We start from the raw sequence: 210,940 nt of genomic DNA, 5'->3' as shown, positions 1-210,940 counted from the left end.
CAGAATATTTTAAATGAATATGAAATGAAGGAATGACAGGCATTTTCTAAGGAAGATGCTTTTTTTATTTCATTTCAAGTAAAATAAAATTTACAAATTAATAATCATGTCATATACTATAGTTAATGAAAATAATTAGTAAAGAAACTTAACGACATTACAAGGGAGTTGTATAAGGTGAGAGACTTGTTTTTAGTTGAAGTGAAACATGATGAATTTATGTTTAACGGCAAAGAATTTCAGTTAATGCAAGAAAATGTTATTTCCAATGACCAATATCTTGCATATGTAGAAAATACAGAAGACATCAAGGCACTATTAGTAGAGCATCAACCTCATTATTATTATGAACTTCCTAATAATCCACTACCAGGTGATTCTGAATATCAGTCACAAATTTGTTCGGTTACAGACATTTCAGATGATGGTGGTAGTCCATTATTACAAAGTTTTAGTCAATTAGATAGTTTTCTATTTAAAGTTGCACAAGGGAAAAATGCAGTTATTAAAATGCGTTAATTTGAGGAGGAGTAATTATGGTAGTCGTAACAGACCGATGGATTGAAAATGGTGAAAAGGTTGTTCTGTTAGAGCCTGTTTCAGTAATGAAAGATGATACGTTTGAACATGCAGTTGCATTTGCAAATAGAAAAAAAGATGTAGATACGTTTTGTTTACAATTAAACGAAGGAACTTTGATTTTCAAAAGTGACGTTACGATTGAAACTTTAAGAGAATTATATAGTGACCTGAATCGAAAAGATGAATTGATTCAGCAAGGATGGGAACTGTTGGATGTTAAATTCAACGTATATCTATTTGGTAATGAAAATGGTATTGAACATCCAGTACAATCCATAAATGAAACAACAGCTTGGTTACAATTACATAGTGAATTGAAAGAACAAGTTTTTGATACATGTGAAGCAGATTGTGTTGTAGCAGTTGCATAAATAAAGCTAATTTTTGAGGTGAGAGTATGCGTAGCAGAGAACGAAAAAAAGAGGAGTTTAGAGAAGGCATTGAGAAATTCGAGAAGTCATCTCGTAATGCAGACGATTACATGGAGCTGATACTAAGTATCCGCAAAGCTTCAAGTTTTGGGGATGGACTGGTGTATCCCCAACTTAAAAATGAAATAGAAGAAGTTTTAAAGAATATGAGGGTTCATGATTCAAAGCATGAGAAAGGATGAGTAACTTGAAAGAAGGTATTATTTATAAAGTTTTATCAGCAAAAAAAATAAATGTATATCATTATCACGGTTCTTGGTTCGAGTATACATGGAAATTAAAGTTGATGGATGAGAATGGGGAAATTATTGAATGTAAAGAAGATACATGGGACGATTTCAAAAGTTTAGATGGAAAAAATATTCTTAAGAAGAAGTCTTGTTCTGTGTTTGGTGTAGTAACAATAGAATCCAACAAATAAAAAACGTCTGTAAAAGGAATGAAGATGGGATGAAGGTCGAACAAGTCGCTGAAATTATAGATGCAAATGCAAGAATGGCATATAAACATGCTTATAGTGGTGGAACTCATAAGTCAGAAGAACAAAGGAAGAATATGGAGAAAGTAGAGATTGATGACTTAGTTACTGTGACTTTATCAAGTCATGTTTCTGCTATCAATCGGGTGGGGTATTTACGAAAAAGATTTCAGGATAAACAAAAGAATGAATGTTATTTAATTGAACGTTTAAATGGTGAAGTTGCTGAATGGTCGGATTGTAAATTGATTAAAGTATATGAATCATATGTTTTTTAATTAATGAGTAAAGGTGGTATTTATGATGATGAAAAAAATACGGTTTCAATTGGAAAGAAATCACTGTGCCTGAAATTAAAAATCATTTGGGTAAAAAAGATTTAATGTGTTTGACGGAAGACGATTGCTTTTTTATAGAAACAACAGATGTTGCACCCGATTATATTCTATTTGACATGTTACTACATGGTAAGTGGTATATAAAGATTGCTTGTAAAAAAGAAGATGTTGGATACGAGGGCTTCGAAAATGATTGATTTGGTAACAAAATACTTATCAAAGATGGGTTTAACGGGAACGGAAGTTTTTAGTCAGTCGGAAGCAAATCAACTAATGAATGAACATGTAATTGGAATATATAAAGGTCGTGTATCTTTGAGAGAAGATAAAGAATTTACAGCCAAGGAAATTGCAGAAAAATTATCTTTTATAGATGATGAATGGACAAGGAAGTTTGACGAAGCTTGGGAGAAGGAATTTGGTGAGTGATTAATAGCAAAATAATCATTTGAGAGGGGAACAAAATCGTGAAATATGATAAACAAGAATGTCCGAAATGTAGCAAGCCAGTTAAAACTTTATATAGACCATCAATGAGTCATAAAGGCCCGAATCTTTGCTATTGGTGTAATCGAAAACGTGTTGAAGAAGAAAAAGAAATGAACGCAAAAAACGAAACAAAATAATTATTGTGATACATTTTGAATTTTATTACAAAAGGAGAAGGTACTATGTCAAATAAATATGTTATATCTCACAATGGAAAATTCTATGCAGGTGTAGAAAATAATAAAGCTAAATTCGGAAGTAAAGAAGATGCTATTGAATTTAATGATTTTCAAAAAGTTAGTGAAGAAGTTGTGTCATTAGAGAAGGATGGATACCTGTATTGTTACATTAAACGTAAGTAATAATCGGAATTTATAACCAAAGCGTTATTGTATTACAATTTGAATTTTGTAGAAAAGTGAGGTTAATGAAGTGAATTCTAAATTAATTATAAATGTAGGTAAAGTTTGCTTATGTCGGGCTATGCATGGCGAGAAAGTTAATATATCGGAGGTAGCCGAAAAATATTCAGTTACCGAAGAACATTTAATAGACATAATCAATGACTTCAAGAATTCTATCTGGTTTTATAATGCACATAAATACCATGGTCATAATGGATGCCCTTTGGAATTTAAGATTTAAACAAAAGCGTTAAAAACATATAGAAAAATTAAAGGGGAATGAATCATGGAAACATTAGATGCACCAATTTATGAGGTGAGTAAAGATAGTGACTGGTATAAATCTGCAATGAAAAGAAAACATGATATAAATCAGTTTTTTAAGTCTTTTAAAGAGAAATATGGAACGAATAAAGGATTCGTATTTTATCACGCGGATTTCTTTGGGGTTCGAATGGGAACGGAAGCTTATGAACTATTTAAAGATGAGATTTTAAAGAATCCAAAAGAAAAAGACTTTTATCCTTTTAAAAAGCGTTCTAAATATTATAAAGAAATAAAGGGACTAATTGAACAAATTGAAGACATTTGTCCTTTTAAACCTCATGACGTTTTTGGTACAAATAACTTTTCTGGCAGTCAGTGGGTAGGAGATAGATGGTTCTTTGGAGTTAATCATGAGGAATATGTAAAAGGGACTGAAGTTACTTCAGTCAATTATAAAGAATATTTGAAGGCAGTAATGGAAGTATTAGATTAGTTTTATGCTTTTGAGAAAAACAAGGAGACGATTCAATGAACATAACAGAATATCATTACGCTCTATTTGTACTCAATCGGGAAAAACAATTGTTAGAAAATAAAATAGAAGAGATTAAAGATGGATTTATTTACACTTCTGAAAAGAGAAGAAAATGAGCAATACTTATGCATGAAGAGGAATTGAAAAGTTTAGAAAGAGCGATTGAGCAATTAGAACGTGCGACAGGGTAATGTTTTTAATTACATAGAAAAGTAGGGATAAAAATGGAACTTCATTATTGGGAAAAACAACTTATTTTATATACAAAAGGACATTTTAAACGTATTGATTACAAAAAGGATATAAAGTTGTTTACTGCTAAATTGTACGGTTTAGGTTTAGAGGATGTAGGGATGCAAAATGTTTTACATATGGTATTAGATGTTTATGAAACCTTATGTGAGAATGGGTGTATTAACTTTAAACTAAAAACATTTATTGCTACTCTTTTAAAGAAATCTGCATTTAAAGGTGAACCACATAAGATTGATGAGGATGATATTTTACATGAATTATTGGCAGAGATTCAAGGAATTTCTGTTTTGAATACAGGATTAGATTTGGGAGAAGCCAACAGGGAATTATTAGAGGAAATAATGACAGATAAGACGTTGTAACATGGTTATTTGATTTTTCAACACCTACGGGTCAATAATATTTCACTTGTTTATATTAATTTATTTTTACGTGAAATGGACTTTAATTTTTTAGAAAGGAGTAAGGATATGAGTAGTACTTTAGATGTTTTACAGGATTCAATCAATTTATTAATAGATATTAGAAAATGGATGTACGTCGTACCAAAGGAAAACTCAAAAGGGTTTAGTACTGACAAAGAATATTGGTTTAATTACGAGGACTTCAAGATGTTTAGAACATCAGAGGAAGTTGGTATAGCTGTAAGAAATGATACGGGAGCATTCGAGCATTTCAGCTACAGTGAATTTTTATCATTCTTTGAACGTAAATAAGAGAGAACCTAACAAAATATTTATGATAATAGATTCTTTATTTTATAGAAAAGTAGGTGATTCAAGTGTCTTTAACAATTAATTCAAGCATGTTTACATATTTAAAGAATGTAATAAATAAGTATTTTCGTGATGAATATAGGTGGCGATACAATGATGAAGAAGGTGCGATGCGTTACTACAAAGGCAAACGGAATTTAAAAGAGATTGAGTTTATCGTATCTACTGTGTTTGGTGACTTAGCTGATGTTGTTCAAAAAGGATATTACCACAACTTAGATGGTGAATGTGTAGGTGGGTACATAATTATTCACTTGTTTGTAGATGCAGATTTTAATGGAATGAATCAAGGAACAAAAGGTGATTATTTGTATTGTAAATTCAACCTTTTTGAAGAAACATACTCAGTTGACCAATCTATTGATTTAGATTATTTGGTTAAAGACGACTGGATGAAAAGTTGTTAAGTACAGTTAATTTAATTCATAGGCATTATTGCAATACAATCTAAAATAACAGGGGTGTTGGAATGGATAAATATGAAAAACCAAAATGTGATTGTGGACAATCACTAAGTTTTAGAGGTTACATATATGCGGTTACAGGAATTACGGTAAAGGGTCATCCGAGTATGAGTGGTCCGTTACTTATCAAAGGTCAAGAAAAAGGTGAAGATTTATTCTGTTTTAAATGTAGGAAAAGTTATGCAGTTGGTAAAGACCATAAAGGAAGAATAGTAAGGACCAATTAAAAGAATCATAATTAAATAATATCAATTTGAAATTTATAAAAAGGAGAGATACAAGTGAAACTAATTGATATTGCAAATAGAGTTGACAAGTCAGACAAAAACAGAGCCTCTGTAAACATTGAAGAGTTAGCAAGGGAGCTAAATGTTGATTTAGATTGGGTAGAACAAGATAGAATAACAGCGTACTGGATTGGTAACTGGTATTGCACAGATAGTTATGTAGGTTACATAATGTATTTCTTTGATGATAAGCCTATGGCATTTTCTTCACAGTTAGGTCGAAAGTGTGATGAGGGTTTTCACTGGTTTAGTTTAGAAATAGCGGAAAAGGTTAAAGAGTATCTGATATCCCTTATTGTAGAGGAAAATAAAATTGATGTAAAAATTTGCGATATAAATGCAGAAGTTCAAGATAATTATATTATTGAATTTAACTCACAACTTTTGAGTTCGAATCGTCCTATGCTTAATGGTGAAAAAGTAGAGATTGTAAAACGAATAAAAAATAAAGATTACGGTATTGATACAGCATTAAAGGTTAGATTAGCTAATGGCGAAGAAAAGCAAGTAGATATTCAAGATTTAAAATTTGGTTACTATTTAAAATAGGAGATGAACTTGTACTTTAATAAGAAAATGAGGGGATTATGGTGGCATCTAAAAAGAAAAGAGAGATGTTTAAGATAGCAACAGAGCGTGGTTGTAAATGCAAAAATGATTATTATTGGTTTCAAATGAGAGACGGAACTGTTGGGTGTAATGAATGTGTTTCTTTAATAATAACTGACGTTGAGTATAAGGAAATTAAGCAAGAAAAATTACTAAAGCGTTATTGTATTACAATTTGAGTTTGGTAGAAAAGGAGAATTAAAAAATGAAAGAATTATTTAATTGGGACAGAATAATGTTTTCACCAACAGTTTTATTAAATCATTCGAAGTATAAGAATGACCATTCAAAAATCATGGAAGATGGTTGGCGATTCGATTATCAATTAGGAAAGTATTATAAGTATATTGAAATGTAATAAGTTTTGAATTTTTTTATAAAAGTAGGTGCATTAATTGAGGGTTGATAAAACTTTTTCGGAACTATGGAATTTATATTTAAGAGAGAATTTAAACACTGAATTAATGAGTGTCGAAGAATATGAAGAATACGAAAAAGAAGTTAAAGATACATCTTTAATGGCTATAAACACAATTAAAAAATTGCAACAAAAAATACGTGAACTGGAATTAGAAAACAATCAGTTAAAAGGAATAAATAGGTTTTCTTAATGAAATCATTATTTTGCAGAGTCTAATACAATTCAAATTTTATTAAAAATGGAGGAATGAATCATGAATACAGTAAATAAAAAAGTGATTGTATCACCTGAAGCAAATTTAAAAGGATTAAGTATTAAACCGCCAAACTATTTAATAGAAGGTAGAGATGGAGATAGTTATTCAATATATAGGGAAATTGAGAAAGATGAAGAATGGGATTTTGAAGGTGAGTTTGTAATAACTTATCAAGATAAGTGCTATATAAAATTAGCGAATGTACCAAATGAAGAACATGCAATGGCAATTATCAAGTCGTATTTGGGTGCAATAAAAGAACTTGGTAATTTGACTGATGATAAATAACAAAATAGCTATTAATAGGGTACTTTTATAGAAGAGATTTAAAATATTATTTAAATTTTAAAGAGAACCAGGTGATTTTTGTGAGTGAGGAAAAAGTGTTAGAAAGAATAGAGTATCTAAAAAACGAAATTGAAAAGCAACGTAATCAACAAAATAAGTTGTGTAAAAAATACAAATCAGTAAGAAAGTATAGAAGATTACAACAGGACATTGGAATTATGAATTTAGAGTTAGAAAGATTAGAAGAAGAGTTGTTATTAAGTTAATTGAATTTGAATTTCATAGAAAAGTAGGTGAAAGAGTATGCCAATCAAAAAGGGGACACACGAGGATTTACCATTGTCTTTATGTTGTAAATCAAAATGTGAAAGAGGATATAAATTAGCACAAGATTATAAGTCTATTTACTGCTGTAATTGCGGTAAGAAACAGAACTAAATAAAATTGAAGTTTATTAAAGAAAATAGGAGACAGAATGCCTACTACAGGTCTTATGTGTTCAGAGTGTGACAAATGTGCAACCATATATGGAGATTTGAGTCAAGTTGAAGAAGATAATATTTAAAATATCATGTAAAGAATGTGAAATAAAAGAAGAAAATTAAAAAGAGAAAAAGGAGTGTACGAATTGGAACTCAAAGATGTTTTCAAAAGAGTTAATGAGCTTACAGAGAAATATCAAAATCTAACAAAAGAAGAAGTGAAAGAACTTCGAGAATTATCTAAAGGTTTGAGTCATGAATGTAGTGAAATACTTTATTCGTGGGGTAAGTGACCTGGTTAATGTTGCGTGTTCATTCTGATAAAGTAGTTAATGTAATAGATTTTGAATTTTGTAAGAAACGGAGTGAATAGTTTATGACAGATGAAATGAAAAAGAACCTTGAATTAAGAGGGGAAATAATTGACTTAGGTTATTCAATTGCAGGAGATATTGACCACGCTGAATGTTTTTATGATGAAGATATGTTAAAAGATTTTTGTGGGTCTTTGGATAGAATGAAGAAGCTTGCAGTAGATTACTATAACTCAAATAAAGAAGACGAGTAACATAAATTTAGAAATATAACAAAAGCGTTATTTGATGGGAGAGTGACAAAGTATGAATTTAAAAGATACGAAAGCAATGAATTACCTTAAATTTATAGGTTGTGTCGCAAAAACGAACCTAAAATATTTAGAAAAAGAAATAAGCGCAGAAGAATCTATGAAAATCATTGGCGAGTTAGTCGTACAGATGAATCGGAATTTGAAAAAAATTAATACGAATTAAACAAAAGCGTTATTGTATTACACTTTGAATTTTACAGAAAAAGGGGTAGTTATAGATGAAAGTAAGAGATTTGATTTTTAAACAATTGGAATTAGGAAAGAAATACGAAATCACACATTACGATGAGGACAATGGATTTACAAGGTATAGAGGTACAGTGGAAAAGTTTAATGATACGTCTGTTTTCATTCGGGTGTTTGAAACCGATGGTGAGAAAGATGAAGGAACAACATGGATTGATTGGAGAGATATAGACGCATTTGAAGAGCTTTAAAATAAAAATTTAATTCGATGGGAAGGGAATTGAGCTATGGAAGATAGCTGTATTAAAGGGAAATGTAATTGCGGGAAAGATGCTTTTAGAAAAATTAAATTCGGAAAGTCGTCCATGTATATTTGCAATAAGTGTACAGAGGAACTTGCTGATTATCTTATGGATATTGCGAATGAGGATTAATTAGAAAGGGGGTTGCTATGAGTACAGGTCTGTACATGATAATTGGCATTCAAGTTTTTTTGTTACTAACTCAAGTATTTTTTATAGAGAAGGAAAAAGATGAGGGAGAAAAATGAAAAAATAACAGAAAATGTAGTGTTTCAAATAATAACAGGTATTGGGACCTTTATTCTCCTGTATTTTATTGTTCGTAATTATATGATACCAGATATGTTTGGGATTTAAGTAGGGAAGAAAATATGCAGAGGAGGATATGATATGACAACACCACAAGAATTAAGAGCGTTAGCAGATGATAAAAAGAAAATGGAAGGAGATATTTTTGCATCTTCTATGATTAAGGAAATCGAAATAGAGATGATAGAAAAAGCAAATGCAGGGAATTACGAATTAAAGATTCAGGCTAATTCTGGTTTGAATAGAGATAATTGGTTAACGGAACCACATTTATATAATGCACTTATTTCAAAATTAAAAAATTCAGGGTTCGAAATTTCTCATAGTGATGACATGCGTGATGGGACATATATGATTATCAAATGGTAATGAAATTAGGGATATTTTAATAGTTAGTAAAAGGTGGAATGAGTCATGTTTTGTGAAATCGTAGAGTTAGATTTGACACAACCTTTTGGTGATTTAAAAGGTTCTAAGTTTATTAAAGAAGTAAGGGCACAATCAGGAGAATCATTTAAACAAATTTTACTCATTAATGGGAAAATCTATCATCCTTGTGTTGCTTATTCTTGCATTCTGGGAGTTAGAGAAATGAAATTGAACAGAAATCCAGAAAATCATGTAATTAGTGAAGAAGGTTTGGAATGCCCTTATTGTGAATATGTTCATGATGAAACATATTTATTGAAGAAGACTAAAGGACATATGGGATGCCAATACTGTCATTCTGAAATTAAGTTTGTGATAGATAGAAAGGCAACCTCATCTGGTAAATGTTTGAGAGAAATTTATCATACGGAGCCAGTAAAATTGAATGAGCCCATTGAGCTGTAAGTGAGTGGACAAATATCAAATAGATAGGAGTATGTAAGATGGTCACAAAATCAAGAAGAGGAAATCTTCTTATTTTATTAAACGGATTATCTAATAATGTAATGCAAGTCCAATATTGTGGTGCAGATATAGATGAGTATGTATAACTACATGTTTTTATATGATTTTAGATACATAATGTATAACAGATAGGGAGATATCGAAATGGATTTGTATTTATATGAAGAAAACGTAACAGAACGTTTAATTAGGGAATGGAAGAAGTATGGTTCACTTGTAGTGGCATATGACTTTGACAATACAGTATACGATTATCACAAAGAAGGACACTCATATGAATGTGTTATTCAATTACTAAGAGAAGCTAAAAAACTTAATGCGTACCTTATGGTTTATACAGCAAGACGTGATAGTGAGCTATCCTTTGTTAAGGAATACTTAGAAGAAAATAACATTCCATTTGATTCAATCAATGAGACTCCAGGTTTTATACCATTTTCAGATGGAAAAAAACTATATTACAACATTTTGTTAGATGACAGAGCAGGTCTTCCTTCTGCATATCGTTGTTTGTTGAATGCTGTTACATATATGGATAGTGTACAGAAAAAACGAAACAACGTAGTTGGAAAGGAGATGCGTAGTATGGAACATGACTTAAAAATTAGACAATCGTATCATGGTAATGGTGGGAAAGATGGATATAGATATGAACTGTATAACAACAATGGAGAAAAAATAGGTCGATTACATTCTGTACCTATAGAATGCAATAATGATAACACCCTTAGTATAAATGGTGTTGGTTATATAATTTCATCAATATATGATTCTCAAGACCAAAATGAGGAGAAAGAAGAAGTAATTTATTATGAATTAAAAAGGTACGAATGTAATCCTGATTTTGATTTGGGAGAAACAATTAAATAATGATTGAATATTGTTAAGGTGAAGTTTTTTCAATATGTAAGTTATGAAGATAACTTAAAGAAAGCGGGAGAGGTTTATGCCATTAGCTAATTTTCAACGAAATGTCTTAGTTGGCGTAAGGGATAATAATTTTGACATCTGTAGTAAAAGAGGATGGAGTATTGAAGAGCAAGACGCTCATATTAACGTGTATGACGAAAATAATAAATTGATAGATAAGTTTTTCGGTCATATTATGTTGAGTAAATTTTTGAAGAAGTAGTCTTACCAAAAAATGTGGTTATTATATTTATTATAGAGAAGAGGAAAGAAAATGAAGAGTCATGTTGATGTAGAACAATTAGTATTACTAATTGCAGAACAAATTTTGACTTTGAGTGATTCGAAATTTATAGATACTATTTGGATGGATTGGGATAATGTAAGTAAAGTACAAAGTGCATTGGATGTATTTAAAAATAAAGGTTGGAAACATGATACGCTGATTAAAACAGCAAAACAATGTAATACATCGAATATGATAGCGATATTAAACGAGTATGGAAAAGTAATGATTGAAAATTTACATACAGAATATGGAACAAAATGGTTCGTAAGTATAAATCATGATGTGGAGATGGATACATTCCACTTTGAAGGGGAAGAGCTGTGTGATGCATTATGGATGGCCGTTCAAAGGGCTATCTTTTAATTTATAAAAAGCGTATTTATAATAAATAATATGAGATAGAGAGGTAGCGTAAATGGAAGAAAAGATAGATTTGATTAAAGAAAAACTTTCAAACGGAAAATCTTATTTCAAAAATGGTAAGGCTGTAGCAGAAGTGAATCTATCAGATTTAAATGAATTAATAAGTTTAGCGTATGACATAAATAATTATCGTTTAAATACTTTATGGAACTTGGAACAATCATCAAATACATGTAAAGAATATGAAGTTTGCAAAGAAAAATACGAAGAAGTGTTAAAACAGATAAAAGGAATAACAAATGGAGTAGAGAATCCTATCATTAAAGATGTGAATCGAATAGTAAAAAAATCATTAGAGAATAACTAAAGAGATTCATTTTTTAGTGTTACTTTATTAGAATTCATAATGATTAGAAGAGTAAAGAAATGGAATAGATTTTGAATCTTTTTTATAAGGAGTATGTGTTGTGAATTTAATCAAAAAAATCCATGAAAAAGGTTATAGATTGGTGTTAGAGACTGAAATCCACCAGAAAACGAAAGAAGTTATGTATAAATGTATTGTAGAGGCATTAACAAAAGATGAAATGAATTGGAAATATATTGATACTATTAAAGCGAAGAATTTAATTGAGTTAGAAGTGGAACTAAGTAAGTGGATTGAAGAAAACGAGAACTCATGAAGGTGTGGTGTTTTTTTATATTTTGAAGTGGAATTACGAAGAAAAATAACTTTTTATAAAGGGATTTTTCCTGGATATGGAAGGTTTTGGTTCGAAGTGATAAATAAAGACATATCAGAAGAGGAAGCAAGGCAAAGAATAGATTACTTGATAAATCAACATCGTGAATTAAAAAAACTGAAATCTTGTTTAATTTGAAATAAAAGAGAGGTAAAGAAATGATTGTAGGAGATAGAGTCATTTATAATGAAGATGATGTAAAACATGAAGGTGAAATTATTGCGTTTCTGTACGAGGGATTAGCTGTGACGATAAAGTTAGATAATGGTGCTCATTTTACTTGCGGAACGAGGTGGGTTAAAAAAGTATCTTAGCAGATACATTCTTAAATATATATGTTTTGAATCTTAATAGAAATGAGGATAGTAAGTGGAATGGCTAATGTAGTTTGGCAATTGCCAGTAAAACAGAGCAATACAACAAACCATGATTGGGTGCATCCGAAAGCAAAATATCATGCTTTTGTAAACGATAACTCTCTATGTGGAAAGTATAGTCAATCCACAAGCTTCTTTGAAACCACGATTGAATTATTTGAGTTAAGGATAAATGAAGAACTGGCATGTAAAAAATGTCTTAAGAAATTGGATTTAAGCATGTAAAAAATAATTCATAACGATAACCTATTATTTTTATTAAAAGAATACTAAATGCATATAATAACTGAACAAATATAAAACAGGTAGTCTCAAGCACTTTAATAAAAAGTTATTATACAGAAAAGAGGAAATGAAAATGATAGTAGGACATTTAATTGGTGGAAATGAAATTGAAGGAATTTGTGAAGGAACTGTAATTATTAACGATGAACAACTAAAAGTTAGTTATGAAGATTTAGTTGCTGTTTGTGGAAATATTTCATTAGGCGATTTAGATACGAGCATCACTACTTTTAGAAGTGAAGAAGCTGTTGAGCGTGACTACATTAAGTTAATTCAAGCATATGATGATGAAATTGATGAAGATTTTGTTATTGATAATCATTTAGCTAAACAAGTTTGCTATAGTTCATATGAAATTAATTTTGAAAAGAAAACATTAATACTAAAGATTGAAACTTATGAATAAAACGCAGATTTTAGCATGTGAAGAATTAAATTAAAACAAAAAGGAACCTATAAAGGTTTCTTTTTTTTATTTGTATTAAATTGACTATAGTTGATATAAATATTATAATTTACCATAAAGATTAATAACTCATATTAATAATATATCTGAACTAACAATTAAAATCTCGGAGGTTATGGTTATGGAGACAAAACAGATAAATGATTTTATTAATAGTGTAATGGGTTCGAATGAGTTTCAAAGATTACAACAAGAAGTGGCAAATCAAATGATTAATAGAATGAATGATTTTTCATTTGAGTCTGAAGACGACGTTAGATTAGTATCAGCAAGGCTGAGAGATAGTTTTTATTTAAGCGTGAATTATCAAGTTTCCAAAAAGATAATTTCATTAATGGGCAAGAAAAAATACATAAAAAAGACGACTGAATTAAATGTTTAAATATGTAATTTATCTTTCAAGTGAAGCAAAGCCAAAGGATGCGGGTAATTCATATGGTTATTGGAAAGGGAAAACCCATATTTATGGCGGTATCCTCATACCTTTAACAAGAGATGTTGTTGACGAGTATACAAGGAAATATAAATCAAGAAAGAGAGCCGAAAATATGGCTGAAAAATTAGCTGATAGATGTGGTTATGTAATGTCATGGGTAGTTGAAGAAATTGAATCAAGTCAATAGAAAGTGTGGGAAAACGATGAAATTATCAAAAAGAATGCAGTATCGTAGTTTTGATGCCTTTGGATTTTATAAAGGGAGATATAAAAACTTTGAGATAACCATTGCAGAGGGTGGAGATGCATGGAAAAGAATCCATCAATACTTTTATGTTTCTTTCAATAGTGATAAATATGATAAGAGATATAACTCGTTATGGGATAACGAAAAATTTGAAACGATTGATGAAGCCAAAGAGTATGCGATGAATTGGGTAGATACATATATAAAAGAAAATAAGAAATAACTTTAGGAGAATTATAAATGACATTAGGTTTAAATGGTTGGGACATGGATGATGTACAGAAAGAAATGAAGGACAAAACGTGTTTCGAATTACTACAACTTTTTAGAGAGAAGAAGTCATCTCTTTCTGCAAAATCAGGAGAATACTTACAAGCTATAGAAGATGGTAGCGAAAAGGCAAAGGAACGCTTAGAAAAAGAATTTGTGCATTTAGAAAAAGAGAAGTGTGTAGTTGCTATTAAGATTGCTGAAGAGTTATCAAAAAGCAGTTAATAGTTAAATTTCAAGAGCAGTCAAAACGAAATTCAAAATGCTTTGAAATTAAATCTAAGTTAAAAGGATGAGGCGAATATGATTGGAACAACGCGAAAATCGTGGATGCTTATAGGATTTGTTTTCTTGATGTTATTAGCGATTGTAGGAGAAATAGTGAACTATACACATATTACAACTGTAAAAGGTGAAGTGATAGAAAAATATTCAAAGCGTCAGGAAGAAGTAGATAAGTTTTATATAGTTGTAAAACAGAATAATGATTCCGAAAAAGTTATTGTAAATGAAGATAGTTTGTTAATGTTCAAGTTTGATTCAGCAGATGTACAAGCTAAGATTCATCAAGGTGAGGAATATGAATTTAAATTGCGTGGTTATAGAGTTCCTATATTATCTTTATTTCCTAATGTAGATACAGTAGTTGAAAAACAATAAAAATATAAAAAGGATGATTATGAATGGAGAAGTTTGAATATAAAAAAGTTGATTTCCAAAAGTTAACACGACCGCATCATTCTGAACTTGATGTGAACAAGCTGAATGAGTTAGGAGCAGAAGGTTGGGAGTTAGTCATGATTGATAGTGGAGAGTATGTGTTCAAAAGAAAAATCGTTTAAGGAGGATATATTTATGAATGAATACCAACAACACGGATATAAGAATGATGCAGAAAAGATTGAACATGAAATGCGTGAAATGGGATATATGTCCTCTGATATTGTTGTAGTAGCATATTTCCTCCTAAAGAATAATATCGACAATGCAGAAGGACAGATGGATGTAGAAAATAAACTGCAAGAGATGATGCAAAGAGCAAAAGAGCTGTTGAAAGAATAGTAGAGATAATCAAAAGTGAGGGTTTGTAAAAATGGATATTAAAGATTTAATTCAGAAAATCAAAGAGAGAAGATTATTGTTACAAGCTTTGAATCCTGAAATTGGTACAAAGGTAATGGGATGGAGCATTGAAACTTCAATGGATGGATTGAATGACTATTATGAAGATGGAAGCCTAAATGGTGGTTTTTGGGTGGAAGACATTCAAAGAGGCTTTTCAATAGATGATTCTAATACTTTTAAGCCATCAGAAAATATGAAACATACATGGATGGTTGTCGAAAGAATGATGGAACATTATAACTGTTCATTCTCTTTAAAAAGTACAGAGTTAAACAATTTTAAATGCGAATTTCGTTTTGGTAACGAAATTGTAGAATATATTGACCCATGTCAGTGCGTTGCTATTTGTGTAGCTTCTTTAAAAGTTTTAATTGTCCTTGATGGGCAACAAAACAATGATAAAAGGGACGAGTAATATGGATAGAAAAAGAGAATTCAAGTTTCAGGGCAAGGAAGTATCCTTTACAGATACGCTTATCATGGGGAAATTAGAGGAGAAGATTCAAAAGGGTATTGATGAAATAAAAGAAGTAAAGGGTAAAGAAATAACCATTACGATGACATTGGATGACCTCTATTATATGAGAAGATTATTGATTACCCAGGCATTTTCTACAAGATTAGCAAGAGAAAACTTAGTGGATGCAATGGAATATACTAAGTCTTTGAAAGAAAAAACCATAGAGTGATGGAAGAAAGGAAGTGTGTGTTTGATGTTTGAAGATATGTATGTGGTGTTCTATTCAGAGGGAGAGCGTATAGAACTCTCATTTATTTTAGAAGTTGAAGGTAAACGATTTTATGAGTTCTATAAAAAACAATATAAAAATCCTAATTCTGATTTGTCGTATTACTTCCCTGAGTATCAAGAAACATATGAAGATTATTTAAAGAATTTCTTATTGCCATACCTTCAAGGATATAAGGAGCTTTACATTGGTTACGATTCTTGGAAAGAGGAAGGGATTTGGAATGCTAAAAATCATGATAATCAATTAAGAGGTATTTTGTTGCCACGTCTAAACTATGGCTTTTACAAGGGAGTTTTAGCCTATAGAAAGTGGCAAAACATAAGGTAAGCATAAGTGTGAAAAGAAGGTAAAACCCTATAAGGAGCAGTGCAATGGATAAATATAATGTGTATGGAAAAGGGAAACCTGCAAAAACAAAGTACGAATACAAAATTGGAGAAATCATCATGTTATATACTTCAAATGGTCATTATCCTGTAAAATGCATAAACAAAAAAGTTGTTGATGGTAAATTAATTCAATACTTCAATAAGGGAAGAACTGCCTCGGATTATTAGTGGATTCATATATGAAAAGAAAGGATATTTAAAAATGAAATACCATATAACACCTAAACAAGCGAAAGAAATTACTGAAGAGCAATTTTATTCTCTATTTAATGAGATTGTGCCAAGAAAAGATTGGGCGAATTATCACCATAAAAAAGTAACAATTGGAAAAATGATAGATTATTTGGATGAAGTAAATATTAGTACAAGTCTATTAACAAAGAAATTTATAATAAATGTAGATGACATAGAATATGAGGCAATAGAATTGACAGATGCTTTGTGGTTAGCTGTTAAAGATTGCATGTAGTTATATATAATATTCCACACATATTCTTCAGGAGGAACCTATCAAAGGTTCTTTTTATTTTCTTTAAATTGACTATAGTTAATAAAAATATTATAATTTTATCATAATCAAATATGAAATCGTAAGTAAGGTGTGAAGTTAATGAAGAAAGAAATGGAGAACGTTACTCTTAGGGAAGGCATATTTAAAACTTATATTTTGCCATTGTTATTCCTATCCTTGGTGGCATTACCGATTATCCCTCTTGAAATCTACCTTTTTGATTCGTCAAACATTGAATTTGCAATTGTATCAGGATTATTCATGATGCTATTTGCTTCATTCTCATCTGAGTTACATGGAAAGATAATGATGACATCCGCTTTATATATTTGTTACTTTTCTCATTCATGGACTGTGTATGGTCTTGTTGCTGTCGGTCTATTTTTCCTATTATTATCTGCGATTATTATTGAGAAAGTATCCGTATGGAAAAAGAAACAACAAAAGAGAGCAATGGAAGAAATGTATCCTCTATATTCAAACCTTTTAGGTAAAAAGGAAAAGGACTTATTATCTTCTATATATGGTAAAAGTGGATATTATTATCAGGTTATTCAAGCAGGGTATGTAACAGACATAGAGTTATTAGCTATTAATGCGAGATTAAAGCGTGAAATAAATAAGTAAATAAATAGATATGTGACACATATAAAGAGGGTGTTTTGATGATAGACCATGTAAATGGTGAATTGAAATTACATAGCGGTTGGATACCGAAAGAAAAAGTCCATTCGTTTAAAGAAAAGTGTGAATTGGTAGCAAGTGCATTGTTTAAAGATAAAAAAGGCTTGGAGTATCAAATAACATATTACGATTTAGATGGAGATGATTTTGGTACAGTAGAAAAGCCATGCGTGATGGAGAAATGGATGGGCGAGATTACTTTTTATTCAGAAGAAGATTATCCTGTCGATGTTGAACAACTAAATAGTAATAAGAATGTGGGTGAACGTGATGAAGAGTTGGATTGATACGTATCCGCATAAAATACATGCCAGTGTGCTGTTGTTAGACAATGAAATTCACAATTGGAAAGTAGGAGAAAATTATTGGACAAGCCCTTTCTCTATGAAGTGGTCGTATCCTTTTCCTGCAAATATGGGTGAGTACATTGTGAAGCATAATACATGGATAGTTCATACTCCAGAACAGCATAGTAAGGTGTTTCAAGAGCTTGCTCCTGAATGGATGAAGCAATGGGCTGTTGCAAAAGATTACGTTGGGGATAAGCCATATAAATAGATATAGATTAAATTGAGAGGATGATAGATTGTGAATATCCTTGGTACATTAAGAACCATTCAATTCAATAATGATTTATTGAATAAAGAGTTAATTCGTATGAAAGATGAAAATTATTATTTAAAAGTCGAAAATTTAGAGTTGAAAAGGCAACTTGCTAAAGAACGATTAGCAAAAAGGGAGGCATGTAAAAAATGATTTCTATTTGGGTTTGTCCTATTGCAATGGAGAAATATACATACGGTGCAGAAGTAACAGGAACTTCTATTATGACCAGGGAGAATAAAATAAATATGCTCGTGCCTGTGAGAGAAATTGTTGATACTGAATTAGAAGATGATTATTACTTGATTACTGTATCAGGTCAATAGAATAAAGAGGTGTTGTTAACATGGGAAAATGTAGTGGTTGCCAACAAGAAAAAGAAATCGTTAGTTGTGATGCATATGGTCAGTATTGCAAGAAATGTGATGAGTTGAATTGGATTCAAGATAATTTTAAATAGGGATAAAGGGAGAATTAGAAATGAAATACGGAGATTTGTACAAGCATTATAAACAGAAAGAATATTGTTTTCGTTGTATTGCATTACCAGTAAGTGAATTTACAGGTGATTTTGTTGATTTAAGAGAGAATTTGGTTGCTCAAGATGCTCATACACCTGATGGAGAAGCGATTCGAGCAGTTCGTTTGTATTGTTACAAGGGAGTAGTTTTTATTGATAGAGAAAAGCCTCATGTCATTTATCAAGCAGAAGTTGATTATGGGACAGACAAAATTTGGGCACGGGAAGTAGATGAGTTTTTCGGTATGCAAAAATTACCCTCAGGAGAAATGGTAAAACGATTTGTAATGTTGGATAATAAATAGACAGATTGATATCTAACGTTCTGAGTTATGAAAATAACTTTGGATATACAGAAAGCGGTGTGCTAAATATGGAAATCGAATTAACTATAAAATGTACAAAATGCTCAAATAAAAGGACGATTCCTTTAAAAAGAATTTTAAATCATAATGATGGTAAAGTTTACGATGATTATTTATCTCTTGAAGATTCAATTAACAACGACGGAAATTTCAAAACAGATATGACGCATCCAGATGGGTTTGATGTCATTTGTGGTCAGTGTGGACATAGACATGAAGTGCTTATCTGAAGAAAAGAATTGTATATGTATTATTAGGAGGATTTTTCAATTTGAATGCTAATAGTAAAGACTTAATGTCATGGAAGAATGATTTTATCAAAAAGTTTCGCAATCCGATACTATTCGTAAAAAGTGAAAATCTGTATTCAATTATTGCAAGGACAGAATCTGAAGAGAAACGTGGAAATCCTTTTTGTAGACTGAGCAAACAAAAGGATAGTAATGGAGAGTTTATTATTACAAGATGTAGAAAGAAAGTATATAGGGATAAATGGCAGTATATAGAAAGAGATAAATCTTTAGGGATGGATTAACTATAAGTTATTGAAAGGGTGTTAATAATGGGAAAGGAAAAGATTGAAGAGGTATCTTTTAATAAAGAGGATGAACAGTTACAGATTATTAAAACGAATATAGATTATGCTAAAGAATGGTCTATTAAGCACTTAAAGGATATATTGGGTTATACACCTGTGGTTCATGTGTATAGAAATATAAATTATCTAAACTTTGATATTGAGGAAGGTCTAATGACTAAGGATGAATTTGATGTTTATTGCAAATATTTCCGTCACGATAGAATTCAAGAGCATCAAATGGATTTCGAGAAATTACTTACATATGTTTTTGGTAAGGCTTTATATGTAGTTAAAATGATAGATTTTGAAACGTTATACATCATTAGGGATGCAGAACGAAAAGAAGATTATTTCCAGTAATGCTTTGTCGTTATTATATATTTTTTGCTACTGCATATAATGAAAGTAATTGCGGTGTAATTTCTGCGGAGTACACTTAAGGGAGTTCCATGAGTGGGACTCTCTTTTTATTTTACTCCTAATACTTTACAAGAATGGATTCTATAATACATAGAGCAAAAAGAAAAATAGGGATTTAATCAAATTTAATTAGGAGTAAAGTAATGATGAATGAGTTAAACGTGTATGACAATGACGTTGTAGAAAGGTTAAATAAATGGATGGAAGAACGAGATAGTGTGATTCGATTCAGTGTAAATCCAAGGTCGAATATTATGGGTACTATCAATATTAAATTAAGAGAAGATGAATTTCTGCAAAAAGGCGAGGATTATAATCGTTTCGTATTATCAGATTCATTTTATACTGCATTAGAATCCTTTTTAAGCGTAGAATTTAGCTTAAATGATATTCGGTATAATAATTCACGTTCATGTTTTTGGGATTATGGCATGAGAGCTTATAAAGGATAGATAGAAAAGTAAGCGTAATAAAATAAGAACACCCTAATATTAGGGTCATGAAAGCTGAGATAAATTTTCTCAGCTTTTCTTTTTTATTGAATTTCCTCTTTTTGAATGCCATATGATAATACGAATATATAAAACAGGTATTTTACATTTGAAATGATTAAAGAGGAGTGTTTTCGTGATGACAGGTTATTATTTATATGAAGGTATGCAAATGGAGTTCAACGGTGAAAAGGTAGCGATTTGTGGTGATGCCGAAGCAGTAAATCCACGAGAAAAAATAGGGAATTTAGGGAGAATAGTATGCTTTGATAAAAAACATACATTAGGTGATGAACATTCTTTTGAAACCGAAGCAGATTTCAAAAATGAAATAAACGATAAAAATGCAGTTCTATTACCTATCTATCTGCATGAAGGTCGTACACTTGAAATAAGCGTTGTACAATATACAGAATTAGCAAGACATATCGGTTATATTTATGTAAGTAGAGGAATGATTCGTACAAGATATCAAGTAAACAGAGTATCTAAAGTGCTAAAGCAGGAAATTGTGCAGGAATTAATGAAAGAAGTAAAACAATATGATTACTATCTAAAAGGTCAAGTATATGGATATCAAGTATTTAATCCTTCAGGAGAAATTATTGAAAGTCGATTTGGTTTTTATGGTCCCAATCCGATTTCTAATGGATTAACAAATTTCTTACCAGGATTTTTCGCAAAATAAAGTTTTAAATCATTCGTGTTTTATTATAAATAACAAGGGAGAAGATATTATGTTGCATTTAGCAGGTTATATAGAAGTTAAGGAGTTTCACAATAAAGTCAATTTGATAGTAAATAAGTACGCCCCACTTATTAATTGGCAAATGTTTGATGAGGGTGTGAGACAACAATGCTTGCTATTAATTCAAGAGTTGAAAAGTATTGGTTTTATACACAAGAAAAATCATGGAGCACAAGCTATCTATGAATTCGGATATACTGCTTATAATACGAAGGAATTAAGTAATATCATTATTTGGATAGGCGAATCTTTTGCAGGAGTTGGAGAGATTTCTAAAAATCATTATTCGAAAGTTAAAAAATATGATGGAAAAGACAATTATACAGGAGATTGATGTTTGAAGAACCCTCTATGAAAGAGGGTTCTTCTTCGTAAAGAACGTATGTTTGATTTTGACGTGGATTTGTTTATAATATACATATAAGACTGTGGAGGGGATAAATGTATGTTGCAAATTTCTACTACTGATGAAGTACAAGGTTTGTATGTATTAGTGGATGAAATAATAAAGGTGTATACTCCCTTTATTAAAGGTCAAAAATTTAATGAAAAAAGAAAAGGGTTATCCATAAAACTAATAAATGAATTAAAGTTTATAGGATTTGAACATAGAAGAAACATTGGGAGATTAGCGGTATATGGATTAAAGTATATGGTCTCTGACACAAAGGAGATTCAAGAGATTATGATTTGGATAGGAGAAATGAATGGTGGCATGGGGGAATTAATTGTAAATCATTATAATCAAGGACAAATAGACACTACCTCGAACGTTATTTGAATTGAATTAAAATGCTCGCATGATAAAATATAGAGTGTAGAGATTAATCACTTCGATGAATTCTTTTATCATTATAAAAACCTACCAAAAGAAAAGAGCCCACCGACCATATTGGGGCTCTTTTTATTTTATGCATATATCTGCGGGATGACCAGACCATCTCTGCTTGTTATGAAGCTTCCATTCTGGGTCAATTTTTGCTGTTTCTTCATCTAAAACTTTATATATTTCATCAGAAGCCCTTGGGGTCGAATAAAGTTCATTTATAGTATCTATTACCCCTTGACCATATTTTTGAAGAAGAAGTCCTGCGAGATGTGGAGTTTCTGCACCTCTTGCAACACTTTTTGCTCTATCTTTAGCGTGTTGTCGGATTTGCTGAATCATTTTTTCTACGATAATTGCATTTTTCATTGTATATTTCCACCTCTCTAAAAAATAAATTTAACAATAGTCAATGAAATTGTTAGTTGTGACGAATATGGTTAATATTGTAACAAACATGATTCATTGTATAAATGTATAAAAATAGAGTTCAAATTGAAGATATAATCAATTGAACTCTATTTAGATTATTATGCTGTTTTCTTTTCTTCTTTTGAATCTGATTTACCTTTTCGTAAGTAGTGAATAATGAATGTTCCTACAAACGCTAAGATAATTATAGAGAAGAATACAGTATGATTAATTTCAATTCCAATTTGGTCAATGCTTAATAGCATTTTCAAACCAATGAATGCAATTAATACATATGCAGTTGTTTCTAATTCAGGAATTTTATCAATGATAGTAATAAACACTCCTGCGATACCACGCATCATTAGAATCCCTAAAACACCACCCATAAACAGTACCCATACTTCGTTACTTACGGCAAATGACGCTAAGATACTATCTACAGAGAATGAGATATCCATTAACTCTACTGTTGCTACTGTTGCCCAGAATACACCAATATAACGAGCTAAGAAACCATCTTTTACATTCACTGCTTCATCCTCAGGATTATCGGCATCTTTTTTGTCGATATATCGTTCTTTAAAGAATTTAAACGATAACCAAAGTAAGTAAAGTGCTCCAAATACTTTTACAATCGTAAATTTGACTAAGTAAGTACCTAATCCAATTGCAATAAATCGGAAGATATAAGCTCCCCATAATCCGTACATTAAGGCCTTTTTACGTTGTTCTTCAGGTAAATGTCTTACCATAACGGCTAATACTAAAGCATTATCCGCAGAAAGTAATCCTTCCAAAAGAACTAAACTACCAATTAAGCCCCAGGCTACAGGGTCACTTAATACTTCTTTCCACATATGTAAATCAAAGAAAGACGCATAAGTTGATAAGATATTTTGTAACATCAACAGTCACTCCTATTAAGTTTTCGTGTTTCGTATGAACATATCTTACAACTTTCGTTAACTATAGTCAATATATAAATTTTAATGTATACTATATTTGATTAAACGAAAGTGATGAAGGAAGTGAAAAGAAGGATGCAACAAACATCGGAATTGTTAAATCGAATATTAATACATCCTATGTTAGAGGGTAGAAAGATTCATTCTCAAACATTACATATGGAGATGAGTGAAGGGATTACTTTCAGTAAGGTTTCCATTCATAGAGATGAATTAATCGTTTTACCGTGGAAACCGTATACAAGTGAACAGAATCACAGATATGGAGCATATATTGATGAATCAGAAGAATTAGATGAGATAGAAACGTATGCAAATATCATAATTCAGTCTTTTACAGAAGAGGAAAGCCGTTTCGAATTTTTCATACAAGGATGGGATGATTATTTATTCTTATTAGTTATAGAGCATAAGGGAGATGAAATGTAGTATGGAATATTACAAAGATATAGAAGTATTTGTATGTGCAATCGGATTATTTGTAATCCCTATTATACTCACAACAATTCTTTATTTTATTAAAAAGGAATATTTTCAATGTAATTGGCGTCCAGGTCCAGATTATATTTCTCTATATGCCACATGGAGCCTTATGATAGTTAGTCTGGGTGCGATTATTGTATTAGGAACGATGGGTTACTCATTGATAACGGGAAAAGAATTATTTCAAGAGAGAATGAACCTTGTAGAGAAGACGAAGCGAGAAGTCATTGCAAACGCATTAAACGTTCAGGAATACAAAATGCAGATGGACAACAATGAGGAAGGTACGTTAAAAGGAATAAAAATGTATCGAATAAATGTAGATAATGAAGCCTTCTCTGTATTTTTAAAGAACGAAGATTATTTACAGTATAAAGTCGTTAGGATTGATAGAGTGTTGAATGAAAGCAAGGATTTCGTAAAAACAAAATAAAAAGATAAGGGGATTTAAAACAAATGAAAACAATAAATGAGAAAAAAATGATGTTGAAACGTAAAATGCAGGAGTATTTCAGGACAAAGAACAAAGATGATTTCCAAAAATTTCTTCAAGACAATGAATATAGCAAGGTAGATAGACTGGCTATTTTTGAGGAGGTATCGAGAGAATACAGACAAGTTACTGCTTATAGAATTATCCCGTTACCTATGAAGGATGTAACCGATAAGAAAACTCGTGAACAGTTAAATGAGTATATGAATGATTGGCTAAAATCAGAAGGGTTAACAAAAGAAGAGATGAATGAAATGATGAGGCAATATCCCAATATATTAGAAGAGGAGTGATAAGTATGAGTCCAACAAACGAACGATTCCAAAAAGTAAAAGAAGCGGTAAAAGATTTTTTCAATACAAATAATCAAGAAAAATTGAAAGAGTTTTTCTTGAAAAATACATATTCGCTTGAAGAAATGCAACAAGTGGTACAGGAGGTTCAAAAGGAGCAAGGTAGAGCTTTTTCTTATCAAATGCTTGATGAGTTAATGCAAGAGGCTACAGATGAGTCCGAGATTGCATTTTTTAAAGAGGCTAAAAGTAAGTTTCTGGTAAACCATGAGACGACAGAAGAAGAGATATTAATGTTGTCGAAGAAATATCCCAGAGAACCTACTGATTTATCAAATGTAACAATTATCAACAAAGCAACTCCCAAAAAAGAAAATAAGTTAAAAAAAATAATGACTTCAATTGGTATTTCTGTCTTGGTTATTATAGGATTTCTATGTACTATGTTTTGGCTCTATAATTTGTCAAAAAATGAAATTAAGACTGCCAAAAAAAATGCGGATATTCGGCAGGACTTGGTTTCAAAGGAGCTTGGAATCTCTGTAGATGATTTTATGATGAATAAATCCACTCAACAAACAGGATTCATCGTAAAAACAAAGGATAATATCTATTTCGCTGATTTTAAACAAGAGAATACAGAAGACGCACCAGAGCTAATGGATTTGCGTCCTATAACCATGAGAGAAGCAGGGTATTTACAGGCTAACTAAACAGTTTTCATGAAGTTCTCAGATATCATGAGAGCTTTTTTTATACAAAAAAAGTGATAGAGCAAGGTCAAGCACCTAAAACATTCTTATATAAGATGTATATATCTAAAATTAAATATAGTCTGTTAGATAAGGGTGTGATAGTATGAAGAAAATCTTTGTTTTATTAATTCCAATCGTTCTATTGGCAGGATGTATGACTCCACAACCGCCAAAAAAAGCAGAACATAAAGACATTTTTGCTGAGTTAAATAAGAAACCAGATTTTAAGAAAGATTCAAGAATGCAGATTTTAGAACAGAATGATGTTCCATTTGAAGAGAAAAGCAATTTGTCTGAAATAACAATTTTGCAGGATAAAAAAACATACTGTAAATATGTTTATACCTATACAAAATCATCAGGTTCAGCAGGGGTGACAATGAATCCTCTTTATAAATCAGATGGAACCGTTGATTGCGATAAATAGTTTTATTCATAATCTGATAGGTAGTGTCAAACTGATTTAAAAGACTTTAGTAAATTATTTTTTACAAAGGTCTTTTTTTGTTATATAATATAGTTAAATAAATTGTACTTGTTTAGGGAATTAATGGAGGTTATTTTATGACAAATACAGATTTACGGGTAATAATAAGAAATAAGAATGGTGATAAAGAAATAGATGTTAATGAAATTCTTGTCGTATATACTGTTGCAAGTATCGCAGTGCATAAGGAATTAGAGGAAGAGTTAGCATCTTTATATAAAGAAAATCAACAGGATTGCATGATTGCATACAAAAACAGTCGCTTTTATGAAAATCCTTTATTTTCAACATATACAGCAATAGAAGAGAAAAAGATGAGAGAAGTTTTAGCTCTATATGCTTGGTATGAAGAGAAGGGTGAGGGGGATGCCTTTTTACGAAAGTTCATTAAGAAAGGATATAAGAGACTTAGTGATTATGTAGAAAGAAACCCAACCTTTAATATCAATCATTTTGTAGACTTTTACAGAGGAAGAAGTGATTCCTATTTATCTGAGTCTAAATTATTATTAGTCATTTCTTGTGTAATGTACTTATATGAGAAGAAACAAATAAATTGGCGTAGTATTGAGATTCAAGAACACTTCAGGAATGTTGTTGTAAATATCAATTCTATAGCCGTAACTGATAAAGAAATGTTAGAAGGTAGAGCAAAAAATCAGATTCCTGCATTATCCAAGTTTCAAGAAGTGACAGGCTGTAAATTTGGAAAAGTTGAAAATATAGATGATATGATAGTGAAAATGGAGGATAAACTACTTAAAGAATTAAATAAAGAGAAACCAATAAAAAGAATGGCACCAAATGAACTGTTTAATGAATTGTATAAGAGAGGTATGTATAAGTACATTAAACCTTTAAGTGGTGTATTGCGTTTGCAAAATCTAAATGATATGAATTTTTATGCTACAACTGAAATTACAAGAGAAGAATACATTGATATCTATCAAATGTTTTCCGCTTCAAAAGACAGAGGACGTTTGACCGATGAGGATTTTACGTTTTATTTGAGTGCATCACTATTAATTTGTATGATGGCGAAACAATATAAGGAGCTAAGAGACGAGTATCTAAATAAAGATGATTCTGCTTTATATCAAGCCATTGAAAAAGAAAAGCTTGCGAATGAAAAAGTAATCGAATTAACGAAAAAAGAAAAAGAATTCGAATCAAGAGAAAAAGAACTGAATGACAAAATCTCTGAACAAGAGGCGTATATTAAAGAATTAGAACGTAAATTAAAAGAAAAAGAAGAAACAGTAAAAGAAGATGAAATGCTTCGTAAAGAAGTAATCTCATTAAGAGAGTATGTATTTAAAGAGCAAGAACAAATAGAGCAAGAAGATATGGTAGAAGAAGATTATTCTGCTCAATTAGAAAATGCAAAAATTGCAATTGTCGGTGGCCATCAAAACTGGCATCAACGAATCAAGCAAGTTTATCCTGGTATTCGAACGATTCTACCTGATGAAAAAGGAATTGATTTATCATTCTTAAGCAACATGGATATTGTGTGTTTTGAGACATCCCATTCAAATCATGCCATTTATAGAAAAGCACTAAGTAATGTTAAGGATAAGGACGTTCATATCCACTATTTCAATGGTCAACGTAATATCAATGCTTTAGGGTTAGAATTAAGTAAACTGGTGTAATAAGAAAAAAAGCAGTGATTAAGTTCACTGCTTTTTTTTTATGCTTGTGTCTTCACTTCATAATTCCAACCTATTAAGACTTGAATCTTATATCCATCTTCAATTTTATGAATGAATTGAGGATGTTTCTTTAGATATTGAAGTAAGTCATCTTCTTGCTTTTCGATTTCAGATGTACGACTTTCTGATAGTTCTAAAGCTTCTAAGAAAGCATCATTTAAAGACACCTTTCTCGCTACTGTATCCATTTCGTGTTTAATTAATACCATCATCATGTATAATTCCTCCTAAAGTTCATTTCTTATAAAATACCTATTTGTAAAATCTATATATTATAGATGCTTTATCTCGTATTATTCGAAATGTTATGATGATAACTAAAGGATAAAGCAAAGGGGAAATGAGAATGCCGAACTTACATTGGGAAGCATTAGAGAAATTACAAATAGGGAGATATGGCGAATATTTTGCAAAAATGGAGTTTGCATCATATGGACTACAGGTATACTCTCCAGAAATTGATGACCACGGAATAGACTTTATTGTAAAAGATAGAAAAGGTAATTTTAAAGAAATTCAGGTAAAATCCCTAAGGGGTATGGGTTATGTCTACATGGAGAAAACCAAATTTGATATAACCAATAAACATTTATATCTTGCATTATTGGTTTTTGAACATGGGAGATTTCCAGATGTTTTTCTGATACCCGCAGAAGCGTGGTCTGAACCTAATGGTGTTTTTGTTGATAGAGGATATACTAAGCCTGGGCAAACATCAAAACCAGAGTATGGTGTAAATATTTCACAGAAAAATTATTCAATCCTTGAAATCTTTTCAATGGAAAATTCAGTTCAAGAATTTTTATAATAAGATATTTATTACTAAGAGGTAGATACGTTTATTGTATCTATCTTTTGTTTATGAAAAATAGATGTGATGAAGTGAGAATTTTGCTATAATACAATGGTTTATTAGGTTTATAATTAATGATTTAAATAAATGTAGGGGTTTAAAATGACAGAGGAAATGAGTATTCAATTAGAGAAAGGAACTGCGGTTCCAAATATAGAATTTATTCGAAAGAAATTCAATGAGAAGGGTTTAATATTGCTTACAAATCACTATATTGACCGTAAAAGCCCATTAAAATTCATTTGTTCCAATCATGGAACATTGGAAACAACTTGGGGTAAGTTTATTAGGAATATGGGTTGTCATGAATGTAAGGGAAAGACTGTTAGATGGGAAGATGTATACAAAGAGTTTAACAATAGAGGGTATCAATTAAAAACTAAAATATACATAAATAACAAACAAGAATTAGTTTTTGATTGTCCAGTACATAAAGAACAAGTTACAACATGGGCGAATTTTAGAAGGTCTAAGATAGGTTGTAAGAATTGTTCGAAGGAAAGAACAAACAAGAACATGGACACTAAACGTACAAAGCTCAATGAGAAGGATAAGCACATCGTAGGGGAAAGATTTTCTCGTTTATTGGTTATAAAAATTCATTCGATGGAAAAGAAAAAACCAACAAAATTCTTATGCAGATGCACTTGTGGTAAAGAAGTAATTACGACTCGATTTAAACTTGAATCTGAAAATACTCGGAGCTGTGGATGTATAAGGAAAGAAAGCAAAAAAGAGTGTATTACATTAAATGGCGAATCTTTAACGATGAAAGAATGGGCACAATACTTCAAATTAAGTCAAAAAAAATTAAAGCAATTATTATCACAAGGTTATGATTATGAAGAGTTAAGAACTACCTGTAATAGATTATATAAAAACCAAACAGATAAGAAAAAAGTGATATTACATATTAAAGAAAAATTAAAAGAGTTCAATAAAGCCTTTGAGTGTACTAATATAGCAAAACAAAATTGTCTGATTCTAAACGAACAAAAGGTTCTTATTAAATATGCAATTGGAAATAGCAATAACAAAGGATGTTTTAACTTAACGCAAACCCCCAGAAGAAATGGGGAGTTATATGATAATGAAATTGTATTAGCCAATGGACGAATACGCAAGCAGTATCATATGTCTTATTCCCATATCATATTTGTTGTAGACAATAAAGGAAGGTATGACTGTTGGATAATTCCAACGCATCGAATAAGTGATGAGTTACAATCTATTTCTTTCTCTCCTTACAGAAATGGAAAATATGATAGTTACAGAGAAAACTGGAATGTAATATGAAAGTAAATTACATTTATATATATTGTATATACTGTATATAATGCATAAATAATATATAAAAAAGGTATTTTAAAAAATTAATTCAAAGGAGAATTTATATGACTTTATATGATTTAATCGAACTTTCAAATGCGGGTCATCTGAGAAGAAATCTGGGGGATAATTGGGAATATGAACTTACTAAAAATGGGTTCAATATTACTTATAAAGATGATTTTGGTGGTATTATCGTAAAAATATTTGAAGGAACAGAAGAAGAAGACTATAACAAACCTATACATGTCTATCGTATTTTTAATGGTTCTGAAGAAACAATATTTAATGGTTTTGAACAAAGAGCGAGAACAACACTGTTAGAGAATAGTCATTGGGGTGTAAGTCAGCGTATGAAGTATATTTTTGGATTTTAATAGGGTAAGAAGGTAGACCATTTAGTTATTATACTAAATGGTCATTTTTATTGTGATGAAAATGAGGATGACAAACATTCCGCATTTTATTGACTATAGTTAATAAAAATAGTAAAATCAACTTTATAATTTAAAATAAAGGATGATTCAATTTGTATAGGAAAATTACAATCGAGGAAATTAAGGCGAAATTTGAAGAATCTGGATACGAATTGTTAACAAAGGTATATAAAAATAACAGACAGCCTATAAAATTCAGATGTAAGTTGCACGGAGTTAAAGAGGTGGAATGGGGGAACTTTAGACGTGTAGACGTTGGTTGTTCTGAATGCCGAAATCAATTTAGGAGAAAAAAAGAAAAAGGGGTACCAATAGGTACAAAGCAAATTTTTATTATTGATGAAATAAAAGAAAAGATTGAAAAGTCTGGGTACGAATTATTAACAAAAACATATACGGGTAAAGAGCAATTTATAAAATTTAAATGTAAAACACATGGAATCAAAGAAGTGAGATGGTCAAATCTTAGACGATTAAAAATCGGATGTCCTGAATGTAGGAAGCAACATAGAAAAGAAAGAGGTAAGAAATACACGAAAGTAGATTTAAATGAGAAAGAAAAAAAACTTGTTGGGAAGAAATATTCTCGTTTGGAAGTGTTAGGATTTCATTCAGTCTATAAAGATGGCAGAACTTTATTTGAATGCCAGTGTGATTGCGGAAAGAAAACTTTCGCAAGTGAAAGTCAGTTGTTTAGGAAATTGAAACAAAGCTGTGGTTGTATCAGGAAGCGCCCTCGAAAACTCTTAGAGCTAAATGGTGAGCTTAAATCAATTAATGAATGGTCTGCTTATTTTGGCATTTCCAAATCCACATTTCAAAAGTATATTGCGAAGGGCTATACATATCAAGATTTATATTATAAAAAGTTAAACAAGAAAAGCTACTCGAAAAAGCTACAAAATAAAGATATGAATTATATTTTAAATAAGTTGAAGCAGATTTACCCTGAGGTTGAAAAGATAAAGCATAGAAGACATGACTTAGAAGTTTGTGGCAAGAGAATCTTAATTAAATATGCGAATGCAAATGAAAAAGGCAGAGCAAGTTTTACATATGTACAAAGGCAACGAATAAACAAAGAAATTTATGAAAATGAAACGGTATTAAAAAACGGGAAGATAAAAGATATCAATGAACAAAGCTGTGATTATGTGTTGTATCTTGTGTCGAATGGAGCTGAGTATAATACTTGGATTATTCCCATTGAAGATATTAGAGAAGATGCACAAGGCGTTTCATTGGCAACAGGAAGAAGAAGTAAGTTTAGTATATATGAAGAATCTTGGGATTCCATTTTTATAGATGAATTCGAGCAAATAGAATTGACTAAAACCGCCTAATATTATAGGTGGTTTTTTTATGTCATTTTTACCAACAACGAATAAGTAGGATTCTTAGAATCTAAAATAAATGGAATATATAAAACAGGTAATTTAAAAAATTTATTAAAAAGGTGGATTCTTATTATGAGTGAAGCAGTATATGATGTTGTAACAGAAAATATTATCAAAAAGTTAGAAGAAGGTACAATTCCTTGGAGAAAACCTTGGGTAGGTGAAGCAGTTGCAGTGAATTGGAAAACGCAAACTCCTTATCGTGGTATTAATCAATTTTTATTATCAAGTGGGGAATATGCAACGTATAAACAAATTAAAGAAGCAGGTGGAAGAATTAAAGAAGGAGAAGGTAAGAAATATAGTATCGCAGTATTATGGAAATGGATTAAGAAAAAGGGAAAGAAAGATGAAGAAAATGAAGAGGACACATATCCATTATTACGTTATTACAGAGTTTATGAAATTAATACGCAATGTGAGGGGTTAGAAAGTAAGCGAGTAAATGAATCTTTTGAGCATGACCCTGTAGCAGAAGCTGAAAAATTAATTGAAGACTTTATGAATAAACCAGATATGACTTATAATCCTGGTTCGGCATTCTATCGCCCATCAATGGATGTCGTAAATGTACCACCAATGAAACATTTTCCGAATGTAGATGGGTTTTATTCTACATGTTTTCATGAATTGGTTCATTCAACAGGTCATAAAAGTCGCTTGAATCGACCAGGTATCGTAGAACAGGCTAACTTTGGTGATGAAGTATATTCCAAAGAGGAGCTTGTTGCTGAACTTGGTGCATCTATGCTATCTGCAATTGCAGGTATTGATAATAGTACATTTGAAAACAGTGCGTCATATTTAAAAGGTTGGTTAGGAGCATTAAAAGGTGATTCTCGTTTAATTGTACAAGCAAGTGCCCAAGCACAAAAAGCTGTAGATTATATTCGAGGAATTAAATATGAAAATTAAGCCGAATCTTTTGATTTGGCTTTTCTTACACACATTACAAAGTTATGAAGATAACTTTCAAAGAGGAGAAATAGAGAATGGAACAGTTCGTTGGAGCAAAGAGATTAAAACCACTAAATGATTTTATTTTTAAAAAGATTTTTGGTGAAAACACGGATAAAGACTTATTAATTGGATTTTTAAATTCAATTGTATCGTTCCGTATTGAAGATATTGAAGTAAGAGAAGAAAAGCTTACAAAGGAATCCTTAGTAGAGAAACAAGGGATTTTGGATATTAAAGCTATTACAAGTAAAAAGGAGAGGATTAATGTAGAAGTTCAACTGCTTAATCAGTATAATATGGTTCATCGAACTTTATTTTATTGGTCTAAACTATACACAGAAAACTTCAAGTCTGGACAAAACTTCAAAGAATTATCCAAAACAATTACCATCAATTTGTTAGGATTTGAAATGTTGGAGTTAGAATCATATCGTTCAACGTTCCATTTGTATGAGGATACTGAAAAATGTATTTTGACTGATTTATTGGAAATTCATTTCATAGAATTGCCTAAGTTTGATAAAATAGAGAATAAAGATTATTCAAACCCACTTCACAGATGGTTATTGTTCTTGAAAGAGGATGTACCTACCGAGGAATTGGAGGTGTTACGAGGAATGGATGGATTAATTAATAAAGCAGATAACAAATTAAATTATCTAAGTGCAGATGATGAAGTAAAGAGAGAATATGAGTTGCGTGAAAAACATTTATCAGATGAAAAGACTCGTATTGAAGGTGCGAAGGCAGAATCGAAAAAAGAAGGAATTAAAGAAGGTAAGGAAGCTAAAGCAATTGAAATGGCAAAAAAAATGTTGAAAAAGAATAAGTCAGTAGAAGAAATAGCAGAATTCACAGAATTAGATATGGATGTCTTAGAAAAATTAAAACAGAATCTAAATTAATTACACTACCTACTCATTAATTGAGTAGGTTTTTGTCTATATCAATATATGGTAAAATAATGTAAAAAAAGAACGGTGTTGATAATTGATGGATATAAATAATACAAATAAAGTACAAAAGCCATAGAATTACTTAAAGAAACAACTGATGTAATGGATATCAGTGAACAAACTGGTCTCAAAAAAGAAACTATTACCCTATTAATGGATTTGGATGCAGAAATGATAGAAAGAGTTATAAATAGTTTCTTGAATGATGAGGGTTATGTATTAGAAGAACCTTTTATTAATGAATTGAAAATGTCTATCGAATTAAGGGATGTTTTGAAAGAGTTGAAGAATGAATTGAATTGTTGTTGTGCTGAAAAATAACGGATTCTTTTAAAGAAGAGATAGTATCTCTTCTTTTTTTATTTCGTCTTTCAATAAAAATAATTTACTAAATAGAATATATGTTATATACTATAGTCAATTAAAAACGAATCGAAATAAAAGGGGTTGTACATCAAATGGTAGTAAATCTTAGCAAATTAAAAAAAGGTGACAAAATTAATGGTGTGTTTTTATTAAAAAACATAAATGAATCTATTGCACAAAATAAGAATCCTTATTTTAAGTTTAACTTAGCAAATAAAACAGGTTCATTAGAAACGATTTGTTGGTCTATTACGGAAGAACTTCGTACTCTTTTTGAAAAAGATTTTCCAGTCGCTCATTTAACAGGTGTGGTTACAGAATATGGAGATAAATTACAAGTGAAACTATCAACGATTAAAGAAGCTACGGAATTTAATAAAGGTGATTTAGTTGAAACGGTTGCTATGGATGGAGATATCATTCGTGCTGAAATTGAATCAACAATTGAGAACATGAAAGATAAAGAGATTAAATTAATTACAAAGACAATCTTTGAACCATGTAAGGAAAAATTCTACGAACATGTTGCGGCCAAGAAATTTCACCATGAGGTAGTTGGTGGCTTGGGATATCATGTGTACACGATGTTATTATCAGCCAAACAATTAGCTAAAATATATGGAGCCAATGAAGACTTACTTTGTGCAAGTATTATTCTACATGATTTAGGGAAATTAATTGAAATTGAGAATCCACTAAATCCCGCTTACTCAGTAGAAGGTAATTTACGAGGTCATATTGCTATTATGGATACAGCTATTCATAAAACAGTTGTAAAGCTTATTCAAGAAGAAAAGTTGGACAAGAACAGTGAAGTACCAATGCTACTATCACATATGGTTCTTAGTCATCATGGGCAATTGGAGTGGGGTTCACCTGTTGTACCAAAAGTAAAAGAGGCACTTTTACTACATTTTATTGATTCTATTGATGCGAAGATGTATCAGGTAAATAAACACTTACCAAGTGCTGAATCAGGGGCAATGTTTAACATTCCAGAAATGAGAATCGACTTCTATAAGCCTAAATACTGCTAAACAAATCATTAAGAAGGGTTCCTTTTAGGGACTCTTTCTTTTAGGGGGTATACATATGAGTAAACGGGTGTCGTCAATGCAAGAGAAAATTTTAGAATTCGCAAAGAACCTTATAGATAATCCTGATAGCTATGAACACCTATCTACAGTGGAGCGACAACAGTTATTTGCAATGAGTAAGCTATATGCATTAAGGAACCAAGCAGATGATGAGGAAGTGGATTCTATAGGTGATGCAATTTACGACATAACTGTAGATAAACAGATTTATTATCAGTATAAATTGTTATTTAAATTACTAAGAGAATTTTTAGGAGAAAAGAGTCTAAAAGACTCTTTATTAAAGAGTTCTGAATTATTATGTCTTGTTAAGGAAAAAGAATCAGAGATAAATAACAGAATTCAATTACAAGTAGAACATGTGGATGCTATGAGGAAGTTAGTAGAAACTTTTAAGCAAAATGAAAAGCAAGAAATCCAAGAATAGGAGATTTCGAGATATGAATAATCAATTGGTACTTATGCAAAATAATACTTTTTATGGATTAGTCGGAGAAGAAACAGAAGTTTATCTCAATGGTCATCCTATTTGTGTAGGAGATACTGTCAAAGTCATTTTAGAGCATAGTGATGTAGAAATAGTAAATGTAGTCTTTCAAGAAAAACAAGCCTTCAAGGTGATGGGAATTCATTCTGCACCTATTGAAAAATTAAACATTGTTGAAATTTGTAAGAGCCATACCTCTCTACAAGCAGGTGACCAATTAAAGTTTCGATTAAGTGACATAACAACGCTTGGATATCAATTAGATGTTACTGCTGTTAAAACTTCAAATGAATGAAGAAGGAAGTGAGTCTTAATGGGATTTGTTAAAACGCAAATTTATTTTAGAGAAATGATAAATGCAATAGTTTTCCTGCAAGATAAAGAAAAACGAGCAATTCAGAAAGATTTTCGAGAACAAGGTTTATTTATATCTTTCAAGGAAGCAGAAGCGATTTGGTATACATATGGGTTAAATCATAGTGATTCAATTTGGAAGTCGTATAAAGAAGAAAAACAAAACATGGATATTAAAGAACTTATGGATATTTATGTTGAAATGTCTGAAGTAGAAAAAGATAGGAAGAAAAAATTCAGAAAAACTATCTAAAAAATAGATAATATGGAGGATTAACCGAATGATACCCTTTAATTTAAAAAAAGATGATTATAAAAATCACCCATTGGACGGAAAATACGGAACTATCATAACAAATTCCATTTATGCGAATTGTCCTGTCACAATCGTTGATAACCATGAGGAAGTCATAAATGGGAAATATACAAAAACCCCTGCATTATGCTTATTACATTTATCAGAAGATGTAAGACAATACATGTCATTACGATTATTTGATGATTTCTTATACAAGAGCTTTGTTTTTGATAAATCATTTTATCGAATATATGAATATAAAAAAGAAACATTATCAGATGAAAAGATAATTGAGATATTAAAAAACGTTTTTTACCTTATTCAACCAACTTTACAAAGCCATTCATTAGTAGGTTCAAAAAGTAAACAATTAGAGGATGACCCTAACTATTATGAAGGTTATTATGTGTTAAATGATGAGGAAGAATATACAATTTTAAAATGCAGAGATTCATATAAATTCTATAAAGGTAGAAAGACATATTATCCAAATTGGGAAAATACACAAGATGAAGACCTTCTATATGAAGGGCTAATTAATTTTGATATTTACAAGATTTCTATCGAAGTAGAGCAATTAAGAGGACGTATTGTGAGATATACGAATCAAATATTAGATGATGAGCATGATGATTCTATTCAAAAATACAAGGATTTGAAAAAACAACTTGAAGCGTCTTTGAAAGAAGTTGTTAATCTATAAAAACGTTTAAATACATAGAAGGGGAATTATGAAATGCAAAGTGAATTTTTAAAACAAGCAACTGTTTTTGATACAGCAAAACTCTACCCAGGAATCCCTATTTATCTCATTGAACCACCTGGTAATATTGGGGAGCCTCAACGAGTATATAATTGTTTAATAAAAGCTGTTACTCCAACTGAACTTACAATTGTTCGCATTAATTACGATGATGAAGTAGAAGAGAATACATATCCTGTCGGCTATTTTGAGGGTGTTGGGGCAAGAAAGATAGAATTTACTCCAAAAAGGGAAAAAGAGAAGTCATAATCTGTTACTAAGACTCGAAATACAGGTAGCAAGTTATAACATTCGATTTTTAGTTATAACATCTCAAATGTTATAACTTGATTTTGAAATGTTATAACTTACTTTCAACGTACTGTAATCAATTCATACCGATAATTTAAAAAATGCTAATAGGAGGATATTAAAAATGAGCAAGAAGAACCTTTATCGAGATAAAAAAGAAGGGAAAATCCTTATATTAACATCTATAGGTCTTTCAGGGATTAGTGGGGAGTTTATAGATACTTTAGGTACTCCGTATCGTGCAGGTTTTGAGTATTTAGATTATATGGGGTGTATTTCAAAAAAAGAAGAAATCGAATTGTCTTATTTATATTTAGACGGTTATCGTTATCTTACAAAAGAACAAGATGGGAAAGTAAAGCTATGGAGAAATCTTCCTAAACGCTTTAAATTAGCAAAAGGAAGCTTCTGGACAGTGCAAGAAGGAGTATCGTATGAAGGGGATTGGTGTCGTCCTACACACGGAGATTATGACTTTACGAAGTGGGAAGATGCTCCTATCGCTATTAATGAGATTGTAGATGTGAGAATGTATTAAATAATTGTAAATAAGCAATACATAATGTAAAAGCAGAGAACAAATGTTGTCTGCTTTTTTATATTAGATGCAAACTATTAATATAATGTATAGATAATATAAAACCAGGTATAAGAAATTATAATTTATAAAGGAGAATGTACAAATGAATAAATTAGGTAAATCTTTAACAAAAGCAGAGACTATAGAATTGCAATATTTCTATTTAAGTGGATGTCGATATATTACCAAGGGAGGCTTTAATTACACTTCCGTATGGAGAGTGAAACCAACATTGCAAAAAAAACATTCTTTCGATGTTTGGAGAGATGAATGTGATATTCATCCAGAAGGTGAATTTGCGAAATTTGGAATGTATGAATCTATCACTTTGGAAGATGGACCAATCTTGATTTCAGATTTAGTAGATATTTCAGAGCTAAATGCATAGAAAATCACGCAAGATGTAAACTCTACTATTAAGGCTAATTATTACTTATTTGCACCAAAAGATAAAAAGTTCTCTCTTTAGAGAGCTTTTTCTTATAAAACAGTAAATTTATTAAGAAAAAATGCGTAAAATAGTCTATCAAATTTATGATTGGGGGAATGTATGTGTCTGACTATTTTCAGAGAAATATGATTGAAATTGTGAAAAATGAAGAAGTATATGAGTATCGTATAAAAGGGAATGTGCCACTTCCTACATATCCTATGATAATGCATATAATTGAATCCTGGTTATTGGATTATCGTTTTAAGGACAGAAAAGAAGCAGAGAAGGAGTTACGACCTTTTATAATGTGTTTAAAACAATATTCATTAAACACTAATGAAATAAAGAAATATTGTATGTACAACGGAATACCTTGGGCAGAGGATGAAGTTGAAAACAAAAATACATTATTAGAAATAGGGATAGAGTATATAAAGGAAATAAGCCTTTGGATTTTACCAAATCGTATTCACCAAAAAGAAACGTACTTGTTATGCTCTTAATGGATAAAGTGCTTATAAAATTATTATGTTAACAAATAACGGATGGAGAAATATAGCTTGGATGTTTAAGTTCTTCATCGAATGTATTCAAATTTAAGAATATCTTTGTTATTCCTTATAGTTGATTATATAAATAATAAAAGACACTGGAAACGAGCCAGTGTCTTTTTAGAGTTTATAAAACTCCGTAATAATGTGAAACATTATATATTCTGTTATTTCCAGTTAAACCTTTATAGAAGTTGATGCTGTCTTTATACCAAGTTTTCTTTGAACTCTTATAGTGATATAAATTCCAACGAAGAGTGAAGTTATTCGAAGAAACTGCCCCCAATATTCCAGCCGCTACTGTTACTCCAGCCGTTTTACCAGGACTTTTCTTGAAAACTGTAGCAATAAGAATTGCTCCTAATGTGACTGCTGTAGCTGAAATGACATTAAATGAACCTTCGTCATAATACTTAAAGTCATAGACACCGCCACCTTTATCTGAACCAATAGTTAAATCATTAAGCTGTGGTGCCATAACTCTTTCTTTAGTAACTACATTGTTTGCAACCAATTGGCCATCAAGAGTAACTTCACCTTTATTCATGTCATAAATGGCTACGTTTCGTTCCTCTCCTTCACCAAAAGCGAATTCTCGGATTCCTTTGTCTAAGTCCTCCTTGAATTCATAGTTGTAATCGACTCCTTCAAGTGTGAACGTTCCTTTACCACCAATATCATCATTGTTTTTTGGTGGAAGTGGGATAAAGTTTTTCTGAGATGAGGTGTTAGTTTGGTTATGAATATTTCCAACATTTTCTTCTGCACTCGCAACAGTTGTAAAGCTTCCCAAAAGCAAAGTAGCGACAGTAGTGTTAGCCAATATTTTCTTTATTTTCAAATTAATACCTCCCTTTCAAATAATACTATACAATATCTCCCAGTATTAATCTACCATTTTTTTGGAATTTTTTAAATAATTTGTTATAATTGGTTTAGTAATAGTAAAGGAGGGACTTAAATGAACGAGAAGATTATTAAGCGAATTCACTATATAAGTTTAGTAGCAATAATATTGTTGATTATTCCTTCTGGTCTAAATCCATTTTATTTTAGTATTTTCTTTTTAGTTTTAGGAGTGAATATGATTAATGGAGGATTAGGAGTCTATGAGCAGTCGAAGAAGAAGCATATCGTTCCGATAATATGTGGAGTAGTTGCAATAGGGTTTGGAATATATAGATTAGTCTTCTGATAGTTGATGCGGAGTATTTTTGAAATTAAAATACTCTGCATTTTTTGTAGTTATCACAGGTGATTTATATGGTCTTTTATTTCAAGAATATATAAAATTTCACATACCGTAATTGTAATTAAAAAATAAACAATAGCAATAAGCTTACAATTTCTTGCTTTGTGTTACAATGAATAAATAAATTTACAGTTTATTATACATAGGGGGCTTGATTTTTAATGAGTACCGAAAACTTTGATTTTGAAACAGAATTTAAAAAAGCAACTGCTTCTTTAAATGGTGAGGCATCCGCATCTGTGTTAACATTTGCTCAAATGGGTGTGTTTATTAAAAGTGGCATAAAAGATATGGAAGACGCACGAGAATCTATTATGGAAGAACTTCAGGACATGCTTGATTCTTTTACATATACACAATTAATGACTTTATACATGATGGGAATGCAATTTAAAAGAGATTATGATTCAGCTTTAATAAGAAAAAACAATAGAGAAAATAAAGGATTAACTATTGCAAATAAAGAAACTGAGATTAAGGAAAAAACTATTTACGATGAAGGATATAATAATGGATTAATAAAAGGAATTGAACGTGGAAAGAAAGAAGCAGAAGTAAGACAAACTGAAATTGGTTTTAAAACAGCATATGAAAAAGGATACAAAGAAGGATTTCAAAAAGGAAAAGAACTACGCATTAAAGAACTAAAAAAAATGAGAGAATGGGAGTGATTTGCATGAATAAAAAGAGGGAGGAAACAATGAAGAAAATTGAAAATATAGTTGAACCTTTCGATGGAGAAATTCAAGCCTCTTTACTTATGCAAACTTATATGAATGTGTTTATTAATAAGGGATTGGATGATTCTTTTCAAGGAAGAGAAGCACTAAAAGAAAAGATTCAACGACTTATTGATGATTTGTCTTTTTACAAACTATTGTCTATTCTTCCTCTTATTGTGAATATGTCTAATAATCTTGGAGAATCATTGACCAAAAGACAAGAGGTTGACGATAACCAATCTGCTTTAGAAGAAAAACTATTACATAACCTTGTATCTTCAGGGATAAATGGAAGTTATGAGGATGGCTATAGAAAAGGAATGGAAGATTTCAAAAACATGTTTGCAGAAACAGAGCTGAAGAAAGAATTTAAATTTGCTTATCAAAAAGGTTACCAAGAGGGATTAGAAAATAATCGTGCGTATCAAAAAGGAATAAGAGAGGGGGAACGTTTACAAAGCAAACAAAAAAAGAATCTGTATGAAGAGGCGTATAATGATGGTTTTGAAAAAGGGAAAGAGCTTCGTATAAGAGAGCTTAAAAAAATGCGGGGATGGGAGTAGGGAATTATAAGATATGAGAGAATAATGGAATTATAAAAAAGACAAGTAACTAATTACTTGTCTTCAATAGCCAAATTATCTTTACTAAGCCCTTTTAGTTCTTTTCCACATAATAAAGTTTTAACATTCATTATAATAACGCCCCCTTTTTTTGAATTTATCTTTCCGAATATTATGACCTAAAGGTATAAAACACCAAATGGAACCTCTGCAATTACTTAATCTTCTTCTAATAAAGCATTAATAACATCCGAGTAATTCCATTCTTCCGCTTCGTTTTAATAACCTTTGCTTTTTCTTTTAATTCCTCTAAATCTGTATCAACTTTCACCAGTAATACTGCCTGTACATCTAAAGTTTCCTCATCAGCAAGTAAAAATGTTTTGTTCATTATAAATCTCTCCTCATTTAGTTAATTATTTTAAATACCTGTTTATATGAATTTATTTATTAGATGGTGTTTCTGTGTATATATAATAAATTCCCCTTATCGAACGTTTCTTTTTTATGACATGTAGCTGTAGCAAATATAATACTACATACGAAAATATGACCATGAAAGGAAGGGATACGTTATGTACTGGATACTCAACACCGAAGAAGAAGTAAATGAAGTAAAAGCACTATTGAATATATTGAACGACTATACACAAAAAATGCAAAATGCAGGTGAGAAATCGCTTAAACAAAAGATAAAGCAGGACTTAAAAAAAGAATTGAAAGATAGGGGACCAGTTTTGATATTTGATTTAATAAACAGGATTGGCAATCAACTGCATATACCTATTGCTATATATCGTAAAGTAGCGAGTAAAAATAAAGACAAAACAACATTGAATAGAAAATTAGCCTATGAATATGCAAAAAAACTAATTCGTGACACTGCGGTAGAAAATGCAGAAACACAAGAGTTAGAAATGAAAGATATGAACAAAGAAGAATTAATCGTTATGACTACTTTTATCTACATGTTTTATGACATAGGCAATGTAAAAGAGTCCATTAAAGATGCAAAAGAAGTTGCTATGATTCACATAAAGAAAAGATTTGAAATCACGTGGAAAACGAAGATGTATTGGAAACTTAAATTAGTTGATATACTTGAAGGTCTTAAATCTAAATAATATTTATATCGTTAACAAAAATCGTTACCGTATAACTGATTGTTATGAACATAACTTTTGATTAATTTTATATCCTGAAATGAATCATTTTATTATATGTAAAGTGATATAATAGTCCTAAAAACAACATCATATTAGGGAATGAGGAATCGTAATATGTGGATTGTATTAAGGTTATTTATCGTATGTATTGTTTTATTCTTAATTAAGAAGAGTAATCTAAGTTTTTATCAAAAATATCAAGGAGCATTTGATTCGCAACCTGGAGATTTTACAATGGTAAAGATGGCGTTTGAAACAGTAGATAACGTATGGTATTCGATTAACAAAAAAGATTTTAAATCAATCCCTTACGAGGGTGTTTTTGCCCAAATACCCGAAACAGGGGATTTGGCTTAATTCATTAGAAATTTATACATCATGTCAAAAAGTACACATTTTCGAATCCCAACCCTATAAATTTGCTATAATTATACTGGAAGTTTTATACATAAAAATGAAGGGAGGAAATTAATTGGGACAAGTACGTGTTGACCCAGATAAATTAGAAGCATCTGCGAATTCCATGTCACGAAATAGAGAAGATATGGAAAGAGTAATTCGAGAACTTTTACAAGTCACGTTCGAATTACAGATGTCTTGGGAAGGGATGGCGAATCAACGGTTTTTCGATGAATTTTTCTCAAAAAAGAGGAGTATGGATGATTTAGTTAAGCATTTACATCATACTGAACTCGAACTAAAGAAATCGGCCAGAACATTCCGTGAAGTTGATGAAAAAGCGTATGGGAATTTCAATCTACTCAGTAATCTATCAGATGCCTTTCTGCGAGGAAGCGGGAGAGCTACAGGGGACACTGTTTTTAATCCGTTAATAAACGCGTGGAAACAAACATCCGGCTTTTTCGGACACTTAGTTGACAATCCAATGGAAGCAATGGAAGATGCAAAATATGGACTTAGGGACATTGTGGAGAGTTCTATTGATGATACGAAAGAGGAATTTAGAGATAAATACGAATTTATTAAAGATATGAGGAATAATCCTATTGGAGCCTTGAAACATGAGTGGGACGAGGAATTCCAAAAGATGCATGCTATGCGAAATGTTTTGTCAGATTGGTATGTAGAGAACATAGAATATGGAAATGCAGAAAGTATCACAGAATCGATAGCATACGGAGCGACTACTTTAGCGTTTTTGGGGCTTGTTACAAGAGGTACTGGTGCTGTAGGCAATGGTGCGAGATGGGGAAGAAGTTTACCTTCTATGTCTGAATTTCAATTAGGAAGTCGTTTGGAAACTGCTTATGCCTATGGTAAGATGAATTATAAAATAGATACTATTAAGCCTTTAGATACATATTGGTTTGCAAAAACTTCAAGTGCAGTAAAAAGAAATACACCAGGTGCAGTGACTTCAAGTTTTAACCTTGAACGGAGTTTAGGTACTCAAAAAAAGCTAATGTACAATGATGGTGCTATTGGTGTTATTCCACAAGAAGTTCGAGAAAAATTAATAGGAAGAGAATTTAGTTCGTTTGATGAATTTAGAAAAGAGTTTTGGAAAACCGTTGCTGAATCAAGTTATGCGGAAGAATTTAATCGCATGAACAAGATGAGGATGATGGAAGGTAAAGCACCTTATACTCCAGAATCACAGCAATATGGAGAACACAAAGTATATGTCTTACACCACAAACAACCCATTCATCAAGGTGGCGATGTCTATAACCTTGATAACTTAATCATTGTATCTCCTAAGATTCATCAAACCATATTAGATCCTTCTTATCATTTTGGGAAAAAAGGGCTATAAATTATAGGGGGAAGATAACATGAATAGTAAAATGACTAAAGAAGAGCTTATTAAACTTGTAGAACAAATATGTGACCCTAAATTGCCAGATGAGTTGGGTAGTAAGTATATCGATATCTTAAAAGAGAATGTACCTCACCCAGCTCCAAGCGACTTAATCTTTTGGGATTTTAGAGACTTAACACCCGAAGAGATAGTAGAGATTGCGTTGAATTACAAAGAAGAAAAAAAGTAGGATAATATGTAAATGATAAGATGGGTCCTTTATGGAATCTGTTTTATTTTATAACCAAGAAATCTATTTAGGATAACTTTGCCTATCCCCCAGGGGAATAAGCTTAATTCATAATCAAATTAATAGTTAATTCCCCCATTTCGTGGATTTGGGCAAAAACAATTGAAAACATTGAAGTAGCAGAAAAACACTACCAAAAGAATTAGAAGTAAAGTCAAAAAAAGAAAAGATAAATTGATAGAGAAAAGAACAGTATTTACACTGTTCTTTTTATTGTTCTTTATTTTTCTTAATAAGAAGAGATAAATACTCTACTACCTGTAGTCCGTCTGTCTTGCTTTCTTTACCCCTACGAATAAACTTATGTGGTCGCAAATTTGTTATATCTGTAAGACATGTTATAAGCATCCACTCTGTAAATGAAAGTTTAAATTGTAATAGATTTTCAAATATATTCACTTCCGTATACGCAATCAATACAATAGCTGTTAGTAATGTAAACATTACACCACCTAAAGATATAATGATTTTTTTTAATGGATGCGTATTCTTAGGTACATCATATCTGCATCTTCCTTTGAAACCCCAAGAAAGTGTGAATTTTTTAATTCGAAATATATTTTTACCTGAACCCATTTCAAATTCTGCAATTGTTCCTTTATTTAGCAATACCATACACGCATGACCTAATTCGTGAATAAATGTAGTGAGGTACAAAGCTGTTAAACCTTTTATGAAACATAATACACCTAAAAATACATACATCATATAAAATCTCCTCCTAAATTCAATTCGTTTCGAATACCTATTTTTATACATTCTTATATTATATAACAGGAATGTTATTCTAATAAATCTAACGTTAGAAAACATATCGCTCTGAAAAGAAAAAAGGAGTAAGATTGAGAATGGTGAACAGCTTTTACCAGAAGAAATATTTAAGTTAAGAATTCTCCCTCTTATGGATACGTCTGAATCTCGACAGGAAATGATTAAAAAAATGTTTTAATTTAGCAAAGAAAATGCCTGTAGAAGATGAAAAATTACAAGCTATTGCAGGTATATTAACTGCTACTGACAAATTTATTGATGAAGGTTATGCTCAACAAATAAGGGTGTGGATAAAAATGACGAAAGTAGGTCGAATTATCGAAGAAGAAAAAGAGCGATTAAGAGTGGAAACGAGAGCCGAATCTATAGGAAATACGTTATGAGTTAGAACTTAGTAATGATGTCGTGAAAGAAATCGTAACAACAATAAGAAGCATCCCTAACTAAACAATGAACCCCGTATCTATATGTGTACGGGATTTTTATTTTGATATTAAACGTACTCTTGTATAAACTTAGAAATACATAACTGAATTATATATTAAATTTAACACTGAATTTACACCTAAATTAAGAGTTGTTTTTAATTCTATTTATGTGATACTATGTAATTATCATATTGAACGGAGATGGAATCATGAAAATACCTAACCTACATCAATTAATTATCAGTCTAACGGATTTTAAAAAGAAAATAACAGATATCATTAACAAGAAGGAAACGAAAGTCATTATGAAGAATAACGAGCCGATTGCTGTATTTATGCCGTATTCGGAATACCATTCAATGGATAATCAGATAAAATCAACAGGAGAAGATATTACATTGCCAAACGGGGTACAGATTAAGGTAGTGGTTGATACTAAAGGAGACGATATTTTTAGAGATACTATTACTATTAAGACGTATATAAAAATGAGAACTTCAGGAGAGTACAAATTACATTTTACTCAACATTTAAGTGCTCCCGATGCAGAATCTAATTTAACGAGCGAAGAATACATAGCTTATACAGATGAGAAATATAACAACAAAGAGAATTAGTCATTATTCTAACGAAAACAGGGAGAATCTATTGTAGGTTCTCTTTTTTTATTTCATCTCTATAATATAATGGACTTTTCTTTCACTCAGATGAGTAATACAATTGTAAGTAGTATATTGAAATGTACACCTTTTATAACTTAAACTTTTGATTAATAAAGTAGCTCTGTTAGAGAAAAGTCACTATAATGAATATAGGGAAGTGCAATATGACAGTAAGATTAAAACCACTAAATGATGTTATTTTTAAGAAGCTTTTTGGGGAAGAAGATAGTTTAGATTTTTTAGAGGGTTTTTTAACAGCCTTGTTAGGATTTGAAGTAACTGACTTACTTATAGAATCAGAAAAATTAAGTATCGAAAATATTAACGACAAACAAGGAATTCTTGATATCAAGGCTACTATGTCTCAAACAAATGAAAAAATTAATATTGAAGTCCAATTATCGAATCAACATAATATGATTGAAAGAACTCTGTTTTATTGGTCGAAACTCTATACAGAAAACTTTAAAAAGGGCGAAGATTATACTACTTTAACAAAAACCATAGCAATTAATATTCTTAATTTCGATATGCTACCAATCAATAATTTTCATTCCAAGTATCAATTATTTGAGAGTCAAGAAAAAACACTTCTTACAGAGCTATTAGAAATTCATTTCATTGAGTATCCTAAATTTAAGAAGTATACTGCTGACTTGAATAATAACCTTCATAGATGGCTACTCTTTTTACAAGAAGATGTTCCTGCGAAAACTTTAGAGGAGGTAATTGAAATGGATAAAACGATTGCCAAAGCTGAAAGCAAATTAAAACGTTTGAGTGCAGATGAGGAAACAAAACGGATGTATGATTTGCGTGAAAAATTCCTCTCTGATACTAAAACTCAAATTAATGGAGAAAAGAGAGAAATAGCAAAAAAACTCTTAAAAAAATATAAAGCCATGTCAATAAGTGATGTTGCTGAAATGACAGATTTACCAATTGACCAAATTGAACGATTAGAAAGAGAAGTTCGACCATAAGACAAAAAAGGGAATCTATTGTAGATTCTCTTTTTTTTATTTCAAAATCACAATTATATTTTTATTAACTATAGTCAATAAATGTGTTATTATGTAGTTACTCAATGTAAAGAAGAGGTACCAATGAGCAGTGTACAACGAGACATGATTAAATACAATGCTCAAACTGCCGTAGCAATTCAGGATTTTATGTGGGAAGGAGAACCTTTCAAAAGCAAAAAGAAAGAACATACTGCGAAAAAATACTCACTATAATATAGATAAGTATTGTATTGATTTCAATAGTAATTATAGAAGAAAGGAAGTTGAGGACAATCATTGAATTTATAGGAGAGGCAATAGGACAACTTTTTCTTTTAATCCCTTCCAAGAAACAAAAAATATTCAAGAAAAAGTTTATAATATTAAAACAAAAAGAGTGGTTCAAGAATAAATACAGCTCAGGAATTTTATTTGATAATCAGGTTAAAGAGTTTATTACTAATTATGATATTGATAACATGATAAAAAGTGATTCGGAAATTGAAATATTTAAGAAAAAACTGGATGAATTATTATTAAAAATAATGTTAGATAGTGTTTATATTGGTGTTATTAGAATAAAATATTTGAATTTTAACCTAAATCACTAAAAAAGCGAAACTAATGTTATTAAAAGCATTTACATGTTTTGATATGTATAGAAAGAGTATTTAATATAAACTATATGTTATTGTAATTAATATTTTTTAAATGTAGCCTGTTTAATAAAAAAAACTAATTGTTATTTCAAAGTTTCAGTATAATGTCAAATTTTATTTTGAAAAGAACTTTCTGTTATTAAAATTTCGGGTCATTTACTACAAAACTTTTTTAAAAAGAACTACATGTTATCAAATTGCGCTTAAGGTATCGTATACCTATTTATGAAGAGAACTATATGTTATTAAATAGAACCAAAGCCAGATGTAAAACCATCACATCAAAAACAAACTATTTGTTATTAAAACAGATGATGCTATTAGTCTAAGTACATGATTACATCCAGAAAAACTTGTTTGTTATTACAAAGAATTTAAGGTATTATCTACTACCATATAAAAAGAACTTCCTGTTATTAAAACACCAGGCTTGTTAGATATCATTATAAAAAACTAAATGTTATTAAAACATATGTACAGCCTATTTTCTTAAATATTAATATTACACTTATTTGTTATTGAAATTAATTAGACCCAACAGTGCTCTCTCCATTCCATTTGTGAAATCGAGTATGGACTGTTTTTTAATTTTTCTTCATCCCAATCTTTATGCTCTGACAGCCATTGTTCACCTAATGCAAATAGAGCATCAATATCACCTTTAGAACGTGCTTCTAATGTACATAGACCTGTTGTACCACGTTCATATAATTGAACCGTGTAATAGCCAAAATATTGACTCACATAGCAATATACATCCTGGTTTACTTTTTGGTACACATTAAACATTGATGTATAGTACCATCCTTCTTTTTCTGAGATTCCAAAATAAAACATCCGTAAAAACCCCTTTATTTACTAAATTCTATACGTTATTTTACCAACAAGAAAGATAGAGAACAAGACATTTGTTGACTTTGGGTAAAATATATTTTACCATAAATGTGTAATACATAGACAGGGGTTGTATTTGATTGATGAAAATTTCAATAGAAAAACTAACCGACTTTGCAAAAGATTTCTTGAGAAAAGAATATGATATTTCTTTTGTGATAAATATTGAAATATCGAAAAGAATGACTCGTAGATTCGGGATTTTTTATGGTGAAATAAACGAGTATACAGGAGAACGTACTCCGAAAGTGATTCGGTTATCTGAGAATCTACTCTTATATCATGAGAAAGAAACGATTTTGGATATTTTGAGGCACGAATTAATTCATTATGCCTGTTTTGTAAATGGAAAGCCTTATACAGATAGTAGTCCTTACTTCAAACAAGAGCTACAACGATTAGGTGTTTTGGAATCAAAGAAATATCCTTACAAAGGAATTGTTTATTATTATGAATGCCAAAAATGTGGGTACTCTTTTTTTCACCGAATGAAGCATTTTGAAAAGAAATATCTGCATAATCATTGCAATGGGCAATTTCGTTTTGTAGGGGAAGGCATCTTAAAATAGAATTGATTATTAATAGAGAATAGAGGGGAAAGACATGAAATTTTCGGTAGAAGAATTAACAGAAATTGCAAAAGACTTTTTACAAAAAGAATATGGACTTCCATTAACCGTAAATATTGAAATCAGTTCTAAAATGACAACTACATTCGGAACGTTTTATATTAAAAGTGTAAAAGAGAGAATTCCTAAAGTAATTCGACTGTCTAAAAATTTTGTAACTTATCAAGAAAAAGATGTCATTATTGACGTTTTAAAACATGAATTGGTTCATTTTGCTTGTTTTATGCAAGGAAAACCATATAAAGATAAAGATGCGTATTTTAAACAAGAATTAGAAAGAGTTGGCTCTGCAAGAACTGGAACATATACATTCAAAGGAGAAAGAAAAAGAAAAATGTATTCCTATGAGTGTAAAAAATGCGGGGAAACCATACAAGCTCGAATAAAAGGGTACGAAAAAAAGTATATTCATAGAAATTGTCATGGAGAATTCAAGTTTACTGGAGAGGTCATAGGGGCTTAAATGTATTGAACCATATTATTCTTATAAGCGCTCATGATTTATAAACCGAAATAGGAGGATGCACAATGGATTTTAAGGGGTTTAAAAGTAAATTGGTGGGGCAGTTAAAAGACTGTTTTAAACGTGTGGAAACAAATACCTATCAAAAGAATGAAAACAAGAAAGAGAAGGAAGGCATCTGATATGTCATTCGGAATTCATACAGGATTATCAATAAAAAAAGCAGGTTCATTAGAAGAATGTATCTCTATCTTAAAAGGGCTACAAGTCATGCAAGCTTTTGAAGTCATAGAAACAGGTCTGGACGTAGCATTAAGGATTCTTTATTCTGGGGAGCACTTAACTATTGAAGACAATAAAGGAAAAGAAATCAAAGTTAGTAAACTTACACAGAAGAGAGGGCGTTATTCATGACAACAACTACATTTTTCCAACGAGAACAAAAACCGATTCGTGGTCTGAATGAAGAACAATTAAAAGAAGCGTTTATGCTCTATGAAGAAAAAGTGGCTAACGATATTTTTAACGAAGTCGCTTCAGAATATGGGATTGAATTTACTGATGAAAAAACAAAAGACTTTTTACAAGTCTTTATTAGTAAAGCGTTGACACAAGGAATGGAATTAGCGAATAATCCTGCTTTAGTTACAGATTACTACAAAGAGCAGAAGCAGATTGAAACAGATAATAGACGTGGTGTAATAGATGGAACGGATAATACATTCTATCCATGTGGCATAGGGGAACACTGGCGTACACTTTCAAAAATCTTAGATGACAAGTATAACCATTTATACGAACCATTCATGGAGCTTATGCACTTAAATAAAGGATTGGATGAATTCAATGGAATTACAAGAGAATATTTAGATAAATTCATTATGAAAACCTTTCAGTTTGTCGGTGAATTACAACCTATTCAAGAACATATAGCAGATGCTCGTTAACCATCTGTATTTGCTTAAAAAGAGAAGAGAAGGGAAGTGTAATCTAATGAATACAAAATTAAAAGAAGGACAAGTTGTAACATCTGATGATTTCATTAAAGGTAATACTAAAGATGGCATTATATATGTTGGCCATTATAGTAATGAATGGGTTTATGAAAAGTTTTTAGGGAAATATAATTTTGTGCATGGAGAGCCCAATAACGATGAATCTCGTGGTCAAAGACAATACCTAATATTGAATGTAAAAGAATCTCTACCTTATTTTACGGTTGGAAATCGAACAACTTCCTATGAAAATCAGATTCTTGCAATTGAATTAAATGAAGATGGTACATACGATGAAAATAATCAAAAAATCTCTTTCACAACTGCGGGATGTTTCACAGGGGCAATTTCTGAATCTAATATCTGCATTGTGGCAGAAATGAAAAAGGTTTATGTTAGACAAGAATTATAGATTTTATAAATAAGCTCTCTATTAGGGCTTATTTTTTATTTTATTATGCATATAATACGGTGATATGATAAAACAGGTATTGATTAAAATCAATTAATTAAAAGGGAGAGAGTTAATATGGAAAACACTTATTGGAATAGTAATGGTAAATATCAAAAGGAATTAGATAAACTTGATGGATTAATGCCGAATATCGGAATGACATCCAATCAATATATGAACTTATTCATTACTGCAAGTAGCGTGTATTATGATGTTTACAACAATGGTGGATGTAATCTTGCCGATTGCTATGAGGAAAAAATAAGAGAATATATTATGCCTTTTGCTGATGATATTAAATCTTTGCGATTAAACGTTCAAATGAAAACACTGATTAGAAACTTCAAGAATGAAAAGAAATTAGAAGCGTTTATGGATGAAGTTATTTTATATTTACAAGACAAGGATTTGAATTTTGAAGTATTCCGAGTATTCTTTAGTAATGAAAAAGAAGAGTTATCAAAGAATATGAAAGAAGACCTTTCAGAAGTAACTTTTGGTCTACAAGAAGATTACGATGATTGGATAAATCATCGAGTAGACAATTGGAAATTCACATGGGTAGAATAAGTTATGAAATAAGCTCTTTATAGGGCTTATTTTTTTATTTATTATATAATAAGAGCAGATAATTAACAGACAGGTATTCATTAAAACTAATGAGTGAGCAAAAAGGGAGAGAGTTCATATGAAAAACATTTACTGGAACGGAAATGGTAAATGTCAAAAACAATTAAATATATATGATGAATTAAAACCAAACATTGGCATAACAACTAATAAATATATGAATTTATTTATAACTGCATCAAATGTATATTATGATGTCCATAAAAATGATGGATGTAATCTTTTAACTTACTATGACGAAAAAATAAAAAGATATATTATACCATTTGCTAATGACATTCATTCTTTACAATTTAATATTCAAATGGACCTACTAATTAAAAACTTGAAAAATAAAAAGCAATTAGAAGTATTCATGGATGAAGTTATCTTATATTTACAGGATAAAGATTTAACTTACAAAAAATATAGCGTATTTTCCCATTATCAAAATAAAGAACTATGTAAAGAAGCTAAAGAAGGATTTCAGGAAATCTCTTTTGGAAATGAAAACAATTATAATAATTGGGTGAATCACAGAGTCACAAATATGCAGTATATATTCGTAAAGTAAATTGAGGAGATTGCATACATAATTATCTATTATCAAAAACCTTTAGACCTCTTGTTGGGGTCTTTTTTATATACAAAGCATAAATTCAACCATCGTTTAACAATCAGATTTACTAACAGACAATCTAAGGTTAAATATTTTCATGTTTGATAATTTTATCGAAATCCTAAAAATATAAGATAAAAGAATTTATAGTCAGAAGAGGAGAGTTTTTGATGATTTTTACCGATTTTTTATTTATGGTGAAAACGTAACTTTTCGGAATAAATAACCGTAAGTCTCATTAAGTAAAGAATACTTATCATTTTGAGATGACAAAAAAAGACACTGAAATGAATCAATGTCTTAATTTTGCAATGCTTGGTATTTATATTTCTCGCACAACGGAATTATTTGATTGTATAAAATTTCTTTATACTTCTGGAATTCTCCTTCAAAAAGATTTACCCCCCATAATGTTTTGGTTATATCATTATTTACAATTGCACAATCGCCTCTTAAAAAATCAGTATGAATGAATCGTTCTTCTCCAGTAAATGATTTAAAGCCTAATACAATTAGACTCAAAACTGCCTGATTTGGAATGCGAATAATATACCTTACATTCAGATAACTTAGCGTTGTGTAAGCATATTTTAACTCAACAATTGTTCCTTCTGGTAGTTCTCCAAATAAATTCTTGTCTAAAAATGTATGAAACTTTTCAAATGCCTCAACTGAAACGTCTGCATCTTCCGATAATTTCTCTTTAAAATTTATCATTATAAAATCCTCCGGTGTTTATACTTAAAATGAATCAATGTCTTTTAAAGTAAAATAATGTTTGATTTAAGAGACACAAACGGTTTACCATTATCAGGAGTATAACCATCTATATTATAAAGATACTGCTCTAATATCTTTCCGTCTATCGACATAGTTTGCTCTCCAATAATCTCAACTCTATTATCGCTAAAAATTGAAAAACCTTCCTTTACTTCTTCATACATTTTAACCTGTAAAATTTTCGATTCGTCTTCTTTTACTTGGTTATAAGCTATATTTGTCATTTTATTCTCTCCCTATTTATACGAATTTGAAATTCACCTATCATTTATAAATCTACTTATTATAGATGAGCATAAAAACAAATATTCAAGAACGTATTAACAGGTTAAAACTTCATACCCAAATGCATCAATTTCTTCGCCAGTAGAAAATTTAATTTTGTACAGTCTATCCTCACACTCGAAAGCATTTTTCAACATTTTTAACGCAGTAAATGACTTTCCATTGTGTTGCTGATATTCATTTCTGTCTGTATCAAAATCCTCAGCAAAGCATGTAGACTCTATACGAACCTGTTGCACAAATTCATTTTCCTCTATGTGGTATTCTTCTAATTCACTAATATCATTTAACTGGACAATAAAGTATGCGTATTGCTCAAAGTTTTCTTTGATTCTTTCTAACCCTTTTTTGATTTCATTAACAGTCATTGGACGTACATCAATGTCTTTTACATCCAGAAATGGCGAATCACTATTGCTATTTTCATGGATTAGAGTTACATGTGTATCCTTATAATAATCAAATATTATCCCCACATCTGTTCCATTTGTAGTTACGAACTGTAAATCTTTTAATAGAATCATTTTATTCTCTCCCTGTTCACATCATTTTCTAAAGCTTTAAGTAAATTATATTTTACAATATTTAATAATTGTTGTAAACTATAGTTAATAAAAACTTGAGGTGGTAGAACGTGAGCAAAGAAATTGTCCTATATAGAAAACATGGTGTATTTTCTCTTTCTTCAAAAGCTGTGCAATGGTTAATGACAGAACGAAACTGGTCTTGTACCACTTTTACCGAGGAACATAAACCTTTAGATGCTGATGCAGATATTATTTATAAGGCTCCTGGAACAAAATTTGGCTACGCAAAAGAAGGCTATCATATTAACTGGTTTAAGCACGGAACAGATGATATTCCTTTCCGCACAAATACAGATGTCATTGATGCCATCAAAACCCTTGGAACTGATGCCAGTAATGACTATGACTATTTATTAGAAGAAAAAACGAATCCTTTCGAAATTGTAGATATTCCTACTGGATGTCGTTGGAGAATTAAATGTCATGATGGTTTTGAAACGATTGCTATTCAACAAGAAATGGAGTATTAAACATGATTCAAATACTGTATGCTTATAAGCAATTCATAAGTATCCAATACCCTTTCTTTATGTGGCTTATTTATGGAGTACAAAACATATTGCTCTTTTTATTTATAACTGACATTAATTTAAAACGTATTACATCATCCAATAAAGTACGGATTTTATTAATGATAGGATGTGTCTTTTTTACTATTATGCTTCTACCCTTAGGAATGAAATGAGATGAGATTATGGAAACAGATACACAATATAGAGTCATGGAAGAAACAAAAATAATTATTGAAGATAACTTATCTTATATGAATGCACTCGATTCCCTTTCAAAGATAAGTGTTCAATTTCCTGAAAGACGATTTTATATGGAGCCATCTTCAAATATTGTGAATCTACACATACAGGTCGGGAATATACCGAATTTAAAGGATGGTAGAACCTTTGACCAAAGTATAAAAACAACGTATCATTTACTTGATATGCGAATGATGGATGAATTACTAAAACAAATGAACACAAATACACTTCAAGTTGGTGACCAATTGGAGATTCAAATAAAAATTAATCGTAAGTAATTCTAATTAAACTATAACAATAACTCTCTTTCAGAAAGGATTATGACATGATTCAATTAAATACTTCTACACAAGAATTTTTAGAACAATACGCACCTTATTTAAAGGTTCGTAAAGATAAAATAATGATTAAATCTCGTGAAGGTAATGTAACAGTTCCATCTAAGCTGTATCCCCTCACAAACAAGCGTACAATCGCCTTCTTCTGCTTCGCTAATACAAAACCATTAGCACCTGAAGTCGAGTATTTTGAGACAATTAAGAAGGTTTTTGATGAACAAGAGCTAATGACTGGATATTGCTATCGAAATACAGAACGAGTATATGCAGGGCTTTTAGAAGCAGGTATTCCCCAAGAAGATTTAAAAACATATGTAGGTTGGCTTTTATCAGGAAGTCGCCCTGTTCATCACTGTTGGTTAGTCTATAAGGATGAATATCTATTTGATGGAGGTACCTTTATTGCAGACTTGCAAGCACGAGAAATGATTCATGAACAAAGAATCACTGACATGCAAAAACAACGAGAATTACTAACAGAACTTATGATAGAGAACATGAAACGACCTAATTCCGAGACAAGGGCATTCGGAAAAGCTCTACCTACCTATGAATATGTAGGGACGGTTTGTGTTCCAAACGATGGCCGTAAAATTTACAACGACTTAATTGATGCACATCCGAACCATCCTTCTTATAATCAAGCGGGGCAAAATCCACATGGAGCATCAAAAACACAGGAAATGTTGTATGATAAGCTCAATAAAAAATAACAAACTCTATATTACTTCAATAATTAAGTGAAAAATATTTTATAAACTAATGGTTAGGAGGAAATATGTTGAATCAACCAAAATTCAGAGGATTCTCTTTAGAAACAAACAGTTGGCATTATGGGCATGGTTGGAAGATTAGTGATGATAAAGCTCTTCTGTATACCGATTTATCTCCTATTGAGTGTGAATTAGATTCCATGGGGCAATATACGGGAATCTACGATAAAAATAGTAAAGAAGCATATCATGGTGATTTATTTTATTGGCATGGAGAATTAAGAAAAGTTGTTTATAGAGAGGATAAAGGTGCTTTTATGGGTGTTAAAGTAAAAGGATATAAGAGTTACTTTTATTTAAATGATTTATCAGACCAATTTGAAATCATAGGAAACAATACTGAAAATCATGACTTGCCAATCGAAATTAGTTACTAAAGTATAATAAAGAAAAATAATAGATTAGATATAGAGACATTGATATTATGATAAATCACAATAAAATGTCTCTTTCTTTATCTACTGAGGTGCAGATATGAAGATTTGTGCAATATGCAAAGGCAATTATACGGATAAGGAATCAAAAACTCGTCTGTGTAAGTTCTGTAAAGCCTGTAAAGCAAAACGAAATAATTCAATCTTGAAAAAATAAGGAGTTTAGAAACATGGAACAAAAACGTTTTATGCTATTTGCTTTTAATAAAAGTTTTCCTTCTGGTGGATTCGATGATTTTTTATTTGCATTTAGTACAGTAGCAGAATTCGAAGTGAAAATGAACGAATGGATTCAGAAATTTGATTTTTATCATATTGTAGACACGGAAGATTTAAATCAGCATGAGCTTTATGACGAAGGCGATGTAAATGGTTGGTATGGTGATAGTTCTGCGTCCATTGAATTATTAAAAGATAAATTAACGAAATTACTAAAGAAACTATAAGATACATAGAAATGAGGTAGTTCTACTATGGAATGCACTGAAAAAGAATTAAACACTCTACTGGTAACCTGGGAATCATTTATTGGTAAAACAGCAAAAAGAATCGGTGAAAACCACGGTTATTCTGTAGAATGCAGTACACAAGAAGCCCTTCCACAAGTAGTTATTCAAGAGATTTATCGGAGAATTTGGAAAGACTATGCTATTAAGGACGTTCATATTGTAAGCTTCCATTGTGAAACCTGTGAAGAAAATGATAAAAATAGCCCTTTCCATATGGATACAAATAGCGTTTTAGACCCAAAGGAAAATGACTTGAGTCATTGGGAACCTAATCGCTTACAAGAAATGAAGACGCATATGAAGGAAATTGAAGAATCAATTAAAGATATTATCCTTTCTCCTGATGCTGAAGATAGAAATCGTGCTTTTAAAGTTTACAACGTACTATATAGAATTAAAGATAATAGAGGATATTACTCTTTTGTTCAGATAGATAAAGCTTTTTATTCAAAAATGAGAGCATTACAAATCCCTAAAATTGAAGAACTACTAAACGATGCAGAAGACTTATATGAAGTAATTCCTGACCTTAAACAAGGTTACATGCATCCGACAAATAAACCAAGTAATACGAAGTAAACAGCCTGTTAAATATCATTACCACACGATTCATAAGATGTGATATGATTTTATGAGAAATCGTAATACATATATTGTCCAAGTCTATAATATAAGGATTACAATAAATTAGGTATTTAAAAAAATGAATTCAAAAGGAGATATGCAAAATGAAAAAAGTTCAAGGGTTTAAATATACAATTGAGGGATTTGCAATTCCTAAAGACTTCGCATTCGGTGTTTTAGCTTTAAACAATGCAAAGTCATCTCGTCCAGGTACGATTGCAAACATTGAAACTCATGAAGGTACGAATCTTTTAACAGTTGTATCCTACGTTGAAGTTGATGATACAATCAATGAATTAGTTGGTACAATTACTGACAAAGAATCTATTGAGATTGTAGATGTTGAATTACATGATTTTGCAGAAAAAGTACAAAAAACAATTGAGGATATGGAAGATGCAGATACTTCTTATCACGTTAGTTTAGCTTCATTCTAACAGTAGCAAGAGCAGGATATATTCTTGCTCTTGTTTTTTTATTTGTTATATAGAAAGGAGTTTGATTATGGCAAATAAAGATATATTTGAGTCTATGGAACAAGTAAAAGAATATGCCAAAGAACTAAAGAAGCAAGCTCCACCTAATACAGATGAGGATTTTATTGATTTACTATTAGGTTTATATCAAGGTGGAGATGCAGTGCATGTAGATGGCATTGGACTAATAGATAAAAGCATTGCCCCTATTGTTCAATCTTTAAATCAAAAAGGATTTCAAACATTATCTTCTTGTTCAGGAATAAAATCAGAACATACTCATGCTAAGTTTAGTTTTGCTCCTGTTCTGGTGTTCAAGGAAACTGAAGATGTAGAAAGAAAAAAACGTGTTCAATCTGTTGCTACAAAATTAAAACTTAATTTTCATGATGATGTCGATTGTTATTTACAAAAAGGTTATCGAGTAGAGTTACCCTCAGATATGGATGATGACAAATTACTGTCACTTTGGAAAGAGCTATATGAAAAACTTATTTTTAAAGGTAATGAAGTTTAAAATCTCCATATTTAGACTAAAATGAAATTATTATTATTAAAAGTGGTTCAAGTCAAAAAAGACACTCAGTTGAGTGTCTTTTTTTTAAACTTTATTTTCTACCTTCATAATGTCCTAATGCACTACCATCTGAAAATACTTGAACTTTCCCTTTAAAGTACCATTTAATGCCGTCACTCTCAAAATAACTTGCAAACACACCATCATGTCTGTAGAAATCATAAGTTTTATAGATTTGACGACCTGGGTCCCAAGTGTAAGTAAACCCATATTCATTGTTAGTTGATGAGTAGTTTTTGTCCACTTTGATTTCCTGCACAATTGGTGCCACTTGTTTTGCATTCTCTACACCTTCTGTACTTGCCGATGCAGAAGCAATTCCTCCCGTTAATGCGATACCAGTTGCTAATGTTCCAACTACTAATTTCTTAAACATACTAATTCCCCCTTGATAGTTTTATAACTTACACATCAACTGTAACACAATTTACTTTAATGTTAATATATTACAACTGTAGAAATATTTATCTGTATTTTGGGAATATTAGGAATTTTATTTTAGGACAGATAGAATTTATGTTTTTTAACTTGGGAATACTTACATATAAAACCTCTTTTTAAAGGAGATACAAATGAATTTTCTAAACCAATTTATTTCCATTCATGATGTTCAAATCAGGCAAAACCCTATATATACACAAATACTCTCTGTAATAGATATAGATGAATTTCTTACACAGTGTCAGAGAAGTACATCCGTCCCCTATGCAGAAGCAACTCATTTAGCTTGCAGACAAGCAACAATGTATATCTTATATAAATTAGCATCGGCAATTGAAAATAAAGAATCTGCACTTAATACTATTCGCATTTGTGAAGGGTATGTATCTCAACAACATCACACTTGGATTCTTATAGAAGATGAGCTTTATGTCGATTTAACATTAGCTCAATTCTTCCCTAATCACTCTATTCCGAAGATATCTATCCTACCAGTACATACAGCACCCTACAAACATGTAAAACATTACTCATGGAACCATTGGGTTCAATTGCAACCAATAGAATAGCAAAACCATACAATCAGACAAATTGACAACCTAAAACAGCATCAAGCTCACATGCTATCGAATCTACTTCCTATCTGGTATAAGCTTAATTCACAACAGATATTAGGAGGTTTTTTGATATGTTAAAACAATATATAAACGAGTATTTAGAAGAAACTATATACAATAAAAATAGCGTGGCTCTTTTATTTAGTGGAGGAATGGATAGTTTATCTCTTTTGTTATCCTGCTTAGAAATTGGCATCCGTCCTACTCTTTATACGTTCTATCTAAAAAGCTATACTTCTTCAGATATAGAATGTAGCAGAAGAATAGCAGATATTTTTAATTTAAAATTAACTGAGATTCCAATTGAAGATGTATCAATTACTCAGTTAGAAGCAGACGTTAGATATATCATTGAAACATTTAATGTTAAAAAGAAAACAGCCATACAATGTATTTATCCTTTTCTATACACTGCTCCTCAGATTAAAGAAAAATATGTATTAACTGGAATTTGTGCTGACCTACTATATGGAACACCTCGTAGCATGGCAAAACACGCTAAAGATTTATCACAATTCAATGAGATTAGAGATAAGCGAATGAAAGACGATTCCACTTCTTCTTATAAACAAATCAAACAACTGCTAAAAATGCATGATAAAGAACTTATCGCACCCTATAAAGAGTGTATTCCTCTTAAGAACTATTTACGAGGAATGACATTTAAAGAGATGAATTCGCCTAAGCAAAAACTTCCTGCCTATCTCTCCTATCAAGAGGACATTGAAAAATACAGCCTCTATCGAAGAAATGAAAGTTATCAGATAGCATCGAGGATTCGGGAATGGCACGATTCTTTATTAACTACCCGTCTTAATAGTAACAATCAATTCAAAACCATCGTATCTCTCTACAATTATCTATACAAAGAAATTCATGGAGATTCTAAATGAATCTCTATTTTTATTATCAACTATTGTAAAAATATGTCGAAAATAGTATTTTTCGGAATAAATACGAACGTTAGTTCTTGTTTTTTCTACACTTCTATTGTATATTAGAGTTGGGAAAGAATTTCCTCAGATGTTTAACTTTTAAAAGTTATGAACATAACGATAAGTATTACACTGAGAAATGTATGTATTACGTCCTTCCTACTTTTACAATATTTTTATGAGAAATAGAAAAATAGAATCGTTATCTTTTTAATATGGCGTGAATTTTGGAGGTCTCCTTCCTTCTATTAGTTTCGGTGTTTATTTATTTTTATTCACTTTTTAAAATATAAACCCCGAACATTTTGTAAGAAAATGCATTGATTAGGTATTTTTATTCACTCGATATTAAAAACAACTTCTCTTCCCTACTATTTTAAAATACGAAAGGAGATTTTTTATGGAATTGCAATTTCTGAAAAATGGCTTTGTTTTAGATGGTAATAAATATAAATTTGGTAGTCAGTTCTATCCTATATCGAATCTATCTAAGCTCAAATGCTTTTTTCATGACAATACTCTACCCTTACCAGTAGAAACTGTCGATAAATTAGATGAGCTATTTCATAATATGACTTTTGAAACAGGCAATTGTTATGAGAATGCGAAAACCATTCATGATTTGATTAAAAAAAATTACAAGGAATTAAAACCTATGATTTATACAGGTTGGATTTTTCCTACCCCATCCTATCCTGTTCACCATTCATTTGTTGTGTTAAACCAAAAACATATTGTAGACCCAGGCGTTCCTATTTTAGAACTCGAATATATGTTGGAACAATCACAGAAAAACAGTAGTGCAGAAGAAATCGCAAAAGGTATTGCAAATATAAGGAATTCATCGAAAAACAATCGTTTTTCAGAGCAATATGTATTAGGAAAAGGATATCAATTAGTAATCTACTATGCCTCTCCTGATACATACGAAAATTCTCTTACGATTCGAGACTATATAAATCGAATTGCCCATAAGCATCCATCTTATAAGCAAGCTATACAGCGATTGAATTCTGGTACACATTTCAAACAGTTAATTCAAAAAGAACAATAGATGAACTCTACAAATATGAGGAGGTTTAGACATGAAGAAGGATATTGAGATTAAACGTCAAGAGAAATTACGAAAAAAGCTCCTCTCTCTTCCTGACTGTGCAGTTGACTTCATTTATTCATTAGAAACATCAAAAGAATTAAATACTCGTATCGAATATGCTAAAGACCTGAATCTGTTTTTTGATTTTCTTCTGCTCGATAACAAAGTTTCAGCAAGCCATACCAGGGATATTACAACAGTAGATTTAGATTCTTTACGAGATAGAGATATTATTGATTTTATGGATTACTTAACACATTATTCAAAAACCTTTTTCACTTCAAAAGGTAAAGAAACCACACAAGAATTCACGAATACATCCAGTGGGAAATCAAGAAAACTTGCTACTTTACATAAATTTTTCGGTTATTTATTTAAGCAAAAGCGATTATCAAAAGATGTAACAGCAGGTATTGAAATGAAAGTACCTACGAAAGCGAAAATTAAAAATAGATTGAGTCCTCAAGATATAGAGAGATTCTTCCAGACGATTTTGGAAGATGTACAGATTGAAAACACAAGAAAAGAAAGCTTTCATAAAAAGGTTAAATTTAGAGATTACATCATGGTATTAACTATGGCTTACACGGGTATTCGAGTATCCGAATTGGTTCAGTTGGATATAGATGATATATATATAGAAAAACAGATGCTCGTAGTTATAAGAAAGGGTGGAGACGAACAAGCTATTCCAATGCCAGGAAGGATTCTTGATGATTTAACAGCTTATCTTGTAGAGAGAAAGAAATTAACCGATGTAAAAAAAGAAGATGCAAAGGCCCTATTTGTTTCCCTGCATAAAAAACGGATGAATGAAAGAACAGTGCGTTTAATGTTGGAGAAATATAGAGTTCGTAGCGGTTTAGATATAAAAATAACGCCCCATGTTTTTAGACGTACCTTTGGCACAAACCATTACAACACTTATCAGGATATGTATTTGACCGCACAGGTTCTTGGACACGGGTCTGCCGAAACTACTCGAAGATTTTATGCCGACCCTTCCCAAGAACGTGTCTCCGAATCCATGAAGCAGTTTGATTACGAATATGAAAAGAAAGAAAAAACAAGCGGGTCCATCCAACTCTCAAAATTAGAACAACTTGCAAATAAGTTAGGGATGGATGTTAATGATTTAATGGCTGAATTGAAATAAGCAGAGAATTATCTCTGCTTTTCTTTTTAATAACATATAGTTTTTATACAAGTTTCAAAAAAAATACTATCAGTTCCAATAACATATAGTTTTTTTATAAACATCCACCATATCCATTCTTTTGGTATATCGGCTATTTCAATAACAATTAGTTCCGTATAAATAAAATATGAGGATATAAACGTGAAGTATTCTAATAACATAAAGTTTTAACGATTGACATTTATCATCTTAGTATCTATATTTTACATCTTCAAGAAATTCTTTCATATACCAAAACGGTTCGACCCCTAACATATTTTATTCCTTCATTTCCTTCGATACTTCTTCCATCGCATAACTCAAGCGAATCAAGAAGTCCTTACACTCTAATTGCTCTACTTCTGCTTCTATCATGTTTCTTATCCTTTTTGCTTCAGATTTATTCTCTTTATTTGCTTTCAATTGTTTTTTTAGAAAGGCAATCCTTCTCATGTTTTCAATTACATACGGTTGCAAGTTTTCTCTCATTTCTTCTGCATTCATACAGGCACCTCATCCAATCAACATTTGTCTCATTATGAACATAATCATTATGATTCATTCATTTTTAAATTTATACACAGTCTATTACATAGAAAAGAACCAATACCTATACAGATACTGGTTCTTCTACTAAAACACTATGCTCTTAGAAACTTCTCAACACTTCCCAAACACATAAAGCAATTAAAATCAATCCTATTAATGTATACAACATACGTTACACCTCCTGTTTCATCAAATGATAGACGATGTTAGATATAATTATCAGTCTGTGTACCTAATAAGCTCGTCTTCCCTTATAAGAATTACGTCTATAGGAAAGTTAAAAAACACCTACTCTTTTCATGAAAACACACTTTATTTCCCATGACTCTACTTATTTCCCATGTTTAACTGGCTAAAATAGCTCTGTTTCACATGAAATTCACTGTTTATGGGACAAAAAAAGAAGAACACGATGGGATTTTTCGTATTCTTCGTCATTTTACTAAGTTCATAATATTCTTTTGTAGTCTTCTAATCTTTCTCAGTCTAAAGTACGACTTTGTATCTTGTATGACTTTATACCCGTCTGTTTGATACTCAACTTGATTATCTATAAACGTTTTCGGTATAAGGTTTCTTAAATCCAAGAAACAAAACAATGCTACGCAGTCGATAAACGTAATATCCCCTTTTATCATACCTACTGCCAAATGATAAAAATCAAAAGAACCTGTTTCGACTAAAACAATTGCCGATATAGATGTAAATAAAACACCACCTATAGAGATAAGATTTTTCCTTAAATACTTTCTTTTATTTGCATCTGTAATTTCAAAATAACAACGTCCTCCTGCTCCTGTAAGAAATTGCAGTTTACCGATAGTAACGAGTTTTTTCTCTCCTCCTATCTGAATAGCAGTAATTTGATTCCCTGTAATGAAAACAAAAAATGCATGACCTAATTCATGAATAAGCACGATACATTTACTTGCAAAGAATACTTTACACACCAAAAATAAAATAAGACCTATATAAGACATCATTTCCACGTTACGTCCTCCTAAATAAATTCAAATTGAATACCTAATTTATAAATTTATTTATTATAGGCTTTTGCGTGTATTCTTATAAAAAAAGAAAACTCCTTGCTTTTAGCAAGAAGTTATGTTCATAACATTTAGTTTTTACTTTAAAATATAGAACCGAACGGAATCCGCAAACATTCTAATAACACATAGTTTTTGATAAGAATAAGAGAGAGTTTTACACGTTTTTCAATAACACCAAGTTCTTGATAAATAATGAGGACACCGAGCTAATCTACGTTTTAATAACATTTAGTTTTATTTAAATTCATTCTTCTTTTAGATTACGTTAAGTTAATGAACTTGTATATAACAAAACGGTTCGAGCTCAAAATCTTTAGAGACTTTTTCAACATTAAAAGTGGTTTTCTTATGTAAATTCACCTTTTCTATTTGTTTTTTATTTTCAATATTTCAACCCTTATCTCATCAATTAATTCTTGTGTTTTTGAAGGGAAGTTCTTAAGGTGTGGGGCATACGTCACAGTTTTCTCCTTTAACAAATTACTTTTAAACTTTTTCTTCACTTCATCACCTTCTACATCATATATAAATTCATTTTCATCTATTTTCTCAGAGCCCATCTTTTAATTTATCAATAGCATGTTCTTGTTTTTCTATTAATTCTCTTGTGTATTTAGCCATAGGTACTTCAATTGCTTCCAATTTCTCTTTTCGAATATAATCAGGGTAATTGAACTCTGATAATTTATTAACTATCTCTTCCTGAACGGATTTCTCAAGTATTTGAATCAATACTTGCGGTTTTTCCTTTAATAAAATTGACAACACTGGATGCTGTTTCACTTTAGATAAAAAAAAGAATTCATTCTCTGTGAATTGATAATCTTTCCTTGAATCCATATTTAATCAGCTCCCTTTATTCATTTAGATAATTGAAAGTATTTAAAGAAAAAAGCATGGATTAACCATGCTTTTATCGTCTTCTAAGTTTGCTAAACAAACGTTTATTTTCAGTTAGTAATTGTTGAGTATGTAAAGCTGTTGGGATTTGAACAACCTCACAGTTTGGGTCCTTGCTTAAAAAGAAGGGAATATTTTCTGTTTTTGAATCTCTTATTTGTTTTTCGTTTTCAATAACCATCATTTTGCTCATAATATCTCCTCCACTTCCTTTACCATTATTCTATCATATAGTTATTTTTTTAACCAACTATGAATAATAGCAAGGTCATATACATTCGATATGTCATTATCAAGCATTATACTTTTTTGACTTGTTACTACGATTACAATGTTTTCGACAATGGAGGTCGCTACCATAACCATATTCGTTTCTGGTTGCAATACTCCTTTTTCAACATTTAACTCATCATACTGCTCTTGTGAAATCTTTATTCCATATTGAGTCGTTAATTGTTGAATCAATATCTGTGGGTTATTATTTTGATAAACATCAATCTTATAATCGCATAAGTTAGCATACAAATTCATAATACTACCTAAAGAGTTTAAGTATTTTGCTGAAGTATTCATATCCACCTGTTTAAAGTAATTAGGATTCATACTTTTAATTACTGCTGAGAAGTTCGCGTCTCTTGCTTTGCCCATCTCAATCGTTTTCGTTAAATCTTTATTGTTTTTCTCAATGGCCGTTAATTCTGTTCCCCATATTTTTGATATTCGTGGCGTTTGAAAAATGGCTAAATCCACAAATACAAAGATAGAAACATATAATAGATAGTCCTGCCAATCTTTTGCATTAAAACCTACCGCATTAAAATGAATTCCCATCGCAAAAATCAATAAAAAATACCAGGTTTTTCGTAAATTATAAGTTAATTCTTCATAAACCGATGTCTTAAACCAACTCAAATACAACGAATATACCAAAAAACATATTGGGACAATCCATTTAAACTTTGCAATAAAACTACCAACTTTAAATAAACCTGTAAAAACACCAATTCCTGTAACCATAAAATATCACCTCTTTAAAATAAAAAGCAAATCAACTACATATATGTAATTGATACAGAATAATAAAAACCCTTTTTTAAAACTCATCTTTTTTACATTGTGAAATCATCACTCCTTTTTTATTAAATCTATATATTATAAGCAGGTCATGTTAGATGCATAAGATAAATCAAACAAAAATAAAAACAATGACTACAATAGTCATTGTTTTTAATAAATCATCCGATAACATATAGTTTTTATAAATTTCAAACACACTATTTTTCTGGAACAAATTCAACGTTAATTATATCGCCATAATCAATTTTCTGTTGCACTCTTTTCCTAATGTCCTCCGCGATTTCAGTGTTTAATTCTTCTGCTAATCTTTCAGCAATACCCATTTGGTCTACAAGAGTCTCTACAACTAAATTTGGGGCATTTTCCTTTTTCAAATGCTCTACTGCTTTCTTAGTCCGATTAGCAAATCCATTCAAAGCATTCATCGTAACTTCTTTTTCTTTTAACTGCCTAATATTCATCCGAATATTTCTCCTCAATTTATTATTCTTTTAACAACATATAGTTCAATATAAATAATTAAGAAAGAACCGTTCTTTTAATAACATATAGTTCTATATAATAGATAAAGACAAGACTCCCTACTTTCAATAACAATTAGTTTTTTATAAGTAATTAACTTCTGTTTGACGAATTTGCAAACATGTTCTAATAACATGAAGTTCATATATAATTAGAGTATGATGATACCTAATTTAATAACACTTCCCCCTATTAATATTCTCTTTGTAAAGGGTTGTTAGCTATACAATTTCATTTTATCCATATTTCATCCATATAGATAGACCAAAATGGTTCGAGCTTATAAAAAAACACCCATCAGATAATGATGGATGCTCCACAAAAAATATAGAACAGATATATATTTTTATTATATCTTAGAACCTTGTGAAAGGATACCTAATTTAGATTGTCTATCATTCAAATTCAACCTGTAATTCTTCATCTTCAATATAAATTCTTTTAATAGACTTATTTTGCTCTGGAATAGGCTCAACAGATAGTATATGAAGCAATTTACTATATTTCATGATTTCATGTACGCTTAATGAATCAGCAGTAAGAGAACCAATTCCAAATCCATGGAACCATTTCTCTGCCTCTACACCATACGCCCCATCTAATAGCTCATCCCGATAATCTTCACTGCCAATAATAATAACTTCATTCATATATTCAGGAAGGATGGTATCAAGAGAAGCAATGGTTCCTTGTTGCAAGCATTCTTCTACTGAGATATCATCTGGTCCTTCTATTTCTCCATTCTTAATTTTCGTTTTAATCCCCCACTGGTATACGACATCTTCATCCAGTACCAATAATTCTTTAGGCACTTCACAGACGATATATATTGGAAAATCTTCAGTCTCATTCCAAAGCGAAGTGATAGACTCAGATTCGTAGCGTTCTTTCCCTACTTGATTAATGAGAGACTTTTCATTTGCATGGAAAGCATACCAATAATGCCATTTAGTTGATAGATAGACCAACTCAGGATTTGAAGGTACATTAACAAAATTATTCACGTCATTTTGATTTCGAGATGTAATCCCCTTTTGTAAAATCTCATTTAACCTTTTACTTGTTGTTCCATGATATAGAGTAACCGTGTCCCAAGGTTCCTCCACTTCTGTATATGCCTGCTTCCTTTTTACAGCATTTTGTTTAATTAACTCTTTCATCTCTTCTAAATTCATTATAAATAACTCCTTTTATATCGCATTTTTAAAAATACCTGTTTTGTTATATTCATAACATTATACTACGTCATCTGTATTCTTCATTCTATTACACAAAATAAAACTACCTATTAATAAATTAAATAGGTAGTTTTGTTTTTAATTATGCATTTTTTAGTGCTAATTCACTTAATCCAATTCCAGTCAAAATCAATTTGTAATTTCTCGTCTTTAATATAAATCCTTTTTATTTTGGGGTTATCTTCAGTAATTGGAGAAAATACTACAACTTTCACTAAATTACCATGAGCTACTTGCTCATATAAATTTAATGAATCAGCAGTTATTGAGCCAATCTCAAATTCTTCAAACCAAAGATTCGCTTCTTCTCCATATGCTCCATCTAACAATTCATCCCTATATTCTTCACTACCAATAATGTTAACCTCATCTATATACCAAGGTTTAATCGCATCAATCGAAGCTACCACGCCATGTTCTAAACAATTCTCTAACGAAATATCATCTGGGCTTTCAATATCGCCATTTTGAATTTTCTTTTTAATATCTAATTGATGAACCACATTTTCATCTAATACCAATATTTCTTTTGGCACTTCTAAAGAAATATAAATTGGAAAGTCACCTGTTTCATTCCAAAGAGAAGTAATAGACTCTGATTCATATCGTTCTTTCCCTACAGTTTCAATTAATGATTTTTTATTTTCCTGAAAAGCGTACCAGTAATGCCATTTTGATGTTAAATAAACCAACTCAGGATGTGAAGGTACACCATTTTGAGGAGTAATTCCATGTTGTAAAATATCATTCAATTTTTTACTTGTTGTTCCGAAATTCAACCTAACAACTTCCCAAGGTTCCTTCAATTCTGTAAACATTTGTTTTCTTTTCATTGCATTTTGTTTAATCAATTCTTTCATTCCATCTAAATTCATTTTAAATAGCCCCTTTTACATTCAATTTATTTAAATACCTGTTTTGTTATATTCCTATCATTATACTATTCCAATACTTCATTCATTCAATAAAATCTCTTTCAGCATACATATTTCCCTTCATAGTTAGTCTTCTATTAAAAAAACTATATTATATCCTTTTATTTTAATTTTCAAAGGTAAAATAATTGCAAAATATAGTCAATTCTCCTTATGATAAGAAGATGACAGTTTTTATTTCCTATTCAAATACGGTTAAGATATGCATACCCCAAAAAAATATCCTTAGGGCATTGTTCTTAACGGTGACGAGAAAGGTAAATACATTCAAGCTTAATGGAGGATGCTTATGTACGACTTAAATAACAAGCTTATGACATTTTACAAAAAAGATGTTGTATTACAAGGAAAAGAAAAAAATCAATTATTCAAGTTTAGAACATTGAACCTTGATAGATTAAAAGATGGATTAAAAGAATACAATGAGGAAAAGAAAACGAATTATTCAATTGTAGATACCGTTGTTCAAGGAAGTGTAGCTATGTCTACAGTTGTGCAAAATGAAAGTAATGATTACGATATTGATGTTGCTATCATTTTTGATAAGGACAACTTACCAGAAGGAACAACCGCAACAAAGAATATGGTAGTAACCGCACTGAAAAAGAAATGTAAACAATTTAAAGAACCACCTACAGCAAAAACAAACTGTGTACGAATTGTTTATGAAGAGGGCTATCACATTGATTTTGCTATTTATCGAAGATATAAAGACGAATATGGTGAATATAAATACGAACATTGCGGAAGCGAATGGCGGCCAAGAGACCCAAGAAGTATTACCAAGTGGTTTAATAATGAAAATAAAAAGAAGAATTATAACCTTCGTATTGTAGCAAGACTGTTGAAAATGTTTTGTAAATCCAGACCTAAATGGGAAATGCCTGGTGGTTTAGTTCAATCCGTACTTCTCAACGAATGTTTTCAATCTGAAACACGCATAGATGAAATGTTTTATCATACATTAGTTGCAGTAAGAGATAGATTGACCATAGATAAAGAGGTAAATAACCCCACTGATGAAGAGCAAAGCCTTAAATTAATTCAAAAAGATGATGTTCGATTGGACAGATTAGAAAGAAGATTAACAACTTATTTAGGTAAGTTGGATGTTTTATTTGATGCAGGTTGTACATCCGAACAAGCAATTAAAGCATGGCAAGAGTTCTTTAATCATGAATATTGGGAAAAACAATTAGAACAAGAAAAAGAAACAAATTCGGCTGTGAGCAAATCTTATGCTTCTACAGAGAGTAGACTATACAACGAGTCTGAGGAATTTATTGAATATATGTTCCCTGTAAATATTCAGTACCACTTATCTTTAGACTGTCGCATTACACAGGATGGTTTTCGACCTTACTTTTTAAATGATTGGTTAAAAAGAGGTCTGCATTTACCAATCAGCAAACAATTGGATTTTTATATAAAAGACAATTACGTTACAAAACCATATCATGTGTATTGGAAAGTTAAAAACCGTGGGGATGTAGCGAAAGAAAGAAACTGTGTAAGAGGACAAATTATTAAAACCAATTCAGAAACACTTAAAGAATGTACATCTTTTAACGGTGAACACTTTGTTGAATGTTATATAGTTAAACAAGGGGTTTGCGTAGCAAGAGCTAAAATTGATGTACCAATTCAGGTATAAGTCATATCAATTAAATATTCAAAGAGCAGTGAGTATTTAATCCACTGCTCTTTGAACTGTTCAAAAGTACAATTCACCTTCTTATAATTTATATATATACATTACTTATCTTTTAACAGAATATTTATTTGTAATAAAAAAATAAAAGGGAGCAAGTTTACACTCGCTCTCTTTATTAATAAGGTAATATTAACCGCTCATCATAGACTTTGTTTGATTCTTCCCCTACTTCTTTTATATAAATAACAGGAAGTTCTTTCTCTTTGCTCTCAAACATTGATTTATCATTAAAAATTGTAGTAATTCCATGGGCTTGAACTGTTACATTAAAATGCTCTTCTTCTTTATCATCATCACAAATTGGCATGAAAACACCAGTATCTCCAATCGGAATCTGAGTGCAGTCGCCTTCAATTTTTACTTTTTCTATTTGTCTATCTACTACTTGTCCTATCACATTTTCTTCTGTTCTAACTGTATGCTCACAACCGAACAAAAAAGATGCACAAGTTAATAATAGAATACATACTTTAACTGTTTTAAGTGATTTTTGCAGTTTCATTTCTAACACTCCTATAATAAATTATCCTTTAAGAATTGAAGGTGCTTAGTAAATAACTCTTCACATGACATATCTTCTTTTATGCAGATAGATATCGTATCCATGTCTTGATAAGAGATATACATTCTTTTATCTGATTGGAATTTAGATAGTAAATAGTCTCCTTCTTCCTCTGTATCAAAATAAAAACTTAAAGTCATCCCTGCACTTACAAATTCCTTTACATAACCTGCATCGACTATAAAAGTAGAGCAAGGCACATAATCATTGAAATGGTCAGTGTATGCTTGAACATAATCTCCTACATACTGTTCTTCTGCCATCCGATAAATAAAGTCTGGTATAATATCCTTTGCAGACTCTTCCCAAGCAATCAGCTTTATTATATAAGAATCCTCTTCAGCTACCTGAAATCCTTTTAAAATCCAATGCTCATTTGTCACTTCAGCATCTCTTACTAAATCTTCTTGATATAAAACATCCGATGAAACAATATCTGAATCCTCGATACCTAATTTATCTGTATCAATTTTAAACACTTTATAATATCCTCTTTGTTCAATGTTTAACTCCTCTAAATGTGCCCCTCCGCTTGGTATGGCTGAAAGACAATCATCAATTGTTTTACTGACACATATGCGTTTTGTCACATCGTCCTCTTTGTCTTGATGACGACAAGAAGGAATTCTTGGCACAAACTCTCCTGAATGCTGTAAATCCGTTGAAATGTGATAAAAAATAGACATAATAAAAACGCTCCCCTTTTTAAATAAATTCATAAAATACCTGATTTGTAATAACATAGTATTTTATGCCAGGAGCGTTTTTTTATTATATTTCGTATACAACATATAGTTTTTCTGTAAAAAATAAATAGGATAAACCATGTAGAAAATATTTTAAAATAACATACAAGTTTTTCACATAACAAATTGCTGTTCATAACAATGCGAACGTTTTTGTAATAACAAGAAGTCTAATGTTATCTTCCTAACTTACGTTTAAAAGTTCTTCATAATTAACATTTGATATAAAATCCATTTCGTCAATAAAAGCAATCTCATCGTAAATCATAACACTTACCTTCACTTCTCCCATAGATGTGTAAACACTGTAGTTTTCACAGAAACTGAAAAAACATCTCTTTAGTATAGTGATTACATTAAGTTCAGTTTCTCTATTTATCACTGATATAGAGAATCCTTCTTTATCAAGCATAAGGAAACCAAGTTCATAACGTATACGATTTTTAGCCCTTTCTAAATCTTTATACTTAATTTTATGTATTTTTAAGATTATATGAACAGCGAAATTAATTGACAGAATACCTACGAGGAATCCTAAAAATAGAATCATAGTAACATCATCCCTCCGATAACAGGAATACACCAAGCCAGTACATCATACTTATTCATAGTATTACTTCCTTTCAATTTGCTCTTTATAAATTTCATCAGACCAATATTAGGGTGGATAATGTGTTACAAATAAAGGCTCTTCTTTTATCAATTCATAAAAAGTAGACTGTTGAATCATATTCGGAACATCTACTGTATGTTCTTTTAAATCTTTTTCTAAAATTTCTGTCACACACTTAATGAAATATTCGATATGCACATTCATCTATATCTCACTTCTTTGTCAACCCATTTATATTTGACTATTGATATGGTTATTATTATAAATATTTCATTTACTATTGTCAATAAAATAAAAATAAAATACATTATAGTCAAAATGAAAAAGAATGTATGATGCTACATTCTTTTCTGTACATAACTCAAGCTATTATATTGGAGAAATCAATGTCTGATAACTTTTCTTTCTTAATACCAAAAATCAAATCGAATGGTCCTCTCTCTGCAACAAAAGAATACGTTCCTTTTATTGTATATACTTGGTACTTATCTGTTCTTAAACGTTCAATAATTACCTGTTTCCCTTCAGGTGCAAACTTAGGAGCAGGAAAATCTCTATAAATCATCTTTCTTAATCGCTCATCTTCATTCATTTCTTCTCTTTTTAACTTTCTATTGGTTATATCATATGCAATAAAAACGGTAAGTAGAAATGAGCCAATTACGATATTAAAATCATGAACAGATGGAAATCTATAATTTAAAAAGATAAAAATTCCTCCTAATAGTAGATACTTCACCTTTATCAGTCCTTTCATAACATAGTTATCTTAATAAAATCAAAATACTTCTTTGAAGAAATCTACGTCTGATAATTTTTCCTTTTTCATTTTTGTCTCTTCTTCTCCTCGCTCAATAACAATGGAGTAATCTCCTTTTTTTGTATAAACCCGATACTCATCTTTTTTAATAAATTCAATGAAGACCTTTTTTCCTTCAGGAGCATATTTAGGAGCAGAAAAGACTATATGAAGTGATTCCCTCAATCCGATATCTTTGTTCTTATCATCTATCTTTTCAAGATATGTCCTTATATCAAACAAAATAAAACATGCACAAATTGCAACACTGATTACAACACCAAGCTCATCAACGTATGGGTATATATATATTCCAAAAATAAAAACTAAGCCTACTAATAGATACTTCGCCATTCCCATGTTTTTTTTCACCACTTTATTACCTCCCTTCCATCATGCAATTTCTTTGAAATAATTTACATCTGACACTTTCTTATACTCATAGCCAATTCCTTGTGTAGAAGAATGTATAATGAGTACATATTCCCCTTTTTTTGTAAAAATTCGATATGTATTTTCTAACGATTTTTCGAATAAGACTGTTTTTCCTTCAGGGGCATATATAGGAGCGTAGAACTTTTCATAAATACGAGCCTTAACTACACTATCAGCTATAATAGCCTCCTTCGTTCTCTTAGACTTATAGATATATATCATTGCTACTAATGAAGTAACAAAAACAAAGCCTGAAAGAATATTCGGGTTTAAAACAAAACCAATTAAACCAAAGCAGAAACCCATTACACTACAAATAAACTCTTTACCATACATATTAGACACCTCATATCTCCGATTAATTAAACTCTCTTTTTAATGCCTCTTTGAAATTTGTATCCGATACCATTTCGGCATATGTTAATTTAGCAAATTTCGCATCATCCTCATACATATCCATTTTAAAAATAAATTCTCCATATTCACAAAACACACGATAGGCTTTCTCTGTCCTTTTTATATATTGATAAAACCCTTTAATTTTAGAATTCGTATCTTTTTCTAAACATTCTACAATAATTGATTCTTTTTCCACTTCAAATCGCTTTGAAACAAATTCTTTTACTGTCATAATGCCTTTTTGTTCATCTGAATCTCTATTCTTTATATACTTCTTATACAAGGGTATTAAATAGAATAGAGGACCAATAACAATCATACAAAACAACAGGAATCCCGCTATCACTAACAATGTATCCATCGCTTGATTAATTAAACCTGATATAATCTTTAACGTGTTCATTTGTCTCAGCCTCCTATTCTCTCTAAAAATTAATGATTTTGGATGCACTCTTTATGTTTAATAATTATTTCTTTTGGTGTTACCTCAAGTAGAAGTTTGAACTCTCCTTTTGCTGTTAAGACATTACATGTTGAAAGGTATGGTTTTTCTTTACCAATTAATACTTGTAGAAAAGGAATCTTTTGTTCACACTTCACAATGCAATCATCATTTTTTAACTTCATGACACTCTTTAACTTTTTATGAATCCTCTTAAAATTAACTTCTTTTAAATCAATTAATTTGAATAATGAGATGAAATTGTAAATAAGCACCGCATATACCGTTAAAATAACAGAACCTTTTACATTGTGATTCATAACAAATTTTGTTAACAAAACAAAATAGGGAATACCCACTACTGCGATTTGAATTTTATTCGTTTTCATTTAAATTCCCTTCCTTACTTCTCTTTAAAAAGGCGTTTTTTTACTGGTTCGTTATACTTAAAAATTAACAATCCGATAATGATAAACAGTGTGATTTTAGGAAATAACCAATTGAATAGAATTGCTCCTCCCCCAATACAAGAAGCTGAAATTACATTCTGCATAGAACCTACTTTTTTAAACCAATTTTTTAACATTTTAAATCTCTCCTTTTTATCTATTATCAATTCTTATATAAACCCAAAAATATTTATTATGTATTTATTTTGCAAATTCTTTTCTATAATCCGTATGAGAAAGACGCTCAACGTTTTTCACTCGTATTCCTTCTTTATATACCTTCACAGTACATAAAAGTTCTCCATCTGGAACGAACACCTTTAAATCTATATGATAGGAGGCAAAGCATCTCTTTAAAAAATCTTTCCTTGTTACTCCTTTTTCTTCTTCTACTAAAACAAAACTATCATTCTGACCAGTAAAATAATTTTCGTTAAGATACTGACTTAATAAGCGTTTAACCCTGTCAAAATCATATTTGGTAATACGGTCATATTCTTTCTTGATAAAATACATCGAAATACCTACTCCGATAAAAACAATCCCTGTAATTCCACACATAACGACAGTTAGATTATTCATAACAAGATTCTTAACCCATAAAACACCCCATACTATGATGTTCAAAACGATTAATCCTATTCCCAAAAAAATTGTATATTTCATCAGAACTACTTCTGGGTCATCTTTATGAAACATTTCTACATCTCCTTCCTTCTTATATCTTTTTATTAATATAATAAAATTTCAATTTTTAACATACTCATTTATTTATATACATATAGCTCTCTACCATAGCTTACATGTGATACCCGTTTAGAGTTTATTATTTCTACATCCTGTTCATTAACCTTCACTTCATATAGAAACTCTCCACTCGGAGCAAATACAGGAATTTTCTCCTTATATGTAGAAAAACATCTTTTTAAGATTTCTTTTCTTGTTAAATTTTTCTCCTTATCAATTAAAATAAAGATGTCTTGCATTCCTAAGTAATAGTGCTCTTTTATATGCTGTGTGATTTGTTCTTTTATTCGAACAGAATCTTTCATTTGAATGCGGTTATATTCTCTTCTTAAAAATGTTATAAAAATACATACAACCACAAATACAAAAAAGCCTATTAATGCAACAATAAATTTTATAACATTCTCGGAATTCAGCTCTGGTGTAAGAATGGGAATAAAGAACGCTATTAAAGGCAGAATTGCAAACAGGAATAAATTTGAATTAGAGTGTTCTTCCGACTCCTTATCAAACATTTTAAGCCCTCCTTTAAACTGATAAACTTTAAATATTCTTGGATTTATATAGGAATTGATAAAGTATCTATTCCTATATTTTTTATTTCTTATAAAATTCTTTTGCAAAATTCACATTTGAAACTTGTTTGAAATCTTTGAGCCATACCTCATTTTTATTCACCTTCACTTGATATACCAATTCTCCATGATGAGCAAAAACATGAATCGACAATTCGTATGTACGAAAACATCTTTTCAAGATTTCTCTTTTTGAAACTTCTTTTTCATCAATTATAAAGAAAGTCTCTTCTGGATAAAAACTACGAATATGTTTTTTGATTTCTTCTTTTATTCTATTGAAATCATTTGTTTTAATTCGGTTATATTCACAATACACATTTCCTGCAACTAAGCTAACAAAAGCAGAAACCCCTGTTATAAAGTAAAATATATTTGAATTATAGAGATTAACAAACATATGTACAAAAGAGATAATTAGAAACGCTATAATCGTAATAACTACTGTTGCAAACATTATACAAACTAATAAATCGTCAGATTCATCATCAAACATCCAAATCACTCCATCTTCCTATTTTTCAATTCACATAAAGTTCTTTATTTAAATTCATTTTTGATACTCGTTTTACTTTCATAACCTTCTTTCCACTTTAAGGACTAAATTCTAAAATTCTAAAAACAAATATTACTATTTTTAAATCCCTTTCAACGCTTTATCAAAATCCAAATCAGAAATTTGGTCGAGATTTTTCAGTTCACCTAATCCATCTTTTAATACATTCACAGTACAGGTATACTCTCCAAACATTGTAAAGAATCGGATGTCTTCTTCGTAAAAACCTTTTAAGCATCTATCTTTGAAAGAGCTTTTATTCAACGCTCCGTTTCGATGAATGATAATGTTCATTTCTCTAACTGTCTCTAAGAATTTCTCTTCCACTTCTTTAGGGTGCTGATTTTCGTAAAGTTTATAATAGGAGTCATTTATTAATTTTGTAAAACCCTCTCTCACGCATTCTTCAATGACTAACATATTTTTTGTTTTTGATTTTTTATAATTGAGGAAGAAATGAATCATAGTAATGAAGCATATATACATCAATAAAATAATAAAATATCGTTGAAAATTCTCTTCCACTATAGCCATAATCGACATAATTGCCAGACCCATCATGAATAAACTTTCATAATTCTTTTTATCCATATAGACACTCCCAAAGACTTTATTTATAGAAAAATGAAGAGAATATGTAAAAACATATCTTATTGCAACACCCATCAATAAAACGCATAACCATTGAGTTTACACCTCTCTTCATTTTGTTTAGTAGTTTAATTCTTTCATATAATCGACATGTGAAATAGAAATCAAATCTATGCCTACCCATTCACCATCGTCTCTATGTATATTGACTTCAAATTCTCCCTTTGATGTAAAAACATATAGTTTTTCCCATCCTAAGAACGATTTTTTCATGCGTTCAACATCAAATAACATCTCTTCCTGTGAAATGGACAGGTTATGAGCTATTACTCCCTTTAACTCCTTAAACTCGTCTTTTCTACATTTATGTATAAAGACAATTCCTGCAATTGGCATCATAATTAAGAAAATAATTCCAGCTACAGGAGATATGATAAATAGGGCTGTAATCAACGCATATGTTATTGCCAATAGAAGTAAAACCTGTGTGACAATCATTGTTTTGACCCCTTCATAAAATCAATATCAGATACTTGCTCTAACTCAATATCTTTCTTATCGACATCTTTAATCTTTACAATGAATTCTCCTCTGGAAGTAAAAATTCGAAAGTCTTCGTATTTCCATGAAGATTCACCTTTTTCTCCGAAATCATAAATCACTTCATCTTTTGTAATTCTAAGCTTCTGAGGTATTTCAGATTGCAAATCAGTAAGAAACTTTTTTCTATTATCTTTAGAATCAGAGTGAACCACCCAAATACCAATCATTATAATCGTGCATGTAATAACAGCCATAATAATTGGAAAACAGTAGAACAATGCTCCCAAAATTGCTAAGACACCAAAACAACCTATAATTCCTTCTTCATCCATTACCTACCCCTCCTATCTCATATGTTTAATTCATCTATGAAATTAACATCCGATACTTGGCTTAATTCAATCCAATAGAAGTTGTTATACTCAATTCCTAACTCCAGAATAAATTCTCCTTTTGAAGTAAACACGCTATAATTCCCAGGTCTCAAATAAGTAGCGTTCTTTTTGTTTAAATCAAAGAGAATTTCGCCCGTTGATATGTCTAATCTATTAGATATGGATTCTTTCACATCACTAACTTCCATATAAGAATCTGTAATTGTACACCATATAGAAAATAGCAGACAAATTCCCAAAGCTACTACTATCGTTATAATCGGGAATAAGCAAAACAATAGAGAAAGCATCGGTATTCCAATGAAAAAAAGTACAAGTATCATATTTTCATTTGGCACTAAAATCTCTCCTTAAAAAACCTCCCTCCTACTATATAAGAGAGAGGTTTTTCTTTAAATTACGCTTCTTTTGTTAGTGCAACTTCTTTAGACTCTTCACTTGCCATTTGAGCTTTTAAAGTTTCTAATTCAGTTTGAATTTCTTCACTTACTTCATTTGCTTTAATTTCTTCAAATTCACGTTCTACATCTGATTTTGTAATAATAGAGTGAACCTCTTCTTTTGCAGAAATTAAAGTTTCTTTCTCGTCAATTTTTCTCTCGATTTTACCAATTTCAGTTAGAGTGTTTCCTCCATCTAAATCATGGCGAATCTCTTGAGCTGTTTTTTGAGCTTGTGCTCTGTTATTCTTAGCAATAAGTAATTGTTTTTTCGTTTCGGCTTTTTTCATTACTTTTGTCAAACGTTTTAATTCATCTTTTAATGACTCTTCTTGTCTCTCGGCCATTTCTAAACTCAATTTGATTTCTTGAAGAATTTCCTCTTCATCTTTCTTTTGCTCTAAGAAATCAGTAGCAAGTTTATCATTACCTGCTTTAATAGATGCTTTCGCTTTTGCAACTAAGTCATCACATTTTTTCAATTGAGCTTCATAGTCTTTTGAAACCATTGCTCGTGAGGAAATAGCTTTCGCAGTTTCAATCTGTACTTTTTCATACTTTGTTTTACTTTCTGCAATTAATTGCTCTAACATCACTTCAGGGTCTTCTGCTTTTGTAAGCCATTTATTGAAATACCCCTTGCAAACATTTTTAAAGCGAGTTACTAAACCCATTTCAATCACACTCCTAAATATGTATTTTTCCTTGCTATGGTTACATTATAGATTATTTTATTTACTATTGTCAATAAAATATAGAGATTTTATACTTTAGTCAAAATAAAAAAAGAATGTATCACGCTACATTCTTTTCTTTATATAGTTGATATTTTATATTTTCAATCATGACAAAATCTCCTTGCCAAACCTCATCTAACGTTACAAGACCTGTTTCTAAAACCAAACTATCTTCATACGAAACATCTGGAACTACTATTTCATTATATATATCTAAAGCAATACAAAAAACATTTTTAGGCTGTATAGATTCATTTACAATCCAGTGTTCATTCGTATACATTGCATCAGGAACAAAACCTTTTTGATATAGTGTCGATGGAACAATTAAATTCTCTTGATTCACTAAATCATTTGTATCAAACTCATAAACCGTAATCACTTTATTATCATGTAAACTTAATGACTCTCCACCCCAAGGAACCGCAGATAAACACCCTTCAATAGTCGTAGAGACACAAAAACGGGCACTGGTACTATCCTCTTCTGCCAATCGCATTTCTTCCTTTGGAACTCTTGGAGCAAATACATTCGTTTTCTTATTATCTAAAGAAACATGATACACCTTCATTTATACACACTCCCTATCTAAATTTATTTCACGCAATGAAATACCTAATTTATAAATAACTACCTATTATAGATGGTTGTGTGCCTGTTTATATCTCTAAATAAGTCTAAATTTCTTTTGATGTTAGTCATTTTTTATGCTTATAAAATTATGAATCTCTTATCTCCTGCATATAATATGAGGATAATTTATAAAACAGGTATTTAACTAATTTATTTAACAGGGAGAGAATTATAATGACAACAACAACAATTATTGAAACTGGTTCAGAAATCAAAAAGGAAATTAGAGTAATAAAATGTACTGCTGATTTAGACACTGAATTTGTTTGTTACGATGCAACCAAAGATGAAATGTCAGTAGCACAATTTATGGACAGACTATCAATCTTTAAATTTAATGACCCTATTCAAAGAAATACGGTATGGTCAGTTGATATGAAATCTTTATGTATTAAATCTATTTTAGAGGAAGTATCAATTGGTGAAATCAAAACTCAAATCATTCGTAAAAGCAGAAAAAAATACAGAAATGTATTAGATGGAAAACAACGTTTAACAACGATTCGTGACTTTGTTAGAAATCGTTTTGCTTTAAAAAATACATTGGTAGAAAGTTTTGATGCAACTGGAGAGGAAGTACGCATTGATGTTAGTGATATGTATTTCAAAGATTTACCACCTCACTACCAAAGTCGTATCATGGCTCTAATTTTAAATATTAAGAGCTACGAGGATTTAGACGATTCTAAAAAGGCTGATTTATTTAGAAGATGGAATAATGGAATGGCTTTAAAACCTTCTCAAATCCGCAAGGCTATGATGTCTTACGAACTATTACATGCCATTGCTGAAATGAAAGAATTAGAGGTTGTCCAAGCAGGATTTAGCGCAAGCGCTCTTAGAAATGATAACCATTCAGATATGGTATTAAAAGCGTTATGTGTTTTAAAAACCCAAAACAACACTGCTTTAGACAGCAAAACTATCAACAACTTCCTTGAGAAAGATGCCTTCAAAAAAGAGGATATTGCAGAGGTTAAAGAACTTGCACTATATCTAAATGAAGCATTTAAGCTTATGGATGAAAAAGGTATTAAAAAATCATTTGGTGCTTCAAAATCTGTAACATTAATCTACGTTGCAAAACAAGCAATGAAAGATAATTGTTCACCTAAAGATTTTGCTAAATGGATTCATACATTATTTGTGAAAGAGTACAATCACACTGGATATGCAACAACTTCTGGTACTACTAAGTTAGAATCAGTAAAACGCAAAAACTCAATTGGTTTAGAACATTACACAAATTTCTTTGCTAATTAATATGCGTTAAAAAGAGACATTCATTAGAATGTCTCTTTTTATTTCATTCTGTAAGCTTAAAAAAAGCAGATACCAGTAGATTGGCATCTGCATTCAAGAAGATAAGATATAGGGTATCTTGTCTTTATTAGTATACCTTATTATGCATATAAAAGCATTATTTTACATACAAAAAGGAGCCATAATAGCTCCTTTTACTAACTTGCTTTTTTCGTCAATTGAACCGTTTCAGCGACTGTAGCAATTGCTCCTACGCTATTCATCATATCTGTTGGAATGACTAATTTATTTGCAGGACCATATGCCATTTCTTTATTCGCCTCAATCTGCTTCCATCTTAATACAGCATCAATATTATCAGATTGTGTAATCGCTTCATTGATTCTAACGATTTTTTTCGCCTCTGCCTCTGAAACAATCTCAATAGACTCAGCCTGTGCTTGTGCGTTCAGTAATGTTGCTTCTTTTTTACCTTCTGCTAAACGGACACTTTCTTCCTTCTGTGCTTCCGCATTTAAAATACGAGCCTGTTTATTACCTTCTGCTTCCGCAATCCTACTCTCTTTTTGTCCTTCAGCTCGTAAGACAGAAGATTTCTTTTCCCCTTCAGCTCGTAAGATTTCTTCTCTTCGTAAACGTTCAGCTTGCATCTGACGTTCCATAGCTTCCTGGATTTCTCTTGGAGGAATAATGTTATTGATTTCTACAGAAAGGATTTTAATCCCATATGCATCTGTAATTTTATCAACAGCATCTAATAGTTTGCTATTTAGGTCATCACGTTTTTTAGATACATCATCTAAGTCCATATCACCAACGATGTTACGAACGTTCGCAATAGTTGAGTACACAATACCTGCTCTAAAATTCTCGATATTGTATACGGCCGCTTTCGGGTCTAAAATTTTAAAGAATACTACATTATCCATTTGAATAGAAACATTATCAGAAGTGATAACCTTTTGCGGTTCAATATCAATAATTTGTTGTTTTGTTGAAACCTTTGCACGAACAAAATCAATAAATGGAACTGTGAAGTGCCATCCTGGTTCTAATTGACGATGAAACTTACCAAACCTCTCCACAATATAAACTTGACCAGTTGTAACAACTTTAATTGAAGAAATTACAACACCAAGTACAATCAATCCAATAATGCCAGCAATAATCATTCCCATGACTATTCAAACTCCTTCCATCACGCCATTTTCTTTAGCGTTTTCCTTTTTTTATACTCATTAAAATTAACGAGGTTTGAAGGACGAGTAGCTTGAATCATATTCAATTGTCTTTTTTGTTTCCTATCGTATTGAAAGTTCAAAACTGTTCGCACAATAAAACTTCCTAAAAAGAAAATTAATGCAACCATCGCTGATGTAGATATTGTTCCACCAAGAATAATACACATGTCTTTAGAAAACTCAACAATAGACTGAAACAAGTCTCATTCTCCTTCCTTCTTGATAAGCAATTTATTGCCTTTATATCCAAGAACAATAAAATTCTCACCTTTTTTTATAGGGCTTCCTTGATTAATAACAAACCAATGTGTATCACCAAGAGAAACTTGTTGTTCAACTTGTTCTTCAATTGCAACTGGAGATGTAAATGTTTTTCCCTCTAATGAATTTGAAGGTAATTCACCCCCACTATCCTTTGCAAAAATGCGTCCACGCAATGGATACATCATGCCTAAGATAAGTGTTCCAACAGTAAGAAATACTGCAATTTGAACAGTAACCGAAAAATCTCCTGCCAAGAAATAAGAAACAAGTGCTCCTATTCCAAATCCAAAAATAAGCAGTGTTCCTGAACATAATTCAATCACAATAAAAGCAAGAGAAACAAGAGCCCATACAATTTGCATGGCAATCAATCCATCACCCTCTCTCATTGACTATAGTTAATATATTACACCTTTATATAAACTATAGTCAATAAAAACATTTCAAAAAAGTAGTTATAAATGAATTGACAGAATATTAAAACCCTCCGAAACATAAACCTATATACAAACAATAAAAAACCACTTACTTAAAGAATGTTAATAATAATTAAATACATTTAAACGGTTATTGACATTTGTACAGTAAATAAAAAAGCCATGCAGTTAAGATGGCTTAGTTATATGACCTATAAGGTTTTCAAAATTTCTTTTATCTTATCTCTCTTCTTTTGTTCATTTTCTGTTATATTCTTTATTTCCTCGATTTCCTTTTTATCATTATGCTTTACGATGTATGTATCTGTTTTACTTTTTGCAATCATAGAGGTGTCATCTGTTTGTTTTTCAATTGTCACATCTTTCGCCAAATTTTTTTCTATCTGTGCATGTAGCATACTGTCTTCCATTACAGGTCTAATAATTTGTATACATATAGGACCTAATATCGTGTAAGCCCCTGCTAACATCCATATAAATATAGCAATTCCCTTGTTAAATCTTTTAATTACTCCCCCAATACCAATAATTGCTGTCAGAAAACATATAAAATATGTAAAATCATTCAATGCATTTCCTCCTCTAAAGTTACGTTATATATTTTTTAAAATTTCTTTTGTCTTTTCTCTTTGTCTTTCTTCATCTTGCTTGTTTTTAGTTATGTTTTTTATTAAGTCTATCTTTTTATTTTCATCATAATAAATCTCATAAATTCCTTCTTTGTTTTTTACAATTAATTTATTTTCATTTTTAACATATTCTTTTTGTATGTCTTCCCCGAAAATCTCCACTACTTTTTTTTCCATGTCGCCATATTCAAGCCACATATGACTAATAGGTATCGAAATAGGTGCACTTATTATCATAATAAATGTTACAACGCTAAAAGCTTCACTCTTTGTAAACCAAGCGATTAGAAAACATATAAAAACTATTACTACATAAACAAGAATACTCCCAATTAATTCACTCAATTCTTTTCCCTCCATGTTAGTATTTTTATATTTAACTTTGACTATAGTAAATTTATAATATATATTAACTATAGTCAACGAAAACAAGAAGATAAGGAGCTGATTGACTTGTCAAATCATAAAGTTGTAGAAAAGAAGGTTTTAAACTACGCTTCTTTAGGAGCAAATAGTAATAAATTTTATATTCTCGAATTACGAGAATTAGCAGATGGAACTTATATTGTCCACTCTGAATATGGTCGTGTAGGAAAAGCACCTCAAACCACATCAAAAAACTGTGAGACACTTCCAGTGGCAAAATCCAAGTTTAAAACAACATTAAATCAAAAAATTCGAAAAGGTTATAAAGAAGTAGAATTAGATGTAAGTGGAAATTCTCAGAATACAGTAGAAGTATCAAAAGATACGAAAAAAGAAGATTTGGACAAGGTAAAAGATAAAGTATTGCGTTTTATTGGAACACTTTATAAGTCTTCTACAAGTTACTTAGTAAAATCTATTCAAACACCTTTAGGTGCATTAAGTGGAAACCAAGTTGCAAAAGGACATGCAATTTTAGATAAGATTGAAGCATTGTTAAACTCTCCTAATAAAACAACTAAAGAGTTTGAAATTCTATCCGATGAATTCTACTCGATTATCCCCTTTGTATTTGGAGCAAGAGTTGATTACTCAAACATGATAATTAATTCATTCCAACGATTAAATGACCGTAAAGACTTATTAGGTGTTATTGAATCCGTTGTAAAAGTACAAAATAGTTTAGAAAAAACATTAGATGATAAATACAAGGCTCTCGGTGTGAGTTTAAAAGCTTTATCAAAACGAACAAAAGAATATAAACGAATTGTAGAAAAAGTCATGTCTACAAAAGGACATAACCATCACTTTGATTTCGAGGTGCAGGAAGTGTATGAAGTGGAAGATATGACAGGCTATAATTCTTTTAATCCTTACAACGTTTCAACAATGGAATTATTCCATGGCTCCCGAAACGAAAACATTTTAAGTATTCTACAGAGCGGTTTAAAAGTAAAACCATCGTCTGCGGTTCATACAGGAAGCATGTTTGGTGGGGGTATCTATACTGCGGATTGTTCAACGAAGAGTGCTAACTATTGTTGGGGATTTGGAAGTCGTTCAGACAATGAATCACACTACTTATTCCTTTGTGATGTAGCGACTGGTAAAATCAAAGAATATGATTCTGCTCAATCTCACTTACGTTCTGCTCCTTGGGGATACAACTCTGTAAAAGGTGTGAAAGGTAGACACTTATTACATAATGAATACATTGTTTACAAAGAAAGTCAGGTAAAGATTAGATATATTATTGAATTTAAGGCTAAACGATAAGAGAGAGTTTTTACTCTCTTTTTTTATTTATTAAATCATATATATAAATAAAAAGACCACCTTAAAAAGTGGTCTTTTACCGTTCAATGAAGATGTCCTCATTGATTACATTTATACTATTCTCATGGTTGTATTGAAAAGGTAGAAATCAAGAAACGAGATAGTATAGAGAATCCAAATTCGTTGCATATGACATAGTATTAGATTCTCAATCGTATACATAATTTTTGTACAAGCATTTGGGAAGACAAATACGTTGTACCTATTAAAATTTGAGTTTTTGTGCTTACCGATGTAGAACATTCATCTTATTTGTTTTTTTATTATCATGTTCTTAAGCACAAATTTATAATAACACTTTTTATAGACTATAGTCAATAAAAAAGAAGAGAGTTTTCACTCTCTTCTATCGAACACTTACGCTCTTTACTGTTTGGCATACAACTTGCTGATTTCTATACACTTTGCAAGTAACAGTGTGCTTACCTCTGTACTTTGTTTCATGCGTACTTTCTTTTCCACTTGCGTCATAACTTCTGTTATGCACACTCTCATCACCTGTATTGTTTACAACCCACTTAATGTCTGTATAATCCGTGAAATTCGGTTCAGCAATAAAGGTAACTGGTTTTCCTTTTGGAAGCTTACCTTTAAATGCATTGAGTGGAATACGTTGACCAGATACTAACTCGGTAAATACTTGTACGGTAACTGTTTCCTTTTGAGTGCCTATTGCAGAAGTCATTTCGGCAAACATATCAATTGTTTTTTGGATACGTTCTTCGTTTTTAGGTAGTTGTTCAGCCCAATATGAATGGTTAAAGAAATCATTCCAAGCTTCAATTGCCTTTTCTTTCGTACAATCATCTTCAAACAGTACACTCAGCTTATTGATATAGCTTGTTAACCTACTGTGCAGATTCTTAACTTTTTGTTTGTCTTTCACTGTGTACAATAAAGTTAAATCCGCATTAGTAGGATTATACACTTCTTGGTCTTGTCCTAATCTATCTCGTATATTGCAGATAGTATTATAGAATGTTACATCCAATCTTTCATCTGAAGATACTGATTCAGAAGCTAATACAGACTGAATTAACCCTCCAGGCATAGACCATCCATCTCTTGATTTACAGAACATTTTTAGCAATCTCACAACACTTCTTAGGTTGCTATTAGAAGCTGTATTTTCTGTATTAAACCAATTTGTAATTGCCCATGGGTTTCGACTTCTCCATTCACTGCCACAATGTTCATATTCATACTTGCCATCATCATTTAGGAATCTACGATAAATAGCAAAGTCAATATGATAACCAGATGCATACTCAATTCTGATACAATTCGTTTTTGCTTCTGGTTCAGTACGGAACCCTGAACATTTTCGTTTCAATGCGTCTACCATGATGTTTTTAACTCGTGTCGTAGAATCAGGAATGTTTGATTTGTCAAATATAATAGCGACATCAATATCATATTCGTTTTCATCGTTTTGGGTAACTGTATGCATTGCTACACTACCTTGAATCGCATCATCCACTACCTTGTAAGTTGTATCATGTTCATCGTTGTATTCTTTTAATCCATCTTTTAATCGGTCAATATTTGTGTTCTTTTTCTTAACCAATTCCGACTGTTTTTCCCCTTGCAATACAACATGACTATTGTAAAACGTATTGAATTTTGAACTCAAATTATACATATCCATCCTCCTCTCTATTTTATGGAGCCGTAATAAATGTTCCCTTGTTGCTTTTATTTACAATAAGTCCCCATCTATACGTTGGGTTTTCATACTGATAAGAAACAATTTCAGGCATACTTGTGTCATCTAACAATCTTCCTAATTCAAAAGGTACACAACTTTGAGAAGATATCAATAGATGAACCCTTTGAATAGCATGATTTGATGTCTTTATATCTCTTATCGTATCGTAAATCTTCTTGACGTAACTATCTAATTGGTCTTTTCCGCTAACTAAGTTTTCATTAGGTGCGTCTACCTTTAGTTCTACTACTGGGACATTTCCAAACTGAGACGTATCTTGCGTTGAAATATCAAAAGTAATACTCACTTTTAATACAGCTTCTGTTACTTGCATATTCGCTAACGCTTGTAAATTTGTTTGCAAATTCAGTTTTTCGTAGTTTTTCTTGCTCTTATCTAACTTGTAATACTGCTGTGTAAATTTATTTCGTTCATAGAAATGATTGATTTCATGACCATCTAATATTTTACCTGCATATAAAATAAGCGGAATAGGAGCAATTCCCGTATAACCCCTCTTAACCCTTCTACTTTCATTTTTGAAAGCTTCCAGTTTAGAAACCAACTCTTCAGTAATTTCAGGAATTACATCATGCTCGGTTGCATTTCTTTGTGCTTTCTTGAATCGTTGAATAAATTCAATTTCTCTTTCTTTAAAATCAAATTCATTTAACCCCAGGGATTTTCGATTATTTTCAATTCGATGGTCAGCATACCCATTAATGTTTAATATATAAATACGATTTTTCAATTTATATATATACCAAACACCAAGAGCAACAAAGGCAACCCCTGTAACCAACTGAATGTAGTTTACATCAGTAGCATCGGTTAATGTCTTTGCTTGCGTTTTATCATTTGTTACTTTGATAATTGCCATGACGATTGAATATAACTTATCTACAAGCGTACCAAATGAGCCTGTAATTAAACCCAAGCCAAACGAGATAAACGTATGTCCTCCAAAAGTTTCTACGCCTTTTGTGCGGTTAAAAAGATAAAGAATTATCATAAAGAATGCAGAAACACCTAAAATAATCCCAAATGTTACAAGATTCATAATCTTATTAACCTCCTTCCTTTTAAAATATAAATATCCTTATGTAATAATGTAATTATTACGTTTTTCTATAATAGCAGAGATTCTAACATTTTCCAAAGCAAACGCTTATTGTTTTACACATTATTTTTTAAAAGTAAAATCTATAAAACTATGCAACTTACACACACAACAAATGGTAAAATATAGATATTAAGAAAGGATGTGTTTTGGATGGAGAGTTTTTTAAACAAAGTAGCAAACTACGATATAAAGTTGGAAGCTAAGTCATTAAATTATGAGGGATTACGGAATCATGCTATAACATGGCTTGAAAAGACCTTGCCTGACGCAGAGATGGGCAGTACACCTAATCATAGTGATTGTCCACTGATTACTTTTGAGTTACGTAGCGAACCTACCAGTGATATCTATTCGCACCAGGTAGAATTAGATGTGTACTACAAGATAGACTATACAAAAGAGATACAAATTGATGAAAGAAATGATATCTACTACCGCATCCGTAGTGATATTTCAGGGTATGGGATAGAAGTCGCTTATGTATCAATAAACAATATTAGAAATGCCGAAGAACGAGCAGTAAATATTCTTGAAAACTTTTTGGACTACATGGTAAAACATCATATCCCTTCGTTACAATTAGACTAATTACTTTTTTTCAAGCATCTTTATATAAGTTAAAAGTCCCTATTTTAGGGGCTTTTTTGTTATTATCCCCCATCTTATAATCTAAAATGTAAAGATAAGTTATAAAACAGGTTCTTTCAAAAGATGAATATAAAAGGAGATGTTTATGTTATGAGTATCGTTGTAACAACAAAATCACATTTAAAAAAGGTTCATGAAATTTCAAAGAAATATCCTGCGTTCAGTAGTTTTGTTCCAGAGCAAAGACGTGTATTAGATAATATCCAGAAATACTCTCCTAATGCACATGGAAATGATGTGGCCATTGATTCTGCTGATATGAAATATTTTGAGGTAGAAGCACCCATTGATGCATTGAACAGATTAATGAAGCTATATGGTAGAGATGAAATGATGCCATTAATGAGAAAAATGATGTACTTGTAATTTAAAAGGTGGTTTTTATTATGAAAGAGATGGTATTAATTGATGTGAATGCTTCAGAAGTAGCAAAGCATAACAGATATATTCAATTAACAAAGACAGGCATTAAAACAACAAATAAAAAAGAAGAAGCAACTCCATTTACAGAAGATAAGGCAGTTATATTTACTTCTTATAACAAAAATTTAAAATCAGAAACACGTTAAGAAAAAAGCATGTTAGTATTTATAACTAACATGCTTTTTCTGTTACATATGTAACCCTATCTGTATCGCATCTTGTATTAGGATTTTATTATCTCTCACATACTGAAAAACTTGTTCTTCTTCTACTTGAGATAAGCTATCAAAGGTTTGCTCTCCTTCGCTATCAATCCCTAACCCTTTACTTTTCTCTTCAATTACATTACCTTCTAAATCAACTGTAACTGTAGTAAATGGACTTGAATAAGCTCTCTTACTCATATATTTGTCACTCCATTCCACACTTATCATAATATGTGCAAATCCGTCTTCTTCAAATACACTTACAAATGCAATTCCCATGATTTCCATTTGGTTATCCTCCGTTTAAATATAGCCTTTATGACTACCTCATTTTTATATTTCTCTTATTATACAAAGTTATCATTGGAATTATTTCTCCCTTCTGAACTGCATATAATAGATGAATTTATATAAAACAGGGTCTTCAATTGAAGAGATAAAAAAGGAGAGATTTTTTATGATGAACGAATTTTTAGGACAAGTAGCAAAACATAATGTAGGTTTGAAAGTAGAATGCTTTACAGTATCGGAAATGAGACTTAATGCAATCTCTTTTGCAGGACGTAATTGTAACAAACCTTGCCCAAACTTCGGTGATTATATTTTATTCCATATTGAATTAGGTTCCAAACATGGTTTTGAAGAAGGTGCATCTCTTCAAATGGACGTTTTCCATGACTATGTAGAAGCTAATAAACTTTCAATTTCTTATCGTGTATTTATTGAAGAAAATGGAGAAATCACATTTGATGAATGTGTTTCACTTGAACGAAAAAACGCTGAACAAATTGCTTTAAATGTGTTTTTAAAAGCTCTTGGTATTGCGTTACAACAAGAAAAAATTGAAGAGAAGTTAGCAATGAAAGAAGTTTTAGGAAAATTAACTGATTTAGGAGTAAAACTGGATATTAAAAATACTGATTTTAATCGTCTAAATGATATTGCAACTACATTTATATCTGAAGATGCTTTATCTCCAGAAGACACACCAACATATGGGGGATGTGTACTAATGTCGGTTCAATTAGATAAAGAACACGGTTTTAGGAATCCTGCTCATGTCTATTTAGATGTTTATTATGAAGTGTTAACAGATGGAAAACAGCTAATTGTAGCCCCTGCATACAGAGTATTTTCGAAAGTAGACAGTGTGGTTATCCATGAAGACATCCAATACATTCCTTTCAACACAGAAAGCAATGAACACCATGTTTTAACTGCTTTCATGCAAGTATTAGACAAAATGATTCAAAAAGGAAAAAAAAATAAAGAAAAAATGGCTAAATTCTTATTACATACAGTTGTATTAAGAACAAATACTGGCCTTACTTTTTATGAAGCAAATGATTTAAGTGAAATTGCTGATGAGTGTGATATTGAGGACATTCTTCGTATTTATGCAAAAGGAACCAATATTTCTCATGATGCATTAGCACAAATGCCAGATGACTTAAGAGGAAGATGGTTTATTTCTCATATTCATGATAATAGTGAACATCACGGATATGAATTTACAACTGCAAAAGAAGTGAAAGATATGCTACCTGAATTATTAAAGAACGCACATACATGTGATGGTGATGTTGCTGAAGGTTATGTATTAGTATATCCTCCTCATGCAGTTCTTGTAAGCTTATAATCATAATTAAACCCCTCTCTTTTAAAGACAGGGGTTTTTCTTAGTATTTAAATAACATCGTAATGATTTGCCAACCAGTACCTACAGACCAAAACACTACATGGTCTCCTCTTTTAATTTTTCCACTTTGAATTCCTTTATATAGAGCAATAAACGGGCTACTCGTTCCTGTATATCCAAATTCATCTCCTACATATACAAACTTATGTTTATCTTCTCCTAACTTCTCTTGAATTACCTCAATGTTTTTAAGTGAAAATTGAGAGAAACAATATGAGCCAATATCTTCTTTTTCTAATCCATGTTTTGTTAGTAGAGATTTAATAGATGATACGGCAGGTGGCACACATACAGTTCCGTCAAATGGAATCCAATTAATCTGCATATCTTTTGGTTTGTTTTCTGGATTATATATATTTGATAGTCCACATGCAGGGAATAAAATATTATGAGCATCTTTGCTATCTGTGTAATACATGGAATCAATAAATCCTGTGTTCTTTTCCACTTTTTCTAAAATAATTGCAGAAGAAGCATCTCCATAGTTTGGATAAGTGATTTCATCATCTGGATTACAATGAATCGAGTTATGGTCAGAACCTACAACTAATGCATGTTTTACATTCGGATTAGACATCATGTATCTACACGTTTGTTCCACTGCTACGAGCATTCCTGCACAATTTGAATTGGAATCCATACAAATCGTTTGAGCCTTACCTTGAATCTCTTTATGTACTAAAATCGCATTAGTAGGGAATGTATACTCTGGTGTTTGCGTTGAAAATACAATCATGTCCATTTCTTCTCCTGACATGTTTACCTGTCTTAATACTCGTTTTGTAGCTTCTATTGCCATAGTTAAACCATTTTCATTTTTATCCTCAATAATATATCTACTTTCTCTCCCCATCATTTTTAGAAAGCGAGAAATATCTTTTCCCTTTTCTGCAAAATGTTTTAAATAAAAATCGTTCGTTCTTGCTGTTTTTGGATGATAAATATCAACAGCTTTAATTCTAATGTTTGTCAAAACTATCTCCCCCTTTTATTTTATATATTGAGATTATGTATTTTATTTCATTACAAAACTTTTTATTACAATCATTTGTATGAGTATGCATAAAAAAAGAAGGGCGTCATGCCCTTCTCTCCTTCATCAAACTTCTTTGATTTCGTAATTTGCAAGACCAGTATTTTTTGCTACTCGATTTAATTGCATCTTTAGGATGGTACTTTTCGGAGCAATCTTGAAGATTACCTTTGTAAATCCATCAGCGATATATAATTTATAACAATTCTCCAACATAGGTACTACATCTGCTGATGTTACATTTAGCTTTGTACAGTCTAATTCAATTACATATTCTTTAGGATTAATTCCTGCGATTTTTTGTTTGTAGTCTTTGATGAAGTTCGCTCCATCTTCAGATGACATACTTCCTTCAACAGAAACATGAAATGCTTTTTGAATTCGATTTGCTTGTAATGTATATTTTCCCATAGTAGATATCTCTCCTAAATCTATTGTTTTGAATATTTCTTTATCTGGATTTAATATTATCACCAATATTTTATTAAGTCAATAATATTTTACGAAAAAGATATATTTCATTTACATTAAACCGTTTTCATGTATTTTCTAAAATCAAAATATTCATATACACCCTCATCCTCATCCGTCAAATCTAAGGATAAGTGAGTTATTGCGAACGGAATTTGTATGTATAAATTGTCTTTGAAGAATGATATAGTTCCATCCTTTTTATTATTAGAAATATGAATAATCTTTCCATATTGAAATTGTTTTTCATCATTTATGATAGGTAAGATATCTTCTTCATAATCTAAATCAATACTTCCTCCAACGAATCCCCCATTAATCATCTTATAAGAAAAACCAAAATCGTTATCATATTTATGGATACTAAAATAAATCACTCCAAGTTTTAATTCCCCCGATTCAGTTGCATTACATAAGTTAATCATCTATATAGCTCCTATCATTCATTATGAAGGTAAATAATACTTTGTTTCTTGCATACTAACTACATACGGTAAATCTTTTACATAATCTATATATCTATTGTCTATCAATACTTCAAAGAGAACTGTTTTCTTATCTGCTGATTCTACTACATCAGACATAGAAATTCCTCTTCTGTCTGAATACTCTTTGAACTCTTCCACATTCTTTTTATTTATTCGGATTGTCATTTCAGATTGATATTTAAACATACCTTCTTTTTTGTCCTCTGTCATGATAATATCAAGCCCACGTTTTTCTCTGACATACTCCCAATTCACTCTGCTTTTAATGAATTGTGCTATAGAACGTGTTAATTCGAAATAATCCATTCTTCTTTCACAAGCCCGTTTGCTAATCATACAACCATCTTCACCCGCAAAGACAGGTAATGAGAATACCTCTGTTTTCTTGTCTTTATCATCAATGACACATAAAACAACTTCATACACTATGCCCACAAAACACTCATCTGCATCAGATGTTCTCATTCTGGCATTAACCTCAATACAAGTTATATTTGAATCATATAGATATCTATTGATTGCATTTAAACCATCTTGTACTTTATCAATGCTATTATTGAAAACTGTATCGTTTTTAAATTCCGTTAGTTTTTTCTGATATCCCTTCAAAAACTCTACTTCTTCTTCCAATAATTCTTTTTCCTTTTTGACTTCTAAATACGATTTCTTATATGAACGAAACATCTTACTTTACTCCTTTTTCTAATTTTCTTTCATTCCATAACTTTGCATTCATTTTGATTTCATCTATTGTTGTTACTTTGTCATGAGTTATATATCTTTTGTCTTCATCTTTCTGAATAAGGACAATGTTTTCATTAATAACCTCAATAACTTCATATTCGAAATCTCTTTGAATGTCAGGAAGTACCTTAGGTAACTCTGGATGATTTTCTGCAAAACCTATCATGAGATTTAATGTTAAATCACTATTGTTTGTGATAAAAACTTTATCTCCTAAACTTAAAGAGAGCTCTTTAATCTCTTCGTCTATTAATCTCGCATAGATATTTACAGAATCTACTCGAATATAATAATGTTCGAATGTTTTTTCTTTTACTCCGTACTTCTGCACTAATTCAACTTTATCCGCATTTCCTGCTATGAACAGAATTTCTTGCAGTGCCCCATTAACCTCTTTTAAGAATCTTGCCCCCACACCCGAATAAACTTCAATGACATCACAATCAACACGTCCTTGATAGCCAAATAAAACATATTTAAAATCTGTTATGACCTTCTTTTCACCTTGTTTTAACATCGCCATACTAATTTCTCTCCCCTTTATTCTTTAATTGGTTAGATTCATATAAAAACAATTGTTTGTTTAAGTAAAATACACATTTTATAGCTTCCTTTATCTCTTCTTCACTGAATTTCATTTTTTGCATACAATCCTTACAAAGTAGAGATTGTTTAAATTCTTCATCTGAGTCTAAATTCATAGGTTGTTTTTTATTGCAATTGGGACAAAATACGTAAAACCTTAAATCAATTAGTCCCTTATTATCTGATAACCCTAAAAATAATCGAATACATTCTTTTTCTGGTAATCCCGTTGATTTAGAGAGTCGAATTGGACAAATTTTGTTATAACCTATATATATTTCTTTTCGAATATACACTTCTAACATTGGAATAAATAAGTTTGGTGGATACTCATCCCTAAGAACTTCATTTTCCTCAAAGGATATATTTAATTGTTTTAAAAGCATAAAAACACCTCTTTTGTATTGACTATAGTAAATTATAACATTATTATTATGATTGCGAAATGTCTAAATGAAACAATTATACACCCCCTTATAAAGCACTATAATATAAGGTATTTAATAGACATGGAATTTTAAAAAATCAATTTAAAAGGAGAAAATGATATGTTTTCATTAGAGCAATTAAATGAATTAAAAAAATCGAATAAAGGGAACGAAATAGTAGAGGAATTGATTGTAAATATTGAGGTTTTACACGAAAGACTGAAATATGCTCATCGTTTTGCAAGACGAGACGATTGTTACGATGCTCCTTATGTAGAGGAAACATTGAGCGAAATGGATGGAGAAGGAATCGAGTTTAGTGAAGAACGAATGAAGAGATTAGCTAAAGAGGATGCTTTTATTAAGTCTCAGGTAGAAAGATTAAGTCTTGAGATTGTTTTTAATGCTTATGTCTTAGGTGATTTAAATATGGAACGTATCTATAAAAGTTTATAACAAAAAAAGAAGCTGTTTTTTTACAGCTTCTTTTTTACATTAACCATTAATCTACAAAACTGCATAGGTAATGCTATGTGTTTATGCTTTCTTCAATTCTTTCTTTAAATACAGGAGGTATAAATCTGCAATAGGGAACATAAGTAACAAGGACCACTTCAATGCCGTAACTGTATCACCTTGATTTTGGTTCAACTGTCCCAAAATAGCCCATTCATATATCCACCATCCTACAGATAAACAAGTCAATGCACCGATGTAAGATAACAGAAACCCGATAATGTACAAAGAAATTACATACTCGTCATGTATATAACTTTTTAATCCAATCATTATCTTAAATCGAAGAATAATTCCTTTTATTAGTAGGTAAAACATTTTCATTTTGATTCATCCACCTTTGTTTAAGTTATGAAGCTAACTTTAACCCTTTATGCATTTTCAACTTATGTACGATATCTATGAAAGCAAATCGGTGTTCTTCTTTCAGAAAATCCAAATTGTTGTTTTTATAGTGAAAGAGCATGTACTGTGCCAACAACACATAAAAATCATCCTCGTATTTTACAATGAAGGGTTCCAACCTCTCTTCTTTTAAAAACCATGGCATAAGCCTTATATAACACTCTTGAATAAAATGCAGGGCATATTCGGGATGCCTCTTCTCCCTACTTTCAAGAACGGACCATTCCAAAGAAACAAAACCAAAGAATTCTAATAAAACTTTATTTATTTGAGGTTCAAGGAATCTAAACTTCATTGTGTTTGATAAAACAGGTTCTATCAGCTCAACTTCCTCTAATTTTCTCTTTTCAAAAAACTTATCAATCATTACCGCACCTCTTTTTCATTAACTATAGTCAATAATAACATATTCAAATAAAAAAAGCATGTCTTTATAAACATGCTTTTTATCAAGATATTTAATTTAAAATAGTGAAATCTAAATCAATAAATATTTTCTGCAATTCTGATTTGTATTTTTCATTACCTGATTTTACAAAGACATATTTAAAGACACTCGTAAAAAATTTAATTCCATGACTTTTGAATTGTGGACATTCTAAAATCATGGGTGAATCGTTTAAATATTCTTCTATTATATTTGTATTTTTTGAACCAATTCCGATGTTATACCCATTATGCGTTCTTGTTATTTCTTCTATACCACTCATTGGACGAGTGAAGTGAAATTTAACAAGAACGTCAAATTCCCTTAATAAAAGTTCATCATCCCACTTTAGGTCTTTTTGAATCTCGTCAAATGTATAAACTAAATCATTATTTTTGTCCCCCATACTCGAATTTAGTAAAATTGCATACATTAGCTCTCTTGCCCTTGGATTTATTCGACTTAATATATTTCCAAATTCATTTATGTTTGCATCAACAACTTTGCTATTAATCCTTTTACGATTAAGACCAGTTAACATAAATGTTAACCCAAAGTAGTGTTCCCTTTCATGAAATACTGGTTTATATGAATTGTATTCAAATTTTAATTCTTTTTTCATATATTCATTGATTAACTTTAATTTATCTAAAGATAATTTCTCAATTTCTTTGCCAATGTCTACAATGTCAATAACATTTAACTCAAACGTTTCAAATTTAGGTAATTTATAATATTTCTTTTTTTCTCCAATCATAAATACATTCAATATCTTAAATTTTTTATCCCAATCATATTTTTGAAATTTACTTGTACAATCTAACACTTTATCTTTGGTATTTGTTGATGTAATTTGATAACTCACACCTGCTTTTTCATCCCCTAAATCTATACTTGGAGCATTTGTATCCTCGTAGTTTAAATTTTTTAAATTTAAATCATATATGATGTTAAACAAATCACAGAAAAAGGTTTCTGCTCTTACGTTTTCAACAATAGTGTTTGCTTTTGTATCCAATTTCAATTTTATTGCAATCCTTGCTAATTCATCAGTTATTTCATTTATCACGTCTGTTCTAACAAATAGTGCCATATGAGTTCACTCCACTAAATAAATTTTCATTTAATTTATTGTATCCTCCACTAAAACAAAAGGAAACTCATATGAGTTTCCTTAATTTAATACTGTGAAATTTAAATTTAAAATTAATTTTTCAAAGTATTCATCTAATTGTTTTTTATTTTTACTTTTTGTTTTTAAAAAGTCATATAACATATTAAACCATTCGTTTCCATCCTTACTATAGGAAAGGCACAACAAATATTTATTGTAACACTCCCAATCATCAATGTCCCTAATTATATCTATTATATCCATTTCGTTTTTTACATCAACCCAACCTTTCCTTCTCAATATGTTTAATTCTTTAATGAATATATCTTCACTCCATTTAAGTCTTTTTAAAATGTCATAAGAATCAAAAGAAATCCCTCCATCTTCAACATCAACAGACTTCATCATGATGGCATAAATAAGCGTTCTTGTTGTTCTATCTAAATCACTTAACTCTTCAGAAAACTGATTAATTATTTTCTTACCTGTTTTTCGGTATTCACTTATAAAATACTTTTTTAAGAATTTTGAATACGTCCCTTTTTTTAATTGAACGTCTATATATTCATCATTATTTTTCAATAACGGTCCCTCAGATATTAAATATTTCAATATTTTTTCTTGTTTTGGATACGGTAATTTACATATTTCTTTTATAATTTGGGGTATGTCAATTATGTTATCTAAATCGAAATCATACTCTGGAAAATCTTTATATGTTTTCTTTGTGCCAATAATAAATATATATAAGCTATCATATACTTCATTCCACTTGAATTTTTTAAATTTATGTAATGATTCCTTGATTTTTTCTCTATCATTTCTTGAGGTTATTTGATAGCAAACTTTAGCCTTTTCATCTCCTAAATCAATGCCTGGTGTATTTTGAATTTGGTCATTTAAATTCTTTAACTTGTATCCATACATTAAATTAAAAAGTCCAGAAAAAAACATTTCTGCATCTTTATTATCATCCGTATAGTCTAATTTATTTTCAATTTCTATAATTGTTTTAATTACACCTAATTGATAAGCAAAATCCTTTTTTAAATTCTTTTGAAAGGTTTTCAATTTGCACCATTCCTTTTCGAATATAAAGAGCATACAGAATAACCCTGTATACTCTTCATTTTGTTATTAATAATGTGAATTCTCCATTCTATACTTAGCAAATTCGAATGTCTCATAGCTAATTGGATATCCGAGTTCTTTCACCTCTACTATTACTTCTTTTTCTATTATCTCATCCTTATCTAAAACCTGTAAAACAAATACTTTTTCTTCTTCATTACTATTTATATATTTACAAACTTTATTTTCTCCATCTACTTCCCGAATCATAAAAGGTTTTTCTTCTAAAGAAAATTTAGCTTTATTCATTTTAAAGAAATCCCAATCGAATTCTCCATCCTTGATTCGACCAAATTTAGAAAAATCATTATCTCTCATGTAGTACCCTTCCACAGTACCACCTAAAGCACCCATTTCATACCCAAAACATTGACAAAGGGTAGCAAAATCACATGTAGGTGATAAGTCGCAAGAACCACAGCAACGATTATCTTGAAAAACTGGACATTGATTTTCTTCTAAAGGGATTCGAAACGCCTCTCTTCTTCTTTCGTTACGTCTTCCCAAGCTTGTACACTCGAATACTTCTCTTTTCCGTAAACCATGCTTTTCATCATGCTTATCCACAATTCTTCTCAACATATTAATTAATACACTCATTTTCATTTCCTCCTAAAATCAATTCAAATAAATACCTGTTTTTTTATCTTCCAGACATTATATGCAATAAGCATTAAATCTAAAAGTTTATAGGTATGAATAATAGAATACAAATAGAGAAAAACAACTATATTGATAAAAACAAAGAAAAAAGGAGTGTTTTATATGGAAAAGATTATTTCCACAACAATCTCTTTGCTCTGTAGTTTATATACTTAATATGCACTAACAAGGAATATTGAAGATATAAATCACCCTTCAGAAAAAGTTTATATCATTAAAGGTAGTGTATCTATTGTTAGCACATTATTTGCGTGGTTAACATTAAACAAGCAATTCATTCTATTTATAATCGTGTAAAAGAGGTGACACTATGATATTTAATATCTTTATTTTTGTTTTAGTAGTAACCATTATGTTTTATGGAGTTTTTCTTTTCATTATCGCAACTCCATGTTTAGGGTCTTTTAATAGACCTCTTATGATGAAGTCTCTAATCATAATGGTTTTTTCGTTATCATTTGGAATTATCTATATGTTTTTCATGAGTGGATTAATAACATAGACTTAATACAAGAGCAGGTTTTCACCTGTTCTTTTTTACTATCTACAATTGTCAGACATTTTTTGAGAAAATTAAGTTTTTCGAATATTTATTTTACTAAAAACTGGTTTATTGATATGATTTAATTACAACATTTGGGAAGAGGGGATTTTATGAACACTAAGTTTTTGACCCAAGAAGCTTTGGCTAAACTCTTAGATGAATGGTATAGAGAGATAAAGAAACAAAATGTCGATATGGCCACGAAATTACGAGAAGAAGTAGTTGGATATGTCAAAAATAATAAGTTGAGTGAAACATCTCAATTCCATTATCACTTAATCTCATTTCGCCATCAGGTTCTAACGGATGGAATTCATATCGGGCAAGACTCATTTGATAAAATCAATGAGTTTCCAGTTCCTTCAGATAACGTATTATCCTACTATTATCACCTATTCAAGGCGATTTACTGCACTTTCTTATTGAACATAAAAGAAGCTCATTATCATTTTGATGAAGCATCTTACCTCTTAGAGAGTATTTCGGATGAATTAGAAAAGGCAGAGTTCTATTATCGAACTGCTGTATTGTATCACCATAATAACCAATCTATGTTGGCAATTAAAAATACATTAAAGGCGAAAGAAATTTATGAACAATATCCAGGGAACGAATTGAATATAGCATCCTGCGAAAATGCATTTGCCTCTACATGTGTTTTGTTGCAACAATTTGAACAAGCTGAAGAGAGCTACAATACCGCTATTACTCTATTGCAAAAAGCAAATAAAGATGATTTAGTTCTACGTATTCGAAATAACTTAGGTTGGCTTTATGCGAGTCAAAACCTATCTGAATTGGCAATACGTCACTTATCTGAAGTATCAGAGAACATACCGAATCATTTTAAAGCTATTTTTCTACAAGCCAGAGAGTATTACAAATTAAATGAACTGACAACAGCAGGGTCATTTATTGAAAAAGGTTCTTCTATCTGTCACCAGTTAGGAAATGAAGAATATAAATGGCATTTTGCTATTTTAAAAGCATTAACAAGTGGAGCTTCTATTGAAGAGACCGATGAAGTGGTGTCGTTAGGACTTACTTATTTTGAAAAAGAAAGTCTATGGGAATATGTAAATGAATATAGTGAAATGTTAGCAGTGAAATACTACAGTGTAGAAAATCATCAAAAAGCTTCTCATTATTTCTTTAAAGCACATGAAGCGAAAAAAGAATTGGATAAAAAAGGAGCGTTACAATGATGAAAAAAATCAAAATTGCCCTATTAGGTTTTGTATCTGTAGCAGTATTATCAATTGGATTAAATTCTGGAACCGAAACACAAAAAGCTTCCTCTGTTTCCGAAAATCCAACTCATGTTATTTACTACTCACATGCTGATGTTTGGTAAGTTATGTTCCTAACATAAAAAGGAGATAGATTTTGTCTACCTCCTTTTTATTATTTAACTTTAAAAATTCTATAGCAATAGATTTCATCAATATAATCTTCATCATATAAATACTCGGCAGTCGGTGTTTGTGTACCGATGTATTTCCCCCACTTCGACCATCTCCAACCGCCCCATAAAGATTGGTCCGCCTTTCTTACTCTTGTCAAAGCAACTACATACTTCTCTTTTGACGTTTCTAATTCAGGAATATATTCTAAAATTTGTTGAGGGTTATCGCAAACACCATTACAACTAACATAACGTTCTTCTGTATCTACAATCGGCTCATACTTATCAATAACCTGAACACCACAGATTTCTAACAAGAAGTGAAAATTAAATTCAAATCCTGATTTGGCTAAATACATACCCTTACCGATTCTCATTTTGTTTCTACGCTTTTTCAACACCTTCAAATCTACTAACATTAAGATTCACAGCCTTCTCTATTCGTTTCGATGTTTTTATTTTTTTGCTCTTCTAATTCCTGTAGCAAATTTTTAATTCCTTCAATTGATTCGAGCTTTTCACTCTTTAAATCTTTTACAGTTTCATATTCCTTAAATACCATCGAATGTAATTCTTCCATAGATAACATAGATTTCGAAAGTCCTTTTCGTTTAAGAAATTTCCAAAGAAGTTCTTGTAATAGATAACTCTCCACTGTTTGCATATTTAATGTGCGTAAATTGTAATATTCATCCTCTAATAGTTCATTTTTATTTGGAGCATTTTCGATTTTCAAGAGAGGTCTGTAGATGTTCACCGCATGATTTAAATAATTCCTTTCAATATCTGATAAGGAATCATAACGATTCACCATTTCCAATAGAACATCTTTTCTTTTCATTCCAACTTCATCCCTTCTGCTTGATTCAGGAAGTCTAATCCCTTTTGGTATCGCTTCTGTAGGCTTACATGCTCTTCAGTGATAACAGGAATACGAGATGAATCCATGTTATGTAAAATATCTTCTTTCTTTACCTTATGACCAAGTTTATCTTTGGAAGAGCGTTTAATGAATCCCATATAGGTTTCATCATGTCTACGAGTAACAGAATCAATACCCTGAATGATTCTTTCTGGGAACCCTTCTGAACGGAAAAATTCATCTGTTAGTCCTGCATCCTCTTTTGTATCATGTAAAACCCCTACTATCTTCTCATCAATCATTTCTAACTGATTCATCACATGCAGAGGGTGTAGAATGTATGGATTTCCACCTTTATCTGTCTGTCCTTCATGAGCCTCAAATGCGATTTGAATGGCTTTTTGTAATAGAGGATATCCTTCAGCTTTTTTTATTTCTTCTTTCACTATTTGCACAATCTCTTTAGTCATACTAAACCGCTCCTTTAGCAAACAATCCATATATATTTATACTTCTTTCGAAATTCCATATTTCTCAACAAACTTATAGAAGTTACTATCAGGTTGAATATTTAACGCTAATTTAGCAAATCCATCTGCTAATTCATTAAAATCATCACCAGTATGTGCATCTACTTTACAGAACGTCACCTCAATATCAGGGTTTTCAGCAAAGAATTTCTGCATCCATTGATAATAAGTCTCCGAAAATTTATTATCTCTTTTCCAATATCCAGTAGCGTGGAGAGCAACACCTTCATAATCAAAGAAAATGACCAACTTTTTAGGCTTTTTCTTTTTCGCTACTAAAAGAGCTTTCATCGTACCAAGTAATTCTCCACCTATTTGTTGCATAGTAACTGCATCTTTATTACTTCCCACGCCATTATCAACATGAACGACTGTTTTTCCATCTTCTACACAAATCAATCCATATGAGTAATTCTCAATTTCTTTACTGAAACTTCCGTCAACATAACAATGAAGAGCATCTTTCGGATAAGACTCATCACTTTTTCGAATGTATGGCTCTTCCTGTTGGAGAAATGCTTCAGCTTCTTCTCTTGTAGGGAATCCTTTGTATTCAGAAGCAATACCATGCGATTTCTTATTCACACCTTGAACCAACGATGCAGTTTCATTCCACGAAGTTAAAATTAAATTTGAAACAACCTCATTGTTTTGTTTATCAAATCCCTTTTTGACTGCATAAAATTTATTTTTAGCCATGTCACATCTCTCCCTATAATATATTTAATCGTTCTCCTTATATAAAAGTGTTTGAAACGCTGTAATTTGACTATCCTTTTAGTAAATCATACATTTTAAATTAACTATAGTCAACACAAAAAGGCGTATAAAAATCATACACCTTTTTTCAATTCAACTTATCTTATTCTGTCATAATGTAGAGTTCAAATACAATTAACTGAATCTCAGTCCTAATTTAGATATAATATCAATCTCATCAAATCCTGCTAATTCATTATTTCTCCATGAACACGAATGTATGAACCAGGATAACGTTTGTTTTACCATGTTAAGGTAGAATAATAAATCAATATGTAAATCATGATTGGTTTTACCTTCTATAGAATCTTGATAAGACACCCTATCCGAATTTGGCTTAAGGTTAACATTACCTAACCAAAATGCAATTTGTTTGAATCGGTCTTGTAAATCCTTAGGCTTCTTATAAACCACAGCCATATATAATCTTTTCTTTTCTTCTCTTTCATCTAAACAGTAAATGCTTTCTTCTCCTTCGATTATTTTAGATTTTAATAAAGAAGGACGATTTGCATCGCTTGAGAAAGTATTTGATTTTGTTATCGAAAAACATTCCTGTATAATGCCATTTATTTCTTCCCTATGCTCGCTTGTAAATGGTGCATAAGCGAAGCGTTCATGAGTTAGATAGTCTAATGCTAACAGAAGCGTCTCTATAACGATTAATAGTTGTTCTTCCATCGCTCCTTCTTCTTTTAATTTCGGTAGCATCTCTATTAATTCTTGCGTATACATATATATAAGATGTCGTTCATGAAAGCTTTCGGGAGATAATAAGTCTACTTCGTCATGTAAGTAAGGCAACCATTCTTTTTCAATTGCTAATTTTACCTCATCACCATCTTTAGAGTAATGATGCAGCGATAGTAGTTTCGTTCCATTCTTGAATTCTTCAGCTATGATATTCTTAATTTCTGTTGTCATAATTGCACCTATCCTTTTTTATATGTAAATTAACTACACCTTTTATATAAACCTTCTCTATTTTAGCAAAGTTGTATCTGCTTCATAACTAATTACATTATTAAATTTATATAAATCAATAAAGAGAGTGGCTATCTGTATAAAATAGTCACTCTCTTTATTTTAATTAAGTTCTTTATAATCTACTGGTAGTTCCGATGGAAGGTTTTTATCCTTGAAAAGATTACGATTTAATTTGGAACTATTAGAATTGTAATCTTTCACAATACTTTGATACTGCATAAGATACCCATCTATGTTTTGTTGTAAGAAAGAATGTTTTTCACGAATATCTTTTGTCCATGTGCTTGGCTCACCATATAGAGATTCTATATCTTTTAAACTCTTCTCAGCGTTTTTAATGTTTTGAACCATCGCTTTTGCTCCATTATACCCATCTTTAAACTGTTCATAGTTTGTAAGTGCATTATCAGCATTAAGCGTTTTGTCAATAACTCCCGTTGTCGTGTCTACCGCTTTACTTGCTACATGTGCAGGAAAAAAGATAACTTTCACTGCTACACCTAAAAAGGATAAAGCAAAAAGGGTCAGAATAATTTTAAATGTAGTTTTCATTATTGATTCTCCCCTTGGTCTTTTGGATTTAAAACTTGAACCTTCTCGTTATCTTTCGAAAGTTCCTCCATTTGTTTATTCGCTACTTCCATCTGTTTTTTATATTGAGTTGTGTTTTGTTGTTCAGACTCATCAACTTGTGTAGAAATAGTGCCATACCCTTCTTCAATCTTATAAGGAACAGGACTAACAAAATAATCCCCCCTATGCTGATGAATAAGACCAGCAGGGTCAAACCAAAAAACATACGTTTCACTTGAGCCATATGTGCCCATTTCATCTGGTGCCTCTACAAGTGTACCTGTCCCTGAACTATACGCTTGCGATGTAGTAAGTCTTTTATTTCCACTGGTTACTTTCCCCTTTACAGGAAAACGACCAATTACACGACCTGCACTCATAGGATAAATCCATTGAAGAGTATTTGGGTCATTTGACACCAATATACGTTGACGAATATTTTCACGTTCCAAACTCTTAGTAATATTAGGTGTTTTTGTTTCCCCCATTAAATGTTTCGCATTTGCAACTTTCGCTTGTTGCTGTCTGCTCATTTCATCATCTTCTACACAACCTGCTAACAAAACTGTTGCAATTGCCATTGGTATTACAAATTTAAGCGTCTTCTTCATTTTTCTTTTTTCTCCTCTCATGTCCTTCATTACCAATCCGGAATTTCAAGTTTTACAATTAAATCATATATTTATTCATTGACTATTGTCAATGAAATTATTTTATAAAATAAAAAAAGAACGCAAGGATTAACCATACGTTCTTTTACAGACTTTATTTTTTCACAACTAAGAATTTGTAATCATCAAAATATTTAGAGTCATCTACCACAATTAGATTAAAGAATTTTAAAATTTTATCTAATGAAGTATGACATTCGTCCCACATATTCGTGTTGCTAATAATCGCTTGTTCTGTTTGCCCAACTACGATTGCATAAATCTCAGATAGACCTTGTTTCAGAATGGAAATGTCACCTTCGATATCTCGACCATCGTCTTCTAATTCACGAATTCGTTGAATTTCCTCTTGCACGATTTTATAATCAAAGATACTTGCAGTGTTATATTCATAACTTGCAATATGTCCGTTTTTATCCCCTTGATGAGTATAAATTCTAAAAATATCGTTATCGGAATCCAATTCAACTACGGTGGCAAGCTTTCCATTAATCATGACTCTGATACATGGATACGCATCATCATTTACTGCCATTGCTGAGATTTCACCTCTTGCTGTTTTAATTGCTATTGTCTTTTGAATTGTTGTCATTTTCTATTCCTCCAATATTAATTCATTCTAAATACCTGTTTTATCGTTTCATTTATTATATGTATCTATTATTTGGTAATCTTTCCTCTTAACTTAATACATTCTCTAACCAGACTTGCAAAGGCATCTAAGGAATAGTTAAATCCATTCATTTCAGAAAGTAGTTTGCGAAATTCAGCATCCTTCATACACTCTTCATCTAAATCTAACAAGACCTTATTTAATTGATTTAATAATAAAATTTGTTTCACTTTCACTGTGAACCCTCCATTAATATAATTGATTTCAATACCTGTTTTATAAATTCAATTATTATATGTATATACAAAGTAATTTATCTATGCAAAAGAAAAAGACTATAGATATCTCTATAGTCCAGTCCTACTTATAATGATTTAATAAAATCTAAATTATTTTTTATGAAGGAGATTGTTTTCATTTTTACTTTCCAATCTTTTTCATCTTTTAATCTTTCAAGAAGTTCTCTATCTATAGATGATAGACTTGATGCTTCAAAATTAAACTCATAGAAATCTAATTCATTCGGTTCGTTATTGTCCTTTATATACCAACCACCAAAATGTTTTACAATAGATTCTATTACTTCAAATGAGCACCCACCTTTACTCATATCAATTAAGACTAACTCTCCATTATGACCTGTTTCCTCCACATAGTCCCGATTATTAGTGAAAAATGATAGAACTCTTTTCTCAATCGTTACTTTCTCTGTAAAGTATATTTCAAAATATCTGTCCGTAACATGTTCTACCCTTGCATCATTACAAATGTTTTCTTTTATGTAGTGAAAAACATCCCACACTGAAATATTTTCGTTTAATAAACCTGTTGTACATGCACCCATTGTTATGAGCCTCCTATAATAAATTTTTTAAAAAAATCCCTTGTTTCTATAATTCATGTATTATACTGACTCTACTTATCTCTTATTCCACATGTCTCTATGCAAATACAAAAAAAGAAGCAAAGGATTATGCCTTCACTTCTTGCCCTTTCTCTTTTCCATCCTTAATCTTCTAACTCCACTAACTCACATGTAAAGTCTTCATTAACCTCAAATCCATAAGTTCCTAACAAATCTCCAAAGTCACTCAGGAATTTGTCCCTTTCATCTTCTGAAATAGACTTATCACCTTTATTCAGCAAGCAATTTAATTGAATGCCCATTGGTTTTCCTTCTATAATCTCATCTAATTCGTAATCACTTAGTTCTTGTTCTGTTAATGGTCTATTATATGCTATGGACCCGAATCTTCCATAGTCATCATTTCTATCAATAAACCCTTTCGGCTGACAACTTGGGCTAAAACCTCTTAATCTATACGCATACCAATATAATGTACTCATTACTTACACCATCCTAATGAATTTTGTATTTTTATATGTTAAAGTCTACATTTACAATGCCTTCTATTTAATACTTAACCATTTCCTTTAATTTATGTTGATTTACTGCAAAACATCCTCCAAACTCTTTTACAATACCATGAATAATGTCAGGAGCTCCATACCCTCTCATACTAAGGAACACATGTGGACTATTCATTTCTGTGTACTCATAATCTTCCTTATACACTTCATTAAAATATATTTCTCCCGTATATGTTCTGTCCTCTACTTGATATTTAACATCCATTAAGCCACTTGTATTCAAAAAAGAAAAACGTCTAATTCTTATAACCTCAGCATATTTCTCTTTAATCACCTTTAAAATATCATCAAATACTACAGCTTTTTTTACATATCCATTTGAGTTTACATTCATTTACACTCTCTCCCTTTTGATTAGATTCATTGAAACACCTGTTTTTTATATTCATTGCTATTATAGAAATATATTTAATCTCCTATTCAAAAAAGAAGCATTTAAATTATGCTTCTTCATACATTTACTTATTCTCTTTAAAAATCTTGTGTATCATTTCTTGATGATACGCTCGAAACTCTTGTAGTCTTTGATTATATTCCTCTACTAATTTTTTCTTTTCTTCTGTTACCTCAGTATGGGTTGTAATTCGTTTTTTTAACCGTAATGGCGAACGACCTCCATTTGCTTCGATTAGAATTTCTTCCTTTTCAATGAATTCTTTTTCTGAAATTCCAGAATTCGAAGACAGTAAGTGGGAGCCTAATAAGAAGAATCTTTTTGGCGTATCTACTTTCTTTTTAGAAATCCCTAAGTATTCTTTTAAGGCCCTTAAATGTCTTCCTCTTGCTCTAATAATTTTGTTGTAATCCAAGTCCTCTTTTCTCTTATCTATTAAAATCTTATTCACACATTCCTTGTCTAAATATATATTTTTTAACTCCAATTCAGAGTTCCATACTGTTTCCCATTTTTGATAATTATGATAACAAGCTCTATTTAAATAACCGCCATCTGTTACATCTGATACTATATACATCCCATTCTCTTCATTAATTTTCAAATTTGACATTTTAAAGCACTCCTCCATGTATTTTTATAAAAAAAGAGACGAATTTTCGTCTCTTTTAACCTAATGAAAGGATTTCCTTTGTAACTCCCGCAAATTCTTCTAAATAAATAAAGAAGTCATGCATACAAGAATGTTTATCATTGTAAACATATCCGTATAGTTTCTCAGCTTGAGCTTCATTTAGACCGTAATCTTCTTTCAAGATTTGAACACAGTCATTTTGTAACTTAGCATTTAATCTGCTCTTTTCAGAATTCCATTTCATTTTTCGTTGTTTTACTTGTTCGTTTTGTCTTTCTACTTCTTCTCGATTCCATTTTACAGATTTTTCTTCATCAAACACATGTTTTTCTGAAAACTTTATGTGAGATGGATATTCTTGTTGAGGTTCATAGAAATCATTAGCAAACGCATTTGAAATTTCATCAATACAACTATAAGAAATTTCTTTTGCGCTTAGTTTGGTCCAAATAATTTCAAGTCCCTTATGACAGAATTCACAATTTATTAACGTTTCCAATGCACTATCAACTCCACCTTCCTTTGAATTGATTGTACAATCTACTATGCAAATTCCTATTTTTTCTTTTTCCTCATAAGTGAAATTTGCTAAACGACCTTGAATAAAACCATCTGCATTATAAAACTCGCAATACATCATAGAGTTTACTAAATCATAAGCATCATTCTCTTTTTTTAATCCTTTTACTTTCAATTCTACTACAACTTCATGGTTAGCCATTTTTAATTCTCTCCCTGTCAAATAAATTAGTTAAATACCTGGTTTTTTATATTCTAATTATTATATATTTAAAAAATTAAATTTATTCCCTATTGATTTAATTCTAACTCTTTTCTTTTGAAGTATAAGTCGATGCAACTTTTAATTGCTCCAGTATTTACATAAAATCCGTGATTTAATGAAACATCAACTGGTGCATCTGTGACTGTTAAAAATCCTTTCCGATTCATTTCATTTGAAGTGATTTTATGAACGTTACACTCAATCCCTCTATATACTAATCTCTCAACAAACTCTTTGCTTCTCATTTTAATTCCACCTTTTTAATCAATTTATAAAAATACCTGTTTTTTCATGTTCTCTTTATTTTAGATTTTGATAATGGGGTTATTCATTCTTCTAAAATTTCATAAAAATAAATAATGAATCAAAATAAATAAGAGCATTATGCTCTTATTTTTGAAGGGATTGATAAAATCTATTAGCTAACTCATATATATCCGATTTTTTACTAATCGTTCGAATCCACTTTTTTGGAATCTTGTTTTCTCCGTAGAATATCCCTGCTAAACCACCAGTTAAAGCTCCGATTGTATCCGTATCCTCTCCTAAATTCACAGCTTTTAATACCGCCTCAGGAAAGGTTTCTGTTGTTAATAAGGACCATAAGCAAGCTTCTAAAGAGTCTACAACATATCCTGTACTTTTTATCTCATGCTCCTGGTACGTATAGATATCCCGTTTTACAATTCGTTCAAAGTGCTTTAATTCTTCTTCATACCCTTTGTTATTGTAATAAGAAATAATAACTTCTTTCATTCCTGCATATGCCTTTTCTCGTGAATGATATTTTATCAATTGAATAGCAAACTCTACATAAATACTACAAGCTATCTTTGAACGGATATGGGCATGGGTGATTCCTGATACTTCTTCTATAATTGGGAATTTTACTTCATCTCTTTTATCTTTAAAATAGAAAGCTAACGGTAATACTCTCATCAACGAACCATTCCCATTATCTTTTTCATCCTTCTCTCCTGCTTCTTCCAAAGCTATCCCTGACTTTATTTTTGAAAGAGCTTTGAATGTTGTTCTTCCAATGTCAAATGGCAATTTATCATTAACATTCCAATAGCCAAAGTAATACCAATCACACATCTTTTGTTTTATATCTTTCAAATCATAGCCATGAGTTAGACTTTCTGTTAGGCAAAAAGTGAGAGAACTGTCATCTGACCATGTACCTGGTGGTTGATTATGTGTCCCATAACCCGTCATTGTTATTATCTTATTCATTTTATCTCTGGGCTGAAACTCAACAGGAACACCCAAAGCATCACCTATACAAAATCCTAACAACCCCGATAGAGCTACATTTGATTTTTGTTTATTACGATTCACATTAAACATTTTTTGTAGAATGGATTGTTTCACTGTATATAATCTATTATTCATATCATCACCCCCTTATTATTCTTCATTACCATTCTTTATGTTTATATTAATATTTTCTTTTATTTTTTATGCTCTACATCCGATTGAATACCATACAAACTCCGTATAATATTTTGATATTAAAAAACTGGTTCTTATATTAAGAGATATGAAGAGGAGAGATTTATTATGGTGGCAAAAATGTATGAAGTTGACGAAGTAGCAAAAATGTGTGAGATAGCTGTAATAGCTACTACATTTGAGAAATCTGGAAAAATTGATTTTGAAGTTGATGACCTTCATAACTTCTACGAAACAATTGTTGAACCTATTTACACTGAATGGGCAAATCAGACAGTTTCATTCAAAAATGAAGAAGAAGAGGTTTATATTACAGCCTATGCAAACAGAGTTTTGCTTGAACGTTACGGCACAAAGAATTAGGTAGGTTTGAGAATAGTATAAGAGGAATGGATTGCGTCTATATCTTATCTTTTTACACTTCTAAAATAAAAGGATGTGATATAATTTAGAAAACAATTCCTTGAGAAGGTGAAATTATGAAAAAGACTGCTGAAGAAATTATGAATTCTATTGATGAAATGGATAATAGTGAACGGATAAAACTATTAGGTAGTCTATTTGATAAGTATTTTGACAATAGACCACCCAAAGAAGAATTAGAAAAAGAAAAAGAAAAAATGCTTTGGGGAGAAAATGATGAAGAATAAACGTGGTGAGATTTGGTTTTTAGAATTGAACGGTAAGAAACGACCAGTTGTGATTATCAGTAATGATAACATCGTTGTTGAATTAGACCGTTTAGTTGCTACTGTAACCAGTCAAGAAGCAAGAAATGAATTTGATGTAGTTCTTGAAAGTTGGGAACAAGCAGGTTTAGATAAACCGTCTGTAGTCAGATGTTCAAAAATAAACACTGTCCATTACAAAGAACTATTGTTCAAAATCGGTAAACTACAAGAGCAGGATTTAGAAAGAGTATTAAAGACAATAAGGAGTTATTTTTAGGCTTGGGTATTATTTATCCAGGTCTTTTTTATATAGTATCATTTCACAAAGAATGATGATATTATTTTTGCAAAGATATCGAAAAAAGGAGCACTTGCCCCATGCCAGAAAATAAAATAGGGAACAGAATTAAAGAGGTTAGAGTTGATATATTAGATTTACGTCAAGAAGATTTTGCTAAATTGATTAACATAGCTAAATCCATGATTTCCTTATATGAAAACGGGAGAAGAAAACCTTCCAGGGAAACTGTAGAAAATATATCAACCATATCAGGCGTTTCAGCAGACTATATAATGGGTATATCAGATAATAAATATCAAAACGAACATAATATGCCTCAATCAGAAAAAGAATTATTAAACACTTTTAACAAAGTAAAATTATTACCTTTAGAGCAACAAGATAAAATTCGAGAAGTTATTGAAAATATTTTAATATTAATAGATTTAGAAAAGAAGTCCTAAATTAAATATTTAGGGCTTTTTATTATATTATAAACATCCCCTTGTTCCCATATGATAAGTAGATATTTATAAAACAGGTATTGAAAATCAATTATTTATGAGGAGATGTAGGGCATGATTACTTACACACAGGATTTCGAGGTTATGAAAGAAAAAGCAACTGAAGAGGTTTTAAAATCGCTATCATACATGGAACATAGCATATTGTATTTAAAAAATGATATACCAATTGCATATGGAGAAGCTACATTCGAAGCAGATGGTTCTGTGTATATTGAATATATTGAATGCATAGAAAAGAGAAAAGGTCATGGTAGAGAAATTATTAATCATTTAAAAAATCAGGAAAACATTACTGAAATTCGGGGAGAAGCTATCCCTGACGCAGTACGATTTTGGTATCAAGTAGGAGTGAAATTTAATAAATCAGCTTTTGAGTATTTTATAGAGGAAGATGAATTAGAAGAAGGTTTTTTGATTCCATTTTCATTAAAGTGCAGTTAATTAACTATAATAAAGGGTCTATAAAAAACAGGTATTGATAAATTAATTTAATTACAAAGGAGAATAACTATTATGGGATGGACAAGTGTATCAGAAAGAGAATTAAACGGAAGAAAAGCAGGAGATATTAAAGATTTTATTATCTATCAATATGAACGTTATGGAAACATAAAAGTTGTAGATTATGCTAAAAAAGAGTCTACCATTTATATGGCTTTAACTATTACAAATGAGAATCATGTAAATTTTGGAGAGATTGTTGGAGAAGTTGTACTCACTTCATTTCATGATGGAGAATTTTACTGGAACTCTACGGGTGAAACTATGGGACCTTGTAAAACTGAATGTCCAAAACGAATTATCAATCAGTTATCTCCAACGGATAATGAATATGCGTTAAAATGGAGAAAAGCTTGTTTGCAACATGCAAATAAGCGGAAACCAAAACACGGTGATATCATTGAAATTCCCGAAAGTATGACTGGTTGTTTCATTAATGAAAAAGAATTATTAAGAGCAAATAGAAAAGTTGTTATTCTTCAAATCCCTTTAAGATGGGGAGCAAAAAGAAAATCAACTGTTTATGCTATTCATGATGAACAAACCAGTTTAGAAGTTTTAACAGTTTCTTATTCTAAGCTATTTCGTCATAGTGGAATTAGACAGATGGATTTAAAAATTGTGGGTCATATGAGTTAATATAAAAGAATCGCAGTAGCGGTTCTTTTTTTTGTGGAGTAGATAATCAAATAAATGTTTGAAATTACATGGCTTATGTTATAATGTATTTGAGGATTCAATTTGTGAACCTCATAATTTCGAACAAACAACGTATACTAATAAAGCGAGAGTGCTCCAACACTCCCGCTCTTGTAACCAAATTACTTGCAAAGTGGCTTGGTTCATAATTTAATTATTTGTTTCTTTTTTTCGAACCATCCTGACTCTTCGACTTGTGCAGGGTGGTTTCTTCTTTATCTGAAGGCTTTTTCAGAATATGTTCAGTAATTGCTCTTGAAACACCACTGGACATACCCTTAATAATCGCTAAGAAGATTTCATCCATATTCATTCACCTCCTTCCTACTTGAAGTAGAAAAGAGTGAACCAATACCACCCTACAATTCGATTCAGTTACCCTTTAATTATACCATATTTTTCATAAAAAACCCTTATTTTACGGGCTTTTTTACATATAAATTTAGTCTATTAACTGTTCTTTTTTTGATTGTTTTACTGTGAAAATCAGTTTTTATGGTTTGTTTTCATACACAAAAAACTAAAGCTACTCTCTTATTAGAACCTCTCCTACCCGCAGAAGCCCTAAACTTCCTACAACATCATTTAACTCTTCAATTGATTCAAAGATAATATTGTTTTCTTTATACACTTCGTACCCCATTACTTCATTTACCGCTTTAATAGATGCATGTAATTTTGAATTAGCTTCTACATTTATAATTTCCCAATCATCATATCTCAGGTAAACAACCACAACATATTTATTCATACCTACTCATCCTTTATTTAAATCATTTGATTTTTCTTTCACTTGAAATAGCGCCTTTGCTTCTTCAATTGATTTCCCACACATAGGCTGTTTTGTCTCACTATCTAATAAGTAATTAGATGTCATGATAGGTATACTATATCCTCCTTCTACCATATGTTGTTCGGATACACATTTATTTGCATGATTATAATAAACTCTGTAGTAGTAATCTTTATATCCATCATCTCTACTGTCCACTTGTTTATATATCAATTCTTCAATAGGTTTTACCCCTTTATTACTAACAGTTTCCTTTTCTTTGTGATTCGATTCTTTTGTATCTTCAGAACTACACCCAAATAAAAGGAACGAACAACCTAATAGCAATGCTAATGATTTTGTACTGAGTTTCATACGGATTCTCCTTTCTAACGCCAATGAGTAAAAACAATTAATGTAGGCTCTATGTCCATATCAAAATGTTCTTTCACATGCTCTTTAATTTCTTTTTTATCCTCCACGTATAACGATTCATCGTATTCAAACAAAGATAACCCTTCAACCCCCTCTGGGTCACATGCTAATACCTTACCAATGACAAAGTATTTACCCGTATTTCCATCACTTATATATCGTATTTTAGATGGATGATTCTCTTCTCTATATACCTCATGTTTTTCCCAATCATCTTCATTTTCTTTCTCGTACCCAATGTTAGCTCCAATCATGATGTAATGTGATTGCACACTCATTTTTAAACTACTCCTTTTTCTCTTCAATTAACTTTCTAATTCCTCTATTTTTCCCGCTAATAAACATTCCCGAATTGCAAACAAAAATGGTCATCAACCCCTAAAAAATATACATACATACCTTATTCATCCTTCATTCATTAAAAGTTATGAAGACAACCTTAGTTCTTAAAGCCATTTACAGTCATGATGTTGTAAAATCCTAAAGAATTCTTTCTCAGTTAATTTTGCATATATTATAAATCCAGTATCACTTGGTTCCTCTCTCCACAACTGCGAGTCTTCCATTCTTATTTCAAAATCATTAAGACTGGACATGCGAATTAATAAAAGAGTTAATAATTCATGCTCACAAGCGGTTTTTATATGAATTCTTGCCTGTTTTAAAGACTTCTCATTGAAACCTTCTTCTTTCGAGTAAATACTATCAATAATAAGGGAATTCCATTCTGTAGTATGTAATATACGCTCCATTCCTAATGAATCGTATGCAGGGAGACAGCATCTTTGGTTCCAATCTAACCAATGAATCCAAAAACTTGAGTTTTTGTAGATTACAAGTCCTCTTGCAAATGGAAACTGTAAAATATCACCTTCTGTTATAAACGTTCCTTTTTCGTCCTTCTGTTCAGAGACATGGAGTAATTTTGCATACGGAGCCTCTACTGATTCAAAGACATTCATAGCTTTATATACCTTTCCATCTAAACCTATTTGATAAGGTATTTCTTTTCTCAAAAAATCCTGATAGTCGTATAATCTATTACTATTTTCATCAAAAATCTTAAACAACATTATTACCCCCTATTAAGAATTTATCTGTTTTTAGTATAACAATTAATATATTCATTTACTATAGTTAATGAAAAATAATATTTCATCAGAATAGAAACTGTTCTATTTAAACGTATAATAACCTTTCCCTATAAAAAAAGACTTCTCAATTATGAGAAGTCCTTTTTATCTTTATTAAATATATACAATTGTTCACTAATTATTTTGGGTCAAAAATAACACAAGAAGAATAGTTACCTAAAATTCTCGTCACATATTTATTACCTTCAATTACAACTGTTTCTCCATTTTTAATTGGATTGTATTCTCTCATTCTTTTACTATGCAACTTATCAGCTTCACTATAATTTGCTTTCATAACAGTAGCATGTTGCATTCCCCATAATACACCATCATCTTCTGTTTTGTATCCTCTACGAAGACTTACGTCCGAAGTAACACCTTCAACCTTGAATTTATTTTCATTTTTTATAAATGAAGTTTCTGAAACAACTAATGTTCTCATATAAAAATCTCCTTTTTCATTAATTTATTTTATATCCATTTATGCAGTCTTACTTCTTTTTTCAATTATGCTCAATAACCCTTTTATATCTTTATCATAACCTTCCCCTAAACAATTTTCTAATTCTTTCTTGAAATACTTTGAAAAGAAGGGATGAGTTAAAATATTCTCTTCTGTTACTTTACCTGAGTAACCAAAAATTTCTAAATTCCTCACGCCATTTTTAATCATTTTTCGTTGTACATCTGTAAACATTTTAAATTCTCCTTTTTAATCAATAATCTTTTATACCTTATTTATATCGAAATCTATTTATTATATAAAAAAAGACGCTACTTTATAGCATCCTATTATTTTGTATTTTGTTTTGTTATGTACATATTTTTTTGAATCCTGCATATAAAATATAACATAAAATTATATTATTTTAAAAAGATAATACTTAATTTTATCTGAAACCTCTATCTCTACCATCTTTCTTTAAATTCTCAATCATTTCTTCTTTTGTAGTAGGCTTTTTCTTTTGTATGCCTACTTTAGTACATTCTTCAATAAAATCCATATAAAGCTCTAATCCTTTAGCACTTAAATGGTTTATTAATGTATTGTGTAAAAACTCTATTTCACTTTGGTCATACTCTGTAAAACCTCCTATTTCTGCTAAACTCGCTTCCACTTCTACTTCATAAAGCATTCTTTTCAAAATATCTATTTTATCGGATTTTTTCATTATTGTTCCCACCCTCTTTTTTCAATTAACTATCCCATCCTCCAAATGACTTAAAAATTCTCGTTTTAACGCATCTGTTCGTTCACGCTCTTTATTAAAATCCACTTTATTACCAAAGTCTAACATTACTTGGATTTTATCAGAACTCCCTCTATCAACTACTTCTTCAAACATTTTGTACAGTTTTCGTTGAACAGATTTACTTATTTTCTTCATTGCTATCGCTCCTGTTTATATTCAATACCAACTCACCATCTGTTTCAGCTATCCATCCTATTTTTTTACTAATTGCAAGAATACACATCTTAATACCTTCTGTAATTTCCACTGATTTATTTTCTCGTTCCCATTCTTTATAGAATAAGCAAAACAAATCTCTTGTAGCTTCTTTTTTTAAATCCTCTTTTTTATATTTATAATGTATATGTAATTGAAATAGGAGATTGTCTCTTAATTCAGATTCCCAATCTATCGTAGCATCATTCATTATTTCATCCCCTTTAAACATTATTTATATTGACTATATATAATGAATTATATAGAATTTCAATTAGGAAGTCTACAGAATAATTTAAAAGAAGGTGACGTAAATGGAGAGCATAGAAGAAATGGAAAAACGGATTACAAACATGTTTGAAAACATGACAGATGAAGAGTTTGAGAAAGAATTTACTGAAGCAGGATTCGAGTTTTTTAAAGGAGGAAACGGAGAAGTTATTTTTACAGATGCCGAAAAGGAAGTTAAAAAATCATAAGAATACATACAAAAAGCCATCATTAAGACGGCTTTCTCTTTGCTTTATGTATTAAACCTCAGTTTCTTCTGCCAATTTTACAATGGTAGACTTTCCCGTACTAAATGTAGTAATGAAGGGAATATCTCTTTCTTTACACAGTGCCTTTACTTGTTTCATCGCAACATGCTTAGTTACTTTTAGCAAGAATATAACCATATCAGCTTTCTTCACAAGTGGTTCCAGTAATGTAACATGACTTCTGGCATTTGCCCACAAAAAAGAACCGCCTCTTTCCTCAATACTGGCTTTGTACAAGGCCTTTTTAGGCTCATTTCCTATAATTAGAATCCTCTTACCTTTTAAAGCATCTTCATCTATCACAATTTCATCTTCTTCAATATTCTTTTCTTCTTTTTTATTTACTGTTCGTTTGCTTTGAAATACCAATTTTGCTTCTCGTTCGCTATCTCTCATATCATATACCCAAATAACCTTTACCTTATCTGGTTTGTCAGCAGGATACGCAATGTCCACAATCATTTCTTCCTTTAGTTTCAAATCATTAACTTCATCCACATTTAATAGGAATGAATAAGGTACCTCTCCAAACTTTATATCTCGACCATCTTCTAAACTTTTTCGTACAACTAACATATTTCCATCTTTTTCTATTGGACATAAATTAACTTGAATTCGGTTATCATCAACCTGCTTTTCTGCTCGTTTCGCTAAAGAATATTGATATTTTTTCATATCTCCATTTGCATAACCATCTTCTATTGCATAGATATAATCATGATGTTTCAATCCTAACTCTCTAATCACTTTCTCAGGTACAAAACCATCAATTTCAGGTACGAACCCACCTCTAATTTTCCGTTCAAATAAATACATCTTGTTTTTGGCAATATCTAAGGAGTTATGTATTTTATCATTTTCAATTTCTTTTTCTTCACTCTTTATACTATCAGATTCTTTCTCCTTAAAACCTGTATTTTCTGCCTCTACACTACTATCTTCTGTATTATCTATATGAACATCTTCTTTTAATTGTCTTGTATTATCAGCGAGAACATTCTGTAAACTCTTCTTCTTCTTCTCTAAACCTTTAATACTCTCCAGTACATCAAAATACTTTTTTACCACCTTTTTTTGCTCATCTAAATGCTCCAAAGTTAAACATTCAATTGTTTGAACTAACTCTTTTTTTATTTGTTCAACTAATATATTATCCACAGAAAATAACCCCTTTCCATTCATATATTCATATTATATAAAGAGGTGAATAATTGCAAAAGGAAATCAAGAAGATATTGGATTTTATACAAAGAAAAAAGACTACGAGTTTCGTAGCCTTTCTATCTTGATGGGCGATATTACATATCAAATTTATCGTTAAAATCTTCCTCTGATACGCCATATCTACGTTTATATTCATCTGCTGATAAAACATGTAAATCTTTTTCATCGTCCACAGTTTTAATTTCGACAACATATGTTTTGTTATCCATCACAACTGCAACATCTGTACATTCCTCTTCTAAACGTTCAAGAACCTTGTTCAACTCTTCTATAGATAGGTTTTCAATCAATGAGTCATAACAGCCTAATTCAAAATATTCATCCATCTTTTCTATTTTCTTTTCGATTAATTCTCTGTTTTGATTATCTTTCAACTCACTAACAACCCAATCCATCATACGTTTTGGTTGACTCGCTTTATACAATAACTTTTCTGGCTCAACCACTACACCATATTGATTTTCTTTAGCATCTTTAAATACTTCATAAATTGCTATGCGACGAGTCTGTTCTTTTAATTCTGATAACTCATCATGCCCCCAAACATCAACAAGTATGCTTCGACCTGTTAATGGATTGGAAACAGCAACGACTTCACCAATACCTTGATAATCTAATCCATGCTCATCTTTATTTTTGTGCAATAAATCAAGTAATCTATCCATATTTTCATCCATTGTAAATTGCTTTTTCATCATTAATCAATCTCCTTTTTAATTCATTCTGTATTGAATACCTATTTATATATAATCACTTATTATAAACGATTCTAAATGTCATTATTCTATGTATAAAGAAAAAGGCAGAGATACATTCCCTACCTTACTTTACAACATTCCTTTCTTTATGTACATAATATCAACACTACTTATCAACGCACTTCAATTTGAATGTCTTTAAATTTATCATCTGATTTTCCAATACGAAGAGCTTGGTTAAGTGGTTTGCACTTCTCCAATAAAGCTTTCCCTCTTTCGTCTTTCACATACCATTCATCATTTTCATTTTTCATATATTCTCGAATTGTATCCGCTTGACATACCATTGATTTTTTACTTTTAAACATATCATGGTACTCATCAAATTTAGCTAATACCTCTTCTAAATACTCATTACTTTTTAAATACTTGTACCAAAGTAATTCATAAAACATTGATAGATATTCAATTGATAGAATCGTATTTCCTATTTTACATGCAACAGGTTTTTTCCCTTTTGCATTCTCCCACTTTTTACAAGTGTAATAAGAACCACTTTCATCTTGAAACACTTTAGACTTCTGATAATGGTTTTCTATGGTGTCAAATACGTCATGTACTGAAACTTTTGCAGATAGTGCTGAAAAACGCTTATCACCTTTTGTAGAGCATTCTAATACGTTTAACTTGCGTATCTGAAGGATATTTGGCGAAACATCTGCTCCTCTTAATATACCTACATTCTCAATTTCACGTAAAATCTTCTTTTCCACTTTTTCTCTCCCAATAACAAACATCAATAGTTCTTTTGCCTTTTCAATATCCATCTTGGCTGTACCTTCCATCACGTCTTCTTCTGTAAAAATGGCAGGAAATATATCTTTAAACTTTCCTAATTCATTAATTACGCCTGATTCCTCTACTAATTCAATTCCATAAAATACAGTCATCTGAAACCGCTCCTCTTCATCCAATATGAAATATACCTAATTTATAAAATATCTACTGTATTCTATTGAGTTTTCTCAGAAATTATAATTGCTGAGAAATTGAAGTATAATAAAATAACTTATAAAAACCAGGTAATGCAAACGTGCATTGAAATAAAATTTAAGGTGGAATTACTTATGTTAGAAGACACATTAATTGTGGACCATACAAAAAGGAAACGAATTTTACCAAATAAATCACTATTACGTTGTCCAAAATGCAATAAGATTGGAGAACGTCAGGTATCTGATAGCAAAAAATACGTGCAATACATACATAAAAAATATAATTCGAATAGAATTCAGTCTTGTATGATGAAAGCACATCAGGAACATTCATTAAAAAGAAGTAAAAAATAATTATAAAAAGAGATTATAATATTCTAAATTGAGGAGAGTTAATAATGGAAACAATAATAATTGGTGACTACTATACTTATGATGATGGACTAACGAAAAACAAAAAAATTATGTTTGTGATTCGCAAAGGGAAATACGAAGATGAGGACGCAGAGTTTTATGAAACCATCTCATTATTCGGTTCTTTCGGAGTACATCAGCTTGAATTTGATGTAGAGTTTTTCCAAGATGAAAATATCAGACTTGCTACAAAAGAGGAAGTTAATGAATTAAGAAGTCATTGTTCATTCACCCCTTTAACAGTAAAAAATAAAATGGATTATCTTATTCCAAAACACTGGGGCATAAACAATCGACCAAACATTGTGTTTAACCCCGATGAACCTTTAGGAATAATGTATTTGGGCGCATATGACACAGGAACACAATCTCTTATTTTTAGGTCTGAATTTTTGATTTTAGTTGAAGAAAATGAATTTGAGAAGATTCTTCTCCATGAATTATGTCACTGGTACTTACATATAACTGGTGAGGAATATCGAGATAGAGATATTCGTTTTGCGGAAGAATTAATAAAAGTTGGAGTAGGTGAAACTGCAAATCTTCAAAATGATGAAGCCAGAAAAGCATTCGAGATAGCATCTAATAATCTGAGGTAGCACAAAAAATCCCTTGTACTAATGATTATGGATTTATCCGAGTTCTACAAAAATACACCTTAAAAGTTAGGCATCCATATTAGGATGTCTTTTTTTCATGTATAATATTATTAATAGCATTTATTTTAATTTGAAGGGAGTTTTCCATCTCATGAGTGAGACAATCCGATTAATACAGATTGATGGTAAAACAGCATACATAAAAGAAGTTCCGAATACATTAGAATCCTTAAAAGATTTAATTGGTGGCGGGTATTTAGAATCATTTCCTTTCGGATTTGGATTTATAGGATTATGTGATGAAGATGGCCTCATGAAAGAATTACCTAAGAATCCTTTAGGGATTGCAGGGTTAATGATTGTTTCAAAATATGATTCTACTCGACATGGCGAGTTAGGTAGTTTAACAGATGAAGATATTGAACAAATACAATCATTAATCGTCCAAAAAGGTATTCACTTCCTTAAATAGAACGAAAAAGGTAGATGAATATATTTCATTCATCTACCTTCTCTTGAGTACCCTTACACAGAAGGGTCTTACGGGTCACCACCCGCATTATCGACTTTATCTGCTCGCTACACATCTTATTCGGTTCGCCATTCATTACAGTATTAATGTCATAGGTAGTCGAGCTGTACTTCTCATAACATTAATCACAGAAACCTGTGTATATGCTTTTCAAAAGAAAAACTATTTTGTAGGCTTTTCACACCATATCTCATTATAGAGAAGTTACTACTTATTTATTCCAAAACAAAAGAACCACATCAAAATGAATTTGAACGTAGTCCTTTATGCTGAGATTTGTAAATTTTGTTTTTGCTTAAAAGAATGATTATATATGTATTTCACAATCGCATTTACATCTGCTTCAGACACATGTGTTTGTGCATTCCACATCTTAACACGATATAAATCTTTCAACAGCCTTAATTGCATCTCTTGATTCCATTCTGAAGAAATATAAACAATGGTATTTTTAAATACAAATCCTGATTCATTTGTTTCAAACATATATTGAATATGCTTCTCTCGTGACTTCGAGATAGAAACAACCTCTTTCACCTGCGATTTTGTATATCTATACGGAAGAAAAAACAAATGAAAAGAAGATACATTCAATAATTCTTTTGCTTTTTCTAAAAACGCATATACTGAATCCCTTGGGATATTGTCATATATTTTAATCATATTGCCTCACTCACTTTCAGTTAATACAAATTAACACTTTATATCTGTCCCAGCCTCTACTATAAGCACTTTGATACCGAAATATTCAGCCCAATAAAAAGCAGAGCACATGTTGTACTCCGCTTTTCAGGCACATAAGTTATATATTTGTTGTATCACGCTTTTGTTTACAATTTTCCCATGTTCTTCTGCATATACAAACAGAACAGGAACATTCTTTTTATCTGAATAGACTTTGCTTTTTTCTTTTGCTCTTTTTACATTTGGAGAAGGACATTTTTTCCCTTTTCGACCATGCTTCAATTCTTTTTCGGATTTAATTTGAATGGCTCCCAATAATTTATCCGCTCTAAAAATTTTATAATCAATAGCGAATTCCATATCTTCACTATCTTTTGCCCTTTGAAATCTCAACCATTTGAATCTTTCATGTAAGGTTGAAATGGCATTGATTTCACGAGCAAATCCCATCCAGGGAACATCAATGACGGAAATATAAATGAAATTCACATAATCATTTATAGAGACAAATTTCTTCCCACGTTTTGTTGCTTCATCATACAGAAATTCACCCATCTCAAAAATATCTTCTAATTTTCGACCATACTCGAAATTCACATTTCGTTCTTTGTAAGAGAGTACACTCTTGATGTTCTCTGCTTCTTTTTCATGAATAGAATATTTTCTTACCACATCTTGTTTTTCAGGTGTCATTCGTTTAATTAAACCGTTTCTTTTCTTACCACTTGCAAAGTAATAGGATTCCCACTCGTAAAAGTTTCTCGCTTTGCTTTTTTTACAAAGTTTTATAAGATGTCCTACTGCCCAAGTAGAATTCAATCCTAAAGATACGCTAAGTTTATTTATTTGAGAGAAAAGCTCTGTTTTTTTGAAATTCAACCGCTCTGCTCTTGTTTTGATAATGTATTTCATCTATACTCACCATCCTTTTCATTAACTATAGTTAATAACTTATTTTTATAATACTATTAGTATAGACTATAGTCAATAGAAAAATAAAAGAGACCTATTTGGTCTCTTCGGATAAATCTTCATACACAACCAAGACTGAACAACCCCATGAATAACTGGCAGTAACAAATTTTATAGATGGATTCGCTAAGAATTGGTTCAATTTTTTCTCTAATCCACTGTCTGTTAATGCTGTGAATATTTTAGTCTTCATATAAGCACCTTCTTCCTATTCTCTAAATAACTTTTGTGTAGGTATATAGAATTATAGTGTTTATAACAAATAATAATAATTAGACCTTAGTATAAGCCGTTTCTACTTCATTCCTTACTACAATCAATAAAAAGAGAGCACAACTACGCACTCTCTCGCTCACTCCATATTCTTTTTACATCCAATGACTGAATCGTTACCGTAGTAACTTCATCCACACAGCAATAATAGGTTTGTGTCGATTGTAATTGCTGTTTGATTTCTGAAGCAGTTGCCAAATTAAACCCTTCAGAATCCTTGTTTTCTATTAATTCACCCGATTTCAATTCAATATATACGATAGATGATTTGAACACTGTTTGTTCTGTTAATCGTACTTGAATTGACTCAAACTTAAATTTATTTTCCCCTACATGTTTATTTAAATAGGGAATTAAATCTTCCATATCTCTATCTTCTATTTGTTTCGCTTCCTGTAAATCTAATGTAAATAACACTGCTCGTCCAAATGATGAACCCTTTCTCATTTTCTTAACATATAATCCACCACTTACTCGAATTACCTTTTTACACATACAAAACACTCCTTAATAATTGATTTCTGTAAATACCTGTTTTGTTATAATCCATTTATTATAGATTTTCATAGGGAAAATATAAAAAAACCAAGCGAAATTATTTGCTTGGTTAATTTTATAATTATGATTCTTTGTAATACGCAATAAGAGCCCTATAGTCTATATCTTTAAAGCTATCAATCATTATCTCTGAAGCATATCCTTCACCTACAGATAGTAATGTTTCTTCCATTTCTTTCTGAACGATTTCACTGACTAAACTCACCAATTCCAATTCATTCATATTTTGATTTTCCAGAACAACTTCCTCTACTTTGTTGCCATGAAATTTTGAAACTAAAGTTGTTGCTAAGTTGTCAAACTTTTTCATAATAGGTTGCTCCTTCTTTTCTATATCATTCATTTTCATTTGTTTATCACAATCTTCACAAACTAAAATCCCTAATTTTTCACAATAAATTGTTTTACATTCTTCAATTTCTTTATATGTGAAAAAATGCTCACATTTTTCGCATCTTAAGTCTTCATCAACCATCATTATACGCCCCTTTTATACTGCATCAACTCTGCTTATTTGATATTTCTTATCAATCTTCGTCTAAGAAATAAATTTTCCATTCTTTTGAGCAATCAGTTGCAAACGACTTTACACTCTTCGTTGTATGTGGCTTATACAAGTAACTTCCATCTTCATCAAACATTCCAAACATAGTATCACCCATTGCTTGTTCTAATCGAATTGGATACCATATATCGTTTTTTACTTGGAATACAAATACAGGGTCAGAGATAAGGTCTCCATTTTGCTTTCTATAAAAACCAATGAATAACATGTCACCTGCTTTTTCAACAACAAATGGCAAGAAACTATCTTGTTCAATGCGTATAGAAACTTCGTCTTTTTTAAAGAACTCTTCAACCGATGTTCTTCCATGTTTTACAATAATCTTTTCCATTACTTTTCTAAATGCTTTAAATTCAAAATTCATTTGAATCGCTCCTTTTAAAATAAATTCAATTAAATACCTAATTTTTATATCCTAAGTATTATACTTTTGCGATGAATTAAATATAAGAAAATACTTTATTATTCACGAAAAAAGACCTCTTTCTATAAAGAGGTCTAAATCAGATTGTATACTTAATTATAATTTGTATTCTCCCTTTTCTACTTGTACATCTGGCTTTCTCCTTACAACCGTCTGCTTTACAAAGACCTTCCTACCATCTTTCAATAAACTCGTTCCTTTCCAAAGAATTTTTCAAATACCTGTTTTGTAAATTCTTTATATTTTAGAACGAGAGGTTTTCTTTCATAACCAAAATAAAAAACATCTTACTCTTTTGGTAAGATGCCTGGGATACACTCTTTACTTTCTTTCAATATTTCTATTGCAGTATCTATTTTCGTTAGCAATTCCTGATTTATGTGATTAACCTGCGAAGAAGATAATGAAGGTTCATCCGTTCTTCCCAAAAGAAAATCCGATGACACATTCAATACATCGCATAATAAATCTAACATTTCTATAGAGGGCGTACTATAGCCTGTTTCATAATTAGATATGGTAGTTTTTTTCGTATTCACTTTTATCGCAAGTTCTTCTTGCGTTAATCCACTCCATTTTCTCGCTAATCGTAAACGCTTTTTAAATACATCTACAACACCCAATACATACTCATCCTTTACAAACTCATAATTATCTATATCATAAACCAAAAAAGAAAGGATTTCCACCTTTCTTCTTTTCATGATTCATCCTTATTTTCTTTCAAATATAACTTTACTTCTGACATGTTCTTAATTACTGGTTTATCTTTTTCATATTTGATTTTTACTTTGTATGTTCCCTTAGGAGTAGTTGCTGTATAAACATCATAAGAATTTTCCTGCTCTAATACAATCTCTTTCTCATTCACACCAATTTCTTTAGCGATTACTTTAGTTCTTTCTATGTCACCATCAGTATCCTCTACTATTCCTCCTTGAACCTTTAATGCCCAAAATCCACAAGATACAAATAATACAACAAGGATTAATAGAACAACTGGAGGCATCCATTCACTATCCATAAAATCATAAGTGAACCTTATATTCTTTTGTTTTTCATTTTCTTCTTTATCCAATTTAACCATAATTACTCCTTTTGTAAGATGTTCACACGATTTATTTTTGTGATAACATATTTATCATTTTATCAGGATTTATAGATTTAATTATCTGTAGAACCTATTTTTACTTGAGCCATATTTTCTATAACTGGTTTGGATTCTGTGCTCATCTGTTTATCAGAATCTATTGTTTCTTTAACTTTTAATTGATAAACACCTTTTGAAGTTGTAGCTGTATACCATTCAATATTTTTGATTTCCTCATTCTCATTATCTTCTTTTTTTAAGACAATTTCCTTCTTAGGAACATCTAATTCACTTGAAACAAGAGCAATAATAGCATTGTTCTTACTCTTTAAATATTCATCATTCATTTCATTTAAAGAGCCTATCGTTAGATTTACTACATAAATACCAGTAACAACTAAGATTAAACCAAATAAAGCTCCCCATCCCTCTTTACTCATTCGTTTCATTCCTCTCCGTTAAAGGTTATTAACAATCGCCTTCAAATGGTTTAATCCAAAATTCAAATCCAAAGAACTCATCTTTTGTTAAACATTTTCCATCTAATGAAAACTCTTTGTTAGAATCTACTAAATTAATTATTTCATCTTGAATGCTTTCAATTTCTCGTTTCTCTCTTGAAACAACCCCTGCTCCTTTTACAAATAACGTTACTGTTTGCCCTTCTTGAAACATATACTTATTCATTCTAAATTCCTCCTATTTTTAAGAAGCTTTCTTGTCTTCATTCGCTTCTTTCGTGGTAATTTTTATTTCTACGATTCTTTTAATCTTTGGTTTTTCACTATCTCTATCATTTACTTCAACAGAGTATACTCCTTTTTCCGTATCCGCTTGATAAATATTTGGTTCTTTCTTCTTTAGTATAATTTTCGATTCAGAAACCTGAACTTCTTTTGCAATCTCTTCTCTAATCTGCGACTCATATATTTGCTTTTCGTGTTCGATTGACCCGATGAAACCACTTAAAAATACATAAAGCAACCCTATGCCTAACATACCAAAAACAAATATAATAACTAATTCGAAAAAATCATCCATATAAACATCCTCCTCCATATAAAAAATCATACTAAATTCATTAACTATAGTCAATACAATAATTGAACAGAATCAATCTTTTCTGCTAATTACAAATCCATAAGAAAACAACATGTAACTAAGTTGTCTTCATAACTTCCTATTTACTAACAACAAAAAAGACTACCAAAATGTAGTCTTACTGTTCTTCTTCAGAGAAGTATTCAATATAAGCATCAAAATCTGAGTCTAAACATTTTAAAGATATTTTTTTAGACCTATCTAATTCACGATAATGTCTTTTGTAGTAAGGATTATCCCCCTTAAAATTTGGGTCATCCACTAATGTATTCTGGATATGTCTTTCTAATTTATCAAGTATAAACCTATCTACCCTTTTTATATCTAAACTTCTAATCTCATCAAACGCCTGTTTAATGTATGCATTGTATATATAAAACACAACCATTTCTGCTTCAAAATATCCTGAAGGAAAATAGCTTCTAAACTCAGGCTTCAAAGATTCTCTTGCTTTATCAAATAATGATTCATCTATATACACACACCCTTCTGGGCATCGCTTTACTAAACTATCACAGACTTCTTTAAGTTCTAACAGTTCAGGCTTAGACTTACAAAGTAATGATATGTATTTCAATATGAAGACTTCAACATCGGAAATCTTCCTGCTTAATACAATTGTATATAATTTTTTTACTTCTTTTAATACTTCAACAATTAACTTATCGTCTTTTACATTATTCGGTTTCTCTTGCACCCTCATTTTCTGTATCTCCTTTTACAATTTCAGTACCGACAGAAAGCAATAAATTTCTAAATGGAATAAAATAACCATTTTAACTATTATTCTCTTAGCAACTCCACATTCCTTAATTTTATGGAACTTAAAGAGATTTGTTGATTTCTATTCATTACTTTCAAACTTGCCATCTTTGTATTTGATTTTTTATAAAAAAGATTTTTACTTAGAATTTCCTCAATTTTAGTCAGTTTTATATTTCTTAATGTATTCATATTTTTTACCTACATTTTCTTATCTTGGGTTAATTGATTGATATCACCTCTTAATCTTCCTAATTCACAGTCAGCATGAAAGACTATACCAAGTAGAATACAAAATACCAAAACCGTTGCAACTGTTAGCATTTCTTCACCACCGTTTAATTGTTTCTTACGTTGTCTGTAAAACTCCATCACTTTTCAGATGCTCTCTAATCTTATTGGATAATACAGTATCCTCTTTACTACTGTTCCCTTCCATATTCCAAGCAAAATACCACTTTGCTAAAATTCGTTGTAACTCATCATTATTTAGTTCTAATTTTTCTTCCTCATTACCAATTGGTTCTATCGTCTCAATACATTCATCACCATATGCTTTTAGGGGATACCTTTCGTAGAACTTCCCTTTTGCATCTTCCTCATTATCTGCTTTCACCTTATATGTCTGAATTTCATTTACAAATCGGTTGTAAAACACTATTACATACTTATTCATCATTAACCTCTTTTCCAATCAAATATATAAACAACTTATTCTTTCATTAGAATCATAAAAATCTCTTTTGCTTTATATTCTTCTGGTATTTGTTTTACGGCTTCTTTTGGTGTATCTCCCTCTAAAACCGTCCAGAACGAACGTCTAACCACTTTACCTTTTACAACAGACTCTCTTATGTAATTTGTGTGATACTTCATCCTATTTCCTTCTTTCTTTAAAATGTTTTATGCCACCATGCTTTAAATGTCTTCTTCCATTTTCCATTTACTAATTCAAAGCCATCTATGTAACACCTGCCGTTTATCGTTGTTATGTTTTGTCCCTTCATTTCTTTATGAAAAGGAATAACAGAGCTCCCAGACACAACAACTCTATCAGTTTGATTTACAATAACTGTCCCTCCACAAAACGCTCCCATTCTCATCGACCTTTCTATTAAAAACAAGATTTAATTCTATAAAAAAAAGAGGAAGCAAAATCTCCCTCTTTTTAATTTCATTTATTAAGCATCTAAACCATATGCTTTTACAAGTGCGGCCAATCCACCTTGGAAACCTGCTCCAACAGCATTGAATTTCCACTCACCGTTATGGCGGTATAATTCACAGAACACAACAGCGGTTTCAATTGAGAAGTCTTCACCTAAATCAAAGCGGAAGATTTCTTCTCCTGTATCTTGATTCACTAAACGAACAAATGCATTTTTTACTTGTCCAAAGTTTTGATTACGTTTTAATGCATCATAGATTGTTACAGTGAATGCAATTTTATCAACATTAGAAGGTACTTTGTCTAAATGAACAACTAATTGCTCGTCATCACCGTCTCCTCCACCTGTTAGGTTATCACCTGAATGAACAACAGAACCACAAGTTGATTTTAGGTTGTTATAGAAAATAAAATCTAAGTCTTTTGCACATTTACCTGCTGAATTTAATAAAAACGCAGATGCATCTAAGTCAAAATCATGACCGCCATCAAACTCATTAACATCCCAACCTAAACCAATCATTACATTTTTCAGGTTCTCTCTACCTTTTGTAAGGTCTACTTTTTGTCCTTTTTGTAATTGAATTACCATAATCAATTCCTCCAATATGTATTAAGTTTTAAGCTCTACCTATATAAAACCATATTTATAAACTATAGTCAATATAAAAATTATAATATATAATATAGTTAATGAATAAAAACTTAAGGAAAGGAGATGTTGTAAAATGTTTTTTCTATGGAACGCTCTTAATGTCGGATTACTTATCGCATCAGCGATTGCAATTCATAATAACAATATGAAGTCTGGAGTTATTTATGGAGTGATTGGTGGAATATCTCTTTTACTCAGCATACTTTACTACTATAGAAGACAACTTATGAAAAATGATGCAGGTTCAACTATCTCAGCTTGTGTTGATGGATTGGATTGTTTAACTTGTGACATGAATAAAAAAAATGGATTTGATTGTGTAGATATTGAATGTGGTAAAATGCAGATTTTAGAAATTGATTGTGATGGTGTAGAATGCATGAACGCAGATTGCTGTAGTTTATAACGAAAAGAAAGGTGCTTTTAACATGATGAAATCTACAATGTTTTTATATAAGGCTTGCTTATTAATACCATGCCATCGAAGAAAAGAAAGATGTTTACATATAAGAGGAAAACAAATGCCTATATGTACCCGATGTTTCGCTATTCTCTTAGGGCATTTACTAATTCCTCTATTCTTTATGTATTCTGTACCTTTCTATATAGGTTTTCTACTACAAATCCCCATGGTAGTTGACGGATATACACAATTAAAGAAATGGAGGACCAGTAACCACGTCTTACGGCTCTTAACAGGTGTTATAAGCGGAGCAGGATTATCCATCTTAATCGTTGCTTTTGTACGCCTACTTACTAATTAGAAATGAAGGAGAGTAATCTATGAGATTAAAATTCATATTAGATTTATTAATAAGGATAGTTATATCAACACTACTCGCTTATGGTCCTTTTCACTTCATTTTGTTTTTAGAAAGCATTGAACTATAAAAATATTTAACCTTATTGACTTTCCTATATACATATGCGAAACTATTAAAGGCTGTTATACTTATCGAATCACCAAAAAAGAGGATGCAAATGCATCCTCTTTTTATTTATACTATTAATGGCTCAACTCTTTAATTTCTAACTTTTCTACTTTGATAATAGCTCCTTCTTTGAAAGTTACATGATAGGAGCCTTCTTTTGTCTTCACTTCATAAAATGCTTTATTACGACCAATAGGTTCTATAGACTCTATTTCATCTGCATTTTTCAAATGCAAGCTATCTGCAACAACTTTCCTTTTCTGCTTTGTTATTTCACTCATTAAAGCTCCTCCTGATAGTGCAAAACATAGAGCACTAACAACTACTAATATCAATGACCATGAGTTTTCAACAAAAAGAACTCTGTACATAAACACAAATACCAGTATAAAAAATACCAAAGTTGAAATTTTTAATAAAAAATATAAATCTAACACCCTTCTATCTCCCCTTGTTAGTCTCAATAATTCGTATATGTAATTTAAACGATTCTATTTCTTCTCATTAATCTTTTCAATTTTACTTACTGTTGGTACAAGTTTTTCACTTCCTAAAGTTACATGATAAAAAACATTTTTTATCTTCACTTCTTTTAATGACCTATTATGACGGTCTATAGTATGTATAGATTCTATCTCTGTTACATCTTTTAATTGAAGTTTTTCTACTATGGCCTTCTTCTCATAATTAGAATTAATAGGAATATAAATAAAAGCACATACAAGGAAAGCAATAAGTGTAAATAATGGCATTTTTAATAGAATCTCTGGCGTTCTATCAAATAGCATGAATGGCAGAACCGATATTAACAGCAATACAGTTATCAACCCAAAACCGATAGACATACATTTCAATACAATGTATAAAGTCAATTTAACCACCTCTTGGTTTATTATAATTTTTATTATGTAAATTAATGATTTTCTCTTATGCGTATAATTTTTGTTGTTTTTATATCACTATCAAAAATAACAACATATTGTTTATCCAATTTCTTTATGATGTAGCCTTTTTGATTTTCTTGAAATTCCCCCTTACTATCTTCAAAATCATAAAAAACAATATCATTTTCATTAACATCTAAAGCTTTTGCTACTAATTGGTATTGTATTTTCACAGATTTCTCTTTCTCAACTTGCATGTTATTGAAATCTATCAAGAATACTGCCAGTAAGGAAACAAGTGCCCCACAAAAAAACGAAACATAGAAAAACTCTAAAGGCATTCTTTTGTTTATAATTTTCTCATGTTCCCACTCTTTCGATAAAATTGTAATAAATAAAATGAAAAAGCCAATTGAACTTAACGCGAAAACAAGAATGACTTTATAACAATCTTGAAAATGAAAAAACGTCAACATATTATCAGCTCCCATCCTTATCCATCATAACATTTACTTTGACTATAGTAAATAAAAAGTAGAAGAGTGAACTCCCTTCTACTTAAGTATCCATAATATAATTATCGTAAACTGATATTATTCTTCTAATACATTCAAGTTCTTTTCAAACCTCTTTAATTCACAAATATCTAAAGTATCAATGTCTACATGCCTCTTTTCCTCATTCCCGACTTGCGTAAACATTTCTCCACTACGATAGTTTACTGAAACATAACCGTAATACCAAGGGAATAAGCCACTACCAAATCGAACCTTAAATACAATCTCTCTTTCTCTTTCATCAAATGCAATATCAGTCGCTCTTACAACAATATAATCTTTTCCTTTTCTATCCCCATTGTCTATCATGTATAATGCTGTTTTATAAAAAAGTAAAAGTCCCTTTCTTGCAAACTCAACATCAATTCCGTAGGTATCACTATATTTTTGGATTTGTTCCATCGTTTCTTGCTGATTAATTAATAGTTTTACAACCATATATCTATCGCCTCTTTCTTTTTTAATTTAATTAAGATTTACTATTCTATTTCATACCTATTCTTTTTATAAGAGTCTATCCTAATTTTTTGTTTGAGATATAATCATACTCCACAAAGTATTCATTCTCTGGAAAATCATCAGGGTTCAAACTGTCTTGATTGATTTGTTCAAGATTCAGCTTCTCTTTAACATGATTAGCAAACAGATAATATAACCGTTGATTACGTAGCAAGTTTTTTAACAACGTTAAAGTCGAAATTTTTCGCTCCACTAATTGAAGTCTTTCATCATTTGAAATCTCAGCAAATAACCATTTATCTGTTTCCTTATTTACGTCCTCTACAAAATAGTGTAAATAATACTTATCCTCTTTTGACTTAGTAATAAAAAATAAAGGGAAATCATAAAAGTCAAAGATATGGATTGTTACTGTATGTAAATATTCCTCTATTGGTATTGAAATCATTCTAATATCATCCTTAAAGCCAACAATAATTATCAAGATTTACCTCTGATTTTAACCTTAAAATAACAGAAGATTCTCCTATGAAATGCACTACATAATTACCTTTTCCAAATGATACACGACCTATATTATTCGTTTCATAGACAATATTAATTTCATTTTTAGAAAGATTAAGTTCTTCTGCTACATTCTTTAACCTTTCTTCTTGAATCGCATCCTGTCTTGTCTGCATTATATAAGAATATGAACCTATTACAATCAGGATTACTCCAATTGACATAAATATATGCCCTTTATATTCATGACCACATTTATTTAATACCAAGATAAGCCAACTAACGAAACCTAATATAAACATTATGATACCTGCTATAAGTATATACATACGTACTCACTCTTCTTCTGACTTATTCTTTAGTTCTTCTATTTTTACAATGGTTGCAGTTTTTTGTTTGAATTGAACATAATAATCCCCTTTTAATGAAATAGCATTTATAGAATCCCTGTACTCAGATTCAAATCTTATCTGTTCTTTAGGAATATTTAATTCCTTTGATATACTATTTTCTCTATCACTATTAAGCTTTTCATGTGATGTTTCAACATTACTAATTACGTCCCATATTCCCAATACAATAATTGTTAATCCAGAAAGAAATAATATAACTACTGATGTTATACCTATGACATCATTACCTTTTTTATCTGCAATATGCATTAGTAACAGTCCAAATACAAAAATAATAATTAAAATAATATATATCATTCTTTTGCCCCTCTCTAATGTCAAACATTATACATTTCACAAAAACAAATGAATCCCCATACACAAAATGGAAGACTTATAAACACAGTAGCAAGATTATAGGCTTCGTCTTTAATCTTTGCATCATCGCTTTTCATTCCTTCATATATACAAAATGCACCTGCTAATAATAGTGGCATTACAAAAAACACCCCTAATAAATAATTCACCGTAACCACCCTTTCTTTATAAGTCCCTGTTTGTTTTCTCTTTTTTATGAATGGCTACAATTGAATCAGCATCTTTTTTAAATAGGATTGAATATTCTCCATCCTGTGTAATTGCCTCATAATAATCTTTTCCTTCTCTATCTTTTTCTTCTTTAATTTCTATTTTGGACTCTGGCTTCTTCAATTCTTTTGAAATAGCTTTATATCTATTTCCTTTAAGCTCTTGCATTCCCTCAAGATAGTCAAATCCAAATAAGCCAATAGCACTCAAAAACAGCATACATGCAAATATGCCCAAAACATCTTTCCATGTCATATTTATTCACCCTTTCATTTTTACAATCGCCTCTATTTTATTGTCATTTCTTGATAGTTCAATAAGGTAGTTTCCTTTTTCTGTTTTTGCTATATATTCTATTTCTGTTCCCTTTTCTAACACCACTTGTTCTTTCTTTACATTTAATTTCTTTGCTACAAGTTGTCTAATATTAGATAATGACTGTTGTTTATCTAATCGTTTTACCGCTACTTTGTTTTCATCAGCTACTTCATAGGCACTATGTAAAGCCTTTAAAGTCTGAAATATCAAGCCTGATGCTGAGATAAAACACAATAGAGTCCAATATAGTTTCTTTGTTTCTATTTCAGCCATTTGAAAGAAACATGTTAAAAACAGAAATGCGATAAACAAGTAAATATCTCTTTCATCCATGTGTTGTATTGACGTTATCATTTTTTAAATCCTTTACACAGAATATTCAAACTTTATCATCCGAAAATCTTATACGATTCATTATCCTATCAAAATCCACGAAAGTTCTTTTTTAAAACGAACACCATCGTTATCCTTCCTTCACATATATAAGATATATGTTTCTATATTCTTTAGTTAAAGAGCTTAGAAAAGTTTGGGTCTGCAATAATCGTCAAAACTGCCATAATCCCTACAACAGTAACTAAAATTAAAGTGGACCTATTTGGTTTAATTACATACAAAATGCTTGAAAGTACAAATGAAATACATACTACCAACTGTATAACTAATAATTTTTCCCTACTTATATTTAGTAATATATCCACCATTATCCTCATCTCTCAATTCATTATTTTACAGCCTCTACATTGTTAATCTTATCGAGTTTAAACAGCATACCTTCTTTTACATAGGCTTTATACGTTTCTGTTTTAGTGACTACTTCATAAGAACTATAATTTAATTCATTTACTTCCAGTTCAGCGGGGTTTATATCCAATTTTTGAGCAATTAAGTATTTTATTTGTTCCTTTTCAGTCGAACCCTTCTTGTTTACATATCTATCTAATCCTGAAATAGAAACAGACTCAACGTAATTTAACTTATCGAGTTTAAATAGTTTTTCATTTTCATTGAAATACGCCTTATATGTTGCTGTTTTTGTTGCCACTTCAAAAATATTGTTTTTTATGTTACTTATATTAAATTCCGTTGGTTTTATCTGTAATTCACTTGCAATTACATTTTGAATTGATGCATAATGCTTAAATTCTGAATTAAGCTTTTCATGAATAATATAAAGAGCAGTAGCCATAACAAGGGCCATTCCTACTATCATTCCTATAAACCCTTTTTTAGTTTTTGATTTTTCACTTATTGCCATTAACAAAATACCTGCTATAGAAATAGCCAAGCAAACAACTACTTTAAATGTCATAAAAATCTCCCCCCTTTCTATACATATAGTGACATGCTCAATGAATACAAGAGAACTTATCACCTATATTCATTGAGTGAATCCAGGAACATAATATCAATTTATATAAATTATTAGTTATTTTTTCTTTACTATTCCATCTACATTCACCGTTCCTTCAGATGTTTGTACATAATAAACACCTAAAGAAGTAGTTGCTATATAACGATTATCCTTGTCACTCTCTTTTTCAATAATAATGTCATCATTGTTAATGTTTAACTTTTTAGCAACTGCTTTTTTAACTTCAGATAGAATATCTTTCTCCCTTATATTCGTTTTTTCTTCACTTTCTTTGATATCATGTAATGATTCACTATCCTTTATTTTTTCAACCTTGAATAAAGTTCCATTCGGGTTAAAATAAAATTTATATCTATTAGTTTTTGTTGCCACTTCATATATATCATCATTTCTATTTACGATTTTATATTCAGAATCATCCACATGTAATTCTTTTGTAATGGCATTATTGATTTTTTCGCCCCTCTCTATATCAGCCTTTGAAATCGGATAGGTTATTAGAATAAACCCGATGAAAATCGCAATTACTCCGAAAAACACCCCATCACCATATCGAATGGCTGAAATAAGTATGCTTGTTCCTACCAATAACAATAACCCTCCAACTAAAATACACAAAAACGTTATAACTCCACTCACATTAAACACCTCCATTCATTTTTAGAAGTCCCATCCAATTGTTATAATTCCTTTTATAATTCCGAAATTTCACCATTAGATAGAATATAAACCTTATATTGGCATGGTTCCTCAACTTTTGGCTCTTCTATTTTTTTAGAGAAATATTCAATAGCTTTTTTAATTGTTTCATTTATTTCTTCAGGAGTTAACGGTCTTTTAATTCTAAAACTGTCCAAATCTATAATAAATTCATTCGTATTTAAAGTTTTTGCTACGACTTTAAAATCTATAGCTCCATCCTCTTTTAAACAGTTATTATTCTCTGCCCATTCTTTTGTTACTACAAATAGATTATCTAATCCCATGTTTCATAGCCCCTCTCCCTATATACTTTTTCATTTCATTGACTACTTTTTCAGGAGTTACGATATCTTCCATTCCTGTACCTTTTAATTGCGGAGCAACATTTAAATCAACCGCTAATAACTCTTTCCCATCTTTAACATAATCAATTGCTACCAATGGGAACTCATATGGGTCTAAAATCCCTTCAAAGGAAGGCATTCGTGACCAACAATCAATAATAGTAATTTCAACGTCTCCTACATTACTTCTCCAGTCATTTTTACTGCGGTAATCCAGTATCGTCTTTCTACGGCCAACATTTAAAACCCTCCAACTCTCACCCAAATTCCCACAAAATAAGGTGCAGAAAGTATCTATTGGATAGGTTTCTAATGCTTCTATTAATGACATTCGAATTTTTCCTTCCCCTTGGTGCTTGCTAATATCCGTGTAAACAACCACTTCTGCATGTAGGGGGTATTTTTTTGCCATTTCATGAAGGTGACCATAAGGAACGGTTTTAATGCCTTTAGAAGACAGATAATCAAGCATCTGTGGACGATTCATTCCCATATCATGTTTTCGTAAAAAAGGCATTCCACTTCCATCAAAATGATGGTCATAATAATCATGAAAATTCGTAATTAGCTTCACTTCTCTACTCATGTTTATCTTCCTCTCTTTTAATCAGAACAACTACCTGAATCACTAACACCGCAATCATTCGAACAAGAATTTTCTACCTCATGCGAACCCCATCCCCCTGTTTTTACCAGGTCATCATCACTTAAAGCTGTATGCGTTGGATTTAATGGATGTAACGGATTTGTTATAGTTCCTGAATACATTTCATTAACTCTTTTATTTTTGGCAGAAGTTACAGCTCTTTCTGGAACTTTATAACCCGTTTTGCCTGAATTCGTAGTACCAATCACAAGGTTATGAAACTGGCGTTCTTTTTGACTTTCTAAAATATCCAGTGGAATCTCACGAGCCATACTTTCTTGCTTCTTTTTATCTAAACGATTTTTTCTAAATCTCTTAAAAAACAAATTCATTCACTTCCTTTATGTCAATGTTAATCCATGACAATCATACATCTTTTCATTGACTATTGTCAATGAAATAAAACTAAAAAAAGACACATCTTTATTGACATGCCTTAAAAATATGAACTACCCTTTACACTTCTTAGATGATTTCTTATGACTGTTTTACCATCGCTTTAATAGTCGTAGCACTCTCTTCTGTCTCTACCACGTATTTACCTGATGATGTAATAGCTGTGTATAAATTGTCTTTATCTTTTGTTACTACCACTTCATCTAATTTTAATTGTAACTTCTCTGAAACTAATTTTCTCACTGTCTCAGTATCACTTGTTTTAGATTCATTCACTTTATCATTATTATCTTTCATAGAATCTTTATTGTTATTTTCTTTTGTAACTTCATATTTTATAATATCTGCTGATATTGATTTGAATGTGAATTTATATGTAGTATCTTTTGTAATTGCGATAACATCCTCTTTTTCATCCTTGAATTCAATTTGTGACCTTGGAATGTCCAACTTGTTGGCAATCGCAGTTTCACGACTATCTTCTTGAAAATCATTATAGCCTAATATCCCAAAGAAGATAGCTAACAATACTCCAAGGAATACAGTCATTGCTTCTTCTTCTCTGATACCCCACACTACTCCAACTACAAGACATAGAATTGATGCAATAAATAACAACATAAACATTTCACTTACACTCCTTTAAACTTCTCTTTAACCTTGTTTTACCATCGCTTTTATAGAGATTGAATTTTCTTCCGTCTCCACTACATACTTACCTAATGATGTAATAGCTGTGTATACGTTCTCTTTATCTTTTGTTATAACCACTTCATCTTTTCTTAGATTCAGCTTATTAGCTATCATCTCTCTTACTTTTTCTTCATTTTTCAGTGAAGGTTCATTTACCTTGTTACGCCCTTCTTTTTTACTATCTGTTTTTTCCCATTTAATGATGGAAATGGAACCAGATTTAAACTCATACTTGTAATCGTCATCTTTTGTACTTACATATACATTTGTTTGATAATGCTTAAAATTAATGTTTTCTTTATTCAAATCTAATTTTCCCGCAATAACCAATTCTCTCTCGCTTTTTAAAGAAGCAGATTGATAAGGGACAACTCCTATTACAATAGCAAATACAGATAAGACCATTATAAAATATTCCATCCCATCCAAAAGATAGTCATTGTCAGTACACGCATAAGCTATAGCCAGACACAGAACAATCGCCCAAACTACCATCCAAATCATCCAGAACAACATTAGCAACATCCTTTCTTTATCTATTCAATTAAAGTTTCTTACAAAGAATAACACTTTTTATTAACTATAGTCAATAAATAAAAAATGACACCCATATTGAATGCCATTTAAAAACAATCCCCGTTTTTTATACTGTTCCTTTTAATTTAATGCTGTAAATATAGAATGTGACAGAAGAAATTAACGTGATAACTCCCAACAAGATTCCACCTACAAAAGAGACATATTGATTCGTTATAGCTCCAATAAATAACAAAAGTGATAAGATACACAATAAAAGGGAACCTACTCTGTTTATTAAGACTTGTTTAGACTTCACCATAGCCCCCCGCCTTCCCAAAGTTATCTTCATAACTTTTATTAATCATGATAATCAATAAGTTCTGCTATTTTTCGTAAAACTTCAGGATTCTTGCACAATTTTACTTTATGCCCGATATTTTCCCTATTTGCATATAACCAACACTCTTCTTCTACTTCTTTCTCAGTAGTATAGAAATTAGGTCTATCCTTTCTACACCACTTTAGTATCTCTGCATCTTCAGACAGTGTTTTTCCTATAATCCAATACGATTCATTTTCGCTAATAATATAACCCTCAACAAAACGTTTTTTCATAGGAAGGTTCCAATTTACCCACGTTAAAGGTTCCAATATCCATACCTTATCTCCAATCTTCAAATTTCAGTTACATCTCCTTTTTCTTATAATTCATGAAATAAAACCCTGTTTTTCCTCCATTGTTAAATACAAAATGATGGTAAGAAAAATAATCTTTTTTAAAAACCCAATCATCAACACCAGGAAAGTTTCTTGTGATTTTATCCACGCCAAAATTTTTATTACCATCATTAACATGTGGAATATAAATATTTAGCTCTAATGGGTTTAATTTATTTATTTGATTCGCTGTTTGAAACTGAACCAATCGAATATTCTCTCTGTTTTCCAACACAGTTTTTTCTTCCTTATCTACATGTAATAAACATAATAAATAAATCACATTTCCTTCTGCTGATAAGCTCGCTATTCTTTCAAACACATTCCTTAAAAACAGCTTTTTTTGACTATATTTCGCTCCTGCTAATGAAGATGTATTTAAGCTCAAGATGTTAATATCACTCTTAGTAAATACCTTTATTTTTTCTTCTACATCAGTTGTTCTTTTAGCATCAATATCCATTACTGTATACTTATGATAATGGGATAGATAATCTGCTATTTGTTCTGTTGTTGTAATTAATTTAACAGGTACTCCCTGTTCTTGATACGCATGAAATAAGTGATGTAGGAACAATCCTTGTCCACAGATTGCATGGTTATAAAACTTATTCCACACATTAATGTCTTTCATGTCTCGTAGAAAATCCTTAAAAAGTGATTCATTATTGAATTTTTCCTTATATCTATCACACAATACTTTTCTAAATGGAGCCTTCATGTGAATAGATAAATTATGAATCTCTGAGTCAATACTGCCTAACAATAATCCCAAACCATTCATACTTACACTCCCTAAAGTTAATTACCACATTTAAATCATACTTATTTTATTAACTATAGTCAATATACGTGATATGAAGTATTCCAATAAACACAAAAAAAAACACCCTTTATGGGATGTCTTCCTTATTAATCCTGATAATTTAAAATATCCGCAATTTGTTTTAACTTACCATAATCATTGCATCTATCTAATTTATCTTTAATTTTATATCTATGATTATGAATCCAACAAGCCTGTTCTACTTCTTCCTCTGAAATAAAAAAAGTGCGGTCTTTCTTTTTTAGTTTCACACCTATATCTGGTGAAGTATCCATGCGATATCCAACAATCCAACTAACCCTTGTCTCACCGATAATATACCGTTCTACAAATTTCGCTCTAAAAATTAATTTTAATAAATACCTGTTTTATGTATTCGAAACATTATAGAAAACTATTTTATATTTTATGCGGATAAAATTTGAGATGTTTTATTAATAATCTCTTCAATGTCCTCTTTCGATAAGTGAATGTGCCCTCGATTATATCTATCTTTTTTCACATTATCATATTCGATTTCTACCCTTACTAATGACTTGTCTCTTTCTAAATTCACAAGAAAAATACTATGTTGCCCTGCAAACTCCCAGGATTGGCCATGTGTATCAACATCTTCCTTATTCATTTTCTGTAAGTAGTTAACTAAAATTTCTTGAATAGCAGAAAACTTGGGGTATGTTATGCATAAAGACACTGGATTCTCATCAAATGTTTGACCTGTTATTTTAAACTCAATGCGATTTCTATCCTCTTCTTTATTGACTGCTATCTTTGTCTTTTTATAAAAATCCTCAAATATCACATCAGTATGTAGTGCTTCAATTTTCGATATAGCATTTACTTCTCGTAATGGTTCTAATTCGACTGTCTTTACTGCCTTTACCATTTTTTCAACTTCTTCTTTTGTCTCTTCTTTTACTTCTTCTTCTATTTCATTCTTTACTACTTCCGTTACTTCTTCTCGCTGTTCTTCAACAACATCTTCTTGAATCCCGTTTAGTAAGAATTGAGATTGTTGTTCATTTAAATAAAATAATGATTCTTGTTGGATATCTTCACTCTTTTTAACTAACTTAATCTCAATCCATCTATTCTCTTCATTCAATGACAATTGTAGTTCTGCTTTCTTTGATGGAAAATTCCAATATTCACTAAAAACCGAAATGTTAGCTCCGTTCATTTTACGCAAATAATTGTAAATAACCTTTTGCATTTTTTTTACTTTGAATCTTGTGATTGATAGAGATATAGGTCGTTCATTCATATTCAAGTTTTTCATACTTAAATTTATACTACCCTTTTGTTTCTGCTCTTCAATCATTAATGACGTGTGATTCAAATCATCTTGAAACTTCACCTGACTCCCTCCCAAATTACCTCTAACTAATACGATACACATTTTATATGCTTTGTTCAATATCGAATACGTGATATTTAATGGACATTTGTTAAAATTCAAATCCTATAGGATTCATATTGCCATCATCTAAATCTATTTCTCTATTGATTAGGCTACTACTTTTAAAAACTATAGTCAATAAAAACATTATTGCATAAGATATCCACTCCCTTTTATTCTTTGTATAGCAAAATAAAAAGCAGAGGAATTATCCCCTGCTCTTATTTAGCGTACTCGATTTCTGTATAAAATGGTTTTATCACTTCTTCTAACCTATAATGTTTTAAAATGGTCTTTTCAAAATAGTGACGTACAAAAGAATTAAAAATTATTTCTTTCCCTTCTTTTCCATAAGTCTTACTTACTTGACGATACTCTTGCATTAAATCTTCTATTTTATCATTTACTAAATCAGCAAAATCAATTAAATCTATATTTTTCTTTGACACTCTTTCTACACTAAGTAAAACATCCGTTGCTACCACTGTTATTTCTATAATATCTAATTGTTCCATACTAAAAGCTCCTTTATCCAAATTCATTTATTAATACCTCTAAAACAATTCATTATCTCGATACACATCTGTTGGATAACGATAATTACCTGTGTCTTCTTCAATATTAAAATAAAATCTATATAACCCATCATTGTATTCTTGTTCTTCCTGGCTTAACTTTGCCTCTGTTTTGTACTCTGCTACAACAAACTCATAGCTACCATGTTCATCAGTCCAGGTAAATACTTGCTCTGCATCTGATTGAGTCCAATCATCACCATATGTATCTCTTATGCTTTCTATTCTACCTTGATATTTTAAGCCCAAGTTGTAGTGCTCGTATATCTCTTTTTTCCCAAAGACCATAATAGTTCTACCATTATCTTTAACCAGATAATGAATATCCTTAGCCTTCATATATTTTTCTTTCACTGCCTTTACGTTCTCAATAGTAACGTCCCTTAAAGTTTTTTCAGAAAAACGATATGTATATGGTCTTTTATGAAACTTCACTTGACCTATAGCCTCTTCACTCATCATTCCTATCCAACCACGCTTACTATTCTTTAATGCCTGTACATTTCCTGAAATTTCATCTACCTCACATTTGATAGATTTTTTTTCATTTACAGAAACATATACTTCATTCAGAAATTGTAAATACTTATTATCTTTTGTTTTTTTAATTCTTTCACACAGTTTTTCATCTGTTAATAAAGCCTCGATAAATACCCTGTGCGCTTCATATTCACACTGTAATCCATTTAATAATTCCTCTGGTGTAACTTCAACAATAGATTCCATCAATAATTCTTTCACACTTTTACTTTGATTTGTCATAACTTCTCGTCTCCTTTAATGATATCATTTCAACACCTGTTTTACCAAATTTATAAAAATACCTTATTTCTATAATCTATGTATTATACTGCTAAAAATTAAGGAAGATTCATAAATAAATATAGAAAAAAGCACATATAACATGTGCTTTTAAAAGACAAAAGTGCTTGAGTAATACATTAATTGTCTTTTTTCTTTTTCATATCCAAGACATATAGTTCTGAGTTTAAATAGTGTTCCTCATCTGCCTTTCTTTGCTTGTCCTTCTCACGAAGCATAGTTCTGTACTCTTCAACACTCATTCCTAAATCCCTTGCCCTAACCATTTCCACATCTTCCACCATCTTTATAATAGAGTTTCCGAACATACTTTTTCCTCCATACAATTATTATTTTTATAAAATACCAATTTATCATCCACTATTTATTTACACGTAATTATTTGATTTAATCATACAATATTAAAATTTCTACGTATATAAAAATACACCTAACAATATAGTTAGATGTATTTACCCCCATCATATACTTTTTATTTACCATTCAATTCTTTTTTACATGCAAAATACTTCTTTGTAGTCGAAATATTTAAATACACAGTGTAACAGAAAATAATAAATAATATTGCATACACAGCATAAGATAACCATTTAGAACTATCAAAATAAACCTCTAAAGTAGTACAGACAATTACTGAAAGGAATGATACAATTGCATGCATCAATAAAGATTCGTTATTTTCGTCCATTTCCTCTTTCAGCGTTTCTAATTCTTTTTGATTTTCACTATACATCTTTATACATCCCTTCTTCAAAAAGACACAAATAAATGCATCTGTGTCTCACCATTATTATAATTCAATTTCTATGAAATACCTATTCTATATATTTGTTTTTTATTATAGTTATTAAAATTTGAAAATATATCAAACTATAGTTTAAAAAACAAAACAAAAAGCACACTATCATATGTGTACTTTTTAAGTGCATCTATAATACATATATTTTTTATTACTAAAAAATATATGTATTAAAGTAAATTTCTTATTGATTTTTAAACTTAACTATATACAATTTTTATATTTAATTTATATATAGTTAATAAAAATGAAAAATACGTAAAAACAAATTTTATATTACTTATTCCTTTAGTTCAATTAAAATCTTCATTTTCTCGCCATTCTGGGCTATTCTTGTGTAATAGTGAAGAATATTACCTTTTAATATCTTGTAATCATGTACATAATCCTCAATAAACACACCTTCACGATGTTTCAAATGTAAATCTTCCAATCTTTCCACTGGTTTTCCTGTCAGAGGATTGAATTTACATGAATCCCACATTAACTGCTCATCATACACACTCCATATTCTCTTTATATCTCTTCCTTCTATATTATATGCATTTAAATCTAATATTTCCCCAACTTGAATATCTAATATAATCCTCTTCATTTTATTCCCTCCAAAAGATTTTCTGCTTTCCGAACTTGTGCATTCACTAAAATCCCTACTATGATAGATAACATTCCAATTAAACTTTTAAAATATAATTTGATTTTTTGTTATCCCGTTCCTCTTTAATAAGTAGATGGACATATTATACAACATATTCTCACATATATGGATATATATAGTCTACTAAAATGTTCGATAATGATATATTATCAAACATTTTTATAAATTCATGAATATATGTACATGTTCATATCTATAATTTATTAATAATCATTATAAAAAAGGGTTTTGACAAAAATGAATTATAAAGGAGATACCAACATGAGAAAACTCTGGATTTGCACAGGAAAAGAATATAATTTACGGACAAATTCAACCTGACCATTCACCTTAGCCTTACAACGATAGGTGCATTCTTAAGATACGAACATGACGCTCTTGAATGAGTAGATTATTCAAACCAGAAATATTAGGAAGGAACTACTCCTTCTACTAATAGATTTGATAAACACATATATGCTCTTTATGAGTGGGCAGTATTCCTCCATTACATATGGAAGAACTGCACGAAATGGTTCTTATGTCATTTCAATGATATAAGTCTACAATAATTACATTATGTAAACATTGTAGTGAAAGGGATTCAAATTTTTGATTCATTGTATACAATCTATATTATATATAGGAAGAAAAATTTAAATTTAAATGTTTAGTAATATATTAGATGAGAACTTTAAGCTAAATCGGTCAATGTATTCTTATAAAATACATTGAAAAAAGAACACCTGTTTGCTATAATAAGAACAGATGTTCCGAATGATTAATTATTCACAAACTCGAATTAGAATTACCTCATAGCAATCTTTATATGAGCATTGTCTATAGTATATAAAAGTGAATTTTCCTAATAAAAAGAAAATGCTTTATTATTCATATCTTTTTATTACGAAACGTTGATATTACAATGTAGTTCAACTGTTTTTACCATCAGATGGGACTTTCAGTGTTGATATTTTTAAAAAATTCATTGACTATATTCGAGATTTTGTTATAATTAATACGGAAACTTGCAGTTCATCCCGTTCGTGGATAATCTAAATATATATATATAACATATAATCAAGGAGTGGAAGTTCGTTATGACAGTTAACAAAGTAAAACAATATGTGAAGGCACTTATCCTAACAGAAGAGGATTTTATTCAAACTATAGAGGATACACTACTTGTAGATGGCATTTCAATTCGTTTGGTTAAGTCGAAGAGTGGAAACATGGAAGAAAAACTTTTCATTCCTGTGCTACCTGAACGTTTTAAATCAGATGCGCAATTACATAACCATTTTGACAAAGAAGTTGTCTATATTGAAGATGAAGTGGATGGCGAAATTGGTATTAGTATGAACCTTATTGATTCTAAGAATATCTTAGAAAAGGTGTATAGCACTTCTTTAACTGGAGAATACACATCACGAGATTTTGATGGTTTTACAGGTTCTTATGACGCATTCTTCTTCACAATGGCTTAATAGTTCTTTGTTTTTTTATTTTTAATATCTTTATATCTTTATATACTTTATCCAACACATGTGATTTATTTGGCGATGAATCTCATGTGTTTTTTTTATATTATATATCTATCAATATGCTATACACACTATCCCGATTAAACGTAACATAAACATTATATATAATAGACCCCCATTTAGTCAACGATTACTATCTTACATTTCGACATTAATCGACATATTTCTGTAATATTCTATGGAATCTTTACAAAACGTTTACATTTAAACCATATTTTTCTTTATCTTAATTAAATAAACATATTATTTGACTATTACTTTATGAAATATTTAATATGGTTCACATATAGAATTATACAATTTTTGTGTGTTTTTTTCTTGTACTTTTTGTGTTTTTTGATAAAAAAACATGTTGAGCACACATAAAACACACATAAAACACACAAATTGCATCTTAAATGTTTTTTTGGAGATAAACTAAAAAAAAGAATGTATCTACTACATTCTTTTTAATTCTTTGATTCACTTATAGGTTTTGTTATTTTTGCTTTCTCTAACCAATTTGACAGTGTATAGACAAGCAAACAAGTCATAGAGTCGAACGGATTGATTGTTCCTACAAAAATCGCCTTTACAATCAAGATACCTGTAGCAATTAATCCAAATACACGAAATAGAACATATAAGTCCCTTGTTTCTTTCTGGGAAAACAAAAATACGCCCCCCATCATCATACCTAAAAATAATAGTGCTGATAGAAATGGCATCACTAAATGAGCAATTAATAGTAATCCTCCAAAATAAATTACCATTTTCCTCCCTCTAAAATAAAGACCATAACATTTGTTTTTAAATAAAGCAGACATGGTTGTAGTTACATTCCAAGTTAATAGATTGAGATTACTCGTGTATGTGAGTGGATACATATTATAAAAAAACAAAGTAATAAGTATCAAATATCCACCTGAAAACATTTCTCCAAACTTTCCATTTGCCATAGATAAGAATAATACATATACGCCTGTTAAGAAAAGCAAAATAAATGGTATTTCACTCTTAGAAAAAGATAGTTTTCTCATCTTCCATCCAATTGGAGGTTTTTTTACTTTGTTTTTTTCTGCTTCTTCTTTCTCCATTTTCTCAACTTCTTTAAATTTTGTGTTATAAGGGATAGTTCCTTTATCATCTGTCCCTATCCCCTTTTCATCTTTTAAAATTTTTTTAAAACTATCTGCTCGAATCAATTCCTACACCCCCTACATATTTTCTCTCCATTATATGTACATTAGAAATATTCTACTATTAAAACCATAACTGAGTACGTCTCAGTAAAACCCCTCCGAAACATAAACCTATATAACCTCAAAAATCATTTAGACAACACAGAAATTCATACAAAAAAATAGTAGTTTACTCAAATTTAGAGATTGTGATACCATGATTTTAAAGAAGGTGAAATCATGTTACATTCATTTAATATAGAACGTTCAATTGAAGATTTTTTACTTTACTTAGAAGGATTAAGATATGCACCAAACACAATCAAAAGTTATCGTTTTGATTTAGAAGGATTTTTCACATTTGCCATTCCACACAACAAATCTATGGATTTTGAGTTTAAAAGATTAGAACAACTACTATTGCTGTACATTAATAGTTTGCGTATATACAACAACACGAGTGAATATGAAATCTCGACATTAAATCGAAAAAGGGCCTGTTTTCGTAAATACATTAAATTTCTGAATAAGTGGGAATATATTTCCTCTGATTTCTCTCATAAAATCGAATCTATGAAAAACAAAAAAAATCCCAACAAAGATATATTAAATCACGAAGAAGTTTCAAAGGTTCAATATTACTTAGATTCCATTCAGAAATCCCCTTGGCTTACACCTAAAAAGCAAGAAAAGTATATACGCAATCGTTTTATCTTTTATACACTTTTATATTCAGGCTTACGTGTGTCTGAACTTACAAATTTAAGATGGAAACATTTTAATATCACGGAAGGTATGATTATAGTAGATGAAGGTAAAGGGAATAAGAACAGGACTATTCCTATACATGAAGAATTAGTTCAAGAGTATGATACTTATAAATCATTTCTTCTATCTATGTATGGCGAGGACCATCCTATATTAACAGGATACTTATTCCCAAGAAACGAAAAACACCCTGATATTTCATTAACTACAAAAACAATTCGATTAATCATTCGAACAATTGTAAAGGAATCGTCTATCGTAGATAAGCATATTTCCCCACACAATTTACGGCACACTTTCGCATCTTATAGTGTATTAAACAACATTTCAATCCCTGTCCTCTCTTCTATACTTGGACATTCTAAAAAATCAATTACGATGGATATATATGCTCATGTTATTGATGATAAACAAAAAGAAAACGAACTAAAAAAACTCTCCTTTCACTCTGGTTGATTCCAGAGTGTTTTTTTATAACAAAACTATTTTTATTGACTATAGTAAACAAAAGTGTTAATATAGTCATATTGAAAAACACAATTGAATATATAGCAGGAGGGTTTTATGAAAAAATTCAAATTTAAAAAACCTAATAAGAAATGGCGTAATTTCTTATTATTTCTTACATGTTTCTTAATTATTGTAGGTCCGTTTATTTACCCACATTTTATGGAACAACCTAAAGAAATATCGTATACTACCTTTACGAAAATGCTAAAAGAAAAGCAAGTAAAAGAAGTTACGATAATAAAAGGAACTGGCTCTATTGTATTAACAGATAAAGCAAATAAGGAATTCAAAACAGATAATCCTCGCCATGAAACATTTAAGAAAGACTTACTTGAGACTGGTCTTCATGTAGAAGAACATACTCCAGTTGATTTGGGTAAGTTAAGTGCTACAATTCTTTCAGTGGGGCTAACTGCCTTTATCGCTTTTGCTTTATTAAAGCAATTAGCAAGTAGCTCATCTAAGAAAACATCAGAACCTGCTATTATAGATAAGAAGATTTCTTTGAAAAATGTCGCAGGAAACAAAGGTATTAAAAAAGATTTAACATTACTTGTTGATTTCTTGAAAAACTCTAAAAAGTTTTCGAACCAAGGTGCAGTAATGCCAAAAGGTGTTCTTTTATACGGTCCACCAGGAACAGGTAAAACTTTGATTGCAAAAGCATTAGCGGGTGAAGCAAATGTACCATTTTTCAGCATTTCGGGTTCCGATTTTCTTGAGAAATATGTAGGTGTTGGTGCTTCCCGTGTACGTGATTTATTTGCAAATGCAAAGAAACATGCTCCATGTATCGTATTCATTGATGAGTTAGATGCAGTTGGGGGTAGTCGTGAAGGTGATGAAAACTCTGAAAGAATTCAAACAATTAACGCACTTCTTTCTGAAATGGATGGATACTCTTCTTCAAGTGGTGTATTAGTCATCGCAACAACAAATCGTATTGAATCATTAGACGAAGCTCTTATTCGAGCAGGACGATTTGACAAGCATGTGATGATTCCATTACCTCAAAATCCTCAAGAGCGTGAAGAAATCATTCATATTCATGCAGAGGGAAAAATCTTTGCAGAAGATGTTTCCTTTAGTAACTTAGCAAAACAAACAATTGGATTTAGTGGTGCAGATATCAAATCTCTATTAAATGAAGCTGTTCTTATTTCTATCCAAGATGAAAAAGATGCGATTGATATGAATTGTATTGATAAAGCTTTATTTAAGGTCATCATGAAAGGTCATCCAAATGAGGATATGCCACGAAGCAGAGAGGAAATTCGATTAGTAGCTTATCATGAAGCGGGTCACGCCCTTGTTGCGAAGTTAATAACAGATATCTCAGTTCCTAAAGTGACAATTATTTCTTCCACTTCTGGTGCAGGAGGCGTAACATTCTACAGCCCTTCTAAATCAGGACTACATACGATTGAAGAGTTGAAGAATGAAATCAAACGAGCATATGGTGGTCGAGTAGCTGAATATTTATTATTTAATGACAACCAAAAAGTAACAACAGGTGCTCATCAGGATATCCTGCAAGCTACTAAGAAAATTAAAGAAATGATTTCTTCCTATGGTATGGATGAATCAATTGGTATGTTAAATCTTACTGTGTTAAAGGCTGATGAAAGCTCTATCTTAGAACGTGCAACGAAGTTATCAAGCCAACTTTACGATGAAACTGTTCAGCTCCTTACAGACAATCGACATCTATTAGATGCCATTGCAGAAGCCTTAATTGAAAAAGAGACACTATCAGAAGAAGAATTAGATGCTATTATCAGTGAACATTCTGATGTACGAATTGCAAGTTAAAAGAGAGAGTTTATCTCTCTTTTTTATAACTATATTAAGGAAATACATAGCAAAAAAGGAGTATGAATTATCATGCTCCTTTTACCTATTTATAGATTATTATTCAATTTCTCATAGTAAAATACCCAAATTGGATATCCACTTGAGACATTACAGCATTCCATAATTACAGTTAGCTTCACTTTTTCACCAAAATATTTACTTAGGAATTTCTCAATATCTTCTGGTTCTCTTCCATTAAATCCTTGTCTATGATTTCCCCAAACATCCATACAACACTCTTCAAACTTCTTGTAATCCCACTGTAAAAGCCTATCTGAGTAAACTGTATGGCTTTTTGCTTCAACATAATCTTTTTTCCACACTACATACGGGTCATAGCTATACGGATACTCTCTTTTCGTTTTCTTTACAGGATTACCGTTGATGTCTACATATCCATTATTCACAAAAATTACTCCATCTTCTGTTTCATAATACATAATCTAATCTCTCCCTTTTCTACTATTAATTGATTCTTTTTGAATGAATTTCCTAAAATACCTCTTTTATATCAATATGTTTATTATATTCTTTTTGGATGAAATAAATAAAACAAGGACAAAATAAAAAAGCGTTACGCATCATTGTTTGATGCTTGTAACACTTTATTTAAAATCCATATCCACAACCATGTTTGGACATCTCTTTTTTAGTTCTTTTACAAACTTCTCTTGCTCTTTAGGAGAAATCTTTATACTGCCAAACGGTGCTAACTTGTAAAAAATCTCAATAGCATCTGATGAGCCTACGATTCTATAGCCCATAATAATATTTGTTGCTTTTGTTACTTTTTGAATATCTTCATATGCAATATAAGAACGAAAAATACCTCCTTGCACGAACAGATAATCTTTTTCCATCACATATTTAATATCAATAAATAGCTTTCCTAAAAAATAGGTAAACATGAATCCCATCACGAGAAACGCCAAGCTACCACCGATAAATTCTTGTTGTTGAGACATGATATCCCCTAATGGGATACCTATTGTCGATAGTCCTATAGAAACCGTTAGAAATACCATAAAGCTTGTTAATAGGATTCCTCTCTTTGTTTTAAATAACATGACCACACCTCTTCCTTCTTCAATTCATATCAAAGCACATTGTCATTATAATTACATACATATAAAAACATAACGATTTCCCTTCTCAATCTCTTCTTATAATAACTTCGCTTGAATTACCAGATATTCTTCTGGATAACCCTTTATCAAAATCGTTAGCATAGATTCATCCATGTTTTCTTCACCCGTCATAATAACTTGTTTTTTGGGAACAACCTTCTTATTTAGAACCACGTAACAAAACTCACCATTTAGCGTCTTAATGATGAAACTATCCTCTTTCTCTAATGAGCTTAGTTCTAAAATGGATTTCTTGAATTTTAAATGAGTAGACCCTTCTAATAAAACATCCCCCTTTTGCCCAGGTAATGCAGTATCCTTTATATGCCCAATCTCTTGGTCCACCTTATCAAAGTTCGTACCTTCTCCAATAGAAGCTTTATAATTCAACTTAGGAACTTCTAAAATACCTATTGAATTATCACTTAACAGGTACTCTTCTTTTTTAAACGTATCTAATATATCCTTTACATCTTCTTTTACTTCATCTGAGACCTGATGCTTATCAATTGCTTCTTCCAATATTTCTACCTTCTGATTATTTTCTGTTTGATTTACTTGCCTAACACACGTACCTGCCACTACAACAATTACCACAACTAAAAGTATTATATTGACTATTACTCTCAATATTTTTTTCATACACAACACCTCACCTACTAAAAATGTAACTGTCTATTATAATCACCTACCCATGTGTTTTATGCCTAAATAAAAAAGCCCCTTGTAATAAGAGGCTTTTTACTATTGTATGTATGATGTTATGCTACTTGTGGTTCTGTATCATTTACATTCCCAATAATATCCCAATCTTTAATTTTAGGATGATTATTTAAAAATGCAAACAGTTTATCCGAATTTGTAAATGTATTAGGGATACGGAATGGAAGGTTCGGTTTTGTTGACATCAATTGAATATAACCAGTTTGTTCATTTTTCAAAACAAAAAATCGAACATCTTCTTGATAACCATTGATTTCAAGTACCATCACATCTCCATGTTCCAATTCGATATCTTCATCTGGAGCCATTTGACTTCCCGTAAAGGTTTGAGCAAGACGCTCGATAGTAGAGAAAATATCTTCTGGATTCGCATGTGTAGTAAACGAACCAGACATCTTATGTAAAAATGGAATCATTCCTTCAAATACACCTTGTGGAACTGCATCTACAAAACCAATTTCACCAAAAGGATGACCAAACAGCTTGAAGATTTCATGAACTTCTTTCATTTCCTCACAATAAGCTTTGTACTCTTCTGTTTCTTCCATCTCTTCAGGTAATTCGTGTAAACCTAACAGGTTTGCAAAGAATTGCTCACCACCGAACGGACAAGAACCACCACTCATGCAACAAACTTTCTCAGTATCCTCTTCCGCACCAAATCCCTCTACAGTTTGATGTGCAATAAATTCAAGGATTTTCTCATTTTTAACTACCGTTTGAATTGCCTTTTGATAATCATTCGGGTTTCCGTTGAATTGAATCTGAACACCTTCACCAGTAAAATCAATCTCAATCGTTACTTTACCCTTTTCCATTTTGGTCTCTTCTTCAATAGGTTCATCAGTGAATTCCTCTTCGACTTCATACCCATTCACTAACGCTTTAATTAAAATTTTGTAATTATAACTTGATTCGTTTAACCACGCTGTTGTATGTGGTTTTTTCTGATTTACTAAAGTAGCCATAATGACTAATACATCCACTTGAGGAATGCCAGTCGATTTTCCTTTCATAGAAGCTTTCGCTTCTTCAATCTCCATATCCATCTCCGCTGATAAAACAATTGTATTTTTATTTTCCATTTCTAATCACCTCATAATGTTATTTGTATTCAACGAATCATTTGAATTTGATTCAGTATTTTTTATTATATAAATGTAACGATTATTTGATTCCTTTTATGGAACCGAGTATTTCCTTTCAATAACAAACAAATTATTTTGTTTTCGTAATCAATTAGATACTGTTTTCGAAATATGCGAAATAATTTCTTCTATGACTTCAGCATTTACAATTTCTCCATTTGTCTTCGAATATACATAAAAAACATCTACTTTATAGTCTTGCTTGTATTTTTTATTCTTATATTCATTCACTTCTTTTGTTTCTCGTAAATAAGGAGTGTCTTGTAAATAGCTTGGTGGTTTCACTTGGATACCACATAATAATGTATCATTTTTAAATAACTCATAATCTACTTCGTATTTGTAATCAATACGACCCGATGTTTTTTTACAAGATACAATAACACCTTGTTTCTTTAACTCCGTTTGCAGTGCATCCATTGTATTGCGTTCTCTAACGACAACGCCATTCCAACTCTCAGCAATCACTCGATAAAACACTGCATATTGGCATTCTCTCTTCGTTAACCCGTAAGGATTCCCTCTTTTAACGATTTCGTTATAAAGAACATCTCCCTTGAAGGCTAAACTCCCTCTGGTTCTTCCATACTCATAATTCAATTGCTTTACGGCATATGGAATTTTACCGTCAGGTCGAATTAAGATAACCTTTCTTTTTAAATCCTCGCTTAAATCCATTTGTTTTAATTTTTCTAAACGTTGATTTCCAGAATGAAAATAAAATTCTTTCCATTCTTCTTTTGTTCGAAAAGTACCTTTTTCTATAAGAGATGCTACAGAGCCAATACTCCAAGAAGTATTTAATCTTAACTCATTCCAAATTGCATTTGTATAACGGAATTTATCGGGTTCCATTTCATTTTCGAATAAGTCAAGTTGCAAAGTAACACCTCGCTTTTTGGTTTTGTATAGGTGTAGGATATAGTTCAACCAAATTGAACGCATTTCCATTACCTGTTGTTTTCTCGTCTTGTTTTACCTCTTAAGGTATAAACTAATCATACACTTTTCATTTACTATAGTCAATAAAAAAATCCTTGTAAAACAAGGATTTTCACTTTTATTAACTTGCTACATCTTCTACTGTTCTACATTCAGGGACAAGTGTTTTAATCGTCTCCAAAATACTCTCTATTTGATATTTCATGGTATAGATGTAGTCTGAGTATTCAGGGCACATATCACTTACGTAACTACAAAGTGGTAATGCATATTCTTCTGTCTCTTTAATGTATCGTTGTATCTTTTTCTTATCATCAAAGAAGTACATGGTACTTACGTTGTGACATCTATCAGCAATTTTGATTAAACTGGTTTTAAAGCATAATCGCATTTGCTCATAGTACTCATCGGTTGTCATTTCTGGAATCTCTTTTTGCTTGACGATTGTTGTTTTTGTTAGTCGAATGATAATATCTACAATTTTTTTAGGTAAGTAATATACATTTAATAACATATCTACGGTAACTTCTGTATCCTCTAAAATATCGTGTAGCAAAGCTCCTGAGATGACTTCTTCATCATGAATGCCTAAAGATATAATTGCATTCGCTATGCGAACAGGGTGGCTAATGTAAGGCTCTCCACTTTTTCTTGTTTGTCGTTCATGCATCTTTTCTGCTAAGTTCAATGAAATAATAGCATAGTTGAAATTTTTCCCTTTTAAATATCCTCTTAAATAGGCTAATTCTTTGTGCATTTGATTTGTATACATCTAAACACCACCCTTTCATTTGTTGCTATTTATCATAAAACTTTTATTTACTATTGTCAACGAAAATACGGTTGATTTCAGCATATATTTATATTATAAATCATCTATAATAACTATATCTTTTCCCGAAAGGAGGATGCCGTATGGAATTATTTCTTTTTATTGGCTCTTTTGTACTGACGTTTTTATTTGTAACCGTAACACTATACTTACTACTCAATAGATGGAATTATCATGATTCTACCTACAAAGACATAACAGGATTTCATTACAAAAATATAAATCAAGATAAAAACATATTAGCAGAGTGGAGAATTTTTAGAAGGTTAGAAAAATCTTTTCCTGATAGTATGTTATTAGCAAATGTACATATCCCTTATCAAGATGGGCAAACAAATGACATTGACATCGTTCTTATACATTCAAGTGGTGTATACTCAATCGAATGTCAAACCTTAAAAGGGAAAGTATACGGCTCTGACAAGAGTAAAGAATGGGTTCAATGGATTACAGCAAAAAACAAATATCAATTTCCGAACCCGCTTCCAAAAAATAAGCAATGTACTCGATTCTTGTCACAATACTTATCTCTTCCTTATGAAAGATTAACCCCTCTTATTGTTTTTGGGAAAGAAACGTTAACAGTAAAAGTTAAATTGTCATCCAGTACAAAAGCAAAGGTAATACAAGTAGATGATATAGAAAAAACAATCCAAAATCTCATAAAGGATTCATCTCCCGTATTAACCACAAAAGACATGAAGAATATCTATCAAAAACTATCCTTATTTACATCTATTTCAAATACACATACACAATAAAAATAAGCTATCAATGTTGATAGCTTATTTTCTAATCTTTTCTAAGAATTTCAGTATTTCAAGGTATAACCATACAATTGAAACCAATAAAGCAAATCCGAAGTATGACTCCATATATTTTGGAGCTTTTGCATTTACACCTTCTTCAATGAAGAAGAAATCTGCAAGAAGATTTAAAGATGCAATTCCGATAATTAGTAAGCTGATACCGATACTTAATGGACTGCTATCATGCAGGAATGGAATTGGTACACCACATAACATAAGAGCAATATCTACTAAATAGATAATCAAAACAGATAACGTTGCAATCTTTACTACGTTTAAAAACTTTTCATTTACTTTAATGATTCGAGTTGTGTATAGGAATAGCATAGCCATCACAACTGCAATAGTTGCTAATACAGCTTGTAAAACAATACCTGGGTATTTATGTTCTATCATCGTAGAGATAAAACCGATTAAAACCCCTTCTAAGGTTGCATAAATAGGAGCTGTTAACCATGCTATTTTAGGAACTGATGCTGTTATCAATGAAATAACAAAACTGGCAATTAAAATACCAATGATTAGCCCTACAGATGTTTTCATCCCCATGGTACCATTCTGTATCTGCATAAACGAGTATAAACTCGCTCCTAATAACAGAATTAAATAGATGAATGTTTTTGCTACTGTTCCTCCTACTGTCATATGTTCTTCATTGATTGATGATTGCTGAAATTTCTCTTTATCTTTCAACATTGGATTTTTCAATGGAATAACCCCCCTTTATTTGATATACCTTATATTAGATTTTAGTAGCAGGTTTTATAAATCAATTTGGTCGAATATAAGCAAAAAGGACGAAATGATATCATTCGCCCATTATCTACCTGCTTATTCATTTGATGAGAGTTTGTATTTCTCAAAAGTTTCTTCAAAGACCGCTAATTTGATTGTTGTAGTAATTGGAAGTTTCGAGTAAACCCATTCTGAGTATTCTCGTATGAATCCATATGCGATTTCACATAGTTTGTAATGTCCATCAAAATAAGTAGTTGATATTTTTATACGCTCCATTATGATAGCTAAACAAATCGGATGAGAAAAATGTTCTTTGTTTCCCATAACATACGCATCAAACTTTGAATCTTCTATTTCGCCAATAGCAACTAAGTTATGTAAGTCTGCTAATTTTCTAATAAATTCTTTATCTTGTTCTTCAACTTTCTTTGGTTTGTTCATTGGAAGCATCCCTTTCTTTTATCAAACAGAAACTCCCAAGAAACGTTTCTTGAGAGCTTATGTATCTGTATTAATTTAACACTCGTGTTGCACTTGTTACTCCACTTGGATTCATTTTAGAGATTTTAATTACATCTCCTGTTTGTGGAGCGTGAATGTATTGACCATTACCAATGTACATTGCTACGTGATGTGCAGGTTTGCCCCAGAAAATTAAATCCCCTGGTTGAACTTCACTTACAGGAATTTGTACACCTGCATTTTGTTGTTCTCTCGCAACCCTTGGTAATTTCACTCCTGCAACATTTTTAAAGATATATTGCATGTATCCAGAGCAGTCAAATCCAGAAGGTGTTGTTCCTCCCCATACATATGGAAGACCAAGGAATTTTTTCGCTTCAGCAATCACATTTTGAGCTTTATCTGTAGATACAGGAGCTGTTGGAACGGATACAGATACTGGAGCTTTTACACCATCTGTATTCGATGTTGGAGCTTGGGCAGTTGCATTACGACTCCCTTGAATTCCTGCAATCACTGGCGGTTGTACTGTAATACGGAATTGATTTTGCTCTTGTGATTGATTTTGAGCACTTGATTCGACTTGTTTTTGAGCTTCTAACTGAGCTTGGCGATTTCGTTCTGCTTCTTCAGCTTTTTGTCTTTCAATCTCAGCTTGACGAGCACGTTCCTCTTCTTCCGCTTTCAGCTTTTGAATTTCCACTACTACCTGTGCTTTGTTTTCTTCGAGCTTTTGTTTTTCCGTCTCTACTTGCTCTTTACTCTCTTTTAATTTAACAGTCTCTTTATCTAAAACTTCTTTTTTCTCCTTTAAATCAGCCTCTTTTTCTTTTAGAGAACCCATCATATCTGTATCAGCTTCTACAACCGTGTTGATGGCAGATACTTTGCTAATAAAGTCTGTAATTCCTTCAGAAGAAACAAGAGCATTAATATAACTAAATTTAGGAGCATTCTTTTCTTGAATTACACTTAATCTATTCTTAGAAATTCCTTTTGTACGTTCAAAGCTCTCCTGTGTTTTCACTATATCTTCTTGTGCTTTTTCTACTTTTTTCCCCGACTTTTCAATGTCTTTTGTTAACTTATCAAGCTTTGTCATGGATTCGATAATCTCATTATCCATTTTTTGAACTTTCGTTTCTGCTTCTTCAATCTCAGGACTCGCAAATACCTGTAATGTATTAAATGATAATGCAGTAGCTAACGTTGCTAAAGCAATAACCTTTTTACTTTTCTTTCTCATAAACTATCATCTCCTTTTAATTTATATATATGTAATTTAAATTATTGTCATTTACTATAGTTTATGATATAAATTTTATTGACTAAAAACAACGAGGTTATCGTTATGTAAACGACTCTTAACAGTCTGTAATGTTAGTGTAATGTTTCTGACAATTGATATTTTTATAGAAAAATAGCACCCTTTGCAAAAAGAGTGCTACATAAACTATTGTTCTCGGAAATATTTCTCCCATTCTTTCATCTTTTCGAAAGACAATTTTCTTTCACCATCAATTGTGAATTTATCAATTCCTTTATCTTTAAAAACTTCAACAATGGGTTTCTTTCTATTGATAGTTTTGATTTGAATATCTGGGGTATCTAATTCTGTTCCTGTAATTAATTTTTTCGCTTTCTCTTTCGTGGTAAACAAGAATGCGAGGTTTTCATAGTTTTTATAGACTGAGTTTTTTCTGTTAATTGTCACATATGTTCTGGTTCTTTTATCCCATAAGGAATAGATACATGGTTCAAAAAAGAATAGGTTATAAAATTTGAAGTTTTCAGCTTTAATTTCATGCTTCGAAAATACATATTGTACCCTACCTTCTATTTCATTTAATAACCTAACTCTAATTCCTTTTTTATTATTGGATTGAGAGAGGATTTCTTTTATGTACCCACGTTCTATTTCACCTTTGGACGTTTGAACTTCTACATACAACCCGACAATTAAATTCTTTTTAACTGTAACATCAATATTCATGATTCTCACCTCACTTTTTAAAGAATTATATGTAAATCTTTATATTAAAAATATATATTTCTGTTCTACTGCTTATAATAAGTAGATTTGAAAGAACAGGTATTTCACAAGGAATCTATTATACAAGGAGTGTTTTTATAATGAATACAAACGAAACAAAGCAAATTTTATTGCAAGTTGCTCAAGAGATTAAAAATCATGGAGGTCGAACATTTTATGTTGGTGGTTATGTTCGAGATATGTTCATGAATAAGGAAAGTAAAGATATTGATGTAGAAATTTACGGTATTACACCTGAAACGTTACGAACTATCTTATCTCAGTTTGGATATGTAGATGAGTTCGGTGCTTTCTTCGGTATTTTAAAAATTTACGGAGTAGATATCGACTTCTCTATGCCCCGTAAAGAGGTAAAGACAGATGATGGCCATACAGGATTCGATGTTGTTGTAGACCCATTCCTGGACACCCTAACAGCCTCAAAACGCAGAGATTTTAGAATGAATGCTATTATGGTAGATGTGTTAACTGAGGAAGTAATTGACCACTTTAATGGTGTCTCTGACATTCAGTTAGGCATCATTCGTCACATTGATGAACATACATTTATTGAAGATGAATTAAGAGCATTTCGAGCTTGTCAATTCGCTTCAAGGTTCAACTTTACAATTGCAGAAGAAACAATTGATTTATGCAAGGGATTTCGATTCTCTCTTCCAAGAGAAAGAATTTTTGAAGAGTTTTTAAAAGCATTAATGAAAAGCGAAAAACCTTCTATTTTCTTTTCATATATGAGAGAAATGCTTATTGTTAAAAAGTTGTTTCCTGAATTAGATGCATTAATTGATTGCCCTCAAAATCCTATCTTCCACCCTGAAGGTGATGTGTGGACACATACAATGATGGTAATTGATGAATTAGCAAGCTTAAAGCATCTATCTTCAAATCCTCTTGCGTTTATGTTGTTGGGACCTACCCATGACATGGGAAAACCTATTACAACTGTCATTCAGGAAAATGGACAGATAACAGCTCGTGGACATGCTGAAGAAGGTGTACCTGTTGCGAAGCAATTTTTGAAGAGAATTACTAATGACAAACGATTAATTAAAAAGGTTTTAAATATGGTAGAACATCATATGAGACCAAACTCAATTGCATTTTGTTCAGACAAGGCTGTTCGAAAATTAATGGTTGCCACTAATATCGAAGACATTGTGTTGTTCGGAGAAGCAGACCATAAAGGTAGAGGTATTTCTGAAGAAAAGAAAGATTACACAGAAGTAAAAGAATGGTTCCATCAAAAAATAGAAAAACTGCAAACAGTTGGAGAACAATCTACTATCTCCCCTCTTGTTTCAGGAAAAGATTTAATTGATGCAGGATTAAAACCTGGTAAAGAATTTAGCATTTTACTGAAAAAAGCATTTGATTTACAAATCGAAAATGGTTTATCGAAAGAAGAAATTCTTGAAAAAATATTGCTGTAAGAGACCTTTTTAAGGTCTTTTTTTCTTGTTATTTACACAAATGTTGTTTATCCTTGTTATCTTTTGTTTTGATTTATTATTTATAAATACGGTACGTGAAATTTTAAAGTAATAGAAAAAATATTTCCATCTATAATATATTTCATTTGTTGACAATACTTCAAAAAAGAAAAGTTTTCATGTAAGTTTCATTTCGTTATGGCATTTAGGATTTTTCACTGTACCAAATAAAGATTTATTTAATACTCGTTGGGAATGCGACGTAAATGACCGACAAGTTTCTCACAAAGGATATTCATATCTATAATAAAAACATAAAAAAGAGGTTACCTGATTTTTTCAGGAACCTCTTTTTAAATAACCTCGTTGTTATATGCTTTTGATGTACACTTTGGACAAATGTGTTCACTCCAACCTACTTTACTTGCTAATGTGATAGATAAAGCATTTTGACCGTAAAATTGTTTTGTTTTTTCATCCCATAAATGCATAGTTGATTCTTCTTTACATGTCGGACATTTAATATTCTTACTCATATAAACCCTCTCCATTTCTTTTATTTTAATTTGTTATATTCATTATCTAATAAGTCTTTGTTATCATATATATTCCCAATCACTTCAATTAATTCAATAGAATGAAGGTCTCCCCCACCCATTCCATTAACCTCAAATCCATAGCGAGTACCTGAAAAACAGACTACACCTTTTACATTGTCATATCCACCATGCCAATGTGATGGACGCTTCCCAACAATAATGTCCCCTGCAAACACCATTTGTTTTTTATCACTTGAATCTTTCAGCCCAATATATTGACTAACTGATTCCCATTCTACTGGAACAAAACCTTGTCCTGGTGATTCAATATAAGCTAAGTTATCTTCATAATTCATTACAGCATTGCCATAAAACCATTTTGTATCACCATAATCTTCAATCGGTTTTCCCCTAAACAAAATCATATTTATTCACTCCCCATTCTACTTATAAAATACGTATTTAATATTGCCCAAGTCCAAGACTACTTACGTAGAATTTCATTTTCCTCTATTCAATTGCTTCCATCAAGGACAAATCATATTTTGCTTCCATATACATTCCCTCCTTATTCGGATAGAACTCCTATTGCTTACTTTTATTGAATTACTGCCAATACTCATTATTGAAGTGTTTTCTTCCATACTCTTTTAATGCTTGGAGTTTTTTAATCATTTCATCAATATCGCAAATATGAATAGACATTGTATCTTCTCCTGTTTTATCCTCACGGGGTTTAACACCATTAAAACCAATGCTGTAATCAATACACCCATCCCACTTCAAAGTCACTTCATCAGTACCAAACTCCTCATCCTCTAAAACGATATTTCCACCTTCATATTCATGAATTTTTTTAAACATAATATTCCCCTCCTTCTCTATGACTTAATTTTTACGAGAGTTTATCTCTTCTAAATTCAACTGCAAACGAATAAACATCTTTCCAGTCAATTCCATAGCGTCTTCAGCACTAATTTCTTTTTGGATGTATTTTCGTTGTATTTCTGCTTGATATTCAATAAACTCAATCATGTTCAATGATTTTTCTTGTATAATTGCATCCATAATTTTTCCACTCCTATTTGTAATCTACAAATCTTTGAAAATTAATAATCTTTACTTCAGCATACTTATACTTATTTTTAATTCTTGTTTGAACTTCTTTTATCCAAAGAATCCCTTTTTCAGATGGATGTTCAAATATATTAATTAGGTCATTATCAAACCCATGACTATTACCTTTTACATACGAATACGATACAAAATAATCATAGTCCGTCACCTTATATGTTCCACTTCTAACCTCTTTTACATCTTCTTCTGTATATCCCATACGCAATAAATAACTACATTGCTTACACAGTTCTGATAAGTACTCAGATTCATCTACATTACAAATCCTGCATTTCACTTATCTTCACCTTCATCATAATCAGTAATTTGATAACCATCTTTTTTTGTATATGTTACTGTTGCAATAACTTTCTCTTTTTTGATTAAATCTTTATCTGAATACATTCTAATGATAATTTTTTTATCCTTATTTTCGTCTTTAACGATATTCTCTGCAACTGATTTCAAATTCTCTGGTGTTAAAAACTCATCAACAAGCACCGCATAATTTTCATCATCTTTTGTAATGTCTTTATGCACAACCGTAAATTCACTACCCGTAGGATGGTTTGCTTTTTCAATTGATTTGTTCATCGCATGAATCTTATAGAATGAAAAAATTGCAATGACCGCAAATAACGTATAGATTATATTTTTTAATCTCTTGATTTTTTTTAGCTCCATGACGGCCACAGCTCCTTATCTTCGAAAAGAATGTCAACATCTTCTCTTTGTCTTTCATCCAAATTGTCATAATTCTCTTTGAACCACTTGATTTGAGCTTGTGTAATTTGATAAGTATGATTCTCATCTATAAGAAATCCTACGAAACCTCTCGAAATAGGAATATAGTTCTTGAATCGTTTCAGGTATTCATCGTCAGGCATATGAAACTCTCTTAATTCACCCATCTTTTTATACTTATCTTCTTTCCAGTGTTTCTCATCTAAAACCTCTCTTGCAAAATACTGATGACCTCCATATTCACATGGAACTAATGTAGCATTAGGTGTTAACCAACCAATTAAAGAAGTCATAATCACTCATCCTTTTCTATGAATTTCATTGACTATAGTTAATAAAGACTTTATGATAATATCATGGAGGAGATTAAAATGTCAAGAATTCAAATAACTGGAGATATACATGGTGTTTTAGATATACAAAGGATATTAGATATAGACTACTTAACAACAAATGATTATGTTGTCGTTGTGGGGGATTTTGGATTCCCATGGAATAACTCAGAAAATGAAAAAGATTTATTTCAACAGTTGGTTGCAAAACCATTTACAACTTTATTTATAGATGGCAATCATGAAAATTTTACGTTATTAAATAAGTATGAGGAAAAAACATGGAACGGTGGGAAAGTTCACTTCTTAAGCGACAATATTATTCACCTCATGCGTGGGCAAGTTTTTACTATAAACAACAAGAATTTTTTTACTTTTGGTGGTGCATCATCAACAGATAAATACAGAAGAATGAATGGAATTGATTGGTGGGAGGAAGAACTTCCTTCTTATAAAGAAATGGATGAAGGGATCTCTAATTTAGAAAAATACAACTATAGTATTGACTATGTGCTTACACACACTTGCCGTACAGAAACATTAGAAATGCTATGTAGACTATATGGATTCCGTCCAAAACCAGATTGCTTAAATAAATACTTAGAATCTATATATAAAAATTTAAATTTTTCTCATTGGTATTTCGGGCACTATCACAAGGATTTACCACACGTAATGAGAAACGAAACAGTTTTATTTCGTGAGATAAAAAACATTGAGTAACCTATTGTCAGAATGGGTTGATTTTTTATATAAAATAAAATGATATGTTCATATGATTTTATTTTATGCACATATTTTGTTATCGCGATTACATTTAATAAATATAATATAAAAACAACATACAATAGGAATACTTAATGGGTATAAAATTTAAAAGTTTTTTTACAATGGACTATTTTTACATCATGGAGATATACAGTCGTTATGGCATATATAGGGGAGGAACAAACAATGACAACGGTACTAAAATTAAAAACAGCAGAAACAATGGAGAATGAATTAGGAGCGTTTTTGAAATCAGAAAGAAACAAGAAAAAATTATCTTTAGAAAAAGTAGCGAAAGCAATCGGAGTAAGTGCATCATATTTACATCGTTTGGAGAATGGAGATAGAAAAAACCCTTCTATCGCAGTCTTAGAACAACTTTGTGAATTCTTTTCACTTAATCCTCAAAAGGTTTTAGAAATGGCAGGGCTTTCAAAAGAATCTATGATTCGTGTTGATAATATGAAGATTCCTTTATCACAAATAGAAAATCTTGCTTCATTCATCTTGAAGCTTGACCTCACAGACTTCACACAAGTCATTACTTTAAAAGAGGAAGTTGAAAAGTTTCAAAACAAATTTAATAAATAAAAAAGACAGATACATTCTGTCTTTTTTATTTATTCATTTATTTCATAATACACTATTCCCTCAATTTTATCTTCTATCCTCTTAATATCTGGGTACTCTACGAGAACGGTTTTACCACCGTCTATATCCCCCACTTGGCATAATAAACCTTCAGATTTACACTCATAGGCGTTTGCACGATATAACTTCTTACCCTTTGTTGTGATGAATAAGTCCGTTTTTACATCTTTTATAAAAAACATAATAACTGATTTTAAATCATTTAACGATTCGCTTTTTCTTTTCAAACTCATTCATATCTCTCCCCTGTCGATTCATTCTCTACCTATAGTCTAACCAAATTTTTTTCAGAAAACAAGCTTGATTATAGTCAATGAAATTAGGGTTAATACTCCTCATCTGATTCAAAATCAGTTTGTAAAAATTGTTTCTTTTTGCTCTTCCTTTGATGTATCGCCTCAATAGATTTTTGAATAGGTTTTTGTTTTTCCTGTAACTGTACTATTTTTTCTGCTCCCTGTTCCCTTTCTATTTTAGGCATCTTTTTCATCATTTTCTTTTTATGATTCAATCCTATTCGCATACAATCTTCTGCGTCTTCTACAAGATTCAAAATACCTAAGACAACAGAACGTTCCCCTTTTTCGTTTTTGGTTTCACAAATAATCTCATTGCGTCCTCTTCCTACAAATTCTTTATAACTGTAATAGACTTGTTGCTTTTGGTAATAAATAGAATCCTCATAAATGAGAGAGTTCATAAACACAAAGTTATTAATATTAGGCTCTAACATAGCCTCATAATCGCCCCGCTCATCAATCATTTGCTTTTTACTTTGCATAAAGAGTGTACTTCCAATACAATAATCATCTCCACAAGAGAGTAATAATTCTACAAATGGAAGATAGTATTGAGAGTCATCAATATAGACAAAGTGAGGCGATACTTTGGCATCTTCATTTACTTGCATACTTAGTTGCAATTGAGATAATAGCATTGCAGTAGCCCTAATACCATCATCCCCATTCACTACGTATTCCATATCAATAATAACTATCATCTTTTTACTAATGACCTCTTCATAATCAATAACCTCTTCCTTTACTCGGTTATATTCATAACTTTTAAATTCAAGAATTTTTCTTGCCTTTTCATCTATACTCGGTTTTAAGAATACAACTTTTCTCTTTGCTTTCTTGGCCATGCCGTACAACATACAAGAAATGTCTTTCCTTCCCACAATAAAAGTAGCACCACACTCTTTATTGTTAATATCTTGTTGTGCCATTAATGGTAGCATTTCCGTGGTTTTCCCTGTGTTTTTAGAGCCTATAACCAACGTATTCCCTAAACGATGAATTCCATTAATATTAGATTTATCAGTGATTTTCAATGCGAATTCTTCTTTTGTCAATAATTGTTCATTCATAGTATAAAACACCTCTTTCTATTAAATTATTTAATATATTATATGAACCTTATAAACAAATATATTATTCTATAAACACTTACACTTATCTGCAAAATAAAAAAGCTTGATATATAATCAAGCTCTCTATTCAGTCTTAGCAACTTTTCTACGTTTATTTAATTTTCGACCCTTCACTTGTTCTGCTTCAGATTTATGAGGTTTCGTCCTTCTAATTTTCTCTTTCGTAATTACTTCCTCGTATTGTGATTCGTCATAGTCTCGTAATTTCATTTTAAAATCGCTCCTCTTTTTCATTAAATATATTCAATGTTTTATTTATCTTTTTTAGATGCTATATTCTATACATATAAAACAAAAAATATAATCAATAGTTGATATTTTTTGAGCTTAATAGGTTCGAGCTATGAATAAAGGTTTAATTTCCTTTGATAATAGATAAGTGCTATGACAATAATGAAATTAGAAGGGATTATAGAAAAGATGATTATAAGATATGTACATATAATAGTGGAATAAATAATAAGGATGTTTTTTTACATTAACTGAATTCATTTGATATCCCATGGAGAGACTCACGACACAAGTATAGCTACTATTAAGTATAAAAAACACAAAGTTATTAGATAAAGTAACTTTGTGTTTTAAGCATTTACTCTTCATATTCACCTGTAAAATGCAAAGATTTTAGTTTTTTATCATACGTCAATCCAGTAATTCTCGCCCATATTCCTGTATCATTATTCATACAGTCAAGGTATACTTCAACCTCTGCATCCATAGGTCTATTATCATTCTGTAGCATCTCAATCAATTCTATTTTCTTCATTTTCACTACCTCCTGTTCAATTATTTTTTATATAATACTAAGTTCCTTATCAGGAAATAATGTTTATATAATTTAGTTTGTTTAAGAATTCAACTCCATAATTTCATAATTAATAAAACAAAAACTCGCTTATAATAAGCGAGTTTCCGTTTTAAATATTTGAAGCTTTTCTTGTTTCTTTATTCAAAGCTTTAATTACTAATTTCTGCTCTTTTAGTAATTGCTTAAGATTTCTTCCTTCAACGTTTCTATTCTGTAAACCGACTGTTTTAATTCTTGTGTAATCATCTGACAATCTACTTACATTGTAAAATAGAGTAAATGATTGTTGTATACCTTTTACATTAATCATGCCATCTACACGAATGCTATTTCTCTCTATTTTTTGCTTCTTATATGTAACAGCACCTAACACTTGTTGATGCACTTGAATAGCAAAAAATCTACCTTCATATACATTCACTTCATTTAAAAAATCAATATTAAAATTCTCGATGAAATTCTTTATTGCAGATGCAATTACTTCTTCATTCTCTAAGTAAGCTTGCTTTTCCGCTGAACAAAATTCCATTACACCGTTATTACAAATCATCGTACCTTTTTTTCTTAATAATGAATTAATCGCATTAATCATCATATATAAAATCTCTCCCTATTAAATAAATTTATCAAATACCTGTTTTGTTATAATCCATATATTATAGATATTTCCCTCCATAAATATAAAAAAAGTCGAGATTTATTTTCTCGACCTTTACTATGTTACAGAATAAAATCTTCCTTTTCTTTCAGAAATCTTACCATTCTTTCCTACCCCTAATACATCAAGTCCCCACCACAATAAAAAAAGAAGACACTTTAAAAGTATCTTCTTTTACTGATTATACAGCTAACCTTTCCCTCGGATAACTCGCCATCACGCACGATAACATCATTATATACATGTAAATTAATTTTATTCATATTCTTAATGTTTTTCACATATATAAAATAACTCATTATAGTAAATAATATTTTACTAATTTCTTATTTTATGTTATAATAAATTATGGAACAAATACATTATTACGAGGTGGTAAATATGAAGAAAATGACAATTAAAATTGAAGGTGGACATTGGAAATCTAAAATTGACAATATCCATGAGCATTTAAATGAAGTAAACAGAGGGAACGGGAAACACCGTACAAAAAAAGGAAAAGGTTCTTATTCTCGCAAAAACAAACACAAGGAGCGTTACGACTCATCATCTGATAAACGTAACGCTCCTTTTAATTTATAATTTGTGTTGTTCCGTCATCATTTATTTTTATCATGCCCACATAACTACCTTTGTATAGTAGTTGAGCAGAATAAGAATTCGAGAATAGAAGTAATCCATTTCTATCATCTTGAATTTTAAAAGCGGTCCCCTCACATAACCCCTCTAATATCTTTTTGTATAAGGTATTCTTCTTATATATATACACATCATCATATTCATACCATTTTGTTGTATACGCTTTTAAACATTGTTTTAAATACATTTGCCTGGGAATTCCCTCATCTTCTTGCTCTTGATATGAAAGCTCAATCCCCTCTACTATAGACTCTTTATTTTCTTCTAAATATATTTTTTTCACATCTTCTTGAATTTTATCTCTATCAATCTTATCTATTACTTCCGAATTAACTGGATTGACACGTAAATGACCATACTCTCCATTATACGTAAGTAAAAAATCAGTAGGAATTTCAAATATTCTATCTATAAATTTCTTTTGTTTTCTCATTACTACATCCCCTTTCTTTTTTATTTTTACAGTGCATTATAGATGATAGTCATTTAAAATATGCATGAATTTAAATAACAAGAAAGTCTGATGATAAAACATGTATGTTTCATATTCTCCTCATTGACTATATATAATACAATATATTGAATTTTGAGGAGGATTTGCTATGAAATTAAAAATGAAAATCAAGACTTTTTTAGAAAATAAAAAAGGTGTTGCTACGATTGAAATTGCGATATGTGCCATGTTATTCATCATTGCAATTGGAGCTTTTATTGACTTGTCTGCTATATTAAGCAAAATAAATTCCATTTCATCTACAAACGCCTATGTTTCAAGGGTCGTTGGAGCTCAAGGTGGTGTAAAGACGAGAACGCCTGAAAATTTCAAAGGTGAATACATTCATTCAAAAGAACTATACCAAAACGTTAAAAATTCCTTAGAGCGTTCTGGATTAAAAGAATCTGATTGGAGTATGTATATTGATGGTAGACGATTAACAAATAGTATAAACGTTCCACTAAAAGACTATGGTAATGAAATCACGATTAAATTAGAAACTAATTTAAAATGGGATTTATTAAGCAATTTCATTCCTGGAGACTTAACGAATAATCAAACATCAGAGAGAACCGTTGTTTCTTCATTCAAAGTTAGAACTGGAGATATAAAATCCGAATATAAACAATAAAAAGGCTTAGTATTTTACTAAACCTTTTTTATCTGACCAAATATGTGAAAAGGACAGATAATATCTGCCCTCTTCCTTATTTTTCAGTTTTATAATTGTATTGCGTTGCTGTTGCTAATACTGTACTAAATTTTGTATTGTACTTATATGTATTAGAAATTCCTGCATTAACCGTAAACTCTACATCTTTTACATTTTTATCAGCATTTAATTTTTGAACCATATCTTGAAGACCTTTTAGTTGAGCTACGATATCTTCTTGTTTTTTATTGCCTTTGATAGAAGTGTTTACGTAGAGAAGCCCATCTTTCATATCAGCCTTACTAATCTTCCAATCTTTTGTTGCGTTCATGTTTTTATCCACTGTAGGAATACTGTTAAACACTAAGAATTCAAGATGCTTTTCAGTAGCAATTGTTTTATTCTTTAAACCATCTACATAAAATTCTTTTGGTACATCTCTTTTTTCTTTATTATCAAAGAAGAAAAGCTCTACGTTTTTATGTGTTAAATCTTGTACTTTATCAGTAAGGTCTTTCATATCTTCATCTTTCAATTTAGTTGAGCCAATTACGAGTTTAACATCATTTTTTGAGAACTCTTTATTTATTACTTGATATTCTACTTTTATTAAATTATCAAAAGATACCTCTTTCAAATCTACTGGTTTTTCCTTAAATAAAAACATCACACCACCAATAATTGCACCAATTAGCAATACAACTACACCAATCATTCCAAATAAAACCTTTTTGTTTTTCAAATCAAATAAATTACTCAAAATCCTCCATCTCCTTACTGTTTATTTTCTATCTAATTTATATTGTCGAGCGTTCTAAAGTATCTAACGAACACTACATTTCTATAAAAAGAGGAGCAGGTAATATTCTTTATCACCTGCCCCTCTTGGTTTATTCACTTTGCGTATTTGACTGCAAAGGTTGTTCTTCTACTTTCGGAAGAGTAGGTTGCACTTCAGTTTGAGGTTGAGCTTGGTCTTGTGATGCATTTACCTCTTGGCCATCTTGCGGAACTATTGGATTTTCATTCACCGTATTTGGTGTTGGTTGACTCACATTTTGTTTCGCTTTATTTACTTCTTTTTCTTTTTTCTTTGCATCTTCAATTCTTTTTTGCTCTGCCACCTTCTTCGCTTCTTCAACCTCTTTCAGTCTTCGTTCCTCTTCCAATCGTTTTCTTTCTTCTTCTTGTTTCCTTCTTTCTTCAGCTAACTTTTCTTGTCTGATTTTCTCTTCTAAATTAGCCTTATCTCGTGCCACTTTACGTAACGATTTATTGAATTCTACTTTTAAATCATCATATGCTGATTTGTGTTTCACTCTGTCCAATCGTTTCCAACCATCTTCTTCTAATGTTTTAACCGCATCATATTGTGAAGGTTCTGTAGCTGAGAAATCATTAATTTGAGTGATTAACTCTTTCATGTATCGCTCTCGTTCTAACTCCTCAGATTTCGTTAGTCCATGAATAATACGATAGTCTTCAGCATCTAAACGTTCTTGTTGAGCATTTGTTTCTTTTCGAATTCGTTTTGACTCATTACGTTCACGCACATTTTGTTTTTGCTTCACAGTATATAAGCTATTAACCAATTTACCATCTTGTACGAAAACAGTATCTGGTTTTTCAAAGTCTTTGACTTCTAAACCTTCATGAATTTGTTCCATGAACTTTCTCCAGATATCCATTGTTGTAATACTAATAGAGTTTGATTGTTCTTGCGGTGTATCATCACCCGTATACACAGCGGTTGTATAATAAGGTGTATATCCTACAAACCAAGAATCTTTATTGCTATCAGTTGTACCCGTTTTACCAACCGCAAACGGATAATTACTCATATTAGCTTGTTTACCTGTACCTTGGTCTCCATGAAGTACAGAACGCATAGTATCTGTCATTAAATAAGAAGCACCTTTGTCATATACTTTTACTGTTTTTTTGTCATTTTCATAAATCACGTCATTTGTAGATAAGAATGTAATCTTTCTAACATTTGTTGGACGAATGAATTGACCACTTCTTGCAATTGTAGAATATCCAGAAGCCATTTCTACTGTTGTAGCCCCTCTTGTCAAACCACCCACTGCAATAATTGGATTGTTATCTTGTGGTGTTAAATATTTAAATTCCATATTAGTAAGATACTGCGTTATTGTATTACCACCAAATTCAGATGCTAATTTAAATGGTATCGTATTAATAGAGCTTTCTAAGGCATGTCTAACAGTCACTGCCCCTCTATATCCTCTGTACCAGTTTCTTGGTCCCTTAGGAACTTCACTATCCTCAAGCACACTATCTGGTGAATAACCTCTTTCAAAGGCAGGAGTATATGCAACTAAAGGTTTCATTGTAGAACCTGGCTGTCTGGCTCCTAAATATGCTCTATTGAAGTTATTTCCTTCTTGTGTTCTACCACCAACAATTGCAACAACTTCTCCAGTTGTATTATCTATTGTTGTTACTGCTGATTGTTTTTTATAAATCCCAGAATTCGGGTCTTTTTCTCTGAACTTCTTCATTTCAGCATCTACAACATTTTGAAGTTCTTCTTGTTTTTTAGGGTCAATAGATGTTTCAATTCTAAATCCACCCATTACAATTTTCTGACGCATTTCATCATATTTTTCTTGGTACTTCTCAAAATATGCTTTTCTGTCTGCATCATCTTTGAATTGATAACGGAAATTAAAACCATCCTCTTCCATCAACACTTTTACAGCGTTATCAATGGCATACGTAAGGGCACTTCCTTCAATCTGATTATTAATTGTATTTGGATTTACATTTAACCCTAATTCTTCAGTCACAGCTTCCTTATACTCTTTTTCACCTATATAGCCAAGTTCTTTCATTTTAAATAAAATGATATTTCGTCTTTTCTTCGCTTTTTCAGGATTTTTTACAGGGTCATAAATACTTGGGTTATTTGGAACACCTGAGAGCATCGCTACTTCTGAAAGCTTCAAATCTTTAGCTGACTTACTAAAATAGTATTGTGAAGCTGTTTCAATTCCATATTTACCATGACCGAAATAAATGTTATTTACATAGAATTCCATAATTTCTTTTTTAGAGTATTTTTCTTCTAATTCTTGTGCAATTACCATCTCTTCGATTTTTCGCCACATCGTCCTATCCATTGTTAAAAAGACATTCTTTGTTAACTGTTGTGTAATCGTAGAGCCACCTTGTACGGTTCCTCCACCACTTTTAACAAACGTATATACAGAACGTAGTAAACCTTTAAAATCAATCCCTCTATGGTCATAGAAACGCTCATCCTCAATGGAAACAAATGCTTTCTCAATAAATGGACTCATATCTTTAGAAGAAACATATGAAAATTCTTGTGCTTTTAGTTCTTTCAATATATTCCCATCTTTATCGAGAATCTGTGTTGATTTCTTACTATTAAATGTCGAAGCATTAATTTTACTTACTTTGTCATACCCTTTTGTGATAGACTTAGCAATTTCATCCCCATACTTATAATAGCCATACCCGAAAACACCACTTGCACCAATAAGTGTTACTAAACTTGTGCCTAAGAAGAATTTCAAGACCTTTCTTTTTTTAGAGGTCTTTTTCTTCTTCTGTTCCTTCACTTTCTTTATACCTCGTTCTTCTCTGGTTTCCATAAACAACCTCCTTGCTAACGTTTCACAACTGGCATAATCAGCGATTGATAATGACCATTTTGTTCATTCTGATATTCAATAATTAGAGGTTCTTTTACACAACCAATTGAGTCCGTATTATAAATTGATAAATCTTCTTCTTTAATCCCTTTGACAATACTTTTAAAAAGACCATACTTTAGGATTGTGCAATTACTGACAAAGACCACTTCTTCAGGATGATAGATTCCGATATTTCCAGGAAGTAATGCATTTACTTTTCCTTCTGTTAATTGCATTTTCGAAGGAGTTTCTGAATCCACGTCTATATGTTGTTCGTCTTCTACACTCTTTTCAGATTCATTTATCATCGACTCACCAAGAAATATAGTTCTTACTTTAGGTATTAAACCCTCGCAAAATTCGTCCTCTTCCTTAGGTGCATCAGGAACGATTTCAAATGGCTCATTTAATGTAATTAGAAGATGTGTATCTTTTGTATCTTTAATCCCTTTCTCCTTGTAATAAGCATCAATATCGCCCATTCGGGACATGACATCTTTCTTACACATAGGATATATATCTTTCGAAGTAATTAATGTCAAAATCTCTTTAACTCTTGGAAAAGCGATGGCTATTTCAATAGGTACTTTGAACTGCATCATAGTTGTTGAAATGTGGATTTCATTATCGGATAAAAAGCATTCAAGCTCTTTTGACTTATCTTCTTTTAATAGACGAATCATACGAGCCACTACCTCTTTTTCAATATAAAAAAGAGATTTATTATCAATATTTGCACTTACAGTTTTTTGAATGACTTGATGTAAACTTGTAGCACAAAACTCAATTGACTTGTCAACATTTACTTGTAAGTAACTCGTTCCTTTTAAGTAAGTCTTCTTAACAGCAACTGCACATTCGTAAATACTGTTATGTAAAACCTCTTTATTTATAGAAAATAATTTATTACTCGAAATCGGAAAACCACTCTTTTCATACTCATTGACACGTTGAATTCTTTGAGGCTCATAAAATCCATCATCAATTTTCAGAAATTCCTCTTCAGATTCAAGCGTTAGTAGTACATTTTTCTTAAATGAGGCCTTAAAAACGCTTGTGATTTCTTCCAATGAAACTGTGATTTCCCCTGCTGTTATGACATTGGCATTGCTTACAAAGGTCATAACAGGAAAATCTTCGCTATCTCCCACAAAGACCACTTTTTCTTTTTCAGCAATCATTGTAAAAGTACCGTACTCATCATCTTTCGATTCCTTAGAGGTCAACATTTTTTCTATCATTCCAAAAGCTTTACGTATATCATTTTTCTTTGCTTCAAAAATCATGTGTTCACCTTCTTTTTATTGACTATAGTAAATTATAACACATTCCATTCACTATACAAAATAATAATTAACCCTCTTTTAAAATAGTGCAATCACTTAATGGTAACCAACCCGAATGCTCTAATTCGACGTTTGTATAAATACGTACATTTCCATACGGGTCAATATCCACTACATCAAACTCTTCTCCAATGTACTTGTGATACCATATATGTTCTACTGGAGCTTTCTCAATTCGGATTCTTTTTGGAACTAATCTCAATTTATTTTCTTTTAAACCACCATTCAAAACTGTTAATTCCATTCTCTCCCCCCCTTAACGATTAAATTGTTTCTATATTAAAAATTATCTATTGTTTGACCTTCATAGAAATCGAAATATTCTGTAGTGTAAGTTTCAAGCTCACCTAAATCATTTTTAACTTGAATTAAGTCGCCACCTACACATTCTTTAACTACATATACTCTGTCACGAGTTAAATGAAAATCATTTTCGTTAGAAACAACTAAGTCAAAAGCATCTACTTGCTCTCCATAACAACTGCCTCGTTTCATAAAATACTTCCTCCTTGTCTTTATAAATCGTTCATTCACTACGAAAAGAACCATTAGCTATTAGTTTTTAAAAGAACACAATTCAATTGTTGAATTTAAATTTAAGAATTGTAATACTTTTTCATTCACGATTGAAAAATCCACTTCTCCAGGATAATTGTTGTTGTACCAAGTCTGCGTAGGAATATCAAAATAAACTGTTCCATAATTCTTCTTGTCATTGATATTTACATACTGTCTTTTCATTAGTTTTGTACTGGAAACTTTCTTCTCCCAATATTTCACTCGCTTTACGAAAATTTCAGGTTGCGAAACCTTTTGAACAGGCTGAACTGGAACTGGTTCTTCTTTTACTACTGGTATTTCATTTGCAAATCTTCGCTTGAGTTCTAACAAGCATTCCCCTGTTGCTTCTGCATCCTCGAATGCTCTATGACGATTTTTATTCAAATAACCAAATGTTGTACAAAATTCATCAAGATTATATTTTCTTCGACCAGGACAAAAATGTTTGAAAACAGCAATGCTATCTAAGACTTCATTTTCAGGATGGATTCCTACCTTCTCAAAATAAAATAGTAAAAATCTATTCCAATCGAATTTAGCGTTGTGTGCTATAACTAAAAATCCATTTATAAACTGATAAAATTTAGGTAACACTTGACCATAAACTGGCTTTCCTTGAACCATATCATTTGTAATACCTGTTAATTTTGTGATTTTATTAGAAATCTTCATTTCAGGATTAAGCAATTGACTATATGTATCTACAATTTTTCCGTCAACGTATTTTACAGCACCAATTTCAGCAATACGCCCACCTTTTGTTGGAGATAATTCGGTTGTCTCAATATCCAATACTACAAAGTTATTTCGTCCTAATAGATTAAGCATCTTTTGTGTTTCTTTTTTTGTTGCCATAATAAATAGTCTCCCTTTGTAAAGTTCTTTCGCATTGACTATTGTCAACAAATTAATTTTACAACTTACTATAGTTAAAATCAACATTTATTTATTGACTATAGTAAAAAAACCCATTGCATTTTAATTGCGATGGATTTTTATTCGTTTTAATTACTTATAATTTTTCCACATTCAGAACATTTCTCTTTCTGGATTTCTTCCGTATCAAATGGGTCATGTATTGGATGTGTTTCTTTATGAGGACAAAGGCTTTGCATCTTTTCTAATAAATGATTTTCTTTTTCGTACATTCTTGCTAACTCTTCTTGGAATAGCCCATACTCTTCTTTCGCTTTTTCATAAGCAGTCATCTCTAAAGAATCTTTCAATTCATCTCCTTCCCACTTCCTTTTACAATTTAATAAATCCTTCGCTGTAGATTTCTTGTTACTTCGTAAAACACTATCTATCTTAGCTTCTCTTGCCATTTCTCTTAATTTATTCATGTCTAATACACTCCTCTTTAATATCAACAATCCTTTGACCTTCTGAATCCTTTGACATATGAATCTCAAGAAAGCTCATTCCATAAAGCGTCTCAATTTGCTTTTCTGTATTAGGCATAGCCCTTAGACGATTCAACATACGCAACTCAAAATTCCTCGCAGATGTTGTCAGAATTGAACTACCGCCTTGTAAACCCGATGTTACTGCAAGAAAATCCTCATCAGCCATTAATTCACCAACAATTAATCTGGATGGCTGATTAGAATCTTGCAAGAATCGTAAACTCCTCATACTGAAATCTCCGTCATCACGGATAAGAATCTTATTGTTCTCAAAATCAATATTGGACGAAATTTCAGGATAATTTTCTATTACCACTGACTTTCGTTCTGGGAATCTCTCTAATTGATAGTTAAATAAAGCATTTAATAATACAGTCTTTCCCACTCCAGTAGTTCCTGTAATTACTATATTTTTATTTTCTTGAATCGCCTTTTTAATTTCTTCTATTTGTACAGATAAGAGATAATCACAACTATCAAGATTTTCCAATAAGAAGGTTTCATTTTTTAATATAGAACGAATCCACTTTCCATTACGTAACGTTTTCACATATTCCTCATTCTTCATCCGTTCGTCATTATACGTGTCTGGATTATTCAGTGCCATTTCAAGTAGCCTCGTTAATGGTCCTACACCTTCCTTCCTTAACAGCTCAATTAATCCTTGCTCTTTCGTATCCAATCTCATTACTTTTGTTTGTTCTTTCATATCAACACGCCCTTTCCTTTTTTTATCATTAATTTGTAACTTAGTTACATTGTAACTCTTTTTATTTACTATAGTAAATAAAAAGAGTGTTCTACAACCATATAATTTTTAAAATGCACTTTACTGCAAGGCTTCTAAAGGTAATAAAAAAATGATAGCATTATCGCTATCATTCTTTATGAATAATTTCTAATAAAATTATCTAAGTATTGTCGTTGACCTTTATAATTGAAATAATATCCACTATCATTTGAATACAGTCGTAACAAGAAAAATACATGCTCTCCATTCACAAACTCATAACCAAACACAGAATCATTTATGCCATATACAATTTTACAAACAACAAGCCCAAATCCTGTATAACTTAGTGCATTATATCCAAAAGATTCTTTGTTCATTTTCCCTTCTTTAAACTCTTGTATTAGTTCTTTTTTAGTCTGCATTTCTATTTACACTTCACTTTCTTAAAGATTTTCAAGGGTTTTAGTGTGTCAAAGAACTCATTTTCGTCTGATTCTGTTGCGAGAATCCCATTTCTTGATAATTGATACGCACAACGATATACTTCAGGCAGATAAACCCCCATCTCAACCATCTTCCCTGTCATTTCAGTTACTTCTAATGTAATCGTGTCCATCAGCTTACCTGATTCCGTGTACATCCGATATGTAGCAGTGAAAGAAACTTTTGGGGTTCCATCCACTATGATGTTTTCTTGCTTCTCTTGTGTTGTTTGAACAATCACACGTTCTTTATGTAGTGATTTGTTTTGTTCTCTCAATCTTCCATATAAATCTATTAATTCGCTAATACCAATACTTTGATTAAACTTACTGAATGACAAATGTGTAACTTTATTACCGAGTAAAAGTTGATGAAATTCTTTTTTTGAAATTTCTCTTATAAAACCAAATAGTCCCTGCTTCTTATAGAACTTTCCATCTTCTGACCAAGCATTGAATTTATTAAAGATTTTATTCCATTTAGTAGTTATGAACATAACTTTCATCACCCTATCACTAAACAAGTTGATAAATATCCCCTGCAATCTCAATTTCATCCGATTGATAAGGACTAAGTGCCATACTTAGTGTGTTATCCTTTGCTTCTAACATAAATGAACCCTCTTGTAACGTTACAATAAAGGGAACAGAATGCCCTTTAACATGCATAAGGTGTCCATCATAAATTTCTCGATTATGCATATCTTTTTTACCTGAAAATAAATAGAATGTCCCTTTCATTTCATATTCGTATCCACACTCATCTCTTCGACTCATGTCAAATAAAAACAATCCATCTTCGAATGCTCTAATTTCAAAATTCTCATTGGAACATAACTCACTCCAAGAAACCATTCTATTACTCTCTTCATCGAAATAATTGAATTTAATCATTTATAATACCCCTTTAACCAAATATCTCTTTAACTTTGTTATTTACATCCTTCACAAAATCTTCATCTGTTCCCAATAATTCATTCATCAAACTTTGAACAAATAAATGTCTGGATAGCATACCATTCATATTGTCACTTTTGTTTGTAATACGAATATATCTCTTATCGTAAACAAATGTTCCTAATACTCTTTTTCGCTTATGTAGCCTAAACGTGATTTTATTACGTGTATCACTAACGATATAAAACCCTCGTCTCTCAAGTATTTTCTTCATCTTATCTGCTAATTCTACGTTTGGCTTTGTGGCATTACTCGTTCTTGGTTTCTTTTTGTATACTATTTTTATGGCTACATCTTCTTCCTTTTTGCAATCACTCACAAAATCATTCCACTCATCGTAATGAACAAGAAAATAGCCACCTAACACAGGATTGTTAATTCGGTAATATTTCTCATCTTTATCAAAATATCTACCACATAATCTACATGCGTGAACTGGTCCTTCTTTTTCCCACATTTCTTTGTTACCTATTGTATATACTGGCTCCTCAATCAGATATTTTTCACTCTCCATCTTTTTTATCTCCTTTCGATTTATATATATATATTTTCATTTCGAAACAATTTTCGGAGTGTATCCTTTAAGAAATTAATTAAACACCTTTCAAATTCACTATTAGCAGTGGTAAGAACTTTTATTTGATTACTTTTCATAGAAAGTAAGAATTTATACTCTTTACAAGAAAATCTAATTTCCTCATCATTTGTAGAATCAATACGAAAATCTTCTTTTCTTAATTTTTTTAGAACATTGTCTTTGTTATTCATCTTCTTCATAGGCAATTCATATGCGAATGAAGAACATAATGTGCTTCCTGAAAAAATTGGATTTATAAGCATATCTACCATCTCCTTTATTCTACATATGCCTTTACAAAAACAATAACAATTTTATCAACTATAGTCAATAACAAAAATAGATACACCTTTAAAACAATCTAATACCTAACAACTATTGTAAATAATATTTATTGATAACATACTATACATATAGGAACCTACTAATAAAAAGGAGTGAAGAAAAATGATTAATATAGAAACTATCAAAATCTCATTACTGATAACGTTATCGATTGCTTTTGTTCATCTATCAATACATTTCTTCTTAATGGAATTGAAAAAATGTTGGGAAGCAGATTTGATGGATTTTTTACACAAATTAGAGGAAGAAGGTTCTAAGATTGAAGATTCTAATAAACGGTATTAAATAACGAGATACAAACAAAAAAAACAAGAGCAAGATTCTAATCTCTCGCCCTTGTTTACTTATATACTTTGTTTTCAATGAAGTCTTTCAAAATTTTATTTTCTTTTAAATATCTGTAAGCATAATCTGTACATTGATACTCTTTTCCTAAATAATGATAGATAAACTCCATTCTCTTTATTTCAAATTCTTCAATCTCTTGAATAGATGGTTCTTTATATAGTGGATTTGATATTGTTCTACTTGCACCAGAATCCAATACAAAAACCATGTATTTATTAAATCTTCTGATTTTAGGGTTTATATAAGGACATGCAACCTTCGCCTCCTGAACAGCTCTTTTATAGTGAGTCATTTCAATCATCCCCTTTTTGTTTTATCTTACTTATCTACCATTCAAATTAATCCCCTTTTAGATACATATTTTTGAACTTTTTTTGAAATTAAAAACCTTGAACTTGAATATAATAATTGAATTATAAAAAACAGGTAATCAAAATGATTGATTATTAAGGAGAGGCTAACACATGAATATTAACTGGAACACAATTACTGATTTTATCAATTTATTTGATTTAAAAATCCTTGTATATGGATTAATTATAGGAGTTGCCTTTTATTTAATTAAATCAGCTATTAAACGAGTTAAAAGAATGATTCGTAAAGCGAAAAGAGAAGCGAAGAAACTCACGATACGATTAATCATTAAAAGTTTTTTAGGTATATGAAATAAAAAAGCAATGGATATCTGTTTCATTGCTTTTTTGTATGGTTGCAAACCATTTTGTTAAAAACGGTTATAAATATCCTTGTTCTTTTGTAGAAGTTGTAATGTTATAATCATATTTACTTTTTACTAAACTTTAAGTTATATAGGTTTATGTTTCGGAGGGGTTTTAAACTGCCTGTTTTTAAATATTCAACTCAATAGGTTTAACTGCGTTCTATAACGGTTTTGCCCCCTCATCTATTTACATTTGATTTTTTGTAAACTTCCGTATTTATATACTTTACTCGTTCATTCTCAATGGCTTTCTTTTCTTTTAAATCTTCATCTATAACATGAAAGAGTATTATATATAACGCAAAAACACTTATCGTAAAGACAGTTGCCACAATTTTATTTTCAAAAGCATTACCACATATACGTATTAATAATAGTACAAAAAATATCTTTACAGCCCATAATATAATTCCGCTTAATAGGTGCCCCATACCAATTACCTCCATCATTCCCAACCAATCTTATAATCCTTGTTTTATCTGCATTGCAATTCCCGCAAATATGCCAAATAACATGAGCAATGACATGAAAACCATCATATATTTCATCCATTTCTTTTTCATTGTATGTACACCTCCTACTTATACAAAATAAGTGTGATGGAAATCCACCACACTATTGAAGAGCAATATCTTTAACGACTACATCAACAGATGTAAAAAGAAGTTCTTCCTTTTGTATCTCAGTCTTATAGATAATTTTAATGTAATCTTGACCATTTATAGCCAGTCCAATGACAAGTGCATATTCATTTTTATAATCATTTACATAGGCATGTAAAAACTGTTCTGAATCAATATCTTCTTGCGAGTATGTTACAAGCTTATGCTCTACAACATCTTGAACATTTGTAACAAATGAAGGATTAAGGTCTTTATATACATCGTTAAGCCTAATGCTTGTTCCTACATTCATTTCTAATTGTTTCAATAGTTCCTGTCTCTCAACGGCATTTTTATCCGAAATAATTTTCATTATTCATCACCCATTTCTATTTTCTATAATTAAATTTTACATTTTATATTAACTATAGTCAATAAAACGAGTTGCTTATCATTGGTTTAATTCTTTATCTTTATTCTTTTCTGCTTCTATTTCCTCTACTGCCTTTTTAAACACGTATTCTTTTACTGCTACATTCACATCTTCTATTTCAAAGTCTAAAGGATTTTCATTTTCATATCGGGTTATGTACATAACATCAACAACTGTGTTGTCAAATTCATCTGTAGCTGTAATCAAGAAAATATGACCTTGGCGAATTGGCTTTAAATTAAAACTTTGTGTGGACAGGTTAGACAAAACTGAATTCACAATTATCTCTGTTGTTAGTTGCATTAATTCATTTGGAAACTCTCCATCTGCAAACTTCTTCCCCACCATTTTTTCTACTAATGCTTCTTTTGTTTCTGATTCAATTTCTTTTACAATTTGAACAATATCCATTTGTATTTCACTCCTATTACCTATAAAAAAAGTGCCGATACATATCGGCACCTTTCCCAGGATTATATTTACTTGACGTTAGAACACACACGCAAAGCATGACTGTACTTTGTGTGCGAATCATTAAGAACTTTACATCATTATGATAACATTTTTATTAACTATAGTCAATAAAAAATTAATCTTCTTTGATATAGATTGTAAAGGGATAATCACGAAATGTTTCTTCAATCAATTTAAACACTTCATTCCAATCTCCCCCTGCTAATCCACATCCAAATTTATAAGGTATTGCAACTGATAAATTATGTTTTTGAGCCCGAATCTTTAATGAATAAAAAGCTTTTTTCAATGCATCCATTTCAGTAAATACGCCATTTCTACCAAATTTATGTTGCCCGAATATATTCGCAATGTACTTGTCTTTGCTTTTTACAATTTGACAAGTCCCTAATAAATGCTTTCCTTTATTCTCCCGTAAACATAATTCTCTATATCTTTCAAATGCCTCTGGGTATTGTTTTTTTATTTCTGTTGCTAATCCTGCTCCCATTACACCTTGAGCGTTTACTTGATGGCAAATAATATCTTCCGTCGCCTGTAACAAATCCCCTTTTACTATCGTTATATAATCACTCATTTTAATAAAACTCCTTTCAGTTACCTTGTTTATATTCTATCTATGTATTCTATTCATTTTAATTTTGTTTCATAAAGTCTTAGGTTCAATCATTATGCAGTAAAAAAAGGTGATTTAATCTATAATATATGGATTTGAAAAGAGGTGATAATAATGTCCATGAGACCAATATTAAAAAAGTACATTGTATAAAGTGCAAAAATGAATTCAGCGGAGATTTTTCAACGATAGGAATGGCACAAAAAAGACACAAGTTTTGCGAAGAATGTATAGATGCGATATATCAAAGTAATAAAAAACAAAGTAAAACAACAGAAAGACAACGCTAAAAGCATTGTCTTTCTAAAAGAAGAATAAATCTTCTCTTTTATTTAAAGATTGTACATGTCTATTTACTTCATCATACAATTCAAACAAATCATCATGCATATTATTTCCTTCAAAAAAATTCTCTATTTTCATTGTCCAAATATCCAATGCTATAGAGTACTTAATTTCCATTGATGGCGTTTTGTCATCTATATCACAGCATTTGATAGAATATGTTACCTTATCTCTTGTTGTTTCCTTTATAAGGTCTTTATATGGTCTTAATATATCATCCATTAAATTCATTTCAAATTCCATTTTCGGAAGAATTAAATCATCTAAATCATAATAATGAAAGTTTATGTCTTCTATATATCGTTGTATTTCACAATACAATTCATCCGCTTCTGGATATTCTAACACAACTTCATTTTTCATTTCTAAATAAACATTCCATCCCAATTGTTCATCACATTTCAATTGGAACGAATATGGATATTGACTAACATGAATACAAATTCCATTCGTATTATTTACCCATTCATAGGAAAGGTTGTTCTCTTTTAGTAAATCAGGTATTTTCTCATTAATCCATTCTATTCCCTTCACTTTACAACCTCCCTTTTTATATGTTTTCTATCTTATTTTATCTTTTTTAAGAATCTCTTTCAACAGAAAAATCTAAAATTTTAAACTAACTATAGTCAAATAAGCGGTTGAATCAAGTCTTTCTTTTATTTTTAAAAAGTTGTATACTGAACTCACAGAAAATCAAAGTTTTTATCATAAAATTCATGTTCTCAGAATAAATAATTAAGGACGAAAGGATGAGGTGATTATATGAATCAAGACAAAGCAGTAAGCTTCAATAAAAAGAGTAATTTCGATTCAGAGAGATTATTAAAACGTTACAAAACTCGTAAATTGAATTTTGATTTAGCCATTCAAAGAAAAGAAAATATCTGGGATAACAAGAGGGCATCTTTATTAATTCATTCTATTCTATCAAACTATTATATCCCACCTATCGTAGCTATTAAAGATAATGACATGTTAAGCGTATTAGATGGAAAACAAAGGTTAACTACTTTATTTTCATTTATGCAAGGGGACTTAGTTTTAGATAAGAATACCCCATTAGTTGATGGAGAAAAAATAGCAGGTTTAACTTTCGAAGATTTATCTGAGGAATTCCAATCAACTATTAAGAAATACAAATTTGATTTCTCCATTTCTGAAAACTTAAATGAACAACAAATCGAAGAATTATTCTTCAGATTAAATAATGGTGTGGCTTTACGCACGATTGAGGTGACAAGAGCGGTATTAGGAAATCGTATCATTTCTTTCTTAAAGAGAATTACAGATTTCCCATTTTTCCAATATAAAATCAACATTACAGCAGGTGCAAGAAAAAGATATACGGACCAAGAAATCGTACTTCAAATCTTAAAACTAATTTATGAACCTAACAGTGGTTTAAACAAACGTGAAATGCAACCATTTATTGATAAATTAAAGAGTGAAGATTTAAAAGCAAGACTAAAAAGCACATTAGATAATGCAATTTTTTACCTAAATGAAGCATTCCCTAAAAAGCAAAAGTTTTTAAAGAAAGTTAATGTTCCAATGCTTGTGATTTTGTCATTAGATGTTATTAATAACAACTTAAATAACAAAGTAACTCCTATCAAATTCGGAGATTGGGCCGAGGCATTCTTTGAAAATACGCCTGAAGATTATAGAATTGCTTGCCAGTCTGGTTCAGCAAGTGCCCAAAATGTAAAGAAACGTTTAACTTCTATGAGAAATCATTTCTGTAAACATTTTGATTTATCTTTAGAAGATTTAAACATAAAAGAAGATGCACCTCAAAAGGAAAAGGAATTAAATAAAGCTATATAAAAAATGAGCCCTAAGTGGCTCATTTTTTTATTGATTCATCATGCTTTTCTTCCGTACCTTCCATCAAGATAACTCTTCCGTCATAGAATTCTTGAATACGATATATTCCTTTTGATGTAGTAAAGTCAAATATTTGTTTATCTGCCTCTATGCTATAAACACTCAATTCTTTTACATCTCCAATTTTATCTTTATTTTTTAATACATATTTTCCTGTTCGTTTTGAAAAATCTGGTTTTGCATTCGTTGTAAATACCGTCTTCTTTTCTCCCCCTTTTATTTCGACCACTTTCAAGACTTGTTGAAAACGAGTAAAGAATTGATAGGTTCCTTTTGTTGTAGTAATAACCTGCTCATTATCTGAATTAGAACTTTCTATAGATTTATATTCACCATACTTCTCTTTCTCCTTATTGATTTGAAGTATATTTTCAGGATATATCTCTATTCCTTTATCTTTTTTATAAATTCCTTTTCTATTTGGAAATGCCTGTTCAATTTCTTGTATTTGATATTCTAATCCGTTTGAAGATGTTAGATACACAAAATAAACGCCTTTTGTTGTGTATAGTTTATATAGGTCTAAGTTCTTTTTATTTACATGAACTGTCCCTTCTCTTTTATTATCTCTAAAGTCCCCCATGTTCAATTCTGCATTCTTACCGATAAATTCCGTCATGACTTCTTTTGCTTTCTCATCATGTACTCTATTTGGGTTTAACACCATGTCTACAGATAGACCTATCATACATAGAAGTAGAACTGCAAATATAGTTGTTAATGCGGGATGAATTCTTCTTTCTTTATAAAGAATATAAATCCCATACGGAGGAAAAAGCCATAGCCATAAAAACAACTTCCTTGTCACTTTCTTACTCGATTCCATTTCTTTATCAGTCTTATTTTCTGATTGCACAACGTCTTTCTTTTTCACTTCATTCTCCCCTTTCATATATTTTTAGTCTACTAATATATTCATTGGGGCTATATACTAAAACGGTTCGAGCTTGTTCAATAAAAAAAGAGCAAACGAATTTGCTCTTAAACAAAGGATAAAACAGGAATCTTCATTTCCTTATACGTATTTGCTTGTTCCTCTGAAATCATTTTCACTACTTTATCCATTAAACATATTCTTTCATACGATAAGCCATATAATGCTTCAGTGAGACTAAATGAACAGTAGGTATTATATATTAATACCATTTTGTTATCTTGTTTATTTAGAATTCCGAAATATCTTCCTTCCATATGTCTAATACACCTTTCTCTATACATTTACTTCAAGTTTTTATCTTTGCTTTCATCATCTTCTTTTGGAGCAAATAACAATACTCCTGGTAAAACGGTGATAACGTCAATACTAAAGAATAAAAAAATGGATGCTTTCAGTATCTCTTTGTTAACACCTACGTTTACATTCATTACAATTAAAAGACCAAGTAAGCAAGCTAACACTTTTTGTTGAAAAGAAAAAACGTTATATCTAAAGTCTTTGTTTTTAATCGAGCCAAGAGCGAATGAACCAAATACAACTAAAGCATTCATTCCTATAACTGCCCAAATGAATTTAGAAATCCCCTGAAAGAAAGGTAGGAAATATAGAATAGCAAGAGGTATTAAGGGAAGAATCACTGAAATTACTAATTCTTTCGTTGTAACATATGCTTTGTTTCTGGACATATTCATTTTTTATTGCCATCCTTCTATGTAAATTTATTTAAAATGAACTTATTTACGAAAAATATACTTATTTCATATGTAACAAAAGTAACAAAGATAAGAAATGATATGAACGTTGCAGAATGTGTGTCTCTTTTCAAATATTCGCTTATTAGTACAATTGCAAGAACAGAAGCACACGATTCAGTCTGAACATCTACTACCCATTTCATAATCATTTTCTTTTGTAAAACTTCATATTTACTGACTGCAATACTAATGGATACAGAAAATAATAGAATAAAACATGAGAATAAAGCTATCTCTTTTTTGTGAGTAGATATGAATAGCATACATAAAGAGATAGAAGATGTGAGAAACAGCCAATACTGACTGTTCTCCATCATAAATCGTTTTCTATCACCTTTATTTCTTTCTGACTTACGCAGACTGTTCATTGCTTCTATTCGGCTCTAAAAATGTAGCTAATCGACCCTCGTGATAAAAAACTAAATCCTTATCATTCAATGGCATATTATAAAAATCTTTATAGATTTGAGGGAATTCGATATTTGGAACACAGACAAATTCATATTCATTTGAATAGCCCATTGCATACTCTACAAAATGTTTTGCAAAATATTTACCTGCGGGAACCAATTCGAATACTGTAACCTTAGCAAGAATCTTATTTTCAAACCAATCTCCAATAAATGATTCCATTGCACTTCCGTTAAAGTTCATAGCTTTTTCTTTTGGGATTTCAAAGACAATCTCATCCTTCGAAAACTGCCTTACTTCTTCTTCTTTGCACACACCTTCTTGTAGAAATACTTGAAGAACAGCGTAAGTAAGATACTCTTCAATTTTTACTTGCTTCTTAGGATTTAAATTACCAAAGATAACCTGTCGAAGGTATTTTGATTGGATGAAATACTTTTCATCTGTAAATACTCTCATTAAATCTTCATAAGAATCCATTCCTAAAACAAGAGCGTTATCGTAATGTTTTAAAGCCTGAAAATTAGCTGTTTTTAAATCCACAGAAACAAATACTTTGCCTACATTTTCTTTTTGATAGATATTCTGTTTTGAAAATGAATGTTTTTGTACATCATATTCTTCTAATCTGTCTTTATTGAAAATATCAAATGCATTTGTCTGTTTAATTGTTTGGGTTACTTTATCTTTTAATTGATTGTAGTACTCCAAAAATCCACGTTCTCCACCATGTCTTTCAACAGTGTCCTTGAACATATTATATTTTTTCTTTGTTTGATGTGTTTCATCATACAATTCTAAATAATACGAGAAATACGGCTCTTGAAACACTTTAATCGGTAAAGAAAAGTCTTTTACAAATCTATTTTTTAAATCTACAGATAACATCTGTATCATCTCCATTCTATTGACTATAGTTGATATTATAATTCATTTACCACCTTTTAGTCAATTAATTTTTACAAAAAGAGACACAATGTATTTTCGTGTCTCTTTCTTCTTACTATTTATTTGTATTTTGATAGTTCCCTTCCCACGGCTTAATCTGAGCAATTGGAACAACTAAACAAGGAATTTCGTTTAAAAACATATCTATTGCTTTTCTACGTGCCGAAAACCCATCTTTACTTCCCTGTTTTTCTAATTCATAAAGAGTTTTTGACGCACCATCAGGAATAAAATAATTATCAAATCCGAAAGCTTCTTTTACAGGTTTGTTATTCTCAATTCTTCCATGTACCGCTCCTTCATATAGATAAATTCGATTTCCATCATTTGCGGCCAAACAAACTTTCCAAGTTGCTGTTTTACCTTCATATTTACTTATGTTGTCTAAAAGCCATTTGACATTTACTCCTACATCTTCGCCCTCAATGTATAGAGCAGTGTCCTCTATAATTCTCATTGTACCTGCTTCTATAGATTTATACATAGCAACTACAGATACTGAAGGATGATTGACTTCTTGAATATCTCGCCCTTTTTCAATATCTAAGTTATAGATACCGAATCTTTGAAACTCTTGTAACTTATCTTCATTCGAAGAAACTAAAATATATTTCGGTTTATTTTTCGGTTCATAATCTACAAATTCTGCATTATATAACCAATTAAATGAAGTCAGAGTTTCTATTTCTTCCTTTGTTTCAATCTTTAATGCGTATAACAAGCCATTGATAATTTTATAAGCATGACTTCTATCATCAGAGACAGGCACCATCCAATGAGTTTCCATTCGAGCAATTGCCTGTACGCCTTGATAAATCGATTCTGTTTCTACATCAAAATCAACATGCAAAGACTCACTTGATACGGTGTAACCTGATTCAATTGCATTTGCAAAAGCAGTTAGATTCCCTTTCTTTCTTAACCATATAAAGACATCTGTTGCAAGAGAACTACCGTCATCATTTACAACTTTGTCTAAAATGTAGTTAGCAAGAGTTACTTTACTCTCCATACCTTCCTGAGAAAAAATAAGATTACTTTTAAAATACTGATGCACAAATAAAGGAATTGCAGGGTTATTCATTTTTATCCTCCATGTTTCTTATTTCAGCTAATTCTTGCTTGAAATACTCTTTTATTTTATCCACATCAATTTTGTCACTTGTACTTTTCTGAAGTCTTAAATCCTTTTTTACGGAAATCCATGGTGATTCTAACACAGGTAATTCTTCTAAAAAATTACCTGAATAATGTCCATACACTAACCATACAGAATCTATAACTTCTTTTCTTTTTGAACTTATCATTTTTCACACGACCTTATTCATATCTTTCCCTCTGTTCTTTTTATATAATCTATCTCTTCTATAAACTGCTTCTTCATTTCTTCTGTATCCATTATGATACTCTTCTTCTCTTTATTTCTTACCATCTCACTTAAATTAAGAAGCGGTAAATCGATTTCTATAAGATGATACATAAAACTATCTGAACATTTTCCATACCTTGACCATATCCAATCAACGACAGATTTCTTCTTTTCATCAATCATATTCATGCACCTTTTCTTTATGTAAAATAATTAATTCAATTCATCATGATAGAGATATTCGATTGCAATTAAATCATTAATATCTTTTCGACCAAGTATTTTCAAAGTTTTTGCAATACCTGAAAGAATCCCGTCAAAATACTTTGCTTTCGCTCGATTAATTCGTTTTTGGATGGCACAAGTAATAAATAATTCAATAAGTTCTTTTTCCTCACTGGTCATATTTGAATTTAGAATTTTAGGCGATTTCAATTCTACAGGTTTAATCATCCTTCATTTTCCTGTTCTGCTATTTTATTTTTCTCCAGTGCCTCCATTAAATCTTGAATAGCTTCTAAATACTTAATTGGCTTTCCATAATACAAACCTTGTAATGAATTACATAAATTCATCCATTGTTCTCCTGTACCAAACTTAGGCTTCCACCAGTCTTTCTTTTCAACTTTAAACGTAGGAATCTCTTCAGAAATGATAAACGCTCTATAATTCTCTATAATCCATTTTGCTTTATCGGTACTACATGGAGAGCCTTCAGCTTGTTCAATAAAGTTTTCTAAATGAAGTTCAATAAATTGATAGTGTTGATATAAGAAAGACATGCGATAAAAAGAATTGCCCTCTAATTCAGGATGTAGATTAAGTACACACACATCTAAGATTTCACTAAGCTCATGATTGATAAGGGAGTCAAACGTAGATGGGTCTTTTAAAAACTTTTCATATTTTAAAATTGTTGTTAGAATTTCTTGATTGTATTTACGAACCATTTCGTTATTTGTACTATTTGCGAGTGCTTGCAACATATTAGACATCATTGATTCAAAATCTTTTTTGATTTGAGTTTTCTCGGTCATTATTCCATATCTCCCCTATGTATTATTTCTTTTGTCCTTCTCGATGAGTCATTGTGAACTTAGTATCACTGTAATAGATTATGTACTCTTCGCCTCTTTCTTTATCTGTAAGAATTTGAATGTGGTCATTTATTTTCTTGATTGTAAACTCTTCATTCTCTTGTTCTTTTTCTTCATGGGTGCTATTATCTTTTTCTACCTTTAATTGTGGTTCTGTATCTGGTGGGTCACATGCTGATAACAGGAACATGCAAAAAAATGTACTTAATATGGCATAAATAAATCTTTTACTTTTCACCTACATCACCTTCTGTTTTCATATCAACAACTACACGCCCTTTACCACTACAATCTGGACATGGTAAACCACTATCACTTATATCCTCTCGATAAGTTCCTGTGCCACTACACCAATGGCAAGACTGTAATATATAATTCGTTGGTATGATTTTATCTAAGGTTGTTTTTATATCTCCCTCTTCAAAGAATTCCACATATATGTATTCAGCATCTCTACCAATAACAAATCCTTGCTTCTTATCATCTTTTGAAACCTCAACATCTACTATTTGACCTGCTTTTATTTGCATTTCCTAATCACTCCTTAGGCTTTACTATTCGTTTCATTCCTCTAAATTCATGAGCAAGGATTAATGCAGAGGAAAACTCTCTATAATTAGGGTCTGAATCATATTCTGGTAAATCTTCTGTAACGACATGCATATTTCCAATCCAACTATCTGAAACAATGTTTTGATTGTCTACAATAGCTTGCTTAAAACTATCATCACCTTGCCATAAACGTGCTTTTCCAATATTCACTTTTCCGTGAGTATAATACTTTCCTCTTTCCTTAAAAAAAGTTACCTTAATAATTAAATCTTCTCTTTCTTCCATCTCCAGAACTCCTTTTCATTAAAATGTTATAGTTATAGAATTTCGTAACGGTGAGATAGGTCTTTCTCTTGATTCACTGTATACTCAATATGTTTTAAAGTGTCTCTTTTCTCTTTATCCACTTGTAAGTATCCGAAATAAACCAAATACCCCAATGCCTCTCTCGATTCATCAAATTTTTCTGCAAGCAACATTTGTATTCGTTCTTTTGAAATAGATGGATTACTCATCACAACATTTAAGATAAAATCCTCCTGTTCAATTTGATTGTTAATCATTCGCTTCCAAATATTATATAAGACCGATTTTTTAGCTTTCCCACCACATTCACTACATACAGGGATTGCAAATCCCACCCATCCAAAATTAACTTTCTTTGTTTTATTGAATTCATTTCCACAATCACATTTGAATTGTTTTGGCTTTTGTTTCTTGACGACCCCTCTTTTTGTATATAACTCTGGAAATTCCTTTTTAACTACAGATAACATATCTACCATGATTGTCTCTCTCCTTATCTTTATCTTTTTATTACGTTTATTTATTTTCTAAAGCAGAACAAAAAATTTTAATCTTTTTTCGTTTCTTTCTTTGCACTTGTTTACACCCTTGAAAATGAGGGCAAATATTTCTTTTTACTCCTCTGCCACTCAACGCTTGATAACATACACACATTTCGTGTGTGTCCTCACCATTCATAGCTATCGAATTCATTTTTCCTTCTTGCCTTTGAATCGGACAGTCATTCATTTTTGCATAAACTTCATCGGACTCATCTGATGTAGCGTAGACAGAAGCGAAAATCTCTATTTCTTTTTGTTTCATACAAACACCCCTTCTGAATTTCATTGACTATAGTATACCAATTATCTATCTTCAAGTAAAATAAAATTTACACATTTCTCTATAACGAATAACATTATATATATTGTATAAAATAATATAAAGATATAATATGTAAATAAAAGGAGGTCATTATATGGAACAAAAATATATGTTAAACTATTTACTAACAATTGTGGGTTTTATATTTCTTTTACTATCCAATATACTAAATTTAAATGTATTTGTTTTTTCAATATTTATATTCATTAGTATAACTTCCAATTTTTGGGCGTTTGTCCTATGGATGAGAATGTTTAACGAACATAAACAATCATTGCAAGAAAAAGAGGAATGAATATAATCATTCCTCTTTCATTTCTTTCTGAAACTCCGTAATGCCTACCCCTGCAAAAACTAAGGCAGACAATGAAATCGCTAATTCTGGTGTTTTCGCCTCTACTTTCCAATAACCTTTCGATGACGTGATAGAAAATTCAGATTCCCATATACCACATTCAAAATTCAAATCAAATGAATCTAACTCTCTTACAAGCTTTCCATCTTGAATGAGTCCATTATCCTTTGTTAATTGATTTGCTATCATCCAAGCGTGTTCCAGATTTGTTGATGGTTTAAACGAACGAACAAAGGTGTATTCATTCTTCTTTTCCCCTTGAATCCAACCTTCTTCTTTAAAGGTTTCATCCCTTCCCCATTTAAAGCCCATGACTTTTACTGCAAGTAAAGTATTCATTCGTTCCAACGTTTCTTTTTTCAAAGTAATCATTCCTTTTTATAATTTAGATTAGCAATGTTCTAATATTTCTTTGTTAACATTCTCCATTTTCCAGTTCATGCTCTTTTCCACACGTTTCTTTTCGTATTCGATTTGTTCTTTAATTGCTTCACATTGCTCCTTATAGCACTTTCTACACTCTTCTTCTGTAAAGAAAACATTTAAGGATGTTCCTGTAACGGAACGATAACCAGTATTATCATATGGAGCAATGATTTTGCTTAATGGTTTTCCTTTTTTACCAATTGGTCGAAAGTGATAAGATGAATAATAGACTGTTTTGTTTTTTGGTAACTTATCATTATCAACTATTACCACTTCTTGAGGTGGTACATGACGGATTGGCGATTCTAAAATATTATTATGACGATAATCGCAAATCCATACCTTATCCCCTTCCTTCACTGTATCCCCTATTAGCTGTTCAAAATCAACGTATTCCATCATTAATTCCTCCTTAATTTTTAATTAAAATCATTAAATAAAATAAATAATAAAGAAGCAGATTGGAAGCATACCTGCCAGAATCCAAACTGCTTCATATATATGATGTTTTGCTCTTTCTTTTTTAAATGGTGATTTCTCCGTTTTCAACTTATTCATTCCTAATATTCCCTTTATACAACCCCAAAATAAAATAGTTCCAATGAATGTAACTGAAAATATCGTTTTATCTTTATAGATGAAATAAATAATTATAAGTAGAATACTAAAAAACACACTAATTATTTCAGTCCAAAATATAATATCCCTTTTGTTAATTCTTGATGTAAGCATACTTTGACTCATTTCTTCTTAGAAGATGTAGTTAAACGATGTCCACATTGCTGTTAAAACAACCGCTTCAAAGGTGATTAGCCCAAGTAAAAATGGTACATTTTTAATAAATGGTTTTCCTTCTCGAATCATAATAAATCTCTCCCTTTATAAATCATTTGTTTAAATGAAAATACAACTTCTCTCCATAATATGATTAGAAATTCTGTAGCATTTTCACATACCACACATCGTTAATATCTGCATCTGTAATTTCTTTTAATTCTTCTTCAGAATTAATTTTGCCCCACCAACTACCCGCTCCATAAATGATTTCTTTCAATTCAGGAACAAAAATAGCAGGATTATAATGTCTTATAATAGATAATTCCTTACTCTTCGAATTATGAGATACAAATAGACCGATATCAGCATCCCCTAAAAAAATACCTAAATATGTTTTTCCTTCATATTTTTCATTACAAGGTCTTACTTTTACCAATTGGCCACATTTCCCATTATATGTTTTGGTTCGAATACCTTTTTCCTTAGGAGTGTCAATACCACTAATCTCTAATGGGTATTCTATAAACTTCGATTTAAACTCCTTGCAGTCAATTTGTTTTTCAATTTCTTCCTCGTATTTATCATCTGGAATGTTACTAAAATCTCTTTGTTCTTTTTTACATACAGATTTTATATCGGAAAAACCCTCACCAAATCCTATTTTGTGATTCCTACAACGCTTACAGTTAACTACTCTCGTCATTGCACATTCTCCTTTTTTTCTTTATAAAAAGGAGCTAAATATTCATTTATAAATGCAATTAACTTATCTACGTCCTCTTTTGATGCCTTTTCATTCATTACAAAGAAATTAATCTTAAGGAATTTACTATACTCACCATCACCATGGTATTCATCAAAGGCGACAACTACCAACTCAATGTTTTCCCCGATAGGCACTAAGTATTCTTGAGAACCTACTGTGAAAGGAAAATCCAATTTGTACGGGTATTTTTTGATTTTATTATCTTCAATATATTCATTTACAGATTCCAATACATCTTCACAAATCTCTTCTTGAAATACGCCAGGAAAATCACTGCATTTCTCGCTGAAGTAAGTCGATAATTCCTTGTTTAATTCCGTTCTAATTTGAGTAATTTCCGAAGTCATAGCGACTACAAGACCTCGCTCTTCTGCATCCCTAACAATCACCCATTCATGTTTTTGGAGTTCCATACTAAGACATCCCCTTTCTTTTTTACTTCATTGTTTTATTCCATAAAGAGTCTAATTCTTCTTCTGTATATGTACTAAGCTGAGTATTCGACAACCCTGTTTTTGATTCCAGTAGAATTTTCATCCATTCAATTGTTTCGGTTTTAAATCCTCCATCTAACGTAACCATTTTTACCTTCGCTTCATTTGCAGGTAAAACAACTACTGTTGCTCTTGAAAGCCCACTTTGCTTCTCTAATCTATCGTAAAATTGATTTAACACAATGCCTTTCATTCTCGTCCATCTCCTATCACTACAATTTCAAAATGCTCTTGAAACCAATCATCTCTTTCCCCTCTTGAGTCTGATAATCCATGCTTCTTTTGAAATTCACTCATAGATTCAATATATACACCATTTTTTAATAACGGATAAATTTTTCCTTGTTTAAAATCCTCTCCTGCTGTTTCATCCACAACTACAGATTTAATGCACTTCAATTGTCTTTCACTCTTTTTATATCCCAAAACTTCATATTTTGCAGATATATCACTATGACTTAAGCACACTCGTTGTGAATCCGAAAAACCATCTTCATCACAATAATTAAAAAGACAGTAACTTTCATACTCAAGATGATTCTCATCTTGTATTAATGGCATTTTTTTTATATACCAATTCTCTTCTGCATAATGGGCCTTAAATACCTGATTTGGCTTTGCATATGCAATAATGTCTGCCAAATTTACAACTTCACCTGTCATTAACGTTCTGTTCATAATCGTTCACCTCATGATTTAATTATGTAAAGCGACAATCCCTTTTGCTTCTATACAGATACCTACATGTTTTACAAACGTAGGATGATTCATTTCTTCTACAATCTTTCCTGCTTCCACTTTGTTAAATGGAGTTGCATTTGATTTATGCTCTTCTCCAAATACATCCTCTACAAAATCAGGTCGGGAAGAAAATCTTGCATATTTTTCATTTGTTAATTGAATGATATAGAGCTCATCACCTTCCATTCTAATTACCTCCGTTCATTTATTAACTCTACAAGGATTATATTATTTATTTCAACTATAGTCAATAATAATTTACGAAAATAAAAAAGAGAGATGCCTCTCTCTTTTATCATTGCTTATTCTCTTGTGGAGCTTCCATTTGTTGTGATGTCTCTTCTGTGCCAAATTCAATATCAATATACGTAGAAAATGGTTTCATAGATAAATCCTTGGCTTCGTTTTTCACCTGTTCGTTTATTTGACCATTTTGTTTCTCAATGATAGATAAATAGTCTTTTAACATTTTAGCTACTTGTGTGCCTTTATTTTCTTTAATAATAGACTCTAATTCTTTTTTAATATTCGGTTTCATCTTTCCATCTTCAACAAAGAATGTATGGTCAACACCTAATAAAATACTATATAAGTATCTTCCACTATTCGCCCAAGATTCTTTATAGTTTCCATCTTTCCATTTTGATTCATTTTTCACAATTTCTTTAATTTGACTTGCAATCTCTTTTAAATCAAACTCTTCATTTTTCGAATCAAAAATTTCGTGCTCACTTTGCTTTTTGTTAAATTGAAGGAACGTTTTTAAATCATCATCCATGTATTTTCCATAATTATCAAGAATATATTGATAATCTACAGCTAAGTAAAACGTTTCAGAGCCTTTATCTTGCTTCACTTTTAAATGTAGCTTTTCTGCTTCTGCCAATAATCCCTTCACTAATCCATCGTCTAATTTATCAATAGATTCATGTTTTGTGACGTCTACTTTTTTATCTTTCATCACTTTTAGTAAATCAGATTGCAATGGCCCCATTTTTACTTTTAATTCACCACTGTCTTGCTGTACAGAGAACATATATGCATTTAGTACGTCTGAAGCGTGTTTCTTATCTAACTTCATAATTTTATTCTTAAAAGTAGACTCTACTTCCTGACCACTACCTCGATTTGAAACCATCTTATTTACATCATTAACAAATGAAGCTTGTTCTTTGTCATTTAATTTCTCAGTTGTTTTCGTCCCACAACCGACTAACATACTTGCCACTAAGCAAGTAACTAAAATTGGTTTTGACATTTTTGAAACCAACATATCCAACTCCCTCCAAATACTGTTTATCGAAGTAATACATATACTCTAATTGCATCTTCAATTTCATCTTTCAAATTATCCATATCTACTTGGCATTCATCCGAAATTAAAATATCAGCAATTTTATCGGCGTTTTTAATTAGTTCTTCTTGAAATTCCGCATTAAAACCATCTGTATATACCCCTTCTTTACAAAAACGTATAAGCTCTTCTTTGATTCTTTCTTTTTGCATATTTTGTGTTGTATTCATTGCATCCATCTCCTTTCTTTTTATTTTCTTTATGTATTGTAGATAATTAAGATGGAGTATATTTATTGAAATGGTTTTATGATGGATTACTCTCTTTGAGACTAATAATCTTATTTATGCCCCTTTTAAACTCTATCTTAAAATGATGAATTCCTTTTTCTGTTGGAACAGACAAGGTATATACTGTAACGGCTCGAACATCTTTATCATCATGAACATAACTTGTTATCTTCTTCTTTTTCATTTCTTGTTTAGTAAGCTTTGATAGTTCATATAGTGTAGTAGCACTTTTTTCAGCCAATCCCATTTTTTTAGCAAGTTCAATAAATTCAGGACTGTTCCCTTTTATTTCTTCATTTATAACCTGTTGATGTAGTCCTTTTCCATTCAGGCTATGCAAAAATGTATTTAACTCCAATAAAAACTCCTGATGAACATTCGCTTCTAAAGTGCTTTTCGCTGTTAATGGTGATTCTGTATGTTCAGATTCATGAATGTTACCGATTCTGGATGCATACTCAATTTTCAATTTATCATCTAAAGTTAACTCGATAGTTTGAATATCAAATGTTTTGTCATCATCTACAGAATTAATATCCACTACGGCTTTATATTTTTCATTGTTATTAACAATTTGTTTACCAAAAGAAGTTAGTGTCATAGAATCTACTTTTCTATGTTCTTTTTTATACACATCTGCTAATGTTTCAAAGAATGCATCATCTTTATTTTTATAGCTACTGGCAAAAACAGAATCTAATAATTTATACATGCTTTTCCCATTCGACATTGTTTTTAAATAGGAGTCCTTGTCTTTTATGACAGACTCGATTGTATTGATTTGATTCTGCATGGTTTCTAAAAGATTTGCTTCATCCTGCACGTCTTCTATTTTAATCCCCATAATAGTAGGTATTTTCTTTTCCTGTTCTTCTGGTTTTACTTCTTTCACGAATGATTTGAATGGAATTTTGTAATACGTACAACCTGACATAACCAATGAACTACTTAATACCATGGCACACATCGTTACTAATTTGAGCTTCCGATTCATACAATCACCACTTTCTTCATGTTTAGAAACACATCTCTTTGGGTCTCAAAAGTTGGAACACCACCAAGTATTTCAAACGTAACAAACGCATCGTTAGGAAGATAACTTAGTATCTCTTCATAATTAAGCAGTCCATCATTTAACTTTCGAGCGACCAATGTGTTCTTTTCTGTCTTGTTTAAATTAGCAAGGTGTAGCTCCTTGATATTTTTCCAATTCATATTCTTTAATGTTTCTATAAAACACGACTTGTCGTATCCACAAGCAATAAATAATTGTGGAATATCAATTGTCATTTTTACTTCATGACTAATCTCTATCGCTTCTTCTGGAAGAGATACATGTAATCGTGAATTGCTTCGATTTTCCACGAACACAGGACAATTTGTTTCCTCTTCTACTCTTGTGCATAAACTTTTAAAAATATGCCATCCCATTTTCTTTTTGGACGGAGGATGAATGGTAATTCCATAAACAACTGTCACTTGTTGAAGAGCAATAATGATTTGTATATATTCTTTGTATCGAGACAGAACGTTGTTTTCACTCTGTCCCTTTTTTGTCCAATCCCCATGTAAGATAACAGGTAATGGTGCATATATTTTGTATTTATCAAGTGCTTCTTCCACGGTTAACCCACAGATATCTAATTGTACATAATCTGCTTTACCAGAGACCTTCCGTATACTCATTTGACCAAACTTCATGTTTTAGCCTCCCTACACACCATTTTATTAACTATAGTGAAAATGAAGACCTTAAAAAAACCTTACGCTGTAAGGACTTCGTTGACCCTATTTTCATCTATTACAATAGAACCTCTCGACTTCAAATTTAGTAATTCTCTTAATTCAGGATTAAGCCTAAATACCACACCATTTGTTCCTGATACAAGCTCTTTCCATATCTTATCTATGGTTTTCTCTTTCATCGTTGTAAGTGTAATTAAGTTTTCCTTTGCAACATAACCATACTCTTTATAACAGTGATGAAAATAATCCTCTAACATTCCTCGTTCATGTTTAAGCTTTTTTGACCCACCTGAAGTTTCTTGCACATAAATATTTTTTGAAAATTCATCCCCAAAAATATGGGATACCTTGTCTTTTGTTAATGTGTGATATTTAATATTATGTTTTATTAATATTCTTGCTCTTTCTTCTGCAATTTCCATTGTATCTTCTACATTTTCTACTAAATAAAAAGAAACAATGTTTCGCTTTTCTTTATTCTTTTTCATTTCTTCTTTTGCTTGATTTAAAAATTCTAATGGGATTTCATCGTCTTTCATTTTTCGAACAAATCCTAATACTGCAAACAGATTCATGCATTGATTAATGACCGAAACTGAGTAGTTAGGGAAATAATTATATTTGAGATATTTTGTTGATACGAAAAATATAGCCTGATTTTGATAGCTTAAATGTTTACTAACCAGTGTATTTAGCCCAATTCTATTCATCGCTTTCAAAAGCTCCCATCTATCGCCAACAAGTTTATGTAAACAAGGATATCGTTTAGGCAATATACATTCTAAAGAATCAATATTCTCTTCGTATCTTTTCGATTGAACATGTAGCCATCTATCTTCCCAAATTAAACCGAATTTATGATTTGCAATTCGAATCGTCTTTCCTATTTTTTCGTTATAATACACACTTAATAAATCAATTAAGTCCAGGGAATTGGTAACATCAGCTTTACTTCTCGTAAAATATCTACAATGACCTGTTTCACTCATGCTAATCCATGCATGATTCCCTTTTATAAGTGGACATTCGAAATAAGTATTCATTTCAGCCGAATTCAATATCACTTGTGTTAAGTCTACTTTTCCATAAATATCACTTATTCTTGTGTATCCATGTCGAACGTTTTCAATAACTAATTCTGTTATTTTTTGTATGTCAAATACTTCATTTCTTCTTTCGTGAATTAAATTATGGATTCGATTTCGTTGGAACATGTTTAATGGAAAAAAGTTAGGAATGTATTGCACTCAACATCCTCCTTTCATCACTCATTTACTATAGTCAATGAAAATTATAGCATATATATTTTATATTTCAATCACATCATGTATGTTTCATTAGATATTTTTATACTTTTCCTGCAATGTTAGAATTTCATTTGGTAATTTTTCATACCATGCAGGTAAAGAAAATTTAAATAAGTAATGTCGGCAAGCCTTATATTGCTTCTGAATTGATTTGTACGGATGTTTGTTTACATTATGAGCATTGCATTTAAAAACCATTTCTAAGAATACCAGATACCTTTTAAAGCATCGTTGAACGACTTCAATAGCAGGTTTTTGTACACTTTTATTCCGAACAACCCCCAAGCGACAACCTATTAAATATTTAAGAACATCTCGTTCTTCCATAATGGCCTCTTTTTCCGACAATTGAATCCCCCACGATTCTAATAAAGAATGACCAAATTTAGGTTTCTCAAATTGACGTAATATATCATCATAATGATGTTGAATATCTGCTATCGCTTGAAAATATTTTACATGCACTTCTATCACTCTTTTCTCTATTTATCTTCTAATATCGTTAATGATTCACGAACCACTTTCATTTCTTTTCCTAATACACACAAAACACTATACATGTCTATTCCGTAATCATATCTTGATAGATTCAATTCATCTGTAACATCTGCCCCATTAAAGAGATTAAATGCAACAGCAATTATCATTCTTTTCTTTTCGCTTAACTCATTATTTAAAACTTTAAACAGTTTTTGATTGTACTCCATATAGGAACCGTCAAACGAATACAGTTGACTAACAATTTCATCTGAACATCCTACTGATGTTAACAAGTAAATAATTGCCTGTTCTTTTTTTGACTTTAAATAAGAAATAAAATGATTGTATTGTAATTGATGCGACTCACTAACAAAATCCATATATGCATCCACCCTTCTCTATTACGATTTACTTTCATTGTAAACAAATAGTACAATAATAATTAACTATAGTCAACGTTATGCGTTCCTTTAAGTAAAAAATTATTTACGAAAAAGATTTATTTATTGTTTTCTATTTGATATAATAGAAAGGTAGCATACCTAATAAAGGAGCTGTCCCTATTGAAATTAATTATTTCTAATAAAAGTCCGTCAAAAACAATGTCTAATATACAGTCTGAACAAAAAACCACATTATTTCTTTCAGATGCAGAGATACAGGTGTCAAAAGCATTAATAGAGAAAGAGTTGTTTTTTATCAAAAGACAACAATCAAAGTCAATCGAAGAACAAGATGTAGAAAGCATCTCTTTTTGGAACATAATGGAATCAATGTTTAAAACCACATATAAGAAGCTAAAACCCAAAACACAGTTAAATTTCGGTGAGTTAGATAGTTACTACGGGGTTATAGAAATGAATGTAGTCAATGTGACAAAATCAATACTCACACAGGAATCTATCCTGATAATAAATGCTTTGAAATCAAAAATACAAGCTATACACCATAAATGTATAGTTGAATAAAGGAGAGTTTTTTTGTGAAAATCGGAGAAAAACATATTTGTCCCCATTGTGGCAGTTCAAATACAAATTGTTTAGGTCATGGTGGTTACAAACAAGGTTCAAATGGATTCGGGGATAAGACAACATTAGTGGCTTATCAGTGTAATGATTGCAATAATAATTTCAAAGAATAATGAGATATGCAAGAGAAGCTTTGTACTAATTGGATTAGGAGGTGCTTTTTTACATGGATGGTTGTATAGATGTTTTAGAAATTGCAAAATATTTTATTTTTAAGGGTAAAAATAGTGAAAAATATAGGGTATCATACATGAAACTACATAAATTACTCTATTTTTCTCAAGGGTTTCATTTAGCTATTGAAAATAAACCGATTTTTCTTGAAGAGATTTATATGTTTGAACATGGTCCACTTATAAAATCTGTTCATGACAAATACAGAAAGTACACTTATCATACAATTCCTGAAGAATGTAATGATGACTTTTCGTTTAATCAAGAGACAAGGTTATTTCTTGATGATATATGGAATCTATTTAAATTATATACGCCTAAAGTATTAGAAGAAATTATAACTAACGGTGAGCCATGGAAACGTGCAAGAAAAAATTTATTTTTATATGAAATACCTACTGAACCTCTTGATTTAAACTTCACCAAGGAATACTTTAAAAAAGAATACATAGTCGCATGAAACTTTTATATAAAAACACAAAATTTATGTAAGCACTATAAAAGGGGTAAAAAACGTGATAAACCGATTTTTCAAAGATATGCCTAATGAATTAAACACAACAGGTAAATGGAGACTTGAGATATTAGCAATTTTCCCAATGAAAGAGAATGTTGTTTATAGCACTACTTATCAAAGACGTTTAGGGGTTGCTTATATTAAAGTAAGGCTTAAAGCATTATTAAAGGATTGGTCAACAAGTGGAGAATATTATGGAGTTGGGTGGCGTATTAAAAAGGAAAGTTAATAAAATGTATCTCGTTACATAAAAAAGACGCATAGAGAAAAACTCATGCGTCTTCTTCGTGTTTATTGTTTGTTGTTCCTATTCCTATCATTCCTTGTAGTTAACAATTCCCCAGGGCTTAAAGAATCATAGAATGGTGCAGTTGGAGCAACCCATAACACTCCAGAACCTTCAAAAGTTTGTAATAATCCTTCCCCACTTAACATAGTTCCTGTTAAGCTCTTCGCTGATTTTCCAACACTAAAGCGGATGTTTCCAGAGCGTAACACTGCAAAGTTTCCATCTATTTGGGCTTTTTCATTCTCTAAAGAATACTCTATAATTTCATTCCTTGGTACAGGCAATTCTAAAACAACTAAACCAGTTCCCTTTAATGAAGTTTGAAAAAATCCTTCTCCACCAAAAACAGCAGAACTTATATTTTTTTGAGAAACAGGCTCTACCGCTATGTCTGCGGTACTACAACAGAACATCCCTTTATCAACAATAACTTCTTCATTATTAAGTTTCATTATTGCATAGTGCTTCAACGTTGGTTCTAAATAGATTTCTCCTACACCGCTATATACAGGTTTAACCGCTGATTCACTTGTTACAGTACCTTTAATAACATTTTTTAATAATCCTGTTACCCCTCCATTTTTAACTTCACAATCAATCTTCCCTTTAAGCATATATAATGCCCCTGCTTCTGTTTTTACAGAGCCATTTTTTAATGTGATTCGGATTTGTTTAAAAGTCACATGAGCTTCTTTTGCAAAATATAATTTCATTGCATTATCAACATCTCTTGCTCCCTTTAGTTGAGGAACTTCTAATATTTCAATTTTCATTTGTTCCGTTTCTTCTACTTCTAATATTCTATACATACAACCATCTCCTTTTTATATGATTGTTGTATTGTAGAAAAAAGAGAGAGGAACTATTCGATAATAAAAAAGATGAGGGTTTTATCCCCTCATCTTACAATTCAATACTTTCGATTTCTTTCATTTGGTCTCCATCAGATTCAATAATCGTTCTTACTAAATCCAATAATCTATCAGAGTATCCTCTCACATAGATGACTGAACTATCTTTAGATACTTTATGACCTGATTCAGCTAATTGCCAAATGATTAGCTTTGCTCCCGTTTTTTGGTTAATCTTCAACCATGCACGTTCTAAATTATCAGCAGGTTCATTATCCGTAAAAAGAATGACATAATCTTCATTTTTATACACATCAAGCAACTGACTGAAATTAGTTCCGTATCCCACCTTCGTAGATTCAATTTTATCCGCCATTTCAAAAACGTTATCTTGACTACGAAGTTCTACTTTTTGTGACGTTGTAGCCACTGCAACGACCTCTGTATTATTATGGGATTTTTTAACCATGGCTCCAAATAGTGTAGCGATTTCCATAGGAGATAACCCTCCAAGCACACCAGAAGTCATAGAGCCAGAAGTATCTACGCCCACTTTCAGGATTTTGTTCTCATTAATAGAAAACGCTTCTTGTGCTACATCACGAAGTAACTTCCCTAAGGCTTGTTGGAACTCAGGAGTCACAACTTTCTTATTCGCCTGAATTAACGCAAATGGCAACATATGAGAACGTTTATATTCTTCTTTATTTGCAATTTTTGCAGAGACCATATCAACAATTCCTGATGGAATGTTCGTTTCAATCACAACATCCTGCATAAAGAACTGACCAATACTTGGATTATAGACTTCTTCTTTACTAACCTCTGTTGCAAATACACGTTCTAAAGCAACTAAGTTTAAAATAAGTGCATTGTAATTTAAACGCTCATAAACGGTTGCATATAAACGTTGCTTATCTTCTGGTAATAACGTAGAAACAGAATGCTTCACTTCTTCTAACTGAATAGAATGCTCTCGGACTAAACTATCCATATATAATGAATACTGTCCTGTTTCTAATCCACTAATAACAATCTTTAATGCTGTAGCTCGTGGGAATGTCAATTCTCCTTTTGAAACATATCTCATCAGCTTTTGAAAATCTTCATCTTTTGCTAAAGGTCTCGTAACTTTAGCAATATCACTAATTTTATTTTTATAACGAGTAACTTGATACTCATTAATAAGTTGAATAAAACGATTGTTTACTTCTCTTTTTGCAGAGCGTCCTAATCCTTTTCGGATACCGCCTTTTCGTGAAATTTCAACAAAGTTATAGAGCATGTTAAAATTGCGAATTATTAGTGGGAATGATTTTTTAAACAAGGACTTATCTTCTAATGTAGAAATATAGACCATCCAAATTGTTGGGACCAGTTTTAATTTCCCTTCAACAGCTCCATAAATCGCACATTTCGTTGCAAACTCTGGTTCTTCTTCTAAAGCTCGTTGGAATAACTCCCCTGCATTTTTTAATACATCTTCTTGCTTTGTATAAAAAGTTCCATTTAATAATCCTAAGGTAAATAATTCGACCAATCGTTCTTTAAAACTATTCTTATATGCCAATGCTCCTTCTTTTGTTAACATCATATCAGGATTCATAGCTTTTACTTTATCAATTGTATTCATCGTAACACGCTCCTTTTGAATATATGGTTTTTTAAATTTAAAATTAAAAGAATGAGCCACAAGAAGATGTATTATCCTCTCATGGCTCATTCTTCTAAAACATGTAACATGTTTATATAAAACATAACGAAGAAGAAGGTGCAAGACAGTGGAGGCTGTAAAGTATCTACTCTTTTAAAAGAGTAGATACTTGCACGTTACTTTTATTCACATACAAAACACAAAATTCATTTTAGATTTTAATATCTTTAATCAAATTAATGTAGTCTTGCAAGCACCTCGTTATGATTTTTTCTACGAAATGTAGAAAGTATAAGAAATGAGCTTTGAGGGAGAAGTAATAAGACAGGTGTGAATGTTTTTTCGTATGAGTGTACGCATAAACAATCCAAGTTTATTTTTTAAAATTTGTCGTATTTGTATGTAGTCTTATCAGCACCTCAAAATATAAGCAGAAAAAGAGTAGCTTTCACAATTCCTCTTCTGGTATTAAGAAAAGAAGAGCTTCCACAGTTCTTTTCTTAAAAAAAAGTAAGTTATAACTTGAGTAGTCTCCAACCTAATCAACTACCCTTATTAACTCTTCACCTGTTCCGTAAACATGTGGCGAAATTAATAGGAACCATCCATTTATCTTCATGTTCCAACCGTATTTTCGATAAAAATCGAGATAACTCTACTTACAAAAAATAGAATCATTTAGTTATAACCTTGACGACCTCCGACCCAATCATCAACATCAACTCCATAGCAACAAGAACATTGTCTTTTACAATAAGCTGACGGGAATCTACCTACCGATAAAGTTCCAACCACTATTTTTTATGCAAACTCATCATAAGTGTGCTTTACATTCTAACAAGGAAGAAGGTGCAAGACGTTAGTCCTTTTGGTAAGCTATCAAATGTAGTCTTGCAAGCACCTCATTAACTATATTTAAATTATAAATTAATTATATACTATAGTCAATAAAAATATTATATTTTTTTCATTTTATATGGTTTTATAAAATGAATTTTTTATTTCAACTTCAATATAATAGATAGTGATTTCTGCTGACCAAGCAACATAACAACTCGATAAGGGAGAATAGAAACCTCATCCCGCCTTTCTGGACTTCGGGTGCCAGTGTCGTTGGCAGACAACATACCAATCTGTTATATACATCTTGAGGTTAGATGGTTGGCGAGCAACATAAAAACTTGGTAATTGCATGTTAGGAAGATAACATGCAAATAAAAAAAGCAGACCCTAAAAGGTCTGCTTTTTTCTTATGCTCCTGCTGTAATACCGCCATCAGCCATTACTGTACTACCGACCATGCAAGAAGCTTCATCAGATGCTAAGAAAGCAACAATGTTCGCAATCTCTTTTGGTTGAATTGCACGTCCAAGCTTCTGAATTGCAGGTAATTCTTTAAGTACTTCTTCTCGTCCACCAAACAGTTCTGCATGTGCATCATTAAACGTTGTATCTACCCACCCTGGGCAAACACCATTCACACGAATGTTATCTTTAGCAAAATCAATTGCCATTTGTTTCGTTAACATCTTAATAGCACCCTTTGAAGTGACATATGCAGATAGTCGTTGCTCTGCAAACTCACTATTTGCAGAAGCCATATTTACTACGGCTCCACCGCCTACTTTTTGCATATAAGGAAGCACGTATTTCGCCATTAAGAAGTATGATTTAACATTAACATTCATTGTTTTATCCCAATCTTCTTCAGAAAGCTCAATGACCGAACCAGGAATATTTACACCTGCGTTATTTGACAAGATGTCAATTCGTCCAAATTTATCAAATGTATAGTCTACGACACGTTTTACCGCATCTGCATTTGAAACATCCGTATAAACAAAGAACACCTCATGTCCTTGTCTTCTTAGCTCTACTGCTAATGCATTCCCCTCTTTTCCTAACACATCTGCAATGACTACTTTCGCACCTTCATCTACGAATTTACGAACAATAGCTCCTCCAATTCCTCGGGCTCCACCTGTTACAATTGCTATTTTATTTTCTAATTTCATATCCATCTACCTTCTCTCTTTTTATTTATGTATTTTGTTTATCTGTTTTCTAAAAAATAGAACACAAAGATAAATCATCTATGTGTTCTATGTATTTATTAATTTATTTATTACATATTTTCAATTTTAGGGACGATTTTATAACCTTTTGATTTAATCGCACCAATTACAATCCCCACGAATACCCATGAGAATCCTGCACCATAAGCAAGCATGTCAAATCCTGTCCATACGTAACCACATACTAAGATACCTACCATAGGAGCCATTACATGTAATAAGAAACCTTTAATACCTCTCTGTTTCTTTTTAAAGAAGAAGTAATAAATAACTGCCATGTTTAAAACAGTAAATGATGTTACTGCTCCAAAGTTAATGAACATTAAAACTGTTGGGATAGAACCTACTAAGATAATAATTGTAGAAATTACACCCGCAGTAATAATTGAGTTAACTGGAGTATCATGTTTCGAATGTAATTTAGCGAAGAAACCAGAGAATGGTAAAATATTATCTCGTCCCATTGCATACATAATACGTGATACAGCAGATTGAATGTTTAATGTAGTTGCTACTCCCGCTGATAAAACATTCACAATAATCATAAATTGGAAGAATCCATTACCACCAATTTCTTTAGCAATATCGAATAATGCCATTTCTTCATTTAAATCTGCATGATTTGGATGAGCTAATGTTGCAACATATGTTAATACTAAGAATAGTAAACCTGTGCAAATTAGTGAGCCAACTGTAGCTAAAGGAATATGCTTTTTAGGATTCTTTGATTCCTCAGATAATGTACTTACACAGTCAAATCCCATGAAGCCCATTACTGTAATAGAAATAACTGTAGCGAAGAATTTCCAATCAATATGTTCTGGTTGGAATAGTGGCGCTAACGAAAATCCACCTGTACCATGACCATCAACAAAGACATATTTAATTGCCAATCCTACGAAAACAACTAATCCAATTAATTGAACGTAAAATAGAATATTATTTACTTTTGCGTTTACTTCAATTCCTTTTACGTTAATGATTGTATTTACAAGAACAAAGAATAAACTCCAAACAACTGGATTTACACCAGGAACTAAACCTGACATCCAAAGACCTGCAAAACTATAAACAAGACCTGGAGCTAAAATATAGTCGGCCAGCAATGTCCAACCTGCCACAAAACCTACATGAGGATTTACCCCTTTCGATACAAAGGTATAAACTGAACCTGCATGTAAAAACTCTTTACTAAACTGTGCATAACTTAATGCGGTAAAGAACATTAAAATCATTCCGATGAAGTACACCAGTGGTGCCATTCCAAAACTTTGAT

358 protein-coding genes (1 of these 358 cut by a window edge) are annotated in these 210,940 nt (G+C 30.9%); 153 read left to right on the top strand and 205 right to left on the bottom strand.

The annotated features are described in order from the left end of the window. From MHB52_RS32250 to MHB52_RS31945, 62 genes are all read left to right on the top strand, one after another. Positions 1-36: the end of a hypothetical protein gene (locus tag MHB52_RS32250; protein ID WP_061662388.1), read on the top strand. The gene continues 216 nt to the left of window position 1, outside the view; only the last 36 of its 252 coding nucleotides appear in the window; its start codon lies off the left edge, out of view; the stop codon is at positions 34-36. A gap of 141 nt (positions 37-177) precedes the next feature. Next, complete coding sequence (locus MHB52_RS32245) at positions 178-519, top strand: hypothetical protein (protein WP_061662389.1); 342 nt, start codon at positions 178-180, stop codon at positions 517-519. 17 nt (positions 520-536) lie between these two features. Beyond that, a complete protein-coding gene (locus MHB52_RS32240; protein ID WP_061662390.1) occupies positions 537-953 on the top strand; it encodes a hypothetical protein in 417 nt (138 codons plus the stop codon). Between the two features lie 26 nt (positions 954-979). After that, a complete protein-coding gene (locus MHB52_RS32235; RefSeq protein ID WP_061662391.1) occupies positions 980-1,195 on the top strand; it encodes a hypothetical protein in 216 nt (71 codons plus the stop codon). Beyond that, positions 1,192-1,434 (top strand): hypothetical protein, encoded by a 243-nt coding sequence (locus MHB52_RS32230; protein WP_061662392.1) that lies wholly within the window; start codon positions 1,192-1,194, stop codon positions 1,432-1,434. Before MHB52_RS32235 ends, MHB52_RS32230 begins: the two co-directional genes overlap by 4 nt. 29 nt (positions 1,435-1,463) lie before the next feature. Next, positions 1,464-1,769: a hypothetical protein gene (locus MHB52_RS32225; RefSeq protein ID WP_061662393.1), complete on the top strand. Its 306-nt coding sequence runs from the start codon at positions 1,464-1,466 to the stop codon at positions 1,767-1,769. Positions 1,770-1,834: 65 nt separating this feature from the next. Continuing rightward, a complete protein-coding gene (locus MHB52_RS32220; protein WP_061662394.1) occupies positions 1,835-2,026 on the top strand; it encodes a hypothetical protein in 192 nt (63 codons plus the stop codon). Continuing rightward, entirely contained in the window at positions 2,019-2,258 is a 240-nt protein-coding gene (locus MHB52_RS32215) for a hypothetical protein (protein ID WP_061662395.1), read from the top strand. Before MHB52_RS32220 ends, MHB52_RS32215 begins: the two co-directional genes overlap by 8 nt. Before the next feature lie 38 nt (positions 2,259-2,296). Then, entirely contained in the window at positions 2,297-2,455 is a 159-nt protein-coding gene (locus MHB52_RS32210; protein WP_172796977.1) for a hypothetical protein, read from the top strand. 45 nt (positions 2,456-2,500) lie between these two features. Beyond that, positions 2,501-2,680: a hypothetical protein gene (locus MHB52_RS32205; RefSeq protein WP_061662396.1), complete on the top strand. Its 180-nt coding sequence runs from the start codon at positions 2,501-2,503 to the stop codon at positions 2,678-2,680. A gap of 328 nt (positions 2,681-3,008) precedes the next feature. Then, the gene (locus MHB52_RS32200; RefSeq protein WP_061662398.1) at positions 3,009-3,482 is read left to right on the top strand and encodes a hypothetical protein; all 474 of its coding nucleotides are present in this window, start codon (positions 3,009-3,011) and stop codon (positions 3,480-3,482) included. 35 nt (positions 3,483-3,517) lie between these two features. Then, on the top strand, positions 3,518-3,640 hold the full coding sequence (locus MHB52_RS32195; protein ID WP_277996092.1) for a hypothetical protein: 123 nt from the start codon (positions 3,518-3,520) through the stop codon (positions 3,638-3,640). 108 nt (positions 3,641-3,748) lie between these two features. After that, positions 3,749-4,141 (top strand): hypothetical protein, encoded by a 393-nt coding sequence (locus tag MHB52_RS32190; protein ID WP_061662399.1) that lies wholly within the window; start codon positions 3,749-3,751, stop codon positions 4,139-4,141. A gap of 108 nt (positions 4,142-4,249) precedes the next feature. Continuing rightward, positions 4,250-4,495 (top strand): hypothetical protein, encoded by a 246-nt coding sequence (locus tag MHB52_RS32185; RefSeq protein WP_000099431.1) that lies wholly within the window; start codon positions 4,250-4,252, stop codon positions 4,493-4,495. Positions 4,496-4,560: 65 nt separating this feature from the next. Beyond that, entirely contained in the window at positions 4,561-4,962 is a 402-nt protein-coding gene (locus MHB52_RS32180; RefSeq protein WP_242306374.1) for a hypothetical protein, read from the top strand. Between the two features lie 62 nt (positions 4,963-5,024). Continuing rightward, on the top strand, positions 5,025-5,246 hold the full coding sequence (locus MHB52_RS32175; protein ID WP_061662401.1) for a hypothetical protein: 222 nt from the start codon (positions 5,025-5,027) through the stop codon (positions 5,244-5,246). A 54-nt stretch (positions 5,247-5,300) separates the two neighbouring features. After that, positions 5,301-5,855, top strand: coding sequence for a hypothetical protein (locus MHB52_RS32170; protein WP_061662402.1), 555 nt, complete (start codon positions 5,301-5,303; stop codon positions 5,853-5,855). A 38-nt stretch (positions 5,856-5,893) separates the two neighbouring features. After that, positions 5,894-6,094, top strand: coding sequence for a hypothetical protein (locus MHB52_RS32165; protein ID WP_061662403.1), 201 nt, complete (start codon positions 5,894-5,896; stop codon positions 6,092-6,094). Positions 6,095-6,120: 26 nt separating this feature from the next. Beyond that, positions 6,121-6,273 (top strand): hypothetical protein, encoded by a 153-nt coding sequence (locus MHB52_RS32160; RefSeq protein WP_172796978.1) that lies wholly within the window; start codon positions 6,121-6,123, stop codon positions 6,271-6,273. A gap of 37 nt (positions 6,274-6,310) precedes the next feature. Beyond that, entirely contained in the window at positions 6,311-6,526 is a 216-nt protein-coding gene (locus tag MHB52_RS32155) for a hypothetical protein (protein ID WP_001261789.1), read from the top strand. A gap of 63 nt (positions 6,527-6,589) precedes the next feature. Beyond that, on the top strand, positions 6,590-6,880 hold the full coding sequence (locus MHB52_RS32150) for a hypothetical protein (RefSeq protein ID WP_061662404.1): 291 nt from the start codon (positions 6,590-6,592) through the stop codon (positions 6,878-6,880). 71 nt (positions 6,881-6,951) lie between these two features. After that, the gene (locus MHB52_RS32145) at positions 6,952-7,146 is read left to right on the top strand and encodes a hypothetical protein (RefSeq protein ID WP_340768753.1); all 195 of its coding nucleotides are present in this window, start codon (positions 6,952-6,954) and stop codon (positions 7,144-7,146) included. 362 nt (positions 7,147-7,508) lie between these two features. Beyond that, positions 7,509-7,655, top strand: coding sequence for a hypothetical protein (locus MHB52_RS32140; RefSeq protein ID WP_154698613.1), 147 nt, complete (start codon positions 7,509-7,511; stop codon positions 7,653-7,655). A gap of 83 nt (positions 7,656-7,738) precedes the next feature. After that, positions 7,739-7,930, top strand: coding sequence for a hypothetical protein (locus MHB52_RS32135; protein WP_061662406.1), 192 nt, complete (start codon positions 7,739-7,741; stop codon positions 7,928-7,930). A 52-nt stretch (positions 7,931-7,982) separates the two neighbouring features. After that, positions 7,983-8,153, top strand: coding sequence for a hypothetical protein (locus tag MHB52_RS32130; RefSeq protein WP_154698614.1), 171 nt, complete (start codon positions 7,983-7,985; stop codon positions 8,151-8,153). Positions 8,154-8,208: 55 nt separating this feature from the next. After that, positions 8,209-8,427 carry a hypothetical protein gene (locus MHB52_RS32125; RefSeq protein WP_061662407.1) on the top strand — a complete coding sequence of 73 codons (219 nt, stop codon included), beginning with the start codon at positions 8,209-8,211 and terminating at the stop codon, positions 8,425-8,427. Between the two features lie 36 nt (positions 8,428-8,463). Next, positions 8,464-8,610, top strand: a complete 147-nt coding sequence (locus MHB52_RS32120) for a hypothetical protein (RefSeq protein ID WP_154698615.1) — start codon at positions 8,464-8,466, stop codon at positions 8,608-8,610. A gap of 258 nt (positions 8,611-8,868) precedes the next feature. Then, entirely contained in the window at positions 8,869-9,156 is a 288-nt protein-coding gene (locus tag MHB52_RS32115) for a hypothetical protein (RefSeq protein WP_061662408.1), read from the top strand. Positions 9,157-9,201: 45 nt separating this feature from the next. Further along, on the top strand, positions 9,202-9,621 hold the full coding sequence (locus MHB52_RS32110; RefSeq protein WP_061662409.1) for a hypothetical protein: 420 nt from the start codon (positions 9,202-9,204) through the stop codon (positions 9,619-9,621). Positions 9,622-9,825: 204 nt separating this feature from the next. Beyond that, positions 9,826-10,551, top strand: a complete 726-nt coding sequence (locus MHB52_RS32105) for a hypothetical protein (RefSeq protein WP_061662410.1) — start codon at positions 9,826-9,828, stop codon at positions 10,549-10,551. Positions 10,552-10,627: 76 nt separating this feature from the next. Further along, positions 10,628-10,813, top strand: coding sequence for a hypothetical protein (locus tag MHB52_RS32100; protein ID WP_061662411.1), 186 nt, complete (start codon positions 10,628-10,630; stop codon positions 10,811-10,813). Between the two features lie 51 nt (positions 10,814-10,864). Then, the gene (locus MHB52_RS32095) at positions 10,865-11,242 is read left to right on the top strand and encodes a hypothetical protein (protein WP_061662412.1); all 378 of its coding nucleotides are present in this window, start codon (positions 10,865-10,867) and stop codon (positions 11,240-11,242) included. Positions 11,243-11,294: 52 nt separating this feature from the next. Further along, complete coding sequence (locus MHB52_RS32090; protein ID WP_061662413.1) at positions 11,295-11,609, top strand: hypothetical protein; 315 nt, start codon at positions 11,295-11,297, stop codon at positions 11,607-11,609. 100 nt (positions 11,610-11,709) lie between these two features. Beyond that, positions 11,710-11,925: a hypothetical protein gene (locus MHB52_RS32085; protein WP_061662414.1), complete on the top strand. Its 216-nt coding sequence runs from the start codon at positions 11,710-11,712 to the stop codon at positions 11,923-11,925. Between the two features lie 218 nt (positions 11,926-12,143). Beyond that, positions 12,144-12,299 carry a hypothetical protein gene (locus MHB52_RS32080; RefSeq protein WP_154698616.1) on the top strand — a complete coding sequence of 52 codons (156 nt, stop codon included), beginning with the start codon at positions 12,144-12,146 and terminating at the stop codon, positions 12,297-12,299. A 60-nt stretch (positions 12,300-12,359) separates the two neighbouring features. Next, positions 12,360-12,587 carry a hypothetical protein gene (locus tag MHB52_RS32075; RefSeq protein ID WP_061662415.1) on the top strand — a complete coding sequence of 76 codons (228 nt, stop codon included), beginning with the start codon at positions 12,360-12,362 and terminating at the stop codon, positions 12,585-12,587. Between the two features lie 133 nt (positions 12,588-12,720). Further along, positions 12,721-13,053: a hypothetical protein gene (locus tag MHB52_RS32070; RefSeq protein WP_061662416.1), complete on the top strand. Its 333-nt coding sequence runs from the start codon at positions 12,721-12,723 to the stop codon at positions 13,051-13,053. 181 nt (positions 13,054-13,234) lie between these two features. After that, positions 13,235-13,495, top strand: coding sequence for a hypothetical protein (locus tag MHB52_RS32065; RefSeq protein WP_061662417.1), 261 nt, complete (start codon positions 13,235-13,237; stop codon positions 13,493-13,495). Further along, on the top strand, positions 13,488-13,736 hold the full coding sequence (locus tag MHB52_RS32060; protein ID WP_061662418.1) for a hypothetical protein: 249 nt from the start codon (positions 13,488-13,490) through the stop codon (positions 13,734-13,736). The genes MHB52_RS32065 and MHB52_RS32060 overlap by 8 nt, the downstream gene beginning before the upstream one ends. A 16-nt stretch (positions 13,737-13,752) precedes the next feature. After that, the gene (locus tag MHB52_RS32055; protein ID WP_061662419.1) at positions 13,753-14,019 is read left to right on the top strand and encodes a hypothetical protein; all 267 of its coding nucleotides are present in this window, start codon (positions 13,753-13,755) and stop codon (positions 14,017-14,019) included. Positions 14,020-14,036: 17 nt separating this feature from the next. Continuing rightward, a complete protein-coding gene (locus MHB52_RS32050; protein ID WP_061662420.1) occupies positions 14,037-14,291 on the top strand; it encodes a hypothetical protein in 255 nt (84 codons plus the stop codon). A 78-nt stretch (positions 14,292-14,369) separates the two neighbouring features. After that, complete coding sequence (locus MHB52_RS32045; protein WP_061662421.1) at positions 14,370-14,726, top strand: DUF1523 family protein; 357 nt, start codon at positions 14,370-14,372, stop codon at positions 14,724-14,726. Positions 14,727-14,749: 23 nt separating this feature from the next. After that, positions 14,750-14,908, top strand: coding sequence for a DUF4177 domain-containing protein (locus MHB52_RS32040; protein WP_142326236.1), 159 nt, complete (start codon positions 14,750-14,752; stop codon positions 14,906-14,908). A 13-nt stretch (positions 14,909-14,921) separates the two neighbouring features. Further along, positions 14,922-15,128, top strand: a complete 207-nt coding sequence (locus MHB52_RS32035) for a hypothetical protein (protein WP_061662422.1) — start codon at positions 14,922-14,924, stop codon at positions 15,126-15,128. 31 nt (positions 15,129-15,159) lie between these two features. Further along, on the top strand, positions 15,160-15,606 hold the full coding sequence (locus MHB52_RS32030) for a BC1872 family protein (protein WP_061662423.1): 447 nt from the start codon (positions 15,160-15,162) through the stop codon (positions 15,604-15,606). A gap of 1 nt (position 15,607) precedes the next feature. Next, positions 15,608-15,880: a hypothetical protein gene (locus tag MHB52_RS32025; protein WP_061662424.1), complete on the top strand. Its 273-nt coding sequence runs from the start codon at positions 15,608-15,610 to the stop codon at positions 15,878-15,880. Between the two features lie 24 nt (positions 15,881-15,904). Then, on the top strand, positions 15,905-16,270 hold the full coding sequence (locus MHB52_RS32020; protein ID WP_061662425.1) for a hypothetical protein: 366 nt from the start codon (positions 15,905-15,907) through the stop codon (positions 16,268-16,270). 44 nt (positions 16,271-16,314) lie between these two features. After that, entirely contained in the window at positions 16,315-16,500 is a 186-nt protein-coding gene (locus MHB52_RS32015) for a hypothetical protein (protein ID WP_061662426.1), read from the top strand. A 34-nt stretch (positions 16,501-16,534) separates the two neighbouring features. Continuing rightward, on the top strand, positions 16,535-16,801 hold the full coding sequence (locus MHB52_RS32010) for a hypothetical protein (RefSeq protein ID WP_061662427.1): 267 nt from the start codon (positions 16,535-16,537) through the stop codon (positions 16,799-16,801). Positions 16,802-16,942: 141 nt separating this feature from the next. Beyond that, the gene (locus tag MHB52_RS32005; protein ID WP_061662428.1) at positions 16,943-17,470 is read left to right on the top strand and encodes a hypothetical protein; all 528 of its coding nucleotides are present in this window, start codon (positions 16,943-16,945) and stop codon (positions 17,468-17,470) included. Between the two features lie 38 nt (positions 17,471-17,508). Beyond that, on the top strand, positions 17,509-17,814 hold the full coding sequence (locus MHB52_RS32000; protein WP_061662429.1) for a hypothetical protein: 306 nt from the start codon (positions 17,509-17,511) through the stop codon (positions 17,812-17,814). Continuing rightward, positions 17,798-18,085, top strand: coding sequence for a hypothetical protein (locus MHB52_RS31995; RefSeq protein WP_061662430.1), 288 nt, complete (start codon positions 17,798-17,800; stop codon positions 18,083-18,085). Before MHB52_RS32000 ends, MHB52_RS31995 begins: the two co-directional genes overlap by 17 nt. Before the next feature lie 30 nt (positions 18,086-18,115). Further along, the gene (locus MHB52_RS31990; RefSeq protein WP_172796979.1) at positions 18,116-18,283 is read left to right on the top strand and encodes a hypothetical protein; all 168 of its coding nucleotides are present in this window, start codon (positions 18,116-18,118) and stop codon (positions 18,281-18,283) included. Further along, positions 18,280-18,456: a hypothetical protein gene (locus MHB52_RS31985; protein WP_172796980.1), complete on the top strand. Its 177-nt coding sequence runs from the start codon at positions 18,280-18,282 to the stop codon at positions 18,454-18,456. Before MHB52_RS31990 ends, MHB52_RS31985 begins: the two co-directional genes overlap by 4 nt. Positions 18,457-18,610: 154 nt before the next feature. Continuing rightward, complete coding sequence (locus tag MHB52_RS31980; protein WP_061662431.1) at positions 18,611-18,955, top strand: hypothetical protein; 345 nt, start codon at positions 18,611-18,613, stop codon at positions 18,953-18,955. Between the two features lie 68 nt (positions 18,956-19,023). Next, positions 19,024-19,245 (top strand): hypothetical protein, encoded by a 222-nt coding sequence (locus MHB52_RS31975; protein ID WP_061662432.1) that lies wholly within the window; start codon positions 19,024-19,026, stop codon positions 19,243-19,245. 41 nt (positions 19,246-19,286) lie between these two features. Further along, complete coding sequence (locus MHB52_RS31970; protein WP_061662433.1) at positions 19,287-19,550, top strand: hypothetical protein; 264 nt, start codon at positions 19,287-19,289, stop codon at positions 19,548-19,550. Between the two features lie 27 nt (positions 19,551-19,577). After that, positions 19,578-19,955 carry a hypothetical protein gene (locus MHB52_RS31965; protein WP_061662434.1) on the top strand — a complete coding sequence of 126 codons (378 nt, stop codon included), beginning with the start codon at positions 19,578-19,580 and terminating at the stop codon, positions 19,953-19,955. Between the two features lie 203 nt (positions 19,956-20,158). Next, on the top strand, positions 20,159-20,467 hold the full coding sequence (locus MHB52_RS31960; protein WP_253703094.1) for a hypothetical protein: 309 nt from the start codon (positions 20,159-20,161) through the stop codon (positions 20,465-20,467). Between the two features lie 178 nt (positions 20,468-20,645). After that, entirely contained in the window at positions 20,646-21,194 is a 549-nt protein-coding gene (locus tag MHB52_RS31955) for a hypothetical protein (protein ID WP_061662435.1), read from the top strand. Between the two features lie 49 nt (positions 21,195-21,243). After that, a complete protein-coding gene (locus MHB52_RS31950; RefSeq protein ID WP_061662436.1) occupies positions 21,244-21,588 on the top strand; it encodes a hypothetical protein in 345 nt (114 codons plus the stop codon). Positions 21,589-21,699: 111 nt separating this feature from the next. After that, positions 21,700-22,035, top strand: a complete 336-nt coding sequence (locus MHB52_RS31945; protein WP_061662437.1) for a hypothetical protein — start codon at positions 21,700-21,702, stop codon at positions 22,033-22,035. A 123-nt stretch (positions 22,036-22,158) separates the two neighbouring features. On the opposite strand, the gene MHB52_RS31940 is transcribed toward MHB52_RS31945, so the two are convergent. Next, positions 22,159-22,449, bottom strand: a complete 291-nt coding sequence (locus MHB52_RS31940; RefSeq protein WP_061662438.1) for a hypothetical protein — start codon at positions 22,447-22,449, stop codon at positions 22,159-22,161. 161 nt (positions 22,450-22,610) lie between these two features. Further along, on the bottom strand, positions 22,611-23,405 hold the full coding sequence (locus MHB52_RS31935) for a TerC family protein (RefSeq protein WP_061662439.1): 795 nt from the start codon (positions 23,403-23,405) through the stop codon (positions 22,611-22,613). Between the two features lie 129 nt (positions 23,406-23,534). Between MHB52_RS31935 and MHB52_RS31930 the strand changes: the two genes are divergently transcribed. From MHB52_RS31930 to MHB52_RS31905, 6 genes are all read left to right on the top strand, one after another. Further along, a complete protein-coding gene (locus MHB52_RS31930) occupies positions 23,535-23,888 on the top strand; it encodes a hypothetical protein (RefSeq protein WP_061662440.1) in 354 nt (117 codons plus the stop codon). 1 nt (position 23,889) lies between these two features. Beyond that, positions 23,890-24,375 (top strand): hypothetical protein, encoded by a 486-nt coding sequence (locus MHB52_RS31925; RefSeq protein WP_061662441.1) that lies wholly within the window; start codon positions 23,890-23,892, stop codon positions 24,373-24,375. A gap of 23 nt (positions 24,376-24,398) precedes the next feature. Then, on the top strand, positions 24,399-24,728 hold the full coding sequence (locus tag MHB52_RS31920; protein WP_061662442.1) for a hypothetical protein: 330 nt from the start codon (positions 24,399-24,401) through the stop codon (positions 24,726-24,728). Positions 24,729-24,733: 5 nt separating this feature from the next. Continuing rightward, entirely contained in the window at positions 24,734-25,441 is a 708-nt protein-coding gene (locus MHB52_RS31915) for a DUF3290 family protein (protein WP_061662443.1), read from the top strand. A gap of 145 nt (positions 25,442-25,586) precedes the next feature. Next, positions 25,587-25,910 carry a hypothetical protein gene (locus MHB52_RS31910; RefSeq protein WP_061662444.1) on the top strand — a complete coding sequence of 108 codons (324 nt, stop codon included), beginning with the start codon at positions 25,587-25,589 and terminating at the stop codon, positions 25,908-25,910. Positions 25,911-26,047: 137 nt separating this feature from the next. After that, the gene (locus MHB52_RS31905) at positions 26,048-27,625 is read left to right on the top strand and encodes a hypothetical protein (RefSeq protein WP_061662445.1); all 1,578 of its coding nucleotides are present in this window, start codon (positions 26,048-26,050) and stop codon (positions 27,623-27,625) included. Positions 27,626-27,663: 38 nt separating this feature from the next. Here the strand turns inward: MHB52_RS31905 and MHB52_RS31900 are convergent, their stop codons facing one another. Beyond that, positions 27,664-27,900, bottom strand: a complete 237-nt coding sequence (locus tag MHB52_RS31900; protein WP_061662446.1) for a hypothetical protein — start codon at positions 27,898-27,900, stop codon at positions 27,664-27,666. Between the two features lie 131 nt (positions 27,901-28,031). Here MHB52_RS31900 and MHB52_RS31895 point away from each other — a divergent pair, with 131 nt between their 5' ends. The 16 genes from MHB52_RS31895 to MHB52_RS31820 all read left to right on the top strand — a co-directional run bounded on the left by MHB52_RS31895 (position 28,032) and on the right by MHB52_RS31820 (position 38,789). After that, positions 28,032-28,493 carry a DUF4365 domain-containing protein gene (locus MHB52_RS31895; protein ID WP_253703096.1) on the top strand — a complete coding sequence of 154 codons (462 nt, stop codon included), beginning with the start codon at positions 28,032-28,034 and terminating at the stop codon, positions 28,491-28,493. Between the two features lie 147 nt (positions 28,494-28,640). Continuing rightward, complete coding sequence (locus MHB52_RS31890; protein WP_061662447.1) at positions 28,641-29,834, top strand: hypothetical protein; 1,194 nt, start codon at positions 28,641-28,643, stop codon at positions 29,832-29,834. 98 nt (positions 29,835-29,932) lie between these two features. Further along, a complete protein-coding gene (locus MHB52_RS31885) occupies positions 29,933-30,244 on the top strand; it encodes a hypothetical protein (RefSeq protein ID WP_061662448.1) in 312 nt (103 codons plus the stop codon). Positions 30,245-30,396: 152 nt separating this feature from the next. After that, a complete protein-coding gene (locus tag MHB52_RS31880) occupies positions 30,397-31,647 on the top strand; it encodes a hypothetical protein (protein WP_061662449.1) in 1,251 nt (416 codons plus the stop codon). 126 nt (positions 31,648-31,773) lie between these two features. Then, complete coding sequence (locus MHB52_RS31875; RefSeq protein WP_061662450.1) at positions 31,774-32,616, top strand: ArdC family protein; 843 nt, start codon at positions 31,774-31,776, stop codon at positions 32,614-32,616. Between the two features lie 77 nt (positions 32,617-32,693). Then, entirely contained in the window at positions 32,694-33,566 is an 873-nt protein-coding gene (locus MHB52_RS31870) for an Rpn family recombination-promoting nuclease/putative transposase (RefSeq protein ID WP_061662451.1), read from the top strand. Between the two features lie 153 nt (positions 33,567-33,719). Continuing rightward, entirely contained in the window at positions 33,720-33,938 is a 219-nt protein-coding gene (locus MHB52_RS31865) for a hypothetical protein (RefSeq protein ID WP_061662452.1), read from the top strand. A gap of 137 nt (positions 33,939-34,075) precedes the next feature. Continuing rightward, positions 34,076-35,020: a 3'-5' exoribonuclease YhaM family protein gene (locus tag MHB52_RS31860; RefSeq protein WP_061662453.1), complete on the top strand. Its 945-nt coding sequence runs from the start codon at positions 34,076-34,078 to the stop codon at positions 35,018-35,020. 55 nt (positions 35,021-35,075) lie between these two features. Continuing rightward, a complete protein-coding gene (locus tag MHB52_RS31855; RefSeq protein ID WP_061662454.1) occupies positions 35,076-35,507 on the top strand; it encodes a hypothetical protein in 432 nt (143 codons plus the stop codon). Positions 35,508-35,520: 13 nt separating this feature from the next. After that, positions 35,521-35,862 (top strand): hypothetical protein, encoded by a 342-nt coding sequence (locus MHB52_RS31850; RefSeq protein ID WP_061662455.1) that lies wholly within the window; start codon positions 35,521-35,523, stop codon positions 35,860-35,862. Positions 35,863-35,880: 18 nt separating this feature from the next. After that, positions 35,881-36,174, top strand: a complete 294-nt coding sequence (locus MHB52_RS31845; protein WP_061662456.1) for a hypothetical protein — start codon at positions 35,881-35,883, stop codon at positions 36,172-36,174. A 28-nt stretch (positions 36,175-36,202) separates the two neighbouring features. After that, a complete protein-coding gene (locus MHB52_RS31840) occupies positions 36,203-36,922 on the top strand; it encodes a hypothetical protein (RefSeq protein ID WP_061662457.1) in 720 nt (239 codons plus the stop codon). A 33-nt stretch (positions 36,923-36,955) separates the two neighbouring features. Then, complete coding sequence (locus tag MHB52_RS31835; protein WP_061662458.1) at positions 36,956-37,231, top strand: hypothetical protein; 276 nt, start codon at positions 36,956-36,958, stop codon at positions 37,229-37,231. A gap of 166 nt (positions 37,232-37,397) precedes the next feature. Then, positions 37,398-37,811, top strand: a complete 414-nt coding sequence (locus MHB52_RS31830) for a hypothetical protein (RefSeq protein ID WP_253703098.1) — start codon at positions 37,398-37,400, stop codon at positions 37,809-37,811. A gap of 145 nt (positions 37,812-37,956) precedes the next feature. Then, complete coding sequence (locus tag MHB52_RS31825; protein ID WP_061662459.1) at positions 37,957-38,241, top strand: hypothetical protein; 285 nt, start codon at positions 37,957-37,959, stop codon at positions 38,239-38,241. A gap of 158 nt (positions 38,242-38,399) precedes the next feature. Beyond that, positions 38,400-38,789: a hypothetical protein gene (locus MHB52_RS31820; protein WP_253703101.1), complete on the top strand. Its 390-nt coding sequence runs from the start codon at positions 38,400-38,402 to the stop codon at positions 38,787-38,789. 175 nt (positions 38,790-38,964) lie between these two features. Here MHB52_RS31820 and MHB52_RS31815 read toward each other — a convergent pair whose 3' ends face one another. Continuing rightward, complete coding sequence (locus MHB52_RS31815; RefSeq protein WP_061662461.1) at positions 38,965-39,678, bottom strand: hypothetical protein; 714 nt, start codon at positions 39,676-39,678, stop codon at positions 38,965-38,967. Between the two features lie 120 nt (positions 39,679-39,798). Between MHB52_RS31815 and MHB52_RS31810 the strand changes: the two genes are divergently transcribed. The 3 genes from MHB52_RS31810 to MHB52_RS31800 all read left to right on the top strand — a co-directional run bounded on the left by MHB52_RS31810 (position 39,799) and on the right by MHB52_RS31800 (position 41,374). After that, positions 39,799-40,032, top strand: coding sequence for a hypothetical protein (locus MHB52_RS31810; RefSeq protein WP_061662462.1), 234 nt, complete (start codon positions 39,799-39,801; stop codon positions 40,030-40,032). 218 nt (positions 40,033-40,250) lie between these two features. After that, complete coding sequence (locus tag MHB52_RS31805; RefSeq protein ID WP_061662463.1) at positions 40,251-40,760, top strand: hypothetical protein; 510 nt, start codon at positions 40,251-40,253, stop codon at positions 40,758-40,760. A 29-nt stretch (positions 40,761-40,789) separates the two neighbouring features. Then, complete coding sequence (locus MHB52_RS31800) at positions 40,790-41,374, top strand: hypothetical protein (RefSeq protein ID WP_154698617.1); 585 nt, start codon at positions 40,790-40,792, stop codon at positions 41,372-41,374. A 229-nt stretch (positions 41,375-41,603) separates the two neighbouring features. On the opposite strand, the gene MHB52_RS31795 is transcribed toward MHB52_RS31800, so the two are convergent. Beyond that, a complete protein-coding gene (locus MHB52_RS31795) occupies positions 41,604-41,765 on the bottom strand; it encodes a hypothetical protein (RefSeq protein ID WP_154698618.1) in 162 nt (53 codons plus the stop codon). Between the two features lie 184 nt (positions 41,766-41,949). Between MHB52_RS31795 and MHB52_RS31790 the strand changes: the two genes are divergently transcribed. From MHB52_RS31790 to MHB52_RS31775, 4 genes are all read left to right on the top strand, one after another. Further along, positions 41,950-42,498 (top strand): hypothetical protein, encoded by a 549-nt coding sequence (locus MHB52_RS31790; RefSeq protein WP_061662465.1) that lies wholly within the window; start codon positions 41,950-41,952, stop codon positions 42,496-42,498. Between the two features lie 156 nt (positions 42,499-42,654). Continuing rightward, complete coding sequence (locus MHB52_RS31785) at positions 42,655-42,897, top strand: hypothetical protein (RefSeq protein WP_061662466.1); 243 nt, start codon at positions 42,655-42,657, stop codon at positions 42,895-42,897. A gap of 115 nt (positions 42,898-43,012) precedes the next feature. Then, on the top strand, positions 43,013-44,317 hold the full coding sequence (locus MHB52_RS31780) for a WXG100 family type VII secretion target (RefSeq protein ID WP_061662467.1): 1,305 nt from the start codon (positions 43,013-43,015) through the stop codon (positions 44,315-44,317). Between the two features lie 19 nt (positions 44,318-44,336). Continuing rightward, a complete protein-coding gene (locus tag MHB52_RS31775; protein WP_001086227.1) occupies positions 44,337-44,552 on the top strand; it encodes a bacteriocin immunity protein in 216 nt (71 codons plus the stop codon). 270 nt (positions 44,553-44,822) lie between these two features. Here the strand turns inward: MHB52_RS31775 and MHB52_RS31770 are convergent, their stop codons facing one another. Further along, entirely contained in the window at positions 44,823-45,320 is a 498-nt protein-coding gene (locus MHB52_RS31770; protein ID WP_253703103.1) for a site-2 protease family protein, read from the bottom strand. Between the two features lie 254 nt (positions 45,321-45,574). On the opposite strand from MHB52_RS31770, the gene MHB52_RS31765 reads away from it, so the two are divergent. The 5 genes from MHB52_RS31765 to MHB52_RS31745 all read left to right on the top strand — a co-directional run bounded on the left by MHB52_RS31765 (position 45,575) and on the right by MHB52_RS31745 (position 48,088). Continuing rightward, a complete protein-coding gene (locus tag MHB52_RS31765; protein ID WP_061662469.1) occupies positions 45,575-45,766 on the top strand; it encodes a hypothetical protein in 192 nt (63 codons plus the stop codon). A 254-nt stretch (positions 45,767-46,020) separates the two neighbouring features. Continuing rightward, a complete protein-coding gene (locus tag MHB52_RS31760) occupies positions 46,021-46,428 on the top strand; it encodes a type II toxin-antitoxin system Phd/YefM family antitoxin (RefSeq protein WP_000701306.1) in 408 nt (135 codons plus the stop codon). Positions 46,429-46,637: 209 nt separating this feature from the next. Next, positions 46,638-47,456, top strand: a complete 819-nt coding sequence (locus tag MHB52_RS31755; RefSeq protein WP_061662470.1) for an Rpn family recombination-promoting nuclease/putative transposase — start codon at positions 46,638-46,640, stop codon at positions 47,454-47,456. A 123-nt stretch (positions 47,457-47,579) separates the two neighbouring features. After that, positions 47,580-47,711 (top strand): hypothetical protein, encoded by a 132-nt coding sequence (locus tag MHB52_RS31750; RefSeq protein WP_277996093.1) that lies wholly within the window; start codon positions 47,580-47,582, stop codon positions 47,709-47,711. 50 nt (positions 47,712-47,761) lie between these two features. Further along, complete coding sequence (locus MHB52_RS31745; RefSeq protein ID WP_253703105.1) at positions 47,762-48,088, top strand: hypothetical protein; 327 nt, start codon at positions 47,762-47,764, stop codon at positions 48,086-48,088. Between the two features lie 576 nt (positions 48,089-48,664). On the opposite strand, the gene MHB52_RS31740 is transcribed toward MHB52_RS31745, so the two are convergent. Continuing rightward, positions 48,665-48,973, bottom strand: a complete 309-nt coding sequence (locus MHB52_RS31740; RefSeq protein ID WP_061662471.1) for a hypothetical protein — start codon at positions 48,971-48,973, stop codon at positions 48,665-48,667. A gap of 140 nt (positions 48,974-49,113) precedes the next feature. Here MHB52_RS31740 and MHB52_RS31735 point away from each other — a divergent pair, with 140 nt between their 5' ends. The 7 genes from MHB52_RS31735 to MHB52_RS31705 all read left to right on the top strand — a co-directional run bounded on the left by MHB52_RS31735 (position 49,114) and on the right by MHB52_RS31705 (position 52,754). Next, entirely contained in the window at positions 49,114-49,599 is a 486-nt protein-coding gene (locus tag MHB52_RS31735; RefSeq protein WP_061662472.1) for a SprT-like domain-containing protein, read from the top strand. 34 nt (positions 49,600-49,633) lie between these two features. Then, positions 49,634-50,122: a SprT-like domain-containing protein gene (locus tag MHB52_RS31730; protein ID WP_061662473.1), complete on the top strand. Its 489-nt coding sequence runs from the start codon at positions 49,634-49,636 to the stop codon at positions 50,120-50,122. Positions 50,123-50,305: 183 nt separating this feature from the next. Then, a complete protein-coding gene (locus tag MHB52_RS31725) occupies positions 50,306-50,536 on the top strand; it encodes a hypothetical protein (protein ID WP_061662474.1) in 231 nt (76 codons plus the stop codon). After that, entirely contained in the window at positions 50,533-51,069 is a 537-nt protein-coding gene (locus MHB52_RS31720; RefSeq protein WP_061662475.1) for a hypothetical protein, read from the top strand. The genes MHB52_RS31725 and MHB52_RS31720 overlap by 4 nt, the downstream gene beginning before the upstream one ends. Before the next feature lie 46 nt (positions 51,070-51,115). Continuing rightward, the gene (locus MHB52_RS31715; RefSeq protein WP_061662476.1) at positions 51,116-51,529 is read left to right on the top strand and encodes a hypothetical protein; all 414 of its coding nucleotides are present in this window, start codon (positions 51,116-51,118) and stop codon (positions 51,527-51,529) included. A 117-nt stretch (positions 51,530-51,646) separates the two neighbouring features. After that, positions 51,647-52,141, top strand: a complete 495-nt coding sequence (locus tag MHB52_RS31710) for a hypothetical protein (RefSeq protein ID WP_061662477.1) — start codon at positions 51,647-51,649, stop codon at positions 52,139-52,141. Between the two features lie 118 nt (positions 52,142-52,259). After that, the gene (locus tag MHB52_RS31705) at positions 52,260-52,754 is read left to right on the top strand and encodes a hypothetical protein (protein WP_061662478.1); all 495 of its coding nucleotides are present in this window, start codon (positions 52,260-52,262) and stop codon (positions 52,752-52,754) included. Positions 52,755-53,099: 345 nt separating this feature from the next. Here MHB52_RS31705 and MHB52_RS31700 read toward each other — a convergent pair whose 3' ends face one another. The 3 genes from MHB52_RS31700 to MHB52_RS31690 all read right to left on the bottom strand — a co-directional run bounded on the left by MHB52_RS31700 (position 53,100) and on the right by MHB52_RS31690 (position 54,388). Next, a complete protein-coding gene (locus MHB52_RS31700; protein ID WP_061662479.1) occupies positions 53,100-53,516 on the bottom strand; it encodes a hypothetical protein in 417 nt (138 codons plus the stop codon). 44 nt (positions 53,517-53,560) lie between these two features. Next, positions 53,561-53,803: a hypothetical protein gene (locus tag MHB52_RS31695; protein WP_061662480.1), complete on the bottom strand. Its 243-nt coding sequence runs from the start codon at positions 53,801-53,803 to the stop codon at positions 53,561-53,563. 96 nt (positions 53,804-53,899) lie between these two features. Continuing rightward, positions 53,900-54,388: a hypothetical protein gene (locus MHB52_RS31690; protein WP_061662481.1), complete on the bottom strand. Its 489-nt coding sequence runs from the start codon at positions 54,386-54,388 to the stop codon at positions 53,900-53,902. Positions 54,389-54,498: 110 nt separating this feature from the next. On the opposite strand from MHB52_RS31690, the gene MHB52_RS31685 reads away from it, so the two are divergent. The 8 genes from MHB52_RS31685 (at position 54,499) to MHB52_RS31650 (ending at position 58,877) form a co-directional block, all read left to right on the top strand. Continuing rightward, the gene (locus tag MHB52_RS31685; protein WP_061662482.1) at positions 54,499-54,921 is read left to right on the top strand and encodes a hypothetical protein; all 423 of its coding nucleotides are present in this window, start codon (positions 54,499-54,501) and stop codon (positions 54,919-54,921) included. Between the two features lie 224 nt (positions 54,922-55,145). Then, entirely contained in the window at positions 55,146-55,484 is a 339-nt protein-coding gene (locus MHB52_RS31680; protein WP_061662484.1) for a hypothetical protein, read from the top strand. Between the two features lie 47 nt (positions 55,485-55,531). Beyond that, positions 55,532-56,257 carry a hypothetical protein gene (locus tag MHB52_RS31675; protein WP_061662485.1) on the top strand — a complete coding sequence of 242 codons (726 nt, stop codon included), beginning with the start codon at positions 55,532-55,534 and terminating at the stop codon, positions 56,255-56,257. Positions 56,258-56,325: 68 nt separating this feature from the next. Further along, the gene (locus tag MHB52_RS31670) at positions 56,326-56,694 is read left to right on the top strand and encodes a YopX family protein (RefSeq protein WP_061662486.1); all 369 of its coding nucleotides are present in this window, start codon (positions 56,326-56,328) and stop codon (positions 56,692-56,694) included. A gap of 227 nt (positions 56,695-56,921) precedes the next feature. Continuing rightward, the gene (locus MHB52_RS31665) at positions 56,922-57,197 is read left to right on the top strand and encodes a hypothetical protein (protein ID WP_061662487.1); all 276 of its coding nucleotides are present in this window, start codon (positions 56,922-56,924) and stop codon (positions 57,195-57,197) included. Between the two features lie 27 nt (positions 57,198-57,224). Beyond that, positions 57,225-57,839 carry a hypothetical protein gene (locus MHB52_RS31660; protein WP_061662488.1) on the top strand — a complete coding sequence of 205 codons (615 nt, stop codon included), beginning with the start codon at positions 57,225-57,227 and terminating at the stop codon, positions 57,837-57,839. Between the two features lie 149 nt (positions 57,840-57,988). Beyond that, positions 57,989-58,321 (top strand): hypothetical protein, encoded by a 333-nt coding sequence (locus tag MHB52_RS31655; RefSeq protein ID WP_061662489.1) that lies wholly within the window; start codon positions 57,989-57,991, stop codon positions 58,319-58,321. A gap of 67 nt (positions 58,322-58,388) precedes the next feature. After that, positions 58,389-58,877 (top strand): hypothetical protein, encoded by a 489-nt coding sequence (locus tag MHB52_RS31650; RefSeq protein WP_061662490.1) that lies wholly within the window; start codon positions 58,389-58,391, stop codon positions 58,875-58,877. 91 nt (positions 58,878-58,968) lie between these two features. On the opposite strand, the gene MHB52_RS31645 is transcribed toward MHB52_RS31650, so the two are convergent. Beyond that, on the bottom strand, positions 58,969-59,313 hold the full coding sequence (locus MHB52_RS31645; protein WP_061662491.1) for an LCI fold-containing protein: 345 nt from the start codon (positions 59,311-59,313) through the stop codon (positions 58,969-58,971). A gap of 196 nt (positions 59,314-59,509) precedes the next feature. On the opposite strand from MHB52_RS31645, the gene MHB52_RS31640 reads away from it, so the two are divergent. The 4 genes from MHB52_RS31640 (at position 59,510) to MHB52_RS31625 (ending at position 63,182) form a co-directional block, all read left to right on the top strand. After that, complete coding sequence (locus MHB52_RS31640) at positions 59,510-59,947, top strand: hypothetical protein (protein WP_061662492.1); 438 nt, start codon at positions 59,510-59,512, stop codon at positions 59,945-59,947. Positions 59,948-60,066: 119 nt separating this feature from the next. Continuing rightward, positions 60,067-60,888, top strand: coding sequence for an asparagine synthase-related protein (locus MHB52_RS31635; RefSeq protein ID WP_061662493.1), 822 nt, complete (start codon positions 60,067-60,069; stop codon positions 60,886-60,888). Between the two features lie 442 nt (positions 60,889-61,330). Continuing rightward, positions 61,331-61,984, top strand: a complete 654-nt coding sequence (locus MHB52_RS31630; RefSeq protein WP_061662494.1) for a hypothetical protein — start codon at positions 61,331-61,333, stop codon at positions 61,982-61,984. A gap of 31 nt (positions 61,985-62,015) precedes the next feature. Continuing rightward, on the top strand, positions 62,016-63,182 hold the full coding sequence (locus MHB52_RS31625; RefSeq protein ID WP_061662495.1) for a tyrosine-type recombinase/integrase: 1,167 nt from the start codon (positions 62,016-62,018) through the stop codon (positions 63,180-63,182). Positions 63,183-63,482: 300 nt separating this feature from the next. On the opposite strand, the gene MHB52_RS31620 is transcribed toward MHB52_RS31625, so the two are convergent. The 8 genes from MHB52_RS31620 to MHB52_RS31585 form a co-directional block, all read right to left on the bottom strand. Then, the gene (locus MHB52_RS31620; RefSeq protein WP_061662496.1) at positions 63,483-63,707 is read right to left on the bottom strand and encodes a hypothetical protein; all 225 of its coding nucleotides are present in this window, start codon (positions 63,705-63,707) and stop codon (positions 63,483-63,485) included. 479 nt (positions 63,708-64,186) lie between these two features. Beyond that, positions 64,187-64,735, bottom strand: coding sequence for a hypothetical protein (locus MHB52_RS31615; RefSeq protein ID WP_253703236.1), 549 nt, complete (start codon positions 64,733-64,735; stop codon positions 64,187-64,189). A gap of 615 nt (positions 64,736-65,350) precedes the next feature. Further along, the gene (locus MHB52_RS31610) at positions 65,351-65,641 is read right to left on the bottom strand and encodes a hypothetical protein (RefSeq protein WP_061662499.1); all 291 of its coding nucleotides are present in this window, start codon (positions 65,639-65,641) and stop codon (positions 65,351-65,353) included. A gap of 73 nt (positions 65,642-65,714) precedes the next feature. Next, positions 65,715-65,894 (bottom strand): hypothetical protein, encoded by a 180-nt coding sequence (locus MHB52_RS31605; RefSeq protein ID WP_061662500.1) that lies wholly within the window; start codon positions 65,892-65,894, stop codon positions 65,715-65,717. A gap of 41 nt (positions 65,895-65,935) precedes the next feature. Beyond that, the gene (locus MHB52_RS31600; RefSeq protein WP_061662501.1) at positions 65,936-66,718 is read right to left on the bottom strand and encodes a type II toxin-antitoxin system SpoIISA family toxin; all 783 of its coding nucleotides are present in this window, start codon (positions 66,716-66,718) and stop codon (positions 65,936-65,938) included. A 257-nt stretch (positions 66,719-66,975) separates the two neighbouring features. Then, complete coding sequence (locus tag MHB52_RS31595) at positions 66,976-67,239, bottom strand: hypothetical protein (protein ID WP_061662502.1); 264 nt, start codon at positions 67,237-67,239, stop codon at positions 66,976-66,978. Between the two features lie 456 nt (positions 67,240-67,695). Further along, positions 67,696-68,475: a hypothetical protein gene (locus MHB52_RS31590; protein ID WP_061662503.1), complete on the bottom strand. Its 780-nt coding sequence runs from the start codon at positions 68,473-68,475 to the stop codon at positions 67,696-67,698. A 167-nt stretch (positions 68,476-68,642) separates the two neighbouring features. Then, a complete protein-coding gene (locus MHB52_RS31585; protein ID WP_061662504.1) occupies positions 68,643-69,413 on the bottom strand; it encodes a hypothetical protein in 771 nt (256 codons plus the stop codon). 349 nt (positions 69,414-69,762) lie between these two features. On the opposite strand from MHB52_RS31585, the gene MHB52_RS31580 reads away from it, so the two are divergent. Further along, positions 69,763-71,127: a nucleotide-binding domain-containing protein gene (locus MHB52_RS31580; RefSeq protein WP_061662505.1), complete on the top strand. Its 1,365-nt coding sequence runs from the start codon at positions 69,763-69,765 to the stop codon at positions 71,125-71,127. A gap of 175 nt (positions 71,128-71,302) precedes the next feature. On the opposite strand, the gene MHB52_RS31575 is transcribed toward MHB52_RS31580, so the two are convergent. The 19 genes from MHB52_RS31575 to MHB52_RS31485 form a co-directional block, all read right to left on the bottom strand. Beyond that, positions 71,303-71,689, bottom strand: a complete 387-nt coding sequence (locus MHB52_RS31575) for a hypothetical protein (RefSeq protein ID WP_061662506.1) — start codon at positions 71,687-71,689, stop codon at positions 71,303-71,305. Between the two features lie 11 nt (positions 71,690-71,700). Then, positions 71,701-72,435, bottom strand: a complete 735-nt coding sequence (locus MHB52_RS31570; RefSeq protein WP_253703107.1) for a hypothetical protein — start codon at positions 72,433-72,435, stop codon at positions 71,701-71,703. Between the two features lie 244 nt (positions 72,436-72,679). After that, positions 72,680-73,045 (bottom strand): hypothetical protein, encoded by a 366-nt coding sequence (locus MHB52_RS31565; RefSeq protein ID WP_253703110.1) that lies wholly within the window; start codon positions 73,043-73,045, stop codon positions 72,680-72,682. A gap of 108 nt (positions 73,046-73,153) precedes the next feature. Further along, positions 73,154-73,312, bottom strand: a complete 159-nt coding sequence (locus MHB52_RS31560; RefSeq protein WP_172796981.1) for a hypothetical protein — start codon at positions 73,310-73,312, stop codon at positions 73,154-73,156. Positions 73,313-73,469: 157 nt separating this feature from the next. Next, positions 73,470-73,865, bottom strand: coding sequence for a hypothetical protein (locus MHB52_RS31555; RefSeq protein WP_061662508.1), 396 nt, complete (start codon positions 73,863-73,865; stop codon positions 73,470-73,472). A 21-nt stretch (positions 73,866-73,886) separates the two neighbouring features. After that, positions 73,887-74,282: a hypothetical protein gene (locus MHB52_RS31550; protein WP_253703113.1), complete on the bottom strand. Its 396-nt coding sequence runs from the start codon at positions 74,280-74,282 to the stop codon at positions 73,887-73,889. Between the two features lie 18 nt (positions 74,283-74,300). Next, positions 74,301-74,678 (bottom strand): hypothetical protein, encoded by a 378-nt coding sequence (locus MHB52_RS31545; protein ID WP_061662509.1) that lies wholly within the window; start codon positions 74,676-74,678, stop codon positions 74,301-74,303. Between the two features lie 22 nt (positions 74,679-74,700). Then, positions 74,701-75,144: a hypothetical protein gene (locus tag MHB52_RS31540; RefSeq protein ID WP_253703115.1), complete on the bottom strand. Its 444-nt coding sequence runs from the start codon at positions 75,142-75,144 to the stop codon at positions 74,701-74,703. 29 nt (positions 75,145-75,173) lie between these two features. Continuing rightward, entirely contained in the window at positions 75,174-75,572 is a 399-nt protein-coding gene (locus MHB52_RS31535; protein WP_061662510.1) for a hypothetical protein, read from the bottom strand. Positions 75,573-75,586: 14 nt separating this feature from the next. Further along, entirely contained in the window at positions 75,587-75,769 is a 183-nt protein-coding gene (locus MHB52_RS31530; protein ID WP_061662511.1) for a hypothetical protein, read from the bottom strand. A gap of 64 nt (positions 75,770-75,833) precedes the next feature. Then, complete coding sequence (locus tag MHB52_RS31525) at positions 75,834-76,331, bottom strand: hypothetical protein (protein WP_061662512.1); 498 nt, start codon at positions 76,329-76,331, stop codon at positions 75,834-75,836. 68 nt (positions 76,332-76,399) lie between these two features. Further along, positions 76,400-76,894 (bottom strand): hypothetical protein, encoded by a 495-nt coding sequence (locus MHB52_RS31520; RefSeq protein WP_061662513.1) that lies wholly within the window; start codon positions 76,892-76,894, stop codon positions 76,400-76,402. A gap of 82 nt (positions 76,895-76,976) precedes the next feature. Further along, positions 76,977-77,450: a hypothetical protein gene (locus tag MHB52_RS31515; RefSeq protein WP_061662514.1), complete on the bottom strand. Its 474-nt coding sequence runs from the start codon at positions 77,448-77,450 to the stop codon at positions 76,977-76,979. Positions 77,451-77,591: 141 nt separating this feature from the next. Beyond that, a complete protein-coding gene (locus MHB52_RS31510; protein ID WP_061662515.1) occupies positions 77,592-78,101 on the bottom strand; it encodes a hypothetical protein in 510 nt (169 codons plus the stop codon). A gap of 120 nt (positions 78,102-78,221) precedes the next feature. Beyond that, positions 78,222-78,599, bottom strand: a complete 378-nt coding sequence (locus tag MHB52_RS31505) for a hypothetical protein (RefSeq protein ID WP_253703118.1) — start codon at positions 78,597-78,599, stop codon at positions 78,222-78,224. Beyond that, positions 78,596-78,976 (bottom strand): hypothetical protein, encoded by a 381-nt coding sequence (locus MHB52_RS31500; protein WP_061662516.1) that lies wholly within the window; start codon positions 78,974-78,976, stop codon positions 78,596-78,598. Before MHB52_RS31500 ends, MHB52_RS31505 begins: the two co-directional genes overlap by 4 nt. A 17-nt stretch (positions 78,977-78,993) precedes the next feature. Further along, positions 78,994-79,377, bottom strand: a complete 384-nt coding sequence (locus MHB52_RS31495; RefSeq protein ID WP_061662517.1) for a hypothetical protein — start codon at positions 79,375-79,377, stop codon at positions 78,994-78,996. Between the two features lie 59 nt (positions 79,378-79,436). Beyond that, complete coding sequence (locus MHB52_RS31490) at positions 79,437-80,153, bottom strand: PspA/IM30 family protein (RefSeq protein ID WP_061662518.1); 717 nt, start codon at positions 80,151-80,153, stop codon at positions 79,437-79,439. 121 nt (positions 80,154-80,274) lie between these two features. After that, positions 80,275-80,787, bottom strand: a complete 513-nt coding sequence (locus tag MHB52_RS31485) for a hypothetical protein (protein WP_061662519.1) — start codon at positions 80,785-80,787, stop codon at positions 80,275-80,277. A gap of 236 nt (positions 80,788-81,023) precedes the next feature. Here MHB52_RS31485 and MHB52_RS31480 point away from each other — a divergent pair, with 236 nt between their 5' ends. Continuing rightward, the gene (locus MHB52_RS31480; RefSeq protein ID WP_061662520.1) at positions 81,024-82,112 is read left to right on the top strand and encodes a DUF262 domain-containing protein; all 1,089 of its coding nucleotides are present in this window, start codon (positions 81,024-81,026) and stop codon (positions 82,110-82,112) included. Positions 82,113-82,309: 197 nt separating this feature from the next. On the opposite strand, the gene MHB52_RS31475 is transcribed toward MHB52_RS31480, so the two are convergent. The 5 genes from MHB52_RS31475 to MHB52_RS31455 form a co-directional block, all read right to left on the bottom strand. Continuing rightward, on the bottom strand, positions 82,310-83,290 hold the full coding sequence (locus MHB52_RS31475) for an SPFH domain-containing protein (RefSeq protein ID WP_061662521.1): 981 nt from the start codon (positions 83,288-83,290) through the stop codon (positions 82,310-82,312). Between the two features lie 20 nt (positions 83,291-83,310). Further along, the gene (locus MHB52_RS31470) at positions 83,311-83,553 is read right to left on the bottom strand and encodes a hypothetical protein (protein ID WP_253703121.1); all 243 of its coding nucleotides are present in this window, start codon (positions 83,551-83,553) and stop codon (positions 83,311-83,313) included. 3 nt (positions 83,554-83,556) lie between these two features. Beyond that, entirely contained in the window at positions 83,557-83,979 is a 423-nt protein-coding gene (locus tag MHB52_RS31465; RefSeq protein ID WP_061662824.1) for an NfeD family protein, read from the bottom strand. Positions 83,980-84,245: 266 nt separating this feature from the next. Beyond that, the gene (locus MHB52_RS31460) at positions 84,246-84,623 is read right to left on the bottom strand and encodes a hypothetical protein (RefSeq protein WP_061662522.1); all 378 of its coding nucleotides are present in this window, start codon (positions 84,621-84,623) and stop codon (positions 84,246-84,248) included. Positions 84,624-84,647: 24 nt separating this feature from the next. Continuing rightward, the gene (locus MHB52_RS31455; RefSeq protein WP_061662523.1) at positions 84,648-85,028 is read right to left on the bottom strand and encodes a hypothetical protein; all 381 of its coding nucleotides are present in this window, start codon (positions 85,026-85,028) and stop codon (positions 84,648-84,650) included. 108 nt (positions 85,029-85,136) lie between these two features. Between MHB52_RS31455 and MHB52_RS31450 the strand changes: the two genes are divergently transcribed. Next, positions 85,137-86,384 carry a WGR domain-containing protein gene (locus MHB52_RS31450; protein WP_253703123.1) on the top strand — a complete coding sequence of 416 codons (1,248 nt, stop codon included), beginning with the start codon at positions 85,137-85,139 and terminating at the stop codon, positions 86,382-86,384. A 406-nt stretch (positions 86,385-86,790) separates the two neighbouring features. On the opposite strand, the gene MHB52_RS31445 is transcribed toward MHB52_RS31450, so the two are convergent. Next, positions 86,791-88,086 (bottom strand): nucleotidyltransferase, encoded by a 1,296-nt coding sequence (locus tag MHB52_RS31445; protein WP_253703126.1) that lies wholly within the window; start codon positions 88,084-88,086, stop codon positions 86,791-86,793. 19 nt (positions 88,087-88,105) lie between these two features. Continuing rightward, on the bottom strand, positions 88,106-89,212 hold the full coding sequence (locus MHB52_RS31440; protein ID WP_061662526.1) for an SAVED domain-containing protein: 1,107 nt from the start codon (positions 89,210-89,212) through the stop codon (positions 88,106-88,108). A 213-nt stretch (positions 89,213-89,425) separates the two neighbouring features. Between MHB52_RS31440 and MHB52_RS31435 the strand changes: the two genes are divergently transcribed. The 3 genes from MHB52_RS31435 to MHB52_RS31425 all read left to right on the top strand — a co-directional run bounded on the left by MHB52_RS31435 (position 89,426) and on the right by MHB52_RS31425 (position 90,492). Continuing rightward, positions 89,426-89,863: a hypothetical protein gene (locus MHB52_RS31435; RefSeq protein ID WP_061662527.1), complete on the top strand. Its 438-nt coding sequence runs from the start codon at positions 89,426-89,428 to the stop codon at positions 89,861-89,863. A gap of 150 nt (positions 89,864-90,013) precedes the next feature. Next, a complete protein-coding gene (locus tag MHB52_RS31430) occupies positions 90,014-90,289 on the top strand; it encodes a hypothetical protein (protein WP_240522590.1) in 276 nt (91 codons plus the stop codon). Positions 90,290-90,309: 20 nt separating this feature from the next. Next, positions 90,310-90,492, top strand: coding sequence for a hypothetical protein (locus MHB52_RS31425; protein WP_061662529.1), 183 nt, complete (start codon positions 90,310-90,312; stop codon positions 90,490-90,492). Positions 90,493-90,534: 42 nt separating this feature from the next. On the opposite strand, the gene MHB52_RS31420 is transcribed toward MHB52_RS31425, so the two are convergent. Beyond that, entirely contained in the window at positions 90,535-90,840 is a 306-nt protein-coding gene (locus tag MHB52_RS31420) for a hypothetical protein (RefSeq protein ID WP_253703128.1), read from the bottom strand. A 169-nt stretch (positions 90,841-91,009) separates the two neighbouring features. On the opposite strand from MHB52_RS31420, the gene MHB52_RS31415 reads away from it, so the two are divergent. Further along, positions 91,010-92,191, top strand: coding sequence for a hypothetical protein (locus tag MHB52_RS31415; protein ID WP_061662530.1), 1,182 nt, complete (start codon positions 91,010-91,012; stop codon positions 92,189-92,191). A gap of 40 nt (positions 92,192-92,231) precedes the next feature. Here the strand turns inward: MHB52_RS31415 and MHB52_RS31410 are convergent, their stop codons facing one another. The 6 genes from MHB52_RS31410 to MHB52_RS31385 all read right to left on the bottom strand — a co-directional run bounded on the left by MHB52_RS31410 (position 92,232) and on the right by MHB52_RS31385 (position 95,958). After that, positions 92,232-93,224 (bottom strand): 3-oxoacyl-[acyl-carrier-protein] synthase III C-terminal domain-containing protein, encoded by a 993-nt coding sequence (locus tag MHB52_RS31410; RefSeq protein WP_061662531.1) that lies wholly within the window; start codon positions 93,222-93,224, stop codon positions 92,232-92,234. Positions 93,225-93,350: 126 nt separating this feature from the next. Next, positions 93,351-93,695 (bottom strand): hypothetical protein, encoded by a 345-nt coding sequence (locus MHB52_RS31405; protein WP_061662532.1) that lies wholly within the window; start codon positions 93,693-93,695, stop codon positions 93,351-93,353. A gap of 116 nt (positions 93,696-93,811) precedes the next feature. Continuing rightward, the gene (locus tag MHB52_RS31400) at positions 93,812-94,180 is read right to left on the bottom strand and encodes a hypothetical protein (RefSeq protein WP_061662533.1); all 369 of its coding nucleotides are present in this window, start codon (positions 94,178-94,180) and stop codon (positions 93,812-93,814) included. Positions 94,181-94,201: 21 nt separating this feature from the next. Beyond that, positions 94,202-94,927 carry a hypothetical protein gene (locus tag MHB52_RS31395; RefSeq protein WP_061662534.1) on the bottom strand — a complete coding sequence of 242 codons (726 nt, stop codon included), beginning with the start codon at positions 94,925-94,927 and terminating at the stop codon, positions 94,202-94,204. Between the two features lies 1 nt (position 94,928). Then, the gene (locus MHB52_RS31390; protein ID WP_061662535.1) at positions 94,929-95,510 is read right to left on the bottom strand and encodes a hypothetical protein; all 582 of its coding nucleotides are present in this window, start codon (positions 95,508-95,510) and stop codon (positions 94,929-94,931) included. Between the two features lies 1 nt (position 95,511). Then, entirely contained in the window at positions 95,512-95,958 is a 447-nt protein-coding gene (locus MHB52_RS31385) for a hypothetical protein (protein WP_061662536.1), read from the bottom strand. A 162-nt stretch (positions 95,959-96,120) separates the two neighbouring features. On the opposite strand from MHB52_RS31385, the gene MHB52_RS31380 reads away from it, so the two are divergent. After that, complete coding sequence (locus tag MHB52_RS31380) at positions 96,121-96,456, top strand: hypothetical protein (protein WP_061662537.1); 336 nt, start codon at positions 96,121-96,123, stop codon at positions 96,454-96,456. Positions 96,457-96,537: 81 nt separating this feature from the next. Here the strand turns inward: MHB52_RS31380 and MHB52_RS31375 are convergent, their stop codons facing one another. The 5 genes from MHB52_RS31375 to MHB52_RS31355 form a co-directional block, all read right to left on the bottom strand. Next, on the bottom strand, positions 96,538-96,840 hold the full coding sequence (locus tag MHB52_RS31375; protein WP_061662538.1) for a hypothetical protein: 303 nt from the start codon (positions 96,838-96,840) through the stop codon (positions 96,538-96,540). Between the two features lie 25 nt (positions 96,841-96,865). After that, on the bottom strand, positions 96,866-97,288 hold the full coding sequence (locus MHB52_RS31370; protein ID WP_061662539.1) for a hypothetical protein: 423 nt from the start codon (positions 97,286-97,288) through the stop codon (positions 96,866-96,868). 91 nt (positions 97,289-97,379) lie between these two features. Then, positions 97,380-98,441: an SMEK domain-containing protein gene (locus tag MHB52_RS31365; protein WP_061662540.1), complete on the bottom strand. Its 1,062-nt coding sequence runs from the start codon at positions 98,439-98,441 to the stop codon at positions 97,380-97,382. An 81-nt stretch (positions 98,442-98,522) separates the two neighbouring features. Beyond that, on the bottom strand, positions 98,523-99,533 hold the full coding sequence (locus tag MHB52_RS31360; protein WP_253703130.1) for an SMEK domain-containing protein: 1,011 nt from the start codon (positions 99,531-99,533) through the stop codon (positions 98,523-98,525). A gap of 66 nt (positions 99,534-99,599) precedes the next feature. Continuing rightward, positions 99,600-100,193: a hypothetical protein gene (locus MHB52_RS31355; RefSeq protein ID WP_242297535.1), complete on the bottom strand. Its 594-nt coding sequence runs from the start codon at positions 100,191-100,193 to the stop codon at positions 99,600-99,602. A gap of 717 nt (positions 100,194-100,910) precedes the next feature. Here MHB52_RS31355 and MHB52_RS31350 point away from each other — a divergent pair. Continuing rightward, entirely contained in the window at positions 100,911-102,005 is a 1,095-nt protein-coding gene (locus MHB52_RS31350; RefSeq protein ID WP_061662544.1) for a tetratricopeptide repeat protein, read from the top strand. After that, positions 102,002-102,154, top strand: a complete 153-nt coding sequence (locus tag MHB52_RS31345) for a Phr family secreted Rap phosphatase inhibitor (RefSeq protein WP_253703132.1) — start codon at positions 102,002-102,004, stop codon at positions 102,152-102,154. The genes MHB52_RS31350 and MHB52_RS31345 overlap by 4 nt, the downstream gene beginning before the upstream one ends. A gap of 50 nt (positions 102,155-102,204) precedes the next feature. On the opposite strand, the gene MHB52_RS31340 is transcribed toward MHB52_RS31345, so the two are convergent. The 16 genes from MHB52_RS31340 to MHB52_RS31265 form a co-directional block, all read right to left on the bottom strand. Next, positions 102,205-102,624, bottom strand: coding sequence for a hypothetical protein (locus MHB52_RS31340; protein WP_061662545.1), 420 nt, complete (start codon positions 102,622-102,624; stop codon positions 102,205-102,207). Beyond that, entirely contained in the window at positions 102,624-103,046 is a 423-nt protein-coding gene (locus MHB52_RS31335) for a hypothetical protein (protein WP_061662546.1), read from the bottom strand. The genes MHB52_RS31340 and MHB52_RS31335 overlap by 1 nt, the downstream gene beginning before the upstream one ends. Beyond that, entirely contained in the window at positions 103,043-103,537 is a 495-nt protein-coding gene (locus tag MHB52_RS31330; RefSeq protein WP_061662547.1) for a hypothetical protein, read from the bottom strand. The genes MHB52_RS31335 and MHB52_RS31330 overlap by 4 nt, the downstream gene beginning before the upstream one ends. A gap of 36 nt (positions 103,538-103,573) precedes the next feature. Further along, the gene (locus MHB52_RS31325) at positions 103,574-104,296 is read right to left on the bottom strand and encodes a ribonuclease H family protein (protein WP_061662548.1); all 723 of its coding nucleotides are present in this window, start codon (positions 104,294-104,296) and stop codon (positions 103,574-103,576) included. Between the two features lie 195 nt (positions 104,297-104,491). Continuing rightward, entirely contained in the window at positions 104,492-105,280 is a 789-nt protein-coding gene (locus tag MHB52_RS31320) for a hypothetical protein (RefSeq protein ID WP_061662549.1), read from the bottom strand. A 162-nt stretch (positions 105,281-105,442) separates the two neighbouring features. After that, positions 105,443-105,895, bottom strand: coding sequence for a hypothetical protein (locus MHB52_RS31315; protein WP_061662550.1), 453 nt, complete (start codon positions 105,893-105,895; stop codon positions 105,443-105,445). Then, positions 105,895-106,527 carry a hypothetical protein gene (locus MHB52_RS31310; protein WP_253703134.1) on the bottom strand — a complete coding sequence of 211 codons (633 nt, stop codon included), beginning with the start codon at positions 106,525-106,527 and terminating at the stop codon, positions 105,895-105,897. Before MHB52_RS31310 ends, MHB52_RS31315 begins: the two co-directional genes overlap by 1 nt. A gap of 154 nt (positions 106,528-106,681) precedes the next feature. Continuing rightward, the gene (locus tag MHB52_RS31305; RefSeq protein WP_061662552.1) at positions 106,682-107,179 is read right to left on the bottom strand and encodes a hypothetical protein; all 498 of its coding nucleotides are present in this window, start codon (positions 107,177-107,179) and stop codon (positions 106,682-106,684) included. A 68-nt stretch (positions 107,180-107,247) separates the two neighbouring features. After that, a complete protein-coding gene (locus MHB52_RS31300; RefSeq protein ID WP_061662553.1) occupies positions 107,248-107,436 on the bottom strand; it encodes a hypothetical protein in 189 nt (62 codons plus the stop codon). 128 nt (positions 107,437-107,564) lie between these two features. Next, entirely contained in the window at positions 107,565-108,044 is a 480-nt protein-coding gene (locus MHB52_RS31295; protein WP_061662554.1) for a hypothetical protein, read from the bottom strand. A gap of 164 nt (positions 108,045-108,208) precedes the next feature. After that, positions 108,209-108,547 carry a defense against restriction DarA-related protein gene (locus tag MHB52_RS31290; RefSeq protein WP_061662555.1) on the bottom strand — a complete coding sequence of 113 codons (339 nt, stop codon included), beginning with the start codon at positions 108,545-108,547 and terminating at the stop codon, positions 108,209-108,211. A 67-nt stretch (positions 108,548-108,614) separates the two neighbouring features. Continuing rightward, positions 108,615-108,965: a hypothetical protein gene (locus MHB52_RS31285; RefSeq protein WP_061662556.1), complete on the bottom strand. Its 351-nt coding sequence runs from the start codon at positions 108,963-108,965 to the stop codon at positions 108,615-108,617. A gap of 124 nt (positions 108,966-109,089) precedes the next feature. Further along, positions 109,090-109,638, bottom strand: a complete 549-nt coding sequence (locus MHB52_RS31280; RefSeq protein ID WP_061662557.1) for a hypothetical protein — start codon at positions 109,636-109,638, stop codon at positions 109,090-109,092. A 55-nt stretch (positions 109,639-109,693) separates the two neighbouring features. After that, positions 109,694-110,380, bottom strand: coding sequence for a hypothetical protein (locus MHB52_RS31275; protein ID WP_061662558.1), 687 nt, complete (start codon positions 110,378-110,380; stop codon positions 109,694-109,696). Between the two features lie 89 nt (positions 110,381-110,469). Continuing rightward, positions 110,470-110,688, bottom strand: a complete 219-nt coding sequence (locus MHB52_RS31270) for a hypothetical protein (protein WP_061662559.1) — start codon at positions 110,686-110,688, stop codon at positions 110,470-110,472. 145 nt (positions 110,689-110,833) lie between these two features. After that, positions 110,834-111,838 (bottom strand): ADP-ribosylglycohydrolase family protein, encoded by a 1,005-nt coding sequence (locus tag MHB52_RS31265; protein WP_253703136.1) that lies wholly within the window; start codon positions 111,836-111,838, stop codon positions 110,834-110,836. A 168-nt stretch (positions 111,839-112,006) separates the two neighbouring features. Here MHB52_RS31265 and MHB52_RS31260 point away from each other — a divergent pair, with 168 nt between their 5' ends. The 6 genes from MHB52_RS31260 (at position 112,007) to MHB52_RS31235 (ending at position 114,516) form a co-directional block, all read left to right on the top strand. Further along, on the top strand, positions 112,007-112,261 hold the full coding sequence (locus MHB52_RS31260; protein ID WP_253703138.1) for a hypothetical protein: 255 nt from the start codon (positions 112,007-112,009) through the stop codon (positions 112,259-112,261). Positions 112,262-112,377: 116 nt separating this feature from the next. Further along, the gene (locus MHB52_RS31255; RefSeq protein ID WP_000750403.1) at positions 112,378-112,548 is read left to right on the top strand and encodes a hypothetical protein; all 171 of its coding nucleotides are present in this window, start codon (positions 112,378-112,380) and stop codon (positions 112,546-112,548) included. Beyond that, on the top strand, positions 112,538-112,846 hold the full coding sequence (locus tag MHB52_RS31250; protein WP_000792089.1) for a type II toxin-antitoxin system PemK/MazF family toxin: 309 nt from the start codon (positions 112,538-112,540) through the stop codon (positions 112,844-112,846). The genes MHB52_RS31255 and MHB52_RS31250 overlap by 11 nt, the downstream gene beginning before the upstream one ends. Before the next feature lie 101 nt (positions 112,847-112,947). Beyond that, the gene (locus MHB52_RS31245; protein ID WP_061662560.1) at positions 112,948-113,313 is read left to right on the top strand and encodes a helix-turn-helix domain-containing protein; all 366 of its coding nucleotides are present in this window, start codon (positions 112,948-112,950) and stop codon (positions 113,311-113,313) included. A gap of 114 nt (positions 113,314-113,427) precedes the next feature. Next, on the top strand, positions 113,428-113,817 hold the full coding sequence (locus tag MHB52_RS31240) for a hypothetical protein (protein ID WP_061662561.1): 390 nt from the start codon (positions 113,428-113,430) through the stop codon (positions 113,815-113,817). Positions 113,818-113,889: 72 nt separating this feature from the next. After that, positions 113,890-114,516 carry a DUF6927 domain-containing protein gene (locus tag MHB52_RS31235; RefSeq protein WP_061662562.1) on the top strand — a complete coding sequence of 209 codons (627 nt, stop codon included), beginning with the start codon at positions 113,890-113,892 and terminating at the stop codon, positions 114,514-114,516. A gap of 214 nt (positions 114,517-114,730) precedes the next feature. Here the strand turns inward: MHB52_RS31235 and MHB52_RS31230 are convergent, their stop codons facing one another. From MHB52_RS31230 to MHB52_RS31185, 10 genes are all read right to left on the bottom strand, one after another. After that, positions 114,731-114,883 (bottom strand): hypothetical protein, encoded by a 153-nt coding sequence (locus tag MHB52_RS31230; RefSeq protein WP_172796973.1) that lies wholly within the window; start codon positions 114,881-114,883, stop codon positions 114,731-114,733. Positions 114,884-115,102: 219 nt separating this feature from the next. After that, positions 115,103-115,327: a hypothetical protein gene (locus MHB52_RS31225; RefSeq protein ID WP_061662563.1), complete on the bottom strand. Its 225-nt coding sequence runs from the start codon at positions 115,325-115,327 to the stop codon at positions 115,103-115,105. Positions 115,328-115,333: 6 nt separating this feature from the next. Continuing rightward, positions 115,334-115,723, bottom strand: a complete 390-nt coding sequence (locus MHB52_RS31220; protein WP_061662564.1) for a hypothetical protein — start codon at positions 115,721-115,723, stop codon at positions 115,334-115,336. Positions 115,724-115,737: 14 nt separating this feature from the next. Continuing rightward, complete coding sequence (locus MHB52_RS31215) at positions 115,738-116,061, bottom strand: hypothetical protein (RefSeq protein ID WP_253703140.1); 324 nt, start codon at positions 116,059-116,061, stop codon at positions 115,738-115,740. A gap of 168 nt (positions 116,062-116,229) precedes the next feature. Next, positions 116,230-116,856 carry a hypothetical protein gene (locus MHB52_RS31210; RefSeq protein ID WP_253703142.1) on the bottom strand — a complete coding sequence of 209 codons (627 nt, stop codon included), beginning with the start codon at positions 116,854-116,856 and terminating at the stop codon, positions 116,230-116,232. Positions 116,857-117,055: 199 nt separating this feature from the next. Further along, on the bottom strand, positions 117,056-117,361 hold the full coding sequence (locus MHB52_RS31205; protein ID WP_061662565.1) for a hypothetical protein: 306 nt from the start codon (positions 117,359-117,361) through the stop codon (positions 117,056-117,058). A gap of 39 nt (positions 117,362-117,400) precedes the next feature. Continuing rightward, positions 117,401-117,616 (bottom strand): hypothetical protein, encoded by a 216-nt coding sequence (locus MHB52_RS31200; protein ID WP_061662566.1) that lies wholly within the window; start codon positions 117,614-117,616, stop codon positions 117,401-117,403. Positions 117,617-117,809: 193 nt separating this feature from the next. Then, a complete protein-coding gene (locus MHB52_RS31195) occupies positions 117,810-118,091 on the bottom strand; it encodes a hypothetical protein (RefSeq protein WP_061662567.1) in 282 nt (93 codons plus the stop codon). Between the two features lie 21 nt (positions 118,092-118,112). Continuing rightward, on the bottom strand, positions 118,113-118,307 hold the full coding sequence (locus MHB52_RS31190) for a hypothetical protein (RefSeq protein ID WP_061662568.1): 195 nt from the start codon (positions 118,305-118,307) through the stop codon (positions 118,113-118,115). Beyond that, positions 118,291-118,578: a hypothetical protein gene (locus tag MHB52_RS31185; protein ID WP_061662569.1), complete on the bottom strand. Its 288-nt coding sequence runs from the start codon at positions 118,576-118,578 to the stop codon at positions 118,291-118,293. The genes MHB52_RS31190 and MHB52_RS31185 overlap by 17 nt, the downstream gene beginning before the upstream one ends. 103 nt (positions 118,579-118,681) lie before the next feature. Here MHB52_RS31185 and MHB52_RS31180 point away from each other — a divergent pair, with 103 nt between their 5' ends. After that, positions 118,682-118,846 (top strand): hypothetical protein, encoded by a 165-nt coding sequence (locus tag MHB52_RS31180; protein ID WP_172796982.1) that lies wholly within the window; start codon positions 118,682-118,684, stop codon positions 118,844-118,846. 51 nt (positions 118,847-118,897) lie between these two features. Here the strand turns inward: MHB52_RS31180 and MHB52_RS31175 are convergent, their stop codons facing one another. From MHB52_RS31175 to MHB52_RS31165, 3 genes are all read right to left on the bottom strand, one after another. After that, complete coding sequence (locus MHB52_RS31175) at positions 118,898-120,064, bottom strand: DUF2325 domain-containing protein (RefSeq protein WP_253703144.1); 1,167 nt, start codon at positions 120,062-120,064, stop codon at positions 118,898-118,900. A gap of 140 nt (positions 120,065-120,204) precedes the next feature. Further along, positions 120,205-120,828 carry a hypothetical protein gene (locus MHB52_RS31170; RefSeq protein WP_061662571.1) on the bottom strand — a complete coding sequence of 208 codons (624 nt, stop codon included), beginning with the start codon at positions 120,826-120,828 and terminating at the stop codon, positions 120,205-120,207. 173 nt (positions 120,829-121,001) lie between these two features. After that, complete coding sequence (locus MHB52_RS31165; RefSeq protein ID WP_061662572.1) at positions 121,002-121,778, bottom strand: DarT1-associated NADAR antitoxin family protein; 777 nt, start codon at positions 121,776-121,778, stop codon at positions 121,002-121,004. A gap of 177 nt (positions 121,779-121,955) precedes the next feature. Here MHB52_RS31165 and MHB52_RS31160 point away from each other — a divergent pair, with 177 nt between their 5' ends. The 3 genes from MHB52_RS31160 to MHB52_RS31150 all read left to right on the top strand — a co-directional run bounded on the left by MHB52_RS31160 (position 121,956) and on the right by MHB52_RS31150 (position 123,308). Beyond that, the gene (locus MHB52_RS31160) at positions 121,956-122,177 is read left to right on the top strand and encodes a hypothetical protein (protein ID WP_061662573.1); all 222 of its coding nucleotides are present in this window, start codon (positions 121,956-121,958) and stop codon (positions 122,175-122,177) included. Between the two features lie 44 nt (positions 122,178-122,221). Then, the gene (locus tag MHB52_RS31155) at positions 122,222-122,836 is read left to right on the top strand and encodes a hypothetical protein (protein ID WP_061662574.1); all 615 of its coding nucleotides are present in this window, start codon (positions 122,222-122,224) and stop codon (positions 122,834-122,836) included. A gap of 151 nt (positions 122,837-122,987) precedes the next feature. After that, positions 122,988-123,308, top strand: coding sequence for a DUF3846 domain-containing protein (locus MHB52_RS31150; protein ID WP_061662575.1), 321 nt, complete (start codon positions 122,988-122,990; stop codon positions 123,306-123,308). A gap of 324 nt (positions 123,309-123,632) precedes the next feature. Here MHB52_RS31150 and MHB52_RS31145 read toward each other — a convergent pair whose 3' ends face one another. The 16 genes from MHB52_RS31145 to MHB52_RS31070 form a co-directional block, all read right to left on the bottom strand. Further along, a complete protein-coding gene (locus MHB52_RS31145; protein WP_061662576.1) occupies positions 123,633-124,031 on the bottom strand; it encodes a hypothetical protein in 399 nt (132 codons plus the stop codon). Between the two features lie 126 nt (positions 124,032-124,157). Then, positions 124,158-124,964: a hypothetical protein gene (locus MHB52_RS31140; protein WP_061662577.1), complete on the bottom strand. Its 807-nt coding sequence runs from the start codon at positions 124,962-124,964 to the stop codon at positions 124,158-124,160. A 94-nt stretch (positions 124,965-125,058) separates the two neighbouring features. Beyond that, positions 125,059-125,217 carry a hypothetical protein gene (locus MHB52_RS31135; RefSeq protein ID WP_015055224.1) on the bottom strand — a complete coding sequence of 53 codons (159 nt, stop codon included), beginning with the start codon at positions 125,215-125,217 and terminating at the stop codon, positions 125,059-125,061. Positions 125,218-125,360: 143 nt separating this feature from the next. Next, positions 125,361-125,792, bottom strand: coding sequence for a hypothetical protein (locus MHB52_RS31130; protein WP_061662578.1), 432 nt, complete (start codon positions 125,790-125,792; stop codon positions 125,361-125,363). Between the two features lie 124 nt (positions 125,793-125,916). Further along, positions 125,917-126,333, bottom strand: coding sequence for a hypothetical protein (locus MHB52_RS31125; protein WP_061662579.1), 417 nt, complete (start codon positions 126,331-126,333; stop codon positions 125,917-125,919). 49 nt (positions 126,334-126,382) lie between these two features. After that, complete coding sequence (locus MHB52_RS31120; protein WP_061662580.1) at positions 126,383-126,784, bottom strand: DUF6908 domain-containing protein; 402 nt, start codon at positions 126,782-126,784, stop codon at positions 126,383-126,385. A gap of 347 nt (positions 126,785-127,131) precedes the next feature. Next, positions 127,132-127,548 carry a helix-turn-helix domain-containing protein gene (locus tag MHB52_RS31115; RefSeq protein ID WP_061662581.1) on the bottom strand — a complete coding sequence of 139 codons (417 nt, stop codon included), beginning with the start codon at positions 127,546-127,548 and terminating at the stop codon, positions 127,132-127,134. After that, the gene (locus MHB52_RS31110; RefSeq protein WP_253703148.1) at positions 127,545-127,931 is read right to left on the bottom strand and encodes a hypothetical protein; all 387 of its coding nucleotides are present in this window, start codon (positions 127,929-127,931) and stop codon (positions 127,545-127,547) included. Before MHB52_RS31110 ends, MHB52_RS31115 begins: the two co-directional genes overlap by 4 nt. A 77-nt stretch (positions 127,932-128,008) precedes the next feature. Next, the gene (locus MHB52_RS31105) at positions 128,009-128,374 is read right to left on the bottom strand and encodes a hypothetical protein (protein ID WP_061662583.1); all 366 of its coding nucleotides are present in this window, start codon (positions 128,372-128,374) and stop codon (positions 128,009-128,011) included. A gap of 28 nt (positions 128,375-128,402) precedes the next feature. Then, positions 128,403-128,621: a hypothetical protein gene (locus MHB52_RS31100; RefSeq protein ID WP_061662584.1), complete on the bottom strand. Its 219-nt coding sequence runs from the start codon at positions 128,619-128,621 to the stop codon at positions 128,403-128,405. Positions 128,622-128,639: 18 nt separating this feature from the next. Next, complete coding sequence (locus MHB52_RS31095; RefSeq protein ID WP_080451499.1) at positions 128,640-128,975, bottom strand: NADH dehydrogenase; 336 nt, start codon at positions 128,973-128,975, stop codon at positions 128,640-128,642. A 178-nt stretch (positions 128,976-129,153) separates the two neighbouring features. Further along, entirely contained in the window at positions 129,154-129,738 is a 585-nt protein-coding gene (locus MHB52_RS31090; protein WP_061662586.1) for a hypothetical protein, read from the bottom strand. Positions 129,739-130,146: 408 nt separating this feature from the next. Continuing rightward, positions 130,147-130,473, bottom strand: a complete 327-nt coding sequence (locus tag MHB52_RS31085) for a hypothetical protein (protein ID WP_061662587.1) — start codon at positions 130,471-130,473, stop codon at positions 130,147-130,149. Positions 130,474-130,508: 35 nt separating this feature from the next. Continuing rightward, positions 130,509-130,673 carry a hypothetical protein gene (locus tag MHB52_RS31080; RefSeq protein ID WP_172796983.1) on the bottom strand — a complete coding sequence of 55 codons (165 nt, stop codon included), beginning with the start codon at positions 130,671-130,673 and terminating at the stop codon, positions 130,509-130,511. A 17-nt stretch (positions 130,674-130,690) separates the two neighbouring features. Continuing rightward, positions 130,691-130,894: a hypothetical protein gene (locus MHB52_RS31075; protein WP_242306239.1), complete on the bottom strand. Its 204-nt coding sequence runs from the start codon at positions 130,892-130,894 to the stop codon at positions 130,691-130,693. An 84-nt stretch (positions 130,895-130,978) separates the two neighbouring features. After that, positions 130,979-131,557: a TerD family protein gene (locus MHB52_RS31070; RefSeq protein ID WP_061662588.1), complete on the bottom strand. Its 579-nt coding sequence runs from the start codon at positions 131,555-131,557 to the stop codon at positions 130,979-130,981. Positions 131,558-131,693: 136 nt separating this feature from the next. Here MHB52_RS31070 and MHB52_RS31065 point away from each other — a divergent pair, with 136 nt between their 5' ends. Both MHB52_RS31065 and MHB52_RS31060 read left to right on the top strand, forming a co-directional pair. Beyond that, positions 131,694-132,026 carry a hypothetical protein gene (locus MHB52_RS31065; RefSeq protein ID WP_061662589.1) on the top strand — a complete coding sequence of 111 codons (333 nt, stop codon included), beginning with the start codon at positions 131,694-131,696 and terminating at the stop codon, positions 132,024-132,026. 22 nt (positions 132,027-132,048) lie between these two features. After that, positions 132,049-132,384: a DUF2085 domain-containing protein gene (locus MHB52_RS31060; RefSeq protein WP_080451500.1), complete on the top strand. Its 336-nt coding sequence runs from the start codon at positions 132,049-132,051 to the stop codon at positions 132,382-132,384. Positions 132,385-132,626: 242 nt separating this feature from the next. Here MHB52_RS31060 and MHB52_RS31055 read toward each other — a convergent pair whose 3' ends face one another. The 26 genes from MHB52_RS31055 to MHB52_RS30930 form a co-directional block, all read right to left on the bottom strand. Then, complete coding sequence (locus MHB52_RS31055; protein WP_253703153.1) at positions 132,627-132,833, bottom strand: hypothetical protein; 207 nt, start codon at positions 132,831-132,833, stop codon at positions 132,627-132,629. 210 nt (positions 132,834-133,043) lie between these two features. Next, positions 133,044-133,433: a hypothetical protein gene (locus MHB52_RS31050; protein WP_257208630.1), complete on the bottom strand. Its 390-nt coding sequence runs from the start codon at positions 133,431-133,433 to the stop codon at positions 133,044-133,046. A gap of 32 nt (positions 133,434-133,465) precedes the next feature. Continuing rightward, a complete protein-coding gene (locus tag MHB52_RS31045; protein WP_061662590.1) occupies positions 133,466-133,912 on the bottom strand; it encodes a hypothetical protein in 447 nt (148 codons plus the stop codon). A gap of 117 nt (positions 133,913-134,029) precedes the next feature. Next, positions 134,030-134,431 (bottom strand): hypothetical protein, encoded by a 402-nt coding sequence (locus tag MHB52_RS31040; RefSeq protein WP_061662591.1) that lies wholly within the window; start codon positions 134,429-134,431, stop codon positions 134,030-134,032. A 76-nt stretch (positions 134,432-134,507) separates the two neighbouring features. After that, positions 134,508-134,900: a DUF6575 domain-containing protein gene (locus tag MHB52_RS31035; protein WP_061662834.1), complete on the bottom strand. Its 393-nt coding sequence runs from the start codon at positions 134,898-134,900 to the stop codon at positions 134,508-134,510. Between the two features lie 13 nt (positions 134,901-134,913). Next, positions 134,914-135,258, bottom strand: coding sequence for a hypothetical protein (locus MHB52_RS31030; RefSeq protein WP_253703155.1), 345 nt, complete (start codon positions 135,256-135,258; stop codon positions 134,914-134,916). A 33-nt stretch (positions 135,259-135,291) separates the two neighbouring features. Continuing rightward, entirely contained in the window at positions 135,292-135,666 is a 375-nt protein-coding gene (locus MHB52_RS31025) for a hypothetical protein (RefSeq protein ID WP_061662593.1), read from the bottom strand. Positions 135,667-135,686: 20 nt separating this feature from the next. Next, positions 135,687-135,875, bottom strand: coding sequence for a hypothetical protein (locus tag MHB52_RS31020; RefSeq protein ID WP_098434262.1), 189 nt, complete (start codon positions 135,873-135,875; stop codon positions 135,687-135,689). Between the two features lie 16 nt (positions 135,876-135,891). Then, complete coding sequence (locus MHB52_RS31015) at positions 135,892-136,191, bottom strand: hypothetical protein (protein WP_061662594.1); 300 nt, start codon at positions 136,189-136,191, stop codon at positions 135,892-135,894. Positions 136,192-136,197: 6 nt separating this feature from the next. Continuing rightward, entirely contained in the window at positions 136,198-136,608 is a 411-nt protein-coding gene (locus MHB52_RS31010) for a hypothetical protein (protein WP_061662595.1), read from the bottom strand. Between the two features lie 370 nt (positions 136,609-136,978). After that, positions 136,979-137,566: a hypothetical protein gene (locus MHB52_RS31005; RefSeq protein ID WP_061662596.1), complete on the bottom strand. Its 588-nt coding sequence runs from the start codon at positions 137,564-137,566 to the stop codon at positions 136,979-136,981. A gap of 117 nt (positions 137,567-137,683) precedes the next feature. Then, positions 137,684-138,268: a hypothetical protein gene (locus MHB52_RS31000; RefSeq protein WP_061662597.1), complete on the bottom strand. Its 585-nt coding sequence runs from the start codon at positions 138,266-138,268 to the stop codon at positions 137,684-137,686. Between the two features lie 53 nt (positions 138,269-138,321). Next, positions 138,322-138,615: a hypothetical protein gene (locus tag MHB52_RS30995; RefSeq protein WP_061662598.1), complete on the bottom strand. Its 294-nt coding sequence runs from the start codon at positions 138,613-138,615 to the stop codon at positions 138,322-138,324. After that, complete coding sequence (locus MHB52_RS30990) at positions 138,602-139,261, bottom strand: hypothetical protein (RefSeq protein WP_061662599.1); 660 nt, start codon at positions 139,259-139,261, stop codon at positions 138,602-138,604. Before MHB52_RS30990 ends, MHB52_RS30995 begins: the two co-directional genes overlap by 14 nt. Before the next feature lie 17 nt (positions 139,262-139,278). Further along, a complete protein-coding gene (locus MHB52_RS30985; protein ID WP_253703157.1) occupies positions 139,279-139,593 on the bottom strand; it encodes a hypothetical protein in 315 nt (104 codons plus the stop codon). Positions 139,594-139,798: 205 nt separating this feature from the next. Then, positions 139,799-140,344 (bottom strand): hypothetical protein, encoded by a 546-nt coding sequence (locus MHB52_RS30980; RefSeq protein WP_253703159.1) that lies wholly within the window; start codon positions 140,342-140,344, stop codon positions 139,799-139,801. A 27-nt stretch (positions 140,345-140,371) separates the two neighbouring features. Next, positions 140,372-140,926 (bottom strand): hypothetical protein, encoded by a 555-nt coding sequence (locus tag MHB52_RS30975; protein ID WP_061662601.1) that lies wholly within the window; start codon positions 140,924-140,926, stop codon positions 140,372-140,374. Between the two features lie 360 nt (positions 140,927-141,286). Further along, on the bottom strand, positions 141,287-141,607 hold the full coding sequence (locus tag MHB52_RS30970) for a hypothetical protein (protein WP_061662602.1): 321 nt from the start codon (positions 141,605-141,607) through the stop codon (positions 141,287-141,289). Positions 141,608-141,614: 7 nt separating this feature from the next. Then, the gene (locus MHB52_RS30965; protein ID WP_061662603.1) at positions 141,615-142,430 is read right to left on the bottom strand and encodes a hypothetical protein; all 816 of its coding nucleotides are present in this window, start codon (positions 142,428-142,430) and stop codon (positions 141,615-141,617) included. A 128-nt stretch (positions 142,431-142,558) separates the two neighbouring features. Next, positions 142,559-142,747, bottom strand: coding sequence for a hypothetical protein (locus tag MHB52_RS30960; RefSeq protein WP_061662604.1), 189 nt, complete (start codon positions 142,745-142,747; stop codon positions 142,559-142,561). 131 nt (positions 142,748-142,878) lie between these two features. Beyond that, positions 142,879-143,829 carry a hypothetical protein gene (locus MHB52_RS30955; protein ID WP_061662605.1) on the bottom strand — a complete coding sequence of 317 codons (951 nt, stop codon included), beginning with the start codon at positions 143,827-143,829 and terminating at the stop codon, positions 142,879-142,881. Positions 143,830-144,092: 263 nt separating this feature from the next. Then, positions 144,093-144,413 (bottom strand): hypothetical protein, encoded by a 321-nt coding sequence (locus MHB52_RS30950; RefSeq protein WP_242306219.1) that lies wholly within the window; start codon positions 144,411-144,413, stop codon positions 144,093-144,095. Between the two features lie 12 nt (positions 144,414-144,425). Further along, positions 144,426-145,208 (bottom strand): hypothetical protein, encoded by a 783-nt coding sequence (locus tag MHB52_RS30945; RefSeq protein WP_061662606.1) that lies wholly within the window; start codon positions 145,206-145,208, stop codon positions 144,426-144,428. A gap of 179 nt (positions 145,209-145,387) precedes the next feature. Then, positions 145,388-145,576 carry a hypothetical protein gene (locus tag MHB52_RS30940; RefSeq protein ID WP_061662607.1) on the bottom strand — a complete coding sequence of 63 codons (189 nt, stop codon included), beginning with the start codon at positions 145,574-145,576 and terminating at the stop codon, positions 145,388-145,390. A 164-nt stretch (positions 145,577-145,740) separates the two neighbouring features. Next, positions 145,741-146,001 (bottom strand): hypothetical protein, encoded by a 261-nt coding sequence (locus MHB52_RS30935; protein WP_061662608.1) that lies wholly within the window; start codon positions 145,999-146,001, stop codon positions 145,741-145,743. 346 nt (positions 146,002-146,347) lie between these two features. Beyond that, positions 146,348-146,662, bottom strand: coding sequence for a hypothetical protein (locus MHB52_RS30930; protein ID WP_253703161.1), 315 nt, complete (start codon positions 146,660-146,662; stop codon positions 146,348-146,350). A 1,142-nt stretch (positions 146,663-147,804) separates the two neighbouring features. Between MHB52_RS30930 and MHB52_RS30925 the strand changes: the two genes are divergently transcribed. Then, positions 147,805-148,191 (top strand): hypothetical protein, encoded by a 387-nt coding sequence (locus MHB52_RS30925; protein ID WP_061662609.1) that lies wholly within the window; start codon positions 147,805-147,807, stop codon positions 148,189-148,191. 506 nt (positions 148,192-148,697) lie between these two features. Here the strand turns inward: MHB52_RS30925 and MHB52_RS30920 are convergent. Beyond that, on the bottom strand, positions 148,698-149,432 hold the full coding sequence (locus MHB52_RS30920; RefSeq protein WP_061662610.1) for a hypothetical protein: 735 nt from the start codon (positions 149,430-149,432) through the stop codon (positions 148,698-148,700). 216 nt (positions 149,433-149,648) lie between these two features. Between MHB52_RS30920 and MHB52_RS30915 the strand changes: the two genes are divergently transcribed. Both MHB52_RS30915 and MHB52_RS30910 read left to right on the top strand, forming a co-directional pair. Beyond that, positions 149,649-150,632, top strand: a complete 984-nt coding sequence (locus MHB52_RS30915; RefSeq protein ID WP_061662611.1) for a tyrosine-type recombinase/integrase — start codon at positions 149,649-149,651, stop codon at positions 150,630-150,632. Positions 150,633-150,740: 108 nt separating this feature from the next. Next, positions 150,741-152,498 carry an ATP-dependent metallopeptidase FtsH/Yme1/Tma family protein gene (locus MHB52_RS30910; protein WP_061662612.1) on the top strand — a complete coding sequence of 586 codons (1,758 nt, stop codon included), beginning with the start codon at positions 150,741-150,743 and terminating at the stop codon, positions 152,496-152,498. 89 nt (positions 152,499-152,587) lie between these two features. On the opposite strand, the gene MHB52_RS30905 is transcribed toward MHB52_RS30910, so the two are convergent. The 6 genes from MHB52_RS30905 to MHB52_RS30880 all read right to left on the bottom strand — a co-directional run bounded on the left by MHB52_RS30905 (position 152,588) and on the right by MHB52_RS30880 (position 157,252). Then, a complete protein-coding gene (locus MHB52_RS30905; protein WP_061662613.1) occupies positions 152,588-152,980 on the bottom strand; it encodes a hypothetical protein in 393 nt (130 codons plus the stop codon). Between the two features lie 165 nt (positions 152,981-153,145). Further along, positions 153,146-153,607 carry a PH domain-containing protein gene (locus MHB52_RS30900; RefSeq protein ID WP_061662614.1) on the bottom strand — a complete coding sequence of 154 codons (462 nt, stop codon included), beginning with the start codon at positions 153,605-153,607 and terminating at the stop codon, positions 153,146-153,148. A 96-nt stretch (positions 153,608-153,703) separates the two neighbouring features. After that, on the bottom strand, positions 153,704-154,309 hold the full coding sequence (locus tag MHB52_RS30895; RefSeq protein ID WP_061662615.1) for a sortase: 606 nt from the start codon (positions 154,307-154,309) through the stop codon (positions 153,704-153,706). A gap of 119 nt (positions 154,310-154,428) precedes the next feature. Further along, entirely contained in the window at positions 154,429-155,475 is a 1,047-nt protein-coding gene (locus MHB52_RS30890; protein WP_061662616.1) for a hypothetical protein, read from the bottom strand. A 150-nt stretch (positions 155,476-155,625) separates the two neighbouring features. After that, positions 155,626-156,420: a hypothetical protein gene (locus tag MHB52_RS30885; protein ID WP_253703163.1), complete on the bottom strand. Its 795-nt coding sequence runs from the start codon at positions 156,418-156,420 to the stop codon at positions 155,626-155,628. 181 nt (positions 156,421-156,601) lie between these two features. Beyond that, on the bottom strand, positions 156,602-157,252 hold the full coding sequence (locus tag MHB52_RS30880) for an HD domain-containing protein (protein ID WP_061662617.1): 651 nt from the start codon (positions 157,250-157,252) through the stop codon (positions 156,602-156,604). A gap of 143 nt (positions 157,253-157,395) precedes the next feature. Between MHB52_RS30880 and MHB52_RS30875 the strand changes: the two genes are divergently transcribed. Then, positions 157,396-158,073: a nuclease-related domain-containing protein gene (locus tag MHB52_RS30875; RefSeq protein ID WP_061662618.1), complete on the top strand. Its 678-nt coding sequence runs from the start codon at positions 157,396-157,398 to the stop codon at positions 158,071-158,073. Positions 158,074-158,097: 24 nt separating this feature from the next. Here the strand turns inward: MHB52_RS30875 and MHB52_RS30870 are convergent, their stop codons facing one another. The 4 genes from MHB52_RS30870 to MHB52_RS30855 all read right to left on the bottom strand — a co-directional run bounded on the left by MHB52_RS30870 (position 158,098) and on the right by MHB52_RS30855 (position 161,314). Beyond that, positions 158,098-158,829, bottom strand: a complete 732-nt coding sequence (locus MHB52_RS30870; protein ID WP_253703165.1) for a Bax inhibitor-1/YccA family protein — start codon at positions 158,827-158,829, stop codon at positions 158,098-158,100. Between the two features lie 123 nt (positions 158,830-158,952). Further along, the gene (locus tag MHB52_RS30865) at positions 158,953-159,300 is read right to left on the bottom strand and encodes a hypothetical protein (protein WP_253703167.1); all 348 of its coding nucleotides are present in this window, start codon (positions 159,298-159,300) and stop codon (positions 158,953-158,955) included. Between the two features lie 70 nt (positions 159,301-159,370). Then, positions 159,371-160,567 carry a C40 family peptidase gene (locus tag MHB52_RS30860; RefSeq protein WP_061662620.1) on the bottom strand — a complete coding sequence of 399 codons (1,197 nt, stop codon included), beginning with the start codon at positions 160,565-160,567 and terminating at the stop codon, positions 159,371-159,373. 207 nt (positions 160,568-160,774) lie between these two features. Then, on the bottom strand, positions 160,775-161,314 hold the full coding sequence (locus MHB52_RS30855) for a DUF2196 domain-containing protein (RefSeq protein ID WP_061662621.1): 540 nt from the start codon (positions 161,312-161,314) through the stop codon (positions 160,775-160,777). A 140-nt stretch (positions 161,315-161,454) separates the two neighbouring features. On the opposite strand from MHB52_RS30855, the gene MHB52_RS30850 reads away from it, so the two are divergent. Continuing rightward, positions 161,455-162,804 (top strand): CCA tRNA nucleotidyltransferase, encoded by a 1,350-nt coding sequence (locus tag MHB52_RS30850; RefSeq protein ID WP_061662622.1) that lies wholly within the window; start codon positions 161,455-161,457, stop codon positions 162,802-162,804. 353 nt (positions 162,805-163,157) lie between these two features. Here the strand turns inward: MHB52_RS30850 and MHB52_RS30845 are convergent, their stop codons facing one another. The 7 genes from MHB52_RS30845 to MHB52_RS30815 all read right to left on the bottom strand — a co-directional run bounded on the left by MHB52_RS30845 (position 163,158) and on the right by MHB52_RS30815 (position 165,496). Next, positions 163,158-163,340 (bottom strand): hypothetical protein, encoded by a 183-nt coding sequence (locus MHB52_RS30845; protein WP_242248583.1) that lies wholly within the window; start codon positions 163,338-163,340, stop codon positions 163,158-163,160. A gap of 20 nt (positions 163,341-163,360) precedes the next feature. Beyond that, positions 163,361-163,768: a YopX family protein gene (locus MHB52_RS30840; protein ID WP_061662624.1), complete on the bottom strand. Its 408-nt coding sequence runs from the start codon at positions 163,766-163,768 to the stop codon at positions 163,361-163,363. A gap of 181 nt (positions 163,769-163,949) precedes the next feature. Then, positions 163,950-164,207 carry a hypothetical protein gene (locus MHB52_RS30835; RefSeq protein ID WP_061662625.1) on the bottom strand — a complete coding sequence of 86 codons (258 nt, stop codon included), beginning with the start codon at positions 164,205-164,207 and terminating at the stop codon, positions 163,950-163,952. A 24-nt stretch (positions 164,208-164,231) separates the two neighbouring features. Then, complete coding sequence (locus MHB52_RS30830; protein ID WP_061662626.1) at positions 164,232-164,411, bottom strand: hypothetical protein; 180 nt, start codon at positions 164,409-164,411, stop codon at positions 164,232-164,234. 13 nt (positions 164,412-164,424) lie between these two features. Further along, positions 164,425-164,757 carry a hypothetical protein gene (locus tag MHB52_RS30825; RefSeq protein WP_061662627.1) on the bottom strand — a complete coding sequence of 111 codons (333 nt, stop codon included), beginning with the start codon at positions 164,755-164,757 and terminating at the stop codon, positions 164,425-164,427. Then, positions 164,754-165,143: a hypothetical protein gene (locus MHB52_RS30820; protein ID WP_253703169.1), complete on the bottom strand. Its 390-nt coding sequence runs from the start codon at positions 165,141-165,143 to the stop codon at positions 164,754-164,756. Before MHB52_RS30820 ends, MHB52_RS30825 begins: the two co-directional genes overlap by 4 nt. Further along, a complete protein-coding gene (locus tag MHB52_RS30815; protein WP_061662628.1) occupies positions 165,134-165,496 on the bottom strand; it encodes a hypothetical protein in 363 nt (120 codons plus the stop codon). Before MHB52_RS30815 ends, MHB52_RS30820 begins: the two co-directional genes overlap by 10 nt. Positions 165,497-165,574: 78 nt before the next feature. On the opposite strand from MHB52_RS30815, the gene MHB52_RS30810 reads away from it, so the two are divergent. Then, positions 165,575-166,258 carry a metallophosphoesterase gene (locus tag MHB52_RS30810; RefSeq protein ID WP_061662629.1) on the top strand — a complete coding sequence of 228 codons (684 nt, stop codon included), beginning with the start codon at positions 165,575-165,577 and terminating at the stop codon, positions 166,256-166,258. 231 nt (positions 166,259-166,489) lie between these two features. Then, positions 166,490-166,894: a helix-turn-helix domain-containing protein gene (locus MHB52_RS30805; RefSeq protein WP_240522612.1), complete on the top strand. Its 405-nt coding sequence runs from the start codon at positions 166,490-166,492 to the stop codon at positions 166,892-166,894. Positions 166,895-166,923: 29 nt separating this feature from the next. On the opposite strand, the gene MHB52_RS30800 is transcribed toward MHB52_RS30805, so the two are convergent. From MHB52_RS30800 to MHB52_RS30780, 5 genes are all read right to left on the bottom strand, one after another. Continuing rightward, a complete protein-coding gene (locus tag MHB52_RS30800; RefSeq protein ID WP_061662631.1) occupies positions 166,924-167,187 on the bottom strand; it encodes a hypothetical protein in 264 nt (87 codons plus the stop codon). A gap of 92 nt (positions 167,188-167,279) precedes the next feature. Then, positions 167,280-168,323 (bottom strand): hypothetical protein, encoded by a 1,044-nt coding sequence (locus tag MHB52_RS30795; RefSeq protein ID WP_061662632.1) that lies wholly within the window; start codon positions 168,321-168,323, stop codon positions 167,280-167,282. 126 nt (positions 168,324-168,449) lie between these two features. Next, positions 168,450-168,596 carry a hypothetical protein gene (locus MHB52_RS30790; protein ID WP_000776546.1) on the bottom strand — a complete coding sequence of 49 codons (147 nt, stop codon included), beginning with the start codon at positions 168,594-168,596 and terminating at the stop codon, positions 168,450-168,452. A 379-nt stretch (positions 168,597-168,975) separates the two neighbouring features. Then, a complete protein-coding gene (locus MHB52_RS30785; protein ID WP_154698619.1) occupies positions 168,976-169,152 on the bottom strand; it encodes a hypothetical protein in 177 nt (58 codons plus the stop codon). 151 nt (positions 169,153-169,303) lie between these two features. Then, positions 169,304-169,789 (bottom strand): hypothetical protein, encoded by a 486-nt coding sequence (locus MHB52_RS30780; RefSeq protein WP_061662633.1) that lies wholly within the window; start codon positions 169,787-169,789, stop codon positions 169,304-169,306. Between the two features lie 444 nt (positions 169,790-170,233). On the opposite strand from MHB52_RS30780, the gene MHB52_RS30775 reads away from it, so the two are divergent. Next, positions 170,234-170,434: a hypothetical protein gene (locus tag MHB52_RS30775; RefSeq protein ID WP_000738845.1), complete on the top strand. Its 201-nt coding sequence runs from the start codon at positions 170,234-170,236 to the stop codon at positions 170,432-170,434. On the opposite strand, the gene MHB52_RS30770 is transcribed toward MHB52_RS30775, so the two are convergent. Continuing rightward, on the bottom strand, positions 170,424-170,924 hold the full coding sequence (locus tag MHB52_RS30770) for a hypothetical protein (protein WP_061662634.1): 501 nt from the start codon (positions 170,922-170,924) through the stop codon (positions 170,424-170,426). The genes MHB52_RS30775 and MHB52_RS30770 overlap by 11 nt on opposite strands. 169 nt (positions 170,925-171,093) lie before the next feature. On the opposite strand from MHB52_RS30770, the gene MHB52_RS30765 reads away from it, so the two are divergent. Next, complete coding sequence (locus tag MHB52_RS30765; protein WP_061662635.1) at positions 171,094-171,618, top strand: TadE/TadG family type IV pilus assembly protein; 525 nt, start codon at positions 171,094-171,096, stop codon at positions 171,616-171,618. 76 nt (positions 171,619-171,694) lie between these two features. On the opposite strand, the gene MHB52_RS30760 is transcribed toward MHB52_RS30765, so the two are convergent. From MHB52_RS30760 to MHB52_RS30700, 13 genes are all read right to left on the bottom strand, one after another. Then, positions 171,695-172,399 (bottom strand): hypothetical protein, encoded by a 705-nt coding sequence (locus tag MHB52_RS30760; protein ID WP_061662636.1) that lies wholly within the window; start codon positions 172,397-172,399, stop codon positions 171,695-171,697. Between the two features lie 130 nt (positions 172,400-172,529). Then, positions 172,530-175,283, bottom strand: a complete 2,754-nt coding sequence (locus tag MHB52_RS30755) for a transglycosylase domain-containing protein (protein ID WP_061662637.1) — start codon at positions 175,281-175,283, stop codon at positions 172,530-172,532. A 14-nt stretch (positions 175,284-175,297) separates the two neighbouring features. Further along, positions 175,298-176,611: a hypothetical protein gene (locus tag MHB52_RS30750; protein ID WP_061662638.1), complete on the bottom strand. Its 1,314-nt coding sequence runs from the start codon at positions 176,609-176,611 to the stop codon at positions 175,298-175,300. A 67-nt stretch (positions 176,612-176,678) separates the two neighbouring features. After that, positions 176,679-176,915 (bottom strand): hypothetical protein, encoded by a 237-nt coding sequence (locus MHB52_RS30745; protein WP_061662639.1) that lies wholly within the window; start codon positions 176,913-176,915, stop codon positions 176,679-176,681. 35 nt (positions 176,916-176,950) lie between these two features. Next, on the bottom strand, positions 176,951-177,166 hold the full coding sequence (locus MHB52_RS30740) for a hypothetical protein (RefSeq protein WP_061662640.1): 216 nt from the start codon (positions 177,164-177,166) through the stop codon (positions 176,951-176,953). Positions 177,167-177,226: 60 nt separating this feature from the next. After that, complete coding sequence (locus tag MHB52_RS30735; RefSeq protein WP_061662641.1) at positions 177,227-178,087, bottom strand: 3'-5' exonuclease; 861 nt, start codon at positions 178,085-178,087, stop codon at positions 177,227-177,229. 149 nt (positions 178,088-178,236) lie between these two features. Continuing rightward, complete coding sequence (locus MHB52_RS30730; RefSeq protein WP_061662642.1) at positions 178,237-178,575, bottom strand: hypothetical protein; 339 nt, start codon at positions 178,573-178,575, stop codon at positions 178,237-178,239. Beyond that, entirely contained in the window at positions 178,568-179,347 is a 780-nt protein-coding gene (locus tag MHB52_RS30725; protein ID WP_061662643.1) for an ATPase, T2SS/T4P/T4SS family, read from the bottom strand. The genes MHB52_RS30730 and MHB52_RS30725 overlap by 8 nt, the downstream gene beginning before the upstream one ends. A 176-nt stretch (positions 179,348-179,523) precedes the next feature. Further along, positions 179,524-179,793, bottom strand: coding sequence for a hypothetical protein (locus tag MHB52_RS30720; protein ID WP_061662644.1), 270 nt, complete (start codon positions 179,791-179,793; stop codon positions 179,524-179,526). 2 nt (positions 179,794-179,795) lie between these two features. Further along, positions 179,796-180,350 carry a hypothetical protein gene (locus MHB52_RS30715; protein WP_253703171.1) on the bottom strand — a complete coding sequence of 185 codons (555 nt, stop codon included), beginning with the start codon at positions 180,348-180,350 and terminating at the stop codon, positions 179,796-179,798. Between the two features lie 19 nt (positions 180,351-180,369). Continuing rightward, positions 180,370-180,747 (bottom strand): YopX family protein, encoded by a 378-nt coding sequence (locus MHB52_RS30710; RefSeq protein ID WP_061662645.1) that lies wholly within the window; start codon positions 180,745-180,747, stop codon positions 180,370-180,372. 13 nt (positions 180,748-180,760) lie between these two features. Next, positions 180,761-181,324, bottom strand: a complete 564-nt coding sequence (locus MHB52_RS30705) for a hypothetical protein (protein ID WP_253703174.1) — start codon at positions 181,322-181,324, stop codon at positions 180,761-180,763. 20 nt (positions 181,325-181,344) lie between these two features. Next, on the bottom strand, positions 181,345-181,650 hold the full coding sequence (locus MHB52_RS30700; RefSeq protein ID WP_253703176.1) for a hypothetical protein: 306 nt from the start codon (positions 181,648-181,650) through the stop codon (positions 181,345-181,347). 184 nt (positions 181,651-181,834) lie between these two features. Between MHB52_RS30700 and MHB52_RS30695 the strand changes: the two genes are divergently transcribed. Next, positions 181,835-182,017, top strand: a complete 183-nt coding sequence (locus MHB52_RS30695) for a hypothetical protein (protein ID WP_061662646.1) — start codon at positions 181,835-181,837, stop codon at positions 182,015-182,017. A gap of 55 nt (positions 182,018-182,072) precedes the next feature. On the opposite strand, the gene MHB52_RS30690 is transcribed toward MHB52_RS30695, so the two are convergent. Beyond that, a complete protein-coding gene (locus MHB52_RS30690; RefSeq protein ID WP_061662647.1) occupies positions 182,073-182,372 on the bottom strand; it encodes a hypothetical protein in 300 nt (99 codons plus the stop codon). Between the two features lie 172 nt (positions 182,373-182,544). Here MHB52_RS30690 and MHB52_RS30685 point away from each other — a divergent pair, with 172 nt between their 5' ends. Then, positions 182,545-182,745: a hypothetical protein gene (locus tag MHB52_RS30685; RefSeq protein WP_061662648.1), complete on the top strand. Its 201-nt coding sequence runs from the start codon at positions 182,545-182,547 to the stop codon at positions 182,743-182,745. Positions 182,746-182,980: 235 nt separating this feature from the next. Here MHB52_RS30685 and MHB52_RS30680 read toward each other — a convergent pair whose 3' ends face one another. From MHB52_RS30680 to MHB52_RS30660, 5 genes are all read right to left on the bottom strand, one after another. Continuing rightward, on the bottom strand, positions 182,981-183,232 hold the full coding sequence (locus tag MHB52_RS30680) for a hypothetical protein (protein WP_253703178.1): 252 nt from the start codon (positions 183,230-183,232) through the stop codon (positions 182,981-182,983). Between the two features lie 184 nt (positions 183,233-183,416). Beyond that, positions 183,417-183,776, bottom strand: coding sequence for a hypothetical protein (locus MHB52_RS30675; RefSeq protein ID WP_061662649.1), 360 nt, complete (start codon positions 183,774-183,776; stop codon positions 183,417-183,419). 78 nt (positions 183,777-183,854) lie between these two features. Beyond that, positions 183,855-184,247, bottom strand: coding sequence for a hypothetical protein (locus MHB52_RS30670; protein WP_061662650.1), 393 nt, complete (start codon positions 184,245-184,247; stop codon positions 183,855-183,857). 178 nt (positions 184,248-184,425) lie between these two features. Continuing rightward, complete coding sequence (locus tag MHB52_RS30665) at positions 184,426-184,887, bottom strand: macro domain-containing protein (RefSeq protein WP_061662651.1); 462 nt, start codon at positions 184,885-184,887, stop codon at positions 184,426-184,428. A 342-nt stretch (positions 184,888-185,229) separates the two neighbouring features. Further along, a complete protein-coding gene (locus MHB52_RS30660) occupies positions 185,230-185,805 on the bottom strand; it encodes a hypothetical protein (RefSeq protein WP_061662653.1) in 576 nt (191 codons plus the stop codon). 231 nt (positions 185,806-186,036) lie between these two features. Between MHB52_RS30660 and MHB52_RS30655 the strand changes: the two genes are divergently transcribed. After that, on the top strand, positions 186,037-187,101 hold the full coding sequence (locus MHB52_RS30655) for a DUF262 domain-containing protein (RefSeq protein WP_061662654.1): 1,065 nt from the start codon (positions 186,037-186,039) through the stop codon (positions 187,099-187,101). Positions 187,102-187,120: 19 nt separating this feature from the next. On the opposite strand, the gene MHB52_RS30650 is transcribed toward MHB52_RS30655, so the two are convergent. The 30 genes from MHB52_RS30650 to MHB52_RS30505 form a co-directional block, all read right to left on the bottom strand. Then, positions 187,121-188,035, bottom strand: coding sequence for a hypothetical protein (locus MHB52_RS30650; RefSeq protein ID WP_253703180.1), 915 nt, complete (start codon positions 188,033-188,035; stop codon positions 187,121-187,123). 107 nt (positions 188,036-188,142) lie between these two features. After that, positions 188,143-188,352: a hypothetical protein gene (locus tag MHB52_RS30645; RefSeq protein WP_061662656.1), complete on the bottom strand. Its 210-nt coding sequence runs from the start codon at positions 188,350-188,352 to the stop codon at positions 188,143-188,145. Between the two features lie 27 nt (positions 188,353-188,379). Then, positions 188,380-188,790 carry a hypothetical protein gene (locus tag MHB52_RS30640; RefSeq protein WP_061662657.1) on the bottom strand — a complete coding sequence of 137 codons (411 nt, stop codon included), beginning with the start codon at positions 188,788-188,790 and terminating at the stop codon, positions 188,380-188,382. A gap of 17 nt (positions 188,791-188,807) precedes the next feature. Next, a complete protein-coding gene (locus MHB52_RS30635; protein ID WP_061662658.1) occupies positions 188,808-189,170 on the bottom strand; it encodes a hypothetical protein in 363 nt (120 codons plus the stop codon). A gap of 34 nt (positions 189,171-189,204) precedes the next feature. Continuing rightward, positions 189,205-190,152, bottom strand: a complete 948-nt coding sequence (locus MHB52_RS30630) for a hypothetical protein (protein WP_253703182.1) — start codon at positions 190,150-190,152, stop codon at positions 189,205-189,207. Positions 190,153-190,267: 115 nt separating this feature from the next. Then, complete coding sequence (locus tag MHB52_RS30625) at positions 190,268-191,296, bottom strand: non-canonical purine NTP pyrophosphatase (protein WP_061662660.1); 1,029 nt, start codon at positions 191,294-191,296, stop codon at positions 190,268-190,270. Beyond that, positions 191,289-191,519, bottom strand: a complete 231-nt coding sequence (locus tag MHB52_RS30620; protein WP_061662661.1) for a hypothetical protein — start codon at positions 191,517-191,519, stop codon at positions 191,289-191,291. Before MHB52_RS30620 ends, MHB52_RS30625 begins: the two co-directional genes overlap by 8 nt. A gap of 17 nt (positions 191,520-191,536) precedes the next feature. Beyond that, complete coding sequence (locus tag MHB52_RS30615) at positions 191,537-191,764, bottom strand: hypothetical protein (protein ID WP_253703184.1); 228 nt, start codon at positions 191,762-191,764, stop codon at positions 191,537-191,539. 30 nt (positions 191,765-191,794) lie between these two features. Continuing rightward, complete coding sequence (locus MHB52_RS30610; protein ID WP_061662663.1) at positions 191,795-192,034, bottom strand: hypothetical protein; 240 nt, start codon at positions 192,032-192,034, stop codon at positions 191,795-191,797. Beyond that, on the bottom strand, positions 192,031-192,618 hold the full coding sequence (locus MHB52_RS30605) for a hypothetical protein (RefSeq protein WP_061662664.1): 588 nt from the start codon (positions 192,616-192,618) through the stop codon (positions 192,031-192,033). The genes MHB52_RS30610 and MHB52_RS30605 overlap by 4 nt, the downstream gene beginning before the upstream one ends. A gap of 22 nt (positions 192,619-192,640) precedes the next feature. After that, positions 192,641-192,916 carry a hypothetical protein gene (locus tag MHB52_RS30600; RefSeq protein WP_253703186.1) on the bottom strand — a complete coding sequence of 92 codons (276 nt, stop codon included), beginning with the start codon at positions 192,914-192,916 and terminating at the stop codon, positions 192,641-192,643. Continuing rightward, a complete protein-coding gene (locus MHB52_RS30595) occupies positions 192,906-193,208 on the bottom strand; it encodes a hypothetical protein (protein WP_061662665.1) in 303 nt (100 codons plus the stop codon). Before MHB52_RS30595 ends, MHB52_RS30600 begins: the two co-directional genes overlap by 11 nt. A 7-nt stretch (positions 193,209-193,215) precedes the next feature. Beyond that, entirely contained in the window at positions 193,216-193,515 is a 300-nt protein-coding gene (locus MHB52_RS30590) for a hypothetical protein (protein WP_061662666.1), read from the bottom strand. 32 nt (positions 193,516-193,547) lie between these two features. Further along, positions 193,548-194,015 carry a hypothetical protein gene (locus MHB52_RS30585; protein WP_061662667.1) on the bottom strand — a complete coding sequence of 156 codons (468 nt, stop codon included), beginning with the start codon at positions 194,013-194,015 and terminating at the stop codon, positions 193,548-193,550. A gap of 37 nt (positions 194,016-194,052) precedes the next feature. Continuing rightward, positions 194,053-194,340, bottom strand: a complete 288-nt coding sequence (locus MHB52_RS30580; RefSeq protein ID WP_061662668.1) for a hypothetical protein — start codon at positions 194,338-194,340, stop codon at positions 194,053-194,055. Between the two features lie 361 nt (positions 194,341-194,701). Further along, entirely contained in the window at positions 194,702-195,127 is a 426-nt protein-coding gene (locus MHB52_RS30575) for a BC1872 family protein (RefSeq protein WP_061662670.1), read from the bottom strand. Positions 195,128-195,145: 18 nt separating this feature from the next. Continuing rightward, positions 195,146-195,580 (bottom strand): hypothetical protein, encoded by a 435-nt coding sequence (locus MHB52_RS30570; protein WP_061662671.1) that lies wholly within the window; start codon positions 195,578-195,580, stop codon positions 195,146-195,148. Between the two features lie 33 nt (positions 195,581-195,613). Further along, a complete protein-coding gene (locus MHB52_RS30565) occupies positions 195,614-195,739 on the bottom strand; it encodes a hypothetical protein (RefSeq protein ID WP_255288521.1) in 126 nt (41 codons plus the stop codon). Positions 195,740-196,109: 370 nt separating this feature from the next. Beyond that, a complete protein-coding gene (locus tag MHB52_RS30560) occupies positions 196,110-196,661 on the bottom strand; it encodes a hypothetical protein (protein ID WP_061662673.1) in 552 nt (183 codons plus the stop codon). Next, on the bottom strand, positions 196,658-197,137 hold the full coding sequence (locus MHB52_RS30555; protein ID WP_061662674.1) for a hypothetical protein: 480 nt from the start codon (positions 197,135-197,137) through the stop codon (positions 196,658-196,660). The genes MHB52_RS30560 and MHB52_RS30555 overlap by 4 nt, the downstream gene beginning before the upstream one ends. A 22-nt stretch (positions 197,138-197,159) precedes the next feature. Then, positions 197,160-197,411 (bottom strand): hypothetical protein, encoded by a 252-nt coding sequence (locus tag MHB52_RS30550; protein WP_061662675.1) that lies wholly within the window; start codon positions 197,409-197,411, stop codon positions 197,160-197,162. Continuing rightward, a complete protein-coding gene (locus MHB52_RS30545; RefSeq protein WP_061662676.1) occupies positions 197,408-197,896 on the bottom strand; it encodes a hypothetical protein in 489 nt (162 codons plus the stop codon). The genes MHB52_RS30550 and MHB52_RS30545 overlap by 4 nt, the downstream gene beginning before the upstream one ends. 18 nt (positions 197,897-197,914) lie before the next feature. Beyond that, the gene (locus tag MHB52_RS30540) at positions 197,915-198,145 is read right to left on the bottom strand and encodes a hypothetical protein (RefSeq protein ID WP_061662677.1); all 231 of its coding nucleotides are present in this window, start codon (positions 198,143-198,145) and stop codon (positions 197,915-197,917) included. A 109-nt stretch (positions 198,146-198,254) separates the two neighbouring features. After that, positions 198,255-199,232 (bottom strand): hypothetical protein, encoded by a 978-nt coding sequence (locus MHB52_RS30535; RefSeq protein ID WP_061662678.1) that lies wholly within the window; start codon positions 199,230-199,232, stop codon positions 198,255-198,257. Between the two features lie 23 nt (positions 199,233-199,255). Then, a complete protein-coding gene (locus tag MHB52_RS30530; protein ID WP_061662679.1) occupies positions 199,256-199,483 on the bottom strand; it encodes a hypothetical protein in 228 nt (75 codons plus the stop codon). A gap of 76 nt (positions 199,484-199,559) precedes the next feature. After that, complete coding sequence (locus MHB52_RS30525) at positions 199,560-200,537, bottom strand: hypothetical protein (protein WP_061662680.1); 978 nt, start codon at positions 200,535-200,537, stop codon at positions 199,560-199,562. Beyond that, on the bottom strand, positions 200,534-201,244 hold the full coding sequence (locus MHB52_RS30520) for a hypothetical protein (RefSeq protein WP_061662681.1): 711 nt from the start codon (positions 201,242-201,244) through the stop codon (positions 200,534-200,536). Before MHB52_RS30520 ends, MHB52_RS30525 begins: the two co-directional genes overlap by 4 nt. A 62-nt stretch (positions 201,245-201,306) precedes the next feature. Beyond that, entirely contained in the window at positions 201,307-202,536 is a 1,230-nt protein-coding gene (locus MHB52_RS30515) for a hypothetical protein (protein ID WP_253703189.1), read from the bottom strand. A 90-nt stretch (positions 202,537-202,626) separates the two neighbouring features. Beyond that, positions 202,627-203,061, bottom strand: coding sequence for a hypothetical protein (locus MHB52_RS30510; RefSeq protein WP_242306179.1), 435 nt, complete (start codon positions 203,059-203,061; stop codon positions 202,627-202,629). A 17-nt stretch (positions 203,062-203,078) separates the two neighbouring features. Next, complete coding sequence (locus MHB52_RS30505) at positions 203,079-203,456, bottom strand: hypothetical protein (RefSeq protein WP_061662683.1); 378 nt, start codon at positions 203,454-203,456, stop codon at positions 203,079-203,081. Between the two features lie 183 nt (positions 203,457-203,639). Here MHB52_RS30505 and MHB52_RS30500 point away from each other — a divergent pair, with 183 nt between their 5' ends. Genes MHB52_RS30500 through MHB52_RS30485 form a run of 4 tightly spaced genes read left to right on the top strand, consistent with a single transcriptional unit; the run spans position 203,640 to position 205,024 of the window. Next, complete coding sequence (locus MHB52_RS30500) at positions 203,640-204,044, top strand: hypothetical protein (RefSeq protein ID WP_253703192.1); 405 nt, start codon at positions 203,640-203,642, stop codon at positions 204,042-204,044. Between the two features lie 14 nt (positions 204,045-204,058). Then, positions 204,059-204,217 carry a hypothetical protein gene (locus MHB52_RS30495; protein WP_172796984.1) on the top strand — a complete coding sequence of 53 codons (159 nt, stop codon included), beginning with the start codon at positions 204,059-204,061 and terminating at the stop codon, positions 204,215-204,217. Between the two features lie 53 nt (positions 204,218-204,270). Next, the gene (locus MHB52_RS30490) at positions 204,271-204,738 is read left to right on the top strand and encodes a Panacea domain-containing protein (RefSeq protein ID WP_061662684.1); all 468 of its coding nucleotides are present in this window, start codon (positions 204,271-204,273) and stop codon (positions 204,736-204,738) included. Positions 204,739-204,793: 55 nt separating this feature from the next. Next, positions 204,794-205,024 (top strand): hypothetical protein, encoded by a 231-nt coding sequence (locus MHB52_RS30485; RefSeq protein WP_253703194.1) that lies wholly within the window; start codon positions 204,794-204,796, stop codon positions 205,022-205,024. Between the two features lie 62 nt (positions 205,025-205,086). Here the strand turns inward: MHB52_RS30485 and MHB52_RS30480 are convergent, their stop codons facing one another. The 4 genes from MHB52_RS30480 to MHB52_RS30465 all read right to left on the bottom strand — a co-directional run. After that, entirely contained in the window at positions 205,087-205,893 is an 807-nt protein-coding gene (locus MHB52_RS30480; protein WP_061662685.1) for an AIM24 family protein, read from the bottom strand. Positions 205,894-205,987: 94 nt separating this feature from the next. Then, complete coding sequence (locus MHB52_RS30475; RefSeq protein WP_253703197.1) at positions 205,988-207,568, bottom strand: RNA-binding protein; 1,581 nt, start codon at positions 207,566-207,568, stop codon at positions 205,988-205,990. A 1,271-nt stretch (positions 207,569-208,839) separates the two neighbouring features. After that, entirely contained in the window at positions 208,840-209,610 is a 771-nt protein-coding gene (locus MHB52_RS30470) for an SDR family NAD(P)-dependent oxidoreductase (RefSeq protein WP_253703199.1), read from the bottom strand. A 104-nt stretch (positions 209,611-209,714) separates the two neighbouring features. After that, positions 209,715-210,940: APC family permease (locus MHB52_RS30465; RefSeq protein WP_340768492.1), on the bottom strand; the 1,226-nt coding region annotated here is incomplete at its 5' end.

This window comes from Bacillus sp. FSL K6-0073, from assembly GCF_038006085.1.
Taxonomy (GTDB): domain Bacteria; phylum Bacillota; class Bacilli; order Bacillales; family Bacillaceae_G; genus Bacillus_A; species Bacillus_A cereus.
This window is presented reverse-complemented; position numbering and strand designations above follow the sequence as displayed.

Excerpts from the sequence above, each read along its gene's own strand:
- MHB52_RS31645 (WP_061662491.1), bottom strand. The coding sequence starts at position 59,313 with ATGTTTAAGAAATTAGTAGTTGGAACATTAGCAACTGGTATCGCATTA.
- MHB52_RS31025 (WP_061662593.1), bottom strand. The coding sequence starts at position 135,666 with ATGATATATATTATTTTAATTATTATTTTTGTATTTGGACTGTTACTA.
- MHB52_RS31195 (WP_061662567.1), bottom strand. The coding sequence starts at position 118,091 with ATGAAAAAATCCGATAAAATAGATATTTTGAAAAGAATGCTTTATGAA.
- MHB52_RS30860 (WP_061662620.1), bottom strand. The coding sequence starts at position 160,567 with ATGAGAAAGAAAAGTAAAAAGGTTATTGCTTTAGCAACGTTAGCTACT.
- MHB52_RS31065 (WP_061662589.1), top strand. The coding sequence starts at position 131,694 with ATGTTTTTTCTATGGAACGCTCTTAATGTCGGATTACTTATCGCATCA.
- MHB52_RS31570 (WP_253703107.1), bottom strand. The coding sequence starts at position 72,435 with ATGTCTATTTTTTATCACATTTCAACGGATTTACAGCATTCAGGAGAG.
- MHB52_RS31075 (WP_242306239.1), bottom strand. The coding sequence starts at position 130,894 with ATGGGAGCGTTTTGTGGAGGGACAGTTATTGTAAATCAAACTGATAGA.
- MHB52_RS31040 (WP_061662591.1), bottom strand. The coding sequence starts at position 134,431 with ATGGTTGTAAAACTATTAATTAATCAGCAAGAAACGATGGAACAAATC.
- MHB52_RS32165 (WP_061662403.1), top strand. The coding sequence starts at position 5,894 with ATGGTGGCATCTAAAAAGAAAAGAGAGATGTTTAAGATAGCAACAGAG.
- MHB52_RS31030 (WP_253703155.1), bottom strand. The coding sequence starts at position 135,258 with ATGTTTATATTAGGTTTCGTTAGTTGGCTTATCTTGGTATTAAATAAA.
- MHB52_RS32230 (WP_061662392.1), top strand. The coding sequence starts at position 1,192 with ATGAGTAACTTGAAAGAAGGTATTATTTATAAAGTTTTATCAGCAAAA.
- MHB52_RS31085 (WP_061662587.1), bottom strand. The coding sequence starts at position 130,473 with ATGAATAAGTATGTAATAGTGTTTTACAACCGATTTGTAAATGAAATT.
- MHB52_RS30670 (WP_061662650.1), bottom strand. The coding sequence starts at position 184,247 with ATGGATATTGTTCAAATTGTAAAAGAAATTGAATCAGAAACAAAAGAA.
- MHB52_RS30620 (WP_061662661.1), bottom strand. The coding sequence starts at position 191,519 with ATGATAAGTTCAAAAAGAAAAGAAGTTATAGATTCTGTATGGTTAGTG.
- MHB52_RS32055 (WP_061662419.1), top strand. The coding sequence starts at position 13,753 with ATGAAATTATCAAAAAGAATGCAGTATCGTAGTTTTGATGCCTTTGGA.
- MHB52_RS31340 (WP_061662545.1), bottom strand. The coding sequence starts at position 102,624 with ATGTTAGTAGATTTGAAGGTGTTGAAAAAGCGTAGAAACAAAATGAGA.
- MHB52_RS30775 (WP_000738845.1), top strand. The coding sequence starts at position 170,234 with ATGAAGAAAATGACAATTAAAATTGAAGGTGGACATTGGAAATCTAAA.
- MHB52_RS30665 (WP_061662651.1), bottom strand. The coding sequence starts at position 184,887 with ATGAGTGATTATATAACGATAGTAAAAGGGGATTTGTTACAGGCGACG.
- MHB52_RS32125 (WP_061662407.1), top strand. The coding sequence starts at position 8,209 with ATGAAAGTAAGAGATTTGATTTTTAAACAATTGGAATTAGGAAAGAAA.
- MHB52_RS30755 (WP_061662637.1), bottom strand. The coding sequence starts at position 175,283 with ATGGAAACCAGAGAAGAACGAGGTATAAAGAAAGTGAAGGAACAGAAG.
- MHB52_RS31080 (WP_172796983.1), bottom strand. The coding sequence starts at position 130,673 with ATGAAGTATCACACAAATTACATAAGAGAGTCTGTTGTAAAAGGTAAA.
- MHB52_RS31185 (WP_061662569.1), bottom strand. The coding sequence starts at position 118,578 with ATGAATGATGCTACGATAGATTGGGAATCTGAATTAAGAGACAATCTC.
- MHB52_RS31140 (WP_061662577.1), bottom strand. The coding sequence starts at position 124,964 with ATGAAATACATTATCAAAACAAGAGCAGAGCGGTTGAATTTCAAAAAA.
- MHB52_RS31210 (WP_253703142.1), bottom strand. The coding sequence starts at position 116,856 with ATGTTGTTTAAGATTTTTGATGAAAATAGTAATAGATTATACGACTAT.
- MHB52_RS31865 (WP_061662452.1), top strand. The coding sequence starts at position 33,720 with ATGGATATCAGTGAACAAACTGGTCTCAAAAAAGAAACTATTACCCTA.
- MHB52_RS31655 (WP_061662489.1), top strand. The coding sequence starts at position 57,989 with ATGAAAAAAGTTCAAGGGTTTAAATATACAATTGAGGGATTTGCAATT.
- MHB52_RS31535 (WP_061662510.1), bottom strand. The coding sequence starts at position 75,572 with ATGAAAACGAATAAAATTCAAATCGCAGTAGTGGGTATTCCCTATTTT.
- MHB52_RS31760 (WP_000701306.1), top strand. The coding sequence starts at position 46,021 with ATGAAAATACCTAACCTACATCAATTAATTATCAGTCTAACGGATTTT.
- MHB52_RS31630 (WP_061662494.1), top strand. The coding sequence starts at position 61,331 with ATGGAATTGCAATTTCTGAAAAATGGCTTTGTTTTAGATGGTAATAAA.
- MHB52_RS31810 (WP_061662462.1), top strand. The coding sequence starts at position 39,799 with ATGAACGAGAAGATTATTAAGCGAATTCACTATATAAGTTTAGTAGCA.
- MHB52_RS31180 (WP_172796982.1), top strand. The coding sequence starts at position 118,682 with ATGGAGAGCATAGAAGAAATGGAAAAACGGATTACAAACATGTTTGAA.
- MHB52_RS31800 (WP_154698617.1), top strand. The coding sequence starts at position 40,790 with ATGAAGAAAATTGAAAATATAGTTGAACCTTTCGATGGAGAAATTCAA.
- MHB52_RS31200 (WP_061662566.1), bottom strand. The coding sequence starts at position 117,616 with ATGTTTACAGATGTACAACGAAAAATGATTAAAAATGGCGTGAGGAAT.
- MHB52_RS30595 (WP_061662665.1), bottom strand. The coding sequence starts at position 193,208 with ATGCAAATAAAAGCAGGTCAAATAGTAGATGTTGAGGTTTCAAAAGAT.
- MHB52_RS31435 (WP_061662527.1), top strand. The coding sequence starts at position 89,426 with ATGGAGAGTTTTTTAAACAAAGTAGCAAACTACGATATAAAGTTGGAA.
- MHB52_RS31365 (WP_061662540.1), bottom strand. The coding sequence starts at position 98,441 with ATGGCACTATTTGTTAGAACAGACGTGATAAATGAAATAACTGATGAA.
- MHB52_RS30785 (WP_154698619.1), bottom strand. The coding sequence starts at position 169,152 with ATGAAGAAAATAGAATTGATTGAGATGCTACAGAATGATAATAGACCT.
- MHB52_RS31665 (WP_061662487.1), top strand. The coding sequence starts at position 56,922 with ATGGAACAAAAACGTTTTATGCTATTTGCTTTTAATAAAAGTTTTCCT.
- MHB52_RS30750 (WP_061662638.1), bottom strand. The coding sequence starts at position 176,611 with ATGATTTTTGAAGCAAAGAAAAATGATATACGTAAAGCTTTTGGAATG.
- MHB52_RS31230 (WP_172796973.1), bottom strand. The coding sequence starts at position 114,883 with ATGGATGAAATCTTCTTAGCGATTATTAAGGGTATGTCCAGTGGTGTT.
- MHB52_RS31700 (WP_061662479.1), bottom strand. The coding sequence starts at position 53,516 with ATGATAAATTTTAAAGAGAAATTATCGGAAGATGCAGACGTTTCAGTT.
- MHB52_RS31485 (WP_061662519.1), bottom strand. The coding sequence starts at position 80,787 with ATGAAGGTGTATCATGTTTCTTTAGATAATAAGAAAACGAATGTATTT.
- MHB52_RS31940 (WP_061662438.1), bottom strand. The coding sequence starts at position 22,449 with ATGAAAAATGCAATTATCGTAGAAAAAATGATTCAGCAAATCCGACAA.
- MHB52_RS31520 (WP_061662513.1), bottom strand. The coding sequence starts at position 76,894 with ATGTTTGATAAGGAGTCGGAAGAACACTCTAATTCAAATTTATTCCTG.
- MHB52_RS30470 (WP_253703199.1), bottom strand. The coding sequence starts at position 209,610 with ATGGATATGAAATTAGAAAATAAAATAGCAATTGTAACAGGTGGAGCC.
- MHB52_RS31910 (WP_061662444.1), top strand. The coding sequence starts at position 25,587 with ATGAAGAAAATCTTTGTTTTATTAATTCCAATCGTTCTATTGGCAGGA.
- MHB52_RS31955 (WP_061662435.1), top strand. The coding sequence starts at position 20,646 with ATGACAGGTTATTATTTATATGAAGGTATGCAAATGGAGTTCAACGGT.
- MHB52_RS31855 (WP_061662454.1), top strand. The coding sequence starts at position 35,076 with ATGAGTAAACGGGTGTCGTCAATGCAAGAGAAAATTTTAGAATTCGCA.
- MHB52_RS30675 (WP_061662649.1), bottom strand. The coding sequence starts at position 183,776 with ATGAAAATTATTTCGGATAAAAATGCCGTTGAGAGACAGGAACTATTG.
- MHB52_RS31330 (WP_061662547.1), bottom strand. The coding sequence starts at position 103,537 with ATGACTAAAGAGATTGTGCAAATAGTGAAAGAAGAAATAAAAAAAGCT.
- MHB52_RS30690 (WP_061662647.1), bottom strand. The coding sequence starts at position 182,372 with ATGACTCACTATAAAAGAGCTGTTCAGGAGGCGAAGGTTGCATGTCCT.
- MHB52_RS31310 (WP_253703134.1), bottom strand. The coding sequence starts at position 106,527 with ATGAAGAAGACGCTTAAATTTGTAATACCAATGGCAATTGCAACAGTT.
- MHB52_RS30815 (WP_061662628.1), bottom strand. The coding sequence starts at position 165,496 with ATGACTTCTTTAATTGGTTGGTTAACACCTAATGCTACATTAGTTCCA.
- MHB52_RS30900 (WP_061662614.1), bottom strand. The coding sequence starts at position 153,607 with ATGTTATTTAAAACAAAGAGAGGAATCCTATTAACAAGCTTTATGGTA.
- MHB52_RS32000 (WP_061662429.1), top strand. The coding sequence starts at position 17,509 with ATGATAGACCATGTAAATGGTGAATTGAAATTACATAGCGGTTGGATA.
- MHB52_RS30520 (WP_061662681.1), bottom strand. The coding sequence starts at position 201,244 with ATGAAGTTTGGTCAAATGAGTATACGGAAGGTCTCTGGTAAAGCAGAT.
- MHB52_RS31010 (WP_061662595.1), bottom strand. The coding sequence starts at position 136,608 with ATGATAACGTCAATACAACACATGGATGAAAGAGATATTTACTTGTTT.
- MHB52_RS30960 (WP_061662604.1), bottom strand. The coding sequence starts at position 142,747 with ATGGATACTTCACCAGATATAGGTGTGAAACTAAAAAAGAAAGACCGC.
- MHB52_RS30490 (WP_061662684.1), top strand. The coding sequence starts at position 204,271 with ATGGATGGTTGTATAGATGTTTTAGAAATTGCAAAATATTTTATTTTT.
- MHB52_RS31345 (WP_253703132.1), top strand. The coding sequence starts at position 102,002 with ATGATGAAAAAAATCAAAATTGCCCTATTAGGTTTTGTATCTGTAGCA.
- MHB52_RS31070 (WP_061662588.1), bottom strand. The coding sequence starts at position 131,557 with ATGGTAATTCAATTACAAAAAGGACAAAAAGTAGACCTTACAAAAGGT.
- MHB52_RS30580 (WP_061662668.1), bottom strand. The coding sequence starts at position 194,340 with ATGAAACAAAAAGAAATAGAGATTTTCGCTTCTGTCTACGCTACATCA.
- MHB52_RS31975 (WP_061662432.1), top strand. The coding sequence starts at position 19,024 with ATGGAAATCGAATTAACTATAAAATGTACAAAATGCTCAAATAAAAGG.
- MHB52_RS30725 (WP_061662643.1), bottom strand. The coding sequence starts at position 179,347 with ATGAAAGAACAAACAAAAGTAATGAGATTGGATACGAAAGAGCAAGGA.
- MHB52_RS31740 (WP_061662471.1), bottom strand. The coding sequence starts at position 48,973 with ATGTTTTATTTTGGAATCTCAGAAAAAGAAGGATGGTACTATACATCA.
- MHB52_RS31930 (WP_061662440.1), top strand. The coding sequence starts at position 23,535 with ATGCAACAAACATCGGAATTGTTAAATCGAATATTAATACATCCTATG.
- MHB52_RS31395 (WP_061662534.1), bottom strand. The coding sequence starts at position 94,927 with ATGTTTCGTTCATATAAGAAATCGTATTTAGAAGTCAAAAAGGAAAAA.
- MHB52_RS31730 (WP_061662473.1), top strand. The coding sequence starts at position 49,634 with ATGAAATTTTCGGTAGAAGAATTAACAGAAATTGCAAAAGACTTTTTA.
- MHB52_RS31680 (WP_061662484.1), top strand. The coding sequence starts at position 55,146 with ATGGAAACAGATACACAATATAGAGTCATGGAAGAAACAAAAATAATT.
- MHB52_RS30940 (WP_061662607.1), bottom strand. The coding sequence starts at position 145,576 with ATGTTCGGAAACTCTATTATAAAGATGGTGGAAGATGTGGAAATGGTT.
- MHB52_RS31355 (WP_242297535.1), bottom strand. The coding sequence starts at position 100,193 with ATGAGTGTATTAATTAATATGTTGAGAAGAATTGTGGATAAGCATGAT.
- MHB52_RS31260 (WP_253703138.1), top strand. The coding sequence starts at position 112,007 with ATGGTGGCAAAAATGTATGAAGTTGACGAAGTAGCAAAAATGTGTGAG.
- MHB52_RS32200 (WP_061662398.1), top strand. The coding sequence starts at position 3,009 with ATGGAAACATTAGATGCACCAATTTATGAGGTGAGTAAAGATAGTGAC.
- MHB52_RS30965 (WP_061662603.1), bottom strand. The coding sequence starts at position 142,430 with ATGAATGGTTTGGGATTATTGTTAGGCAGTATTGACTCAGAGATTCAT.
- MHB52_RS31640 (WP_061662492.1), top strand. The coding sequence starts at position 59,510 with ATGAATTTTCTAAACCAATTTATTTCCATTCATGATGTTCAAATCAGG.
- MHB52_RS31720 (WP_061662475.1), top strand. The coding sequence starts at position 50,533 with ATGACAACAACTACATTTTTCCAACGAGAACAAAAACCGATTCGTGGT.
- MHB52_RS31845 (WP_061662456.1), top strand. The coding sequence starts at position 35,881 with ATGGGATTTGTTAAAACGCAAATTTATTTTAGAGAAATGATAAATGCA.
- MHB52_RS31135 (WP_015055224.1), bottom strand. The coding sequence starts at position 125,217 with ATGAAGACTAAAATATTCACAGCATTAACAGACAGTGGATTAGAGAAA.
- MHB52_RS31585 (WP_061662504.1), bottom strand. The coding sequence starts at position 69,413 with ATGAATTTAGATGGAATGAAAGAATTGATTAAACAAAATGCAATGAAA.
- MHB52_RS31650 (WP_061662490.1), top strand. The coding sequence starts at position 58,389 with ATGGCAAATAAAGATATATTTGAGTCTATGGAACAAGTAAAAGAATAT.
- MHB52_RS30545 (WP_061662676.1), bottom strand. The coding sequence starts at position 197,896 with ATGAACAGAACGTTAATGACAGGTGAAGTTGTAAATTTGGCAGACATT.
- MHB52_RS31735 (WP_061662472.1), top strand. The coding sequence starts at position 49,114 with ATGAAAATTTCAATAGAAAAACTAACCGACTTTGCAAAAGATTTCTTG.
- MHB52_RS32110 (WP_061662409.1), top strand. The coding sequence starts at position 9,202 with ATGTTTTGTGAAATCGTAGAGTTAGATTTGACACAACCTTTTGGTGAT.
- MHB52_RS30530 (WP_061662679.1), bottom strand. The coding sequence starts at position 199,483 with ATGAATACAACACAAAATATGCAAAAAGAAAGAATCAAAGAAGAGCTT.
- MHB52_RS30605 (WP_061662664.1), bottom strand. The coding sequence starts at position 192,618 with ATGACCGAGAAAACTCAAATCAAAAAAGATTTTGAATCAATGATGTCT.
- MHB52_RS31595 (WP_061662502.1), bottom strand. The coding sequence starts at position 67,239 with ATGAATATTAGGCAGTTAAAAGAAAAAGAAGTTACGATGAATGCTTTG.
- MHB52_RS31115 (WP_061662581.1), bottom strand. The coding sequence starts at position 127,548 with ATGAAAAGAAGAAAGGTGGAAATCCTTTCTTTTTTGGTTTATGATATA.
- MHB52_RS31950 (WP_061662436.1), top strand. The coding sequence starts at position 21,244 with ATGTTGCATTTAGCAGGTTATATAGAAGTTAAGGAGTTTCACAATAAA.
- MHB52_RS30905 (WP_061662613.1), bottom strand. The coding sequence starts at position 152,980 with ATGTATTATGAAACAGAAGATGGAGTAATTTTTGTGAATAATGGATAT.
- MHB52_RS31900 (WP_061662446.1), bottom strand. The coding sequence starts at position 27,900 with ATGATGATGGTATTAATTAAACACGAAATGGATACAGTAGCGAGAAAG.
- MHB52_RS30610 (WP_061662663.1), bottom strand. The coding sequence starts at position 192,034 with ATGATTAAACCTGTAGAATTGAAATCGCCTAAAATTCTAAATTCAAAT.
- MHB52_RS32215 (WP_061662395.1), top strand. The coding sequence starts at position 2,019 with ATGATTGATTTGGTAACAAAATACTTATCAAAGATGGGTTTAACGGGA.
- MHB52_RS32040 (WP_142326236.1), top strand. The coding sequence starts at position 14,750 with ATGGAGAAGTTTGAATATAAAAAAGTTGATTTCCAAAAGTTAACACGA.
- MHB52_RS31165 (WP_061662572.1), bottom strand. The coding sequence starts at position 121,778 with ATGACTGTATTTTATGGAATTGAATTAGTAGAGGAATCAGGCGTAATT.
- MHB52_RS32035 (WP_061662422.1), top strand. The coding sequence starts at position 14,922 with ATGAATGAATACCAACAACACGGATATAAGAATGATGCAGAAAAGATT.
- MHB52_RS31105 (WP_061662583.1), bottom strand. The coding sequence starts at position 128,374 with ATGAGTAAAGAGGGATGGGGAGCTTTATTTGGTTTAATCTTAGTTGTT.
- MHB52_RS31515 (WP_061662514.1), bottom strand. The coding sequence starts at position 77,450 with ATGTTTGATGATGAATCTGACGATTTATTAGTTTGTATAATGTTTGCA.
- MHB52_RS31770 (WP_253703103.1), bottom strand. The coding sequence starts at position 45,320 with ATGATGTATGTATTTTTAGGTGTATTATGTTTCATAAAAGGTTTAACA.
- MHB52_RS31660 (WP_061662488.1), top strand. The coding sequence starts at position 57,225 with ATGGAATGCACTGAAAAAGAATTAAACACTCTACTGGTAACCTGGGAA.
- MHB52_RS32115 (WP_061662408.1), top strand. The coding sequence starts at position 8,869 with ATGACAACACCACAAGAATTAAGAGCGTTAGCAGATGATAAAAAGAAA.
- MHB52_RS31270 (WP_061662559.1), bottom strand. The coding sequence starts at position 110,688 with ATGAGAAGCAAAGAGTTTGTTGAGAGATTAGTATATAGAGGGATTGAG.
- MHB52_RS31985 (WP_172796980.1), top strand. The coding sequence starts at position 18,280 with ATGATTTCTATTTGGGTTTGTCCTATTGCAATGGAGAAATATACATAC.
- MHB52_RS31960 (WP_253703094.1), top strand. The coding sequence starts at position 20,159 with ATGATGAATGAGTTAAACGTGTATGACAATGACGTTGTAGAAAGGTTA.
- MHB52_RS30840 (WP_061662624.1), bottom strand. The coding sequence starts at position 163,768 with ATGATTTTGTTTAGGGGAAAACCGATTGAAGATTATGGTGATACAAAA.
- MHB52_RS32025 (WP_061662424.1), top strand. The coding sequence starts at position 15,608 with ATGGATAGAAAAAGAGAATTCAAGTTTCAGGGCAAGGAAGTATCCTTT.
- MHB52_RS31820 (WP_253703101.1), top strand. The coding sequence starts at position 38,400 with ATGTATGTGTCTGACTATTTTCAGAGAAATATGATTGAAATTGTGAAA.
- MHB52_RS32075 (WP_061662415.1), top strand. The coding sequence starts at position 12,360 with ATGGCTAATGTAGTTTGGCAATTGCCAGTAAAACAGAGCAATACAACA.
- MHB52_RS31840 (WP_061662457.1), top strand. The coding sequence starts at position 36,203 with ATGATACCCTTTAATTTAAAAAAAGATGATTATAAAAATCACCCATTG.
- MHB52_RS32225 (WP_061662393.1), top strand. The coding sequence starts at position 1,464 with ATGAAGGTCGAACAAGTCGCTGAAATTATAGATGCAAATGCAAGAATG.
- MHB52_RS31610 (WP_061662499.1), bottom strand. The coding sequence starts at position 65,641 with ATGGATTCAAGGAAAGATTATCAATTCACAGAGAATGAATTCTTTTTT.
- MHB52_RS30695 (WP_061662646.1), top strand. The coding sequence starts at position 181,835 with ATGATTAATATAGAAACTATCAAAATCTCATTACTGATAACGTTATCG.
- MHB52_RS30745 (WP_061662639.1), bottom strand. The coding sequence starts at position 176,915 with ATGGAATTAACAGTTTTGAATGGTGGTTTAAAAGAAAATAAATTGAGA.
- MHB52_RS30705 (WP_253703174.1), bottom strand. The coding sequence starts at position 181,324 with ATGGAGAGTGAAAAATATCTGATTGAGGAGCCAGTATATACAATAGGT.
- MHB52_RS32190 (WP_061662399.1), top strand. The coding sequence starts at position 3,749 with ATGGAACTTCATTATTGGGAAAAACAACTTATTTTATATACAAAAGGA.
- MHB52_RS30980 (WP_253703159.1), bottom strand. The coding sequence starts at position 140,344 with ATGTTTATGTTGTTATTTATTGCATCAATTCTATGTCTTGTAGTTGGA.
- MHB52_RS31155 (WP_061662574.1), top strand. The coding sequence starts at position 122,222 with ATGGAAACAATAATAATTGGTGACTACTATACTTATGATGATGGACTA.
- MHB52_RS32030 (WP_061662423.1), top strand. The coding sequence starts at position 15,160 with ATGGATATTAAAGATTTAATTCAGAAAATCAAAGAGAGAAGATTATTG.
- MHB52_RS31530 (WP_061662511.1), bottom strand. The coding sequence starts at position 75,769 with ATGTTAAAAAATTGGTTTAAAAAAGTAGGTTCTATGCAGAATGTAATT.
- MHB52_RS31830 (WP_253703098.1), top strand. The coding sequence starts at position 37,398 with ATGAGCAAGAAGAACCTTTATCGAGATAAAAAAGAAGGGAAAATCCTT.
- MHB52_RS31590 (WP_061662503.1), bottom strand. The coding sequence starts at position 68,475 with ATGAATTTAGAAGAGATGAAAGAGTTAATTAAACAAAATGCTGTAAAA.
- MHB52_RS32005 (WP_061662428.1), top strand. The coding sequence starts at position 16,943 with ATGAAGAAAGAAATGGAGAACGTTACTCTTAGGGAAGGCATATTTAAA.
- MHB52_RS30990 (WP_061662599.1), bottom strand. The coding sequence starts at position 139,261 with ATGAGTAGAGAAGTGAAGCTAATTACGAATTTTCATGATTATTATGAC.
- MHB52_RS32105 (WP_061662410.1), top strand. The coding sequence starts at position 9,826 with ATGGATTTGTATTTATATGAAGAAAACGTAACAGAACGTTTAATTAGG.
- MHB52_RS31690 (WP_061662481.1), bottom strand. The coding sequence starts at position 54,388 with ATGATTCTATTAAAAGATTTACAGTTCGTAACTACAAATGGAACAGAT.
- MHB52_RS31005 (WP_061662596.1), bottom strand. The coding sequence starts at position 137,566 with ATGACATTTAAAGTAGTTGTTTGCTTGGCTATTTCTATAGCAGGTATT.
- MHB52_RS30655 (WP_061662654.1), top strand. The coding sequence starts at position 186,037 with ATGAATCAAGACAAAGCAGTAAGCTTCAATAAAAAGAGTAATTTCGAT.
- MHB52_RS30475 (WP_253703197.1), bottom strand. The coding sequence starts at position 207,568 with ATGAATACAATTGATAAAGTAAAAGCTATGAATCCTGATATGATGTTA.
- MHB52_RS31480 (WP_061662520.1), top strand. The coding sequence starts at position 81,024 with ATGACAACAACAACAATTATTGAAACTGGTTCAGAAATCAAAAAGGAA.
- MHB52_RS31280 (WP_061662557.1), bottom strand. The coding sequence starts at position 109,638 with ATGTCAAATTTGAAAATTAATGAAGAGAATGGGATGTATATAGTATCA.
- MHB52_RS31635 (WP_061662493.1), top strand. The coding sequence starts at position 60,067 with ATGTTAAAACAATATATAAACGAGTATTTAGAAGAAACTATATACAAT.
- MHB52_RS31705 (WP_061662478.1), top strand. The coding sequence starts at position 52,260 with ATGAAAAACATTTACTGGAACGGAAATGGTAAATGTCAAAAACAATTA.
- MHB52_RS31765 (WP_061662469.1), top strand. The coding sequence starts at position 45,575 with ATGCCTGTAGAAGATGAAAAATTACAAGCTATTGCAGGTATATTAACT.
- MHB52_RS30735 (WP_061662641.1), bottom strand. The coding sequence starts at position 178,087 with ATGGCAACAAAAAAAGAAACACAAAAGATGCTTAATCTATTAGGACGA.
- MHB52_RS31245 (WP_061662560.1), top strand. The coding sequence starts at position 112,948 with ATGCCAGAAAATAAAATAGGGAACAGAATTAAAGAGGTTAGAGTTGAT.
- MHB52_RS30720 (WP_061662644.1), bottom strand. The coding sequence starts at position 179,793 with ATGCAGACTAAAAAAGAACTAATACAAGAGTTTAAAGAAGGGAAAATG.
- MHB52_RS31995 (WP_061662430.1), top strand. The coding sequence starts at position 17,798 with ATGAAGAGTTGGATTGATACGTATCCGCATAAAATACATGCCAGTGTG.
- MHB52_RS31945 (WP_061662437.1), top strand. The coding sequence starts at position 21,700 with ATGTTGCAAATTTCTACTACTGATGAAGTACAAGGTTTGTATGTATTA.
- MHB52_RS31160 (WP_061662573.1), top strand. The coding sequence starts at position 121,956 with ATGTTAGAAGACACATTAATTGTGGACCATACAAAAAGGAAACGAATT.
- MHB52_RS30565 (WP_255288521.1), bottom strand. The coding sequence starts at position 195,739 with ATGAATAAGTTGAAAACGGAGAAATCACCATTTAAAAAAGAAAGAGCA.
- MHB52_RS30895 (WP_061662615.1), bottom strand. The coding sequence starts at position 154,309 with ATGAAAAAAATATTGAGAGTAATAGTCAATATAATACTTTTAGTTGTG.
- MHB52_RS31290 (WP_061662555.1), bottom strand. The coding sequence starts at position 108,547 with ATGAGTACATTATATTGGTATGCGTATAGATTAAGAGGTTTTAGCCCA.
- MHB52_RS30915 (WP_061662611.1), top strand. The coding sequence starts at position 149,649 with ATGTTACATTCATTTAATATAGAACGTTCAATTGAAGATTTTTTACTT.
- MHB52_RS31750 (WP_277996093.1), top strand. The coding sequence starts at position 47,580 with ATGAGCAGTGTACAACGAGACATGATTAAATACAATGCTCAAACTGCC.
- MHB52_RS31540 (WP_253703115.1), bottom strand. The coding sequence starts at position 75,144 with ATGAACACGTTAAAGATTATATCAGGTTTAATTAATCAAGCGATGGAT.
- MHB52_RS30770 (WP_061662634.1), bottom strand. The coding sequence starts at position 170,924 with ATGAGAAAACAAAAGAAATTTATAGATAGAATATTTGAAATTCCTACT.
- MHB52_RS30880 (WP_061662617.1), bottom strand. The coding sequence starts at position 157,252 with ATGTATACAAATCAAATGCACAAAGAATTAGCCTATTTAAGAGGATAT.
- MHB52_RS30685 (WP_061662648.1), top strand. The coding sequence starts at position 182,545 with ATGAATATTAACTGGAACACAATTACTGATTTTATCAATTTATTTGAT.
- MHB52_RS31375 (WP_061662538.1), bottom strand. The coding sequence starts at position 96,840 with ATGAAAATGTTTTACCTACTAATAAAAGGAATTATTCTTCGATTTAAG.
- MHB52_RS30535 (WP_061662678.1), bottom strand. The coding sequence starts at position 199,232 with ATGTTGGTTTCAAAAATGTCAAAACCAATTTTAGTTACTTGCTTAGTG.
- MHB52_RS31235 (WP_061662562.1), top strand. The coding sequence starts at position 113,890 with ATGGGATGGACAAGTGTATCAGAAAGAGAATTAAACGGAAGAAAAGCA.
- MHB52_RS30805 (WP_240522612.1), top strand. The coding sequence starts at position 166,490 with ATGACAACGGTACTAAAATTAAAAACAGCAGAAACAATGGAGAATGAA.
- MHB52_RS32095 (WP_061662412.1), top strand. The coding sequence starts at position 10,865 with ATGAAGAGTCATGTTGATGTAGAACAATTAGTATTACTAATTGCAGAA.
- MHB52_RS30585 (WP_061662667.1), bottom strand. The coding sequence starts at position 194,015 with ATGGTAGATATGTTATCTGTAGTTAAAAAGGAATTTCCAGAGTTATAT.
- MHB52_RS32205 (WP_061662396.1), top strand. The coding sequence starts at position 2,501 with ATGTCAAATAAATATGTTATATCTCACAATGGAAAATTCTATGCAGGT.
- MHB52_RS30855 (WP_061662621.1), bottom strand. The coding sequence starts at position 161,314 with ATGAATATTGATGTTACAGTTAAAAAGAATTTAATTGTCGGGTTGTAT.
- MHB52_RS31320 (WP_061662549.1), bottom strand. The coding sequence starts at position 105,280 with ATGACAACAGAAATTAAGAATATCATAGCTGAAGAATTCAAGAATGGA.
- MHB52_RS32235 (WP_061662391.1), top strand. The coding sequence starts at position 980 with ATGCGTAGCAGAGAACGAAAAAAAGAGGAGTTTAGAGAAGGCATTGAG.
- MHB52_RS31600 (WP_061662501.1), bottom strand. The coding sequence starts at position 66,718 with ATGGTTACAGGAATTGGTGTTTTTACAGGTTTATTTAAAGTTGGTAGT.
- MHB52_RS31215 (WP_253703140.1), bottom strand. The coding sequence starts at position 116,061 with ATGAGTGTGCAATCACATTACATCATGATTGGAGCTAACATTGGGTAC.
- MHB52_RS32020 (WP_061662425.1), top strand. The coding sequence starts at position 15,905 with ATGTTTGAAGATATGTATGTGGTGTTCTATTCAGAGGGAGAGCGTATA.
- MHB52_RS30820 (WP_253703169.1), bottom strand. The coding sequence starts at position 165,143 with ATGGAGCTAAAAAAAATCAAGAGATTAAAAAATATAATCTATACGTTA.
- MHB52_RS30680 (WP_253703178.1), bottom strand. The coding sequence starts at position 183,232 with ATGGGGCACCTATTAAGCGGAATTATATTATGGGCTGTAAAGATATTT.
- MHB52_RS31710 (WP_061662477.1), top strand. The coding sequence starts at position 51,647 with ATGGAAAACACTTATTGGAATAGTAATGGTAAATATCAAAAGGAATTA.
- MHB52_RS32135 (WP_061662406.1), top strand. The coding sequence starts at position 7,739 with ATGACAGATGAAATGAAAAAGAACCTTGAATTAAGAGGGGAAATAATT.
- MHB52_RS30570 (WP_061662671.1), bottom strand. The coding sequence starts at position 195,580 with ATGGAATACGTTGATTTTGAACAGCTAATAGGGGATACAGTGAAGGAA.
- MHB52_RS31755 (WP_061662470.1), top strand. The coding sequence starts at position 46,638 with ATGACAGTAAGATTAAAACCACTAAATGATGTTATTTTTAAGAAGCTT.
- MHB52_RS30850 (WP_061662622.1), top strand. The coding sequence starts at position 161,455 with ATGAATACAAACGAAACAAAGCAAATTTTATTGCAAGTTGCTCAAGAG.
- MHB52_RS31015 (WP_061662594.1), bottom strand. The coding sequence starts at position 136,191 with ATGACATGGAAAGATGTTTTGGGCATATTTGCATGTATGCTGTTTTTG.
- MHB52_RS31120 (WP_061662580.1), bottom strand. The coding sequence starts at position 126,784 with ATGAATTTTGAATTTAAAGCATTTAGAAAAGTAATGGAAAAGATTATT.
- MHB52_RS32015 (WP_061662426.1), top strand. The coding sequence starts at position 16,315 with ATGGATAAATATAATGTGTATGGAAAAGGGAAACCTGCAAAAACAAAG.
- MHB52_RS32150 (WP_061662404.1), top strand. The coding sequence starts at position 6,590 with ATGAATACAGTAAATAAAAAAGTGATTGTATCACCTGAAGCAAATTTA.
- MHB52_RS31440 (WP_061662526.1), bottom strand. The coding sequence starts at position 89,212 with ATGAATCTTGTAACATTTGGGATTATTTTAGGTGTTTCTGCATTCTTT.
- MHB52_RS31895 (WP_253703096.1), top strand. The coding sequence starts at position 28,032 with ATGCCGAACTTACATTGGGAAGCATTAGAGAAATTACAAATAGGGAGA.
- MHB52_RS31715 (WP_061662476.1), top strand. The coding sequence starts at position 51,116 with ATGAATACAAAATTAAAAGAAGGACAAGTTGTAACATCTGATGATTTC.
- MHB52_RS31035 (WP_061662834.1), bottom strand. The coding sequence starts at position 134,900 with ATGATTTCAATACCAATAGAGGAATATTTACATACAGTAACAATCCAT.
- MHB52_RS31295 (WP_061662554.1), bottom strand. The coding sequence starts at position 108,044 with ATGGGTGCATGTACAACAGGTTTATTAAACGAAAATATTTCAGTGTGG.
- MHB52_RS30835 (WP_061662625.1), bottom strand. The coding sequence starts at position 164,207 with ATGTTTAAAAAAATTCATGAATATGAAGGTGGAAATATCGTTTTAGAG.
- MHB52_RS31925 (WP_061662441.1), top strand. The coding sequence starts at position 23,890 with ATGGAATATTACAAAGATATAGAAGTATTTGTATGTGCAATCGGATTA.
- MHB52_RS31305 (WP_061662552.1), bottom strand. The coding sequence starts at position 107,179 with ATGACAACAATTCAAAAGACAATAGCAATTAAAACAGCAAGAGGTGAA.
- MHB52_RS30550 (WP_061662675.1), bottom strand. The coding sequence starts at position 197,411 with ATGAAAGGCATTGTGTTAAATCAATTTTACGATAGATTAGAGAAGCAA.
- MHB52_RS32240 (WP_061662390.1), top strand. The coding sequence starts at position 537 with ATGGTAGTCGTAACAGACCGATGGATTGAAAATGGTGAAAAGGTTGTT.
- MHB52_RS30810 (WP_061662629.1), top strand. The coding sequence starts at position 165,575 with ATGTCAAGAATTCAAATAACTGGAGATATACATGGTGTTTTAGATATA.
- MHB52_RS31825 (WP_061662459.1), top strand. The coding sequence starts at position 37,957 with ATGAATAAATTAGGTAAATCTTTAACAAAAGCAGAGACTATAGAATTG.
- MHB52_RS31430 (WP_240522590.1), top strand. The coding sequence starts at position 90,014 with ATGAGTATCGTTGTAACAACAAAATCACATTTAAAAAAGGTTCATGAA.
- MHB52_RS30950 (WP_242306219.1), bottom strand. The coding sequence starts at position 144,413 with ATGAATTTGGATAAAGGAGCTTTTAGTATGGAACAATTAGATATTATA.
- MHB52_RS31415 (WP_061662530.1), top strand. The coding sequence starts at position 91,010 with ATGATGAACGAATTTTTAGGACAAGTAGCAAAACATAATGTAGGTTTG.
- MHB52_RS32050 (WP_061662420.1), top strand. The coding sequence starts at position 14,037 with ATGACATTAGGTTTAAATGGTTGGGACATGGATGATGTACAGAAAGAA.
- MHB52_RS31555 (WP_061662508.1), bottom strand. The coding sequence starts at position 73,865 with ATGAAAGGACTGATAAAGGTGAAGTATCTACTATTAGGAGGAATTTTT.
- MHB52_RS30765 (WP_061662635.1), top strand. The coding sequence starts at position 171,094 with ATGAAATTAAAAATGAAAATCAAGACTTTTTTAGAAAATAAAAAAGGT.
- MHB52_RS31325 (WP_061662548.1), bottom strand. The coding sequence starts at position 104,296 with ATGGCTAAAAATAAATTTTATGCAGTCAAAAAGGGATTTGATAAACAA.
- MHB52_RS31500 (WP_061662516.1), bottom strand. The coding sequence starts at position 78,976 with ATGGATGAAGAAGGAATTATAGGTTGTTTTGGTGTCTTAGCAATTTTG.
- MHB52_RS31370 (WP_061662539.1), bottom strand. The coding sequence starts at position 97,288 with ATGATTGATAAGTTTTTTGAAAAGAGAAAATTAGAGGAAGTTGAGCTG.
- MHB52_RS31505 (WP_253703118.1), bottom strand. The coding sequence starts at position 78,599 with ATGATTGTCACACAGGTTTTACTTCTATTGGCAATAACATATGCGTTG.
- MHB52_RS32060 (WP_061662418.1), top strand. The coding sequence starts at position 13,488 with ATGTTTAAATATGTAATTTATCTTTCAAGTGAAGCAAAGCCAAAGGAT.
- MHB52_RS30700 (WP_253703176.1), bottom strand. The coding sequence starts at position 181,650 with ATGCTTATAAATCCAATTTTTTCAGGAAGCACATTATGTTCTTCATTC.
- MHB52_RS31725 (WP_061662474.1), top strand. The coding sequence starts at position 50,306 with ATGTCATTCGGAATTCATACAGGATTATCAATAAAAAAAGCAGGTTCA.
- MHB52_RS30890 (WP_061662616.1), bottom strand. The coding sequence starts at position 155,475 with ATGGAAAATAAAAATACAATTGTTTTATCAGCGGAGATGGATATGGAG.
- MHB52_RS31090 (WP_061662586.1), bottom strand. The coding sequence starts at position 129,738 with ATGAGGGTGCAAGAGAAACCGAATAATGTAAAAGACGATAAGTTAATT.
- MHB52_RS30645 (WP_061662656.1), bottom strand. The coding sequence starts at position 188,352 with ATGGAAGGAAGATATTTCGGAATTCTAAATAAACAAGATAACAAAATG.
- MHB52_RS31525 (WP_061662512.1), bottom strand. The coding sequence starts at position 76,331 with ATGTTTCATAAAGATGACCCAGAAGTAGTTCTGATGAAATATACAATT.
- MHB52_RS30615 (WP_253703184.1), bottom strand. The coding sequence starts at position 191,764 with ATGATTGATGAAAAGAAGAAATCTGTCGTTGATTGGATATGGTCAAGG.
- MHB52_RS30710 (WP_061662645.1), bottom strand. The coding sequence starts at position 180,747 with ATGATTAAATTCAATTATTTCGATGAAGAGAGTAATAGAATGGTTTCT.
- MHB52_RS31170 (WP_061662571.1), bottom strand. The coding sequence starts at position 120,828 with ATGATGAAAAAGCAATTTACAATGGATGAAAATATGGATAGATTACTT.
- MHB52_RS31250 (WP_000792089.1), top strand. The coding sequence starts at position 112,538 with ATGAAGAATAAACGTGGTGAGATTTGGTTTTTAGAATTGAACGGTAAG.
- MHB52_RS31490 (WP_061662518.1), bottom strand. The coding sequence starts at position 80,153 with ATGGGTTTAGTAACTCGCTTTAAAAATGTTTGCAAGGGGTATTTCAAT.
- MHB52_RS31545 (WP_061662509.1), bottom strand. The coding sequence starts at position 74,678 with ATGTATGGTAAAGAGTTTATTTGTAGTGTAATGGGTTTCTGCTTTGGT.
- MHB52_RS31060 (WP_080451500.1), top strand. The coding sequence starts at position 132,049 with ATGATGAAATCTACAATGTTTTTATATAAGGCTTGCTTATTAATACCA.
- MHB52_RS31190 (WP_061662568.1), bottom strand. The coding sequence starts at position 118,307 with ATGAAGAAAATAAGTAAATCTGTTCAACGAAAACTGTACAAAATGTTT.
- MHB52_RS30995 (WP_061662598.1), bottom strand. The coding sequence starts at position 138,615 with ATGGGATTAGATAATCTATTTGTAGTAACAAAAGAATGGGCAGAGAAT.
- MHB52_RS31905 (WP_061662445.1), top strand. The coding sequence starts at position 26,048 with ATGACAAATACAGATTTACGGGTAATAATAAGAAATAAGAATGGTGAT.
- MHB52_RS30635 (WP_061662658.1), bottom strand. The coding sequence starts at position 189,170 with ATGATGGAGAACAGTCAGTATTGGCTGTTTCTCACATCTTCTATCTCT.
- MHB52_RS32090 (WP_061662413.1), top strand. The coding sequence starts at position 11,295 with ATGGAAGAAAAGATAGATTTGATTAAAGAAAAACTTTCAAACGGAAAA.
- MHB52_RS31265 (WP_253703136.1), bottom strand. The coding sequence starts at position 111,838 with ATGAATAATAGATTATATACAGTGAAACAATCCATTCTACAAAAAATG.
- MHB52_RS30715 (WP_253703171.1), bottom strand. The coding sequence starts at position 180,350 with ATGTTCATAACTACTAAATGGAATAAAATCTTTAATAAATTCAATGCT.
- MHB52_RS30925 (WP_061662609.1), top strand. The coding sequence starts at position 147,805 with ATGACAGTTAACAAAGTAAAACAATATGTGAAGGCACTTATCCTAACA.
- MHB52_RS31225 (WP_061662563.1), bottom strand. The coding sequence starts at position 115,327 with ATGAATAAATATGTTGTGGTTGTTTACCTGAGATATGATGATTGGGAA.
- MHB52_RS32185 (WP_000099431.1), top strand. The coding sequence starts at position 4,250 with ATGAGTAGTACTTTAGATGTTTTACAGGATTCAATCAATTTATTAATA.
- MHB52_RS31255 (WP_000750403.1), top strand. The coding sequence starts at position 112,378 with ATGAAAAAGACTGCTGAAGAAATTATGAATTCTATTGATGAAATGGAT.
- MHB52_RS31775 (WP_001086227.1), top strand. The coding sequence starts at position 44,337 with ATGAATAGTAAAATGACTAAAGAAGAGCTTATTAAACTTGTAGAACAA.
- MHB52_RS30740 (WP_061662640.1), bottom strand. The coding sequence starts at position 177,166 with ATGAAACGAGGCAGTTGTTATGGAGAGCAAGTAGATGCTTTTGACTTA.
- MHB52_RS31055 (WP_253703153.1), bottom strand. The coding sequence starts at position 132,833 with ATGAGTGAAATAACAAAGCAGAAAAGGAAAGTTGTTGCAGATAGCTTG.
- MHB52_RS30480 (WP_061662685.1), bottom strand. The coding sequence starts at position 205,893 with ATGTATAGAATATTAGAAGTAGAAGAAACGGAACAAATGAAAATTGAA.
- MHB52_RS30930 (WP_253703161.1), bottom strand. The coding sequence starts at position 146,662 with ATGAAGAGGATTATATTAGATATTCAAGTTGGGGAAATATTAGATTTA.
- MHB52_RS31390 (WP_061662535.1), bottom strand. The coding sequence starts at position 95,510 with ATGGCGATGTTAAAACAAGGTGAAAAGAAGGTCATAACAGATTTTAAA.
- MHB52_RS30830 (WP_061662626.1), bottom strand. The coding sequence starts at position 164,411 with ATGGATGCAATTATACAAGAAAAATCATTGAACATGATTGAGTTTATT.
- MHB52_RS32065 (WP_061662417.1), top strand. The coding sequence starts at position 13,235 with ATGGAGACAAAACAGATAAATGATTTTATTAATAGTGTAATGGGTTCG.
- MHB52_RS31860 (WP_061662453.1), top strand. The coding sequence starts at position 34,076 with ATGGTAGTAAATCTTAGCAAATTAAAAAAAGGTGACAAAATTAATGGT.
- MHB52_RS32160 (WP_172796978.1), top strand. The coding sequence starts at position 6,121 with ATGAAAGAATTATTTAATTGGGACAGAATAATGTTTTCACCAACAGTT.
- MHB52_RS30575 (WP_061662670.1), bottom strand. The coding sequence starts at position 195,127 with ATGATTACTTTGAAAAAAGAAACGTTGGAACGAATGAATACTTTACTT.
- MHB52_RS30590 (WP_061662666.1), bottom strand. The coding sequence starts at position 193,515 with ATGGAAGAAAGAGAAGATTTAATTATTAAGGTAACTTTTTTTAAGGAA.
- MHB52_RS31615 (WP_253703236.1), bottom strand. The coding sequence starts at position 64,735 with ATGATGTCTTATATAGGTCTTATTTTATTTTTGGTGTGTAAAGTATTC.
- MHB52_RS31625 (WP_061662495.1), top strand. The coding sequence starts at position 62,016 with ATGAAGAAGGATATTGAGATTAAACGTCAAGAGAAATTACGAAAAAAG.
- MHB52_RS30945 (WP_061662606.1), bottom strand. The coding sequence starts at position 145,208 with ATGACAAATCAAAGTAAAAGTGTGAAAGAATTATTGATGGAATCTATT.
- MHB52_RS31350 (WP_061662544.1), top strand. The coding sequence starts at position 100,911 with ATGAACACTAAGTTTTTGACCCAAGAAGCTTTGGCTAAACTCTTAGAT.
- MHB52_RS31870 (WP_061662451.1), top strand. The coding sequence starts at position 32,694 with ATGGAACAGTTCGTTGGAGCAAAGAGATTAAAACCACTAAATGATTTT.
- MHB52_RS30975 (WP_061662601.1), bottom strand. The coding sequence starts at position 140,926 with ATGTTGTTCTGGATGATTTGGATGGTAGTTTGGGCGATTGTTCTGTGT.
- MHB52_RS31850 (WP_061662455.1), top strand. The coding sequence starts at position 35,521 with ATGAATAATCAATTGGTACTTATGCAAAATAATACTTTTTATGGATTA.
- MHB52_RS30875 (WP_061662618.1), top strand. The coding sequence starts at position 157,396 with ATGGAATTATTTCTTTTTATTGGCTCTTTTGTACTGACGTTTTTATTT.
- MHB52_RS32070 (WP_061662416.1), top strand. The coding sequence starts at position 12,721 with ATGATAGTAGGACATTTAATTGGTGGAAATGAAATTGAAGGAATTTGT.
- MHB52_RS31240 (WP_061662561.1), top strand. The coding sequence starts at position 113,428 with ATGATTACTTACACACAGGATTTCGAGGTTATGAAAGAAAAAGCAACT.
- MHB52_RS31835 (WP_061662458.1), top strand. The coding sequence starts at position 36,956 with ATGCAAAGTGAATTTTTAAAACAAGCAACTGTTTTTGATACAGCAAAA.
- MHB52_RS31465 (WP_061662824.1), bottom strand. The coding sequence starts at position 83,979 with ATGCAAATTGTATGGGCTCTTGTTTCTCTTGCTTTTATTGTGATTGAA.
- MHB52_RS31150 (WP_061662575.1), top strand. The coding sequence starts at position 122,988 with ATGAGTGAGACAATCCGATTAATACAGATTGATGGTAAAACAGCATAC.
- MHB52_RS31915 (WP_061662443.1), top strand. The coding sequence starts at position 24,734 with ATGAGTCCAACAAACGAACGATTCCAAAAAGTAAAAGAAGCGGTAAAA.
- MHB52_RS30865 (WP_253703167.1), bottom strand. The coding sequence starts at position 159,300 with ATGAACAAACCAAAGAAAGTTGAAGAACAAGATAAAGAATTTATTAGA.
- MHB52_RS31275 (WP_061662558.1), bottom strand. The coding sequence starts at position 110,380 with ATGGCTAACCATGAAGTTGTAGTAGAATTGAAAGTAAAAGGATTAAAA.
- MHB52_RS30985 (WP_253703157.1), bottom strand. The coding sequence starts at position 139,593 with ATGGCTCGTGAGATTCCACTGGATATTTTAGAAAGTCAAAAAGAACGC.
- MHB52_RS30525 (WP_061662680.1), bottom strand. The coding sequence starts at position 200,537 with ATGAATCGGAAGCTCAAATTAGTAACGATGTGTGCCATGGTATTAAGT.
- MHB52_RS31125 (WP_061662579.1), bottom strand. The coding sequence starts at position 126,333 with ATGATGGTTGATGAAGACTTAAGATGCGAAAAATGTGAGCATTTTTTC.
- MHB52_RS32130 (WP_154698614.1), top strand. The coding sequence starts at position 7,983 with ATGAATTTAAAAGATACGAAAGCAATGAATTACCTTAAATTTATAGGT.
- MHB52_RS31145 (WP_061662576.1), bottom strand. The coding sequence starts at position 124,031 with ATGATTAAAATATATGACAATATCCCAAGGGATTCAGTATATGCGTTT.
- MHB52_RS32080 (WP_154698616.1), top strand. The coding sequence starts at position 12,144 with ATGATTGTAGGAGATAGAGTCATTTATAATGAAGATGATGTAAAACAT.
- MHB52_RS32100 (WP_061662411.1), top strand. The coding sequence starts at position 10,628 with ATGCCATTAGCTAATTTTCAACGAAATGTCTTAGTTGGCGTAAGGGAT.
- MHB52_RS31890 (WP_061662447.1), top strand. The coding sequence starts at position 28,641 with ATGACAGAGGAAATGAGTATTCAATTAGAGAAAGGAACTGCGGTTCCA.
- MHB52_RS31560 (WP_172796981.1), bottom strand. The coding sequence starts at position 73,312 with ATGAATGTGCATATCGAATATTTCATTAAGTGTGTGACAGAAATTTTA.
- MHB52_RS31095 (WP_080451499.1), bottom strand. The coding sequence starts at position 128,975 with ATGGATGATTTTTTCGAATTAGTTATTATATTTGTTTTTGGTATGTTA.
- MHB52_RS30800 (WP_061662631.1), bottom strand. The coding sequence starts at position 167,187 with ATGAGTTTGAAAAGAAAAAGCGAATCGTTAAATGATTTAAAATCAGTT.
- MHB52_RS31565 (WP_253703110.1), bottom strand. The coding sequence starts at position 73,045 with ATGATTCTATTTTTAGGATTCCTCGTAGGTATTCTGTCAATTAATTTC.
- MHB52_RS31400 (WP_061662533.1), bottom strand. The coding sequence starts at position 94,180 with ATGATTAACTTATGTAATGCAACTGAATCGGGGGAATTAAAACTTGGA.
- MHB52_RS31420 (WP_253703128.1), bottom strand. The coding sequence starts at position 90,840 with ATGGAAATCATGGGAATTGCATTTGTAAGTGTATTTGAAGAAGACGGA.
- MHB52_RS31335 (WP_061662546.1), bottom strand. The coding sequence starts at position 103,046 with ATGAAAAGAAAAGATGTTCTATTGGAAATGGTGAATCGTTATGATTCC.
- MHB52_RS32045 (WP_061662421.1), top strand. The coding sequence starts at position 14,370 with ATGATTGGAACAACGCGAAAATCGTGGATGCTTATAGGATTTGTTTTC.
- MHB52_RS31620 (WP_061662496.1), bottom strand. The coding sequence starts at position 63,707 with ATGAATGCAGAAGAAATGAGAGAAAACTTGCAACCGTATGTAATTGAA.
- MHB52_RS30640 (WP_061662657.1), bottom strand. The coding sequence starts at position 188,790 with ATGAATATGTCCAGAAACAAAGCATATGTTACAACGAAAGAATTAGTA.
- MHB52_RS31130 (WP_061662578.1), bottom strand. The coding sequence starts at position 125,792 with ATGTGTAAAAAGGTAATTCGAGTAAGTGGTGGATTATATGTTAAGAAA.
- MHB52_RS31425 (WP_061662529.1), top strand. The coding sequence starts at position 90,310 with ATGAAAGAGATGGTATTAATTGATGTGAATGCTTCAGAAGTAGCAAAG.
- MHB52_RS31220 (WP_061662564.1), bottom strand. The coding sequence starts at position 115,723 with ATGAAACTCAGTACAAAATCATTAGCATTGCTATTAGGTTGTTCGTTC.
- MHB52_RS31795 (WP_154698618.1), bottom strand. The coding sequence starts at position 41,765 with ATGAACAAAACATTTTTACTTGCTGATGAGGAAACTTTAGATGTACAG.
- MHB52_RS30560 (WP_061662673.1), bottom strand. The coding sequence starts at position 196,661 with ATGACGAGAGTAGTTAACTGTAAGCGTTGTAGGAATCACAAAATAGGA.
- MHB52_RS31980 (WP_061662431.1), top strand. The coding sequence starts at position 18,611 with ATGAAATACGGAGATTTGTACAAGCATTATAAACAGAAAGAATATTGT.
- MHB52_RS30780 (WP_061662633.1), bottom strand. The coding sequence starts at position 169,789 with ATGATGATTAATGCGATTAATTCATTATTAAGAAAAAAAGGTACGATG.
- MHB52_RS31605 (WP_061662500.1), bottom strand. The coding sequence starts at position 65,894 with ATGAGCAAAATGATGGTTATTGAAAACGAAAAACAAATAAGAGATTCA.
- MHB52_RS32195 (WP_277996092.1), top strand. The coding sequence starts at position 3,518 with ATGAACATAACAGAATATCATTACGCTCTATTTGTACTCAATCGGGAA.
- MHB52_RS31315 (WP_061662550.1), bottom strand. The coding sequence starts at position 105,895 with ATGAAAACTACATTTAAAATTATTCTGACCCTTTTTGCTTTATCCTTT.
- MHB52_RS31385 (WP_061662536.1), bottom strand. The coding sequence starts at position 95,958 with ATGCTTTTAAAACAATTAAATATATCCTTTGAGGAAAATGAAGTTCTT.
- MHB52_RS31575 (WP_061662506.1), bottom strand. The coding sequence starts at position 71,689 with ATGAAACTGCAAAAATCACTTAAAACAGTTAAAGTATGTATTCTATTA.
- MHB52_RS31885 (WP_061662448.1), top strand. The coding sequence starts at position 29,933 with ATGACTTTATATGATTTAATCGAACTTTCAAATGCGGGTCATCTGAGA.
- MHB52_RS31110 (WP_253703148.1), bottom strand. The coding sequence starts at position 127,931 with ATGGTTAAATTGGATAAAGAAGAAAATGAAAAACAAAAGAATATAAGG.
- MHB52_RS31475 (WP_061662521.1), bottom strand. The coding sequence starts at position 83,290 with ATGGGAATGATTATTGCTGGCATTATTGGATTGATTGTACTTGGTGTT.
- MHB52_RS31205 (WP_061662565.1), bottom strand. The coding sequence starts at position 117,361 with ATGAGAACATTAGTTGTTTCAGAAACTTCATTTATAAAAAATGAAAAT.
- MHB52_RS30935 (WP_061662608.1), bottom strand. The coding sequence starts at position 146,001 with ATGTATAGTGAAAATCAAAAAGAATTAGAAACGCTGAAAGAGGAAATG.
- MHB52_RS31675 (WP_061662485.1), top strand. The coding sequence starts at position 55,532 with ATGATTCAATTAAATACTTCTACACAAGAATTTTTAGAACAATACGCA.
- MHB52_RS31380 (WP_061662537.1), top strand. The coding sequence starts at position 96,121 with ATGTTTTCATTAGAGCAATTAAATGAATTAAAAAAATCGAATAAAGGG.
- MHB52_RS32010 (WP_061662427.1), top strand. The coding sequence starts at position 16,535 with ATGAAATACCATATAACACCTAAACAAGCGAAAGAAATTACTGAAGAG.
- MHB52_RS31285 (WP_061662556.1), bottom strand. The coding sequence starts at position 108,965 with ATGAATGTAAACTCAAATGGATATGTAAAAAAAGCTGTAGTATTTGAT.
- MHB52_RS32120 (WP_154698615.1), top strand. The coding sequence starts at position 8,464 with ATGGAAGATAGCTGTATTAAAGGGAAATGTAATTGCGGGAAAGATGCT.
- MHB52_RS31875 (WP_061662450.1), top strand. The coding sequence starts at position 31,774 with ATGAGTGAAGCAGTATATGATGTTGTAACAGAAAATATTATCAAAAAG.
- MHB52_RS30790 (WP_000776546.1), bottom strand. The coding sequence starts at position 168,596 with ATGAAATTACGAGACTATGACGAATCACAATACGAGGAAGTAATTACG.
- MHB52_RS30555 (WP_061662674.1), bottom strand. The coding sequence starts at position 197,137 with ATGGAACTCCAAAAACATGAATGGGTGATTGTTAGGGATGCAGAAGAG.
- MHB52_RS30540 (WP_061662677.1), bottom strand. The coding sequence starts at position 198,145 with ATGGAAGGTGATGAGCTCTATATCATTCAATTAACAAATGAAAAATAT.
- MHB52_RS30910 (WP_061662612.1), top strand. The coding sequence starts at position 150,741 with ATGAAAAAATTCAAATTTAAAAAACCTAATAAGAAATGGCGTAATTTC.
- MHB52_RS31580 (WP_061662505.1), top strand. The coding sequence starts at position 69,763 with ATGTACGACTTAAATAACAAGCTTATGACATTTTACAAAAAAGATGTT.
- MHB52_RS31785 (WP_061662466.1), top strand. The coding sequence starts at position 42,655 with ATGTGGATTGTATTAAGGTTATTTATCGTATGTATTGTTTTATTCTTA.
- MHB52_RS30625 (WP_061662660.1), bottom strand. The coding sequence starts at position 191,296 with ATGAATAACCCTGCAATTCCTTTATTTGTGCATCAGTATTTTAAAAGT.
- MHB52_RS31790 (WP_061662465.1), top strand. The coding sequence starts at position 41,950 with ATGTACTGGATACTCAACACCGAAGAAGAAGTAAATGAAGTAAAAGCA.
- MHB52_RS31920 (WP_061662442.1), top strand. The coding sequence starts at position 24,399 with ATGAAAACAATAAATGAGAAAAAAATGATGTTGAAACGTAAAATGCAG.
- MHB52_RS30505 (WP_061662683.1), bottom strand. The coding sequence starts at position 203,456 with ATGGATTTTGTTAGTGAGTCGCATCAATTACAATACAATCATTTTATT.
- MHB52_RS32175 (WP_061662401.1), top strand. The coding sequence starts at position 5,025 with ATGGATAAATATGAAAAACCAAAATGTGATTGTGGACAATCACTAAGT.
- MHB52_RS30630 (WP_253703182.1), bottom strand. The coding sequence starts at position 190,152 with ATGTTATCTGTAGATTTAAAAAATAGATTTGTAAAAGACTTTTCTTTA.
- MHB52_RS30845 (WP_242248583.1), bottom strand. The coding sequence starts at position 163,340 with ATGAGTAAGAATATTAAATGTCCGACATGTAAAGAAGAATCAACTATG.
- MHB52_RS30730 (WP_061662642.1), bottom strand. The coding sequence starts at position 178,575 with ATGAATAAATTAAGAGAAATGGCAAGAGAAGCTAAGATAGATAGTGTT.
- MHB52_RS31805 (WP_061662463.1), top strand. The coding sequence starts at position 40,251 with ATGAGTACCGAAAACTTTGATTTTGAAACAGAATTTAAAAAAGCAACT.
- MHB52_RS31510 (WP_061662515.1), bottom strand. The coding sequence starts at position 78,101 with ATGGATAAAAAGAATTATGAAAGTTTATTCATGATGGGTCTGGCAATT.
- MHB52_RS31045 (WP_061662590.1), bottom strand. The coding sequence starts at position 133,912 with ATGTTGACGTTTTTTCATTTTCAAGATTGTTATAAAGTCATTCTTGTT.
- MHB52_RS31405 (WP_061662532.1), bottom strand. The coding sequence starts at position 93,695 with ATGGGAAAATATACATTACAAGCAAATCGAATTCAAAAAGCATTTCAT.
- MHB52_RS30795 (WP_061662632.1), bottom strand. The coding sequence starts at position 168,323 with ATGAATGAACAATTATTGACAAAAGAAGAATTCGCATTGAAAATCACT.
- MHB52_RS31100 (WP_061662584.1), bottom strand. The coding sequence starts at position 128,621 with ATGAATAAGTATATGTTTCAAGAAGGGCAAACAGTAACGTTATTTGTA.
- MHB52_RS31695 (WP_061662480.1), bottom strand. The coding sequence starts at position 53,803 with ATGACAAATATAGCTTATAACCAAGTAAAAGAAGACGAATCGAAAATT.
- MHB52_RS31445 (WP_253703126.1), bottom strand. The coding sequence starts at position 88,086 with ATGTATAATTTGAGTTCAAAATTCAATACGTTTTACAATAGTCATGTT.
- MHB52_RS31965 (WP_061662434.1), top strand. The coding sequence starts at position 19,578 with ATGGGAAAGGAAAAGATTGAAGAGGTATCTTTTAATAAAGAGGATGAA.